Source organism: Pseudomonas sp. MC6, from assembly GCF_054790575.1.
This window is the reverse complement of sequence record NZ_CP186504.1, coordinates 5842909-6062500: the sequence shown is the minus strand read 5'-3', so window position 1 is coordinate 6062500 and position 219592 is coordinate 5842909. Positions and strand designations below refer to the sequence as shown.

The 219592-nt window shown below is 59.1% G+C and carries 202 protein-coding genes, 4 tRNA genes and 4 pseudogenes (1 of these 210 cut by a window edge); 101 read left to right on the top strand and 109 right to left on the bottom strand.

Annotated features, from left to right (window positions below):
• Nucleotides 1–214: 214 nt before the first annotated feature.
• From msrQ to ACOYXE_RS27260, 6 genes are all read right to left on the bottom strand, one after another.
• Nucleotides 215–838 carry a protein-methionine-sulfoxide reductase heme-binding subunit MsrQ gene (gene msrQ, locus ACOYXE_RS27285; RefSeq protein WP_160059434.1) on the bottom strand — a complete coding sequence of 208 codons (624 nt, stop codon included), beginning with the start codon at nt 836–838 and terminating at the stop codon, nt 215–217.
• Nucleotides 838–1851: a protein-methionine-sulfoxide reductase catalytic subunit MsrP gene (msrP, locus tag ACOYXE_RS27280; protein ID WP_160059435.1), complete on the bottom strand. Its 1014-nt coding sequence runs from the start codon at nt 1849–1851 to the stop codon at nt 838–840. The genes msrQ and msrP overlap by 1 nt, the downstream gene beginning before the upstream one ends.
• A gap of 63 nt (nt 1852–1914) precedes the next feature.
• Nucleotides 1915–2772 carry a CDP-diacylglycerol--serine O-phosphatidyltransferase gene (gene pssA / locus ACOYXE_RS27275; protein WP_016983477.1) on the bottom strand — a complete coding sequence of 286 codons (858 nt, stop codon included), beginning with the start codon at nt 2770–2772 and terminating at the stop codon, nt 1915–1917.
• A 148-nt stretch (nt 2773–2920) separates the two neighbouring features.
• Complete coding sequence (gene ilvC / locus ACOYXE_RS27270; protein WP_007909969.1) at nt 2921–3937, bottom strand: ketol-acid reductoisomerase; 1017 nt, start codon at nt 3935–3937, stop codon at nt 2921–2923.
• 48 nt (nt 3938–3985) lie between these two features.
• A complete protein-coding gene (gene ilvN, locus ACOYXE_RS27265) occupies nt 3986–4477 on the bottom strand; it encodes an acetolactate synthase small subunit (RefSeq protein ID WP_003176102.1) in 492 nt (163 codons plus the stop codon).
• A 2-nt stretch (nt 4478–4479) separates the two neighbouring features.
• Complete coding sequence (locus ACOYXE_RS27260; RefSeq protein ID WP_093434972.1) at nt 4480–6204, bottom strand: acetolactate synthase 3 large subunit; 1725 nt, start codon at nt 6202–6204, stop codon at nt 4480–4482.
• A gap of 399 nt (nt 6205–6603) precedes the next feature.
• Here ACOYXE_RS27260 and ACOYXE_RS27255 point away from each other — a divergent pair, with 399 nt between their 5' ends.
• Nucleotides 6604–7020: a DUF4124 domain-containing protein gene (locus ACOYXE_RS27255; protein WP_405122867.1), complete on the top strand. Its 417-nt coding sequence runs from the start codon at nt 6604–6606 to the stop codon at nt 7018–7020.
• 105 nt (nt 7021–7125) lie between these two features.
• Here the strand turns inward: ACOYXE_RS27255 and ACOYXE_RS27250 are convergent, their stop codons facing one another.
• Genes ACOYXE_RS27250 through mrcB form a run of 3 tightly spaced genes read right to left on the bottom strand, consistent with a single transcriptional unit; the run spans nt 7126 to nt 10551 of the window.
• Nucleotides 7126–7461, bottom strand: coding sequence for a YqcC family protein (locus ACOYXE_RS27250; RefSeq protein ID WP_160059437.1), 336 nt, complete (start codon nt 7459–7461; stop codon nt 7126–7128).
• Nucleotides 7461–8210, bottom strand: coding sequence for a hypothetical protein (locus ACOYXE_RS27245; protein ID WP_108226992.1), 750 nt, complete (start codon nt 8208–8210; stop codon nt 7461–7463). Before ACOYXE_RS27245 ends, ACOYXE_RS27250 begins: the two co-directional genes overlap by 1 nt.
• A 16-nt stretch (nt 8211–8226) precedes the next feature.
• A complete protein-coding gene (gene mrcB / locus ACOYXE_RS27240; protein WP_460926959.1) occupies nt 8227–10551 on the bottom strand; it encodes a penicillin-binding protein 1B in 2325 nt (774 codons plus the stop codon).
• Between the two features lie 118 nt (nt 10552–10669).
• Here mrcB and ACOYXE_RS27235 point away from each other — a divergent pair, with 118 nt between their 5' ends.
• The 4 genes from ACOYXE_RS27235 (at nt 10670) to ACOYXE_RS27220 (ending at nt 14031) form a co-directional block, all read left to right on the top strand.
• Nucleotides 10670–12226 carry a bifunctional aminoglycoside phosphotransferase/ATP-binding protein gene (locus ACOYXE_RS27235; RefSeq protein WP_160059439.1) on the top strand — a complete coding sequence of 519 codons (1557 nt, stop codon included), beginning with the start codon at nt 10670–10672 and terminating at the stop codon, nt 12224–12226.
• A 90-nt stretch (nt 12227–12316) separates the two neighbouring features.
• Complete coding sequence (locus ACOYXE_RS27230) at nt 12317–12661, top strand: pentapeptide repeat-containing protein (protein ID WP_007909940.1); 345 nt, start codon at nt 12317–12319, stop codon at nt 12659–12661.
• Nucleotides 12662–12947: 286 nt separating this feature from the next.
• A complete protein-coding gene (locus ACOYXE_RS27225; protein ID WP_003228231.1) occupies nt 12948–13220 on the top strand; it encodes a TfoX/Sxy family protein in 273 nt (90 codons plus the stop codon).
• Between the two features lie 16 nt (nt 13221–13236).
• On the top strand, nt 13237–14031 hold the full coding sequence (locus ACOYXE_RS27220) for a Crp/Fnr family transcriptional regulator (RefSeq protein WP_160059440.1): 795 nt from the start codon (nt 13237–13239) through the stop codon (nt 14029–14031).
• A 232-nt stretch (nt 14032–14263) separates the two neighbouring features.
• Here ACOYXE_RS27220 and ACOYXE_RS27215 read toward each other — a convergent pair whose 3' ends face one another.
• Genes ACOYXE_RS27215 through ACOYXE_RS27200 form a run of 4 tightly spaced genes read right to left on the bottom strand, consistent with a single transcriptional unit; the run spans nt 14264 to nt 17810 of the window.
• On the bottom strand, nt 14264–15115 hold the full coding sequence (locus ACOYXE_RS27215) for a ChaN family lipoprotein (RefSeq protein WP_160059441.1): 852 nt from the start codon (nt 15113–15115) through the stop codon (nt 14264–14266).
• Between the two features lie 21 nt (nt 15116–15136).
• Nucleotides 15137–15904 carry a heme ABC transporter ATP-binding protein gene (locus ACOYXE_RS27210; RefSeq protein ID WP_160059442.1) on the bottom strand — a complete coding sequence of 256 codons (768 nt, stop codon included), beginning with the start codon at nt 15902–15904 and terminating at the stop codon, nt 15137–15139.
• Complete coding sequence (locus tag ACOYXE_RS27205) at nt 15904–16887, bottom strand: FecCD family ABC transporter permease (protein ID WP_405124252.1); 984 nt, start codon at nt 16885–16887, stop codon at nt 15904–15906. The genes ACOYXE_RS27210 and ACOYXE_RS27205 overlap by 1 nt, the downstream gene beginning before the upstream one ends.
• A 50-nt stretch (nt 16888–16937) precedes the next feature.
• Nucleotides 16938–17810 carry a heme/hemin ABC transporter substrate-binding protein gene (locus ACOYXE_RS27200; RefSeq protein ID WP_160059444.1) on the bottom strand — a complete coding sequence of 291 codons (873 nt, stop codon included), beginning with the start codon at nt 17808–17810 and terminating at the stop codon, nt 16938–16940.
• Between the two features lie 165 nt (nt 17811–17975).
• Between ACOYXE_RS27200 and ACOYXE_RS27195 the strand changes: the two genes are divergently transcribed.
• A complete protein-coding gene (locus ACOYXE_RS27195) occupies nt 17976–18293 on the top strand; it encodes a Rieske (2Fe-2S) protein (protein WP_160059445.1) in 318 nt (105 codons plus the stop codon).
• Here ACOYXE_RS27195 and sfsA read toward each other — a convergent pair.
• Together sfsA and ACOYXE_RS27185 are read right to left on the bottom strand one after the other, a co-directional pair.
• Entirely contained in the window at nt 18290–19003 is a 714-nt protein-coding gene (sfsA, locus tag ACOYXE_RS27190; RefSeq protein ID WP_160059446.1) for a DNA/RNA nuclease SfsA, read from the bottom strand. The genes ACOYXE_RS27195 and sfsA overlap by 4 nt on opposite strands.
• Nucleotides 19003–20175: a pyridoxal phosphate-dependent aminotransferase gene (locus ACOYXE_RS27185; RefSeq protein WP_460926954.1), complete on the bottom strand. Its 1173-nt coding sequence runs from the start codon at nt 20173–20175 to the stop codon at nt 19003–19005. The genes sfsA and ACOYXE_RS27185 overlap by 1 nt, the downstream gene beginning before the upstream one ends.
• Before the next feature lie 334 nt (nt 20176–20509).
• Between ACOYXE_RS27185 and dksA the strand changes: the two genes are divergently transcribed.
• The 16 genes from dksA (at nt 20510) to ACOYXE_RS27105 (ending at nt 41535) form a co-directional block, all read left to right on the top strand.
• Complete coding sequence (dksA, locus tag ACOYXE_RS27180; RefSeq protein WP_008080850.1) at nt 20510–20953, top strand: RNA polymerase-binding protein DksA; 444 nt, start codon at nt 20510–20512, stop codon at nt 20951–20953.
• Nucleotides 20954–21152: 199 nt separating this feature from the next.
• Nucleotides 21153–22112, top strand: coding sequence for a tRNA glutamyl-Q(34) synthetase GluQRS (gluQRS, locus tag ACOYXE_RS27175; RefSeq protein ID WP_460926952.1), 960 nt, complete (start codon nt 21153–21155; stop codon nt 22110–22112).
• A gap of 15 nt (nt 22113–22127) precedes the next feature.
• Nucleotides 22128–22304, top strand: a complete 177-nt coding sequence (locus ACOYXE_RS27170) for a hypothetical protein (protein ID WP_003176118.1) — start codon at nt 22128–22130, stop codon at nt 22302–22304.
• Nucleotides 22288–25242 carry a sensor histidine kinase gene (locus ACOYXE_RS27165; protein ID WP_174244481.1) on the top strand — a complete coding sequence of 985 codons (2955 nt, stop codon included), beginning with the start codon at nt 22288–22290 and terminating at the stop codon, nt 25240–25242. Before ACOYXE_RS27170 ends, ACOYXE_RS27165 begins: the two co-directional genes overlap by 17 nt.
• Before the next feature lie 22 nt (nt 25243–25264).
• On the top strand, nt 25265–26701 hold the full coding sequence (locus ACOYXE_RS27160) for a sigma-54-dependent transcriptional regulator (RefSeq protein ID WP_007909919.1): 1437 nt from the start codon (nt 25265–25267) through the stop codon (nt 26699–26701).
• A gap of 734 nt (nt 26702–27435) precedes the next feature.
• Nucleotides 27436–28836, top strand: coding sequence for a polynucleotide adenylyltransferase PcnB (locus tag ACOYXE_RS27155; RefSeq protein WP_160059449.1), 1401 nt, complete (start codon nt 27436–27438; stop codon nt 28834–28836).
• Between the two features lie 4 nt (nt 28837–28840).
• On the top strand, nt 28841–29326 hold the full coding sequence (gene folK, locus ACOYXE_RS27150) for a 2-amino-4-hydroxy-6-hydroxymethyldihydropteridine diphosphokinase (RefSeq protein ID WP_160059450.1): 486 nt from the start codon (nt 28841–28843) through the stop codon (nt 29324–29326).
• Between the two features lie 389 nt (nt 29327–29715).
• The gene (gene panB / locus ACOYXE_RS27145) at nt 29716–30516 is read left to right on the top strand and encodes a 3-methyl-2-oxobutanoate hydroxymethyltransferase (RefSeq protein ID WP_160059451.1); all 801 of its coding nucleotides are present in this window, start codon (nt 29716–29718) and stop codon (nt 30514–30516) included.
• Entirely contained in the window at nt 30513–31373 is an 861-nt protein-coding gene (panC, locus tag ACOYXE_RS27140; protein ID WP_405122860.1) for a pantoate--beta-alanine ligase, read from the top strand. The genes panB and panC overlap by 4 nt, the downstream gene beginning before the upstream one ends.
• A gap of 210 nt (nt 31374–31583) precedes the next feature.
• Complete coding sequence (panD, locus tag ACOYXE_RS27135) at nt 31584–31964, top strand: aspartate 1-decarboxylase (protein ID WP_003205654.1); 381 nt, start codon at nt 31584–31586, stop codon at nt 31962–31964.
• Nucleotides 31965–32195: 231 nt separating this feature from the next.
• A complete protein-coding gene (gene pgi / locus ACOYXE_RS27130) occupies nt 32196–33860 on the top strand; it encodes a glucose-6-phosphate isomerase (RefSeq protein ID WP_102900508.1) in 1665 nt (554 codons plus the stop codon).
• A gap of 214 nt (nt 33861–34074) precedes the next feature.
• Nucleotides 34075–36012 (top strand): acetate--CoA ligase, encoded by a 1938-nt coding sequence (acs, locus tag ACOYXE_RS27125; protein ID WP_460926945.1) that lies wholly within the window; start codon nt 34075–34077, stop codon nt 36010–36012.
• 51 nt (nt 36013–36063) lie between these two features.
• Entirely contained in the window at nt 36064–36933 is an 870-nt protein-coding gene (locus ACOYXE_RS27120) for an oxygenase MpaB family protein (protein ID WP_405122858.1), read from the top strand.
• 117 nt (nt 36934–37050) lie between these two features.
• Nucleotides 37051–38067 carry a class I SAM-dependent rRNA methyltransferase gene (locus tag ACOYXE_RS27115; protein WP_123593227.1) on the top strand — a complete coding sequence of 339 codons (1017 nt, stop codon included), beginning with the start codon at nt 37051–37053 and terminating at the stop codon, nt 38065–38067.
• Between the two features lie 220 nt (nt 38068–38287).
• Complete coding sequence (locus tag ACOYXE_RS27110) at nt 38288–41239, top strand: DUF748 domain-containing protein (RefSeq protein WP_460926943.1); 2952 nt, start codon at nt 38288–38290, stop codon at nt 41237–41239.
• Nucleotides 41239–41535: a DUF2845 domain-containing protein gene (locus ACOYXE_RS27105; RefSeq protein ID WP_160059456.1), complete on the top strand. Its 297-nt coding sequence runs from the start codon at nt 41239–41241 to the stop codon at nt 41533–41535. Before ACOYXE_RS27110 ends, ACOYXE_RS27105 begins: the two co-directional genes overlap by 1 nt.
• A gap of 271 nt (nt 41536–41806) precedes the next feature.
• Here ACOYXE_RS27105 and ACOYXE_RS27100 read toward each other — a convergent pair whose 3' ends face one another.
• Nucleotides 41807–42163, bottom strand: coding sequence for a BON domain-containing protein (locus ACOYXE_RS27100; RefSeq protein WP_047600285.1), 357 nt, complete (start codon nt 42161–42163; stop codon nt 41807–41809).
• A 297-nt stretch (nt 42164–42460) separates the two neighbouring features.
• Nucleotides 42461–42883, bottom strand: a complete 423-nt coding sequence (locus ACOYXE_RS27095) for a pilin (RefSeq protein WP_160059457.1) — start codon at nt 42881–42883, stop codon at nt 42461–42463.
• A gap of 225 nt (nt 42884–43108) precedes the next feature.
• Between ACOYXE_RS27095 and pilB the strand changes: the two genes are divergently transcribed.
• The 5 genes from pilB to yacG are packed head-to-tail and all read left to right on the top strand — an operon-like array spanning nt 43109 to nt 47720.
• Nucleotides 43109–44809, top strand: a complete 1701-nt coding sequence (gene pilB / locus ACOYXE_RS27090; RefSeq protein WP_160059458.1) for a type IV-A pilus assembly ATPase PilB — start codon at nt 43109–43111, stop codon at nt 44807–44809.
• 2 nt (nt 44810–44811) lie between these two features.
• Nucleotides 44812–46029 (top strand): type II secretion system F family protein, encoded by a 1218-nt coding sequence (locus ACOYXE_RS27085; RefSeq protein WP_160059459.1) that lies wholly within the window; start codon nt 44812–44814, stop codon nt 46027–46029.
• Nucleotide 46030: 1 nt separating this feature from the next.
• A complete protein-coding gene (locus tag ACOYXE_RS27080) occupies nt 46031–46903 on the top strand; it encodes a prepilin peptidase (protein WP_160059460.1) in 873 nt (290 codons plus the stop codon).
• Nucleotides 46900–47523: a dephospho-CoA kinase gene (gene coaE / locus ACOYXE_RS27075; protein ID WP_160059461.1), complete on the top strand. Its 624-nt coding sequence runs from the start codon at nt 46900–46902 to the stop codon at nt 47521–47523. The genes ACOYXE_RS27080 and coaE overlap by 4 nt, the downstream gene beginning before the upstream one ends.
• Complete coding sequence (gene yacG, locus ACOYXE_RS27070) at nt 47520–47720, top strand: DNA gyrase inhibitor YacG (RefSeq protein WP_160059462.1); 201 nt, start codon at nt 47520–47522, stop codon at nt 47718–47720. The genes coaE and yacG overlap by 4 nt, the downstream gene beginning before the upstream one ends.
• Nucleotides 47721–47725: 5 nt before the next feature.
• On the opposite strand, the gene ACOYXE_RS27065 is transcribed toward yacG, so the two are convergent.
• Entirely contained in the window at nt 47726–47941 is a 216-nt protein-coding gene (locus ACOYXE_RS27065; RefSeq protein ID WP_038369048.1) for a hypothetical protein, read from the bottom strand.
• A 65-nt stretch (nt 47942–48006) separates the two neighbouring features.
• A complete protein-coding gene (locus tag ACOYXE_RS27060; protein WP_460926937.1) occupies nt 48007–48696 on the bottom strand; it encodes an energy-coupling factor ABC transporter permease in 690 nt (229 codons plus the stop codon).
• A 172-nt stretch (nt 48697–48868) separates the two neighbouring features.
• Between ACOYXE_RS27060 and ACOYXE_RS27055 the strand changes: the two genes are divergently transcribed.
• The 5 genes from ACOYXE_RS27055 to ACOYXE_RS27035 all read left to right on the top strand — a co-directional run bounded on the left by ACOYXE_RS27055 (nt 48869) and on the right by ACOYXE_RS27035 (nt 52298).
• On the top strand, nt 48869–49495 hold the full coding sequence (locus tag ACOYXE_RS27055) for a DUF1780 domain-containing protein (protein WP_007909887.1): 627 nt from the start codon (nt 48869–48871) through the stop codon (nt 49493–49495).
• A complete protein-coding gene (locus ACOYXE_RS27050) occupies nt 49492–50019 on the top strand; it encodes an MOSC domain-containing protein (protein ID WP_460926935.1) in 528 nt (175 codons plus the stop codon). The genes ACOYXE_RS27055 and ACOYXE_RS27050 overlap by 4 nt, the downstream gene beginning before the upstream one ends.
• Nucleotides 50020–50070: 51 nt before the next feature.
• Nucleotides 50071–50244 carry a DUF3094 domain-containing protein gene (locus ACOYXE_RS27045; protein ID WP_007909875.1) on the top strand — a complete coding sequence of 58 codons (174 nt, stop codon included), beginning with the start codon at nt 50071–50073 and terminating at the stop codon, nt 50242–50244.
• Between the two features lie 63 nt (nt 50245–50307).
• Nucleotides 50308–51606, top strand: coding sequence for an NAD(P)/FAD-dependent oxidoreductase (locus ACOYXE_RS27040; protein WP_016986237.1), 1299 nt, complete (start codon nt 50308–50310; stop codon nt 51604–51606).
• A gap of 284 nt (nt 51607–51890) precedes the next feature.
• Nucleotides 51891–52298 carry an HvfA family oxazolone/thioamide-modified RiPP metallophore gene (locus ACOYXE_RS27035; RefSeq protein ID WP_405122851.1) on the top strand — a complete coding sequence of 136 codons (408 nt, stop codon included), beginning with the start codon at nt 51891–51893 and terminating at the stop codon, nt 52296–52298.
• 62 nt (nt 52299–52360) lie between these two features.
• On the opposite strand, the pseudogene ACOYXE_RS27030 reads toward ACOYXE_RS27035, so the two are convergent.
• The 9 genes and pseudogenes from ACOYXE_RS27030 to rluD all read right to left on the bottom strand — a co-directional run.
• A pseudogene (locus tag ACOYXE_RS27030) lies at nt 52361–52960 on the bottom strand (methyl-accepting chemotaxis protein); the annotation flags it as partial.
• Nucleotides 52961–53263: 303 nt separating this feature from the next.
• Nucleotides 53264–53986, bottom strand: a pseudogene (locus ACOYXE_RS27025) (MCP four helix bundle domain-containing protein); the annotation flags it as partial.
• A 164-nt stretch (nt 53987–54150) separates the two neighbouring features.
• A tRNA-Pro gene (locus tag ACOYXE_RS27020) sits at nt 54151–54227 on the bottom strand.
• A gap of 97 nt (nt 54228–54324) precedes the next feature.
• Nucleotides 54325–54400, bottom strand: a tRNA-Lys gene (locus ACOYXE_RS27015).
• Nucleotides 54401–54405: 5 nt separating this feature from the next.
• Nucleotides 54406–54482: transfer RNA gene (locus ACOYXE_RS27010), tRNA-Pro, on the bottom strand.
• 9 nt (nt 54483–54491) lie between these two features.
• Nucleotides 54492–54567: transfer RNA gene (locus ACOYXE_RS27005), tRNA-Asn, on the bottom strand.
• 297 nt (nt 54568–54864) lie between these two features.
• Nucleotides 54865–57429, bottom strand: coding sequence for an ATP-dependent chaperone ClpB (gene clpB / locus ACOYXE_RS27000; RefSeq protein ID WP_160059467.1), 2565 nt, complete (start codon nt 57427–57429; stop codon nt 54865–54867).
• A gap of 129 nt (nt 57430–57558) precedes the next feature.
• The gene (pgeF, locus tag ACOYXE_RS26995) at nt 57559–58281 is read right to left on the bottom strand and encodes a peptidoglycan editing factor PgeF (protein WP_160059468.1); all 723 of its coding nucleotides are present in this window, start codon (nt 58279–58281) and stop codon (nt 57559–57561) included.
• On the bottom strand, nt 58278–59240 hold the full coding sequence (rluD, locus tag ACOYXE_RS26990) for a 23S rRNA pseudouridine(1911/1915/1917) synthase RluD (protein WP_460926932.1): 963 nt from the start codon (nt 59238–59240) through the stop codon (nt 58278–58280). The genes pgeF and rluD overlap by 4 nt, the downstream gene beginning before the upstream one ends.
• A 151-nt stretch (nt 59241–59391) precedes the next feature.
• On the opposite strand from rluD, the gene ACOYXE_RS26985 reads away from it, so the two are divergent.
• From ACOYXE_RS26985 to ACOYXE_RS26970, 4 genes are all read left to right on the top strand, one after another.
• Nucleotides 59392–60408: an outer membrane protein assembly factor BamD gene (locus ACOYXE_RS26985; RefSeq protein ID WP_160059469.1), complete on the top strand. Its 1017-nt coding sequence runs from the start codon at nt 59392–59394 to the stop codon at nt 60406–60408.
• A gap of 126 nt (nt 60409–60534) precedes the next feature.
• A complete protein-coding gene (locus tag ACOYXE_RS26980; protein ID WP_405122849.1) occupies nt 60535–60777 on the top strand; it encodes a PP0621 family protein in 243 nt (80 codons plus the stop codon).
• Entirely contained in the window at nt 60767–62356 is a 1590-nt protein-coding gene (locus ACOYXE_RS26975; RefSeq protein WP_460929889.1) for an ATP-binding protein, read from the top strand. The genes ACOYXE_RS26980 and ACOYXE_RS26975 overlap by 11 nt, the downstream gene beginning before the upstream one ends.
• A complete protein-coding gene (locus ACOYXE_RS26970; RefSeq protein WP_460926929.1) occupies nt 62353–63699 on the top strand; it encodes a sigma-54-dependent transcriptional regulator in 1347 nt (448 codons plus the stop codon). The genes ACOYXE_RS26975 and ACOYXE_RS26970 overlap by 4 nt, the downstream gene beginning before the upstream one ends.
• Nucleotides 63700–63814: 115 nt before the next feature.
• Here the strand turns inward: ACOYXE_RS26970 and thiO are convergent, their stop codons facing one another.
• The 7 genes from thiO to ACOYXE_RS26935 are packed head-to-tail and all read right to left on the bottom strand — an operon-like array spanning nt 63815 to nt 70580.
• Nucleotides 63815–64915: a glycine oxidase ThiO gene (thiO, locus tag ACOYXE_RS26965; protein WP_160059472.1), complete on the bottom strand. Its 1101-nt coding sequence runs from the start codon at nt 64913–64915 to the stop codon at nt 63815–63817.
• A 57-nt stretch (nt 64916–64972) separates the two neighbouring features.
• Entirely contained in the window at nt 64973–65374 is a 402-nt protein-coding gene (locus ACOYXE_RS26960) for a type IV pilin protein (protein ID WP_160059473.1), read from the bottom strand.
• Nucleotides 65375–65389: 15 nt separating this feature from the next.
• On the bottom strand, nt 65390–68473 hold the full coding sequence (locus ACOYXE_RS26955) for a pilus assembly protein (protein WP_460926926.1): 3084 nt from the start codon (nt 68471–68473) through the stop codon (nt 65390–65392).
• Nucleotides 68460–68939, bottom strand: coding sequence for a pilus assembly PilX family protein (locus ACOYXE_RS26950; protein WP_160059475.1), 480 nt, complete (start codon nt 68937–68939; stop codon nt 68460–68462). Before ACOYXE_RS26950 ends, ACOYXE_RS26955 begins: the two co-directional genes overlap by 14 nt.
• Before the next feature lie 11 nt (nt 68940–68950).
• Nucleotides 68951–69664 (bottom strand): PilW family protein, encoded by a 714-nt coding sequence (locus tag ACOYXE_RS26945; RefSeq protein WP_405122845.1) that lies wholly within the window; start codon nt 69662–69664, stop codon nt 68951–68953.
• The gene (pilV, locus tag ACOYXE_RS26940; protein ID WP_160059477.1) at nt 69661–70110 is read right to left on the bottom strand and encodes a type IV pilus modification protein PilV; all 450 of its coding nucleotides are present in this window, start codon (nt 70108–70110) and stop codon (nt 69661–69663) included. The genes ACOYXE_RS26945 and pilV overlap by 4 nt, the downstream gene beginning before the upstream one ends.
• Complete coding sequence (locus ACOYXE_RS26935) at nt 70107–70580, bottom strand: GspH/FimT family pseudopilin (RefSeq protein ID WP_160059478.1); 474 nt, start codon at nt 70578–70580, stop codon at nt 70107–70109. Before ACOYXE_RS26935 ends, pilV begins: the two co-directional genes overlap by 4 nt.
• A gap of 130 nt (nt 70581–70710) precedes the next feature.
• On the opposite strand from ACOYXE_RS26935, the gene ACOYXE_RS26930 reads away from it, so the two are divergent.
• Complete coding sequence (locus ACOYXE_RS26930; RefSeq protein ID WP_460926923.1) at nt 70711–71265, top strand: GspH/FimT family pseudopilin; 555 nt, start codon at nt 70711–70713, stop codon at nt 71263–71265.
• Here the strand turns inward: ACOYXE_RS26930 and ispH are convergent.
• The 6 genes from ispH to murJ all read right to left on the bottom strand — a co-directional run bounded on the left by ispH (nt 71237) and on the right by murJ (nt 78745).
• Nucleotides 71237–72181, bottom strand: coding sequence for a 4-hydroxy-3-methylbut-2-enyl diphosphate reductase (gene ispH, locus ACOYXE_RS26925; RefSeq protein ID WP_034153853.1), 945 nt, complete (start codon nt 72179–72181; stop codon nt 71237–71239). The two genes, ACOYXE_RS26930 and ispH, sit on opposite strands and share 29 nt — an antisense overlap.
• A gap of 162 nt (nt 72182–72343) precedes the next feature.
• Nucleotides 72344–72781, bottom strand: coding sequence for an FKBP-type peptidyl-prolyl cis-trans isomerase (fkpB, locus tag ACOYXE_RS26920; RefSeq protein ID WP_174244532.1), 438 nt, complete (start codon nt 72779–72781; stop codon nt 72344–72346).
• A gap of 7 nt (nt 72782–72788) precedes the next feature.
• The gene (gene lspA / locus ACOYXE_RS26915; RefSeq protein ID WP_007909836.1) at nt 72789–73301 is read right to left on the bottom strand and encodes a signal peptidase II; all 513 of its coding nucleotides are present in this window, start codon (nt 73299–73301) and stop codon (nt 72789–72791) included.
• A complete protein-coding gene (gene ileS / locus ACOYXE_RS26910) occupies nt 73294–76125 on the bottom strand; it encodes an isoleucine--tRNA ligase (protein ID WP_460926920.1) in 2832 nt (943 codons plus the stop codon). Before ileS ends, lspA begins: the two co-directional genes overlap by 8 nt.
• A gap of 13 nt (nt 76126–76138) precedes the next feature.
• Complete coding sequence (ribF, locus tag ACOYXE_RS26905) at nt 76139–77077, bottom strand: bifunctional riboflavin kinase/FAD synthetase (protein ID WP_460926918.1); 939 nt, start codon at nt 77075–77077, stop codon at nt 76139–76141.
• 129 nt (nt 77078–77206) lie between these two features.
• Entirely contained in the window at nt 77207–78745 is a 1539-nt protein-coding gene (gene murJ / locus ACOYXE_RS26900) for a murein biosynthesis integral membrane protein MurJ (protein ID WP_460926916.1), read from the bottom strand.
• Nucleotides 78746–78997: 252 nt separating this feature from the next.
• Between murJ and rpsT the strand changes: the two genes are divergently transcribed.
• Nucleotides 78998–79270 carry a 30S ribosomal protein S20 gene (gene rpsT, locus ACOYXE_RS26895; protein ID WP_003228351.1) on the top strand — a complete coding sequence of 91 codons (273 nt, stop codon included), beginning with the start codon at nt 78998–79000 and terminating at the stop codon, nt 79268–79270.
• Nucleotides 79271–79392: 122 nt separating this feature from the next.
• Here rpsT and ACOYXE_RS26890 read toward each other — a convergent pair whose 3' ends face one another.
• The 5 genes from ACOYXE_RS26890 to rplU form a co-directional block, all read right to left on the bottom strand.
• On the bottom strand, nt 79393–79860 hold the full coding sequence (locus tag ACOYXE_RS26890) for a CreA family protein (protein WP_007909822.1): 468 nt from the start codon (nt 79858–79860) through the stop codon (nt 79393–79395).
• A gap of 10 nt (nt 79861–79870) precedes the next feature.
• Nucleotides 79871–80989: a glutamate 5-kinase gene (gene proB / locus ACOYXE_RS26885; RefSeq protein WP_160060141.1), complete on the bottom strand. Its 1119-nt coding sequence runs from the start codon at nt 80987–80989 to the stop codon at nt 79871–79873.
• Between the two features lie 220 nt (nt 80990–81209).
• Complete coding sequence (cgtA, locus tag ACOYXE_RS26880; protein WP_123375908.1) at nt 81210–82433, bottom strand: Obg family GTPase CgtA; 1224 nt, start codon at nt 82431–82433, stop codon at nt 81210–81212.
• A 193-nt stretch (nt 82434–82626) separates the two neighbouring features.
• On the bottom strand, nt 82627–82884 hold the full coding sequence (gene rpmA, locus ACOYXE_RS26875) for a 50S ribosomal protein L27 (protein ID WP_003176049.1): 258 nt from the start codon (nt 82882–82884) through the stop codon (nt 82627–82629).
• 34 nt (nt 82885–82918) lie between these two features.
• Nucleotides 82919–83233 carry a 50S ribosomal protein L21 gene (gene rplU / locus ACOYXE_RS26870; RefSeq protein ID WP_003176051.1) on the bottom strand — a complete coding sequence of 105 codons (315 nt, stop codon included), beginning with the start codon at nt 83231–83233 and terminating at the stop codon, nt 82919–82921.
• Between the two features lie 239 nt (nt 83234–83472).
• Between rplU and ACOYXE_RS26865 the strand changes: the two genes are divergently transcribed.
• From ACOYXE_RS26865 to ACOYXE_RS26855, 3 genes are all read left to right on the top strand, one after another.
• Nucleotides 83473–84441, top strand: coding sequence for a polyprenyl synthetase family protein (locus tag ACOYXE_RS26865; protein ID WP_034153846.1), 969 nt, complete (start codon nt 83473–83475; stop codon nt 84439–84441).
• 147 nt (nt 84442–84588) lie between these two features.
• Nucleotides 84589–84930: a zinc ribbon domain-containing protein YjdM gene (locus ACOYXE_RS26860; RefSeq protein WP_016986200.1), complete on the top strand. Its 342-nt coding sequence runs from the start codon at nt 84589–84591 to the stop codon at nt 84928–84930.
• 204 nt (nt 84931–85134) lie between these two features.
• Nucleotides 85135–85392 (top strand): PA4570 family protein, encoded by a 258-nt coding sequence (locus tag ACOYXE_RS26855; protein ID WP_034153845.1) that lies wholly within the window; start codon nt 85135–85137, stop codon nt 85390–85392.
• Nucleotides 85393–85502: 110 nt separating this feature from the next.
• Here the strand turns inward: ACOYXE_RS26855 and ACOYXE_RS26850 are convergent, their stop codons facing one another.
• From ACOYXE_RS26850 to ACOYXE_RS26840, 3 genes are all read right to left on the bottom strand, one after another.
• Nucleotides 85503–86120: an FKBP-type peptidyl-prolyl cis-trans isomerase gene (locus ACOYXE_RS26850; RefSeq protein WP_008078561.1), complete on the bottom strand. Its 618-nt coding sequence runs from the start codon at nt 86118–86120 to the stop codon at nt 85503–85505.
• Between the two features lie 122 nt (nt 86121–86242).
• Nucleotides 86243–86548: a DUF6482 family protein gene (locus ACOYXE_RS26845; protein WP_160059482.1), complete on the bottom strand. Its 306-nt coding sequence runs from the start codon at nt 86546–86548 to the stop codon at nt 86243–86245.
• Nucleotides 86549–86683: 135 nt separating this feature from the next.
• Nucleotides 86684–87172, bottom strand: a complete 489-nt coding sequence (locus ACOYXE_RS26840; RefSeq protein WP_007909801.1) for a TIGR00645 family protein — start codon at nt 87170–87172, stop codon at nt 86684–86686.
• 162 nt (nt 87173–87334) lie between these two features.
• Here ACOYXE_RS26840 and ACOYXE_RS26835 point away from each other — a divergent pair, with 162 nt between their 5' ends.
• The gene (locus ACOYXE_RS26835) at nt 87335–89164 is read left to right on the top strand and encodes a hypothetical protein (protein ID WP_160059483.1); all 1830 of its coding nucleotides are present in this window, start codon (nt 87335–87337) and stop codon (nt 89162–89164) included.
• 36 nt (nt 89165–89200) lie between these two features.
• On the opposite strand, the gene ACOYXE_RS26830 is transcribed toward ACOYXE_RS26835, so the two are convergent.
• Entirely contained in the window at nt 89201–89515 is a 315-nt protein-coding gene (locus ACOYXE_RS26830) for a PA4575 family protein (RefSeq protein ID WP_007909799.1), read from the bottom strand.
• A 311-nt stretch (nt 89516–89826) separates the two neighbouring features.
• Nucleotides 89827–92265, bottom strand: a complete 2439-nt coding sequence (locus tag ACOYXE_RS26825) for a Lon protease family protein (RefSeq protein WP_095125459.1) — start codon at nt 92263–92265, stop codon at nt 89827–89829.
• Nucleotides 92266–92542: 277 nt separating this feature from the next.
• Here ACOYXE_RS26825 and ACOYXE_RS26820 point away from each other — a divergent pair, with 277 nt between their 5' ends.
• The 4 genes from ACOYXE_RS26820 to ACOYXE_RS26805 all read left to right on the top strand — a co-directional run bounded on the left by ACOYXE_RS26820 (nt 92543) and on the right by ACOYXE_RS26805 (nt 96117).
• Nucleotides 92543–93031 (top strand): DUF3015 domain-containing protein, encoded by a 489-nt coding sequence (locus tag ACOYXE_RS26820; RefSeq protein ID WP_007909797.1) that lies wholly within the window; start codon nt 92543–92545, stop codon nt 93029–93031.
• Nucleotides 93032–93125: 94 nt separating this feature from the next.
• A complete protein-coding gene (locus ACOYXE_RS26815; RefSeq protein ID WP_150694648.1) occupies nt 93126–94979 on the top strand; it encodes an Lnb N-terminal periplasmic domain-containing protein in 1854 nt (617 codons plus the stop codon).
• A gap of 214 nt (nt 94980–95193) precedes the next feature.
• Nucleotides 95194–95574: a hypothetical protein gene (locus tag ACOYXE_RS26810; protein WP_460926907.1), complete on the top strand. Its 381-nt coding sequence runs from the start codon at nt 95194–95196 to the stop codon at nt 95572–95574.
• A gap of 48 nt (nt 95575–95622) precedes the next feature.
• Nucleotides 95623–96117, top strand: a complete 495-nt coding sequence (locus ACOYXE_RS26805; RefSeq protein ID WP_405122843.1) for a GreA/GreB family elongation factor — start codon at nt 95623–95625, stop codon at nt 96115–96117.
• Here the strand turns inward: ACOYXE_RS26805 and gdhA are convergent.
• Nucleotides 96114–97451: an NADP-specific glutamate dehydrogenase gene (gene gdhA / locus ACOYXE_RS26800; RefSeq protein WP_460926905.1), complete on the bottom strand. Its 1338-nt coding sequence runs from the start codon at nt 97449–97451 to the stop codon at nt 96114–96116. The genes ACOYXE_RS26805 and gdhA overlap by 4 nt on opposite strands.
• Nucleotides 97452–97798: 347 nt before the next feature.
• Nucleotides 97799–99463 carry an energy-dependent translational throttle protein EttA gene (gene ettA / locus ACOYXE_RS26795; protein WP_008078577.1) on the bottom strand — a complete coding sequence of 555 codons (1665 nt, stop codon included), beginning with the start codon at nt 99461–99463 and terminating at the stop codon, nt 97799–97801.
• Between the two features lie 285 nt (nt 99464–99748).
• On the opposite strand from ettA, the gene morA reads away from it, so the two are divergent.
• The 5 genes from morA (at nt 99749) to ACOYXE_RS26770 (ending at nt 108250) form a co-directional block, all read left to right on the top strand.
• Entirely contained in the window at nt 99749–103597 is a 3849-nt protein-coding gene (gene morA / locus ACOYXE_RS26790; protein ID WP_460926903.1) for a cyclic di-GMP receptor MorA, read from the top strand.
• A gap of 239 nt (nt 103598–103836) precedes the next feature.
• Nucleotides 103837–105090 (top strand): serine hydroxymethyltransferase, encoded by a 1254-nt coding sequence (gene glyA, locus ACOYXE_RS26785; RefSeq protein WP_007909785.1) that lies wholly within the window; start codon nt 103837–103839, stop codon nt 105088–105090.
• Between the two features lie 326 nt (nt 105091–105416).
• Nucleotides 105417–106730, top strand: a complete 1314-nt coding sequence (locus ACOYXE_RS26780; RefSeq protein ID WP_160059488.1) for a C4-dicarboxylate transporter DctA — start codon at nt 105417–105419, stop codon at nt 106728–106730.
• A gap of 85 nt (nt 106731–106815) precedes the next feature.
• Complete coding sequence (locus ACOYXE_RS26775; RefSeq protein ID WP_460926900.1) at nt 106816–107520, top strand: FadR/GntR family transcriptional regulator; 705 nt, start codon at nt 106816–106818, stop codon at nt 107518–107520.
• 19 nt (nt 107521–107539) lie between these two features.
• Entirely contained in the window at nt 107540–108250 is a 711-nt protein-coding gene (locus tag ACOYXE_RS26770; protein WP_460926898.1) for a GntR family transcriptional regulator, read from the top strand.
• A gap of 98 nt (nt 108251–108348) precedes the next feature.
• Here the strand turns inward: ACOYXE_RS26770 and yjiA are convergent, their stop codons facing one another.
• The 3 genes from yjiA to ACOYXE_RS26755 all read right to left on the bottom strand — a co-directional run bounded on the left by yjiA (nt 108349) and on the right by ACOYXE_RS26755 (nt 111763).
• Nucleotides 108349–109320: a GTPase gene (gene yjiA / locus ACOYXE_RS26765; RefSeq protein WP_160059490.1), complete on the bottom strand. Its 972-nt coding sequence runs from the start codon at nt 109318–109320 to the stop codon at nt 108349–108351.
• A gap of 163 nt (nt 109321–109483) precedes the next feature.
• The gene (locus ACOYXE_RS26760) at nt 109484–109681 is read right to left on the bottom strand and encodes a YbdD/YjiX family protein (protein ID WP_003228401.1); all 198 of its coding nucleotides are present in this window, start codon (nt 109679–109681) and stop codon (nt 109484–109486) included.
• A gap of 15 nt (nt 109682–109696) precedes the next feature.
• Nucleotides 109697–111763 (bottom strand): carbon starvation CstA family protein, encoded by a 2067-nt coding sequence (locus ACOYXE_RS26755; RefSeq protein WP_160059491.1) that lies wholly within the window; start codon nt 111761–111763, stop codon nt 109697–109699.
• Nucleotides 111764–111922: 159 nt separating this feature from the next.
• Between ACOYXE_RS26755 and ACOYXE_RS26750 the strand changes: the two genes are divergently transcribed.
• Nucleotides 111923–112291 (top strand): PilZ domain-containing protein, encoded by a 369-nt coding sequence (locus tag ACOYXE_RS26750; RefSeq protein ID WP_160059492.1) that lies wholly within the window; start codon nt 111923–111925, stop codon nt 112289–112291.
• Between the two features lie 120 nt (nt 112292–112411).
• On the opposite strand, the gene radA is transcribed toward ACOYXE_RS26750, so the two are convergent.
• Genes radA through katB form a run of 3 tightly spaced genes read right to left on the bottom strand, consistent with a single transcriptional unit; the run spans nt 112412 to nt 115963 of the window.
• Nucleotides 112412–113779 (bottom strand): DNA repair protein RadA, encoded by a 1368-nt coding sequence (radA, locus tag ACOYXE_RS26745; protein ID WP_007909773.1) that lies wholly within the window; start codon nt 113777–113779, stop codon nt 112412–112414.
• 45 nt (nt 113780–113824) lie between these two features.
• Nucleotides 113825–114361 carry an ankyrin repeat domain-containing protein gene (locus tag ACOYXE_RS26740; protein WP_160059493.1) on the bottom strand — a complete coding sequence of 179 codons (537 nt, stop codon included), beginning with the start codon at nt 114359–114361 and terminating at the stop codon, nt 113825–113827.
• Nucleotides 114362–114421: 60 nt separating this feature from the next.
• The gene (katB, locus tag ACOYXE_RS26735; protein ID WP_160059494.1) at nt 114422–115963 is read right to left on the bottom strand and encodes a catalase KatB; all 1542 of its coding nucleotides are present in this window, start codon (nt 115961–115963) and stop codon (nt 114422–114424) included.
• A 286-nt stretch (nt 115964–116249) separates the two neighbouring features.
• Here katB and mscL point away from each other — a divergent pair, with 286 nt between their 5' ends.
• Entirely contained in the window at nt 116250–116663 is a 414-nt protein-coding gene (mscL, locus tag ACOYXE_RS26730) for a large-conductance mechanosensitive channel protein MscL (RefSeq protein ID WP_034153825.1), read from the top strand.
• A gap of 44 nt (nt 116664–116707) precedes the next feature.
• Here mscL and ACOYXE_RS26725 read toward each other — a convergent pair whose 3' ends face one another.
• Complete coding sequence (locus ACOYXE_RS26725; RefSeq protein WP_160059495.1) at nt 116708–117484, bottom strand: ferredoxin--NADP reductase; 777 nt, start codon at nt 117482–117484, stop codon at nt 116708–116710.
• Between the two features lie 321 nt (nt 117485–117805).
• Between ACOYXE_RS26725 and ACOYXE_RS26720 the strand changes: the two genes are divergently transcribed.
• Together ACOYXE_RS26720 and ACOYXE_RS26715 are read left to right on the top strand one after the other, a co-directional pair.
• Complete coding sequence (locus ACOYXE_RS26720) at nt 117806–118519, top strand: autoinducer binding domain-containing protein (protein ID WP_460926893.1); 714 nt, start codon at nt 117806–117808, stop codon at nt 118517–118519.
• A gap of 177 nt (nt 118520–118696) precedes the next feature.
• A complete protein-coding gene (locus tag ACOYXE_RS26715) occupies nt 118697–119821 on the top strand; it encodes a methyltransferase (RefSeq protein ID WP_160059497.1) in 1125 nt (374 codons plus the stop codon).
• A 73-nt stretch (nt 119822–119894) separates the two neighbouring features.
• Here ACOYXE_RS26715 and ACOYXE_RS26710 read toward each other — a convergent pair whose 3' ends face one another.
• The 3 genes from ACOYXE_RS26710 to ACOYXE_RS26700 form a co-directional block, all read right to left on the bottom strand.
• A complete protein-coding gene (locus ACOYXE_RS26710) occupies nt 119895–120062 on the bottom strand; it encodes a DUF2474 domain-containing protein (protein WP_150706869.1) in 168 nt (55 codons plus the stop codon).
• Between the two features lie 77 nt (nt 120063–120139).
• Nucleotides 120140–121147 (bottom strand): cytochrome d ubiquinol oxidase subunit II, encoded by a 1008-nt coding sequence (gene cydB, locus ACOYXE_RS26705; protein ID WP_007909749.1) that lies wholly within the window; start codon nt 121145–121147, stop codon nt 120140–120142.
• A 3-nt stretch (nt 121148–121150) separates the two neighbouring features.
• Nucleotides 121151–122596, bottom strand: coding sequence for a cytochrome ubiquinol oxidase subunit I (locus ACOYXE_RS26700; protein ID WP_405122838.1), 1446 nt, complete (start codon nt 122594–122596; stop codon nt 121151–121153).
• Between the two features lie 392 nt (nt 122597–122988).
• On the opposite strand from ACOYXE_RS26700, the gene ACOYXE_RS26695 reads away from it, so the two are divergent.
• The 3 genes from ACOYXE_RS26695 to ACOYXE_RS26685 all read left to right on the top strand — a co-directional run bounded on the left by ACOYXE_RS26695 (nt 122989) and on the right by ACOYXE_RS26685 (nt 124892).
• Complete coding sequence (locus ACOYXE_RS26695) at nt 122989–124227, top strand: MFS transporter (RefSeq protein ID WP_460926889.1); 1239 nt, start codon at nt 122989–122991, stop codon at nt 124225–124227.
• Between the two features lie 84 nt (nt 124228–124311).
• Nucleotides 124312–124590 carry a type II toxin-antitoxin system RelE/ParE family toxin gene (locus ACOYXE_RS26690; RefSeq protein ID WP_127929858.1) on the top strand — a complete coding sequence of 93 codons (279 nt, stop codon included), beginning with the start codon at nt 124312–124314 and terminating at the stop codon, nt 124588–124590.
• Between the two features lie 14 nt (nt 124591–124604).
• Complete coding sequence (locus tag ACOYXE_RS26685; RefSeq protein ID WP_095048728.1) at nt 124605–124892, top strand: HigA family addiction module antitoxin; 288 nt, start codon at nt 124605–124607, stop codon at nt 124890–124892.
• Nucleotides 124893–124904: 12 nt separating this feature from the next.
• Here ACOYXE_RS26685 and ACOYXE_RS26680 read toward each other — a convergent pair whose 3' ends face one another.
• Together ACOYXE_RS26680 and ACOYXE_RS26675 are read right to left on the bottom strand one after the other, a co-directional pair.
• Nucleotides 124905–125450, bottom strand: coding sequence for a DJ-1 family glyoxalase III (locus ACOYXE_RS26680; protein ID WP_405122837.1), 546 nt, complete (start codon nt 125448–125450; stop codon nt 124905–124907).
• Between the two features lie 66 nt (nt 125451–125516).
• Nucleotides 125517–125966 carry a DUF4879 domain-containing protein gene (locus ACOYXE_RS26675; protein WP_095048730.1) on the bottom strand — a complete coding sequence of 150 codons (450 nt, stop codon included), beginning with the start codon at nt 125964–125966 and terminating at the stop codon, nt 125517–125519.
• 222 nt (nt 125967–126188) lie between these two features.
• On the opposite strand from ACOYXE_RS26675, the gene ACOYXE_RS26670 reads away from it, so the two are divergent.
• Together ACOYXE_RS26670 and trmA are read left to right on the top strand one after the other, a co-directional pair.
• Nucleotides 126189–127484: an NCS2 family permease gene (locus ACOYXE_RS26670; protein WP_095048731.1), complete on the top strand. Its 1296-nt coding sequence runs from the start codon at nt 126189–126191 to the stop codon at nt 127482–127484.
• Nucleotides 127481–128560, top strand: coding sequence for a tRNA (uridine(54)-C5)-methyltransferase TrmA (gene trmA / locus ACOYXE_RS26665; protein ID WP_405122836.1), 1080 nt, complete (start codon nt 127481–127483; stop codon nt 128558–128560). The genes ACOYXE_RS26670 and trmA overlap by 4 nt, the downstream gene beginning before the upstream one ends.
• Before the next feature lie 54 nt (nt 128561–128614).
• On the opposite strand, the gene ACOYXE_RS26660 is transcribed toward trmA, so the two are convergent.
• Nucleotides 128615–129061: a DUF2442 domain-containing protein gene (locus ACOYXE_RS26660; RefSeq protein ID WP_160059503.1), complete on the bottom strand. Its 447-nt coding sequence runs from the start codon at nt 129059–129061 to the stop codon at nt 128615–128617.
• Nucleotides 129058–129486: a DUF4160 domain-containing protein gene (locus tag ACOYXE_RS26655; RefSeq protein ID WP_460926885.1), complete on the bottom strand. Its 429-nt coding sequence runs from the start codon at nt 129484–129486 to the stop codon at nt 129058–129060. The genes ACOYXE_RS26660 and ACOYXE_RS26655 overlap by 4 nt, the downstream gene beginning before the upstream one ends.
• 314 nt (nt 129487–129800) lie before the next feature.
• On the opposite strand from ACOYXE_RS26655, the gene aroQ reads away from it, so the two are divergent.
• Nucleotides 129801–130241: a type II 3-dehydroquinate dehydratase gene (aroQ, locus tag ACOYXE_RS26650; protein ID WP_008084592.1), complete on the top strand. Its 441-nt coding sequence runs from the start codon at nt 129801–129803 to the stop codon at nt 130239–130241.
• Between the two features lie 5 nt (nt 130242–130246).
• Nucleotides 130247–131101: a shikimate dehydrogenase gene (locus tag ACOYXE_RS26645; RefSeq protein WP_160059505.1), complete on the top strand. Its 855-nt coding sequence runs from the start codon at nt 130247–130249 to the stop codon at nt 131099–131101.
• Between the two features lie 104 nt (nt 131102–131205).
• Here the strand turns inward: ACOYXE_RS26645 and ACOYXE_RS26640 are convergent, their stop codons facing one another.
• Complete coding sequence (locus ACOYXE_RS26640; protein WP_160059506.1) at nt 131206–131883, bottom strand: TetR family transcriptional regulator; 678 nt, start codon at nt 131881–131883, stop codon at nt 131206–131208.
• A gap of 101 nt (nt 131884–131984) precedes the next feature.
• A complete protein-coding gene (quiC, locus tag ACOYXE_RS26635; RefSeq protein ID WP_160059507.1) occupies nt 131985–133886 on the bottom strand; it encodes a 3-dehydroshikimate dehydratase QuiC in 1902 nt (633 codons plus the stop codon).
• Between the two features lie 358 nt (nt 133887–134244).
• Between quiC and ACOYXE_RS26630 the strand changes: the two genes are divergently transcribed.
• Nucleotides 134245–135582, top strand: coding sequence for an MFS transporter (locus tag ACOYXE_RS26630; RefSeq protein WP_150650584.1), 1338 nt, complete (start codon nt 134245–134247; stop codon nt 135580–135582).
• Between the two features lie 128 nt (nt 135583–135710).
• On the opposite strand, the gene ACOYXE_RS26625 is transcribed toward ACOYXE_RS26630, so the two are convergent.
• The 4 genes from ACOYXE_RS26625 to ACOYXE_RS26610 all read right to left on the bottom strand — a co-directional run bounded on the left by ACOYXE_RS26625 (nt 135711) and on the right by ACOYXE_RS26610 (nt 139588).
• The gene (locus ACOYXE_RS26625) at nt 135711–136589 is read right to left on the bottom strand and encodes a DMT family transporter (RefSeq protein WP_460926881.1); all 879 of its coding nucleotides are present in this window, start codon (nt 136587–136589) and stop codon (nt 135711–135713) included.
• Nucleotides 136590–136688: 99 nt separating this feature from the next.
• Nucleotides 136689–137504, bottom strand: coding sequence for a sugar phosphate isomerase/epimerase family protein (locus ACOYXE_RS26620; RefSeq protein WP_405122835.1), 816 nt, complete (start codon nt 137502–137504; stop codon nt 136689–136691).
• A 2-nt stretch (nt 137505–137506) separates the two neighbouring features.
• Complete coding sequence (locus ACOYXE_RS26615) at nt 137507–138568, bottom strand: Gfo/Idh/MocA family protein (RefSeq protein ID WP_160059509.1); 1062 nt, start codon at nt 138566–138568, stop codon at nt 137507–137509.
• A gap of 243 nt (nt 138569–138811) precedes the next feature.
• A complete protein-coding gene (locus ACOYXE_RS26610) occupies nt 138812–139588 on the bottom strand; it encodes an IclR family transcriptional regulator (RefSeq protein ID WP_160059510.1) in 777 nt (258 codons plus the stop codon).
• A 177-nt stretch (nt 139589–139765) separates the two neighbouring features.
• On the opposite strand from ACOYXE_RS26610, the gene ACOYXE_RS26605 reads away from it, so the two are divergent.
• From ACOYXE_RS26605 to ACOYXE_RS26590, 4 genes are all read left to right on the top strand, one after another.
• The gene (locus ACOYXE_RS26605; protein ID WP_405122833.1) at nt 139766–141505 is read left to right on the top strand and encodes an FAD-dependent oxidoreductase; all 1740 of its coding nucleotides are present in this window, start codon (nt 139766–139768) and stop codon (nt 141503–141505) included.
• The gene (locus ACOYXE_RS26600; protein WP_460926878.1) at nt 141489–142322 is read left to right on the top strand and encodes an aldo/keto reductase; all 834 of its coding nucleotides are present in this window, start codon (nt 141489–141491) and stop codon (nt 142320–142322) included. Before ACOYXE_RS26605 ends, ACOYXE_RS26600 begins: the two co-directional genes overlap by 17 nt.
• 193 nt (nt 142323–142515) lie before the next feature.
• Entirely contained in the window at nt 142516–143403 is an 888-nt protein-coding gene (ypfJ, locus tag ACOYXE_RS26595; RefSeq protein ID WP_150706854.1) for a KPN_02809 family neutral zinc metallopeptidase, read from the top strand.
• Nucleotides 143404–144354 (top strand): alpha/beta hydrolase, encoded by a 951-nt coding sequence (locus ACOYXE_RS26590; RefSeq protein WP_160059513.1) that lies wholly within the window; start codon nt 143404–143406, stop codon nt 144352–144354.
• Nucleotides 144355–144469: 115 nt separating this feature from the next.
• Here the strand turns inward: ACOYXE_RS26590 and ACOYXE_RS26585 are convergent, their stop codons facing one another.
• The 3 genes from ACOYXE_RS26585 to ACOYXE_RS26575 all read right to left on the bottom strand — a co-directional run bounded on the left by ACOYXE_RS26585 (nt 144470) and on the right by ACOYXE_RS26575 (nt 146610).
• Nucleotides 144470–145063: an HAD family hydrolase gene (locus ACOYXE_RS26585; RefSeq protein WP_460926875.1), complete on the bottom strand. Its 594-nt coding sequence runs from the start codon at nt 145061–145063 to the stop codon at nt 144470–144472.
• The gene (tesB, locus tag ACOYXE_RS26580; protein WP_003228466.1) at nt 145060–145929 is read right to left on the bottom strand and encodes an acyl-CoA thioesterase II; all 870 of its coding nucleotides are present in this window, start codon (nt 145927–145929) and stop codon (nt 145060–145062) included. Before tesB ends, ACOYXE_RS26585 begins: the two co-directional genes overlap by 4 nt.
• Nucleotides 145930–146040: 111 nt before the next feature.
• Nucleotides 146041–146610, bottom strand: coding sequence for a GNAT family N-acetyltransferase (locus ACOYXE_RS26575; RefSeq protein ID WP_405122831.1), 570 nt, complete (start codon nt 146608–146610; stop codon nt 146041–146043).
• An 82-nt stretch (nt 146611–146692) separates the two neighbouring features.
• Between ACOYXE_RS26575 and ACOYXE_RS26570 the strand changes: the two genes are divergently transcribed.
• Nucleotides 146693–147613: a histone deacetylase family protein gene (locus ACOYXE_RS26570; protein ID WP_460926872.1), complete on the top strand. Its 921-nt coding sequence runs from the start codon at nt 146693–146695 to the stop codon at nt 147611–147613.
• 281 nt (nt 147614–147894) lie between these two features.
• Entirely contained in the window at nt 147895–149130 is a 1236-nt protein-coding gene (locus tag ACOYXE_RS26565; RefSeq protein WP_460926869.1) for a TIGR03862 family flavoprotein, read from the top strand.
• A gap of 187 nt (nt 149131–149317) precedes the next feature.
• Here ACOYXE_RS26565 and ACOYXE_RS26560 read toward each other — a convergent pair whose 3' ends face one another.
• Nucleotides 149318–150655, bottom strand: coding sequence for a DEAD/DEAH box helicase (locus ACOYXE_RS26560; RefSeq protein ID WP_371043379.1), 1338 nt, complete (start codon nt 150653–150655; stop codon nt 149318–149320).
• A gap of 52 nt (nt 150656–150707) precedes the next feature.
• Nucleotides 150708–151643, bottom strand: coding sequence for a drug/metabolite exporter YedA (gene yedA / locus ACOYXE_RS26555; protein WP_460926867.1), 936 nt, complete (start codon nt 151641–151643; stop codon nt 150708–150710).
• A gap of 163 nt (nt 151644–151806) precedes the next feature.
• On the opposite strand from yedA, the gene ACOYXE_RS26550 reads away from it, so the two are divergent.
• Nucleotides 151807–152262 carry an Lrp/AsnC family transcriptional regulator gene (locus ACOYXE_RS26550; protein WP_405122827.1) on the top strand — a complete coding sequence of 152 codons (456 nt, stop codon included), beginning with the start codon at nt 151807–151809 and terminating at the stop codon, nt 152260–152262.
• 153 nt (nt 152263–152415) lie between these two features.
• Here the strand turns inward: ACOYXE_RS26550 and ACOYXE_RS26545 are convergent, their stop codons facing one another.
• Nucleotides 152416–152928 carry a BRO-N domain-containing protein gene (locus tag ACOYXE_RS26545; RefSeq protein ID WP_405122826.1) on the bottom strand — a complete coding sequence of 171 codons (513 nt, stop codon included), beginning with the start codon at nt 152926–152928 and terminating at the stop codon, nt 152416–152418.
• A 450-nt stretch (nt 152929–153378) separates the two neighbouring features.
• Between ACOYXE_RS26545 and ACOYXE_RS26540 the strand changes: the two genes are divergently transcribed.
• Nucleotides 153379–154383, top strand: a complete 1005-nt coding sequence (locus ACOYXE_RS26540; protein ID WP_460926864.1) for a hypothetical protein — start codon at nt 153379–153381, stop codon at nt 154381–154383.
• Between the two features lie 119 nt (nt 154384–154502).
• Here the strand turns inward: ACOYXE_RS26540 and ACOYXE_RS26535 are convergent, their stop codons facing one another.
• The 3 genes from ACOYXE_RS26535 to ACOYXE_RS26525 all read right to left on the bottom strand — a co-directional run bounded on the left by ACOYXE_RS26535 (nt 154503) and on the right by ACOYXE_RS26525 (nt 156520).
• Nucleotides 154503–155108, bottom strand: a complete 606-nt coding sequence (locus ACOYXE_RS26535) for a 3'-5' exonuclease (RefSeq protein ID WP_160059519.1) — start codon at nt 155106–155108, stop codon at nt 154503–154505.
• A 35-nt stretch (nt 155109–155143) separates the two neighbouring features.
• Nucleotides 155144–155623: a LabA-like NYN domain-containing protein gene (locus tag ACOYXE_RS26530; RefSeq protein ID WP_007949802.1), complete on the bottom strand. Its 480-nt coding sequence runs from the start codon at nt 155621–155623 to the stop codon at nt 155144–155146.
• A 138-nt stretch (nt 155624–155761) separates the two neighbouring features.
• Nucleotides 155762–156520 (bottom strand): DUF2076 domain-containing protein, encoded by a 759-nt coding sequence (locus ACOYXE_RS26525; protein WP_405122823.1) that lies wholly within the window; start codon nt 156518–156520, stop codon nt 155762–155764.
• A 178-nt stretch (nt 156521–156698) separates the two neighbouring features.
• On the opposite strand from ACOYXE_RS26525, the gene ACOYXE_RS26520 reads away from it, so the two are divergent.
• The 3 genes from ACOYXE_RS26520 (at nt 156699) to ACOYXE_RS26510 (ending at nt 159501) form a co-directional block, all read left to right on the top strand.
• Entirely contained in the window at nt 156699–157373 is a 675-nt protein-coding gene (locus tag ACOYXE_RS26520; protein ID WP_405122822.1) for a YciC family protein, read from the top strand.
• A 75-nt stretch (nt 157374–157448) separates the two neighbouring features.
• Entirely contained in the window at nt 157449–158528 is a 1080-nt protein-coding gene (locus tag ACOYXE_RS26515; RefSeq protein WP_405122821.1) for an endonuclease/exonuclease/phosphatase family protein, read from the top strand.
• Nucleotides 158529–158580: 52 nt separating this feature from the next.
• Nucleotides 158581–159501 (top strand): CgeB family protein, encoded by a 921-nt coding sequence (locus ACOYXE_RS26510; RefSeq protein ID WP_160059522.1) that lies wholly within the window; start codon nt 158581–158583, stop codon nt 159499–159501.
• Nucleotides 159502–159604: 103 nt separating this feature from the next.
• On the opposite strand, the pseudogene hrpB reads toward ACOYXE_RS26510, so the two are convergent.
• Nucleotides 159605–162125 (bottom strand): annotated as a pseudogene (gene hrpB, locus ACOYXE_RS26505) (ATP-dependent helicase HrpB).
• A gap of 110 nt (nt 162126–162235) precedes the next feature.
• On the opposite strand from hrpB, the gene ACOYXE_RS26500 reads away from it, so the two are divergent.
• Both ACOYXE_RS26500 and ACOYXE_RS26495 read left to right on the top strand, forming a co-directional pair.
• Complete coding sequence (locus tag ACOYXE_RS26500) at nt 162236–162655, top strand: polyribonucleotide nucleotidyltransferase (protein WP_160059524.1); 420 nt, start codon at nt 162236–162238, stop codon at nt 162653–162655.
• 12 nt (nt 162656–162667) lie between these two features.
• Nucleotides 162668–163576: a cation diffusion facilitator family transporter gene (locus ACOYXE_RS26495; protein WP_405122820.1), complete on the top strand. Its 909-nt coding sequence runs from the start codon at nt 162668–162670 to the stop codon at nt 163574–163576.
• Nucleotides 163577–163603: 27 nt separating this feature from the next.
• Here ACOYXE_RS26495 and ACOYXE_RS26490 read toward each other — a convergent pair whose 3' ends face one another.
• A complete protein-coding gene (locus ACOYXE_RS26490) occupies nt 163604–164662 on the bottom strand; it encodes a DUF6515 family protein (RefSeq protein WP_460926862.1) in 1059 nt (352 codons plus the stop codon).
• Between the two features lie 451 nt (nt 164663–165113).
• On the opposite strand from ACOYXE_RS26490, the gene ACOYXE_RS26485 reads away from it, so the two are divergent.
• Both ACOYXE_RS26485 and ACOYXE_RS26480 read left to right on the top strand, forming a co-directional pair.
• Complete coding sequence (locus tag ACOYXE_RS26485; protein WP_007909658.1) at nt 165114–165593, top strand: Lrp/AsnC family transcriptional regulator; 480 nt, start codon at nt 165114–165116, stop codon at nt 165591–165593.
• Nucleotides 165594–165874: 281 nt separating this feature from the next.
• On the top strand, nt 165875–166084 hold the full coding sequence (locus tag ACOYXE_RS26480; protein ID WP_007909655.1) for a DUF2788 domain-containing protein: 210 nt from the start codon (nt 165875–165877) through the stop codon (nt 166082–166084).
• On the opposite strand, the gene ACOYXE_RS26475 is transcribed toward ACOYXE_RS26480, so the two are convergent.
• From ACOYXE_RS26475 to ACOYXE_RS26460, 4 genes are all read right to left on the bottom strand, one after another.
• The gene (locus ACOYXE_RS26475; protein ID WP_460926861.1) at nt 166079–166714 is read right to left on the bottom strand and encodes a pseudouridine synthase; all 636 of its coding nucleotides are present in this window, start codon (nt 166712–166714) and stop codon (nt 166079–166081) included. The genes ACOYXE_RS26480 and ACOYXE_RS26475 overlap by 6 nt on opposite strands.
• 70 nt (nt 166715–166784) lie before the next feature.
• Complete coding sequence (gene amn, locus ACOYXE_RS26470) at nt 166785–168284, bottom strand: AMP nucleosidase (protein WP_161986511.1); 1500 nt, start codon at nt 168282–168284, stop codon at nt 166785–166787.
• A 170-nt stretch (nt 168285–168454) separates the two neighbouring features.
• Complete coding sequence (locus ACOYXE_RS26465) at nt 168455–170104, bottom strand: acyl-CoA dehydrogenase family protein (RefSeq protein ID WP_460926860.1); 1650 nt, start codon at nt 170102–170104, stop codon at nt 168455–168457.
• Between the two features lie 97 nt (nt 170105–170201).
• Complete coding sequence (locus ACOYXE_RS26460; RefSeq protein ID WP_405122817.1) at nt 170202–172556, bottom strand: 7TM diverse intracellular signaling domain-containing protein; 2355 nt, start codon at nt 172554–172556, stop codon at nt 170202–170204.
• 303 nt (nt 172557–172859) lie between these two features.
• Between ACOYXE_RS26460 and ACOYXE_RS26455 the strand changes: the two genes are divergently transcribed.
• The 4 genes from ACOYXE_RS26455 to ACOYXE_RS26440 all read left to right on the top strand — a co-directional run bounded on the left by ACOYXE_RS26455 (nt 172860) and on the right by ACOYXE_RS26440 (nt 176378).
• Nucleotides 172860–173657, top strand: a complete 798-nt coding sequence (locus ACOYXE_RS26455) for a hydroxymethylpyrimidine/phosphomethylpyrimidine kinase (RefSeq protein ID WP_007909650.1) — start codon at nt 172860–172862, stop codon at nt 173655–173657.
• A gap of 18 nt (nt 173658–173675) precedes the next feature.
• Complete coding sequence (thiE, locus tag ACOYXE_RS26450; RefSeq protein ID WP_160059530.1) at nt 173676–174299, top strand: thiamine phosphate synthase; 624 nt, start codon at nt 173676–173678, stop codon at nt 174297–174299.
• A 15-nt stretch (nt 174300–174314) separates the two neighbouring features.
• A complete protein-coding gene (hemL, locus tag ACOYXE_RS26445) occupies nt 174315–175598 on the top strand; it encodes a glutamate-1-semialdehyde 2,1-aminomutase (protein WP_160059531.1) in 1284 nt (427 codons plus the stop codon).
• A 225-nt stretch (nt 175599–175823) separates the two neighbouring features.
• On the top strand, nt 175824–176378 hold the full coding sequence (locus ACOYXE_RS26440) for a tetratricopeptide repeat protein (RefSeq protein WP_003228518.1): 555 nt from the start codon (nt 175824–175826) through the stop codon (nt 176376–176378).
• A 110-nt stretch (nt 176379–176488) separates the two neighbouring features.
• Here the strand turns inward: ACOYXE_RS26440 and ACOYXE_RS26435 are convergent, their stop codons facing one another.
• A complete protein-coding gene (locus ACOYXE_RS26435; protein WP_003185742.1) occupies nt 176489–176818 on the bottom strand; it encodes a DUF1820 family protein in 330 nt (109 codons plus the stop codon).
• Nucleotides 176819–176951: 133 nt separating this feature from the next.
• On the opposite strand from ACOYXE_RS26435, the gene miaB reads away from it, so the two are divergent.
• The 5 genes from miaB to lnt all read left to right on the top strand — a co-directional run bounded on the left by miaB (nt 176952) and on the right by lnt (nt 182329).
• Nucleotides 176952–178280, top strand: coding sequence for a tRNA (N6-isopentenyl adenosine(37)-C2)-methylthiotransferase MiaB (gene miaB / locus ACOYXE_RS26430; RefSeq protein ID WP_160059532.1), 1329 nt, complete (start codon nt 176952–176954; stop codon nt 178278–178280).
• Between the two features lie 177 nt (nt 178281–178457).
• The gene (locus ACOYXE_RS26425) at nt 178458–179456 is read left to right on the top strand and encodes a PhoH family protein (protein WP_034153779.1); all 999 of its coding nucleotides are present in this window, start codon (nt 178458–178460) and stop codon (nt 179454–179456) included.
• Nucleotides 179449–179943, top strand: a complete 495-nt coding sequence (gene ybeY / locus ACOYXE_RS26420; RefSeq protein WP_160059534.1) for an rRNA maturation RNase YbeY — start codon at nt 179449–179451, stop codon at nt 179941–179943. The genes ACOYXE_RS26425 and ybeY overlap by 8 nt, the downstream gene beginning before the upstream one ends.
• Before the next feature lie 5 nt (nt 179944–179948).
• On the top strand, nt 179949–180788 hold the full coding sequence (locus tag ACOYXE_RS26415; protein WP_007909641.1) for an HlyC/CorC family transporter: 840 nt from the start codon (nt 179949–179951) through the stop codon (nt 180786–180788).
• A gap of 17 nt (nt 180789–180805) precedes the next feature.
• Nucleotides 180806–182329, top strand: a complete 1524-nt coding sequence (gene lnt / locus ACOYXE_RS26410; RefSeq protein ID WP_160059535.1) for an apolipoprotein N-acyltransferase — start codon at nt 180806–180808, stop codon at nt 182327–182329.
• 87 nt (nt 182330–182416) lie between these two features.
• Here lnt and ACOYXE_RS26405 read toward each other — a convergent pair whose 3' ends face one another.
• Together ACOYXE_RS26405 and ACOYXE_RS26400 are read right to left on the bottom strand one after the other, a co-directional pair.
• A complete protein-coding gene (locus tag ACOYXE_RS26405) occupies nt 182417–183178 on the bottom strand; it encodes a YdcF family protein (protein WP_160059536.1) in 762 nt (253 codons plus the stop codon).
• Nucleotides 183179–183282: 104 nt separating this feature from the next.
• Nucleotides 183283–183606: a hypothetical protein gene (locus tag ACOYXE_RS26400; protein WP_460926859.1), complete on the bottom strand. Its 324-nt coding sequence runs from the start codon at nt 183604–183606 to the stop codon at nt 183283–183285.
• Nucleotides 183607–183860: 254 nt separating this feature from the next.
• Between ACOYXE_RS26400 and leuS the strand changes: the two genes are divergently transcribed.
• The 5 genes and pseudogenes from leuS (at nt 183861) to ACOYXE_RS26375 (ending at nt 189970) form a co-directional block, all read left to right on the top strand.
• Complete coding sequence (gene leuS / locus ACOYXE_RS26395) at nt 183861–186467, top strand: leucine--tRNA ligase (RefSeq protein WP_460926858.1); 2607 nt, start codon at nt 183861–183863, stop codon at nt 186465–186467.
• Nucleotides 186468–186554: 87 nt separating this feature from the next.
• A complete protein-coding gene (locus ACOYXE_RS26390; protein WP_007909616.1) occupies nt 186555–187160 on the top strand; it encodes an LPS-assembly lipoprotein LptE in 606 nt (201 codons plus the stop codon).
• A gap of 39 nt (nt 187161–187199) precedes the next feature.
• Nucleotides 187200–188237, top strand: a complete 1038-nt coding sequence (gene holA / locus ACOYXE_RS26385; RefSeq protein ID WP_460926857.1) for a DNA polymerase III subunit delta — start codon at nt 187200–187202, stop codon at nt 188235–188237.
• 183 nt (nt 188238–188420) lie between these two features.
• Nucleotides 188421–188585: an alternative ribosome rescue factor ArfA gene (gene arfA / locus ACOYXE_RS26380; RefSeq protein ID WP_016986126.1), complete on the top strand. Its 165-nt coding sequence runs from the start codon at nt 188421–188423 to the stop codon at nt 188583–188585.
• 60 nt (nt 188586–188645) lie between these two features.
• Nucleotides 188646–189970: pseudogene (locus ACOYXE_RS26375) on the top strand (lytic murein transglycosylase).
• Between the two features lie 87 nt (nt 189971–190057).
• On the opposite strand, the gene ACOYXE_RS26370 reads toward ACOYXE_RS26375, so the two are convergent.
• The 13 genes from ACOYXE_RS26370 to ACOYXE_RS26310 form a co-directional block, all read right to left on the bottom strand.
• Nucleotides 190058–191005: a S66 peptidase family protein gene (locus ACOYXE_RS26370; protein ID WP_460926856.1), complete on the bottom strand. Its 948-nt coding sequence runs from the start codon at nt 191003–191005 to the stop codon at nt 190058–190060.
• Nucleotides 191006–191178: 173 nt separating this feature from the next.
• The gene (gene lipA / locus ACOYXE_RS26365; RefSeq protein ID WP_161986515.1) at nt 191179–192177 is read right to left on the bottom strand and encodes a lipoyl synthase; all 999 of its coding nucleotides are present in this window, start codon (nt 192175–192177) and stop codon (nt 191179–191181) included.
• A 25-nt stretch (nt 192178–192202) separates the two neighbouring features.
• Entirely contained in the window at nt 192203–192850 is a 648-nt protein-coding gene (lipB, locus tag ACOYXE_RS26360) for a lipoyl(octanoyl) transferase LipB (protein WP_008087909.1), read from the bottom strand.
• Nucleotides 192850–193125, bottom strand: coding sequence for a DUF493 domain-containing protein (locus tag ACOYXE_RS26355; protein ID WP_039761816.1), 276 nt, complete (start codon nt 193123–193125; stop codon nt 192850–192852). Before ACOYXE_RS26355 ends, lipB begins: the two co-directional genes overlap by 1 nt.
• 85 nt (nt 193126–193210) lie before the next feature.
• Entirely contained in the window at nt 193211–194368 is a 1158-nt protein-coding gene (locus ACOYXE_RS26350) for a D-alanyl-D-alanine carboxypeptidase family protein (RefSeq protein WP_038361911.1), read from the bottom strand.
• A gap of 185 nt (nt 194369–194553) precedes the next feature.
• Nucleotides 194554–195564: a septal ring lytic transglycosylase RlpA family protein gene (locus ACOYXE_RS26345; protein WP_007909599.1), complete on the bottom strand. Its 1011-nt coding sequence runs from the start codon at nt 195562–195564 to the stop codon at nt 194554–194556.
• Nucleotides 195564–196574, bottom strand: a complete 1011-nt coding sequence (gene mltB, locus ACOYXE_RS26340; protein WP_460926855.1) for a lytic murein transglycosylase B — start codon at nt 196572–196574, stop codon at nt 195564–195566. The genes ACOYXE_RS26345 and mltB overlap by 1 nt, the downstream gene beginning before the upstream one ends.
• A gap of 17 nt (nt 196575–196591) precedes the next feature.
• Nucleotides 196592–197695: a rod shape-determining protein RodA gene (gene rodA / locus ACOYXE_RS26335; RefSeq protein ID WP_049802149.1), complete on the bottom strand. Its 1104-nt coding sequence runs from the start codon at nt 197693–197695 to the stop codon at nt 196592–196594.
• A 31-nt stretch (nt 197696–197726) separates the two neighbouring features.
• Entirely contained in the window at nt 197727–199622 is a 1896-nt protein-coding gene (gene mrdA, locus ACOYXE_RS26330; RefSeq protein ID WP_077574667.1) for a penicillin-binding protein 2, read from the bottom strand.
• Nucleotides 199623–199632: 10 nt separating this feature from the next.
• Nucleotides 199633–200100 (bottom strand): 23S rRNA (pseudouridine(1915)-N(3))-methyltransferase RlmH, encoded by a 468-nt coding sequence (rlmH, locus tag ACOYXE_RS26325; protein WP_160059544.1) that lies wholly within the window; start codon nt 200098–200100, stop codon nt 199633–199635.
• Between the two features lie 9 nt (nt 200101–200109).
• Nucleotides 200110–200604 (bottom strand): ribosome silencing factor, encoded by a 495-nt coding sequence (gene rsfS / locus ACOYXE_RS26320; RefSeq protein WP_160059545.1) that lies wholly within the window; start codon nt 200602–200604, stop codon nt 200110–200112.
• Between the two features lie 72 nt (nt 200605–200676).
• Nucleotides 200677–201399 (bottom strand): nicotinate-nucleotide adenylyltransferase, encoded by a 723-nt coding sequence (gene nadD / locus ACOYXE_RS26315; RefSeq protein ID WP_460926854.1) that lies wholly within the window; start codon nt 201397–201399, stop codon nt 200677–200679.
• On the bottom strand, nt 201368–202639 hold the full coding sequence (locus tag ACOYXE_RS26310) for a glutamate-5-semialdehyde dehydrogenase (protein WP_460926853.1): 1272 nt from the start codon (nt 202637–202639) through the stop codon (nt 201368–201370). The genes nadD and ACOYXE_RS26310 overlap by 32 nt, the downstream gene beginning before the upstream one ends.
• A gap of 177 nt (nt 202640–202816) precedes the next feature.
• On the opposite strand from ACOYXE_RS26310, the gene ACOYXE_RS26305 reads away from it, so the two are divergent.
• The 7 genes from ACOYXE_RS26305 (at nt 202817) to ACOYXE_RS26275 (ending at nt 214841) form a co-directional block, all read left to right on the top strand.
• Nucleotides 202817–203512 carry a DNA-3-methyladenine glycosylase gene (locus ACOYXE_RS26305; RefSeq protein WP_405122811.1) on the top strand — a complete coding sequence of 232 codons (696 nt, stop codon included), beginning with the start codon at nt 202817–202819 and terminating at the stop codon, nt 203510–203512.
• 67 nt (nt 203513–203579) lie between these two features.
• Nucleotides 203580–204896: a bifunctional DedA family/phosphatase PAP2 family protein gene (locus tag ACOYXE_RS26300; protein ID WP_160059549.1), complete on the top strand. Its 1317-nt coding sequence runs from the start codon at nt 203580–203582 to the stop codon at nt 204894–204896.
• Between the two features lie 316 nt (nt 204897–205212).
• Nucleotides 205213–207192 carry a hypothetical protein gene (locus tag ACOYXE_RS26295; protein WP_460926852.1) on the top strand — a complete coding sequence of 660 codons (1980 nt, stop codon included), beginning with the start codon at nt 205213–205215 and terminating at the stop codon, nt 207190–207192.
• Nucleotides 207193–207243: 51 nt separating this feature from the next.
• Nucleotides 207244–210735 (top strand): calcium-binding protein, encoded by a 3492-nt coding sequence (locus ACOYXE_RS26290; RefSeq protein WP_460926851.1) that lies wholly within the window; start codon nt 207244–207246, stop codon nt 210733–210735.
• Between the two features lie 450 nt (nt 210736–211185).
• Entirely contained in the window at nt 211186–212814 is a 1629-nt protein-coding gene (locus ACOYXE_RS26285) for a hypothetical protein (protein WP_460926850.1), read from the top strand.
• 202 nt (nt 212815–213016) lie between these two features.
• Entirely contained in the window at nt 213017–214327 is a 1311-nt protein-coding gene (locus ACOYXE_RS26280; RefSeq protein ID WP_460926849.1) for a hypothetical protein, read from the top strand.
• A 61-nt stretch (nt 214328–214388) separates the two neighbouring features.
• Nucleotides 214389–214841 (top strand): hypothetical protein, encoded by a 453-nt coding sequence (locus tag ACOYXE_RS26275; protein ID WP_460926848.1) that lies wholly within the window; start codon nt 214389–214391, stop codon nt 214839–214841.
• Nucleotides 214842–214899: 58 nt separating this feature from the next.
• Here the strand turns inward: ACOYXE_RS26275 and ACOYXE_RS26270 are convergent, their stop codons facing one another.
• The 5 genes from ACOYXE_RS26270 to ACOYXE_RS26250 form a co-directional block, all read right to left on the bottom strand.
• Nucleotides 214900–215460: a hypothetical protein gene (locus tag ACOYXE_RS26270; RefSeq protein ID WP_160059554.1), complete on the bottom strand. Its 561-nt coding sequence runs from the start codon at nt 215458–215460 to the stop codon at nt 214900–214902.
• Nucleotides 215461–215532: 72 nt separating this feature from the next.
• The gene (locus ACOYXE_RS26265; protein WP_160059555.1) at nt 215533–215748 is read right to left on the bottom strand and encodes a hypothetical protein; all 216 of its coding nucleotides are present in this window, start codon (nt 215746–215748) and stop codon (nt 215533–215535) included.
• Between the two features lie 115 nt (nt 215749–215863).
• A complete protein-coding gene (locus ACOYXE_RS26260; protein ID WP_160059556.1) occupies nt 215864–216454 on the bottom strand; it encodes an LON peptidase substrate-binding domain-containing protein in 591 nt (196 codons plus the stop codon).
• Between the two features lie 10 nt (nt 216455–216464).
• Nucleotides 216465–217181, bottom strand: a complete 717-nt coding sequence (locus ACOYXE_RS26255; protein ID WP_077574679.1) for an LrgB family protein — start codon at nt 217179–217181, stop codon at nt 216465–216467.
• Nucleotides 217181–217543: a CidA/LrgA family protein gene (locus tag ACOYXE_RS26250; RefSeq protein WP_160059557.1), complete on the bottom strand. Its 363-nt coding sequence runs from the start codon at nt 217541–217543 to the stop codon at nt 217181–217183. Before ACOYXE_RS26250 ends, ACOYXE_RS26255 begins: the two co-directional genes overlap by 1 nt.
• Nucleotides 217544–217737: 194 nt before the next feature.
• Here ACOYXE_RS26250 and ACOYXE_RS26245 point away from each other — a divergent pair, with 194 nt between their 5' ends.
• Nucleotides 217738–218193, top strand: a complete 456-nt coding sequence (locus ACOYXE_RS26245; protein WP_064390755.1) for a MaoC family dehydratase — start codon at nt 217738–217740, stop codon at nt 218191–218193.
• A 112-nt stretch (nt 218194–218305) separates the two neighbouring features.
• Nucleotides 218306–219592, top strand: partial view of a C13 family peptidase gene (locus tag ACOYXE_RS26240; RefSeq protein ID WP_160059558.1) — the 5' portion only. Its footprint extends 441 nt past the window's final position; the window shows 1287 of its 1728 coding nt (coding positions 1–1287); it begins with the start codon at nt 218306–218308; its stop codon lies beyond the right edge, outside the window.

The window sequence follows — 219592 nt, the reverse complement described above, 5'->3', positions numbered from 1 at the left end:
CCACTTGCGCTTCCGATCTCTCGTCAGCGGGAGGCGAATTCTACAGCGTTACACGCTGCTGTCAACACCTCTTTTTCAACTTCCTTTTGGCTTCGATGAACTGAAGCAACCTGCCGCCGAAACCTACATAACTCATTGAATCTCAAGGAGTTTTCCGTTTCGACTGCGCCGGAAGTGGGGCGAATTATAGACATCTGAAATCTGCCGTCAACCGTTAATTTCGCTTTTCTTGCAAAACCTGCTTTTTAGCCAGCAAACGCGGGATCCGCCGCGTTACGGGAGGTATACGCAGCACCAGAAGCGCAGCACCCATAAAGGCATAGATCGCCCACTCCTCGAGATCAGCACGCACGATCCACAGCATATGCAGCAAACCCAGACCCAGAATCACGTACACCAACCGATGCAACTTCTTCCAGCGCGAGCCCAAACGACGTTGACTGTAGCGATTGGACGTCACCGCCAACACCAACAGACCAAGGAAACCCAACGCCCCCACTATTATGTAGGGCCGCTTACGTAACTCGACCGCCAACTGCGACCAATCGAACCCCAGGATAAACGCCATATAGCTGCACAGGTGCAAAACAACATAGGCAAAACACCAAAGCCCCAATTGCCGGCGTACAGCAATCCACCCCGCCCAGCCGGTGAGCTTCTGCAAAGGCGTCATGCTCAAGGTGATCAGCAGCAGCACCAATGTTCCGAGCCCCAACCGATCCACCAACACCTTGCCAGGATCAGGTCCAAGCGAATCCTCGAGAGCCTGATACAACCACAGCATCGGCCAGATAGCCGCCGCAATGAAAACGCCTATACGCCAGAACGGAAATCGCATCAGTAGTTCTTCCGCAGATCGAGCCCTGTATATAAAGAAGCGACTTCATCCGAGTAGCCGTTGAACATCTGCGTATCGCGTACATTCGGTTTGAACAGACTGTTCGGCAGACGCCGCTCCCGTGCCTGCGTCCAGCGCGGGTGATCAACTGTCGGGTTCACGTTCGCGTAAAAACCGTATTCATCTGCCGCAATGCTTTGCCAAGTGGTTTTCGGCTGCTCGCTGACCAGACTGATACGCACGATGGATTTGACACTCTTGAAGCCATATTTCCACGGCACCACCAAACGCAGTGGCGCGCCATTCTGATTCGGCAACTCTCGGCCATACATACCCACCGCCAGAATCGCCAAAGGATTCATCGCCTCGTCCAGTCGCAAGCCTTCTACATAAGGCCAATCGATCAAGGCGAACCCAGACCGCTGACCTGGCATGCTCTTGGGATCCTGCAAGGTTTCAAAGCGAATGTACTTGGCTTTGGACGTTGGCTCGACCTGCTTGAGCAGCGCCGAGATCGGAAAGCCAATCCACGGAATAACCATCGACCACGCCTCGACACAGCGCAGGCGATAGATTCGTTCTTCAAGTTGATAGGGCTTCATGAAGTCTTCCAGCGCATATCGCCCCGGCTTACCCACCTCCCCGTCTATCACCACACTCCACGGTTCGGTTTTCAGCGAGCCAGCATTCGCCGCCGGATCACCCTTGTCGGTTCCGAACTCATAGAAGTTGTTGTAGTGGGTGGCGTCTTTATAAGGTGTGATTGCCTCATCCTTGACGTTGACTGCTCCCCATTTAGTAGAGGACAGCTTGTCGTTAAACCAGGCAGGTGCTTTACCGGATTCGACATCAGCATACCTGGGAGCATCCTCGGCATTGGCCCAACGTGGCAAGCTACTGACGGCGATACCGGCAGCAGTAGCCCCCAGCAATTGGCGGCGAGAGAGATAAATGGCTTCAGGCGTGACATCCGACTCGTGGCAATCGGACGCTTTGGGGACTTTGATCAACATGGCAACTCCGCAGCTTTGGAGGACTGATGCACCCATAGACTGCGGAGTATGCGGGAAATTACATCACTCGGCTTTTTTGTGCCGACGAAGATGCAACAGGTACTGCACAGGGCCGGAAGCCGCGTAAGCAAGGAACACCAGCAGCAGAATGCGCGGTGGATCGCTAAAGACCACGGCGAACACCAGCACCACAGCAAGGATCGCCACGAACGGCACGCGCCCCTTCAGGTCCAGCTCCTTAAAGCTGTTGTACTTGATGTTGCTGACCATCAGCATGCCGGCCGCCGCAACCATCAGTGCGACCAGGAACGACATCTTCGAACCCTGAATGCCGTAATCGCTGAACGCCCAGACAATCCCCGCGACCACACCGGCAGCCGCCGGACTGGCCAGACCGATAAAATAGCGTTTGTCCGCCGTACCCACCTGAGTATTGAAGCGCGCCAGACGCAACGCCGCGCCCGCTACATAGATGAAGGCGACCATCCAGCCAACCTTGCCCATGTCGCCCAACGCCCAACCGAACGCCAGCAGCGCCGGGGCAACACCGAACGCAACCATGTCCGACAGCGAGTCGTACTCGGCACCGAAGGCACTTTGCGTGTTGGTCATGCGCGCCACGCGACCGTCGAGGCCGTCGAGCACCATGGCGACGAAAATTGCGATCGCGGCGAACGCGAAATACTTGCTCGCATTGGCCGAGTCGCCGGCGCTTAGAGCAGCCTGGGCGCTCATCGAGTTGATGATGGAGTAAAACCCTGCGAACAGGTTCGCAGTGGTGAACAGATTCGGCAGCAGATAGATACCACGATGCCGGACTTTACGACCTTCTGCGTCGTGCCCTTCTTCGATGTGTTCATCGATGGGCAGCAGGCTTTCGGCGTCAGAAGCCTTGTTCGGCTCTTCGGGACGTTCGCTCATGGACATTACCTTGCAACGGTTTGGAGAAATTTCGACAGGTGCTTGAGGACGACAGTTCGGCCACAAACGCTGCAGCTTTATACCAGAACCACCGCCTCAAACGAAAAAACGCGGCCGAGGCCGCGTTTTTCGTACAAGGAACGACGACTTAGTTTTTGGCTTTGTCGACGATCTTGTTGGCACCGATCCACGGCATCATGGAGCGCAGCTGCTCGCCGATGACTTCGATACCGTGAGCGGCGTTGTTACGACGCTTGGCGGTCATCGAAGGGTAGCCGGTTGCGCCTTCGCTGATGAACATTTTGGCGTATTCGCCGTCCTGAATACGTTTCAGGGCGTTGCGCATGGCCTGACGGGACTCGGCGTTGATCACTTCCGGACCGGTCACGTACTCGCCGTACTCAGCGTTGTTGGAGATCGAGTAGTTCATGTTGGCGATACCGCCTTCGTACATGAGGTCAACGATCAGCTTCAGTTCGTGCAGGCACTCGAAGTAGGCCATTTCCGGCGCGTAGCCAGCTTCAACCAGGGTTTCGAAACCGGCTTTTACCAGTTCAACGGTACCACCGCACAGAACGGCTTGCTCGCCGAACAGGTCGGTTTCGGTCTCGTCCTTGAAGGTGGTTTCGATGATGCCGGTACGACCGCCACCAACGCCAGCAGCGTAGGACAGTGCAACGTTTTTGGCGTTGCCCGAGGCATCCTGGTAGATCGCGATCAGGTCAGGAATACCGCCGCCTTTCACGAACTCGGAACGTACGGTGTGGCCCGGAGCTTTCGGCGCGATCATGATCACGTCGAGGTCGGCACGCGGAACAACCTGGTTGTAGTGAATCGCGAAGCCGTGGGAGAAGGCCAGGGTGGCGCCCTTCTTGATGTTCGGCTCGATTTCGTTCTTGTACAGGGAAGACTGGAACTCGTCCGGGGTCAGGATCATGACCAGGTCGGCAGCAGCAACAGCGGAAGCAACGTCGGTCACTTTCAGGCCGTGAGCTTCAGCTTTGGCAACGGTGGCCGAACCTTTACGCAGACCAACGGTAACGTCGACACCGGAGTCTTTCAGGTTGCACGCTTGGGCGTGGCCCTGGGAACCGTAACCGATGATGGCAACTTTCTTGCCCTGGATGATCGACAGGTCGCAGTCTTTATCGTAGAAAACTTTCATGAATTTCCCCTTTATATCCAGGCCGTTCAGGCCATTCGCTAATTTGGTTTAGATGCTGAGTACTTTGTCGCCGCGGGCAATGCCGGTCACGCCACTACGGACGGTTTCCAGAATCGATGCGGTGCCGATGGACTGAATGAAGCTGTCGAGCTTGTCGCTGGTACCGGTCAATTGAACGGTATACACGCTGGCACTGACATCGACGATTTGTCCACGGTAAATATCGGTGGTGCGTTTGATCTCGGCGCGCTGGGCGCCAGTGGCCTTGACCTTGACCAGCATCAGTTCGCGCTCGATGTGAGCGCTTTCCGACAGGTCCACCAGCTTGACCACTTCGATCAGCTTGTTCAGGTTTTTGGTGATCTGCTCGATGACTTCATCGTGGCCCACAGTGGTCAGCGTCAGACGCGACAGGGTCGGGTCTTCGGTCGGGGCCACGGTCAGGCTTTCGATGTTGTAGTTGCGCTGCGAGAACAGGCCGACTACGCGAGACAAAGCGCCGGGTTCGTTTTCCAGAAGCAAGGAAATAATGTGCCGCATGATTAAGTACGCTCCGTCTTGCTCAGCCACATATCGCGCATCGAGCCGTCTTTGATCTGCATCGGATAGACGTGCTCGCTGGTGTCGACCGAAATATCGATCACGACCAGGCGATCCTTCATGGCGAACGCTTCTGCCATCTTCGACTTCAAATCTTTCGATTCGGTGATGCGTACGCCAACGTGGCCGTAGGCTTCAGCCAGCTTGACGAAGTCAGGCAGCGATTCCATGTAGGAGTGCGAGTGGCGGCTGCCGTAGCTCATGTCCTGCCACTGACGAACCATCCCCAGAACACCGTTGTTGAGGATGACGATTTTCACTGGCAAGCCATACTGCAGGCAGGTCGACAGTTCCTGGATGTTCATCTGGATACTGCCTTCGCCGGTGACGCAGGCAACGTCGTCATCCGGGAAGCTCAACTTGATGCCCATGGCCGCCGGGAAACCAAAGCCCATGGTGCCCAGACCACCGGAGTTGATCCAGCGATTCGGCTTGTTGAACGTGTAGTACTGCGCAGCGAACATCTGGTGCTGACCCACGTCGGAAGTGATGAAGGCATCGCCTTTGGTCACTTCGCAGAGGGTTTCGATCACGGTCTGCGGCTTGATCAGGCTGCCGTCGCCCTTTTCATAAGGGAACAGGCCACGATCACCGCGCCATTCATCCACCTGCTTCCACCAACTGGCCACAGACTCCTTGTTCGGGGTCTCGCCGATTTCCTTGAGAATCGCGACCATTTCGGTCAGGACACTCTCAACCGGACCAACAATTGGCACGTCGGCCTTGATGGTCTTGGAAATCGAAGCCGGGTCGATGTCGATGTGGATGATCTTGGCGTTCGGGCAGAACTTCGCCGCGCCGTTGATCACGCGATCGTCGAAACGCGCGCCGACCGCGAGGATCACGTCAGCATGGTGCATCGCCAGGTTGGCGGTGTAGCTGCCATGCATGCCGAGCATGCCGATGAACTGCCGGTCAGTACCCGGGAAACCACCCAGGCCCATCAACGTGTTGGTCACTGGCAGGTTGAGCATTTTCGCCAGTTCGGTCAGCGGTGCGGAACCGTTGCCGAGAATTACGCCGCCACCGGAGTACATGACCGGACGCTTGGCCGCCAGGAGCATTTCTGCTGCCTTGCGGATTTGCCCGGAGTGACCACGAACAGCCGGGCTGTAGGAACGCAGCTTGGCTTTCTTCGGGAAGATGTATTCGAACTTCTCGGCCGGGTTGGTCATGTCTTTCGGGATATCGACTACGACCGGGCCCGGACGACCGGATTGCGCGAGGTAGAAGGCCTTCTTCATGACTTCCGGGATTTCCGAAGCGTGCTTGATCATGAAGCTGTGCTTCACGATCGGCCGGGAGATACCGATCATGTCGGTTTCCTGGAACGCGTCGGTGCCGACCATGGTGCTTGGCACCTGACCGGAAATGATCACCATTGGAATCGAGTCCATATAGGCGGTCGCGATACCGGTAATGGCGTTTGTGGCGCCAGGACCGGACGTCACCAATACCACGCCGGCTTTACCGGTGGCACGGGCATAACCGTCAGCCATATGGGTTGCCGCTTGTTCGTGACGAACCAGGATGTGAGTCACTTCCGGTTCTTTGAACAGGGCATCGTAAACATGCAGGAGAGCACCACCCGGGTACCCGTAGATATATTTGACACCTTCGTCACGCAAAAAGCGGACGAGCATCTCACCGCCAGATAAAAGCTCCACGTTGTTCACCTCTAAAACGCCAGAATACCGTCCACAAAAAAGGGGCGGGTCTTAATAGGTTTACTTCTCGGCAGAGCATGAGCGACGGTGGTCGCCGACTACGTCAGCACTGACTGAGCAAGTATTGGGATCGTCCCAAGTGTTGCGGGCCTTTCCCACCCAGCGCGAGGTAACGCGTTGCGGGTGTAACAGGTCGGCGCGGATGTGCGCCTCATGATCTACCGAGTGGGTCTGCTTCTGGCAGTCCCTCTACAGCGGACTTTGGATTCTTCTGTTTCGCCCTCTCCAAGTCAAGTCGTCTATGTGGTTAATTGTGGGTAAGCACATGAGAACGCAAGAAAAAACCTGAAAACCGCTACTCTGTTAGTGTCAATTGCGCATTTTTGCCAAGGAATCAGCATGCGAACGCTCCTCCTGACTCTGCTGATCGGCCTCAGCCCGTGGTGCATGGCCGCTCAAATCTATAAATGGGTCGATGCCCAGGGTGTCACGCACTTCGATGCGCAGCCGCCACCGGGCCAGCCGTCCACCACCCTGCAGACGCCCTCCTCGCCTCCGCCGAAACCGGCGGCAATGCCGGGCAGCGGCGTGCTGGGAGATCAGAAGGCTATCGATGACAAGGTCAAGAAACAGGTGGCTAACCAACAGGCACAGCTAAAACAGTTCTGCGAACAGGCTCGGACGAACCTTGCGCAATTGCAAAACAATCCGCGCTTGAGAGAAGAGGTGGAGGGACAGTTGCGCCGGCTGGATGATGCGCAGCGTCAGGAACGCATTGTCGAGGCTCAGAAACAGATAGCCGAGAATTGCCAATAGGCATCTGCAGGACTGTAGGAGCTGTCGAGTGAAACGAGGCTGCGATCTTTTGACTTTAAAGATCAATAGATCGCAGCCTTCGGCAACTCCTACACAGAATCGGTATTAGCGCGAGGCAGTGATCAGCAGGTCAAACTCTTTGAGCAACACCTGAAGCTGACGATCCTTACCCTGCACATTGCGCTGGGCGAAGACCATTTCAGCCATTTCCTGAATCCCCGAGGCATTCGGCAACGGCAGATCCTGTTCGAGGATGTATTTCATCTTCGGCAGGAAGATCCATTGCAGCCACTGCTCGAAATCCAGCGTATCGACCGAAAACGGCTCGACACTGCTCAACGCTTCAGCTGACGGCGCAACTTCGTCCCACCAACCCTGCGTGCGCAGTTCACGCTCGATCAGTAGCAACTGATCGGCGATTTTCGGGAAACGTGCATCCATCACAGCGAAACCTTGGCCTTCTGACGGGCCTGAGCGGCACCGGCGGAATCGCCTTGTTTCTCGCGGGACTGAGCGATGATTTCCCACAGGTTGGCTTGCAGGTCCGGACGACCGTTGGCCATGGTCAGCGCACGCCGGGCAAACTGCTCGGCTTGCGGCGCATCACCTTGGGCCATGCGAACCTGCGCCAGACGATAAAGCACTTGTGGTTCACGCGGGGCGACACGCTGGGCTCGCTCAAGGCTGGACGATGCACCGTTGAGGTCGCCGCCGGCCTGCTGCTGTTGCGCGGTGGTCAGCAGAGCGAGCACCGGGCCGTCAAGTTGCTCATCGGCCGACAAGCCGCCACCACTGCTGGCGGAAGGAATCCCGCTTGGCGTCGATGGCATGCTGTAGCTGCCGGTATTGATCGGCGCAGACTCAGCCGGCGAAGGATTGTACGGCCCCGACGTGATACCGCCGGATGCCGGCCCAGGCACGATTGGCGAAGCGCTGATCGGTGTCGACACGGCAGCGCCGCCACCCGGCACCATCACCACCACACCAGTATCACCTTGCGGAATCGCCTGAGTCTGGCCCTGTGCTGGACGCTTGACCGTCGTTTGACGGAAACCGCCATTGGCCGAAATGCGCTCGCTGTTGGACACCGCAGTACCGGAATCAACCACCGGAATCGAACCACGCTGTACGGTAGAGCAGCCGCTGAGCAAAGCCACGGCGGTCACCGCTGGAATCAACCACTTGTTCACTTGAAACCCTCTTTGCTTAATTCATCCAGCCCTTGACCCAATCCATCACCGATTCGCCGGAAGCAGGCGTTTCGCTTGCACAGGCGGCGCCGGGTGGCGGTTCGCTGCCGCGAATATACGGCATCTGCACCGCCCCTGGGCAGTTGGCATCGGAGCCCTGCCCGGTCCGCGAATCGACCCACGCCTGCACGACGTTGTCCGGCTGCGGCATGTCCAGCGGCAGCGGATCGGCCTTGCGCATGAAACTGGTCCACACCTGCAGCGCACCGGTCGCACCGGTGAACGGTGTCTTGCCGTTATCGTCGCGCCCCAGCCAGACCACCGCCAGCAGATCCTGACTGAAACCGGCGAACCAGCTGTCACGGGAATCGTTACTGGTACCGGTCTTGCCGGCCAGCGTCAGAGTCTTGGGCAGCACGTTATAAACCGAGCTGCCGGTACCTTCACGCATCACGCGCTGCATGGCGTTCTGGATCAGATAAATGGAGGCAGGGTCGAAACGCTGCTCGATCTGGAACGGATAACGTTTGAGCGGCTCGCCCTCGGCGGTCAGCACGCTGCGAATCCCGCGCATTGGCGTGTTGAAACCACCGTTGGCCAGCGTTTGGTACATGGTCGCGACTTCGATCGGGGTCATGCCGCCAGCACCGAGCAACATCGACGGGAACGCCGGAAACTCACGCGTCACTCCCAGACGACCGAGTGTTTTCAACACATTCGGCACACCGACTTCCAGGCCCAGACGCGAGGTCGACAAGTTGTAGGAATGCGCCAGCCCCTGATAGAGGAACACCGTGCCGTGGGAGCGGCGGTCATAGTTCTGCGGTTTCCACACCTGACCGTTCGCGCCTTTGACCGACAACGGATCATCAGACAGCCAACTGGTCAGTGTGTACTGGCTCGGTTTTTCCAGCGCAGTCAGATAAACCGCAGGCTTGATCAACGAGCCGATCGGTCGCACGGCATCCAGTGCGCGGTTGAAACCGGCATAACTGGCCTGACGACTGCCGATCATTGCCTGGACCTCGCCGGTTTCCGGATTGGTCACTACCATCGCCGCTTCGACATCGTCGGAGCCCTTGCGCCCGGACAGACGTTTAAAGGTGTCGTTGACCGAGGTCTCGGCTTTCATCTGCAGGATCGGGTCGAAGCTGGTGAAGATGCGCAGACCTTCTTCGGTCAAGTCTTCGTCGCGATAGTCTTCACGCAACTGACGTTTGACCAGATCGATAAAGCCCGGGAACGAGCTGTCGGCGAGCTTGCCGCGAGTAGTCACGCCCAGCGGCATGTTCTTCGCTGCGGCCACTTGCTCGGCAGTCGCCACGCCTTGTTGCTCAAGCACATCGAGCACCAGGTTGCGACGCTCCAGCGCACGTTCGGGATTACGACGCGGGTTGTAGTAGGAAGGCCCTTTGACCATGCCGACCAGCAACGCCACCTGATGCAGTTTCAGTTCGGACAATGGTTGACCGAAGAAGAACTGGCTGGCCAGACCGAAACCGTGCACCGCACGCTGACCATCCTGCCCGACGAAGACTTCATTGAGATAGGCCTCAAGGATTTCCTTTTTGTCGTAATGCAGTTCCAGCAGCATCGCCATCATCGCTTCGGTGAGCTTGCGGGTCAGGCTGCGTTCATTGGTCAGGTAGAAGTTTTTCACCAACTGCTGGGTCAGCGTACTGCCGCCCTGCGTCATCTTGCCACCAGAGGTGTTGACCCAGACAGCACGGGCAATCGACTTCGGCGACACACCCCAGTGGCTATAGAAGTCGCGATCTTCTACAGCGACCAGGGTTTCGAGCAGATATGGCGGCACCTGATCGAGTTTGATCAGGATGCGGTCTTCGAGGTTTTTCGGATAAATGCCGCCGATCATCAGCGGTTCAAGACGCACCACGGACAATTTCGAACCGTTGGTCGCCGACAGTTCAGCCACATAGTCGCCGGAGAAGCGCACGCGCACCTGCTGCGGTTTTTCCAGGCCTTCATAGAACTGGAAGCCACGGGTATTCAGATCGACCGTATTGCCGCTGACGGCTGCGGCACCGGGGCCGTTACTCACGGCTTCGCGACGATAGCCGAGGGCATCGAGTTCGGTAAGGAAATCGTCCTTGCTGAGCTTTTGTCCGACGAATAGCTCGAGCGGGCGCGCATAGACCTTGGCCGGGATGGTCCAGCGCTTGCCGGAGAACTTCTCCTGCACCACGGCATCGAGGTATACGGCGAAGCCGGCCAGCACGACAAGGCCGACCAGACTGAGTTTAATGGCCCAGCTCAACCACGGGCTAAGGCCCTTGGAGGGTGGTTTTTTCTTGGTACGGGGGGATCGAGTTCGAGTCATGGCGGCGGATTATACGCACTTTATTCATACTCAACAGGAGCGCTCCGAGGTTTGCGTCAGGCTGGCGAGCGGCCATAATGGCGACCTCGAATTTCCCCCAGTCTCTGAAGGATCGCCCGTGAGCCAGTCACTGATCGCTGCCCTGCAAAACCCGGCCCTCTACCCGCACCCTGTCGAAGGGTTTCAGGTCATCGAAACGCATATCTCGTGGGTGATCCTCACCGGTCCCTTCGCTTATAAAGTGAAGAAGCCGGTCAATTTCGGCTTCCTCGACTTCACCGGCCTCGAGTCGCGCGCACATTTCTGCGCCGAAGAACTACGCCTGAACCAGCGTCTGACTGATGATTTGTATCTGGAAGTGTTGCCGGTGACTGGCAGCGTCGAAGCTCCGCAACTGGGCGGCGACGGCCCGGCGATCGAATATGTGCTGAAAATGCGCCAGTTCCCGCAGAGCGGTTTGCTCAGCACCCTGCAAGCCAACGGCGAGCTGACCACACAGCACATCGACGAGATGGCCGAGCAGATTGCTCGCTTCCACCTCACTGCGCCGAAAGTCCCGGCCGAACACGACGCCGGCACCCCGGACAGCGTGATGGCGCCAGTCTCGCAAAACTTCGAGCAGATCCTGCCGTTCCTCAGCGACAAAAACGATCTGCTGCAACTCGACGCGCTGAAAGCCTGGGCCGAGAGCAGCTTCGAGCGTCTCAAGCCACTGTTTGCCCAGCGCAAGGCCGACGGTTTCACCCGCGAGTGCCATGGCGATATCCATCTGGGCAATGCCACGGTCATCGACGGCAAAGTGGTGATCTTCGACTGCATCGAGTTCAACGAACCGTTCCGCTTCACTGACGTCTGGGCCGACACCGGTTTCCTCGCGATGGACCTGGAAGACCGTGGCCTGAAATCCCTGGCGCGCCGTTTCATCAGCCAGTATCTGGAACTGACCGGCGACTATCAGGGCCTGGAAGTGCTGAACTTCTATAAAGCCTACCGCGCTCTGGTGCGCGCCAAGGTTGCGCTGTTCAGCATGCCGGCGGACGCGACTCCGGTGCAGCGCGCCACCACCCTGCGCCAGTACCGCAACTACGCCAACCTGGCGGAAAGCTACAGCACCATTCCTTCGCGCTTCATGGCAATCACCCACGGCGTTTCCGCTGTCGGCAAAAGCCACGTGGCCATGCGTCTGGTCGAAGCGCTGGGCGCGATTCGCCTGCGCTCCGATGTTGAACGCAAGCGTCTGTTCGGTGAGCAAACCGTCGCCAACGACGTGCAAGCCGGCATTTACAGTGCCGACGCCAGCACCGCGACCTACGCGCGTCTGCATGAAATCGCTGAAGTGATCCTGCACGCTGGTTTCCCGGTGGTGATCGATGCCACTTACCTCAAGCGTGAGCAGCGCGACAACGCGGCGAAGATCGCCGAGGCCACCGGTACGCCATTCCTGATCCTCGACTGCAACGCGCCGCAGGCGGTGATTGAGAGCTGGCTGGCGATTCGTCAGGCGGACAAACAGGATCCGTCCGACGCCACACTGGCTGTGATCGAAGCACAGCAGGCCAACCGCGAAGCGCTGACACCAGAAGAAATCCTGCGCAGCAAACGCGTGCAGACCAATGAATCCGGAACCCTGGACACCGTGGTCGCGCAGATCCGTCAGCGCTTGCCAGGCCTGTAAGAAACTATTTCGGCCGTGAAGCCCTCGCTTGCTTCACGGCCGTCAAATAGTGGCACTATACTGGCGTCATAAAACCAACGGTGATATGACATGAGCCAGCCGAAACTTCTCGACACCCCGCTGTATGCCTTGCTGCACAAAGACGACATCACAGGTTTCAACAAAGAGCGTCCACAGGATGGCCCGATCGATATGGTCGGTGGCGATTTCCGTGGCCTCGATCTGCGTGAACTGAATGCCGATGGCGTGGATTTCCGCGACGCTTACTTCCGATCCGCCGATCTTCGCGGTATCGATTTCCGCAACGCCTCGCTTGAAGGTGCAAGCCTGGCGCACGCACAGATTTCCGGGGCGTACTTCCCGCCGGAGTTGAGCGCTGACGAGATTCTGATGTCGATGAATTTCGGGACGCGTTTGCGTTATCGCACCCGCTGATCGCCTCATCGCTCCCTGACACAACGCCTTCCCTGTAGGAGTGAGCCTGCTCGCGATAGCGGTTTAAAATTCAACACATGTGTGCCTGCCAGTCCGCTATCGCGAGCAGGCTCACTCCTACATTGATTTGTGTTCCCCCCTCCTCATCTGCGTTCGCAGGCCGTTCAAGCGCCCTTTCTTAGAAGCATTTGCGTCGAATCCGACCAAACAACCACGCTTTTCCTACTGATGGCTACACTCCTGAGAAGCTCGCCCACGCACCATTCGGCCGTCGCAAGGAGGCTTGATGAATGATGAACTGCAACACCTGAAGAATCTTGGCAAGACGTCGGCGCAATGGCTGCATGCCGTGGGCATCCACAGCGCCTCGGACTTGCGTCGCCTGGGCGCGGTGGACGCCTACCGGGCCGTGCGTACCCGTGGGTTTCGCGCATCGAAGGTGTTGTTATATGCGATCGAGGGCGCGTTGATGGATGTGCATTGGAACGACATCCCCGCCGAACGCAAGGACGCCCTGAACAAGCAGCTTGAAGCCATTTCATCGCGTCACAAGAACTGAACGGGCATAGACCGTCATGTATTTACTGGGGGAACAATCGGCTTGGGCCGATGCCTTGATCAACCGCTTGCAGAGCTTGCCCGCGCTGTGGCTGCGCGATTTGATGCCTTGCGGGTCGACGCTGGAACTGCAGGCGTCGGATGATTTACTGGCGCAGTTACCCGCCGATCAGTTATTCCTGCTCAATGAAGGGGTGATCAACGGCTGTATCGGGTCGCGTCCACTGTTTTATTGGCAGGAGGGTGATTTGATCGGCCTTCAGCAGGGTGAGGACTGGGCTGATTGCCGTTTGTGCAGTGACGGGGCATTGCGTTTGACGCCCTATCGGCGCCGTGAGGTTCTTCAGCATTTGTATGGCGATGCTCGTCGGGCAGACCAGTTCTTGGATTATCTGCTGGGACAAATGGCAATCCTCGCCCATGCCGTCGCGGAATTGAAACCGCGCGATTTTCGCAGTACCAATGGCTTCAAACGGGTTGAGGCCGGTGAAATTCTGATCAATCAGGGTGACGCGGCTGATCACGTGTTTGTGATCATCGACGGGCATGCCGAAGCGTTTGTAGACGGGCAGAAAGTCGGAGACGTGCCCAAGGACGAGATTTTCGGTGCCATGGCCGTGTTCACTGGCGAACCACGCAATGCCACGGTCGTTGCCCGAGAGCCAAGCACCGTAATGCTGATTCCCGGCGATCAATTCTTGAGCATGACCCGCACCAATCCGAAGATCGCCCACAGCCTGATCGAGAGCATGGCGCGGCGGATCGGTCAGCTGAACAAGCAAGTCACCCAATTTTGCGTAACCAAGAGCTGACGCCACGTCCTTTGTTTCCGGGCCATTACGGCCATTTCCAAGACTAAATCAAAGAAATGAGAAAACAGTTGTTGACGCGCTAATGAGAATCGCTATGATTATCACAACTGGTCGCGAGATCAGTCGATATTCTGAAAAGCCCTTGGTTCGGACTCTCAGATTATCTCCTCATCAGGCTAATCACGGTTATTTGACCCGGTTTTTACCGGGTCTTTTTTTGCCTGGGGAAAAGTCATTTGCCGAACTGTTTGCGCATCTGCTCGCAGTAGTCCTGCTTGGGCGTGGCGGGCGTGTACCAAACGTAATCGGCCATCGTTGCGGTCACTTCGGCGCCCTGCTCTGCCAGCATCAGCACTGTCGGAGTCTCTGTGGCGCCCAAATCCACAACATGCAGCGGCACGCCAACATCCTTGCGCGCATGCCACGCACCGGCCAGCAAGATTGAAGGTGCGGGAGCCGCCAACAGACGCTCAGCCATACGCCGATCACGTTGTTGCTGAACGGCCAGCATCGCGGGCATCTGTGATTCAGGCAGCAAGCCACAGTGGGAATCGCTGATCTGCTCCAGCAATACAGTTTTCACCGACTCAACATTGCTGCGCTGCCCCTTCAACACTGGTGCGTTGCGATAGACGGTGCGGATTTCGGCGCTATTCAGATTTGCCGCCAGCAGTGGATACGGCTGAGTGAGGGCGAAGCGTACAATCGGCCCGTAGAGGTTCCAGTCCCAGCCGTCCTGCCAGGCTAATACACCAGGCAGGTCAGCGGGCGGCGTTATCGACTGATGCACTTGATCAACGCGAGACTGCTGATCCGGCGTAAGCATTTCCAGCAACAGGCTACCTTGCGACCGCTGCTCACCGAGCGAGCGCAATACCCACAACTGCACGGCGTGATGATCGGCATTGTCATGCTGCTCGCCAATAATCAATTGCTCGGGCTCAGCAAGTCGCGTCAGCAACTGCTGCGCCGTCAGCTCCTGCCCGCTACGCAGATCGCGAATCTCGCCATTGACTGGCGGCGGCGCAACAACATGCTGACACCCCACAAGCAACACCACCGCCAACAGCCACAAGCCACGCATGTAATCACCTCAATGATCCTGTCAGCGGGCGATGATCAGCGGATGCCCACGCTCCGGGTGCAGCTGCACCAACACTTCGAGACCGAATACGGCTTGGAGCGTGTCCGGTCGCAAAACCTGCTGCGGTGTATCCAGCGCCACCGGGCGACCGCCTTCAAGCAGCAGGATGCGATCACAATAACGCGCCGCCAGATTCAGATCATGCAGGATCACCAACACCGCCGCGCCACGATCGGCAAACTCACGCACCGCCTGCAGCGTAGTGTGCTGATGAAGCGGATCAAGCATCGATGTCGGCTCATCCAACAGCAGCGTCTGCCCGGCCTGCCCCGGCCAGAGCTGCGCCAACACCCGCGCCAGATGCACACGCTGACGCTCGCCACCGGACAGCGCCAGATAACTGCGACCGCTCAAGTGCCCGGCATCCGCCGCCGCCAAAGCCGCCGCGATGATTTCGTCATCGCGCAACCGACCGCTTTGCCAAGGCAAACGGCCCATGCCCACCACTTCTTCGACGCGGAAAGCAAAATCCAGGGTCGACACTTGGGGCAACACCGCCAATCGTTGCGCACGCTGCGGGCCAGTCCAGTGACTCAACGCCTGCCCGTCGAGCGAAACCCCGCCCGCGCTCGCCGCCAGCTCACCGCACAAGGCGCCGAGCAAGGTACTTTTACCGGCACCGTTCGGCCCGAGCACACCGAGTACTTCACCGGGTTCGAGTTGCAGCGTGACATCGCTGAGCACTGCCTTGCGCCCACGCTGGATGTGCAAATTTTGCGCACGCAACATCAGGCACGCCCTCGCAGCAGCAGATAAAGGAAGAACGGCGCACCGATAAACGCGGTGACGATGCCGATCGGCAACTCCGCCGGCGCCAGCGCCAGCCGCGCGACCAGATCAGCCAACAGCAACAGGCTCGCCCCCGCCAGCACCGAGGCCGGCAGCAATACTTTGTGATCTGGCCCCGCCAGCAAACGCACCAGATGCGGCACCACCAGCCCGACAAAACCGATCATCCCGGCGGCCGCGACTGCCGCGCCAACCCCCAGCGCCGTGCAAAACACCAGTTCACGCTTGAGCCGCTCGACATCAATGCCCAAATGCCCAGCCTCGGATTCTCCAAGCAGCAAGGCATTCAGCGCTTTCGCCCGACGCGGTAACCACAGCGCGACACCGGCGCTGATGATCAGCAATGGCCAGAGCCGCGCGTAACTGGCGCCATTGAGGCTGCCAAGGTTCCAGAACGTTAGCGTGCGCAAAGTCGCGTCATCCGCCAGGTATGTGAACAGCCCGACCGCGGAGCTGGCCAGCGCGGTCAGGGCAATGCCCGCCAGCAACATCGTCGCCACATTAGTCTGGCCATTACGGCGACCGAGTCGATAAACCAGCGCCGTCACTCCAAGCCCACCGAGAAACGCGCAGACCGACAACAGATACGGTCCAAACCACTCCGGCAGACCGCCAAAAAACGAACCGCCGACAATCGCGATCGCTGCGCCCAATGCCGCGCCGCTGGAAACACCGACCAATCCCGGATCCGCCAGCGGATTGCGAAACAAGCCTTGCATCGCCACGCCGGACAACGCCAAGACACCACCGACCGCCAGCCCGAGCAGAGTTCGCGGCAGACGAATCTGCCCGAGGATCAGTTCAGCCTGCTCCAGTCCATCCGGTGCCAACGGCACGCCGAGCATGCGCAACGCTGCGCGCAACGTATCGAACAGCGGCAGAGTCACCGGCCCCAACGCCAACGACAGCCAGATCGCCAGCAAACACAGGAGCGTCAGGCCAATGAACAAGTCACGGGGTTTTACCAGTGTGGTCATTGGCCGCTCTTGGCCGGGTAGAAACCGTCAGTCAGGCTTTTCAGCGCCGCTGGCAAACGCGGCCCGAGCCCACCGACCAGCAGGGTCGGATCCAGCTCCAGCACACGCCCGGCCTTGGCGGCGCGGCTTGAATTGAGAATCGGGTTTTCCTTAAACAACGCCGCTTTCGCCGCCTCACCGGTCAATGCACGGTCGGCGAACACCAGCACTTCAGTATCGAGGCCGGCGAGGGATTCCACGGAAAACGGCTTGTAACCCGTGTGCGTCGCCAGGTTATGTCCGCCCGCCTGTTGCAGCAGCCAGTCGGCCGCGGTGTCCTTGCCCGCAATCAATGGCTTGCCACCGGCATGTCCAAGCAACAGCAGCACACCAGGCGCTTTTTGTTTGGTCTGCACTTCGGTAACCCGAGCCTTCTGCGCATCGAGTTGCTGTTGATAACTTTCCAGCAGTTGCGCGGCCGGAGCCTGCGCGCCGAGCAATTGGCCCAAATGAGTAACGTTTTTCTCCAGCGTCGGCAGATCCGGTTGAGCCGAGAACAACACCACCTGAACCTTGGCCGCTTTGACTTGTGACAGAACCGGCGGCGGCCCCATTTCTTCAGTGCCGATGAGAATGTCCGGACGCAGACTGAGAATGCCCTCTGCCGAAAGACTGCGCTGATAACCAATGCTCGGCAGCAACTTCAACGACTCTGGATGTTGACTGGTGGTATCCACGCCAACCAGTTTCGACTCACCGCCCAAGGCACTGATCCACTCCGACAGCGCACCGCCAGCGCTGACCCAACGTTGCGGCAAATCAGCCGCTGCAGCCTGGTGGCTGACCAAAAGTCCGACACACAGCACGGCAACGCGAGTACTCAGGCGCATACACAGCTTCCTTGAATAAGGTTTTTCCCGGGCATCAGGATGGCAGGCCAAGTATCCTCGACATCTGCCAGACGCCTGCGGGTGAAGGCCGCCATTTGATAATTGTTTGCATTTAAACGTCAAGCTCGGACATATCCAGACACGAGCCGACACTAGAGGATAGCCATGAAGTTTCTCTGCGCAGGCGCCGATCTGGCCGAAGCGAAAAGCCGTGGTTTCGAGATCGACGGCAACAAGCTGTTCGCCGTGCGCCGGAGCGGCCAGGCCTATATCTACCTCAATCGCTGCCCACATCGGGGCGTCGGACTTGAATGGCAGCCCGACCAGTTTCTCGATCCGAGCAACAGCCTGATCCAGTGCGCCACCCACGGCGCACTGTTTCTGATCGAGGACGGTGAATGCGTCGCCGGGCCTTGCGCTGGGCAATCACTCACCGCCATTCCTTGCCGGGAAGATGAGCAAGGGCTGTGGATTGATGTTTAACCTTTAAGGAGCACGTCGAGACGCCGGTCGATGACCATCTCTTCATGGTTCAGCCGCACGCCGTACGCCAGCACTTCAACACCACAGGCGACAGCTTCAAGAAGCGCATCGGCGTAGGCCGAATCGATTTCCTTCGCCGGCCGCACCGCTTCAATCCCGGTCAGATTGACGCAATACAACTGCACCGCGCGAATGCCGTCCCGCGCCAGATGCGCCAATTCACGCAAATGCTTGGCGCCACGCTGGGTCACCGCATCGGGAAACGCCGCCACAGCTGTACCATCGAAACCCAGGGTGACGCTTTTCACCTCTACATAGGCCGGGCCGCTGGGGTATTCGAGGCGGAAGTCGATACGGCTCTTTTCCTGCCCGTAGGCAACTTCACGTTTCAATGCGGTAAAGCCGCTCAACTCGGTGATAACCCCAGCCTGCAACGCTTCTTCAACCAGACCGTTAGCCCGTGCGGTATTCACGCAAAACAAGCGGCCTTGCGGGGTTTCGCCAATTTCCCAGGTACCCGGCAATTTGCGTTTCGGATCGTTGGAGCGACTGAACCAGACCTGCCCGCCTTCAACTTGGCAATTGAGCATCGAACCCGTGTTCGGACAATGAATGGTCAGCAACTCGCCGCTAGCGGTTTCGATATCGGCGAGAAAACGCTTGTAACGACGGATCAGGCGCGCCTCTTCCAGAGGAGGATAAAAGCGCATCAGCCTTGCCAGCTCTTCAAGCCACGCGCGATTCGCTCCACCGCCTCTTGTAAGCGAGGGAGGTTTTGCGTGTAGGCAAAACGCACATGATGACTGGCCTGATAACGGCCGAAATCCAGACCCGGGGTGAACGCCACATGCTCGGTTTCGAGGAAATGTCGGCAGAACGCGAAGGCATCGCCGCCGAACTGGCTGATATCGGCGTACAAGTAGAACGCGCCTTCAGGCTCCACTGCGATATTGAAACCCAACTCGCGCAGGGTGGGTAGCAGGAAGTCGCGACGGCGACCGAATTCGGCCCGGCGCTCTTCCAGAATGGCGATCGTTTCCGGTTCAAAACAGGCCAGCGCCGCGTACTGCGCCATGCTCGGTGCGCTGATGTAGAGGTTCTGCGCCAGTTTTTCCAGCTCGCTGACGGCCGCATCCGGCGCCACCAGCCAGCCAAGTCGCCAGCCGGTCATACCGAAGTATTTGGAGAAACTGTTCAACACAAACGCGCTGTCATCCACTTCCAGAACGCTGGCGGCATCGGTGCCGTACGTCAGACCGTGATAGATCTCATCCACCACCAAATGCCCGTGCCTGGCCTTGATGGCTGTGGATAAGCCGGCCAGTTCATCGCGGGTCAGAATGGTGCCGGTCGGGTTGGCCGGCGATGCGACCAATGCGCCGACGCTGTCGTGATCCCAATGACGCTCGACCAGATCCGGGGTCAGTTGATAGCGCACGTCCGGGCCAACAGGCACCAACTGCGCCGCGCCTTCGACCAAACGCAGAAAGTGCCGGTTGCACGGGTAGCCCGGATCCGCCAGCAACCAGTGTTTACCCGGGTCGACCAGCAACGCACTGGCCAGCAACAGCGCACCGGAGCCACCCGGGGTGATCAGAATCCGTCGCGGATCGATGTTCAGGCCATAGCGCGATTGGTAAAACCCGGCAATCGCCTCGCGTAACTCGGGAATGCCGCGCGCTGCGGTGTAACGAGTCTTGCCCGCCGTCAGCGCTGCCTGGCCGGCACGAATGATCGGCTCGGCAGTGGTGAAGTCCGGCTCGCCGATCTCCAGATGGATCACGTCGTGGCCTTCAGCCTGCAATTCATTGGCCCGCGCCAGCAGCGCCATCACATGGAACGGTTCGATCGCACGACTGCGCGCACTGTAGGGCTGAGCCATTGGCTTTCCTTCGACGGGAAAAAAGAGACGATTCTACCCGTCTGCCGGAACGAGCGAGAACCCGCAGCGGTCACAGCCTCAAGAACGCTGGACTGTAACGATATGAGCGTACGCTCCAGGATTGACTAAAATCAGTGATTGAACAGGTCTTCAACACCACCAGACACGGCTTGCCAAACATTTGCAAGCGCCACCCGCCGGGGCCTCGACATCCGGGAGTAGCGCAGGCTGAATTGATCTGGTAAGTTCGCCCGCTTGCAGCCGCAGGGCCGGCAGGTGTCGGTGATGGAGCAATCCTGCGCAATGGATTACAAGAGTAGAGGCGGTCCATTTCATGCCCACCCAAGCAAAGCAACAGCAGAATCAGACGATCAGCGGTTTCGAACCTTATGTTCCGGCGAAAGGTGAGGAGTACATGGGCGCCCCAATGCGCGCGCACTTCACCAAGGTCCTGAACAAGTGGAAACAGGAGTTGATGCAGGAAGTCGACCGCACCGTTGACCACATGAAGGATGAAGCGGCCAATTTCCCGGACCCGGCCGACCGTGCCAGCCAGGAAGAAGAATTCGCCCTCGAGCTGCGCGCCCGCGACCGCGAACGCAAGCTGATCAAGAAAATCGACAAGACACTGCAATTGATCGAAGACGAAGAGTACGGTTGGTGTGATTCGTGCGGCGTCGAGATCGGTGTAAAACGCCTCGAAGCACGCCCTACAGCCGACATGTGCGTCGACTGCAAGACACTGGCGGAAATCAAGGAAAAGCAGGTCGGCAAGTAATCTCGACCTGAATAAAAAACGGAGCGTGCGAACGCTCCGTTTTTGTTTCTGCCTTTTGCCTTTTGCCTTTTGTAGGAGTGAGCCTGCTCGCGATAGCGGTGGGTCGGTCAATATCGGTGTTGAATGTCACACCGCTATCGCGAGCAGGCTCACTCCTACAGGTTGACCTGCGTATAGCCTGAAAAGTAGTTTCGTCTTCATGACTGCCAAAACATCGCCCGCCTACATCGGCCGCTTCGCCCCAACCCCCAGTGGCCACTTGCATTTCGGCTCTCTGGTTGCCGCCCTCGCCTCTTACCTCGACGCCCGCTCGGTCGGCGGTCGCTGGCTGGTGCGCATGGAAGATCTCGATCCGCCCCGCGAAGAACCCGGCGCGCAAGCCGCGATCCTCAAGGCGCTGGAGAGCTACGGCTTCGAATGGGATGGCGACATGGTGCGCCAGAGCGATCGACATGACGCCTACGCCGACGTTCTCAACAGCCTTTTCAATCATGGCCTGGCCTACGCCTGTACTTGCTCGCGCAAACAACTGGAGCCGTATAACGGGATTTATCCCGGCCTGTGCCGCAATGCCGGTCATGACCAGCAAGATGCGGCGATCCGCCTGCGCGTGCCGGAGCTGGAATACCACTTCATCGACCGCGTACAGGGCGAATACCGCCAGCATCTGGGCCGCGACGTCGGTGATTTCGTGATCCGCCGCCGCGATGGCCTCTATGCCTATCAATTGGCCGTGGTCCTCGACGATGCCTGGCAAGGCATCACCGACATCGTCCGCGGTGCCGATCTGCTCGACTCGACCCCGCGCCAACTCTATCTGCAAGAACTGCTCGGACCTGCGTCAACCACGCTACCTGCACCTGCCGCTGATCATCCAGCCGGACGGCAACAAGCTCGGCAAGTCCTACCGCTCGCCGCCGCTGCAAGCCGATCAAGCCACGCCATTGCTGTTGCGAGCCCTGCGCGCACTGGGACAAAACCCCGGCGCCGAACTGACTCACGCCACGCCGCAAGAGTTGCTGGCGTGGGGCCGCGCGCACTGGGATGCGACAAAGATCCCGCGCACACTGACCCTGCCCGAAGCGCAACTGCTATGACGGTACTTGCAGTCGCGCGCCCATCCGTTACCATCGCCGCACGTTTTCGGGCACGCGCATAAAAAAGAGAGGCCGGGATGTACATCTATCGCTTGGTCCTGCTTTTAGTCGTGGGGATCTACCTGTTTTCCCCCGCCATCATGGATTGGTGGATCGACGCTACGGGCGCCTGGTATCGCCCCTATCTGCTCTGGCTGATCTTGATTGTCGTAACCTTCATCCTGCAGAGCCAAAAAGATGCCGATGAGCTTTAGCCTGACCCAGATGATCCTGGTCAGCGCCGCGTACCTGGCGGTGCTGTTCGGCGTTGCCTGGATCAGCGAACGGGGCATGATCCCGCGCGCGATCATTCGCCACCCGCTGACCTACACGTTGTCACTGGGGGTTTACGCCAGTGCGTGGGCGTTCTACGGCACGGTGGGACTTGCCTACCAGTACGGTTACGGTTTTCTTTCCAGTTACCTTGGCGTGTCCGGCGCGTTTCTGCTGGCGCCGGTGTTGCTTTATCCGATCCTTAAAATCACCCGCACCTATCAGCTGTCGTCGCTGGCGGATCTGTTTGCCTTCCGCTTTCGCAGCACCTGGGCAGGCGCGCTGACCACGATTTTCATGCTGATCGGTGTGCTGCCGTTGCTGGCGCTGCAGATTCAAGCGGTGGCCGACTCCATCGGCATCCTCACCGGCGAGCCCATTCAGAGCCGCGTGGCGTTGGCGTTCTGTGCGCTGATCATCCTGTTTACGATTTTCTTCGGCTCCCGGCATATCGCCACTCGCGAGAAGCACGAAGGGCTGGTGTTCGCGATTGCCTTTGAATCGGTGATCAAACTGATCGCTCTCGGCGGCGTCGGCCTGTATGCGCTGTACGGCGTGTTCGACGGCCCGCAGCAACTTGAGCTGTGGCTGCTGCAGAACCAGACCGCCCTCGCCGCCTTGCACACGCCGTTGCAGGAAGGCCCGTGGCGTACGCTGTTGCTGGTGTTCTTCGCCTCGGCGATCGTGATGCCGCACATGTATCACATGACGTTTACCGAAAACCTCAACCCGCGCTCACTGGTCAGTGCGAGCTGGGGTTTGCCGCTGTTCCTGTTGTTGATGAGCCTGGCGGTGCCGCTGATCCTTTGGGCTGGCCTCAAACTCGGCGCGACGACCAATCCGGAATATTTCACCCTCGGCATCGGCATTGCCGCCAACAGCAAACCGCTGGCGTTGCTCGCCTATGTCGGCGGTCTGTCGGCAGCGAGCGGATTGATCATTGTGACCACGCTTGCGCTGTCGGGCATGGCACTGAACCACTTGGTGTTACCGCTCTATCAGCCGCCGGCTGAAGGCAATATCTACCGTTGGCTGAAGTGGACGCGCCGCGCGCTGATCGTCGCGATCATCATGGCCGGTTTCGGTTTCTACCTGATGCTCGGCGCCGAGCAGGATCTGGCCAACCTCGGCATTGTCGCGTTTGTTGCGACCCTGCAATTCCTCCCCGGTGTGTTGTCCGTGCTCTATTGGCCGACGGCCAACCGTCGCGGCTTTATCGCCGGTCTGCTGGCGGGGATTCTGGTCTGGGTGGTGACCATGCTGTTGCCGCTGGTCGGTAATCTGCAGGGCTTCTACATTCCGCTGCTGAACATGATCTACGTGCTCGACGACACCAGTTGGCACATGGCGGCCATTGCTTCGCTCGCTGCCAACGTGTTGATGTTCACCCTGATCTCGCTGTTCACCAACGCAAGCCCCGAAGAAGCCAGCGCTGCCGAAGCCTGCGCCGTGGATAACGTTCGTCGCCCGCAGCGGCGTGAACTGCACGCGGCCTCGCCACAGGAGTTCGCCACACAACTGGCGAAACCGTTGGGTGCCAAGGCTGCGCAGAAAGAAGTCGAGCAAGCGCTGCGTGATCTTTATCTGCCATTCGACGAACGCCGTCCTTACGCCTTACGCCGTTTACGCGACCGCATCGAAGCCAACCTCTCCGGCCTGATGGGCCCGAGCGTGGCCCAGGACATGGTTGAAACCTTCCTGCCGTACAAGGCCGGCGGCGAAAACTATGTCACTGAAGACATCCACTTCATTGAAAGCCGCCTCGAGGATTACCACTCACGCCTCACAGGTCTGGCCGCCGAACTCGATGCCCTGCGTCGTTACCACCGTCAGACCTTGCAGGAACTGCCGATGGGCGTCTGCTCGCTGGCCAAGGATCAAGAGATCCTGATGTGGAACAAGGCCATGGAAGAACTCACCGGGATTGCCGCGCAACGCGTGGTTGGTTCGCGTTTGAGCACCATTGGCGAGCCGTGGAAAGGCCTGCTGCAAGGCTTCATCGATCTGCCGGACGAGCATTTGCACAAACAGCACCTGGCCCTCGACGGCCAGACTCGTTGGCTGAATCTGCACAAAGCGGCCATCGATGAACCGCTGGCACCGGGCAACAGTGGTCTGGTGTTACTGGTCGAAGATCTGACCGAAACGCAGATGCTCGAAGACAAACTGGTGCACTCCGAGCGCCTGGCCAGCATTGGTCGCCTTGCGGCCGGTGTAGCCCACGAAATCGGCAACCCGATCACCGGCATCGCCTGTCTGGCGCAAAACCTGCGCGAAGAACGTGAAGACGACGGCGAACTGACGGAAATCAGCGGACAGATTCTCGAACAGACCAAACGTGTGTCACGCATCGTCCAGTCGCTGATGAGCTTTGCCCACGCCGGCAGTCATCAGCATAGTGACGAGCCCGTTTGTCTGGCCGAAGTCGCCCAGGATGCGATTGGCCTGCTGGCGTTGAACCGACGCAATTTCGAAGTGCAGTTCTACAACCTGTGCGATCCCGACCACTGGGTCGAAGGCGACCCACAGCGGCTCGCTCAGGTGCTGATCAATCTGCTCTCCAACGCCCGCGACGCCTCGCCGCCGCACAGTGCGGTACGGGTCAAGAGCGAAGCCGGCGAACACACGGTCGATCTGATCGTCGAAGACGAAGGCAGCGGTATTCCGAAGAACATCATGGATAGATTGTTCGAACCCTTCTTCACCACCAAGGATCCTGGCGAAGGCACCGGTCTGGGCCTTGCACTGGTCTATTCCATCGTTGAAGAGCATTATGGACAAATCACCATCGACAGCCCGGCTGATGTACAAAGCCAACGCGGCACCCGTATCCGGGTGACCTTACCGCGTCATGTCGAAGCGACGTCCGCTGTGAACTGAGACCGTCGAGAGTATCGAATCAATGCCGCACATTTTGATCGTCGAAGACGAAACAATTATCCGCTCCGCCTTGCGCCGCCTGCTGGAACGCAACCAGTATCAGGTCAGCGAAGCCGGTTCAGTGCAGGAAGCACAAGAACGCTTCACCATTCCTACGTTCGATCTGATCGTCAGCGATCTGCGTTTGCCGGGCGCGCCGGGTACCGAGCTGATCAAGCTCGGCCAGGGCACACCGGTGCTGATCATGACCAGTTACGCCAGCCTGCGCTCGGCGGTCGACTCGATGAAAATGGGCGCGGTGGACTACATCGCCAAGCCTTTTGACCACGATGAAATGCTTCAGGCTGTCGCGCGGATCCTGCGTGATCGCCAGTCGGCACCGGCTGCCGGCGAAGCGGTTGCCAGCAAACCGGCCAATGGCAGCGGCAAATCTGCCGTCGACAACAGCAACGGCGAGATCGGCATCATTGGTTCGTGCCCGCCGATGCAGGATCTGTACAGCAAGATCCGCAAAGTCGCGCCAACTGATTCCAATGTGTTGATTCAGGGTGAGTCCGGCACCGGTAAAGAACTGGTGGCCCGCGCCCTGCACAATCTGTCGAAACGCGCCAAGGCGCCGATGATTTCGGTGAACTGCGCGGCCATTCCGGAAAGCCTGATCGAGTCCGAACTGTTCGGCCACGAAAAAGGCGCGTTCACTGGCGCCAGCGCCGGGCGTGCCGGTCTGGTTGAAGCGGCGGACGGCGGCACCTTGTTCCTCGACGAAATCGGTGAGCTGCCACTTGAGGCGCAAGCCCGCCTGCTGCGTGTGTTGCAGGAAGGCGAAATTCGCCGTGTTGGTTCGGTGCAGTCGCAGAAGGTCGATGTACGCCTGATCGCGGCCACTCACCGGGATCTGAAGAGCCTGGCGAAAATCGGCCAGTTCCGTGAAGACCTTTATTACCGTCTGCACGTGATCGCGCTGAAACTGCCTGCGCTGCGCGAGCGCGGTGCCGACGTCAACGAAATCGCCACGGCATTCCTCGCTCGCCAGAGCGCACGCATCAACCGTACCGACCTTAAATTTGCCGCGGATGCCGAACAGGCGATCCGGCATTATTCCTGGCCGGGTAACGTGCGTGAGCTGGAGAACGCGGTCGAGCGCGCGGTGATTCTGAGCGAAAGCCCGGAAATCTCCGCCGATCTGCTGGGCATCGACATCGAGCTGAGCGATCTGGAGGACGACGAGTTCATCGGTCTGCCACCGCAAACGGGCGGTAACGCCAGCAACAGCAGCCATGAGCCGACCGAAGACTTGTCACTGGAAGACTACTTCCAGCACTTCGTCCTTGAACATCAGGACCACATGACTGAAACCGAACTGGCGCGCAAACTGGGCGTCAGCCGCAAATGCCTATGGGAACGCCGTCAGCGTCTGGGCATCCCACGGCGCAAGACCGGGGTCGCCAGCGAGAGCTGAACGTTACCTGTCGAGTGTGCGGGTAACGCTTGAAGCGGTGAAAAAACTGTTACCTCAGTCCTTTCACGTAACAGAAGCCGGGGTTATCGGTAACGATACCCCGGCTTTTTTTCGCCCCGACAAAACGGTTATATCGACCTAACCCCTTGTTTTATTGGCTATCGCAAAAGTTGGCACGGCACCTGCTATATGTTCAGTACAAGAACAATAACAAGCAATGCACAAGACAATAAAAATAAGACGAATCGACTCACGCACAATAAAAACAAGACGGCGAGAGGCGCAGCTAACTGATTCTTTTGGAGAGGCGTTGTATTTGGGGCTTGCCCCACGACCAGGCCGAGAACAACAAAAACTGTCCTAAGACAGAGCCTGTACTGGTTGGATCGAGAGATCACTGCAATTCAGCGACCAAAGCAATCCGTTTGCTCTTGGCTCCCGATTGGGAGGGTCACGAAGGAAACACTTCGTGGCGAGGGCACTCAACAAAAACAAGAAGCCCGAATCAATAATAAAAAGAGCACGCAACTACTTCTTGGGGAGCTTCGGCTCCCCTTGTAGTTTCTCCCTTCTGTAAAAAACTCCCTGTTTTGCCCCGCTTCACCCTTGCAGCTTGCGGCTTACAGCTCAAATCTGCCGTGTCCTACACCATCCCCCGACTAAATGCTAGAATCTGCGCCCATCATGCGGTCATTCTTTGGTATGGCCGAACATTCCTTCAAACAGTGCATCCCATGCTGAAGAAGTTGTTCCAGTCATTCCGAACTCCCGTGCGTCGTACGCAACACATCCGCAGCACCCCTGAGGTGCTCAACAGCGGTCAACATTCGCTGCAGAAAACGCAGTTCAGCCGCTATGCGGTGAATATCGTCGAACGCCTGCAAGGTGCCGGTTACCAGGCTTATCTGGTCGGCGGTTGCGTGCGTGACATGCTGCTGGGCATCACGCCCAAGGATTTCGACGTCGCCACCAGTGCCACGCCCGAGCAAGTCCGCGCCGAATTCCGCAATGCGCGGATTATCGGTCGCCGCTTTAAACTCGTGCACATCCATTTCGGTCGCGAAATCATCGAAGTCGCGACCTTCCGCGCCAATCACCCGGTCAACGATGACGACGAAGACAGCAACCAGTCTTCGCGTAACGAGAGCGGGCGGATTCTGCGCGACAACGTTTACGGCACCCTGGAAGAAGACGCGCAACGCCGCGACTTCACCATCAACGCCCTGTATTACGATCCGGTCAGCGAGCGCATCCTCGATTACGCCAATGGCGTACACGACATCCGCAATCACCTGATCCGTCTGATCGGCGATCCGAAGCAGCGCTATCAGGAAGACCCGGTGCGCATGCTGCGGGCCGTGCGTTTTGCCGCCAAGCTCAACTTCGGTATCGAGAAGCACACCGTGCAGCCGATTCGTGAACTGGCGCCGATGCTGCGCGAGATCCCTTCGGCGCGTCTGTTCGAAGAAGTGCTCAAACTGTTCCTCTCGGGGCACGGCGCGATCACTTTCGAAATGCTGGTCGACCTGCAACTGTTCGCCCCGCTGTTCCCGGCCAGTGCCGATGCGCTGGAACACAACCCGGAATACACCCACACGCTGATCAGCGAAGCGCTGACCAACACCGACCTGCGCATCAAGCAGAACAAACCGGTGACCCCGGCGTTCCTGTTTGCCGCGCTGCTGTGGCCTGCCCTGCCGGCTCGCGTGTTGCGCCTGCAAGAACGTGGCATGCCACCAATCCCTGCAATGCAGGAAGGCGCCCACGAGCTGATCGCCGAACAGTGCCAGCGCATCGCGATTCCGAAACGTTTCACCATGCCGATCCGCGAGATCTGGGACATGCAGGAACGTCTGCCACGCCGCAGCGGCAAACGCGCCGACCTGTTGCTGGACAACCCGCGTTTCCGCGCCGGTTACGACTTCCTGCTGCTGCGTGAAAGCGCTGGCGAGGAAACGGATGGTCTGGGCGAATGGTGGACGGACTATCAGGATGCCAACGACAGTGAACGTCGCGACATGATCCGCGACCTCAGCGGCAAGGGCGATGACGCCAGTGGCGCGCCGCGCAAACGTCGTCGCAGCAGCGGCTCCAAGCGCAAACGCACCAGCGCCCCGAGCGCTACAGGCGAATAAAGGCATGGAACGCATCTACATCGGCATGGGCAGCAACCTCGCAGACCCCGCCGAACAATTGCGCAGCGCCGTTGAGGCGCTGGGGCAATTGCCGCAGACCAAATGGGTGGGCGTTTCCGCCTTCTACCAAAGCGATTCCCTGTTGCCTGGCCAACCACGCTACACCAACGCGGTGGCCGCGCTCGACAGCGCGCTCGCCCCGCTGGAATTGCTTGATGCGTTGCAGGCGATCGAAAACAATCAGGGCCGCGAACGCCTTGAGCGCTGGGGCCCACGTACGCTGGATCTGGATATTCTGTTGTTCGGTGATCGACTGATCGACGAACCGCGCCTGAAAGTCCCGCATTACCAGATTCAGGAACGCGCCTTCGTGCTTTACCCGCTCGCCGAACTGGCCCCGCAGGATCTGCGTCTTGCCGACGGCCGCAGCCTGCCCGATCTGCTGGCAGCCTGCCCGTTCGTCGGTCTGGAACGCCTTCCCCACGCCTGACACAAATCCCTTGTAGGAGCTGCGGAACGCTGCGATCTTTTGATCTTCAAAACCAAGATCAGAAGATCGCAGCGTTCCGCAGCTCCTACAGGAATAGCTTTCCATATCCAGATTTATTGTCGGACAAAAACCCCGCGCATCAGCCCCGCGGCGCCGCTGAATCGCATCAGTAACGCCGGTAACACTCCCCTCGTAACAATGCGGTAACACACGCAATTGACTTCCTGTTGGCTCATCACGACTATAGGCGTCCCGCTGCCGCCAACCCGGCACATACGGGCGCAATCCAGGCCTTATAAGCACGACAAAAGAGCGTGCGCCTGAGTAGATGACGAATCACGCGCGTTACTCGCAGTAGTTTCCAGAGCGCCTGAACGAGGATTTTTTACATGCCAGCCATCACCCTGACCACGCTCCAGAGCCTCAAGCAGAAAGGTGAAAAGATCACCATGCTGACCTGCTATGACGCGACCTTCGCCCACGCCTGCAACGAGGCCGGTGTCGAAGTGCTGCTGGTGGGCGACTCCCTCGGCATGGTCCTGCAAGGTCACGACAGCACTTTGCCGGTGACCACCGCAGAAATGGCCTATCACACCGCTTGCGTCAAACGTGGCAACACCGATGCCCTGATCCTCGCGGACTTGCCGTTCATGGCCAACGCCACCCTCGAACAAACCATGAGCAACAGCGCGATGCTGATGCAGGCCGGCGCGCACATGATCAAAGTCGAAGGTCAGCTGTGGCTGGCCGAGTCGATTCGTCTGCTCGCCGAGCGCGGCGTACCGGTTTGCGCGCACATGGGCCTGACCCCGCAAGCGGTGAACATTCTCGGTGGCTATAAAGTGCAGGGACGTAACGAGAACCAGGCGCGGCAGATGCGTGCTGATGCGATCTCGCTGGAACAGGCCGGCGCGGCCATGCTGCTGCTGGAATGTGTGCCGAGCGAGCTGGCCGCCGAAATCAGTCAGGCTGTGAAGATCCCGGTCATCGGCATCGGTGCCGGTAACGCCACCGACGGTCAGGTTCTGGTACTGCACGACATGCTCGGCCTGTCGATCACTGGCCGCGTGCCGAAATTCGTCAAGAACTTCATGCACGGTCAGGACAGCATCCAGTCCGCGCTGAAGGCTTACGTCAGCGAAGTCAAAGCCACCACGTTCCCCGGCATCGAACACGGATTCTCTGCATGAACACCGTTAAAACCGTACGCGAACTGCGCGCCGCCGTAGCCCGCGCCCGCAGCGAAGGCAAGCGCATCGGCTTCGTGCCGACCATGGGCAACCTGCACAGCGGCCACGTTGCACTGATCACCAAAGCCACCCAACGTGTGGACTTCGTGGTCGCGAGCATTTTCGTCAACCCGCTGCAGTTCGGCGCTGGCGAAGACCTCGATAAATACCCGCGCACGTTGGCGGCGGATCAGGAGAAGCTGCTCGAAGCCGGTTGCTCCCTGCTGTTCGCGCCGACTGTCGAAGAAATGTACCCCGACGGCATGGCCGGACAGACGCGCGTCAGCGTGCCGCAATTGTCCGAAGGGCTCTGCGGTGCCAGCCGTCCGGGGCACTTCGAAGGCGTGGCGACTGTGGTCAGCAAGCTGTTCAACATGGTCCAGCCGGATCTGGCGATTTTCGGCCAGAAGGATTATCAGCAATTGGCGGTGATCCGTGCCTTGGTGCATGACCTGAACATGCCGGTGCAGATCATTGGCGAGCCGACCGTACGTGCAGCCGATGGCCTGGCGCTGTCGTCGCGCAATGGTTTCCTCAGCGAAGAACAACGCGCGGTGGCTCCGGTGGTCTATCGCAGCCTCAGCAATATTGCCGAATCGATCAAGCAAGGTGAACGGGACTTCCCGGCGCTGATCGGTGGCCAGTTGCAACAGCTGGAAGCGGCAGGCCTGCGTCCGGATTACCTGGAAATCCGCCATGCGCTAACCTTACGCCCGGCGACGGCTGAAGACCGTGATCTGGTGATTCTGGTGGCCGCGTTCCTCGGCACCACACGGTTGATCGACAACCTGCACCTGAACCTCGATACGCCCGCTTAAAAACACCGCAATCCCCCCTGTAGGAATGAGCCTGCTCGCGATAGCGGTGTGTCAGTCAGCATTAGCGTTGAATGACACACCGCTATCGCGAGCAGGCTCGCTCCCACAGTGGTTTTCGGTGTTATCAAAGTTGCACTTCAAGCCGTATTGCCGCCTTAAAAGCCTTCGGGCACACTGCCCGCCGTTCGATTCCAACCCGGGAAAACCCTCATGCACGCGATCATGCTCAAGGCCAAACTGCACCGCGCCGAAGTCACTCATGCGGTGCTCGATTACGAAGGCTCGTGCGCCATCGATGGCGAGTGGCTGGACTTGTCCGGCATTCGTGAATACGAGCAGATCCAGATTTATAACGTCGACAATGGTGAGCGTTTCACCACCTACGCGATTCGCGGTGAAGAAGGTTCGCGGATGATCTCCGTCAACGGCGCCGCTGCGCACAAGGCCAAGGTCGGCGACCGCGTGATCATTTGTGCCTACGCCCATTACAGCGAAGCAGAACTGGTCAATTTCAAGCCGCGCATGCTCTACATGGCGCCCGGCAACGAGCTGAGCCACACCAGCAACGCCATCCCGGTTCAGCTCGCCTGATCGCGAAATCGCCCCGCTCCCCCTCCGTTTGTCGGCCAGTTCCCGGTCTTGATGTTAAAAAAGTACAGGGATCTGGTCAGACAAAGTCAAGACAGAACGCAGCGCGAGGTTTACTGTATTCGCCCTGTGTCCGGAAATCGTGTCGACACAGTTGATCCCGTGCACAAACATGGCGTGCCGGGTCTGTTCAGTGTTCAAAAGGCCGTTCAAGTAAAAAGGAAAACCGCAGCGATGGCGTATTACCTCACTCCTCAAGACGTTACCGCTCTGCCCGCCTGGCAAGCGTTGAAAGATCACCGCCAAGCCATGCAGGATTTCAGCATGCGCGAAGCCTTCAACGCCGATCCGCAGCGCTTCAACCAGTTCACCCTCAGCAGCTGCGGACTGTTTCTCGATTATTCGAAGAATTTGATCAACGCCCAGACCCGCAATCTGCTGGTCGGTCTGGCCAATGAAGTCGATCTCAAAGGCGCCATCAAAGCGCTGTTTGAAGGCGAAATCGTCAACACTTCCGAAGGCCGCCCGGCGCTGCACACCGCCTTGCGTCGCCCGGTGGGCGACAAGCTGTCGGTCAATGGCGTCAACGTGATGCCGGAAGTCCACAAGGTTTTGAACCAGATTACCGATCTGGTTGGCCGCATACACGATGGCCTGTGGCGTGGTTACACCGAGAAGCCGATCACCGACGTGGTGAACATCGGCATCGGTGGCTCGTTCCTCGGCCCTGAGCTGGTCTCCGAAGCGCTGCTGTCGTACGCACAGAAAGGCGTGCGTTGCCACTATCTGGCGAACATCGACGGTAGTGAGTTCCACGAACTGACGCAGAAACTGCGCGCCGAGACCACGCTGTTCATCGTTTCGTCGAAGTCGTTCAACACCCTCGAAACCCTGAAGAACGCTCAAGCTGCACGCGCCTGGTACCTGGCGCAGGGCGGTTCGGAAGCCGAGCTGTATCGTCACTTCATCGCTGTATCGAGCAACAACGCAGCGGCCGTGGCGTTCGGTATTCGCGAAGAAAACATCTTCCCGATGTGGGACTGGGTCGGCGGTCGTTATTCGCTGTGGTCGGCCATCGGTTTGCCGATTGCTCTGGCCATCGGCATGTCCAACTTCAAGGAATTGCTGTCCGGGGCTTACACCATGGACCAGCATTTCCAGACCGCGCCGTTCGAACAGAACATGCCGGTGCTACTGGCGCTGCTCGGCGTGTGGTACGGCAACTTCTGGGGCGCGCAAAGCCACGCGATCCTGCCGTACGACCATTACCTGCGCAACATCACCAAGCACTTGCAACAGCTGGACATGGAATCCAACGGCAAGAGCGTGCGTCAGGACGGCACGCCGGTGTCGACCGATACCGGTCCGGTGATCTGGGGCGGCGTCGGCTGCAACGGTCAGCACGCTTACCACCAGTTGCTGCATCAAGGTTCGCAGTTGATCCCGGCCGATTTCATCGTGCCGATCGTCAGCTTCAACCCGGTTTCCGACCACCATCAGTGGCTGTACGCCAACTGCCTGTCGCAGAGCCAGGCACTGATGCTCGGCAAAACCCTGCCGGAAGCCGAGCAAGAGTTGCGCGACAAAGGCATGAGCGAAGAAGAAGTACACAAACTCGCGCCGCACAAGGTGATCCCGGGCAACCGTCCGAGCAACACCATCGTGGTTGAACGCATCAGTCCACGTCGTCTCGGCGCACTGGTGGCGATGTATGAGCACAAAGTGTTCGTACAAAGCGTGGTCTGGGGCATCAACGCCTTCGACCAGTGGGGCGTGGAATTGGGCAAGGAACTGGGCAAAGGCGTTTACAACCGCTTGGTCGGCAGCGATGAAACCACTGCCGATGACCCTTCTACCCAGGGCCTGATCAACTACTTCCGCGGTCGTCACCGCGGGTGATGTAAATGGGTTGCCCACAATTCCAGTGGGCAACCCATCTTCAATGTGGGAGCGAGCCTGCTCGCGAATGCAGTGTGTCATTCAGCCTCTTTGTTGACTGACTCACCGCATTCGCGAGCAGGCTCGCTCCCACAGTTGTTTTGCGCATGACTTGAACCTCTGCATCGCTCGGCGCATCTTTATTCCTGTCGCTCCACAAGAATAAGGAACCGTCATGTTCGATATCAGCACGTTCCCCAAAGCCGATGCCGTCCGCCGGGCTGCGCAATTGAGTCAGGAAGACTATCGGCGCCTGTACCGCGAATCCATTGAACACCCCAGCACCTTCTGGGCCGAACAGGCCACGCAGTTCCTCGACTGGAGCACACCGTGGCAGACCGTTCAGCGCTACGACCTGAAAACCGGTGAAGCCGCCTGGTTTGCCGGGGGCAAACTGAACGTCAGCTACAACTGCATCGACCGCCACCTGGAAAAGCGCGGCGAACAGACCGCACTGCTCTGGGAAGGCGACGATCCGGCCGAATCGGCACAAATCACTTACAAAAAACTCCATCACCATGTCTGCCGCTTGGCCAACGTGCTGAAAAGCCGTGGCGTGAACAAAGGCGACCGGGTGTGCATCTACATGCCGATGATCCCCGAAGCTGCCTACGCTATGCTTGCCTGTGCACGAATCGGCGCGGTCCATTCGGTGGTGTTTGGCGGCTTCTCTCCTGATTCCCTGCGTGACCGTATTCTCGATGCCGATTGCCGCACAGTGATCACCGCCGACGAAGGTGTACGCGGCGGCAAGTTCGTGCCGCTCAAGCAGAACGTCGACAAAGCCCTGCAGAGTTGCCCGGACGTCAGCACCGTCGTGGTGGTAGAGCGCACCCAAGGCAACGTCGACTGGGTCGAAGGCCGCGACCTCTGGTATCACCAGGCTGTACGCGATGTCAGCGACGATTGCCCAGCGGAACCAATGGACGCCGAAGATCCGCTGTTCATCCTCTACACCTCGGGCAGCACCGGTAAACCCAAAGGCGTACTGCACACCACCGGCGGCTATTTGCTGCAAGCGGCGATGACTTTCAAATATGTGCTCGATTACCGCGACGGCGAGGTGTTCTGGTGCACCGCCGATGTTGGTTGGGTCACCGGCCACAGCTACATCGTCTACGGCCCGCTGGCCAACGGCGCGACCACGCTGATGTTCGAAGGCGTGCCGAGCTACCCGAACAGTTCACGACTCTGGCAGGTCATCGATAAACACCAGGTCAACATTTTCTACACCGCACCCACTGCGCTGCGCGCGTTGATGCGTGAAGGTGCCGAACCGTTGAAGGAAACGTCGCGGCAGAGCCTCAGATTACTCGGCAGCGTCGGTGAGCCAATTAACCCGGAAGCGTGGGAGTGGTATTTCAACGTGGTCGGCGAACAGCGCTGCCCTATCGTCGACACTTGGTGGCAGACCGAGACCGGCGGCATCATGCTCAGCCCGCTGGTCAGCGCCCAGCGGATCAAACCGGGCTGCGCCACGCAGCCGATGTTCGGCGTACAACCGGTACTGCTCGATGAACACGGAAAGGAAATCAAAGGCGCCGGCAGCGGCGTGCTGGCGATCAAATCCAGTTGGCCGGCGCAGATCCGCAGCGTCTACGGCGACCCGCAACGCATGGTCGACACCTATTTCAAACCCTACCCCGGCTACTACTTCACCGGCGACGGCGCGCGCCGCGATGAGGATGGCGATTACTGGATCACCGGGCGCATCGACGACGTGATCAACGTCTCCGGCCACCGCATCGGCACCGCCGAAGTCGAAAGCGCGCTGGTGCTGCACGACAGCATCGCCGAAGCCGCCGTGGTCGGTTACCCCCACGACGTCAAAGGTCAGGGCATCTACGCCTTCGTCACACCCATGAACGGCACCGAACCGAATGACGAGTTGAAAAAAGAATTGCTCGCCCACGTCAGCAAGGAAATCGGCAGCTTCGCCAAACCAGACCTGATCCAGTGGGCGCCGGCCTTGCCGAAAACCCGTTCAGGCAAGATCATGCGGCGCATTCTGCGCAAGATCGCCTGCAACGAACTCGACAGCCTCGGCGACACCTCGACCCTGGCTGATCCTAGTGTGGTGCAAGGCCTGATCGACAAGCGCCTCAATCAGTAACACCCCGGGCGCGGTCAAACGGCCGCGCCCGCCCTTTCGCACTGAGTGGTCATGGAATTCATCCGCAGTCGTATTGAAAACCAACTCATGAGCCTGACCGGGCTGTCCCTCGGCCAACTCGATCTGGAAAACCCCAAGGGCGATCCCGGCCTGTTCGGCCCCGACTCGGTCAGTTGGCAAGTGCACGGCGATTTCAGCAGCATGTTGATCGGCGGGATCAGCGCGTTGTTGCTGCAAGCCCTGCATCCACTGGCACTGGCCGGGGTTTGGGATCATTCGAATTTTCGCCAGGACATGCTCGGGCGCTTGCGGCGTACCAGCCAGTTTGTTTCCGGCACCACGTTTGGCTCGCGCCGCGATGCAGATTGGTTGATCGAGAAGGTACGCACCATTCACCTGCAAGTCGTCGGCACCGCGCCGGATGGCCGGCCTTATGCGGCCAGCGATGCGGATTTGCTGACGTGGGTGCACGTGGCTGAAGTCAGTAACTTTCTGGCGGCGCATTTGCGTTATCGCAATCCGCAGTTGTCGGGGGCGGATCAGGATCGTTATTACGCGGAAATCGCCGTGATTGCCGAACGCCTCGGTGCGCGGGATGTGCCGAAATCGCGGCAAGCCGTAGCCGATTATCTGCAACGCATGCGCCCGCAGTTGCTGTGCGATGAGCGCAGCCGTGAGGTTTTGCGCTTGTTGCTCGACGCACCGGCGCCGAGTGTTCTGGCGCGACCGTTTGGCGATCTGATGATGAAGGCCGGTATCGATCTGTTGCCGGATTGGGCCAGCGATATGCTTGATGTGCGACAGAGTTCGCTGCAGCGCCAGTTGATTCGCGCCAGTGTCAAACGCAGCGCACCGATGCTGCGCTGGGCGATGCGCAATGGTTCGGTGCAACGCGCCAAACGCCGGATGGGGCTGAGCTGACGCTCAGAGCCGCAAGCTGCAAGCTGCAAGATTTAAGCTTGGGGATTGAAGCTTGGAGCTTGCCGCTCAGTAACTGCTAAACTCCCGCGCCCCCATTCTCTCCAGCAAGGCGCCCGCATGTCTTCCTTGAATCAGGCGCTGCGCGCCGCCCTCGATCAACGCCAGGATCTGCTGGCCGAGTTGCACCGCCAGGGCACCGATTGCTATCGGCTGTTCCACGGCAGCCAGGAAGGCGCCGGCGGTCTGACTATCGACCGCTATGGCCCGCAACTGCTGGTGCAAAGCTTCCACCAGACGCTCGAGCGCGATGACCTGCTGCAATTGCACGCGATGGTTAATCAGAGCCTGGGGCTGGAAACGTTGCTGGTCTACAACGACCGCTCCCGTGGCAATTCGCGCATTGATCGTGAAGACAGCGTCTACAAAGCCGAAGACGCCGCGCTGGCCGATCTGGTCGGTCACGAATGGGGTCTGAACTACCGGGTGCGCGGTCGCCATGCCGGACAAGACCCGCTGCTGTTCCTCGACCTGCGCAACACGCGCGGCTGGGTCAAGGATCACGCCAAAGGCAAATCCGTGCTCAACCTGTTCGCCTACACCTGCGGCGTCGGCCTCAGTGCGGCCGCCGGTGGCGCGCGTGAAGTGTGCAACCTGGATTTCGCCGAAGGCAATCTGGCGGTCGGTCGCGAAAACGGTCTGCTCAACCCGCAGTTGCCCGAGATGGAGTTCATCCAGTCGGACTACTTCCCGGCCATTCGCCAACTCGCCGGCCTGCCGATCAGCCAGCGTCGCGGGCAGAAACTGCCGAGCTACCAACGCCTCGATCAGCGCCAATACGACCTGGTCCTGCTCGACCCGCCCGCGTGGGCCAAGAGCGCATTCGGCACTGTCGATTTACTGCGCGACTACCAGAGCCTGCTCAAACCGGCCCTGCTGACCACCGCCGACAACGGCGTGCTGATCTGCTGCAACAACCTGGCGAAAGTCAGCATGGACGACTGGCGCGAGCAGGTGCTGCGCTGCGCCGAGAAGGCTGGGCGACCGGTACGTGAGTGGAGCGTGATGACACCGGGCGCCGACTTCCCGTCCATGGACCAGCAACCGCCGCTGAAAACCCTGATCCTGCAGCTCTGATCCGACCGCGCGGCTGACAACTGTCCAATGAGGGAGCGAGCCTGCTCGCGAACGCGGAGCATCAGCCAACTAATAGAGCGACTGGTATGACGCCTTCGCGAGCAGGCTCGCTCCCACATGGAAAGCGTTCCGACAGAAGAATCTGAACAATCCTGCTCCATGCGAGGTACTTCGGAACCAGAATCGCGTGCCATACTCCAAGGCACTCCGATTCAGACAGATGAAGCCGCACATGCCCAAAGGATTGATTCGCGCGATTGGCGCCCTGTTGACTGCTCTGGCCCTCTACAGCCTGCTGGGGTTTCTGATTTTGCCAGGCATCGCCCTGCGTGTGGCCAATCAACAACTGGCCAATTACGCCACGGTGCCTGCGCATATCCAGCGTGTCGAACTCAACCCGTTCAGCCTTGAAGTCACCCTGTGGGGGCTGGTCATTGGCGAGCCGGGCAAGGAACAGATCGGTTTCGATCGCCTGTACGCCGACCTGCAAATCGACAGCCTGTGGACCAAAGCCCTGCATCTGGCGAACATCGAGCTGGACAAGCCGAAGAGCGAAATCCTGTTCGCCAAAGACGGCAAGCTCAACCTGCTGGGCCTGTTCAATGTGCCGGCCAGTGAGCCAACACCAGCCGACCCCAACGCCAAACCGTTCCCGCTGCGCATCGACAACATCAAACTGGCTGGCGGCGTCGTGCACTTTGAAGACGTGCGCCCGAGCGAACCCATCGAGTTTCTCTACGATGACCTCAGCTTCGAACTGAAAAACCTCAGCACCCTCCCCGAAGACAGCGCCGACATGACCCTGGTCGCCATCGGCCCCGCTGGCGGCCGGATCGACTGGAGTGGCAATTTCAGCCTGATCCCGTTCACCTCCGAAGGCACCCTGAAAGTCACCGACGGCAAGATGAAAGCCTTCTGGCCCTACGTGCGTGATTCAGTGCCCTTGGTGCTTGAAGACGGTGTGATCAGTCTCAGCAGCGAATACAAACTCAATCTGTCGAAAGAAACCGAACTGCAGTTGAACAACGTGGCGGTGAGCATCGCGCCGTTTGCCATCAAAGCCCCGGACGGACGGCCACTGGCGAAACTCGAACGCCTCGACGTCAGCGAAACCTCGGTGGATCTGGCCAAGCAACAAGTCGTGGTCGGCAAGATCCGCAGCAACAAACTGGAAACCTGGGCAGCCCTTGAAGCCGACGGACAACTGGACTGGCAGAAACTGTTCGCCAGCCAACCGTCGAAACCCGCCGCCAAAGCCGCCGCAGAACCGGCAGACACGCCGGCCGCTGCCGACTCGCCAAAAGCTGAACCCACTGCGCCGAGCAAGCCTTGGCAGGTGCTGCTCAAAGACGTGCAATTGCGTAACTACACCGTGCATCTGGCCGACCGTTCGGCAACACCTGCGGTGGCACTGGATATCACCCCGCTGAACGTCGACCTGCAAGACTTCGACAGCCTCAACGGTTCGCCCTTCCAGCTCAAGCTCGATAGCGGCGTGGGCAAGCAAGGCAAGATCACGGCCGACGGCACCGTCAATCTCGCCCCGGTCAACGCCCAGCTCAATGTGAAAACCCAGGACATCGACCTGCGCGTCGCACAGTCCTACATCAACCCGTTCATTCGCCTGGAACTGCGCAGCGGCATGCTCGGCAGTGATCTGAAGGTCAATCTGAAAAGCACCGAACCGCTGGCGCTCAGCGTCACCGGACGGGCGCAGATCGATCAACTGCACACCCTCGACACTCTGAAAACCCGCGACTTCCTCAAGTGGCAGCAGGTGGTCGTCGAAGGCCTGAATTATCAACACGGCGACAGCCTGTCGATCGACAAGGTCAACCTGTTCCAGCCTTATGTGCGGTTCATGATCAACGATGATCGCACCACCAACATTGACGATCTGCTGATTCCGCAGCCCGCCGACAGCGGCACCAAAACCACAGCGGCGAAACCGGCCAGCAACGAAAAACCGCTGGGCATTCACATTGGCAGCATCGCCATCAACGACGGCTCGGCCAACTTCGCCGACTTCAGCCTGACGCCGAACTTCGCCACCGCCGTGCAGCAGCTCAACGGCCAGATCGGCACCATCGACAGCCGTCAGGCGAAACCGGCCAGCGTCGACATCAAAGGCAAGGTCGACCGCTATGCACCGGTGACCATCAAGGGCGCGGTGAATCCGTTCGACCCGATGGCCAGCCTCGACATCGCTACCAGTTTCAAACGCGTCGAGCTGACCACGTTGACGCCCTACTCCGGCAAATTCGCCGGGTACCGCATCCGCAAAGGCCGGCTCAACCTCGACCTGCATTACCTGATCACCAAGGGCCAGCTCAAAGCCGAAAACAAAGTGGTGGTCGAGCAATTGCAGCTCGGCGAAAAAGTCGACAGCCCGGATGCCGTGAGCCTGCCGCTGAAATTGGCGATTGCCTTGCTCAAGGATGTCGACGGCAAGATCTCCATCGAATTGCCGGTGACCGGCGACTTGAACAACCCGCAGTTCAGCGTGATGCCGATTGTCTGGCAGACCCTGCGCAACCTGATCGTCAAAGCCGCCGCCGCGCCATTCAAGATGATTGGCGGCCTGATCAGTGGTGGCAGTTCGCAAGACCTTGGCACCGTGTCGTTTGCTCCGGGTTCCAGCGAGTTGAGCAAGGATGCCGAAGCGGCGCTGATCAAACTGTCTCAGGCGCTGAAGGAGCGTCCGGCACTGCGTCTGGAGATCGAAGGCACGGCCGCCAAAAGCAGTGACGGCCCGTTGCTCGCCGAGCAGCGTCTGGAACGTGAATACCAGTACAACTACTACAAGATGCTCCAGCGTCGTGGCGATAAAGTCCCGGCTCAGGCGTCGCTGCTGCAAGTGCCCGACAGCGAGAAAGGTCCACTGCTCGAGGGCATTTACCGCACCCGCCTGAAAACCCAGCCGCCGGCCGAATGGAAGGATCTGGGCAAGGAAGAACGCACGGCGAAGATGCGCGAAGGGGTGATCCAGTTCTGGAGTGGCAGCGATGTGTTGCTGCGCCAATTGGGTCAGGACCGTGCCAGCAGCATCAAGGATTATCTGGTTGATAAAGGCCAACTGGCAGACGACCGCGTGTACTTCATCGACGCCAATCTGGGTGAAGCCGAGAGCGATGGCCGCGTAGTAACGCAAATGCATCTGGATGCCGAGTGATGAAACCGCAGTGGCTGGCCTTGATCGCAATGACGTTCGCGGCCAGTCACGCCTCGGCGTCCGATACCCTGCGCTGCGGCAGTCAGTTGATCAGCCTTGGCGACCGCTCAAGCGAAGTCCTGCAAAAGTGCGGTGAGCCGGTCAGTCGCGATTTGCTCGGCTACAAGCGCAGCGCCAATCGCCGCGAGGAGTTTCAGGTCGAGGAATGGACCTACGGCCCAAGTAACGGCATGTTTCAATACCTGCGCTTCGAAGGCAATCGCCTGCGCCAGATCAACAGCAAACGCGGTAACTGACCCGACACCGATTCCCCCTGTAGGAGTGAGCCTGCTCGCGATAGCGGTCTGTCAGCTAATCAAATTGCGGACTGACACACCGCTATCGCGAGCAGGCTCACTCCTACATTTGTTTTGTGTTGTCTCTGAAATAGAACAGGCCCCGACACAAGTGGCGGGGCCTGTAATGGTCACATCCGTGTGACCGTTCGCATGAACTCTAAAGTTGCGGCAGACGTATTGCTCGGCCCGTCTGTCGCGCCTTCTCCCGGTCCAGGCGAGAAGTCATGCCTTACTCGGCTTTCAGGCCGTCAGCGGAGACCGCTTTGACGCCTTTGATTTTCTTGGCGATCGCAACAGCAACGTCTTTCTGCGATTCAGTTACAGCAGTAGTCGACGACAGCGATACAACGCCTTTGTTGGTTTCTACTTTGATGTCAGTGCCTGGAATGCCTTTTTCGGTGACCAAGTCAGCTTTGACTTTGGTGGTGATCCAAGTGTCAGAAGTAGCTTCTTTAGCCTGGGTGACTTCACCGGCAGCCAGAGTCATTGGAGCCTGGGTAGCCTGAGTGGATTGTGCGAATGCACCGGAAGCCATGGTCAGGGTCAGCGCGGTAGCAGCAGCGGCAGTGATAGCGAACTTCTTCATACGAGTAACTCCTGTTTTTCTGGAAAGTCTGCTGGTTGTCTTGTCAGCAGGGTTACCAAGGTAGTTGCGAACGCTGTGCCAACTTTTGCAGCTATATAATTTCTTTATAAATCAACAAGTTATACTTATCACGAATTTTCGAAATCATGCAATTTGCATGAGCCGGACAATATTCGCATGCAACTTGCGGTTTTTTGGAAAGTTCCTAAGACGCTGAAATTATTGAAGCTTTTGTGAACGGCTGCGCAATGAAAAATGCCCCGCATTGCGGGGCATTCTGGTCAGCACACAACCCAGTTATGTACCACTGGCGGTGCAGCCTTTAGGCGAGTAATCCGGCGACACGTTTGTAGTACACGCCCACCCAGTGGTGGCGGTACGTGTCAGAGTGATTGTTTTACCCAGCACAGGAGCTGGCGCGTTGGCGATCGTACAAACGATTGTTCCCGCACCATCGGCGGCAGTACCGGAGGCCGTCAGCGCGCAATTGGATGTCGAGGTCGCCGCATCGCCCTTCACGATGGCCAGTGTCGGATTGGTTCCTTGATTGATGGTGTCTTCAAACGGCACCTTCAGCGCACTGATCTCCGCCAGCCCCGCCGTTACCTTCGACCGCGCCTGATACTTGGAATACTGCGGCAAGGCGATGGTCGCCAGAATCCCGATGATCGCCACCACGATCAGCAGTTCGATCAGAGTAAAACCTTGTTGTTTTTTCATAGACACGCTCCATGCATGAGTCGAAATCTCATGATCTGCAAGGGACGCAGCATAGGCCATGCCAACGCCTCCAAGCCCAGCCCGTTGGGCGCGAACCCCCTACAACGCCTTTTCCTACAACCCGCAACCGCACTATCTGACAATTTTTGTCACCTGCACCGGGCGTGTTTGGCGCTGTCACTTGACTAGGCTATAAGTCATGAACTGCAAGCGTGCGGGATCCCCATGAATGACATCGCTCTGAGCGGTCTGGCCAAACAATTGGTGCAGGCCGAACTGCTCACGGAAAAAGGCGCCCAGCAAGCCTGGCAACAGGCCCAGCGCAATCGCCTGTCGCTGGTCAGCTATCTGGTGCAGAACAAACTGGTGAAAAGCTCACAGGTCGCCGAGATCGCTTCCGAGCACTTCGGCATGGCGTTCCTCGATCTCAACTGTCTGGACAAGGAAACCCAGCCCAAAGGCCTGGTCAGCGAAAAACTCGTACGCCAGCATCACGCCCTGCCTTTGTGGCGACGCGGCAACAAGCTGTTCGTGGGGATTTCCGACCCGAGCAATCATCAAGCGATCAACGACATTCAGTTCAGTACCGGGCTGAGCACCGAAGCCATTCTGGTCGAGGACGACAAGCTCACCGATGCCATCGAGAAGTTCTTCGACACCCACACCAGTGGCCTGGAAGACATGGCCGATGTCGATCTCGATGGCCTCGATGTCGAATCAATCGACGACAGCAAACAGGAGGCCATCGGTGGCCTCGATGCCGACGATGCGCCGGTGGTGCGTTTCGTTCACAAGATGCTGCTAGACGCGATCAAGAGCGGCTCATCCGACTTGCACTTCGAACCTTACGAGAAGAACTACCGGGTGCGGGTGCGCACCGACGGCATCCTGCGCGAGGTGGCCAAGCCACCGGTTCAACTGGCCGGGCGCATCGCCGCACGCCTGAAAGTCATGGCCAGCCTCGATATCTCGGAACGGCGCAAACCGCAGGACGGGCGGATCAAGATGCGTCTGTCGAAGAGCAAGTCGATCGATTTCCGCGTCAACACCTTGCCGACCCTGTGGGGCGAGAAAGTGGTGATCCGGATCCTCGACCCGTCCAGTGCGCAGATCGGCATCGACGCCCTTGGCTATGAACCAGAGCAGAAAGACCTGTACATGGCCGCGCTCAAGCAGCCACAGGGCATGATTCTGGTCACCGGGCCCACCGGATCGGGTAAAACCGTGTCGCTGTACACCGGCCTGAATATCCTCAACACCGTCGACATCAACATCTCCACCGCTGAAGACCCGGTGGAAATCAACATGGAAGGCATCAACCAGGTCAACGTCAATCCCAAACAAGGACTCGACTTTGCTCAGGCGCTGCGCTCGTTTCTGCGCCAGGACCCGGACGTGATCATGGTCGGCGAGATCCGCGATCTGGAAACCGCCGAGATCGCGATCAAGGCTGCGCAGACCGGTCACCTGGTGCTCTCGACCCTGCATACCAACAGCGCCGCGGAAACTCTGACGCGCCTGCATAACATGGGCATTCCCGGTTTCAACATCGCCACGTCGGTCAGTCTGATCATCGCCCAGCGCCTGGCGCGCAAACTGTGCAGCCACTGCAAGAAGCCCATCGAGATCCCACGCGAAACTTTGATCAAGGAAGGCTTCCCCGAGGAACGCATCGGTCATTTCACGATCTACGAGCCGGTCGGTTGCGATCACTGCAACGGCGGTTACAAGGGACGGGTGGGGATTTATGAAGTGGTGAAAAACACACCGGAGCTGCAACGCTTGATCATGGCCGAAGGCAACTCGCTGGAAATCGACATTCAAATGCGCCGCGACGGCTTCGACGACCTGCGCACCTCCGGGCTGCACAAGGCCATGCAAGGCATCACCAGCCTTGAAGAAATCAACCGGGTCACCAAGGACTGAACATGGCGGTCAAGGCAGCGAAAATCAGCATTTATGCCTGGGAAGGCACGGACAGGAAAGGCAGCAAAGTCACTGGCGAATTAAGTGGACAGAACCCTGCACTGATCAAGGCACAACTGCGTAAACAGGGGATCAATCCCGGCAAAGTACGCAAGAAGACCGCGTCGTTGTTGAGCTTTGGCAAACGCATCAAAGCCCAGGACATTGCTCTGTTCACCCGGCAGATGGCGACCATGATGAAGGCTGGTGTGCCGCTGCTGCAGTCGTTCGACATCATTGGCGAAGGCTTTGAAAACCCGGCCATGCGCAAACTGGTGGACGAGGTGAAGCAGGAGGTCGCGGCCGGTAACAGCTTCGCCACAGCCCTGCGCAAGAAGCCGCAGTATTTCGACGAGTTGTATTGCAATCTGGTCGACGCCGGCGAGCAGTCCGGCGCACTCGACACGTTGCTGGAACGGGTCGCGACCTATAAGGAAAAAAGCGAACGGCTCAAGGCCAAGATCAAAAAAGCCATGACCTACCCCACCGCCGTGGTGCTGGTGGCAGCAGTCGTGACCGGAATACTGCTGGTTAAAGTGGTGCCGCAGTTTCAGTCGGTGTTTTCCGGTTTCGGCGCAGAGCTGCCGGCCTTCACGCTGATGGTGATCAGTCTGTCGGAATTCATGCAGCAATGGTGGTGGGCGATTCTCGGCGCGCTGGTCGTGACGATCTTTGGTACTCGCCATGCACTGAAAACATCTCAGGCATTACGCGATCGCAAAGACACCTGGCTATTGAAACTGCCCTTGGTGGGCACGCTGATGTACAAATCCGCCGTGGCGCGATTCGCTCGAACCCTGTCGACCACATTCGCTGCCGGTGTGCCGCTGGTGGAAGCGCTCGACTCGGTGGCCGGCGCCACCGGCAACGTGGTGTTCAAGCGTGCTGTGCTGCGGATTCGTCAGGACGTCTCGACCGGCATGCAGCTGAATTTTTCGATGCGCAGCACCGGGGTCTTTCCCAACATGGCCGTGCAAATGACCGCGATCGGCGAAGAGTCCGGCGCGCTGGATGAGATGCTCGACAAGGTCGCGGGGTTTTACGAAGAGGAAGTGGATAACATGGTCGACAACCTCACCAGCCTTATGGAGCCATTTATCATGGTGGTGCTGGGGGTAATCGTCGGTGGGCTGGTGGTGGCCATGTATTTGCCGATCTTCCAACTTGGCTCAGCGATCTGACATGCCTATCGAAGAACTGTTCGCCCTGTATCCGCTGGCCTTTGTCTTCACCGCCCTGCTGCTGGGTCTGGTGGTCGGCAGCTTCCTCAACGTGCTGATCTGGCGTCTGCCGAAAATGCTCGAGCGCGACTGGCGCCAGCAGGCCCACGATGTGCTCGGTTTGCCTGGTGAAACGCCGCTGCCCACTTACAACCTGATGCTGCCGCACTCCGAATGTCCGCATTGCGCCCACCGGATTCGCCCGTGGGAAAACATTCCCCTGTTGAGTTACCTGTGGCTGCGCGGGCGCTGCTCTGCGTGTACCGCACCGATCAGCAAACGTTATCCACTAACCGAACTGGCCTGTGGGTTGCTCTCGGCCTTCATCGCCTGGCACTTCGGTTTCGGTTGGCCGGCGTGCCTGTTGATCGTCCTCACCTGGGGTTTGCTGGCGATGAGTCTGATCGACACCGAGCATCAACTGTTGCCCGATGTGCTGGTACTGCCGTTGCTGTGGCTAGGGCTGATCGTCAACAGCTTCGGCTTGTTCGTGCCGTTGCACGATGCACTGTGGGGCGCGGTGGCCGGTTACCTGGCGCTGTGGTCAGTATTCTGGCTGTTCAAACTGCTGACCGGCAAGGACGGCATCGGCCACGGTGATTTCAAGCTGCTGGCGTTGCTTGGAGCGTGGGGCGGCTGGCAGATTTTGCCGCTGACGATCCTGTTGTCATCGCTGGTCGGCGCCATTATCGGGGTGATTTTGCTGCGCTTGCGTAATGAGAAAACCTCGACCCCCATCCCCTTCGGCCCCTATCTGGCAATTGCCGGCTGGATTGCCTTGCTCTGGGGTGGTCAAATAACCGACTTCTATTGGCAGTTTGTCGGTTTGAAATGAATACCCCTGTGGAAAAATCCTGGATTCTCGGCCTCACCGGCGGCATCGGCAGCGGCAAAAGCGCGGCGGCCCAGCACTTCATTGATCTGGGTATCCACGTGGTGGATGCCGATCATGCGGCGCGCTGGGTGGTAGAGCCGGGGCGTCCGGCGCTGGCAAAGATTGCCGAACACTTCGGCCCCGGCGTGCTGCTGGCCGATGGCACGCTGGATCGCGCCGCCCTGCGCAAACTGATCTTTGAAGTGCCGGAAGAACGCCGCTGGCTCGAAGCCCTGCTGCATCCGTTGATCGCCGAGGAAATCGCCCATCACCTGGCGCTGGCAAAATCGCCTTACGCGATTCTGGTTTCGCCGTTGTTGATCGAATCCGGGCAATACGCGATGACTCAGCGCATTCTGGTGATCGACGCCCCGCAACAACTGCAGATCGAACGCACCTTGCAGCGTGACCAGACCAGCGAAGAGCAGGTTCAGGCGATCCTCAAGGCCCAGTCGAGCCGCGAAGATCGCGTGAATCGTGCCGACGACGTGGTGGTCAACGACCGCGACCTCGCCTGGCTGCACAGCGAGGTCGAGCGTCTGCATCACTTATACCTGACATTATCCGGAGGCCATGCATGAGCCAGACCCCAACCGTTGAATGCCCAACCTGCGGCGCCCCCGTGGAGTTCACTGCCGAAAACAAGTTTCGGCCGTTCTGCTCCGATCGCTGCAAACTGATCGACCTCGGCGCCTGGGCGTCGGAAGAACACAAGATTCCGGTCGCACCGGACGCCGAAGATGAACTGTTTTCCGGCGATTTCGATCCGCGCCACTGATCCGATCAGGGCCGCATAAAGCCGTAGTCCTGATTGTCGTCGAGGTTTTCCGCGAGAAAACGCAACTCGTCGGCCAGGTCTTCGGCGTTGCGCACGGCCTTGCTCTGCTGCACCACCGCACTGAGCAAGGCGCGCAAACTCAACCCCGGGTCAAAGCCCACCTCCTGCGCCATGTCCAGACTCTGCCGGGTTTCCTGCCTTGCCCACTCGTAAACGCTCATGCCGCTGCTCCTGAAGGGATTTGTGCGAGCATGAAATTTCCCGCGCGCAGCGGGTTTGATGTGGATCAAGACTTCGGATCGTCGTCCTTCCACGGCGCCGAAAGGTAGCGTGTGCGGTTGAAGGTCTCCAGCCATTCCGGGCTGAATACCACCAGGGCACTGACGATCATGCCGTTGATGAACGCCTCGGGAAACAGCAGCAGCCACAGATAACCGATGAAATCTTCCAGCCACTCCGGCATGGCAAAGAGACCGTCGTACCACAGCAGCGTCAAGCTGAGGATCAGGCACAACAGGGCTGACAGCGCGGCGGCAAAGAAGCCGGAACAGAAGATGTACACGAACGGATTGCGTGGCTGAGAACGCTCGACGAGGATCGCCACGCATTCGGTGATCAACACCGGTAACAGAATCAGCAGCGAACCATTAACCCCGATGGCCAGCAGATCCTGACGACCCAGTAGCACCAGACCGATCTGCGCGACCAGACCACCGACAATCGCCAGCGGCCAGTCCAGCAGTAATGTCACCGCCGTCATGCCGATGAAGTGATAAGACACGCCCGTGTCGAAATCCCTGCGCACCAGCCACAACAGAAACAAGGCGAACACGGTGCCAAACAACAGATGCTGACGCCGGCTGTCACTGAACAACTCGACCCACGGCGCACGCAAAATCGCCCAGAGCAGCACCGGCACATAAATCAGCCAGCCGAGCGTCAGGCTCGCCGTCGAAAGCAGTTCAGCTCCAATCATTCCCTCACCCTCCATCGACATTCAGCTGTAGGAGCTGCCGAAGGCTGCGATCTTTTGATTTAACAGCAAGATCAAAAGATCGCAGCCTTCGGCAGCTCCTACAAGGGCAAGGTGAACGGGCGGTTCAAGCAAAGCTTTCTGCTTGTCGCATTTGAACGCTAAGCTTGGGCTTATGGATGACTCAGATTATTTACGCCTGCTGACCATCGCGGCCGAGCAGGCCAACGCCTTTCTGTCCAATGCCCGCAAATGGGAGCGTGAGCGTTGGGTCTGCCAGCGCCTGCTGCAAGGCCTGAACATTCCCTACCGCGCCGATGAATTCGCGCCGGCCGGCGAGCCGCCGGACGTGCTGTTTCGCGATGCCAATTTCGAGGTGTTCTTCGTGCTCGACGAGGGGCGCCGGCTCAACGATGAATGGCGCGATGAATTACAGCGACGACGCAGCGCCTTTTCTCTCAGCCAACTGGTGCGCCGTGAGGCCAAGCCCAAGCGCATTCCGGCCAATGAATTCCTGCTGCGACTGGCACCGACCTTGCGCAAGAAGGCGCACAACTACAAGGAACGTGGCATGGATCTGGGCGAACTGGATATCATCGCCTTCGCCAGCCTCAAACGTGAAGTACTGGACTTGAACAGCCATTTTCCACCGCCTACCGAATATCTGCGTCAGGGTTGGCGCTCGCTTTCCCTGGTTGGCCCGACCTTCGCCCGTGTGCTGTTCGCCCATCCGGACGCACCGGACTTTCTGCGTAGCAACCTCGGTCGCAGCATTGTTTTTGATGTGGGAATCAGCCTGTGACACCACTTCAGCAATTGATCGCCGATGTGCCGCAGACTGGGCGTGTGCGCTGGATCGGCGTGCGCCCCGAGTCGCGCGGGCCGATGATTGAACTTGATGCGGTGGAAGCGCGGCTGGAAGCAGGACTGACCGGCGATCACGCCCGCCCCGGTGTGCGTAACGCGCGGCAGGTGACGCTGATTCAGTGGGAACATCTGCCGGTGGTCAGCGCATTGATGGGGCGCCCCGATGATCAACCTGTCAGGCCTGAAGATCTGCGCCGTAATCTCGTTATCAGCGGTATCAATTTGTTTAGCCTCAAGGGTCGGCGCTTTCGTATCGGTCAGGCAATATTCGAAACCACGGGCTGGTGTCAGCCCTGCGCACGGCTGCAGAACAACCTTGGCCCGGGCACCTTTCAAGCGGTGCGCGGCCATGGCGGAATTACCGCGCGGGTGTTACAAAGCGGGATCATTCGCCTCGAAGACCGGGTCAGCGTCGAACCGGTTCCGGACAGCGGCTATGCTGCGTTCAACCCCGGATAGAAACCGCTGTAGCTTCTGCCCATTCAGCAACGTCTACCTGACGAGGCAAATATGACCAGCCGCCTGAACCCCGAAGACCAGAAACATGTCGAAGAGTACCTGCAACTGTCCCAACACCGAGTCGAGCGCCGGCCTTTCCGGCCGTGGATGCTCCTGGTGCTGGTGCTGGCAGTGACCATTGGTCTGGGCCTGTTGAGCCGATTTATCAGTTACCTGACGCTATGAGCTGCCTCGCGCTCGCTTGGGTAACGACACCGATTTCCTTTAAAAACCTTGCGAGTTATCCCTATGTCCCATCGTATTGTTATTGTCGGCGGCGGCGCCGGCGGTCTGGAGTTGGCTACCCGTCTGGGTAAGACTCTGGGCAAGCGCGGCACGGCCAGTGTGATGCTGGTCGACGCCAATCTGACGCACATCTGGAAGCCGCTGTTGCACGAAGTGGCCGCCGGATCGCTGAACTCTTCCGAAGACGAACTCAACTATGTTGCCCAGGCAAAATGGAACCACTTCGAGTTCCAGCTGGGGCGCATGAGCGGGCTCGATCGCGCGCAGAAGAAAATCCAGTTGGCCGCCACCTACGATGAAAACGGCGTAGAACTGGTGCCGGCGAGGGAAGTGCAGTACGACTCGCTGGTGATCAGCGTCGGCAGCACCACCAATGATTTCGGCACGCAGGGCGCGGCGCAGCACTGCCTGTTCCTCGACACCCGCAAACAGGCCGAGCGCTTCCATCAGCAACTGCTCAATCACTATCTGCGTGCACACGCCGGGCAAACCGATGTGGTCGAGCAAATCAGTGTGGCCATCGTCGGCGCTGGCGCCACGGGTGTTGAACTGGCGGCAGAACTGCACAACGCCGCCCACGAACTGGCGGCTTATGGTCTGGACCGGATCAAACCGGAAAACATGCACATCACCCTGATCGAAGCCGGCCCACGGGTGTTGCCTGCCCTGCCGGAACGCATCAGCGGGCCGGTACACAAGACCCTGGAAAAACTCGGGGTCAATGTGATGACCAACGCTTCGGTCAGCGAAGTGACCGCCGACAGCCTGATCACTGCCGATGGCAATGAGATCAAGGCCAGCCTGAAAGTCTGGGCAGCGGGCATTCGCGCACCGGGTTTCCTCAAGGACATCGACGGCCTGGAAACCAACCGCATCAATCAACTGCAAGTGCTGCCTACCCTGCAAACCACGCGCGATGAAAACATTTTCGCCTTCGGCGATTGCGCGGCCTGCCCACAACCGGGCACCGATCGCAACGTGCCGCCACGGGCGCAAGCCGCACACCAACAGGCGTCGCTGCTGGCCAAGTCGCTGAAACTGCGCATCGAAGGCAAGACTCTGCCGGAGTACAAATACACCGACTACGGCTCGCTGATCTCGCTGTCGCGTTTTTCCGCTGTGGGTAACTTGATGGGCAACCTGACCGGCAGCGTGATGCTCGAAGGCTGGCTGGCGCGGATGTTTTACGTGTCGCTGTATCGCATGCACCAGATGGCATTGTACGGGCCGTTCCGCACGGCGATGTTGATGCTGGGCAGCAAGATTGGTCGAGGCACCGAGCCGCGTTTGAAACTGCATTGATGTAAAAACCTGTAGGAGTGAGCCTGCTCGCGATAGCGGTGCGTCAGTCGACATCATTGTTGAATGACACACCGCTATCGCGAGCAGGCTCACTCCTACATTTGATTTGTGATTCTGTCTCGTAATGTATCTGCGTCCGTAATATCTAACCTTCGCTTACAAACTCCCCGCCTGGCGACACAGTCGCGATACACCGCCACCGCTTAATGGCCACACCCGAGCAGCACCTGCTCAGGCAATCGTCCTTAACATGTGGTTGCACAGCGCAGCCCAGGAGAATGTAAATGTCCGGTACTTCGACCCTCGGTAAAAAATCCATTGGCCTGATCGGCGCCGCGCTGGCGGGCGGCTTGATGTTGTCCGGTTCGGTGTTTGCCGCTCAACCACTGACGCAGGGCTACATGGTCGCTTCGGCAGAAACTTCGGTGAAAGCGCCGGAGGGCAAATGCGGTGAAGGCAAATGTGGTGATGCTTCGATGGCCAAGACGGACAGCGACGGTGACGGCAAGGTCTCGCGCGCCGAATTCCTGAAAGTCGCGCCGAAGTCCGACTTCGACAAGATCGACACCAACCATGACGGTTTCATCGACGAGCAAGAGGCCTACAACAACGTGAAGGCCAACTTTGAAGCCAATGGCAAGAAGATGCCAAAAGGCCTGTTCGAGCACCTGAAAGATCAAGACGGCGCCTGATCAGCAGAAAAAACCAAGCCGCGCTTCTCTTGGGAGAAACGCGGCTTTTTCACGTCTGCCGTTTATAACTGGAAACGCCGGACCATGCCCTGCAAGGCGTTGGCCAGTTGCGACAACTCTTGGCTGGAGGCACTGGTCTGATCGGCACCGGCGGCCGAACGTACCGACAGATCACGAATGTTCACCAGGTTGCGATCCACTTCCCGCGCGACTTGCGCTTGTTCTTCCGCAGCACTGGCAATGACCAGATTACGCTCATGGATCTCATGCACCGAGGCGGTAATGGTTTGCAGCGCCTCACCAGCGCGCTCAGCCAACGCCAGCGTGGTCGTCGCCCGTGCGGTACTGGCCTGCATCGAATCCAGCGCCAGGCTCGAACCGCTGCGCATGCCCTGGACCATCTGCTCGATCTCCTGCGTCGACTGCTGCGTGCGATAAGCCAGCGCCCGCACTTCATCAGCCACTACGGCAAAGCCTCGTCCGCTCTCGCCGGCGCGCGCCGCTTCAATCGCTGCGTTGAGCGCCAGCAGATTGGTCTGCTCGGCAATCGCCCGAATCACGTCCAGCACTTTGCCGATGTCCTGCGACTGGTTGGCCAGTGATTGCACCAACTCGCCGGTTTGCTGCACATCGTTGGCCAGTGCGTTGATGGCGGTGGCGGTCTCACTGACGCGCACTTGGCCCAGATGCGCCGACTCGCTGGACTGGCGAGTCGCGTCAGATGTCGACACCGCATTGCGTGCGACCTCTTCCACCGCGGCGGTCATCTGGTTGACGGCAGTCGCGGCCTGTTCGATTTCGTTGTTCTGTTGTTGCAGCCCCTGTGTGCTGTCGAGCGTCACCGCATTGAGTTCATCGGCAGCCGTCGCCAGTTGCATCGCCGAACCGCTGATGCCTTGCAGCGTCTCACGCAGGTTCTGTTGCATGGTTGCCAAGGCTTTGAGCAAGCGACTGACTTCATCGTTGCCATGGGTTTCGATCGGTCGGGTCAGATCACCCTGCGCGACACTTTCTGCTGCACTCACTGCACTGCTCAGCGGACGAACGATGCTGCGCGTGAGCATCATCGCCAGTGCTACGGTGGCCAGTGCGGCCAAGGCAATGAACAAACTGACAATCGTGCGCGAGTTTTCGTAGTGCGCAGCGGACTTCTGGCTTTCGGCGGCGACCTGTTTGGCGAACAGGTCTGCCAGATCGTTGAGTTGCTTGCCGGAGCCATCGACCACTGTCTTCATGTCGACCAGCAACAATTTGGTCAGCTCATCACGCTTGCCTTGCTCAGCAAGGGCGAAGGATTGAGCGATGCCACTGCGATAGGCAGCGAAGGTTTTCTTGAACTGGTCGTATAGCTGCTGGCCTTCCGGGGTGTTGACCAGTTTGTCGTAAGCGGCGATTTTCTCGCTCAGCTCCTTGTCGCGGGTGTCCATCTGGCTGCGGTAGGTGGCGATATTGTTGGTGTCCTGATCCAGCGCCATGCGCAGCGAGATGGTGCGGATACGCAGCATGATCTCGCGAATCTCGTCGCCGCCACGAATACTTGGCAGCCACTGGTTTTCCACCGCGACTTCACTGTCGCGAATACTCGACATCTGCCCGAGGGCAAAAACGCCGAGCAAGGCCACCAACACCGCGATCAGGGCGAACCCCAGGGCCGCCCGGGGAGCAATATTCAACTGACGAAGCAACATGACGAACGCCCTTATTCTTGTATTGGCCAGATTCAAGGGGCGAAGCCATGGCAGTCCCCTCGTGTTAGCGGGCTATCGGCAGGTTGTATGATGACTTGAAGGGGAAATGCGTTTTTGTCGGACAAAAAAAATCCCCGTATCTTTCGATACGAGGATTTTTAATATGGTCGGGGTAAGGGGATTCGAACTCCTGACATCCTGCTCCCAAAGCAGGCGCGCTACCGGACTGCGCTATACCCCGGTAAAAAAAAGGCGACCTTTCAAAGATCGCCTTCTTCGATCAGCGCTTTTGGCCTCTGATCTTAAGATTCGATCCCAGCGTTAACTGGTTTCAAAAATGGTGGGTCGTGTGGGATTCGAACCTACGACCAATTGGTTAAAAGCCAACTGCTCTACCAACTGAGCTAACGACCCAAAAATGGTCGGGGTAAGGGGATTCGAACTCCTGACATCCTGCTCCCAAAGCAGGCGCGCTACCGGACTGCGCTATACCCCGGCTTGAAATTGGCTCCGTGACCAGGACTCGAACCTGGGACCCAATGATTAACAGTCATTTGCTCTACCGACTGAGCTATCACGGAACTACATATTTCAATTTACAACGGTGAAACTTGTTGCATCTAGTCACTCGTTCGCATCGCTGCGTTCGTGTGTCTGAGGCGCGCTATTCTACAACCTAGAACACCTCTGTCAACCCCCTAAATTGCTTTCAAGTTAATGATTTGCAACTTATTTCAGATTTCAACTCAGTGAGCTGAGACCGTCTTGGCGACTGACTGCGGGGCGCACTTTACAAGCCTTTTCCTTTGAGTTCAACAGCCTAACGAAAAAAAAGGCCCTACGATGTAGGGCCTGCCAATTTTCATTAGCGCTTGGACTCAGTTGAAAACGATTTCGTCGTTCTCGACAGCCCCGCTCGCCGTGTCGCCTGGCATGAAGTGACCCGAAAGAATCAACTGCGCCAGCGGGTTTTCGATCCAGCGCTGAATCGCCCGCTTCAAAGGACGAGCGCCATACACCGGGTCGTAACCGACAGCAATCAACTTGTCCATCGCCTCCGGGCTGAGTTCCAGCTTCAGCTCACGCTCGGCCAGGCGAGTGCGCAGACGGCCCAACTGGATCTCGGTAATGCCCGCGATCTGATCCCGCGCCAAAGGCTCGAAGATCACCACTTCGTCGACCCGGTTGATGAACTCCGGACGGAAGTGCGACGTAAGCGCATCCATCACCGCTGCGCGCTGCGCCTCACGATCACCGACCAGTTCCTGGATCTGTACCGACCCCAGGTTCGAAGTCATGACGATCACAGTATTGCGGAAGTCCACCGTGCGGCCATGACTGTCGGTCAAGCGGCCATCCTCAAGCACTTGCAGCAAGATGTTGAACACATCCGGGTGTGCCTTCTCGACTTCGTCCAGCAGGATCACCGAGTACGGCTTGCGACGCACAGCCTCGGTCAGGTAACCGCCTTCTTCGTAACCGACGTATCCCGGTGGCGCACCGATCAGACGCGCCACGGAATGTTTCTCCATGAACTCGGACATGTCGATCCGTACCATCGCCTCTTCAGTATCAAAGAGGAATTCGGCCAGTGCCTTGCACAGCTCGGTTTTACCAACACCGGTCGGGCCGAGGAACATGAACGAGCCGCTTGGACGATTCGGGTCGGACAACCCGGCACGCGAACGCCGTACCGCGTTGGCCACAGCGACCACGGCTTCCTCCTGACCAATCACCCGTTTGTGCAACAGGCTTTCCATCTTCATCAGTTTGTCGCGCTCGCCTTCGAGCATTTTCGACACGGGAATGCCGGTCCACTTCGATACGACTTCGGCGATCTCTTCTTCAGTCACCTTGCTACGCAGCAGCTGGTTTTCGCTCTTGCCGTGCTGATCGACCATTTGCAGGCTGCGCTCCAGATCCGGGATCACCCCGTACTGCAACTCGGCCATGCGGTTAAGGTCGCCTTTACGGCGTGCGGCCTCCAGTTCCTGACGCGACTGTTCGATCTTCTGCTGAATCTGTGCAGAACCCTGCACCTCGGCTTTTTCCGAGTTCCAGATTTCTTCCAGATCCGAATACTCGCGCTCGTGACGGACGATTTCTTCCTGAAGTTTCTCCAGACGTTTCATCGCCGCTTCGTCGCTTTCTTTCTTCAGCGCCTGGGATTCCACCTTCAACTGAATCAGGCGACGCTCCAGACGATCGAGCACTTCCGGCTTGGAATCGATTTCCATACGGATGCGGCTGGCGGCCTCGTCGATCAGGTCGATGGCCTTGTCCGGCAACTGCCGGTCAGTGATGTAGCGATGGCTGAGCTTGGCCGCGGCGATGATCGCGCCGTCGGTGATTGCCACCTTGTGGTGAACCTCGTAACGCTCTTTAAGGCCACGCAGGATGGCGATGGTGTCTTCTTCACTCGGCTCATCCACCAATACTTTCTGGAAGCGTCGTTCGAGCGCCGCGTCCTTCTCTATATATTGGCGGTACTCGTTGAGCGTGGTCGCGCCGACGCAGTGCAACTCGCCGCGAGCCAGTGCAGGCTTGAGCATGTTGCCGGCATCCATCGAGCCTTCGCCTTTACCGGCGCCGACCATGGTGTGCAGTTCGTCGATGAACAGAATGATCTGCCCTTCCTGTTTCGACAGCTCGTTGAGCAGCGATTTCAGGCGCTCTTCGAACTCACCGCGGTACTTGGCACCGGCAATCAGCGCGCCCATATCGAGCGAGAGCAGACGCTTGCCTTTGAGGCCGTCCGGCACTTCGCCGTTGATGATGCGCTGGGCCAGACCTTCGGCGATGGCGGTTTTACCCACGCCAGGTTCGCCGATCAGCACCGGGTTGTTCTTGGTGCGACGTTGCAGAACCTGAATGGTGCGACGAATTTCGTCATCACGACCGATCACCGGATCGAGCTTGCCGTCTTCGGCGCGCTTGGTCAGGTCAACGGTGTATTTATCCAGCGCCTGCCGCGACTCCTCGTGGTTGGCGTCGTTTACCGCTTCGCCGCCACGCAGGTTGTTGATCGCGTTTTCCAGGGCTTTCTTGCTCACGCCCTGGCCGAGCAGCAACTTGCCGAGCTTGCTGTTTTCGTCCATCGCGGCGAGCAACACCAGTTCGCTGGAGATGAACTGGTCGCCCTTCTGCTGGGCCAGACGGTCAGCCTGATTGAGCAGGCGCGCCAGATCCTGCGACATGTTGACGTCGCCGGTCGGGTTCTGGATTTTCGGTAATTGGTCGAGCTCTTTGGTCAGCTCTTTGCGCAAGCTGTTGACGTCGAAGCCCACCTGCATCAGCAGAGGTTTGATCGAACCACCCTGCTGTTCAAGCATGGCTTGCATCAAGTGCGCCGGCTCGATGGCCGGATGATCGTGGCCGACTGCCAACGACTGGGCGTCGGACAAGGCCAACTGTAATTTGCTGGTTAAACGGTCTATTCGCATAAGTCACCTTCCTTTTGAGCAGGCCGGACCTAAAAACCATCCTGAATAAAGAAACCTGCCAGATACCGCTATAGATGCGGTCGATTCTGCAAGATTCAAGCGTCAGAGGGTTGATGCAGATCAGAGAGTTTAGCGGGTGAGCCAGATAAGGGAGGCGAAGCGACCGGTGCGCGAAGCACGGCGATAAGAGAAGAAGCGTGAATCGGTCACGGTGCAGAAACCGCCACCATAAACAGCGGTGACACCACGTTCAGCCAGACGCAGGCGCGCCAGCAAATAGATGTCAGCCATGAACTTGCCGGCATTGTCGCTCGGCACGAAGGCTTCTGCCGCCGCGGGCAATTGATTGATGAAGACTTCCCGCACTTCCGGGCCGACTTCAAAGGCTTTCGGGCCAATCGCCGGACCCAGCCAGACCAAAACGTCTCCAGCCGGAACATCGAGGCTGTCGAGAGTTGCCTCAAGCACGCCCGCCGCCAGACCACGCCAACCGGCATGAGCCGCCGCTACACGGGTGCCGGCACGATCGCAGAACAATGCAGGCAGGCAGTCCGCCGTCATCGCCGCGCAGGCAATGCCTGGCGTTGCCGTCCAGCTGGCATCGGCGGTCGCGACAATGCCCGGATCAGCATGCGCCACGGCAATCCCGTGCACTTGCTGCAACCAGGCAGGCTGTATAGAGAAGTGATCGGTGAGGCGCCGACGGTTCTCGGCCACAGCCTCAGGACGATCATCGACATGATCGCCCAGATTGAGGCTGTCGAACGGCGCCTCGCTGACGCCACCCTCGCGGGTGGTAACGCAGGCTTTGACGCTGGCCGGCGCAGGCCAGTCCGGCGTCAGCCAGTTCATCCGATGAACGCCTCGCGATCCTGCTTGAGCAGGGTCAACAGCCAGACGAAATCTTCTGGCAGCGGCGATTCCCAGCTCATGCGCACACCGGTCGTCGGATGATCCAGCTCAAGGAAACGCGCGTGCAGGGCCTGACGCGGGAAATGCTTGAGCGATTCAACCATCGTCGGGTTCGCGGCTGGCGGAATGCGGAAACGGCCGCCATACGCCGGGTCGCCGACCAACGGGAAGTTGATGTGCGACATGTGTACGCGGATCTGGTGAGTACGACCGGTTTCCAGCTTCACCCGTACGTGGGTGTGCGAACGGAAACGCTCCAGCACGCGGTAGTGGCTGACGGCAGGCTTGCCGCCTTCCATCACCGCCATGCGCTGACGCTGCTGGCCGTGGCGACCGATCGGGGCGTTGATCTTGCCCCCGGCGGTGACCACACCGATCACGATGCACTCATAGATGCGGCTGACGCTGCGACTCTGCAGTTGCGTAACCAGCTTGGTCTGCGCCTGAATGGTCTTGGTCACCACCATCAGACCGGTGGTGTCCTTGTCCAGACGATGCACGATGCCGGCGCGTGGGACATTGATGATGTCCGGCACGTGGTGCAGCAAGGCGTTGAGCAAAGTGCCATCGGCGTGACCGGCAGCCGGGTGCACCACCAGGCCCGCAGGCTTGTTGATCACTAGAATGTCGTCGTCTTCATAGACGATGTCGAGCTCGATGTCCTGGGCGATCCACTCGCCCTGGGCTTCCTGCTCGGCAGTCAGCTCAAGGATGGCACCGCCGTGCACGATGTCGCGCGGGCGGATGACCGCCCCGTCCACAGTCAGGCGACCTTCTTTGATCCAGGCGGAAAGGCGCGAGCGAGAGTGCTCAGCGAAGAGTTGGGCAGCGACTTGATCGAGGCGTTGGCCGCCCAATTCGGACGGCACCTCTGCGCGAAGTTCAATTTTATCGGACATGCTCTGACTGTGCGTCGGCACAGCTTTTGGTTTCGGCTGCGCGCTTGTGGTTAAATACGGCGTCTTTTGCCCCGAGGCTTTTCAACGGGGCGCTCATCATAACAGGACGGCCCCGCCCAAGACAGCGGCCGTCATAGGGACGCAAGCCGCCATGCAAGTGAAACACCTGCTGCTGATCGCCATCCTCGCATTGACCGCTGCTTGCTCATCGAAGGAAGTCGTAGACGAAAACCTCAGCGAAGCCGAGCTGTATCAGCAGGCTCAGACTGACCTGGACAACAATAGCTACACCAGCGCCACAGCCAAGCTGAAGGCTCTGGAGTCGCGTTATCCGTTCGGTCGCTACGCCGATCAGGCACAGCTGGAGCTGATCTACGCCAACTATAAAAACGCCGAGCCGGAAGCTGCAAAGTCCGCTGCCGAGCGTTTCATTCGTTTGCATCCGCAGCACCCGAACGTGGATTACGCGTATTACCTCAAAGGTCTGACGTCTTTCGACCAGGACGTCGGCCTGCTGGCGCGCTTCCTGCCGCTGGACATGACCAAGCGTGACCCGGGCGCCGCGCGCGACTCGTACAACGAGTTCGCCCAACTGACCAGCCGCTACCCGAACAGCCGCTACGCGCCGGACGCCAAGCAGCGCATGATCTACCTGCGCAACCTGCTGGCGGCCTACGAAATTCACGTGGCCGACTACTACCTGACCCGTCAGGCTTATGTAGCCGCAGCCAACCGTGGTCGTTACGTCGTAGAAAACTTCCAGGAAACCCCATCGGTCGCCGATGGCCTGGCGGTAATGACTGAAGCCTATCAGCGTCTGCACCTGGACGAACTGGCGGCCACCAGCCTCGAAACCCTGAAGCTCAACTACCCGAACCACCCAAGCCTGCAGGACGGTCAGTTCGTGCCACGGGTTGCCGAAGCCGACAACCGCTCGTTCCTGAGCAAGGCGACTCTGGGTCTGATCGAATCGCGTCCACCGCTGCCGCCGGGCGAAACCCGCGCCAACCAGGACGTGCAGAAGCAGTTCCAGGACGCGAAAGACGCGATCCCGAACGAACTCAAGCCTAAAGACGAGAACGGCGACGTGATCGAAGAGCCGGAGCCTGAGTCGAGCAACACCGACCGCTCGTGGTTCAGCTACATGACTTTCGGCGTGTTCGACTGATCACACCGGCAGTACAGAAAAGGGAGATCTGCGGATCTCCCTTTTTTATAGCCGCGCATTAATAGGCTGTGCGCTTGTCGGGTCCTTGGCTAAACTGCCGGATCATCAGTCGAAAAGCCGCTCATCATGCTTCGTTTATTGTTCTGGATCGTCGTGATTTTCGCCGCCATCTGGCTGTGGCGTAAATTCAAGGCCCCTGCCGCGTCCTCTCAATCCAATCGCCCACCACGCGAGCAGGACGCCGCGCCGATGGTGCGTTGTGCCCATTGCGGCGTGCATCTGCCGCGCGACCGCGCGCTGAGCGTGCAACAACAGTGGTATTGCAGCCAGGCTCACCTCGAGCAAGGCCCGGGTGCCAGTGATCGCTGAGGCCACCCACGCCGACAGCAAACAGGCGCAGCGCCTGCTGCGCCTTTATCATCTCTACCGTTTAAGCGTCGGCATCACTCTGGTGCTGCTGATCTCCAGCAACATGGACAACCGCCTGCTGACGTCGGCCAACGACGAATTGCTGCGCGGCGGCAGTTGGCTGTACCTGAGTCTCAACATTCTGTTGGTGGTATTCCTCGAGAACACGCGACGGCCGGCGCAACTGTTCAGCCTGGCCCTCGTCGATGTCCTGCTTTTATGCGCTTTGTTCTTTGCTGCCGGTGGCGTTGGCAGTGCGCTGGGCAATCTGCTGATCGTCTCGGTGGCGATCAGCAACACCTTGCTACGCCGGCGCATCGGCCTGTTGATCGCCGCCATCAGCGCGCTGGGCATCATCGGTTCGAGTGTCCTGCTGAGCTTCGATCATCCCCTGAGCGCCAATGAATACCTGCAAGCCGGCACGCTCGGCGCCCTGTGCTTTGCCGCATCATTACTGGTGCAGGGTCTGATCCGGCGCCTGGAGGTCAGTGAAACACTGGCCGAACAACGCGCCAGCGAAGTCGTCGGCCTCGAAGCATTGAACGCATTGATCTTGCAACGCATGCGTACCGGAATTCTGGTGCTCGATGAAGAACGTCGAGTGCAATTGGCCAACCACAGCGCCCAGACCTTACTCGCGCAAACACATTTGCTGGGCCATCTGATCGACGATTACTCGCCGGCTATGGTCGACCGCCTGCAACTGTGGATGAACAATCCGACCCTGCGCCCACAAAGCCTGAAAATTCCCGGCAATGGTCTGGAGTTGCAACCGAGCTTCATCGCGCTGGAACAAAGCCCCAACCAGCAAACCCTGGTATTTCTCGAAGACCTCGCGCAAATCGCCCAGCAGGCTCAGCAACTGAAGCTCGCCGCACTCGGGCGCCTGACCGCCGGCATCTCCCATGAAATCCGCAATCCACTTGGTGCCATCAGTCATGCCGCGCAGCTATTGGCTGAGTCCGAGGAACTCGACAGCGCCGATCGGCGTCTGACGCAGATTATTCAAGATCACTCCCAGCGCATGAACCGAGTCATCGAAAACGTCCTGCAACTGTCCCGCCGCCAGCAGAGCGCGCCACAACGGCTGGATCTCAAGCCGTGGCTGGAAAATTTCGTCGCCGAAAGCCGCGAACAGGCCAGCGAGCGCCAGCAGATTCATCTGCGGATCAATTCAGGGGACTTCACCACGCTGATGGACCCCAATCAGCTCACGCAGATTCTCGACAATCTGTTACGCAATGGCTGGCGCCACAGCGCCCTGCTGCATGATCAAGCCGAAGTCTGGCTGGCCCTGTTCACCGATCCCGACAGCCAGTTGGCGGTCCTCGAAGTGCAGGACAACGGCCCCGGCGTGCCGGCTGATGAGCAGACGCATCTGTTCGAACCGTTCTTCACCACCAGCAGCCAGGGCACCGGCCTTGGGCTTTATCTGTCCCGTGAGCTGTGCGAAAGCAACCAAGCGCGCCTAGACTTTCAATCACGCCAAGGCGGCGGCTGCTTTCGCATCACCTTTGCTCACGGACGGAAACAAAGTTGAATACGAGCCCACGGCAAAAAATCCTCATCGTCGACGACGAACCAGACATCCGCGAACTCCTGGAAATCACCCTGGGACGGATGAAACTCGACACCTGCTGCGCACGCAATCTGGCTGAAGCCCAAGCGCTGCTCAACCGCGAGAGCTTCGATCTGTGCCTGACCGACATGCGCCTGCCCGACGGTACCGGGCTGGAGCTGGTGCAGCATATTCAGCAACGTTATCCACAACTGCCCGTAGCGATGATCACCGCCTATGGCAGCCTGGAAACGGCCATCAACGCCTTGAAAGCCGGGGCTTTCGACTTCCTGACCAAACCGGTCGACCTCACCCGCTTGCGAGAACTGGTCGGCGCCGCCCTGCGCATGCCGGCGGCAGGAGGCAGCTTTACAGCGATTGATCGACGCTTGCTGGGCGACTCGCCACCGATGCGCAGTCTGCGCAAGCAAATCGACAAACTCGCCCGCAGTCAGGCGCCGGTGTATATCAGTGGCGAGTCAGGCAGTGGCAAGGAACTGGTCGCTCGCCTGATCCATGAGCAAGGGCCGCGCGCCAGCCAGCCGTTCGTGCCGGTCAACTGCGGAGCAATCCCTTCGGAGCTGATGGAAAGCGAATTTTTCGGTCACCGCAAAGGCAGTTTCACTGGCGCGGTCGAAGACAAGCCGGGGTTGTTCCAGGCGGCACACGGCGGCACGTTGTTTCTCGATGAAGTGGCGGACTTGCCGTTGTCGATGCAAGTCAAACTGCTGCGGGCGATTCAGGAGAAAGCCGTGCGCAGTGTTGGCGGCCAGCAGGAGAGCGTGGTCGATGTGCGGATTCTCTGCGCCACGCACAAGGATCTCGATGCCGAGGTCGCCGCCGAACGCTTTCGTCAGGACCTTTATTACCGCTTGAACGTGATTGAACTGCGCGTGCCGTCCCTGCGCGAGCGGCGTGATGACATTGAAGTGCTGGCGGCCAATATGCTCAAGCGCTTGGCCAAGGACACCGGCCAACCGCCAGCACGACTGCATCCGCAGGCGCTGGAAGCATTGAAGAACTACCGGTTTCCGGGAAATGTTCGGGAGTTGGAGAACGTTCTCGAACGGGCGCACACCTTGTGCGAAAACCGCACGATCGAAGCTGAAGATTTACGTCTGAGCGAAGGCAACTGCGCGGCAGATGGCGGCATTGCCGATCTGACCCAGATCGACAATCTTGAGGATTATCTGGAGAACGTCGAGAGGAAGCTGATCTTGCAGGCGCTGGAGGAAACGCGCTGGAATCGCACGGCGGCGGCGCAGCGGTTGAGTCTATCGTTCAGGTCGATGCGCTACAGGCTGAAAAAATTAGGCCTGGATTGAGGACCCCTTCGCGAGCAGGCTCGCTCCCACACTGGATTTTTTGAACGACCAAAATCAACTGTGGAAGCGAGCCTGCTCGCGAAAGCGATTTGCCAGGCTCCAGAGATATACCTGACTAAATCCGGCCCTCGGGCGCATACGGCGCCGGATCAATAATCGGCGCCCTTCCCAGCATCACATCGGCAAACAACTGGCACGACGCCGGCGCCAGCACCAGCCCATTGCGGTAATGCCCGCAGTTCAGCCACAACCCGTCAAACCCCGGCACCCGGCCAATATACGGAATGCCCTCCGGCGACCCCGGACGCAACCCCGCCCAGTGCCCGACCACTTCGGCATCGGCCAACGCTGGCAATAACTCCACTGCCGAAGCCTTGAGACTTTCCAGCGCCACATCGGTCGGCGTCTTGTCGTAACCTTCGTGCTCCAGCGTGCTGCCGATCAGGATATGCCCGTCACGACGTGGAATCGCATAACGACCCTTGGCCAAGACCATGCTCGGCAAAAAGTCCGCTGCGCACTTGTAGAGAATCATCTGGCCTTTGACTGGTTCGACCGGCAGCGTCAGATCCAGCGTCTTGAGTAGATCGCCGCTCCACGCACCGGCCGTCAGCACGACCTGATCACCTTTGATCACGCCGTTGGAGGTTTCGACACCGACGACCTGCGCGCCCTCACGGACGAACCCGCTGACCTCGCACTGTTCGTGAATCGTCACGTTCGGCAGTGCCTGCAACGCCGCTTTCAGCGACTTCACCAGACGCGGATTGCGTACGTTGGCGACATCGGCCATGTAGATCGCCCGCGCGAACCCGCCACCGAGCACCGGCACCGCATCATGCGCCGCCGAGATATCCACAGCCCGCAACGGGCGATTTTCCCGATCGGCCCACGCCAGTGCCTCGGCTTCATCGTCCAGGTCCAGCCAGTACAGGCCGGTGGTATGAACTTCAGGATCAACCCCGGTATCGGCAAACAAACGCTCGCCGAGCTGTGGATAAAAGTCCTGCGACCAGTGCGCCAGTGCGGTAACCGCCGGGCTGTAGCGCCACGGATACAACGGCGAAACGATACCGCCGCCCGCCCAGGACGATTCCTGGCCGAGGTTCGAGCGATCGAGCAGCACCACGCTGCGTACTTCGGAGGCGAGGTTGTAGGCGGTCAGCAGGCCAATCACCCCGCCACCGACAATCACCACTTGCTGTTGCCTGGTCATGTTTGTTCCAACCGTAAAAAAGACAGTAGGCGCAAAAGGCACCCGAAAGTAAGCGCCTCAGCGGCCCCAGCAATCCTTGGTGGTCAGCCCGGTGGTCGCGTTGTTCATGCTGCGGACACCGGTGTTGGTCAGGGTGAAATCCCCGCACTTGTCGGTGGCCATGGAGGTACCCGCTTTACGGGTAGCGGTCAGCAGGAAAGTCTGGTCAGCGACGGTCGGGGTAAGGGTGTAGAAATCATTACCCGTGCTCAGACCGGTGATGCCGGTGTAGACATTGTTCTTGGTGTAGAAACGCTCGAGGCTCTGTGCCTGCTCCGAGAGCAGCGATACCACTTCGGCGCGGCGGCCCTTTTTCAGGTACTCGGTATAACTCGGTGCGGCGATGGTGATGACGATCCCGATGATCGCAATCACGATCATGATTTCGATCAGGGTGAAACCACGGTTGGATCTGCGCATGCCTCAAACTCTCACTTACTGTATTTGTCGCCACATGATACGACGGCTGCCACCGCCGCCCTTTTCATTGATTATCGTGAGTTTTCCACTGGTGTCATTCACTCCCTTTTTCGTAGCATTCGGGTTTATAAACGCCACGTTCGGAATGCCGTCAGCGAAACTCACGCCGCTGGAGATTGAGTCATTGCTGTCGACCAAACTATCGCCACCGGTATCAATCACCGCATAGTTGAGCATCTTACCGCTGAACGCCTCGAGTTCGACCAACTTGCCCGTACCAAAACTCGCACAAGGATCGGTGGTATCGACAATGGCCGTGGTGAAGACGATACGGCCAAGCACGATATTCGCTTGATTGATCACCCGTTCCCCGGTCAACACGTTGTTGTAGACCAATGGCAGGTACCAGCCCTTCTCCCCAGGATATGTCGTGTCATTTTGCGTCGTGGTCAGAAACTGCCCGGAGCTGCCAGAAAATGATCCGGTAATCGCCTGCGCCTGCAAACTGCTGACGGTGATGTTCCCTGAACCGCCATCGGCATCCCATACCGAATAGAACGCCTGCAAATCCTTGTTGGTCTTGTCGGCCGTTTCATTGAATTTGCCGGTGCCGACAAAGATCTGTTTGCCGCCCAATGCGTTATCCGCCAGCAGCGGCTGCGCGGTAATCGGCTGTGTCGCCCCGCCCGCCGTGGTGAACAGCGGTTTACCGGAAAACGCCACGCCCCAGCTGTCCGTCGATGTCGCGCTCAGATCGAATTTCCACAACCGCCCTTTCAAGTCGCCGCCGTAAGCGGCCTGCACGACATTCTGCGAGTTGACCTTGAGTTTTACCGAAGACAAACCGTTGGTGGTTTCGGTGCTGTCGATAACGACTTTCTTGATCAACGAACCGTCAAGCGCGTCCAGCACGTAAAGGGCCGCTACGCCTGAATTGCTGCCGTAGCCATTGGCAATGAAGGTAGCCCAACGCCCATTGGCCAAGCGTGCCACTTCCGGGCGGGCGTAGGCGTAACCCAGATCATTGAATACGTTTGCAGTACTGGCGGTGGCCGGCGCGCTGACCTCCCACAAAGCCTTGATCACGTTGCCCGCAGAGGCATCAAACAGTTGCAGCCCATAAAAGGTTTTACCACCGGCACCGGTGCCGCCAATGGCGAGAGTTTTCCAGGCCGTGCCGGATTGCGCGTCGAACACCCCAACTTGACCGTCCACCAAAAACTTGTGGCTGACACCGTTGATGTACAAGGGATCGGCAATCAACCGCAAAGACGGCAATACGCTTGAGGGCATATAGGCGTAGCGGCGTGTGCCGTTGGACGAATTGATAACGCTGACGAATCCGTCGTTGGCATTCACCACCAGACTGGGGTTCATGTTCGCCGCTTTAGTGGTCAGGTAAGAGGTGTAAGTGCTATCGCCGGACAAATCGGAAGCGGTTTTATCTGAAGGCGACGCCAACACCAGTGGAGAGTTGATGATATCGCCGAGCAAAACATTGCGTACCTTAAGCCCGGTTTTGTTGGTGCCTTTGCTCCACTCCACCAGGTCATTGCCGGTAATACCCGTGGGCAGACTCTGGCTGATTGTCGTCTGCTGCGCAGGGGAAAAGTTACCGTAAGTCAGCGTCACGGCGGCGCTGCTCGTGGTGTTCCATGATTGGTACGTCGGCGCAGTCGCCCCCGGCACTATGGTTGTGTCAGTCGTCCAGAGTGCGGTCGAAGTATTCACAACCCCGGCCGACGTAAAACCGAAAGACTTGATGGTGCCTCGCCAATCCTTGGGATCATAAGTGGTTTGGTAAAAACTGCTGCCACTGGTGAGTGTGCCAACGCTGGCAACAGCTGCGCCGCCGGAGCCAGCCTTGGAGGTGATGTCACTCAACGCCGACGACAAGACTGCGTTAAGACCCGTGCTGTCGGTCGCCTGGTAATACTTGCCCTGCCCATAACTGGCGGCGTCAGACAACATGTCGTTATCCGCAGCGAACCCTACTGTGTAGGTGTTCATGTTCTGCTTGGGAAAATCCACCGCGTTCCAGCTCTTGCCCGCCGCGTCCGTACCGGTCGAACGCATGTCGATGTCAAAGGCAAACTTGGCGATGTCATCCAGATACAGCGTATCCCCTTCGTTGTCGCCATTGAGGTTGTTGCCGTCATTGTTGACGCCATCCCAGTTCGGCAAACGGCTGCCGCCCAACGGGTCGTTAGTCGGGAAGGTTCGGTCGAAAGTCGGCAAGCCATCGGTTATCACCACACCATAGTTCTTCTGACAGCGGTACTGAATCGGGCTGGTATAGGTGCTCGGCGTGCTGTTGTAGTACGGCGCCATGCCGCGCATGTAGCGAGTGATCTCGTAATAGGTTTCTGCCAACGGTGTGTTGGCCACGGCGCTCAAGCCGTTGATCGAGGAGGTCAGCGCGTTGTAGTTGGCGTCAGCCTGGGCCTGAGTCACGCTGCCGGACACCGGTGACAGATCGCTGATCGCACGGGCAATGAAACCACCATTCCCCGAGTTGTTGCTGGTGGCCGGATTGAACGTCGACAGGCCGATACGCAACGTTCGGTTACTGCTTACCAGCGCAGTGGAGACATTGCGTGCGACGTTGATGCGATAGTCGTTGGGAATCACCCCGGTGGTGAAATCGCGCGTGCCGTTGTTGATAGCCAGGCCGACCACATAGGAAATGTAATCCCCGGAATAACGCGTGTTGCCGCTGCCCACCGGATCGGGCAGCTTCAGACACAACGGCGCAAGACTGTTGTTGTAGAACGCATAGGCGCCGCCGGAACAGCCTGATGTCGGCAGGCTCGACAGAAAGATCGTGTCGCCGGTGATCGTCGTCGAACTCAGGCACAAGCCCAGCAAGGCGTTGCATTGCCGAGCCGGCGTGCGATCAGCCGTCGGATCGAATCCGGCCGCATAAATAATGCTGTTCATACTCCCCGAATCGTCGATCAGCAGCATGACGTTGGGTGGCACCGCCGCCGCACTCAACAGCGGTGAATCGGAGGGCGTGAACGCATACGCCGGTGCCGCCAGATAAAAGCTCAGCAGCACGCCGATCAGCAGAGACATGCAGCGCTCAATACTTCGCATAAACACTCTCCACCACGCTACGCGAAGTGCCGGCGATGCCGACCGCTGTAATCCGATACAACGTCGCCGAGGTATTGCTCGGCACATTCACCGCCGTCAACGTGGTGCCGATATTCTGCACACCATAGAAACCATTGCCGGCGGCGATCCACGTCACCCCGGAGGTCGAATTGAGCCCCGCAGCGCTGACCACCGAGGACTCCGCTGGCGGCGCGCATTGCGTGATACCGCTGCACACAGCCAACGAATAACTGTCCAGTTGCACCGCACTTTCGCCAATGCGCAACGCCGCTTCAGCAGTCTGGAACGATTGATTGCGCAGGCTCACGCTGCCGGCCATTTTTTCCTGCAGGTTGGCGCTCTGCATCGACGACAGACCAATCAGGGTCAGCAACAACAGGAATACCAGACTGACCAGCAAGACCATGCCGTGCTGCGCCTGACGGGTGTGGAGAGTCATCCTCATCGCCGCGCCCCTCACTGCAAGCGGTTGCGCAAAGCGGCAACCACGTTGAAGGTTTGATTGCGCACCCGGTTGTTCGGGTCGGTGAGGGTCAGGCTCAGGCGCACACTGCGGATGCGCGCCGGATCACTGGGGTTGGCGCTGTAAGTCGAAGCGGCCACATCCGTTGCCGAACTGGCCAGACCGAACATCACGGTGAACGCACTGACGTTGTTCACCAGCACCTGCTGCGCAGGATTGCCGCTGCCGGTGCCCATGAGAATCTGATTGTTGCTGAAGCTGTAGATCAGACGCCGGATCGGGAACGCGATCTGCCCGCTCGCCGGAGAACGCAAGCCGGTATAGGCCGTCGCATTGTTGCGGCAATCGGAAATCACCGTCCAGGTCGGGGTGCCCCCGCCGCTGCCGATATCGGCGGTGACCAACGTCAGCTTCAGGTTGGCATTGTCCCAACTGATCGGCATGACCTGCGCAGCGTTGAAGTCGCCCGCGGAGCTCGAATCGAGGATAGTGCCCAGACAGCCGAACATCCCGACCATGCGAATTTCCTGAATCATTTTGCTCAACACGAACCGCGCATCTTCCTGCATCGCGGCGGCACTGTTCTGGCTGACATAGGTATTTTTCGCCGCGATGAAAATCTGCACCACGCCCAGCACCACGATCAGCCCCAATGCCAAAGCGATAAGTAATTCGATCAGACCGAATCCACGCTGATGGCGCTTCATGGTGTGGCCACCGGGTCGACTGCGGCGCGACTGCTCAGGACGAAACTGCGTTGAGCGCTGGCGGTGTTGGCTGCCCGTGCATCGCTCCAGGTGATCGTTATGGTGTAGACCCGCTGATTGAGGGTGATGCTGCCGGTCGCCGTCGGCCCGCCGAAATTGATGATATTGGTCGAAAAATCGTAGAGATCCTGATCCCGCGCAACGCTGAGATTGCCCGAGGCCGGAGGTGTGACGGTGTAGTCGGCGCCAGAGTTGGCGCGGATGCGGTCCATCATGTCGTAGGCGATGAAACTGGCCTGACTGGTCATCCGTGAACTGTCGGTGTACTTCAGCGCATTCAGTTGTACGGCCGCCGCCCCCAGCAGCCCGACCGTCAGAATCAGCAACGCGACCAGCACTTCGATCAGCGTCATACCCTGCTGTGCGTGTTGACTCCCTGCCCTCATCCGCAAGTTCCACCCAATTGAATTCGTCCGTTCAAACACACGTTCAGCGTCCTGCTTTGCGTTCCCAACGTGTAACTGATGACCACCGCCGTCGACGGTGCTGCCAGACCGCCGAGGTTGTTGAAATCCAGTGCGGTCACTCCTGAGGTTAGCGTCAGAGTTGCGCCGCTGCTCATTGCGGGAACAACCCGCAACACATTGGCCGGAGTGCCAGTACTGTCATAGACCGCCAGTTCACCGTTCCAGACGCTGCCGCCAGCGGTCGGGCGCAGGCGCAGGGTGGTGCCACGGTTGATGGCTTCGAGCCTGGCGAAATTGATTGCCCGTTGCAGGTCGCCCATTTCGGTATCGGCCTTGCTGCCCTGTACCGAACGGGTGAACGCCGGCACCGCCAGAGTGATCAGGATCACGAAGATCGCGACCGCAACCAACAACTCGATCAGCGTGAAACCTTTTGTACGAAGATCCATCGATGCCCTCCGTTGCCGTCGGCTATACCTGCTTCTACACGCTAGAACATTCAACCGACCCGCGTCGGTTGATTGGCCCTGCCCGGCACCCCGAGTGCGCCGTTCATCACACTCCACGGAGGGAGTTTTCATGCCGCAACAGGGGTTCAGCCTGATCGAACTGCTTATGGGACTGGCGATTGGCGTAATTGTTCTGCTGCTGGTCAGTCCGGCGTTTGCCACATTCAGAGAATCGAACCATCGGGACCAGGCTGCGCAATCCTTGCTCGACGGCCTGCGTAACGCTCGCACACTGGCCATCACGCGCAATCAGAGCGTGGTGATTCATGGCATCAACGGCGACTGGAGTCAGGGCTGGCGGATCATTCTGGATATCAGCGGCAAAGGGCCGAAGGACAGCAGCAATCCGTTGCTGCAAGAGCGTGCGAGTGACACGCAGGTGCCGATTGTCGGCAATTGGTCGGTGAGTCGTTACGTACGCTTCAGCAGCCTGGGACAACCGCTGATGCCCGGGCGTGCGTTTCAGGCAGGGACATTACACGTCTGCTCGGCTCGCGAGCCGGTCAGTCAGCGCCAGATTGTGCTGGCGGCGACCGGTCGCGTGCGCCTGAACAGCCAAGAGACTGAGCAGGCGCTGTGTCAAAAAACCGAAAACGTCAGATCGAACGTACGCGCAGCTCTTTAGGCATCGAGAACGTGATGTTCTCTTCGCGACCGGCCAGCTCATCGGCACCAGTGGCACCCCAGGCCTGCAATTGCTGAATCACGCCGCGCACCAGCACTTCCGGCGCGGAGGCACCGGCGGTGATGCCGATACGCTCAACGCCATCGAACCAGCTCTTTTGCAGATCTTCGGCACCGTCGATCAGGTAGGCCGGTGTGGCCATGCGCTCGGCGAGTTCACGCAGACGATTGGAGTTGGAGCTGTTCGGGCTGCCGACCACCAGCACCACGTCGCACTCGTCAGCCAGTTGCTTGACCGCGTCCTGACGGTTTTGCGTGGCGTAGCAAATGTCGTCCTTGCGCGGACCGCCGATGGCCGGGAAGCGCGTGCGCAAGGCATCGATGACACGACTGGTATCGTCCATCGACAGCGTCGTCTGAGTCACGAAAGCCAGTTTTTCCGGGTTGTGCACCTGCAACTCGGCCACGTCTTTCTCGTCTTCGACGAGGTAAATCGCGCCGCCATTGCTGCCGTCGTACTGGCCCATGGTGCCTTCGACTTCCGGGTGACCGGCGTGGCCGATCAGAATGCACTCACGACCGTCGCGGCTGTATTTAGCCACCTCAATGTGCACCTTGGTCACCAGCGGGCAAGTGGCGTCGAATACTTTCAGGCCACGGCCGGCGGCTTCGGTACGCACGGCTTGAGAGACGCCGTGGGCGCTGAAGATCACGATGACGTCGTCCGGCACCTGATCCAGCTCTTCGACGAAGATCGCCCCGCGGCTGCGCAGGTCTTCAACGACGAACTTGTTGTGCACCACTTCATGGCGCACATAGATCGGTGGCCCGAAGACTTCCAGGGCGCGGTTGACGATTTCGATCGCCCGGTCCACGCCGGCGCAGAAGCCACGGGGGTTGGCGAGTTTGATTTGCATGCTGTGCCTCGTGTCTTGCGCGCAAGAAATAGCGAAAACGGTGGAAAACATTGTGGGAGCGAGCCTGCTCGCGAAGGCAGTGTGTCAGACAACAGCTATGTTGAATGTCAGTCAGCATTCGCGAGCAGGCTCGCTCCCACATTTTGACCCGTGTGCGGTCAGTTACAGCGCTTTGACGGAAATGATTTCCACGTCAAAGGTCAGCGTCTTGCCCGACAGCGGGTGATTGAAGTCGATGGTCACTTGCGTGTCGTCGAACTCTTTCACCACACCCGGCAGCTCAGTATTGGCCGCATCATTGAAGATCACCAGCAAACCCGGTGACAACTCCATATCGACGAACTGCGAACGCGGGATGATCTGCACGTTCTGCGGGTTTGGCTGACCGAAAGCGTTTTCCGGCTCGACGGTCAGCGTGCGCTTGTCGCCGGCCTTGAAGCCGAACAGCGCCGCTTCAAAACCCGGCAGCAGGTTGCCGTCGCCGACCTTGAAGGTCGCCGGGGCTTTGTCGAACGTACTATCGACGGTGTCGCCGTTCTCCAGGCGCAATGCAAAGTGCAAGGTGACTTCCGTGTTCTGGCCGATGCGTTGCTCAGCCAATACCTGTTCAGTCATGAACGGCTTCTCCGGTCTTTTTACTTTTGAACATATCCAGTGCCAGCATCACCGCACCAACAGTGATGGCGCTGTCAGCGAAGTTGAACGCCGGGAAGTACCAGCGGTTCTGCCAGTGCACCAGAATGAAATCGATCACATGGCCCAAGGCAATGCGGTCATACAGATTGCCTAGCGCACCACCCAGCACCAGCGCCAAAGCGACGGCCAGCCAGGTTTCGTTGCGGCCCAGGCGCTTGAGCCAGACCACCAGCACCGCACTGACCACAATCGCGATCAGGGCGAACAACCAGCGCTGCCAGCCGGAACTGTCAGCCAGGAAGCTGAACGCCGCACCGGTGTTGTAAGCCAGGGTCCAGCTGAAGTAATCAGGAATGATCACGATCTGCTGGAACATTTCGAGCTTGCCTTCGAAGTAGAACTTGCTGGCCTGGTCGATGACCAGAACCAGCAAACTCAACCACAGCCAGCTCAACCGTCCAAAACGGCCAACGGCATTAGGCATAGTGACGAACCTCGCCAGCGCCGCTGATGTTGTCGACGCAACGACCGCAGATTTCCGGATGCTCCGGGTTCACACCGACGTCTTCGCGGCAGTGCCAGCAACGGGCGCACTTCGGGAAGGCCGATTTGACGATCTTCAGCTTCAGGCCGCTGACTTCAGTCACTACCGCATCGGCCGGAGCCTGAACGAACGGCGCAACGCTGGCAGTCGAAGTGATCAGAACAAAGCGCAGTTCGTTGCTCAGTTTGGCCAGGTCGGAGCTCAGGGCGTCTTCGGCGTACAGGGTCACTTCGGCTTGCAGGTTGCCACCGACCGCTTTCGCTGCGCGCTGGATTTCCATTTCTTTGTTGACCGCTACCTTGACCGCCATGACGCGTTCCCAGTAGTCGCGGCCAAGTTCAACGTCAGCCGGCAGTTCGGTCAGGCCTTCGTACCAGGTGTTGAGCATCACCGACTCGTTACGCTCGCCCGGCAGGTATTCCCACAGTTCGTCGGCGGTGAAAGCGAGGATCGGCGCGATCCAGCGCACCAGCGCTTCGGAGATGTGGAACAGCGCGGTTTGCGCCGAACGGCGGGCCTTGCTGTTGGCGCCAGTGGTGTACTGACGGTCCTTGATGATGTCGAGGTAGAAACCACCCAGCTCCTGCACGCAGAAGTTGTGGATCTTCGAGTAGACGTTCCAGAAACGGTATTCGCCGTAGTGCTCTTGCAGCTCGCGTTGCAGCAGCAAGGTGCGGTCGACCGCCCAACGATCCAGCGCGAGCATTTCTTCAGCCGGCAGGATGTCGGTGGCCGGGTTGAAACCGCTCAGGTTCGAAAGCAGGAAGCGCGCGGTGTTACGGATACGACGATAGGCGTCCGCACTGCGTTGCAGAATCTGGTCGGAAACCGCCATCTCGCCGGAGTAGTCGGTCGATGCAACCCACAGACGCATGATGTCGGCGCCGAGGGTGTCGTTGACTTTCTGCGGCGCGATCACGTTGCCCAGTGACTTGGACATCTTGCGACCGGCCTCGTCGACGGTGAAACCGTGGGTCAGCAGTTCGCGGTATGGCGCGTGGTTGTCGATAGCGCAACCGGTCAGCAGCGACGAGTGGAACCAGCCACGGTGCTGGTCGGAACCTTCCAGGTAGAGATCGGCACGCGGGCCGCTCTCGTGGCCCATCGGGTGCGAACCGCGCAGGACGTGCCAGTGCGTGGTCCCCGAATCGAACCAGACGTCGAGGGTGTCGCTGATCTTGTCGTACAGCGGCGCTTCGTCACCGAGCAGCTCGGCAGCGTCCATCTTGAACCAGGCTTCGATGCCTTCGACTTCAACGCGCTTGGCGACTTCTTCCATCAGCTCGACGGTACGTGGGTGCAGTTCGCCGCTTTCCTTGTTGAGGAAGAACGGAATCGGCACGCCCCAGTTGCGTTGACGCGAGATGCACCAGTCCGGGCGGTTGGCAATCATCGAGTGCAGACGCGCCTGGCCCCAGGCCGGGACGAACTTGGTATCTTCAATGGCTTTGAGCGAGCGCACACGCAGGGTGTCGCCGCTGGTTGGCTCTTTGTCCATACCAATGAACCACTGCGCGGTGGCGCGGTAGATCAGCGGAGTCTTGTGGCGCCAGCAGTGCATGTAGCTGTGTTCGATGACGGTGGTGTGCATCAACGCACCGACTTCGGTCAGCTTGTCGACGATGGCCGGGTTGGCCTTCCAGATAAACTGGCCGCCGAAGAACTCCAGCGACGGCACATAAACGCCGTTGCTTTGTACTGGATTGAGGATGTCGTCGTTGACCATGCCGTACTTTTTGCAGGTCACGAAGTCGTCCACGCCGTAGGCCGGAGCGGAGTGAACCACGCCGGTACCAGCGCCCAGTTCGACGTAGTCAGCCAGGTACACAGGCGACAGACGATCATAGAACGGGTGACGGAAGTTGATCAGCTCCAGCTCTTTGCCGGTGGTAGTGGCGATGACCGAACCTTCCAGGCTGTAACGAGCAAGGCAAGCTTCAACCAGCTCTTCAGCCAGCACCAGTAGCTTGTCGCCGACATCAACCAGCGCGTAGTTGAATTCCGGGTGCACGTTCAGCGCCTGGTTGGCCGGGATGGTCCACGGGGTGGTGGTCCAGATCACGATCGACGCAGGCTTGCCCAGCGACGGCAGACCGAACGCGGCAGCCAGTTTGGCTTCGTCAGCGATCGGGAAGGCGACGTCGATGGTCGAGGATTTCTTGTTCTCGTACTCGACTTCCGCTTCAGCCAGGGCCGAACCGCAGTCGAAGCACCAGTTCACAGGCTTGAGGCCCTTGAACACGAAACCGCCCTTGACGATTTCAGCCAAAGCGCGGATTTCACCGGCCTCGTTCTTGAAATCCATGGTCTTGTACGGGTTGGCCCAGTCGCCCAGCACGCCGAGACGGATGAATTCGGACTTCTGCCCTTCGATCTGCTCGGTGGCGTAGGCACGGCACAGTTCGCGGGTCTTGTCCGCGCCCAGATTTTTGCCGTGGGTCACTTCAACCTTGTGCTCGATCGGCAGGCCGTGGCAGTCCCAACCCGGAACGTACGGCGCGTCGAAGCCCGACAGGGTCTTCGAGCGGATGATCATGTCCTTGAGAATCTTGTTCAGTGCGTGACCGATGTGGATCGTGCCGTTGGCATACGGAGGGCCGTCATGCAGAACGAACTTCGGACGATCCTTGCCAATCTCGCGCAACTTTCCGTACAGGCCAATACTGTCCCAGCGCTGCAGGATCTGCGGTTCGCGCTGTGGCAGGCCGGCCTTCATTGGGAAGGCGGTGTCCGGAAGGTTAAGCGTGGCTTTATAGTCGGTCATTTAAGGCTCTTCATTAGCGATGGGCGCTAGGTGCGGCTAGTGCACGGGCGGTGGCGACATCCGCATTGATCGCCGTTTTCAATGCCTCCAGGGAGGCGAAGCGCTGCTCTTCACGCAGCTTTTGGTGGAAAACCACCGTCAAACGCCGGTCATACAGATCGCCGGCAAAATCTAAAAGATGGACTTCAAGGTGGGCCTTGCCATCACCTTGCACTGTGGGCCGCACGCCGATATTGGCGACACCAGGCCAGGTCTTGCCGTCGATATCGACATTCACCAGATACACCCCGGTGAACGGCACGCGACGACGCTTGAGTTGAATGTTGGCAGTGGGCGTACCCAGTTGCCGGGCCAGTTTCTGGCCGTGCAGCACTCGACCGACAATGCGGTACGGGCGGCCGAGCAAACGTTCGGCCAAGGCAAAATCGGCGGCGGCCAGCGCGTTGCGCACTTGCGTGCTGCTGACGCGAATCCCGTCCAGCTCGACGGTTTGCGCGGCTTCGACGGTAAAACCGTGCATCTGCCCGGCCTGCAACAGGAAGTCAAAATCGCCGAGACGGTCGCAACCAAAACGGAAATCGTCACCGACTTCCAGATGCTGCACGCCGAGGCCATCAACGAGGATGGTGTCGACGAATTCACTGGCGCTGAGTTTGCTCAGACGCTGGTTGAAGGCCAGGCACAACACCCGGTCGACGCCTTCGGCGGCCAGCAGTTGCAGCTTGTCGCGCAACCGGGCCAGACGCGCCGGCGCGGTCTCGGGGGCAAAGAATTCCCGTGGCTGCGGCTCGAAAATCACCACGCAGCTGGGTACGCCCAACTCGAGCGCACGCTCACGCAGTCGGGCCAGGATAGCCTGGTGACCACGGTGAACACCGTCAAAGTTGCCAATAGTGGCGACGCAGCCCCGATGCTGGGGGCGCAAGTTGTGGAGGCCTCGAACCAGCTGCATAACGCGCTTCTTGCTCATAAAGTGGTCGATTATAACCACACCCGACGGCCGACGACAGGCAACACCGTAACGCAAAGTGAACGAGCCGACAAAACTGCCGGCCCGCGCCTGTTTATATAGGGTAAAACCTCAGCTCAAGGCCTTGCGATTGAAGTCACGCAAGCGGAAACCGAGCAGCAGCAACATACCGAAATAGGACACCACGCCCGCCGCGACCAATGCGCCCAGACGCAGGAAGCGCTCAAGCATGTGCCCTTGATCCCACGCTGGCATGAAATGCATGCCGAGCAGCAACACTGCCGACATCACCGCCACGGCGATAACCAGTTTGAATCCGAACCTGGCCCAGCCCGGCTGCGGCTGATACATCTGTTGTTTGCGCAGTTGATAGAACAACAACCCAGCGTTGAGACAGGCACCGGCACTGATCGCCAGGGCCAGACCGGCGTGAGCCAGAGGGCCAATCAGCACCAGGTTGAACAACTGGGTAACCACCAGCGTGAAGATTGCTATTTTCACCGGCGTACGGATGTTCTGTTGCGCATAAAAGCCCGGGGCGAGCACTTTGATCACGATTATCCCGAGTAAGCCAACAGAATAAGCAATCAGCGCACGCTGAGTCATTTCAGCGTCGAAACCACTGAACTGCCCGTACTGAAACAGCGAAACAGTCAGCGGCTCAGCGAGAATCCCCAGCGCCAGCGAGCATGGCAGCACCAATACAAAGCACAAACGCAGACCCCAATCGAGAATCCGCGAATACTCGTGGCGGTCCTTGCTTGCATAGGTTTTAGCCAATGTTGGCAGCAGAATCGTCCCTAATGCCACGCCGAGTACGCCGGAAGGCAACTCCATCAAGCGGTCGGCGTAATACATCCACGACACTGAGCCTGCGACCAGAAACGAGGCGAAGATGGTGTTGATGATCAGCGAGATCTGGCTGACCGACACGCCGAGAATCGCCGGCAGCATCTGTTTCATCACGCGCCAGACGCCGGTATCACGCAGATTGAGGCGCGGCAGCACCAGCATGCCGATCTTTTTCAGGTGCGGCAGTTGATAGAGCAACTGCGCCAGACCACCGACCAGCACCGCCCAGCCCAGCGCCATCACCGGCGGGTCAAAGTACGGCGTGAGAAACAGCGAAAACACGATCATGCTGACGTTCAGCAGAGTAGGCACGAAGGTCGGCACCGAGAAACGGTTCCAGGTATTGAGAATCGCGCCCGCCAACGAGGACAGGGAGATCAGCAATATATAGGGGAAGGTCACCCGCAGCAGATCGGAAGTGAGCTGGAATTTTTCCGGCGTATCGGTAAAACCCGGGGCCGTGGCCCAGATCACCCAGGGCGCGGCGATCATGCCCAACGCAGTGACTACCGCTAACACCAGCGTCAGCAAGCCCGAAACGTAAGCAATGAAAGTACGAGTCGCCTCTTCGCCCTGCTGGCTTTTGTATTCAGCAAGAATCGGTACAAAAGCCTGAGAGAAAGCGCCCTCGGCAAAAATCCTGCGCAGCAGATTGGGCAATTTGAAGGCAATAAAGAAGGCGTCCGTCGCCATCCCGGCGCCGAATGTACGAGCAATCAGCGTGTCACGGACAAACCCCAGAATCCGGGAAAGCATCGTGATAGAGCTGACGGCGGCCAACGATTTGAGCAGATTCATTGAGGGAATTTGTGCCTGTCGATAAACAGCAGGCGAACAAAGCGCCTACTTGTGCGATACTCCGCGCCGCAGCAGCACAGAGCCAAAGCTCGCGAGTTTACAGGTCAAGCGCCGGAAATAAATATCCCGCCTCTTTATACCTACCACTTAGCGGAACGTTTCAAGTGCCCTTGACAAGACTTCAACTCATCGGCATGATTCGCGGCCTATTTTGTTTGCTATTTCCTAAAAAGTCTTTCGAGGAGCTCGACGGTGGCCAACTCACCTTCCGCCAAAAAACGTGCAAAACAGGCTGAGAAGCGTCGCAGCCACAACGCCAGCCTGCGTTCCATGGTTCGCACCTACATCAAGAATGTAGTTAAAGCCATCGACGCAAAAGACGCTGAAAAAGCTCAAGCTGCATACGTTCTGGCTGTGCCAGTTATCGACCGTATGGCCGATAAAGGCATCATCCACAAGAACAAGGCTGCTCGTCATAAGAGCCGTCTGAATGGCCACGTCAAAGCGCTGAAAGAAGCCGCTTAATCGACGTAGTCATTAAAAAACCGACCTTAGGGTCGGTTTTTTATTGCCTGTGATTTAGTAAATCCAGCGCAAAAAAAAATATAGGAGTGAGCCTGCTCACCCCTACAGTTGGTTTTGCGGCGTTATTGCTGGACCGGCACCCATGGCAGGATCGGGATGGCGGTCACGGCATTCTGCGGACTGCCTTCGATCAAGCGGTCGCTGTAGACCAGGTACACCAGCGTGTTGCGTTTCTTGTCGAGGAATCGCACCACCTGCATGGTCTTGAATACCAACGAAGTGCGCTCCTTGAACACCTCATCGCCATCCTTCAGATCACCCTTGAACTTGATCGGGCCAACCTGGCGACAGGCGATCGAAGCTTCGGCGCGATCCTCAGCCAGACCGAGACCACCCTTCACACCGCCAGTCTTGGCGCGCGACAGGTAGCAGGTCACCCCTTCAACTTTCGGATCATCGAAAGCCTCGACCACAATGCGGTCGTTCGGGCCGACAAACTTGAACACCGTAGACACCTGACCGATTTCTTCGGCCGAGGCCAGCAATGGCATTGCCATCAGCAAGCCCAACAATCCTTTCGCTAAACGCATGGAGTTTTCCTTAAACCAGAATCAGGTTGTCACGGTGAACCAGTTCTGGCTCCGCCATGTAACCGAGCAAACCGACAATCGCATCCGACGACTGACCGATAATTTTTTGTGCTTCCAGCGCGCTGTAGTTAGCCAGACCTCGGGCAATCTCACGACCATCAGGCGCCACACAGACCACCATTTCGCCGCGTCGGAAACTGCCCTGCACCAACTTCACTCCGACAGGCAGCAGGCTTTTGTTGCCCTTGGACAACGCCGACACCGCACCATCATCCAGCACCAACGTGCCGCGAGTCTGCAAATGCCCGGCCAGCCATTGCTTGCGCGCCGCGAGCATGCCGCGCTCGGGCGACAGCAGCGTGCCGATACGCTCACCCGCCTTCAGGCGATCAAGCACTCGCTCAAGACGCCCACCGACAATAATGGTGTGCGCACCGGAACGCGCCGCCAGTCGCGCCGCGCGCAACTTGGTTTGCATGCCGCCACGCCCCAGCGCACCACCCGTGCCGCCCGCTACCGCATCGAGGCTCGGATCATCAGCGCGCGCCTCGTAAATCATCTGCGCATCAGGGTTATTACGCGGATCGGCGTCGAACATGCCGTCGCGATCAGTGAGGATCACCAGCAGATCCGCCTCGACCAGGTTCGCCACCAGCGCCGCCAGCGTATCGTTGTCGCCGAAACGGATTTCGTCGGTGACCACGGTGTCGTTTTCGTTGATCACCGGGATGACTTTCAGCTCGACCAATGCGCGCAAAGTGCTGCGGGCGTTGAGGTAGCGTTTGCGGTCGGACAAGTCGTCGTGAGTCAGGAGAATCTGCGCAGTGTGCCGGCCATGCTCGGCGAAGCTCGATTCCCACGCCTGCACCAAGCCCATCTGACCAATTGCCGCAGCCGCCTGGAGCTCATGCATCGCACTGGGTCGTGCGGTCCAGCCCAAACGACTCATGCCGGCCGCCACCGCCCCGGAGGACACCAACACCAACTCGACGCCAGCCTCATGCAAGGCCACCATTTGCTCGACCCAGACACTCATTGCCGCGCGATCCAGCCCTTTGCCATCCGCTGTCAGCAAAGCGCTGCCGATCTTCACGACCCAACGCTGCGCACCTGTCACCTTGCTCCGCATCATCTTCAACCTTAGCTTGAGGGCAGCGCGACCCAGCGCCACCCATGACGTTATTTGTGACTTGCGATTTCCAGATACTAAAACGCCGCTCGATTGAGCGGCGCCTTAGAAAAACGGCTTGCAGCGATGATAACACCGCCCCGAGATGAAGACTCAGCAGACACCAGCGATCTTCTGAAGGTCAAAAGATCGCAGCCTGCGGCAGCTCCTACCCAACGAATCAGTCACGCACGTAAATGATTTCCGGACCGTCTTCGTCATCTACATCTTCTTCGTCCCAATCATCGTCGCCGATGTCATGGACCGACTTCACGCCGCTCCGACGCAGGGCACGCTTGTCGTCCAGCGCCTGCAGCTGCGCGCGCGCTTCGTCTTCAATGCGCTGATCAAGATCGGCCAGTTCTTCCTTGTACGCCGGGTCGGCAGCCAGGCGATCGGCACGATCTTCCATGTAACGCATGATGTCGTGGCACAGACGCTCGGTACCGATCTTGGCGATGGCCGAGATCACGTAAACCGGACCGGTCCATTCCAGGCGATCAACGATTTCCTTGACGCGCTCATCGTGATCTTCTTCGAGGATCTGGTCGCACTTGTTCAGCACCAACCAACGATCACGCTCAGCCAGGGACGGACTGAACTTGATCAGCTCATTGACGATCACTTCAGCCGCATCCGGCGCACTACTGTCATCCAGCGGCGCCATGTCGACGAGGTGCAGCAACAGACGCGTACGCGCCAAGTGCTTAAGGAAGCGAATGCCCAGGCCAGCACCGTCGGAAGCGCCTTCGATCAGACCCGGAATGTCAGCAATGACGAAGCTCTTCCAGCGATCGACGCTGACCACACCGAGGTTCGGCACCAGCGTGGTGAACGGGTAATCGGCAACTTTCGGCTTGGCGGCCGATACCGAACGGATAAAGGTACTTTTACCGGCGTTCGGCAAGCCCAGCAGGCCGACGTCAGCCAGTACTTTCATTTCCAGTTTCAGGTCGCGCTGCTCACCCGGCTTGCCCGGTGTGGTCTGACGCGGCGCACGGTTGGTACTGGATTTGAAACGGGTGTTGCCCAGACCGTGCCAGCCGCCCTGCACTACCATCAGCTTCTGGCCAGCCTTGGTCAGGTCGCCGATAACTTCCTGGGTAGCGGAGTCGATCACCGTGGTGCCGACCGGCACGCGCAGAATCAGGTCTTCACCCTTTTTACCGGTGCAGTCGGTGCTGCCGCCGTTGGAGCCACGCTCGGCATCGAAGTGCCGGGTGTAACGGTAGTCGACCAGGGTGTTGAGGTTTTCATCGGCCATCATGTAGATGGAACCGCCGTCACCGCCATCACCACCGTTCGGGCCACCGTTTTCGATGAATTTTTCCCGACGGAAACTCATGGCGCCATTGCCGCCGTCACCAGCCTTTACGCGAATCGATACTTCATCAACAAACTTCATAACCAACGCCTCTCGCCATACGGACGAGCCGAAAAACAATCAAGACATAAGACTCTTGCAAAAATGAGCGCAGCGACCCCAAAACACGACCTGCATCGCACGCCGACAGCCCATACAAACAGTTTTGCAAGAGACTCACCCCACAAACGAAAAAGCCCCGTCGCGAGACAGGGCTTTTCCAGCGATCGCGCAATTAAGCTGCGACAACGCTCACGTAACGGCGGTTGAACGCGCCTTTTACTTCAAACTTGATCACGCCTTCGATTTTCGCGAAGAGGGTGTGATCCTTACCCATGCCAACGCCGTAGCCAGCGTGGAATTGGGTGCCGCGCTGACGCACGATGATGTTGCCCGGAATGATTTTCTGGCCGCCATACATCTTAACGCCAAGGCGTTTGGCTTCTGAGTCGCGACCGTTACGGGTACTACCACCAGCTTTTTTGTGTGCCATGAGTCAATTCTCCTAGTGAGGAATTAGGCTGAAATTAAGCCTGAATACCGGTGATTTTGATCTCGGTGTACCACTGGCGGTGGCCCATACGCTTCATGTGGTGCTTACGGCGACGGAACTTGATGATGCGGACTTTATCGTGACGACCTTGGGAGATCACTTCAGCCACAACGGTAGCGCCAGCAACAACTGGAGCGCCGATATTCACGTCGTCGCCATTGGCAACCAACAGAACGCGATCAAAGGTAACGGATTCGCCGGTAGCGATTTCCAGTTTTTCGATCTTCAGGTATTCACCTGGGGCGACTTTGTACTGCTTGCCGCCAGTAACGATTACTGCATAAGACATGGTATTTCTCCGATAATCCTGCTCACCCAGCTCTTTATAGGAAGAGGTATTGGCTGGCATGGCTGCATAAGGCTGGAAGGCCCGTTGCAATTGCGTAAGGCAGGTGCTGCCCAGGAAGTTCAGGGTGCGCGATTGTACGCAAGCCGCCGCAGGCTTGCAAGTAGCCGTCCATCGCGCCTTGACAGGTCCGGATGGGGGTCCTAGCATGCCGCGCAACCCTTCTGGAGCGACTCTCGCTGATGCAACCCCAAGCTTTCTACCGCGCGGTGGCGGACGATTTTAGCGCCGTCGACGGCATCATCAAGAAGCAGCTGACTTCCCGAGTACCGCTGGTATCGAAAATCGGCGATTACATCACCTCGGCCGGCGGCAAACGTCTGCGCCCTTTATTAGTGTTGCTGTGTGGCAAGGCCCTGGGTCGCGAAGGCGATGACATGCGTCTGCTGGCCGCCACCATCGAATTCCTGCACACCGCGACCCTGCTGCATGACGACGTGGTCGACATGTCCGGCATGCGCCGTGGCCGTTCGACCGCCAATGCCATGTGGGGCAACGCTCCGAGCGTGCTGGTCGGCGACTTCCTGTACTCGCGCTCGTTCGAAATGATGGTCGAACTGGGCTCGATGCCGGTGATGAAGATCCTGTCCCAGGCCACGCGCATCATCGCTGAAGGCGAAGTGCTGCAGCTGTCCAAAGTTCGCGATGCCAGCACCACCGAAGAAACCTACATGGAAGTCATCCGCGGCAAGACCGCGATGCTCTTCGAGGCTTCGACCCACAGTGCCGCCGCACTGGCCGGCGCTACCGCCGAACAGAGCGAAGCCCTGCGGACCTTTGGTGATCACCTGGGTGTGGCCTTCCAACTGGTCGACGATTTGCTCGACTACAAGGGCGACGCTGAGACCTTGGGCAAGAACGTCGGCGACGATCTGGCCGAAGGCAAGCCGACTCTGCCGCTGATCTACACCATGCGCGAAGGTACGGCTGAACAGGCTGCACTGGTGCGTCAGGCGATCCAGAAAGGCGGAATCGAAGACCTGGAAAGCATCCGCATTGCCGTGGAAGCTTCCGGTTCGCTGGAATACACCGCGCAACTGGCCCGTGATTACGTGGCCCGTGCGATCAAGTGCCTTGAGGCGCTGCCGGCAAGTGAATATCGGGATGCCCTGGTTGAACTGAGCGAGTTTGCGGTCGCCCGTACGCACTGATATCGCTGAAGCAAGATCAAAAGATCGCAGCCTTCGGCAGCTCCTACAGGGGTTGTCGACGCTGCGATCTTTTGCTTTTGACTGCCTGAAAAGCTAAAACCCTATACAATGTGCGACTTTTAGCGATCCACACCCCAAGGAGCCTTAGTGAGCACGTTGCCACCCTGCCCGAAATGCAATTCCGAATACACCTACGAAGACGGTACCCAACTGGTGTGCCCGGAGTGCGCCCACGAGTGGTCCGCCAGCGGCGAAGCCGAAGTGGCGTCCGATGATGCCGTGAAGAAAGATTCGGTCGGCAACGTCCTGCAGGACGGCGACACCATCACCGTGATCAAGGACCTCAAGGTCAAGGGCACTTCGCTGGTGGTCAAGGTCGGCACCAAGGTCAAGAACATCCGCCTGTGCGATGGCGACCACGACATCGACTGCAAGATCGACGGCATCGGCCCGATGAAACTCAAATCCGAGTTCGTCAGAAAAGTCTGATTCTGTTGTGATCCATCCCGCGCCAGCCGTGGGATGGAGCTTTGCCCTCCCCGCTCTACCCAGCAAAACCAAACAATAGCCAAACGCCAGCCGTTTTGACCTTACGCAATCTTTATCCGGAATATTTCACAATCCGCCAATAGACGCTTGCTATTTGACGAATAAGAATTATTCTCATTGAAACCTTTCAAGGAGATGAGAACCATGACTTATTTGATCGACGCTTGGCTGGATCGCCCACACCCTTACCTCAGAATCCTGCATCGGGAAACCGGTGAAGTCTGTGCGGTGCTTGAAGAAGAAGCCTTGCATGAACTGCAGGATCAAGGGGATCTGGACGTCAGCAGTCTGAATTCCAGCGAGCCATTGGTGCTCAAGGAGCTGGTGCGCAATCTGTTTCTGTTCTGCTATGCCCGGGCGTTGCGCCCGACCAGTGAGCTGCATCACAAGATAGAACTATGAGCAGCAATACAAAACCTGTGGGAGCGAACTTGCTCGCGAAGGCTTCAACTCGAATCTCAAGTTAGATCCAGTCGCCTGCATTCGCGAGCAGGCTCGCTCCCACAAAGGTCTTACAGAACGTCCAGCAGCTCGACGTCGAATACCAGAACGCTGTGCGGCGGGATGCTGCCAACGCCTTGAGCGCCGTAAGCCAGTTCGCTCGGCACGTACAGGCGCCATTTGCTGCCGGCATTCATCAGTTGCAGAGCTTCGGTCCAGCCAGCGATTACGCCGCCAACCGGGAATTCAGCAGGCTGGCCACGCTCGTAGGAGCTGTCGAACACAGTGCCGTCGATCAGGGTGCCGTGGTAGTGAGTACGAACCTGGTCTTCACGGGTCGGCTTGGCGCCTTCGCCCTGAGTCAGCACTTCGAATTGCAGGCCGGAAGCCAGGGTGGTGATGCCGTCACGCTTGGCGTTTTCAGCCAGGAAGGCCAGGCCTTCACCGGCAGCGGCTTCAGCTTTGGCAGCCGCTTCGGCTTGCATGATCTCGCGGATCACCTTGAAACTGGCGGACATTTCTTCCTGGCCAACACGGCTTTCCTTACCGGCGAACGCGTCGGTCAGGCCAGCCAGGATCGCGTCCAGGCTAACGCCCGGTGGCGGGTTGTCGCGCAGCTGGTCACCCAACTGACGGCCGATACCGTAGCTGACGCGGGTTTCGTCGGTGGACAGATTTACTTCGGACATGACACTGCTCCGCTGTGCGGACGGCCACAAGACTTGCCGTGCGTGCACAGCGCGTCCCGGCGCGCCCGGAACCAAAAGGGCGAGCAGACTAGCACAGATGCTCCGGCGATGGGGCGGAGCGCCTACAGGGCTGAACGCCAGGCGAGCGGCACCTTCAGACTTTCCTCGCCACTGGCGCCCAGACCACACATTTCATCGTGTACCGAGGTGTGTACGAGGTTGAATGGCAATTCTGGAAAGTTATGCAGCAAATCCCGAGCGTGTTCCACCGAGCGCAATGTCAGCATCCCACCCTTGAGATCACTCAACGGATACGCCGCGCCATGCATCCGTGCTTCGAGCAGGTAAATCCCCCCTTCCATGGAGATCAGGTTCAACTCATCAACCTTCCTGGCGATGGCAAACGCATTCAGCTCTTGCAGGTTCATGAACGCACCTCACACAGTAGCGAATCAGGACCTCTACAGGGATATGCCCGCGCGCACCAAAGCACAAGCCACAAACGACACCGCCCGTCTGTTTCGCAACAGACGGGCGGTGTTTTTGCAGCGATCAACGGTTGATCAGTGCTTGGTGACCTTGTCCAGGTAACCCATGGCGAACGCCGAAACGACGAAGGTCATGTGGATGATCACGTACCACATCAAGTGCTCGGGATCGACGTTCTTGGCGTCCATGAAGATGCGCAGCAAGTGGATCGAGGAGATCGCCACGATCGAAGCGGCGACTTTCATCTTCAGCGACGAAGAGTCCATGGTGCCGAGCCAGCTGAGTTTTTCCTTGCCTTCATCGATGTTCAGTTCAGAGACGAAGTTCTCGTAGCCGGAAATCATCACCATGACCAGCAGGCCGCCGACCAGCGCCATATCGATCAGCGACAGCAGCACCAGAATCAGTTCCGACTCGGCCATTGAGAAGACGTTGGGCAGGATGTGAAAAACTTCCTGGAAAAATTTCAGTGCCAGCGCCAGCAGCCCAAGGGACAGCCCGATATAGATCGGCGCCAGCAGCCAGCGCGAGGCGTACATTGCATTTTCGATAAAGCGTTCCATTGAATCTCACACATGGGGGGCTGGAAATGGCGGCGAGTATAACAGCCCGCTATGACAGCCAGAAACCGCCGAAAAATCCGCCACCTGCGTGTGTGGTTGATTTTTTTTCTGCTAGTGTCCAAACCATTGACAGCCCAGTGACTGTAGACAGGACGTGTGGAAATGGATGTGCGATTGCCGATAACGACCGCCGGAATATGCCTTGCTGTGTTGCTCAGCGGTTGCTCGCCCGGCGACGAGAAACACGCCGCCAGCCTTGAAGAAAAGACCGCAAAGTTCGAACAGTCACTGGACGCCATCACCGATCCAAAGCTCAAGGACGCCATCACCGAACTCGGTGGCTCACTGCTGCTGCTCGAACGGGCGCAGATCAAACTCAATGACAATCCACCGCGCACCGAATATGGCGAAGACGCGCTAGCCGTGCTCAAGCACTACCCTGCCCCGCAGACGCTGGTCGATACCTTCATCAATGGCCTGTTCGTGCTGCACAAGGACGCCAGCTCCGATTACCTCACCGATCTGCAACCGGTGTTCCCGTTCAACCTGAACATTCCCGGCGGCTTCCTGTTCCCCCATGGCGTGGAGTGGCAGTCGGTGACGTTGAGCAACAAGCGCGTGATCGCTTATCAGCCGGAATGGTCGGAAACCGATCCGGGCATTCAACTCAGCCCCTCCAGCTCCAACGTCACCAACCCCGATGACCTGACCGTAACCTACCCGTTCATTGACGGGCTGGACGTGGACAAGAAGACCCTGCCGCAACCGGTCAGCCTGCAAGGCCAGATCGAAGTCATCGCGCCGCGCCGCCTGTACAGCTTCGACCTGACGCAAAAGGACGTCGGCCAGACCCGCACCAACGACAACCTCAGCGTCAAACTGCTGAAGCTTGAACAGAACTATGCCGAAGTCGAATTCAGCAACAACCTGCCACTGGCCGCGGAAGTCGTCGATGCCCAACTCAATCCGCTGATCGTCCAGGCCCGCGATAAAACCGGGCAGTATCTGGTGCGCGCCGGCTCGATCAACGAAAGTCCGGAGCAAGTGTCCTTCTACCAGAAACAACTGGCGTACCTGCAACAGCAGAAAGGCTGGAGCGATACGCTGGAAAAACAGCTCACCCAAGAACAGCAGGATTTCGAGCAAAAACACCCGCGTCGCTACAACAAGGTCTATTTCAATGGCCCGATCGAAACCCTGGAAGTCAGCGTGCTGGATTTTTCCTCGGCAACCGTGACCCGCAAACCGCTGGACCTGCCGATTCGCACGTTCAATCAGCACACCACGGAGAAAGCCATCCAGCCGCTGGATCCGTCGGTGACGGTTTACGACGATCTGGCGGTTAACTGGCTCAAGGGTGCGAGCCTCACCGAAGAACAGCTGAAGGCCGGCATTCGCATTCATCAATCCGTGGAAGAACCGAGCGCTGCCCGCATCGAGTTCTCCCATCGCCGCACGTTCAACGATGAACTGCTGGGCGATGACTTCAGTCCGGGCGTCAGTCCTGTGACGTTCTTCACCGAAAAGCGCAGTGGCAAGCTCGATGAGCCGATCGAACTGCCGCCCGAGGCGTATCAAGTCGATCCACTGCGCGCGACGATCACCTACGACTTGAATCTGTTCCCGGAAACCCCGGCGATTGCGGTCGGCTCGATGCCGTTGTTTCTCGCCGCGGTGACCAAACAGACCTACGACGCCAAGTCATTGCCCAAGGGGCTGGAGATCAAGAACAACCAACTGGTGGTGGATCTGAAACTGTTCCCGCCCAACGAGTGGCGTTTCTTCGTCAAAGACGACAGTGGCAACTACCTCAAGCAGATTCTCTCGGTCAGCCACGATGCAAGCGCAGAAGGCCCGGCGTTGTTTGGTGTGCATTACTTTTATGGCCGCCCCACACACGTGGAGACCTATCAGCGAACCGACCTCGCCACCGTGCAATACGGTTTTGAGGTCAAGCTCGACAAGGCGCCGATGCCTGAGACTGCGCCTTGAAGGGCAAGATCAAAAGATCTCAGCCTGCGGCAGCGCCTAAAGAGCGCGGCCGCGACCACCGTTGATCTGCCGCAATTGAGCTTGCAGGTGCAGGCTCCAGATCTGCGGATCATCGGCTAATTCGTAGCCATGCAGGGTCAGACTTTCGACGATGGTGTCGAGTATCGATTCGGCGGCGACCGGCCCATGAAACGGGCCCTGCGCTTTGATGGCGGAAGGTTGTTCACCGGCCATGCCGGCGGCGAAGAGTAGCGTCCACATGCCGTTATCGCCGGCCAACGGCTTGATGGCGCATTCGATACGGGTCACAAGACCCAGGCACTGACGGGTGAGGCAGAGGTTGCGCGACATGGCGGCGACCCTCGGTGAAGCCGGTATTCAGCCCCCACGGGAGGACTGGCTCGATCCAGTGATACTGTCGATATCCTTGAGCTGAGAATAGAAGAAAAGTCCGCTGCGCAAGCCGAATGAGACCAGAAGGCGCCGAATGGTCATTGTGTGAATATTGGCGTCAGAGTTGTGGCGAATTTTCGATGGATTCACACCAAACAAATGTGGGAGCGAGCCTGCTCGCGAATGCGGAGTGTCAGGCAACTTATTCGTCGTCTGATACACCGCTTTCGCGAGCAGGCTCGCTCCCACAGTTTTTATCGCATGAAGGCTCAGGCCGGTTTTGCTTCGGCTAATGCCTCTTGGGCCAACTCTTTCTCGGCTTCCTTGAGGTCTTCTTCGCTAATCATCTCGGCGATGTCGCGCAAGCGCTCGACCACCCGTGCATTGATGCTGCCTTCCGGGAATTCGCCATCGGCATTCGGTTCACCCGCCGGTTCGCCCACCAACAGACTCAACGCTTCATCCGCCTGACGCACCGCGTAAACGTGGAACTGCCCGGCGCGCACCGCCGCCAGCACTTTCTCATCGAGCATCAGCGTGGCGACGTTGGCCTGCGGAATGATTGCGCCCTGCTCGCCGGTCAGCCCGCGCGCCTCACAGAGACGGAAGAAGCCTTCGATTTTCTCGTTGACCCCGCCCACCGCTTGCACTTCACCGAACTGGTTGATCGAGCCGGTGATCGCAAAACACTGCTTGAGCGGGGTTTTCGACAGCGCCGAAATCAGCGTGCACGCCTCACCCAGGGACGCACTGTCGCCATCGACGTAACCGTACGACTGCTCCAGCGCGATGCTCGCGGAAATCGCCAGCGGGAATTCCTGCGCATAACGGCTGCCCAGATACCCGGTGAGGATCATCACGCCTTTGGAGTGGATCGGCTGACCGAGGTTGACCTCACGCTCGATGTCGACAATGCCGCTGCCGCCCGGATAGACCGTGGCGGAAATCCGCGCCGGCACACCAAACGCCGAGTCGCCGACTTCAAGCACGGTAAGACCATTGCACTTGCCGACTGCGGCGCCATCGGTGTCGATCAGGATGATCCCGGCGAGCATGTCGTCGAGAATCCGCGCCGACACACGTCCGGTGCGTGTAGCTTTGGCTTTCAACGCACGTTCGATGTGCCCGGCGTCGGTCATTTCATCGCCGGCCAGGTGACGAATGAAATCCGCCTCGCTGACCAGTTGAAACAGGTCGCCAATGCGCGCCGACAAACGCCCCTGATGCTCGGCCAGACGTGCGCTGTAAGTCGCCAGACGCGCTACTGCGTCGGCGGTCAGCGGCGCCATGCCTTCTTCCGATGTGCGGGTTTTCAGCAGTTGGGCAAATTGCTCCAGGCTTTCGTCGACCATCGGGATGTCTTCATCGAAGTCGACCAGAACGCGGAACATCTCCTGGAAGTCCGGATCGAGGTCTTGCAACGTGTAATAAAGCGACCGCGCGCCGATGATGATGACTTTGACCTGCAACGGGATGTGCTGCGGATTAAGCGTCACGGTGGCGAAACGGCCCATCTCGCCCAGCGGCGATTCCATTTTCAGCTTGCGCGATTGCAGGGCGCGTTTCAGCGCATCCCACACGAACGGCTCACTGAGCATTTTTTCCGCTTCAAGGATCAGGAAACCACCGTTGGCGCGGTGCAAGGCACCGGGACGCAACTGGCGATAGGTAGTGTAAAGCGCACCCTGATCGGTGGTGTATTCGATACGGCCGAAGAGGTTTTCGTAAGTCGGGTGCGGTTCGAACACCACCGGCGCACCGCCACTCACCGGATGGCCGACCACCAGGCTTGGCGCGTATTGCTCTTCCAGCAGTTTGCGTGCGACGGCGTCAGTCTTGCTGTCGTCGACCAGTTGCTCGACCACGGTTTTCAGCAGATACACCTGCATCGCTTGCAGGTAGCCGCACACCGCAGCGTTCTCGGCATACTTCTCCGACAACGGCGACAGCAACGGCTGCAGCGCCAAGGTGATGGTTTCTTCGTTGAGCGAACGCAGCTGATTGTTCGACTCGCGTTTCCACTGCGGCAGGCTGGCGAGTTCTTCGTTCAGACGCTCTTCGAGACCGGAGATGTCATCGTGGAAACGCTCACGATCGGCTTCCGGCAACTGAGCGAATTCGGCTTCGTCCAGCGCCTTGCCATCGAGCATCGGCGTGAAGGCGATGTTGCTGCTGTCGCGGTACAGGGCGACGTCTTTTTCCAGGGCCAGACGCTCGATGATGTCGAGAGCCTTGTCGTAGCGCTGGTTGAAAGCGCGGTCGATGGCGCTTTTCTTCTGCTGGTAGGACGGGTGCTCGAACACTGCCGGAAACGTCGCCAGCAGGTTGTCGATCAAACCGTTGATGTCACCGATGAATGCACCGGCAGTGCCCGACGGCAGTTCCAGTGCGCGCGGTTCGCGCGGCTCATCGAAGTTATTGACGTAGACCCAGTCCGCCGGGGTCTGCAGGCGTTTGCCTTCGGCCTTCAGGTAGCGTTTGACGAACGAGAAACGGCCGGTGCCGGGCTCGCCCATGACGAAAACGTTGTAACCGGGGCGTGGCATGGCCACACCGAACTGCAAGGCTTCGACCGCGCGTTCCTGGCCGAGCACACCGCGAAAGGGCTCCAGATCATTGGTGGTAGTGAAGCTGAACTGTTCAGCGGAAAACGGACGGGTCAGCGCTTCGGGCGCGAGACGCAAGCTGGCAGCAACAGGATCAGGCATCGGGCTTCCTTAACAATCAGGCGGGGCAGATAGCGGCATTCTGGCGCTGCCCGTGCCCCACTGGCAAGGCGCGCCACACTACAAAGCATAGACAACCGCCCGCCCCTGCCCCGGCACTCGTGAAATCGGGGTTATCGCCAAATCTTTTGTAAAAACTCACGGAACCCCAGGAACGTGCCTAAACTCCAAACTGCGCGGCTGGAACTAATACTGGCCCACTGGCACCGTCAGGTGTCAGAACCCTGTCCATTGGTATGCACACAAAGAGAAAAAAGCTATGAAACGGATTCTTCTCGGTACTCTCTTCACCGCTGTATCCATCAACGCAATGGCGCAAGCTCCAGGCGGCCCGGATTGCGGTTGGGGCAACATGCTGTTCGAAGGTCAGCGTGGCACCCCTGCTCACTTCCTCGCTTCCACCACCAACGGCACTTCCGGTAACGCCACCTTCGGGATGACGTCCGGCACCAACGGTTGCTCGACCAACGCATCGCTGACCTACGGCGGCAAATCCTGGTTTGCCATGAATGGCATGATGAACGAGCTGTCCGAAGACATGGCCAAAGGCAACGGCGAAGCGCTGACGACTTATGCCGTGGTACTGGGCGTGGCGCCGGAAGATCGCGCGCACTTCGCTGCTGTGACTCACGAGCACTTCCAGCAGATCTTCAGCAAGGCTGACGTGACCGCTGAAGACGTGCATACCAACACCCTGGCCGTACTGAAATCGGATCCTCGTCTGGCCAAGTACGCAACTCAGGCTTAAGCTCGACCCCACCCGCTTCCTTCGGGAAGCGGGTTTTGTTTTTTCGGCCCGCCCTCCTTGGGTCTTTATTTCTTTCCTGTTCAAGTTGCCGACTATGCTCAAACGCCTTGCCTGGCTGGCGCTCTGTGTCTGCGCCCCGCTGTCCGCCGCGCCAAACATCGACCCTCAACGTTTGCAGCAACTGGCCAACGACCGCTTCTGGATTTCCCTCGGTCACTACGAAACCGCCAAGCTTGGCGGCTGGCGCAGCTATGTCAGTGACAAGAAGTTCTTTCTCGCGCCCGATGGCAATGAACATCCCGATCATGAACTCGCCGCGACCGTGCAAGCGCTATACGCCCCGGCCAGTCTCGGCGAGCAACATGCGCAATGCGTTTATCCGGCGCGCACGCGCTGGCTGAAAGCACAGCTCAACCTCAGCGATCTGCCGACACCTGCATGCGCCGAGTACAAGAAGTGGTTCAAGGATGTTTCGCCGCACAGCGCGGTGATGATCTTCCCGGCGGCTTATTTGAACAGTCCGTCATCGATGTTCGGCCACACCCTGCTGCGCATCGACCAGGCTGACGTGCAGGCCGACAAGACCTCGCTGCTGAGTTACGCGATCAACTTCGGCGCCTACATCGAAGGTTCGGACAACAGCATTCTGTACGCCTGGAAAGGTTTGATGGGCGGTTATCCGGGATTGTTCGCGCTGGTGCCGTATCAGGAAAAGCTCTCCGAGTACCGCAGCCTGGAAAACCGCGACCTGTGGGAATACCGACTGAATCTGACCCAAGAAGAAACCGCGCGCATGGTCGAGCATGTGTGGGAGTTGAAGCAGATTCAGTTCGACTATTTCTTCTTCGATGAAAACTGCTCGTATCGTCTGCTTGAGTTGCTGCAGGTGGCACGGCCGAGTCTGCGCCTGACCGAACAATTCCCGTTGACCGCGATTCCCACCGACACCGTCAAAGCGGTGAAAGAAGCCGGGCTGGTGGAAAGTATCGAATACCGCCCGTCCCGCGAGCGCGAATTGCTCAGCCGTGCCGAGCCTTTGAACAGTGACGAACAGCAATGGGTGCTGAACGTCAGCGCCGATCAACAGCAGTTGCAGGATCCGGCGTTCAAAGCCCTGCCCCGCGACCGTCAAGCGTTGATCATCGACGCGGCATATCGTCTGGAGCGCTACCGCGCCAACGGTCAGGAACGCGATCCACAACGGGCACAGCGCAGCTTTGAACTGCTGCGAGCGATCAACAAGAACCCGGCGCCGGAGTTGGACATTCCGCAGCCAGGCTTGCCGGAAGACGGCCACGAATCACGCACATGGCAGGCCGGCCTCGGTACCCGTGGTGATCGTGCATTCGGTGAGTACGGTTTGCGCATGGCCTATCACGACCTCAACGACAATGCCGAGAGCTTCCCGCTCGGCGCGCAGATTGAAATCCTGCAGATGAAATTGCGTCAGTACGAAGGCAATCACTGGCAGTTTCAGCAACTGGATCTGGCGACGATTCGTTCGCTGACGCCGCGCAATGAGTTGTTGCAGCCATTGTCGTGGCAAGTTACCGGTGGTCTCGAGCGTGTACCGGGCAAGCATGATGACGAAACGCTGGTCAGCCATGTGAATGGTGGTGGCGGCGGCACCTGGGCGCTTGGGGATGATGTACTGGGCTTTGCCCTCGGCACCGTGCGGGTTGAACACAACAACGATTTCGCCGAGTTCGTGTCCCCGGCCGGCGGTTTCAATACCGGCGTGTTGTGGAAAAATCCGCTGGGCAATCTCAGCCTGGAGGCCAAGGGGGACTACTTCTTCAACGGCGAAGTGCGCCGCAGTCTGAGTCTGAATCAGCAGTGGGAATTGTCGCGCAATCTGGGTTTGCGCCTGAGTGCGCAGCGTGAGTTCAGCCATCTCGCCACGCCTGAAACCGAAGTGATGCTCGAAGTGAAGTGGTATCACTATTGATCCTGAACACATCCCCCTTGTAGGAGTGAGCCTGCTCGCGATAGCAATTCATAAGTCACTGTTGCGGTGACTGATACACCGCTATCGCGAGCAGGCTCACTCCTATAGGGGATTTGTGGCGCTCAACGAATTACTCACACGCCTTTCACCAACGCCCGACGAATCCCCTTCTAGACTTTCCCCATAAGCCGGACAACCGGCGCGGGAGAGTGCGATGTGGCGGTGTGCGGGTTTGTTGGGTGTTGTGCTGTTGCTGGGCGGTTGCCAGACCACCCATGAAGATTTGATCGCCAAGGGTTATCCACCGGCCTTTGCCGACGGTTTTGATGATGGTTGTGTCAGCGGTCGCCAGGCGGCCGGTTCGATCAGCGGCGAGTTTCGCAAGAATGTGCCGCGCTATCTCAAGGACAAGCAATACGCCGAAGGCTGGACCGACGGCTTCCGTCAGTGTCAGGCCATGCTGGAAAACAAGGGCCGCGAAGAGTATCGCAACGAACACTGGGACGAACGCGAGCGCGCCTGGCAGCAGCAGCAGAAGGATCAAGACGCCGGGCGGCCTATCGCTCGCAATAGGTCGCTTACAGACATCCAGTGAAACCAATTGCCTGCGAACATGGCCCAAACCTCATACGAGGAGGACACCATGAGCCGCGCATTCGTCAACGAAGACAACGCCGCCGCGCAAGCCGATCAGCCGGTCGAGCGGCAGGTCAGCACGCAAACCAATTACGTCACGCCGCAAGGGCTGGCGCAGTTGCAGGCGAAGGTCGCCGAACTGCAAAGTCTGCATGCTGAACAAACAGCCAAAGGCGAGCAGGCCGACAAGCAGCGGCTTGCCGATCTGCAAAGGGATTTGCGCTATTTCAATCAGCGCCTGAGCAGCGCCCAAGTGGCAATCGCTGCAACTTCTAAAGACAAAGTGCAGATCGGCAGTTGGGTCACCTACGCCGACGAACACGACACCGAACGCCGGGTGCAACTGGTCGGCGAGGATCAGGCCGATGCCAGCAAGGGCCTGATCAATTGGGGTTCACCGCTGGGCCGGGCGCTGCTTGGCGCCCGACTCAACGACGAGGTGCTGTGGCAGCGCCCCGCCGGTGATCAAGTCATCGAAGTGATCCGCATCGAACCGGCTTAAACCACGCCTTGCGCCAACATCGCGTCGGCGACTTTGACGAAGCCGGCGATGTTCGCGCCTTTGACGTAGTTGATCCGCCCGTTCTCTTCGCCGTAATGCACGCAAGCGTGGTGGATCGACTGCATGATCGCGTGCAACTTGCTGTCGACCTCACCTGCCGTCCACAGCAGACGCATGGCGTTCTGCGACATCTCCAGACCGCTCACCGCCACGCCGCCGGCGTTGGACGCCTTGCCCGGGGCAAACAGAATCCCGGCCTCGATAAAGATATCCACAGCCTCGAGCGTGGTCGGCATGTTCGCACCTTCGGCCACGCACACGCAGCCATTGCGCAGCAGCGTTCGGGCAGATTCGGCATCGAGTTCGTTCTGCGTAGCGCACGGCAGCGCGATGTCGCACGGCAACGACCAAGGCAACTGAGCGGCGCGGAATTCCAGACCGAATGCCGCCGCCAATTCGCTGATACGTCCGCGTTCGACGTTTTTCAGTTCCAGCAGCGCCAGCCACTGCTCTTCGCTGAGCCCGGCTTCGCAATACAGCGTGCCTTCGGAGTCGGACAGGGAAATCACCTTGCCACCCAGATCCATGACTTTGCGCGCGGCGTATTGCGCCACGTTGCCGGAACCGGAGATTGCCACGCGTTTGCCTTCGACGGTCTGCTCTCGACGCTTGAGCATTTCTTCAGCGAAATACACGCAGCCGAAACCGGTGGCTTCCGGACGAATCAGGCTGCCGCCGTAGGTCATGCCTTTACCGGTCAGCACACTGATGAACTGGTTGCTCAGGCGTTTGTACTGACCGAACAGGAAGCCGATCTCGCGCGCACCGACACCGATATCACCGGCCGGTACGTCAACGTCGGCGCCGATGTGGCGATACAACTCGCTCATGAACGCCTGGCAGAAACGCATGACTTCAGCGTCGCTCTTGCCCTTCGGATCGAAGTCCGCGCCGCCCTTGCCGCCGCCCATAGGCAGAGAAGTCAGGGAGTTCTTGAAGGTCTGCTCGAAGGCGAGGAATTTCAGCACGCCCAGGTTCACCGAAGGATGGAAGCGCAAGCCGCCCTTGTACGGGCCGATCGCGCTGTTCATCTGGATGCGGAAACCGCGATTGACCTGGACCTTGCCCTGATCGTCGACCCATGACACGCGGAACACCACGACACGCTCCGGCTCGCAGATGCGCTCCAGAATCCCCGAGGTGAGGTAATGCGGATTGGCTTCTAGAAACGGCCACAGACTGCGCAGGACTTCTTCGACGGCCTGGTGGAATTCGGGTTGATCCGGGTCGCGTTTTTTCAAGCGGGCGAGGAAGGATTCGACGGATTCGATCATGACAAAAGTCTCGGCAAATTTATTGTCGTTGGAGGAGATTGGTCCGGACTGTAACAAACGAATTGCGCACTGGAACAGAGCAAAATGTCGCAGTTATGAAATTAAATGGTGCACAGGATATAAATTCGAAAGAATTTCCAGGTGATTTCGCACCTGAATGGGGAGCCGGGATTCAAGCAATGCACCAGCAGTTATACCCCTTTCGCGAGCAGGCTCGCTCCCACAGGGGAATGCTTTTCAAATGTGGGAGCGAGCCTGCTCGCGAAGGGGTCACCTCGGTACTCCCAAAAAACCAGGCAAAAAAAACGGAGCCCGAAGGCTCCGCTCTTTTATGCAACCAACCCGAATCAGGCCAGTTTCTTGTGACGTACCCGGTGTGGCTGGGCAGCTGCTTCGCCGAGGCGTTTCTTGCGATCCGCTTCGTACTCGGTGTAGTTACCTTCGAAGAAGATCGCTTGCGAGTCGTCTTCGTACGCGAGGATGTGTGTCGCCACGCGGTCAAGGAACCACCGATCGTGAGAGATCACAATGGCGGCGCCCGGGAAGTCCAGCAGGGCTTCTTCCAGGGAACGCAGGGTTTCAACGTCGAGGTCGTTGGACGGTTCGTCGAGCAGCAGGACGTTGCCGCCCTCCTTCAGAGTCAGCGCCAGGTGCAGACGACCGCGCTCACCACCGGACAGGTCCTTGACGAACTTCTGCTGATCGCCGCCTTTGAAGTTGAAGCGACCGACGTAGGTGCGCGACGGGATCTCGTAGTTACCGATGCGGATCTGGTCGGAACCGTCGGAGATCTGCTGGAACACAGTCTTGCTGCCGTCGAGGTCGTCGCGGCTCTGGTCGACGCAGGCCAGTTGCACGGTTTCGCCGACTTCGATGCTGCCCGAATCCGGTTGTTCCTTGCCCATCAGCATGCGGAACAGGGTCGACTTACCGGCACCGTTACCGCCGATCACGCCGACGATGGCGCCTTTCGGCATCGAGAACGACAGATTGTCGATCAGCACGCGATCGCCGTAGCCCTTGGTGACGTTCTTGAATTCGATGACCTTGTCGCCCAGGCGCGGACCGGCCGGGATGTAGATCTCGTTGGTTTCGCTGCGCTTCTGGAATTCCTGCGATTGCATTTCTTCGAAGCGTTGCAGACGCGCCTTGGATTTCGACTGGCGGGCTTTCGCGCCTTTGCGCACCCACTCCAGTTCTTCCTTCATGGCTTTTTCGTGCGCCGACTGCTGCTTGGATTCGGCGGCCAGACGATCGGATTTGGCTTCGAGCCAACCTGAGTAGTTGCCTTCGTACGGGATGCCCGCGCCGCGGTCGAGTTCCAGAATCCAGCCAGCGACGTTGTCGAGGAAGTAGCGGTCGTGCGTGATCGCTACCACAGTGCCCGGGAAGTCGTGCAGGAAGTGCTCCAGCCACGCCACGGAGTCGGCGTCCAAGTGGTTGGTTGGTTCGTCGAGCAGCAGCATGTCCGGCGCGGACAGCAGCAGGCGGCACAGGGCCACACGACGTTTTTCACCACCAGAGAGGAATTCGACCTTGGCGTCCCAGGCCGGCAGACGCAGTGCGTCGGCGGCGACTTCCAGTTGACGATCGAGGTTGTGACCGTCGCTGGCTTGCAGGATCGCTTCGAGCTTGGCTTGCTCGGCAGCCAGTTTGTCGAAGTCGGCGTCTTCTTCAGCGTAAGCCGCGTAGACCTCGTCCAGGCGCGCCTGGGCGTTCTTGATCACGCTGACCGCTTCCTCGACCACTTCACGCACGGTCTTGGTCGGATCAAGTTGCGGCTCTTGCGGCAGATAACCGATGTTCAGCTCCGGCATCGGACGGGCTTCGCCCTCGAACTCGGTGTCGACGCCGGCCATGATTTTCAGCAGCGTGGACTTACCCGAACCGTTGAGGCCGAGTACGCCGATCTTGGCGCCGGGGAAGAAGGACAGCGAAATGTTTTTGAGAATTTCCCGCTTCGGCGGAACAACTTTGCCCAGCCGATGCATGGTGAAGACGTATTGAGCCATGGAGAACCTTGGGTCAGTGACAGATGAATGATTGCAGCGCAGGCGATGCCCGGCCAGACCATGCGCGTCGTTCACTTGATGGTTATCAATGCGTGCGCGCTGAAAAAGTCTGAGTCTAGGAGCTGGAACGCTCCCGCGTAACCGGCAAAGCTACCTGAATGACGGAAGGCAGTCCAGCCGAGCGGGGCTGGCACTTCGCCACGACTCAAGGCATGCTAGCCGCCCTTTGGGCGTCCGGCTTATAGTGCACGTCGCGCCAGTCCAGCCAAACCGCAGGATCACAGCTTGTCCAATGTCACTCCGCCAGCCTCTGTGAGCAGCACCCCACCGGCGCCCGGCTCGTCCCTGCGCGGTACATTAAAGGGTGCGCTGGCGACGCTCGTGCTTTTGTTGCTCGCCTTGCTGTTCTGGCAACTGCTCGATCAATTGCGCGAAACCCAGAAAAACCAGCGTCAGTACACCATCGACTACACCGCCGACCTCGCCTCGCAGGTCAGCCTGAACATGGCGCTGAACGCGCAAATCGCCCTCAATCTGCTACCGATCGTCGAACAACCGCAATCAGCCGACGAACAGCAGGCGCTGCTGCGCAAGCTTCAGCAGTCGCTGCCCGATCTGCGCAGTCTGGCGTTGCTTAGCCCCTCCGGGCGGATCATCAACGACAGCGCTGTCGACAGTCACGATGCCGACTACCTGACCGAACTGGTGCGCCGCAGCCGCGCCCAGGCGCACTATTTCAGTAACGCCGACGACGGCTCGGTGGTGCATCTGCTGCTGCATCAAGCCAGCGGCAGCACTCGAGGTTATTGGGCGTTACGCCTGACCCCGACCTTCTTCGACTCGCTGACCAAACAGGGCGAAACCGGCATCCGCCCATTGTGGCTGGTAGAAAACCGCGTCAACCATCAGATCATCAGCCGCGACGAAGCGCAGCCTTCGGCCAGGCCCGGCGTCTTGAGTCCGGACGACATGGCCAACACCGTGCTGACCGTACCGCTGAGCAGCAGCGACTGGCAGTTGCGTGGCCTGTTCGACCGCCAGCGCGTGCTCGAAGAATTGCTCCCGGCGTTTATCGGCAAATGCCTGTTGGGTCTGGCGTTCTCGATGCTGCCGGTGATTGCGCTGTTGAACATGCGCCGCCGCCAGCGCCAGTTGCACGAAGGTCGTCGACGCTATCAGGACATTTTCGAAGGCACCGGCGTGGCCCTCTGTGTGCTTGATCTGTCGGGTCTGAAACAAGTCTTCGACAAGGCGCAGATCCAGACCAGCGACCAGCTCAAGGCATGGCTCGACCAACCGCAGCAACGCCAGCAACTGCTGCAGGAACTGCGCGTCACCGAGGTCAACCAGGTCGCGTTGCAATTGCTCAACGTCAATTCCTGCGAGCACGCCTGGCAACTGTTGATCGACGGCCATCCGCACCGCCAGTGCGCCATCGGCAATCAAGTGCTCGACGCCGTCCTGCAGCAACAAAAGCAGCTGGAACTGGAAATCAAACTGCCGGACATCAATGGCCGCGACCAGCACCTGTGGATGGTGTTGCGCCTGCCGACCGAGCAGCACGACTACAAAGCGGTGATTCTCAGCATCAACGACATCACCAGCCGCAAGCTGATCGAACTGTCGCTGCTCGAACGCGAGGGATTCTGGTCGGATGTGGTGCGCACCGTGCCGGATCATCTGTATGTGCAGGACGTGATCAGCCAGCGGATGATTTTCAGCAACCACCACCTCGGCCAGACGCTCGGCTACAACCGCACCGAACTGCATCAGATGGGCGAGTATTTCTGGGAAATCCTGCTGCACCCGGAAGATGCCGACTATTACCATCGCTCGCGCCAACTGCAGCGACACGCTGGTTACAGCCAGTTGCTGCAATGTCAGTTGCGCTTCCGCCATCGCGACGGCAAGTGGCGGCGTTTCGATATTCGCGAACAGGCGCTGGCGCGCGACAAACACGACCAGGTCACGCGCATTATCGGCGTGGCCAAGGACATCACCGAACAGATCGAAGCCAGCGAATCCCTGCGTGACAGCGAACAGCGTTATCGCATGCTCGCCGAAAGCATCAGCGACGTGATTTTCTCCACCGACAGCAAGCTCTCGCTCAACTACGTCAGCCCGTCGGTGCAGGCTGTGCTGGGTTATGACGCCGAGTGGATTTTCCAGAACGGCTGGCAATCGACTATCGCCAACCCGCAGCAACTGAGCGGTATCTACACGCTGATGGATCGGGTCAGCAAAGCACTGGACAAGCCCGAGCAACTGGCGGTGTTGCGCAGTCAGGTGCAGACGCAAATGTTCCTGTTCGATTGCCTGCGCGCCGACGGCCGCAAGATCCCGATCGAGCTGCGCCTGGTGCTGGTATGGGACGAGCATGGTGCGTTTGAAGGCGTGCTCGGTGTCGGTCGCGACATCAGTCAGCAGCGCCGCGCCGAGAAAGACCTGCGCATGGCCGCCACAGTATTTGAACACTCGACCTCGGCGATCCTGATCACCGACCCGGCCGGTTACATCGTTCAGGCCAACGAGGCTTTCAGCCGCGTCAGCGGTTACGCGGTGAGCGAAGTGCTCGACCAGTTGCCGAACATGCTTACCGTCGATGAGCAACAGGACGCGCACCTGCGGTATGTGCTCAAGCAATTGCACCAGCACAACACCTGGGAAGGTGAAGTCTGGATGAAGCGGCGTAATGGCGAGCACTACCCGGCGTGGGTCGGCATCACCGCGGTGCTCGACGACGAGGGTGATCTGGCCAGTTACGTGTGCTTCTTCAGCGACATCAGCGAGCGCAAGGCCAGCGAACAGCGGATTCACCGCCTCGCCTACTACGACGCCCTGACGCATTTGCCGAACCGCACGCTGTTCCAGGATCGCCTGCACACTGCGCTGCAATCGGCCGAGCGGCAGAAGTCGTGGGTGGTGCTGATGTTCCTCGACCTCGACCGCTTCAAACCGATCAACGACTCCCTCGGCCACGCCGCCGGCGACCGCATGTTGAAAGACATGGCCACGCGCCTGCTGGCCTGCGTCGATGATGACGACACCGTGGCGCGCATGGGCGGCGATGAATTCACCTTGCTGCTGCAGCATCGCTCCAGCCGCGAACTGGCGCTGAACCGGGCGATTCATGTCGCCGAGCAGATCCTTGGCAGCCTGGTCCGACCATTCGTGCTGGAAGGCCGCGAGTTCTTCGTCACCGCCAGTATCGGCATCGCCCTGAGCCCGCAGGACGGCAACGAACTCAGCCAGTTGATGAAGAACGCCGACACGGCGATGTACCACGCCAAGGAGCGCGGCAAGAACAATTTCCAGTTCTATCAGGCCGACATGAACGCCAGTGCGCTGGAGCGTCTGGAGCTGGAAAGCGACTTGCGCCACGCCCTGGAGCAGAACGAATTCGTCCTGTATTACCAACCGCAGTTCAGCGGCGATGGCAAACGCCTGACCGGCGCCGAAGCGCTGTTGCGCTGGCGTCATCCGCGTCGCGGACTGGTGCCGCCGGGGGATTTCATTCCGGTGCTGGAAGAACTCGGTCTGGTGGTGGACGTTGGCGACTGGGTAATTAGCGAGGCTTGCCGCCAACTGAAGACCTGGCACCAGAACCGCGTGCGTGTACCGAAGGTCTCGGTGAACATTTCCGCGCGGCAGTTCTCCGATGGCCAGCTCGGCACGCGGATCGCCACGATCCTGCGCGAAACCGGCCTGCCGCCGGCGTGCCTGGAACTGGAACTGACCGAAAGTATCCTGATGCGCGAAGTCAGCGAAGCGATGCAGATTCTCGCCGGGCTGAAAAACCTTGGCCTGAGCATCGCGGTCGACGACTTCGGCACCGGTTACTCGTCGCTGAACTACCTAAAGCAATTCCCGATCGACGTGCTGAAAATCGACCGCACCTTTGTCGATGGCTTGCCGTCGGGTGAGCAGGACGCGCAGATTGCCCGGGCGATCATCGCCATGGCCCACAGCCTGAATCTGGCGGTGATCGCCGAGGGTGTGGAAACCCATGAGCAGTTGGACTTCCTGCGCGAACATGGCTGCGATGAGGTTCAGGGGTATCTGTTCGGGCGGCCGATGCCGGCGGGGCGGTTTGAGGCGCAGTTCAGTAATGACGCGCTCTTTATGTTCGACTGAAGATCGGCGGCGCGCCTTTCGCGAGCAGGCTCGCTCCCACAGGGATTGATTTCGATCACAAAATCGCAGGCCTGCCTCGATTACTGTGGGAGCGAGCCTGCTCGCGAAGAGGCCTTCAAAAGCACCGCACATCTGTCATGAACGCCACTTGTCTGCGACATGATGTCGTTTCATATGCCATCCAAAACCCATTGGGTTAGAATGCCCCCCTTTTCTGCCCCCGATCCTTGAGGACCGCCATGTTCAGCCGTGATTTGACTATTGCCAAGTACGACGCCGACCTTTTTGCCGCCATGGAGCAAGAAGCTCAGCGCCAGGAAGAACACATTGAGCTGATCGCTTCGGAAAACTACACCAGCCCAGCGGTGATGGAAGCTCAAGGCTCGGTCCTGACCAACAAGTACGCTGAAGGCTACCCAGGCAAGCGTTACTACGGTGGTTGCGAGTACGTCGACATCGTTGAACAACTGGCCATCGACCGTGCCAAAGAGCTGTTCGGCGCCGATTACGCCAACGTTCAGCCGCACGCCGGTTCGCAAGCCAACGCCGCTGTTTACCTGGCCCTGCTGCAAGGTGGCGACACCATTCTGGGCATGAGCCTGGCCCACGGTGGTCACCTGACTCACGGCGCCAGCGTTTCCTCCTCGGGCAAGCTGTACAACGCCGTGCAGTACGGCATCGACGCCAATGGCCTGATCGACTACGACGAAGTCGAGCGTCTGGCGGTTGAGCACAAGCCGAAAATGATCGTGGCCGGTTTCTCCGCCTACTCGCAGATTCTCGACTTCCCACGCTTTCGCGCCATCGCGGACAAAGTCGGCGCTTACCTGTTCGTCGACATGGCTCACGTAGCCGGTCTGGTTGCCGCTGGTGTTTACCCGAACCCGGTGCCTTTCGCTGACGTCGTGACCACCACCACGCACAAGACCCTGCGCGGTCCACGTGGCGGCCTGATCCTGGCGCGCGCCAACGCCGACATCGAGAAGAAGCTGAACTCCGCGGTATTCCCGGGCGCCCAGGGTGGCCCGCTGGAGCACGTGATCGCCGCCAAGGCAATCTGCTTCAAGGAAGCGCTGCAGCCAGAGTTCAAGGCCTACCAGGAACAAGTGGTGCTGAACGCCCAGGCCATGGCCGAAGTGTTCATCGAGCGCGGTTTCGACGTAGTTTCCGGTGGTACCAAGAACCACCTGTTCCTGCTGTCGCTGATCAAGCAGGACATCTCGGGTAAAGACGCCGACGCCGCTCTGGGCAAAGCGTTCATCACCGTGAACAAGAACTCCGTGCCAAACGATCCACGCTCGCCGTTCGTCACTTCCGGCCTGCGCTTCGGTACTCCGGCTGTGACCACTCGTGGCTTCAAGCAAGCCGAGTGCAAAGAGCTGGCCGGCTGGATCTGCGACATCCTGGCTGACCTGAACAACGAAGCGGTGATCGACGCCGTTCGTGAGAAAGTCAAAGCCATCTGCAAGAAACTGCCGGTATACGGCGCTTGATGCGACGTTAAATCCGCAGCATGAAAAACCGGCCAAGTGATTGGCCGGTTTTTTTTCGCCTGAAAAAAGCTCAAAAGATCGCAGCCTTCGGCAGCTCCTACAGGTGAACGCATTCCAAATGTAGGAGCTGCCGAAGGCTGCGATCTTTTGATCTTAACCACCGGTCAGACCGGTCATGCCAATTTCGCGTTTCCCCCTTGTATTCAAGAAAAACCCCAGCGTAGACTGCGCCTGCACTGGACATACCGGTAAGACCACAATAATTAAGTCCTGAATCTGATGCGTTCAAGCGCACGGCAGCCAGGACACCGACCAGGATTCCTCCCATGCTCAGATGGTGCTCGCGTTCAATCTTCCTCCAAGTGGTTCTCGGACTGATGCTCGGCATCGTCTGCGGGCTGACCCTTCCTGAATACTCGGCCCAGCTCAAACCGCTCGGCGACGGCTTCATCAAACTGATCAAGATGCTCATCGGTCTGATCGTGTTCTGCGTGGTGGTCAGCGGCATCAGCGGCGCCGGCGATCTGAAGAAGGTCGGGCGCATCGGCCTCAAATCGGTGATCTATTTTGAAGTGCTGACCACCATCGCCTTGGTCATCGGCCTGGTCTTCGCCTTCAGCACCGGTATTGGCAGCGGCGCGAATATTCATCTGGAGCAGCTGTCGACCGCCGACATGGGCGATCTCGCCGAACGCGGCCAGCACATGCACACCACCACGCAGTTCCTGATGGACCTGATCCCGACTTCGGTGATCGGTGCCTTTGCCGACAACAACATCCTGCAGGTGCTGCTGTTCTCGGTGCTGTTCGGCAGCGCGTTGAATCTGGTCGGTGAAGCGGCTTCCGGGATCTCCCGGCTGATCAACGAACTGAGCCATGTGATCTTCCGCATCATGGGCATGATCGTGCGTCTGGCACCGATCGGCGTGTTCGGCGCCATCGCCTTCACCACCAGCAAATATGGCCTCGATTCCCTGCAACATTTGGGCAGTCTGGTCGGTTTGTTCTACCTGACCTGCATCGCTTTCGTCAGCGTGATTCTCGGCCTGGTGATGCGTGCTTCCGGCCTGCGCATGTGGCCGCTGTTGAAGTATCTGCGTGAAGAACTGCTGATCGTCATGGGCACCGCCTCGTCCGACGCTGTGCTGCCACAGATCATGCGCAAACTCGAACACCTCGGCATTGGCAGCTCGACGGTTGGCCTGGTGATTCCGACCGGCTACTCGTTCAACCTCGACGGTTTCTCGATCTACCTGACCCTGGCCATCGTCTTCATCGCCAACGCCACCGGCACACCGCTGGCCATGACTGACCTGCTGACGATTCTGCTGGTGTCGCTGATCACTTCCAAAGGCGCTCACGGTATTCCCGGTTCAGCGCTGGTGATTCTGGCGGCCACGCTGACAGCGATTCCGGCAATCCCGGTGGTCGGTCTGGTGCTGGTGTTGGCAGTGGACTGGTTTATGGGCATCGGCCGGGCACTGACCAATCTCATCGGCAACTGCGTCGCCACTGTCGCCATTGCCCGTTGGGAAAAAGACATCGACGTCCAACGCGCCAACAAAGTACTCAGCGGTCAGCAGGGCTACACCTTTCAGCCGCGTAAAACAGCAACTCCGGCGCACCAGCAGGAGTTCTGATTTAACCCTGTAGGAGCTGTCGCAGACTGCGATCTTTTGATCTTGAGTCTGCGGCTATCTCCCACAGGCACATGGAGCAAGACAAGTGATTACCACATCAACCGTCGTCAACTCAGTCGTTGAAAAACTGCGCGCCGCATTGGCCCGTGGTCAGTGGCGCTCCGGCGACATGCTGCCGGGCCAGCGCGAACTGGCCGAACAACTGGGCATCAGCCGCCCGAGCCTGCGTGAAGCGGTGATCGTCCTCGAAACCCTCGGCCTCGTCCGCTCGATGCCGGGCAAAGGCGTGGTCGTGCTCGACGCACAATTGAGCGACAGTCAAAGCCACGACAGCGCGGTGGCCGGTGCCAGTCTCGAGGATGTACTGCAACTGCGCTACACCCTTGAGCCGTTCATCGTTGGCCTGGTCGCGCAGTCGATCAGCAGCAAGGAAGTCGGCCAGTTGCGCCTGACCCTGATGGACATGCGCGAAGCCCTTGAAGCCGGCGACAGCGAAGCCGGGGTCAGCGCCTACATCGCGTTCCACGAAGAGTTGTTCACGCTCACCTCGAATCCGATCTTCCAGAGCGTGGTGCAGCAAACCAGCAATGCCCTCAAGCAGAGCGCCGAGGTGCTGCGTAATTCGCCGGAGCATCTGGCCGAGCGGCTGGAAGAAAACGAAGCGGTGGTCCGCGCGATCCGCAGCAAGAACAGCGCCCAGGTCAGCGCCGAAATGCGTCGGCACATTTTGCGCGAAGGCCAGCGGATGGGGATTGAGTTGAACATCCCGGAAGACAACTTGAGTCGCTGATATCTATTGGAGACAGGTCATGAACAGTTTCGCTTCAGCGTCACACACTCGCCAGACAACGACGCCCCTGCCCTTCTCCCGTCTGCGCGAACCGGCAGAGGGTCTTTATCCGCGACTGTTAGATGCGATTCTGGAACAGCGCATCGATTCGACCAGCCGATTTACCGAGGACAGCTTGAAAGAGATGTTCTGCGCCAGCCGCGCCGATGTGCGGCGGGTGTTGACGCAGTTGTCGCTTGAGCAGGTCATTGTGCTGCGCGCCAATCATCGCCCGCGTGTTGCCGCACCTGATCGGGAGCAAACGCGGCAGGCTCTGCATGCGCGGCGACTGGCCGAAAACACCTTGGTGCGTCTGGCCTGCCAACGTCCGCAGGCCGAAGGCTTGAAACGCTTGCGCGGGCTGATCGAACGCGAACGTCAGGCGGTTGAGCAGGATCGGCGTGGGGCGGCGATTCGCTTGTCCGGGGAGTTTCATCTGCACTTGGGGCAGAGGGCGGGGAATGCACCGTTGGCGCATTTTCTTGGCAGTCTTGTGCCGCTCACATCATTGGCGATTGCGCGAAGTGAGTGCCAGACGCATAGCTGTTGCGCATGGCGGGAGCATTTGGCGCTGGTCGAGGCAGTGGAGCGAGGCGATGCTTCCAAGGCCGGGATGCTGATGAATCGGCATTTGGATAATCTTGAGCAGACATTGCTGGGTTCAGATCTTGAGCATTGTGTTGCAGGTTAGATTGCTATCGCGAGCAGGCTCACTCCTACATTTGAAACGCGTTCCCCTGTAGGAGTGAGCCTGCTCGCGATGGCGTCATCATTGACACTACAAACCCTTCAGCCCGCCGCCACCCTAGCAAACCCCGCCCGAATCTTCTCTTCCGGCAACTCATCAGCAATAAACACAATCACACTTTCCCGCGCTTCACCCTCTGCCCATTCAGTGTCCCAGTCGAAACCGTAAAGCTTCAACACGCCCTGAAACACCAACCGCCGATCCTCACCGGCAATGTTCAGCACACCCTTGTACCGCAGCAATTGCTTGCCGTGTTCTTCGAGCAATTCATTCATGAACTCACTGAGCTGATCGATATCCAGCGGCTGATCGGTACGCAGCACCAGACTGGAAATGCGGTCGATCGACGGCGCCTTGCTCACCGGGCGCAGGCTCAATCCGCCGCCAAGATCGGCGTTGAGGTTGAAGCCGCGCACATCGAGCAATTCCGCCAGATCGATGTTGCCGTGATCAACCACACGGATCGGCGCGCGACGGTTGATCCGCGTCAGCCGTTCGCTCAGCGCCTTGAACGTAGCTTCGTCGACCAGATCGGTCTTGCTCACCAGCAAGCGGTCGGCAAAACCGATCTGCGCCTGAGCGATAGTCTGGGTCAGGTGCACGTCGGCGTGGGCGGCATCGACCAAGGTGATGATGCCATCGAGCAGGTAGCGCTCGCGCAATTCCTCATCGATGAAAAAGGTCTGCGCCACGGGTGCCGGATCGGCCAGGCCGGTGCACTCGATGACCAAACGATCGAACGCGATCTCACCGCTGTCCAGCCGTTCAAGCAGCAGGTACAGCGCTTTGGTCAGGTCAGTGTGAATGGTGCAGCAGACGCAGCCGTTGGCCAGGGTCATGACTTGCACCGGTTCGTCACCGAGCAACTGCGTGTCGATACCGGCGTCGCTGAATTCGTTTTCGATCACGGCGATTTTCAGGCCGTGCTCGGCTTTGAGGATATGGCGCAGCAAGGTGGTCTTGCCGGCGCCGAGGAAACCGCTGAGTACCGTTACAGGTATGGGAGAAGACAAAACAGATCCCCTTCACAAAATGAATGAACAATACAGAAACAAATGTGGGAGCGAGCCTGCTCGCGAAGGGGTCGTGTCAGTCGACATTATTGCTCGATGACACACCGCTTTCGCGAGCAGGCTCGCTCCCACAGGGGGATTACCTCAACCTTGCGCTGTCAGCTCAACAGCACTTCGGCCCACCCTTGCCACCGTAACGGGCTTCCTGACGTTCGCGAAAGAACATCTCGTAGCTCATCACCGGTTTGTCCGGGTGCTTGGTTTGCATATGCTCGACGTAGGTGTCGTAGTCGGGCATGCCGACCATCAGGCGCGCGGCCTGACCGAGGTATTTACCGAGGCGACTCAGGTCATTGAACATGGTGCAATCCTCTGGTTACGCATCCGGCAGAGCCTGGAATGGCGATTCTTTATCCGTACGCTCTTTTTTGCCCCAGGCGGCGATGCCGACTTTGAGCGCATAGAACAGGATGCTGAAGACCACGAACAGGAACAGCGCGGTGAGCGTTGCGTTGGTGTAGGCGTTGAAGATCACGTGCTGCATCTGCTCGACGCTTTTTGCCGGTGCTAGCACCTGACCATTGGCCAGCGCATCGCTGTACTTCTTGGCCAGCGACAGGAAGCCGATCGCCGGGTTGGCATCGAACAGTTTGATGAAGCCTGCAGTCGTGGTGCAAATCAGCAGCCAGGTAGCCGGCAGCAGGGTGACCCAAATGTAGCGCTGACGCTTCATTTTGATCAGGACCACGGTGCCCAGCATCAGCGCAATACCGGCCAGCATCTGGTTGGAGATACCGAACAGTGGCCACAAGGTGTTGATACCGCCCAGCGGATCGATCACGCCTTGGTAGAGCAACCAGCCCCACATCGCCACACAGCCGGCGGTGGCAATCAGGTTGGCGGTCCACGATTCGGTACGTCGCAGTGCCGGCACGAAAGAGCCGAGCAGATCCTGCAGCATGAAACGTCCGGCACGGGTACCGGCGTCGACAGCGGTGAGGATGAACAGCGCTTCGAACAGAATCGCGAAGTGGTACCAGAACGCCATGGTGTTTTCACCCGGCAGGACACTGTGCAAGATCTGCGCGATACCGACTGCCAGGGTCGGCGCACCACCGGCACGGGCCAGAATGGTGGTTTCGCCAATGTCATGTGCCACCGCTTGCAGCGCTTCCGGCGTGATCGCGAAGCCCCAACTGGTAACCACTTGCGCAACCGAAGCGACATCACTGCCGACCACAGCGGCCGGGCTGTTCATTGCGAAGTACACGCCAGGCTCGATTACCGAAGCGGCAACCATGGCCATGATCGCCACGAACGACTCCATCAGCATGCCGCCGTAACCGATGTAACGGGCGTTGGTTTCGTTATCCAGCAGCTTCGGCGTGGTGCCCGAAGAAATCAGCGCGTGGAAACCGGAAACCGCACCGCAAGCGATGGTGATGAACAGGAACGGGAACAGGCCGCCCTTCCACACCGGACCGGTGCCGTCGACGAATTGAGTCAACGCCGGCATTTTCAGCTCGGGCATGGTGATCAGAATACCGATCGCCAGGGCGACGATGGTACCGATCTTGAGGAACGTGGACAGATAGTCGCGCGGTGCCAGAATCAGCCACACCGGCAGCGACGCCGCGACGAAACCGTAACCGACCAGCATCCAGGTAATCTGCACGCCGGTGAAGGTGAACGCCTTGGCCCACACTGGATCGGCGGCAATCTGCCCACCGAGCCAGATCGAACCGAGTAGCAGCAACACACCGACCACGGAGATTTCGCCAATGCGGCCCGGGCGGATGTAGCGCATGTAAATGCCCATGAACATCGCGATCGGGATGGTCGCCATCACGGTGAAGATGCCCCATGGGCTCTCCGCCAGCGCTTTGACCACGATCAGCGCCAGCACCGCGAGGATGATGATCATGATCAGGAAGCAGCCGAACAGGGCAATGGTGCCGGGCACGCGGCCCATTTCTTCGCGCACCATGTCGCCCAGGGAACGGCCATTGCGTCGGGTCGACATGAACAGAACCATGAAGTCCTGCACCGCGCCCGCCAGCACCACACCGGCAATCAGCCAGAGCGTGCCGGGCAAGTAGCCCATCTGCGCGGCCAATACCGGGCCGACCAGAGGTCCTGCACCAGCGATCGCTGCGAAGTGGTGACCGAAAAGAATGTGTTTGTTGGTCGGCACATAGTCCAGACCGTCGTTGTTGAGCACGGCGGGGGTGGCCCGACGCGGATCGAGTTGCATCACATTGTTAGCGATGAACAGGCTGTAGTAACGGTACGCGACCAGATAAATGGCCACAGCAGCGACCACGATCCACAAGGCGTTGATCGCCTCGCCACGGCGCAATGCCACTACGCCCAGGGCGCACGCTCCTACGATTGCCAGCACTAGCCAGGGTAAGTGGCGTAGCAGGCTATTATTATTTTTCATTTTATTATTCCAGCCAGGGTGGACAAGAAAGACAGCCACCCCGAGTTTAGCGCTTACGGCGCCAAAGGCCATACCCCGACGTTGGTCTAGACGCTTTAGCGATTGGCTGGCGCCCGCATTCGCGGTCTATAGTCAGCGAACCTTCATGAGGATTGCGCCATGAGCGAACACCCCGCCAATCGACGTCGTTTCAAACGTATTGCGTTCGATGCCAGAACCGAGCTGAGTCAGGGCCAGTTCATCTGGCCGGTGAAGCTGATCGATCTGTCGCTCAAGGGACTGCTGATCGAGCGGCCGGAGCCGTGGCTGGGGGACTCGGGGAAGGATTTCTTCGTCGACATTCATCTGAGCGATGACGTCGATATCGAGATGGACGTGCACTTGGCCCATGAGGAAAACGGCCAGCTTGGGTTTGTCTGCCGGCATATCAGCCTGGAATCGATCCAGCGCCTGCGGCGCTTGATCGAGCTGAACCTGGCTGACGAGGCCGAACTGGAACGCGAACTGGGCGCCCTGATCGAAATCTAGGATCCACCACAGATCAAATGTAGGAGTGAGCCTGCTCGCGATAGCGTTTTTACATTCGACACTTCAGTTGGCTGATGTACCGCTATCGCGAGCAGGCTCACTCCTACAGGGGTCGGTGGTTTATTCGAAGAGGGCGTCGAGGGCCTGTTCGAGGCGGGTCACGGCAATAATCTGCAAACCCGGAGGGGATTCCTTCGGCGCATTGCCCTTCGGCACAATAGCTCGCTTGAAGCCATGTTTGGCCGCTTCCTTCAATCGCTCCTGCCCGCTCGGCACCGGGCGCACTTCACCGGACAAGCCCACCTCGCCGAACACCAACAGATCATGCGGCAACGGTCGATTGCGCAAACTCGACATCACCGCCGCCATCAACGCCAGGTCAGACGCCGTTTCCAGCACCTTCACCCCGCCCACCACGTTGAGGAACACATCCTGATCATGAGTCGGGATGCCGCCATGGCGATGCAAAACTGCGAGCAACATCGCCAAACGGTTCTGATCCAGCCCCAGCGTCACCCGACGCGGGTTGGCCAGATGACTGTCATCGACCAAGGCCTGCACTTCCACCAGCATCGGCCGCGTGCCTTCCCACGTCGCCATGACCACACTGCCCGGGACTTCTTCCTGCGCACGAGTGAGAAAAATCGCCGACGGGTTGGAGACTTCTTTCAGGCCCTTGTCGGTCATGCCGAACACGCCCAATTCGTTGACCGCACCAAATCGGTTTTTCACCGCGCGCAGCAAACGCAAACGCCCATCGGACTCACCTTCGAAATACAGCACGGTGTCGACCATATGCTCCAAGACGCGAGGGCCGGCCAGCGCACCTTCCTTGGTCACGTGGCCAACGAGGAAAATCGCCGTGCCGCTCTGCTTGGCATAACGCACCAACAGCGCTGCACTCTCACGCACCTGGGAGACGCCGCCGGGCGCCGATTGCAGTTGTTCGGTGAAGATCGTCTGGATCGAGTCGATCACCATCACCTTGGGCTTTTCCTGACGGGCGGTAGCGATGATGGTTTCGATGCAGGTTTCGGTCATCACCCGCAGTTGGTCCTGCGGCAAGCCGAGGCGGCGCGCGCGCATGGCCACTTGTTGCTGGGATTCTTCGCCGGTGACGTAGAGCGCCGGCATGCTTTTGGCGAGGTTGCACAGGGTCTGTAGCAGAATCGTCGATTTGCCGATGCCTGGATCGCCGCCGATCAACACCACCGAACCGTCGACCAGACCGCCACCGAGGACCCGGTCCAGTTCACCGGACGCGGTGGAGAAACGCGGAATCTCTTCGATGCTGACTTCGGCCAGTGTTTTGATCTGCGCCTGTTGCCCGGCCCAACCGGTACGGCCGGTCGGTGCCGTGGCGCCGCCACTTTCGATCATGGTCTCGGTCAGGGTATTCCAGGCACCGCACTCACCGCACTGGCCAGCCCACTTGGGAAAGGTTGCGCCGCACTCGGTGCAGCCGTACATGCGCTTGGCCTTGGCCATCAGAACCCCCGACAAAAACCGCGATGATAACGCACGTGCTGCCTATCAGCGCGGCGCAGCACTACGGATTTCTCCGCTGGCCAGACGCGCGGCGCTATTGCCCAACGGATCTTCGGCATTCAGGTCAGCGCCCTTGGCCTTCAACGCATCGAGCAACTCCAGACGCTTGAACAACCCGGCGTACATGGCCGCCGTCTGCCCGGCGCCGTTGCGCTGATCGGGGCTGCAATTGGTGGCCATCAAGCGCCGGGCGATCTGCAATTCGCCCTTGAAGATCGCGCCCATCAGCGCTGTATTGCCGCGTTGATCTTGCGCACAGGCATCGGCGCCGGCAGCGAGTAACCGCTCCACCGCCGACGCTTGACCGTGATAAGCCGCGAGAATCAACGCGGTGTAGCCTTTGCTGTCGCGGGTATCGAGGGAATAGCCGGACTCGATAAAAGTGTCGAGCATCGGCACGTCACCGCGCCGGGCGGCATCGAAATAGTAATCCTGCAACTGGGCCTTGATCGCCTCAGGGCTTTGCCCGGCCTGCGCTGTAAAGGACAGGCAGGCGAGTAACAGTATGAGACAGGGACGCATAAATACTCTCCTTGAGCAGAACGGGGCCTGAATCAGGCCCCGCGCTGCACGGCGTCGATATCAGTCGACCAGTTTGGCCGCCAACGCCTTCACCCGGCTCAGGTCGCCCTTGGCCACTTTGGTCACACCGGTCCCGTATTCCGGGTCGGCCTTATAAAGGAAGGACAAGATGATGTGCTTGCTCTCGTCATCGGTAGTCGCCAGCGAGCCGCCGAAGCTGTCGATCAGATCCTTGCGCTCTTGCTGGCTGAACGAGCGATACAGATCGCCGGCCTGCTTGAAGTTCTGCTCACGCTGAATCTTCGCCTGCTGCGTGCTGCCCGACAGCGCCGACTGGCTATAACGCGCACTTGGCGTCTCGTCACGGGGTTGCAGTCGGCTCGGCTGATAGTTCACGCCGCTGTTGCTGACGCCGAAGTTCATCGCGCCATCCTGATTGCCATTGTTCACGGCAACTTTCGGCGCATTGATCGGCAATTGCAGCGCATTGGCACCCAGGCGATACATCTGCGTATCGGCATAAGAGAACACTCGACCTTGCAACAAACGGTCTTCGGAAGGCTCGATACCCGGAACAATATTCGCCGGCGCCATGGCCACTTGCTCGGTTTCCTGGAAGACATTTGCCGGATTACGGTTCAACACCATTTGTCCAACTTTGCGTTCAGGAATACCCGGCCAGATCTTGGTGGCATCCAATGGATCAAAATCAAACTTGGACAAATCTTGTGGTTTCAGCACTTGAATGTACAAGTCCCATTTTGGGAAGTTGCCTTTATTGATATTGCTCACCAAGTCATTGGTCATATGACTGTAGTCTTGCCCCTGAACGTTAGCGACTTGCTTTGGTGTCAGATTATTTAGCCCCTGCAAGCTCTTCCAGTGGAACTTTACGTAATGAACTTCGCCCTTGGCATTGATCAACTTGTAAGCATGTACGCCATTGCCATCCATCTCTCGATAACTGGCAGGAGTTCCCGAGTTCGAATACAACTCCGTCAACGTACGGGTGGCTTCCGGTACATGAGAGAAGAAATCGAAGCGGCGCGAATCGTCATCGAGGTTAGTTCGTGGGTCCGGTTTAAACGCGTGCACCATGTCGGGAAACTTGATTGCGTCGCGAATAAAAAACGTCGGGAAATTGTTGCCGACCAGGTCCCAGTTACCATCGGCCGTATAGAACTTGGTTGCGAACCCGCGTGGATCACGCAGGGTTTCCGGCGAGTGATTGCCGTGCACCACGGCAGAGAAGCGCACGAATACCGGCGTGCTCTGGCCGGCGGCGAATACTTTGGCCTTGCTCAGGTCGCTGAGGTCGTTGGTCACCGTGAAGGTGCCATGGGCACCGGTGCCGCGTGCGTGAACCACGCGCTCGGGAATGCGCTCGCGATCGAAGCGTTGCAGCTTCTGAATCAGTTGCACGTCCTGCAGCAGCACCGGGCCGTTGGCGCCGGCGGTCTGCGAGTTCTGATTGTCGCCGACGGCGGCGCCGTTATCGCGGGTCAGCGGAGCGGCGTTGACGGAGAAGGTCAACAGACTGGCGGTGAGTACACCGAAGGTGCGGCGACGGGGAAAAGCCCCCAGTCCAAGTGCGGAGTTCATATCAGGATCCTCTGGTTATTTTGGGGCGCATCCAGATGCGCCAACCCAAGGCTAGAGGCCTGCGACGTCGAACATAAATAGAAAGAACGTAACGCCACGATTGAGAAAATTGGCTTCCCGATCAGCGATTTACGGGATATTTCGCGCGCGATTGATGGCACTTTGCAAACTAATCGTCGATTGATGTGTCGATAAAAACGGGCATTGTAAGAAGGTGTTTCGCGCAGGACGCGTTTTGCTGATTTACACTGCGTACACCAAACTCATCTGTAACAAGGAAATAACTATGGGCGTGCTAAGTGAGTTCAAGGCCTTCGCGGTCAAAGGCAATGTGGTCGACATGGCCGTCGGTATCATCATCGGGGCCGCGTTCGGCAAGATTGTTTCGTCGTTTGTCGGTGACGTCATCATGCCGCCAATCGGCCTGCTGATCGGTGGGGTGGACTTCAGTGATCTGGCCGTCACGCTCAAGGCCGCCGAGGGCGCTGCGCCGGCGGTAGTGCTAGCCTACGGTAAATTTCTACAGACCATTCTGGACTTCGTGATCGTCGCTTTCGCCATCTTCATGGGTGTCAAAGCCATCAACCGCCTCAAGCGCGAAGAAGCCGTGGCCCCTACGCTGCCACCGGTTCCGACCAAGGAAGAAGAGTTGCTGGGCGAGATCCGCGACCTGCTCAAGGCCCAGAACACCCGGCCCTGAACCTTGCACGATAGAAACAACGGCGCCTTCGAGGCGCCGTTTGTTTACCAGTAGTTTTCCACCGCCACCTGGCCAGGCCGGCGGGTGAGGCTGAGGCTCATGTGGCGTTTTTTCAGCAACGCGCGAGTGTCATCGATCATCTGCGGATTGCCGCACAGCATGACCCGCGAATGTTCCGCCGACAGTTCCACGCCCGCTGCGCGCTCCAGCTCCCCGCTTTCGATCAGGCTGGTAATGCGCCCGTTCAACGCCCCGGGATGTGTTTCACGTGTCACCGTCGCGATGAACTGCAATTTGTGGGCATGTTCGCTGAGGTAGTCGCGCTGCCTGAGCCCGGCAATCAAATCCTGATAGGCCAGCTCCCGCGCCTCGCGCACGCTGTACACCAGAATGATGCGCTCGAATTTTTCCCAGACTTCGAAGTCCTGCAGAATCGATAGAAACGGCGCCACCCCGGTGCCTGTGGACAACAGCCATAGGTCGCGCCCGTCGACGAAGCGATCAAGGGTCAAATAGCCGAATGCCTGGCGATCCACCAGCAGTTTGTCACCGACCTGCAGCCGGCTCAACTCACTGGTGAACTCCCCGCTCGGCACCACAATGGAAAAGAACTCCAGAAAGTCGTCAAAAGGCGACGACACCATCGAATAGGCACGCCACACGACGCTGCCATCAGCTTTGGCCACACCCAGCCGAGCGAACTGCCCGGCGCGGAAACGGAAACCTGCATCACGGCTGGTGCGCAAGGTGAAAAGGTTGGGGGTCAAAGGGTGTACTTCGAGCAACGTCTGCGTGGTGGGTTTCTCTGCGCTGGCGGTCATGGGGTACTCCATTGAACGATTGCCGACAGTGTCGCGCAAATTGGCTGTCCGATATACCGATGACTTATAAGGGTATTAAGCATGCAGATCACGTGATATTGCCAACTATTTAAATAGTAGAACCCATAAAATTAGAGCATTAACTTTATATGGCGACATACATGTAACGCCCGTGAGCGCTAAGAACTATTTATTTACCGATGATCCTGTCCAATACCGAAAAAATTTAAAGCTCTGCGTGGGAAACGTCCTACACTCCTTTGCGTGCCGGGTCTTTTGGATCCATTCCGCGCCCCCGCAACGTCAATGGAGTGTTAAAAGATGGAAACGTGGAAGGAGTCACAGTTAAAACAACTGACGTTTGCCAAGGGAATAGATGCAGCCTATCCGATTCTGTTGAGGTTCGCCGAAAACCTGGGATTCAATTTTTGTGCCGTTTCGGTTGTTCCACTCCATCGGGATACGCCTCTTAAAACCTTGCAAATCAATAACTACCCTGAAGAATGGAACTCACAATATGAGAAAAGAAACTACAGCAAAGTCGATCCTCTGATAGCACACTGCAATCACTCAATGACACCCATTGTCTGGGGCGAGTCGGTTTTTGCTGAGACTCTGCAGCTGTGGCAGGGTTTGAAGCAGCACGGGCTGCAATATGGCTGGTCACAGTCCTTTCATCATGAACCCAGTGGTCTATGCAGCATCATCAGTCTGGCGCGAAAGCATTGTTCAATAAGCCCTCTGGAGCTGTATGAACATTTTGGTTATATGTTCTATGCCGCCAGTCACTTGAGCGAACTCTTCGCCAGAACCCTGCCGCCTCAGGCGCTCAAGCCCCGCCAACCGCAACTGTCGCCACGAGAACTTGAGGTTCTACGTTTGTCTGCTGACGGCAAAACGGCTTTTGAGATTTCGATGATCCTTAGCCTGAGCGAACGCACGGTGAACTACCACGTGCAAAACGTGATCGAGAAGCTCAACGTCTGCAACAAGATTTCCGCGGTCATTGCGGCCGCCAGAGCCGGCATCATCTAGTCGATTGGTCTACCCTCCTTTACAAAACTTGCGGGTAATAACACAGAAAAAAACGTACCATTTGTGGCCCTCCTGAGTGATGACGCGAACATTCTGCGTTGCCTTACACTCAGTCGGTTCCGCCGCACACTGTCAGGGCTGCGGAACGCCCCGTTGATTACCCTGAGTCCCCGCCCCATGCCTTTGCTTGATACGCCCTTCGCCCAACTCGATCTGATCCGCCAGCCAGAACAGCAGAACGAACCGCTGCAAGCCTTCGATGCCGCCGACGAATACCTGCTCAACCATCTGGCTGCGCAGCAACCGACGGCCGACACGCGCGTATTGGTGCTCAACGACAGCTTCGGTGCGCTGGCGGCCAGCCTGCTCGGCAAGGTCAAGGTCAGCAGCAGCGGCGACTCGTTTCTGGGGTTTCAGGGGCTGGAGAAAAACCTGCTGCGCAATGACCAGGCGTTCGACGCCATTCGCGGGATTCCTGCCAGCGAGCCATTAGTCGGACCATTCGACCGCGTGCTGATCCGCGTACCGAAAACCCTCGCGCTACTGGAAGAACAACTGATCCGCTTGCAAGGTCAGCTCGCGCCCGGCGCCGAAGTGATCGCAGCGGCCATGGTCAAACACCTGCCACGCGCTGCCGGTGACTTGCTTGAGCGCTACATCGGTCCGGTACAAGCCTCTCTGGCGGTAAAGAAGGCCCGGCTGTTGATCGCCACACCTGAAGCGAAAGCCCCCGCCGTCTCGCCCTACCCTTCGCGGTATCGCCTCGACGAGCCGTCGATCGAATTGCTTAACCACGCCAATGTGTTCTGCCGCGAAGGCCTGGACATCGGCACGCGCGCCTTCCTCCCGCATCTGCCGAAAAATCTTGGTAGCGCCCAAGTCGCTGACCTGGGCTGTGGCAACGGGGTTCTGGCTATCGCGAGTGCGCTGCAAAATCCCGAAGCGCATTACACGCTGGTCGACGAGTCGTTCATGGCGGTGCAATCGGCTGCCGAGAACTGGCGCGCAGCGCTGGGTGATCGTGAGGTGATCGTGCGGGCCGGCGATGGACTGGCCGGTCAGGAGCCGCAATCATTGGATGTGGTGCTGTGCAACCCGCCGTTCCATCAGCAGCAGGTGGTTGGCGACTTCCTCGCCTGGCGCATGTTCCAGCAGGCGCGCGAAGCGTTGGTGGTGGGCGGCGCGCTGTACATTGTCGGCAACCGTCATTTGGGTTACCACAGCAAACTGGCACGGCTGTTCCGCGGCGTTGAGCAAGTGGCCGCCACGCCGAAATTCGTGATTCTCAAAGCCCGCAAGTAAACCGACAGGCAAAAAAAACCCTCCGCAAGGAGGGTTGCAAAGCCGTACCCGAAGGCGCCGGGACGGGGATGATTCAGTGGGTGGTCAGACCTGCGGCATTCATGAACATGCGCATCAGGCTGGCGGCGATAAACAGCACGCCAACACTACCGACCCAGATCAGAGCCAACCAGCCGAGCCGCTGCCACAGCGGTTTTTTTTCGGCTTGTTCAATGTCGTGCAGGGAATGTTTTCCAGTCATTTTCTTCAAACCTCTTCAAGATTGATGGCGCCATCGCCGACGCCATCGCGAGCAGGCTCGCTCCCACAGGTTTTTGCTTAGTGATAGCCGTCTTCGTGGGTAACCTTGCCGCGGAACACGTAGTAGCTCCAGAAGGTGTAACCCAGGATGAACGGGATGATGAACAGCGTGCCCACCAGCATGAAGCCCTGACTTTGCGGCGGTGCGGCGGCGTCCCAGATCGAGATCGACGGCGGCACGATGTTCGGCCACAGGCTGATACCCAGACCGCTGTAGCCGAGGAAGATCAGCACAAGGGTCAACAGGAACGGCATGTAGTTGGCATTGCGCGCCACGGCGCGGATCAGACCGTACATGGTCACCAGCACCAGAATCGGCACCGGCATGAACCAGAACAGGTTGGGCATGCTGAACCAGCGGGTGGCAATATCCGGATGAGCCAGCGGCGTCCAGATACTGACAATACCGATCACGGCCAGCAGTACGAAAGCCAATGGCCGTGCCAGGTCATGCATCTGTTCCTGGAGCTTGCCTTCGGTTTTCATTATCAGCCAGGTACAGCCGAGCAAGGCATAGGCGACCACCAGCGCGGCGCCGCAGAACATTGTGAACGGCGTCAGCCAGTCCAGTGATCCACCGGCGAACTGCCGATTGACCACCGGCAAGCCATCGATGAATGCGCCCAGCGCCACGCCCTGGAAGAACGTCGCCGCCACCGAGCCGCCGATGAACGCCTTGTCCCAGAGATGACGCTTGTCATCCTTGGCCTTGAAGCGGAACTCGAAGGCTACGCCGCGGAAGATCAAACCGATCAACATAAAGATCAGCGGCAAGTACAGCGCCGACAACACTACCGAATAGGCCAGCGGGAACGCGCCAAACAACGCCGCGCCGCCCAGTACCAGCCAGGTTTCGTTGCCGTCCCAGACCGGGGCGACGGTGTTCATCATCACGTCACGGTCGACTTTACCGGGGATGAACGGGAAAAGAATCCCGATCCCCAGGTCGAAGCCGTCCATGACCACGTACATCATGATGCCGAAGATGATGATCACGGCCCAGATCAGCGGAAGATCAATACCCATGGCTCAAATCTCCTTGGTCAGGCGGGTGGTGTCGTCGTGATCGGCATCGGCCGAATCGTCGGCCGCGGACAACGGACGCGCCGGTGTGCGCGGCTTGCCTGGACCACCTTGCGGCGTTTCGGCGCCCTCGCTGATCTTCGGACCTTTGCGCACCAGACGCATCATGTAGCCGAGACCTGCGCCGAACAGCGCGAAATACACCACCACAAACATGATCAGGGTGATGCTCATCTGCATGAAGCTGTGGTTGGAGGAGGCATCGGCGGTGCGCATCAACCCGTAGACCACCCACGGCTGACGGCCGATTTCAGTGGTGAACCAGCCGGCGAGAATCGCAATCAGACCGGACGGCCCCATCCACAAGGCCAGATACAAGAACGGCCGCGAGGTGTAGAGCGTGTCACGCTTACGCAGCCACAGGCTCCACAGACCGGTGAAGATCATCAGGAAACCGAGGCCGACCATGACCCGGAACGACCAGAACACGATGGTCGAATTCGGCCGGTCTTCTGGCGGAAATTCCTTGAGCGCCGGGACCTGTTTGTCCAGCGAGTGAGTGAGGATCAGGCTGCCGAGGTACGGAATCTCCACGGCGTATTTGGTTTTCTCTTCTTTCATATCCGGCCAGCCGAACAGGATCAGCGGCGTCGCTTCGTCACCGTGGTTTTCCCAGTGACCTTCGATCGCGGCAATTTTTGCCGGTTGGTGCTTGAGCGTATTCAGGCCGTGGAAGTCGCCGATGACTGCCTGGATCGGCGCGACGATCAGCGCCATCCACATTGCCATCGACAGCATGGTGCGGATCGCCGGGTTGTCCTTGCCGCGCAGCAAATGCCAGGCCGCCGAGGAGCCGACGAAGAATGCCGTGGCGACAAACGCTGCCGTCGCCATGTGCATCAGGCGATAGGGGAACGAAGGGTTGAAGATGATCGCCAGCCAGTCGGTGGGGATGACTTGCCCGTTAACAATCTCGAAGCCCTGCGGGGTCTGCATCCAGCTGTTGGAGGCGAGAATCCAGAACGTCGAAATCAGCGTACCGATCGCCACCATGACGGTGGAAAAGAAGTGCAGCCCGCGCCCGACCTTGTTCCAGCCAAACAGCATCACCCCAAGGAAACCGGCCTCGAGGAAGAACGCCGTGAGCACTTCATAGGTCAGCAACGGCCCGGTGACGGCGCCGGCGAAGTCCGAGAAGCGGCTCCAGTTGGTGCCGAACTGGTAGGCCATGACCAGCCCCGAGACCACGCCCATGCCGAAGTTGACGGCAAAGATCTTCGACCAGAAATGGTAAAGGTCACGGTAAGTGTCGTTGCGGGTTTTCAGCCACAGACCTTCGAGTACCGCGAGGTAACTCGCCAGGCCAATGGTGATGGCCGGGAACAGGATGTGGAACGAGATGGTGAACGCGAACTGAATTCGGGCGAGATCTAGTGCCTCTAAACCGAACATATGGCTTCCTCTGTCAGGTAATACCGGCTGCGGACCCGGAGGCCTGCACCCACTGCCCCCACGGATATGGAGTGCGGCGAATTCTGATTCGTTCTTTTTAAACAACCATCGCAACGCAGGGAGTCTGGCCAACTGGCCACCGGATCAATTCCTTGTGGGTCTTGATCTGGATCAAGCAACGTTGAAAGAGTAGTCCCATTTTTGACGATGAACTGCGTGGTCGTTTGCCGCGTGACAAGTTGCCTCATTGCAGCCGCGATGCTCTGCCAGACATTTCCTGCGGCAAGCTTGCGGAAATCGATGTCTGGCTAACTAAATTTTTTGTCATAGCAACTTCCTGTTACAGACTGGTGATAACCTCGGCATTCCCCTCGAGCCAGACCTGCCTTCAGATGCCCAGCCAAGAGCCCCTGCTGTTACGTCATCACCGTCCGTTTCTCGCTTTCTGGTTCGCGCGGATTTTTACCGCCAGCGGTTTCCAGATGCTCACCGTGGCGATTGGCTGGAACCTCTACCAATTGACCGGCAACGTCCTCGATCTGGGTCTGGTCGGTCTGGTCGAATTCGCCCCGCGCGTGCTGTTCATGCTGCACACCGGGCATGTCGCTGATCGCTACGACCGGCGTAGAGTCGCGGCGATCTGCCAGTCGTTGCAGGCGTTGATCGCTCTGGCGCTGGCCATCGGCAGCGCCACCGATCACGTGACGCGCGAGATGATCTTCATCCTCGCCTTCCTGCTCGGCGCAGCGCGTTCGTTCGAGATGCCGACCACTCAGGCACTGCTGCCGAGCATCGTGCCCAGCGCGCTGTTCCCCCGGGCAGTGGCGGCGGCACAGTCGGCGCAGCAGTCGGCGACAATCGTCGCTCCAGCGCTGGGCGGTTTGCTCTACGCGTTCGGTAGCGTCTGGGTATACGGCCCGACAGTGCTGCTTTATGTGATCGCCTGCACACTGATGCTCAACCTGCCCGCGCGGCAAACGCCGTTGAACAAAGGCAAAGCCACGCTGGATTCGTTGCTGGCGGGGATTCGCTTCATTCGCAGCCGCCCGGACATTCTCGGGGCGATTTCGCTGGATCTGTTTGCGGTGTTGCTCGGTGGCGCTACGGCGTTGCTGCCGGTGTTCGCCAAGGACATTCTGCTGACCGGGCCGTGGGGCCTCGGCCTGCTGCGTTCGGCACCGGCGGTCGGCGCACTGGGGATGTCGCTGTTCCTTGCGCGATTTGCCGTGGAGCGCAATGTCGGCCGGGTGATATTCACAGCGGTGGGCGTATTCGGCGTCGCGACCATCGCCTTTGGCCTGTCGACCTCGTTCTGGTTCTCGCTGGCGGTGCTGGTGGTACTTGGCGCGGCGGACATGATCAGCATGGTCATCCGTGCTTCCTTCGTGCAGCTGGAAACCCCGGACGAAATGCGCGGGCGGGTCAGCGCGGTGAACGGGCTGTTCATCGGTGCTTCAAATCAGTTGGGCGAATTCGAATCCGGCGTCACCGCCCACTGGTTCGGCACGGTGCCGGCGGTGGTGATGGGCGGAATCGGCACGCTGGTAGTGACGGGGACGTGGATCAAGTTGTTTCCGACACTGGCTAACCGCGATCGGATGCATGTGCCAGTGGAAGAGGTGAAGGTCTGACAACCTCCAAAGCACAAGACAACTGAAAATGTGCGGTACATAGTTACCGCACTGAGTGTAATGTATCGCCTTACACTCGAGTCCATGATCAAATCCTTTCAGCACAAAGGCCTTCGCGGCTTCTATGAAACAGGTTCGACTCGCGGGATTCGTGCCGACCACGCAAAACGGCTGTCGCGCATGCTGCAGTTCATGGATCGCGCTACGATTCCCGCAGACTTGGATCTTCCGGGCTGGCGCCTGCATCCATTGAAAGGTGAGCTGACGGAGTACTGGTCGCTGAGCGTTTCAGGCAACTGGCGAGTGATCTTTCGTTTTGTCGGTTCGGACATCGAATTGGTCGATTATCTGGACTACCACTGACAGGAGGCAGGCTCATGCCCATGCACAACCCGCCACACCCCGGTGAAACACTGCTGATGGATGTCTTGCCCGAGCTTGGCATCAGCGTGACCGAATTGGCCCGACACTTGGGCTTCGCACGCCCGCATCTTTCACGTGTATTACACGGACATGCGCCAATCAGCCCGGATCTGGCTGTACGTCTTGAGCGTGCTGGCATTGGCAAGGCGCGCGTGTGGCTAGGCGTACAAACCGACTATGATCTGTGGCAAGCGGAGCATCGGGAGCAACCGGTTATCGAACTGATCGCTGTCCACGCCTGACACCTCCAGCCACTACAACTCCCCCGCCACTTTCACCCGCAAGGCCTTGCCGCCGAGTTGCTCGACCAGCGTCAAGGCAAACTCCAGTGCAGCGCTGGAGCCTTGCGCGGTGATGCAGTTGCCGTCGACCAGCACCGGTTGATCAACAAACGTACAACCCGAGAGTTGATGGCTGGCGCCGGGCAGGCAGGTCATGCGACGCTGGCGCAGCACGCCGAAGGCTTGCAGGGCGACGGCCGGGGATTCGGCAATGGCGGCGAACAGGCGTCCGGCGCTGGATTGATCCTTGAGCAGTTGTTGCAGCGGTTGATGCGCCGCCAGGTGTTGTGCGCCGACGGCGCCGCCGGGCAGGACGATCAGGTCAAAAGTTTGCGCCAGCACATCGACCAGCATGCCGTCGGCGGTCAGTCGTGTACCACGCGCGCAGGTGAGCATGCGTCGTCCTTCAATACTGGCGGCGACCACTTCGATGCCGGCGCGGCGCAACACGTCGATCAGGGTCACGCTTTGCAGATCATCGATGCCCTCGGCGAGGGTAATCAGGGCTCTAAAGGTCATGGGCGCTATCCGCTGGGTGATACTTTAAGCGTAGTCAGCTTCACCCGGATCGCGCTGCAACAGCCGTTACTTGATGTAAAGCTGGGTCGACATCGTATTGCGTGGCGCGTTGATCGAGGTGTTGCTGAAGGTGAAGGTACCTTCCTGTTTGCCCGCCAGATCGAAGGTATAAAGAGAACCGACGGTGCTACGGCCCGGACTGCACTCGGTCAGGTTGCCATTATCAAAGGCACATACCGGCGCTCGGGTGCCGTTCACTTCGAAACCATCCAGCGTGGCATGCGGCTGGCTCTGGCCGTATCCGACTTCCAGTACATAGACTTTGATGCTCGGCCCGTTGTGATTGCATTGGGTCTGTGTCTGCCCATCACCAATGTCTTCCAGGCCACAGGCCGGCGATTGCACCTTGATCACTTTCACTTGGGTCAACGGCTCCGCCGAGGCCGCCAACGCTAACGGCGTCACGGCCATCAGTGCTGCAATCAAACCCGAACCCTTCATCCAGCACCTGCTCATGCGCTTCCCGTCCCGAAAAAATCAGCGCGCAGTATGGCGCAGTTGGCTTCAAGGCAAAACTTCGCCGACGATCGACACCAACAACCGCCATATTCCTCACGCTGCTGGTATGATGCGCGGCTTTTTCCGGCCCACCACAATTTTCCAGGCGCTTGCGATGGTCTGTGCTTTGCTGTTGAGGTCGATACATTCACGGCGCCACGCGCGCCACGGGGAGCAGACATGCTGGAAAGGCTGTTTCAACTCAAGGCACACAACACCAACGTGCGCACCGAGATTCTGGCGGGCATCACGACTTTCTTGGCCATGGCCTACATTCTGTTCGTCAATCCGAGCATTCTCGGCGAGACCGGCATGGACAAGGGTGCGGTGTTTGTCGCCACCTGTCTGGCGGCTGCGATCGGTTCGACGATCATGGGCCTGATCGCCAACTACCCGATCGCCCTTGCGCCGGGCATGGGTCTGAACGCCTTCTTCACCTACACCGTCGTCCTGCACATGGGCCACACCTGGCAAGTCGCACTGGGTGCCGTATTCATCTCGGCCGTGTGCTTCTTCCTGCTGTCGATCTTCCGCATCCGTGAATGGATCATAAACAGCATCCCGCTGCCGCTGCGCTCGGCGATTGCTGCCGGTATCGGCCTGTTCCTGGCACTGATCGCCCTGCACAACGCTGGCATCGTGGTCAGCAACCCGGCGACCATGGTCGGCCTCGGTGACTTGAAAGCCCCGGCACCGATCCTCGCCACCCTCGGCTTTGCCCTGATCGTTGCCCTCGAAGCGCTGAAAGTGCGCGGTGCAGTACTGATCGGCATTCTGGCAGTGACCATCATTTCCATCGCCATGGGCGTCACCCCGTTCAACGGCGTGACCTCGATGCCACCTTCGCTGGCGCCGACCTTCATGCAACTGGACATCAAAGGCGCACTGGACATCGGTCTGGTCAGCGTGATTTTCGCGTTCCTGTTCGTCGACCTCTTCGACAACTCCGGCACCCTGATCGGCGTCGCCAAGCGCGCCGGCCTGATGGGCAAGGACGGCCACATGCCGAAAATGGGCCGCGCACTGATCGCCGACAGCACCGCGGCCATGGCCGGTTCGTTGCTGGGTACGTCGACCACCACCAGTTACATCGAATCTGCTGCCGGCGTGAGTGCGGGCGGGCGTACCGGTCTCACCGCCATCGTCGTGGCGATTCTGTTCCTGCTGGCGCTGTTCTTTTCGCCACTGGCGGCCAGCGTTCCGGCCTTCGCCACTGCACCAGCGCTGCTGTTCGTCGCCGTGTTGATGACTTCCGGTCTGGCCGAAATAGACTGGGACGACATCACCGTTGCCGCGCCAGTTGTCGTGACCGCACTGGCCATGCCATTCACTTACTCGATCGCCAACGGCATCGCCTTCGGTTTCATCGCCTGGACCGTGATCAAGCTGCTGTCGGGCCGCGCACGTGAGCTGAACCCGGCGCTGGTGATTCTGTCGATTCTGTTTGTGATCAAGTTGGGTTGGTTCAACGCATGACTTTCGATTCCCAGGCTTACGCCGAGCAACTAGAAGCCAAGGTCACGCGTTTGCGTGATCTGCTGGCACCGTTCGATGCACCTGAGCCGACGGTGTTCGACTCGCCGCTGCAGAACTTCCGTCTGCGCGCCGAGTTCCGCCTGTGGCGCGAGGGCAGCGACCGGCATTACGCGATGTTCGCTCAGGACGACAAACGCACGCCGATTCTGATTGAAGAATTCCCGATTGCCAGCCTGCGCATCAATCAGTTGATGCCGCAGTTGAAAGCGGCATGGCAGGCCAGTTCGGCGCTGAGCCACAAACTGTTTCAGGTGGAGTTCCTGACCACGCTGTCCGGCGATGCGATGATCACCCTGTGCTACCACCGTCCGCTGGACGAGCACTGGCACGCGGCGGCGACGAAACTGGCGGCGGATCTCGGCGTCAGCATCATCGGTCGCTCGAAGGGCAAACGCGAAGTGCTTGGCCTCGATTACGTGGTCGAGAAACTCGACGTCGGCGGTCGCACGTTCAGCTATCGCCAGCCGGAAGGCGCGTTCACCCAGCCTAACGGCACGGTGAACCAGAAGATGCTCAACTGGGCGTACGAAGCGCTAGGCGATCGCAACGACGATCTGCTGGAGCTGTACTGCGGCAACGGCAACTTCACCCTGCCGCTCGCCACTCGCGTGCGCAAAGTGCTGGCCACCGAAATCAGCAAGACCTCGGTCAACGCTGCATTGAGCAACCTCAGCGAAAACGCTGTGGATAATGTCACTCTGGTACGTTTGTCCGCCGAAGAACTGACCGAAGCGCTCAACGAAGTGCGCCCGTTCCGTCGTCTGCAAGGCATCGACCTGAAGAGCTACGAGTTCGGCAGCGTCTTCGTCGACCCGCCGCGTGCCGGCATGGACCCGGACACCTGCGAGCTGACCCGGCGCTTCGACAACATCCTGTACATCTCCTGCAACCCGGAAACCCTGGCGGCGAACATCGCCCAGTTGCACGACACGCACCGTATTACCCAGTGCGCGTTGTTTGACCAGTTCCCGTGGACGCATCACATGGAATCGGGTGTGTTGCTGACCCGGCGTTGATTGCGGGAAGCTGATACGAGAAAGCCGTCGTGATTGACGGCTTTTTTGTGGTTTTTACAAAGCGGGATCGGCCTTGCGTGGTCGCCCGCCCTTTTTGCCATTCGCTCGAGCAGCTTCGGACTTTGCAGCACTGCTTTGACGACCGTTACGCGATGCAACCACCGACGCAGCCATCTTCATGAGTGACGGGCTCGCTGAAATCATCCCGGCAATGGAAACGTCAAGGTCTTTGCCCTCATGGCAAAGCGCAGTGCCTGCGAATCCGACTGTCAGCCCCTCGTAATCGCCTGCATCAAACCCGTCAAACTCTGGATACTGGCTCACCGGAAGCAACACACCACTGCCATCCTCAAAACGGATGACCAGAGATGATTCTTCAAAGGTTACGGAGACAGCCTGCAAGCTACTCGCTCGGCGTGCCTCCCCTTGCAGGATGGCGGCGTCGATCATCTCCTTCGTCAGGGGACGATGTGTGGATGGCTTAGCCTTGATGACTTTCATAAATCGATTTCCACTCCTTCCAATGCGCCTATCAATGTCAGAAGAGTTTTGCCCTCTTCTGGCAGATAACGCGCCGATCCCACTCTGTGTGTCTTGTCAGTGACGAGTTTCATCCCCAGCACTTCGTTTGAATGGCTGTCCCACAATTGATTGTCGAGACAGACAGTTTGCAATCTTGACCACCAGATCCCGCGTGCTCGTCGCAGATGAGCAGGCTGCTCAAGAGATCGACACAAGCCTTCCAGCACGGTTAACGGTGGTCGACGAGAAAGCGGCATGACATCCCAAAGCTCAATATCGTTGTGCCAGAAACTGAACTGTAATCGGACGCTCCAGCTACCTGCATTCACGTGAACGTGCGGGGGGCAATGCTCATCTCGCAACATGATGACAATCGACAATCCTTTGTAGCTGCACACCTTCATGCTAACCCATCCGTTAGGTTAATAAGTTTCAGGATTCAAGATTCCTTTCAAATCCGACGACTGGTGATCGGCACATGACGTTTCACCGCTTTTCAGGCTAGCCTCGCAACAGGTCATGAGCCGGACAATCTCCAGTGAAAAACGTAAGCAAAGCTGTCGTCATATCTCGATCAATATTGCTTCTGTGCGATCACCGAACATAAAACGCCACGTCCATTTTTGTTCAATTGACCATGGTAACCATCTAGTACATTTTATCTCCACAGGCTGAAATCCTCGGCCAAAGCCAAAAACAATAAGTGGAGTTACCCCTCATGCCCCCTATCGTTCTGGTGCTCAATGGCCCGAACCTGAACCTGCTCGGCACTCGCGAGCCGGCCACTTACGGTCACGAAACCCTGGCGGATATCTCGGCGTTATGCGGTCGCGCGGCAGAAGAGTTCGGCCTGGCCGTGGAGTTTCGCCAGACCAATCACGAAGGCGAATTGCTCGACTGGATTCACGCTGCCCGCGGCCGTTGCGCCGGGATCGTGATCAATCCGGCGGCGTGGACGCACACCTCGGTAGCGATTCGCGATGCGCTGGTGGCCAGCGAACTGCCGGTGATCGAAGTGCACCTGTCCAACGTCCACGCCCGCGAGCCGTTTCGTCATCACTCGTTTGTCTCGGCGATCGCCACGGCGGTGATGGCCGGGTTTGGCAGTCATGGCTATCGCCTGGCGCTGGAACATTTCAGCCAGCGGTTGAAGGGGTAAATCGCATGTCTCGCTCTAACGTAATACTCGCCGGGCTGATTGGCGCCGGCATTCAGGCCTCGCGCACACCAGCGCTGCATGAGCATGAAGGCGATGCCCAAGGCCTGCGTTATCTATACCGATTGATCGATCTCGATCAACTGAACATGGACAGCACTGCCCTTCCCGACCTGCTGCTGGCGGCCGAGCGGATGAACTACACCGGGCTGAACATCACTTTCCCGTGCAAGCAGGCGATCATCCCGCTGCTCGATGAACTGTCGCCGGAAGCCAAAGGCATCGGCGCGGTGAACACGGTAGTGCTGAAGGACGGCAAACGTGTCGGTCACAACACGGACTGCCTCGGTTTCGCCGAAGGTTTTCGCCGAGGTCTGAAAGACGCCGCCCGCGAGCGTGTAGTCCAGATGGGTGCCGGTGGAGCAGGCGCGGCAGTGGCCCACGCATTGTTGAGCGAAGGCGTACAGCAACTGAGCATTTTCGATGTCGACAGTGAGCGCGCCGAGAGCCTAGCGAACAATCTCAATCAGCATTTTGGCTTTGGTCGTGCAGTGGCCGGTCGGGATCTGCCGAGCTCGCTGAATCTGGCTAACGGTCTGGTCAACACTACGCCAATGGGCATGGCCAAACTGCCGGGCATGCCGGTACCAGTCGAGCTGCTGCGCAAGGAATTGTGGGTGGCGGAGATTGTGTACTTCCCGCTGGAAACCGAACTGCTGCGCAATGCTCGCGCGCTGGGTTGCCGGACGCTGGATGGCGGCAATATGGCGGTGTTTCAGGCAGTGAAGGCGTTTGAACTGTTCAGCGGCGTGGTGCCGGATGCGCAGCGCATGCTCGCGCACTTTCAAAGCATGAATGGCTAAAAACCTGTGGGAGCGAGCCTGCTCGCGAAGGCGTACGGCCAGCCAATACATCTGTTGACTGACACACCGCTTTCGCGAGCAGGCTCGCTCCCACAGGGACGGTGTCAGGCCTGCAGGTAGCGCAGCACCGATTCGCAAATCATCTCGCGATGACGCTGCTTGATACTTTCATCCGGCAGATCAATCTGAAAAATCTCGCCAAACGTGTGCCGGTTCGATACGCGATAGAAGCAGAACGAACTGATCAGCAAATGCACATCCAGCGCGTCGAGCCCGGCGCGGAATACACCTTCATCAGCGCCACGACGCAGAATCTCACCGAGCGAATCGAGGATGGTGTTGTTCATTGCCTTGATCGCATCGGAACGCTTCACGTATTCGGCGTTGTGGATATTTTCAATGCTGACGATGCGCACGAAATCGACATTGCGGTCGTGGTGATCGAAGGTGAACTCGACCAATCGGCGAATCGCCTCCACCGGCGCCAACTCGGCCAGGTGCAGGCGGTTTTCGGTGCTGCGAATATCGCCGTAAAGCTTCTCCAGTACCTCGACGTACAACTGCTCCTTGCTACCGAAGTAGTAATAGATCATGCGTTTGGAGGTGTGAATACGCTCGGCGATCGCGTCCACGCGAGCGCCGGACAAGCCTTGCTGGACGAACTCGACGATCGCCTCTTGCAAGATGTTCTCGCGGGTCTTTTCCGGGTTGTTCTTGCGACTCTTGCGCGGCTCCACGGCGGATACTTCGGTCGCTGCGGAAAGTTCTGAATTCATCGTCATTGCGGGCTCACGGCCATCACTGCACAGGCGGCGATTATGGGCTGCGCAGCACAGTGAAGGAAGCCGCGCGGCCCGTGTTTAATCCCGCGTTTACGAATTTCCTACAACTTCGCCTGGCGCACCGCACCACTGCGTGATTTGGCCATCGCCGCCAGACGCACCGCGACGTTCGCTGCGCCGTAACCGGCATAGCCGTTCTTGCGCTGGATGATCTCGAAGAAGAAGCGCCCTTCGAACGGTTCGGTGTAGACGTGGAACAGTTCACCGCCCTGGGCATCACGGTCGTACAAGACGTTGTAATAGGCCAGTTCGCTGAGGAATTCGTCGTCGAAATCGAAGCGCGCAGCAAGGTCATCGTAATAGTTGAGCGGAATATCCAGCAACGGTACGCCGGCCTCTTTGGCGCGACTGACTTCGGCGAAGATATCGTCACAATCGAAGGCGATGTGGTGCACTCCAGAGCCGCGATAACTCGACAGCGCGTGGGAGATCGCGGTGTTGCGGTTCTCGGAGATGTTCAACGGCAAGCGGATCGAACTGTCGCGACTGCGCAGTGCGCGACTTTTCACCAGTCCATACGGATCGGGCAGCACCACTTCGTCGTCCGCTTCGAAATCCAGCAGGCTCTTGTAGAACAGCACCCAACTGTCGAGGCTGTCGGCCGGCAGTGCCATGGCCATGTGATCGATACGCTTGAGACCGCCGCGTGCCGGCGCATCTGCCAGCAGATTGAAATCGGTGCCGTAGACATCGGCCTGTTCATCCACCAGATAAATCAGGCTGCCGTCCGGCGCGCGCACCGCTGCCAGCTCCAGTTCATTGGGGCCGACCAGTCCACGATAGGGCTGACCTTTGTAAGCGACGGCGCGGGCCAAGGCACTGGCGCTGTCCTTGACCCGCACGGCGGTGGCGCACAGCGATGGGCCGTGGGCCTCGAAAAAGCTGTGAGCAAACGAATACGGTTCGGAGTTGAGGATCAGGTTGATGTCGCCCTGACGCAGCAGGCTCACGCTCTTGGAGCGGTGCTGCCCGGCCTTGACGAAACCGAGGCGCTCCAGCCAGTTCGACAGCTTGGCGCCGAGGCTTTCATCCACGGCGAATTCAAGAAACTCGATGCCGTTGTACTCGCTGGCCTTCGGTGTTTCGAAAAGGATTTCGCGATTGGCCACAGGCTGGGCTTCCTGCTCCAGACGCTGGCGAGTCTTCTCTTCCAGATACAGCAGCGAACGCAAACCGTCGGCGGCATTGGCCCGTGGCGGCGCGGCGCGGAAGCCGTCATTGAAGATTTCCAGCGACAGCGGTCCGGTGTAACCACTCTGGATGATCGGCGCGAGGAACCCCGGCAGATCGAACTCGCCCTGGCCGGGGAAGCAGCGGAAGTGCCGGCTCCACTCAAGAACGTCCATGGCCAGAATCGGCGCGTCGGCCATCTGCACGAAGAAGATCTTGTCGCCGGGAATGTCGGCGATAGGGCGCGGATCGCCCTTCAACGACAGCGTATGGAAGCTGTCGAGCAACACGCCGAGGCTCGGGTGATCGGCTTGGCGCACGATGTCCCAGACCTGTTGATACGTGTTGACGTGACGGCCCCACGCCAGCGCTTCGTAACCAATGCGCAAGCCGCGCGCACCGGCATGCTCGGCCAGCAGTCGCAGGTCATCGACCAGAATTTGTTGGTCGCCGACGCTGTCGGCCGAGGCATTGCTGCAGACCAGCACCAGATCGGTGCCCAGTTCCTGCATCAGGTCGAACTTGCGTTCGGCGCGCTCAAGATTGCGCGCCAGGCGATCGCGGCGGCAGCCTTCGAAATCGCGGAACGGCTGAAACAGAGTGATGGCGATGCCGAGATCAGCGCACATCTGTTTAATTTCCCGCGGACTGCCGTCGTAGTACAGGAGGTCGTTTTCGAAAATCTCCACCCCGTCGAACCCGGCGGCGGCGATGGCTTCGAGTTTTTCCGGCAGGGTGCCGCTCAAGGAAACGGTGGCAATGGAACGCTGCATGTTTCAACTCCCGGACTGCGCCGCTTTATCTTTACTGTAGGAGCTGCCGAAGGCAGCGATCGTTTGATCTTTATTCGTGAAAACAGAATCAAAAGATCGCAGCCTGCGGCAGCTCCTACATGGGATGGGTTTTTATAGTAGGGAAATTATTGGCTGCATCGAACGTGGCAGCAATTTAAAGTGTACTACCCGGTTAGTTTTGCGTGCGATTATCGAACACAATGGCGGTTTGGCGAATTGACGATTTTTCGTCCACTGCCCAACATCGACCGCACATTGAGTCCGGATCTGAACCACCGGTCGCAGCGTGCACAGAAAAAAGCACACCAAATAACAAATCCAAAAACGGGTGGAACACATGATTCCTTCACAGACTTCCCGCATGGCCCCGGCCATGAGCACTGCCTCAGGTGGCATCGGCGACAAGATCCGCGGCGCCATGGCTGTCGGCAAGACCCGTTGGGGCATGCTGGCGCTGGTGTTTTTCGCCACGACCCTGAACTACATCGACCGCGCCGCCCTCGGCGTCATGCAGCCAATTCTCGCCAAGGAAATGAGCTGGACGGCGATGGATTACGCCAACATCAACTTCTGGTTTCAGGTCGGCTACGCGATCGGTTTCGTCCTGCAAGGTCGCTTGATCGACCGGGTCGGCGTCAAGCGCGTGTTCTTCTGCGCCGTGCTGCTGTGGAGCCTGGCCACCGGTGCCCACGGTCTGGCAACGTCAGCCGTTGGCTTTATGGTCTGCCGGTTTATTCTCGGTCTGACTGAAGCGGCGAACTACCCGGCCTGCGTGAAAACCACGCGCCTGTGGTTCCCGGCCGGCGAACGTGCGGTTGCCACCGGCATCTTCAACGCCGGCACCAACGTCGGTGCGATGTTCACGCCGATGCTGCTGCCATTGGTCCTGCACGTCTGGGGCTGGCAAGCAGCGTTCCTGTGCATGTCGGCACTCGGCGGGATCTGGTTGCTGTTCTGGGGCTTGAAGTACTTCAACCCGGAAGATCACCCGAGCGTTAAACAGTCCGAGCTGGACTACATCCAGCAAGAAGTCGAACCGGAACAGGCCCGCGTGCCGTTCTCGAAAATCCTCCGTATGCGTGGCACCTGGGCCTTCGCCCTCGCCTACTCGCTGACCGCGCCGGTGTTCTGGTTCTACCTGTACTGGCTGCCGCCGTTCCTCAATCAGCAATACAACCTGGGCATCAACGTCACCCAGATGGGTATTCCGCTGATCATCATCTACGTCACGGCTGACTTCGGCAGTGTCGGTGGCGGCATTCTGTCTTCGTTCCTGATCGGTCGCGGGATGAACTCGATCAAGGCGCGGCTGCTGTCGATGTTCCTGTTCGCCTGCTGCATCATCGGTGTGGTCATGGCGGCTGGCTCTGCCAATCTGTGGGTGGCGGTGGCCGCGATTTCTCTGGCAATCGGTGCGCACCAGGCCTGGACGGCGAACATCTGGAGCCTGGTAATGGACTACACGCCCAAGCACATGATGAGCACCGTGTTCGGTTTCGGCGGCATGTGCGCAGCGATCGGCGGGATGTTCATGACCCAGATCGTCGGCCACATCCTCACCGTGACCAACAACAACTACACCGTGTTGTTCACCCTGATTCCGGCGATGTACTTCATTGCGCTGACGTGGATGTACTTCATGGCACCGCGCAAGATTCCTACCGTCACCGAATAACCTGCCTACACAACGCTACCTGTAGGAGTGAGCCTGCTCGCGATGGCTTAGTGTCAGTCAATAACTTCATCGACCGACACTCCGCCATCGCGAGCAGGCTCACTCCTACAAGGTTTTGCGTAACCTACTCAGCGGCGGCTCTGCTGCCACGCTGCCGCCAGTCCGCTGCAACAGATCACCGCGATGCCTATGATCGTCAACAGACTCGGCGTGTGATTGAACAGCAACCAGCCCAACAACCCCGCAAACACGATCTGGCAATAACCGAACGGCGCCAGCAGCGCCGGAGCGGCATGACGGAATGCCTGGGTGAGAAACAAATGCGCGGTCATCCCGCAACTGCCCAGCGCCAGCATCAGCCCGGCGTGGGTCAACGTCGGAACCTGCCAGAAGAACGGCACCAGCGCACTCATCACCAGCGTGTTACACAGCCCGGCGAAAAAGTTACTGGTGGTCGGGCTGTCGACTTGCGCAAGCTTGCGGGTCAGCAACTGATAGAAGCAGAAAAACAGCGCCGAACAGAATGGCAGCAATACCGCTGGGGTGAACAGTTCACCACCCGGGTGGACGATGATCAAAACGCCGATAAAGCCGCAAATCACCGCGATCCATTGGCCGCGAGTCACCCGCTCTTTGAGCAGCGGCACGGACAAGGCTGTCACCAATACCGGTGCGAGAAAGTTCACCGCCGTGGCTTCCGCCAGCGGGATATACAGCAGGGCCGTTGTGAAAAACAGGCTAGTACCGAGTAGGCAAAGTGCTCGGGTCAACTGCCATAACGGCTTCTTCGTGCGCAAAACGCGCAACCCGGATTGCGGCAGAAAAATCCCCGCCATCAGCAGTGTGTGCACCAGATAACGCGCCCAGACCACCATCACGATCGGATAGAAACCGGACAGGTATTTCGACAACGCGTCGTGACTGGAAAACAGGAAGGTTGCCACGACAATCAGCAAGATCCCCTTGAAGGGTTGGTTGACTCCGGAGAGCGGGGTGCTGACGGTCATTGGATTTCCTTGTGGAGCCATAAAAGATCAAGAGCTTCGCAGGCAGTCTCGCCTCCCCCTGTGGGAGCGGGCTTGCCCGCGATAGGTGCGCAGCACCGCTTACAGGCGCGCCAACAACGCTCGAGTTTTATCAATCGCCATCTGCGCCCGCCGTAATCCGCTCACGCCCTGCTCGAGCAGTTTCACAGTGGGAATTTCCAGACTCAGTGGAATATTAGTCGGCAGCGCTTTCAACAACCCGAGCAGATCACAATCACCCTCGCCGGGAAACCGCCGCTCGTTGCGCGCCTGACGCAAGATCTCGGCCATATCTGACGGTCTCGGCCCCGCCACATCACATAATTGTGCATAGCGCAGCCTCGACGGCGACACTGTTTGCAGATCCTCAAGCCGTGAAGCCGAACGATCAAAGTGGAATGCATCAACCAGCACCGCAGCGTTTTCCCGATCAGCGTTTCCGACAATTCGCAGCGCTTGTTCGAGGTTGCGCGCATCGGTCCAGGGCATGAACTCCAGATGCGGGTGCAAGCCGTAAGGCGCGGCCAGATCGCAAAGGGCGGCGAAGTTGTCGGTGAGTCGTTGCTCGTCAGGATCATTACCGGCGATGAGTAATTCCGTGGCGCCAAATTCCGCGCCCACTGTCAGATGTTTCTCGAAATCGGCGACGACGGTCTGCGGTTTCAAACGCAGGATTTCCACGTCGAGCACACGGATGCCGGTATCGCGCAGGCGCTGCAAAGTCTGACGGCGCAATTCAGCATCAGCGACCAACGGGAAATGATGCTCCTCGGGCGTCGCCGGTTCCAGACGCAGTCCGACATGACTGTAACCGGCCCGCGCAGCGACTTCGACCATTTGCGGTGGCGATAACTCCAGCACGGTAAGGCTGGCCAAGGAGAGGATTCGTTCACTCATATTCAAGCCTCGACCAGTGCAGGGGCGCAGGCTCGACCGGTAGCGGCAGCCTCGCGAATGGCTTCAATCAACGCAAGGGTGCGGGCGGCATCGGCAGCGCTGACCAGCGGCTCGACTTCACGCCGCGCCACACGTACGAAATGCTGTAACTGCAAGCGTAAAGCGTCGTCACCGCTGTAGGACTCTTCGACCATCAACAAGGGTTCATGCCAACCGGCGTCGACCTGATCAGCGGCGTAATGCCAACGCTTGAGTTGCGGAATGCTCAAGGCGCCAGCAGTCCCGGCCAACAGATAACACGGCTGATCGGCCTGACGCGGATAGACCGGGTTCTCACCGGAATCCAGCTCCCAACTCCATGGCGCCGCCACTGCATCGGACCCGCTCAGGGTTCCCAAGGTGCCACCTTCGAATTGCAGCAACACCGCCGCGCTGTCTTCGTTGGCGAACCCGCGCACGGTGTTGTCGGTGATCGCTTGCACCGAGCGCACCTCACCGCACAGATGCCGTAACAGATCGAGGTCGTGAATCAGATTGGTCAGCAACATCCCGGCGCCCGGTTCGCGGCGCCACGGGATCTCGAAGTAACTGTCGGGTTTGCGCAACTGGAACAGCGCGGTCACCGTGGTCAGCCGCCCGAGCGCCCCGCTCTGCACTAATTCATGAGCGCGAACGATCAGTGGGTTGTGGCGCCGATGATGGCCGACCAGCACCGGCACGCCGCTGCTTTTGACCGCCGCGACTAGCTCGCGCGCTTCATCCAGGTGCACCCCGACCGGTTTTTCCAGCAACACCGGCACACCCGCCGCCAGGCAATCGAGCGCGGTGCTGACGTGTTGATTATTCGGATTGGCGACGATCACCGCGTCTGGCCTGATCTGCTCGAGCATCTGACGGTGATCGGCGAAATGCCTTACACCCCAATCAGCCGCAAGCGCTGCGGCTTGCGGCCCGGGATCAGCCACTGCGCACAGCGTCGCTTCGCTGAGGGTTTGCAGATGCCGATAATGTTGCTGGCCCATATTGCCGGCGCCGATCAGGGCGATTCGAAGGGGCGAATTCAAGGTGCGGTCCTCTTGTGATTGTTCTCGGAATAACACTCCACAAACAATTTAGAACCGAGTTCCAGAATCAAACACCCATCCATCTCAAAAACGTGCGAACACCGCACAACTTCGTGGACAACAAAAATCCCCTGTAGGAGTGAGCCTGCTCGCGATCACGGTGTGTCAGCCAACATTAATGCCAGCTGATACACCGCGATCGCGAGCAGGCTCACTCCTACAAGGGCACTGCGTGAATTCGGATTAGATAAACAGTTCTGAGGCCAGGCTTGCTGCTGATAATTCTTCGGTGAATGTCAGCAACAACGGCGCCAGTTCATGCAACCGTGCCCCCGGCATCCGCGCACTCGGTCCGGCAATACTCAGTACGCCGATCACCCGACCATCCGTTGGATGCTTCACCACCGCCGCAATCGCCGAAGTGCCGACTGCCGAGCTCTCCTCGACCCAGGCATACCCCTGCTCGCGGGCCAGGCGCAGGCGTTCCAGCAACTCGATATTCGAGCGCGGCGCATTCGGCCCGACGCCCACCGGCACCTCCGCCGCCTGCCGCTCGACCAGCGACAACGCCTCGGCATCGCTCATGCACGCCAGCCACGCATGCCCGGACGCGGTGTAGAACAGCGGCGCATCGCGGCCCATGTCCGGGTCGTAACGCAGACCGCTGCGCGCGCCCTGCGCCTTGGCGATCCAGGTCTGGCGCTCGCCATCGATGACGCCCAAACGCACCAGTTCGCCGGTTTCCTGCGCCAGTCGATCAAGCACTGGCTGGACGATATCGGCACCGCTGCTCGACAAATACTGGAAGCCCATCGCGACGAGTTTGGTCGACAGGTGATAACGCAAGGTTTCCGCATTCTGGCGCACGTAGCCCAGGCGAATCAGCTCGGCGAGCAAGCGGTGCGTCGCGCTTTTGGGGATATCCAGTTGCTCTGCCAGCGTCTGCATCGGCAGCCCGCGCGGATCACTGGTAAGGGTTTCCAGCACACTGAAAACCCGTTCGATTTGACTGCCGGCCATGGGGATATCCAAAGGAAATTTTGCCGATTCTAGAAGACATCCGCGGTAAAGCGAAATCTGGAACCGGTTGTTCGATAACCGCCCGCTTTGTTGAATCAAAGCTTGTCGTGCTACACCAGCGCTGGTTATTTTCTGGAATCAAATTCCAAAAATAATTCATCGCTGGAGCGTTGTTTGATGTCTGCCGAACTCCCTGATATCGACTGCGACGTATTGGTCGTCGGTTCTGGCGCCGCCGGGTTGTCGGCCGCCGTCACCGCCGCGTGGCATGGCTTGAAAGTCATCGTCGTCGAAAAGGATCCGCTGTTCGGTGGCGCCACGGCCTGGTCCGGGGGCTGGGCGTGGGTGCCGTGCAATCCGCTGGCCCGTCGGGCCGGCATCGTCGAAGACATCGAACAACCGCGCACCTATTTGCGCCATGAACTGGGCGAGCACTTTGACCCGGCAATGATCGATGCCTTTCTTGAAGCCGGGCCGTGCATGGTCGCGTTTTTTGAGCAGCACACCGCGTTGCAATTTGCTGATGGCAACGCCATTGCCGACATTCATGGCGACACGCCGGGCGCTGGCACTGGCGGTCGCTCGGTCATCGCGGCGCCTTACGACGGACGCAAGGTCGGACGCCTGCTCAAGCGCCTTCGTACAACGATGCGCGAAACGTCCTTCATGGGCATGCCGATCATGGCCGGGGCGGATCTGTCGGCATTCCTCAATCTGACGCGGTCGCTGAAAGCGGCATGGCATGTCACCCGGCGCTTTACCCGACATTTGCTAGACCTCGCGGTCCATGGCCGGGCCATGCAATTGGTCAACGGCGTGGCGTTGATTGCACGATTGGCAAAATCCGCCGAAGACCTCGGCGTGTTGCTCTGGGAATCGGCACCGGTGACAGCGTTGCTGCGTGAAGGCTCGCGCATCTCGGGCGCTGTGGTCAAAACAGACAAAGGCCCGATCCGCATTCATGCACGCAAAGCCGTAGTGCTCGCCGCCGGTGGTTTTGCCAATGACATCGAGCGGCGCAAAGCCCTGTTTCCGCGCACGCCGACCGGTCACGAGCATTGGGCGCTACCACCGCTGGCCGTCAACGGCGATGGTTTGCGCCTGGGCGAAAGCGTCGGTGCACGGGTCAATACCGATGTGGCTTCGCCCGTGGCGTGGGCGCCGGTATCGCAAGTGCCACATTCCGACGGCAGCACCGGCCATTTCCCACACATCATCGAGCGCGGCAAACCCGGGATCATCGGCGTGCTGTGTAACGGCCAGCGCTTCGTCAACGAAGCCAACGGTTATTACGATTACGTCAGCGCGATGGTCGCCGCCGCGCCGGAAGGTGAAGAAGTCGCCTCCTGGCTGATCTGCACCCGCGCCTTTCAACGGCGTTATGGACTGGGCATATCGCGGCCATTTCCGCTGCCGGTGTCAGAATTTATCCGCAGCGGCTATCTGAAAAGCGGCAACACCATTGAAGAATTGGCCCGCGCCTGCGGCATCGACCCGAGCGGATTGCGCGAGACCGTGGACGACTACAACCGCCATGCCCGCCACGGCGAAGACCCTTTGTTCGGACGCGGCACCACACCTTACAACCGCAAACAGGGTGATCCAGCGAACCTTCCCAACCCCTGCGTTGCCCCAATAGACACCGGTCCGTTCTATGCCGTGAAAGTCCAGCCGGGCTGCTTCGGCACCTTCGCCGGACTCAAGGTCAACGCCCACGCGCAAGTGCTGGACGCCCACCAACAGCCCATCGCCGGCCTCTACGCAGCAGGTGGCGACATGGCCAGCATCATGGGCGGCCACTACCCGGCGGGCGGTATCAACCTCGGCCCGGCGCTGACTTTCGGTTACATCGCCGCCCGGCACATTGCCGGCATGACTGCTTTCGAACAGGAGATCGACCATGCAGCACATCGTTAACGCCCAAGGTTTGAACATGCCGAAGCTGGGCCTCGGCACCTGGCCGATGCTCGGTGACGAATGCACCCGCGCCGTGGAGCAAGCGCTGGACCTGGGTTATCGACACATCGACACGGCAGCGGCCTACAACAACGAGGACGCGGTCGGACAAGCACTGGCGAATACACCGACACCGCGCGAGCAAATTCACGTCACCAGCAAGGTCTGGTGGGATCAGCTGCAACCCAACGCGATGCGCCACTCCATGGACCGCAGCCTCACTGCTTTGCGCAGTGACTATGTCGACCTGTTCATGATTCATTGGCCGACCACCGACTGGGACCTGCCACGCACCCTCGCCACGTTGGCCTCGTTCAAGGAGCAAGGCCTGGCGCGCAACATCGGCGTGGCGAATTTTCCTCTGCCGTTGCTGCGCAAAGTCGTCGAGGAATACGGCATCGGTCTGTCAGCGATTCAGGTTGAATACCACGTCCTGCTCGGCCAAAACGCTCTGCTCGACTACGCCCGTCAACACGACATGGCACTGACGGCCTACACGCCACTGGCACGCAACAAGGTCTCGGACATCCCGCAGATTCAACAGATCGCCCAAAAGCACGGCGTGCTGCCGACCCAGGTCGCATTGAAATGGTTGCTCGACCAACCCAACGTCGCAGCGATTCCCAAGGCCAGCAGCCGCACCAATCAACTGGCCAACCTCGCCTCGCTGAAAGTCGAACTCGACGATGAAGACCGCGCATTGATTGCCGCACTGCCGAAAAATCAACGCCAGGTCAGCCCGGATTTCGCACCGCAGTGGGATGCGTTTGATCGCTGATTGATAATCCAGCGATAGAAATCTTGCGCGGGATTGAATTTGCCTCGCGCCAGACCGTCAATAACAGGCCCGACCTCGTCAACACGAGGCCGGGCCTGTTTGCGTGTGTGCGAATAGACGGACGACCGGACTGGCGCCACACTCACACAACAGCAACACTCATCACCACCCGATACACACAGAGGATTCCCACATGCTATGGAAAAAAGGCCGACGCAGTGACAACGTCGTCGACGCCCGTGGTGATGATGCCGGCGGTGGCGGCGGCATGCGGTTCGGCGGCGGCAAAGGCCTGAGTCTGGGGGCCATCCTGCTGATCGTCGGTATTGGCTGGATCACCGGGCAGGACCCAATGCAGATCCTCGGTCAGCTCGCCGGGCAATCCACACAGCAATCGGCGCCTACCTCGCAAACCCGTCAGGCACCGCCGGCCAACGATGAACAGGCCGAATTCGTCCGCTCGATCCTCGGCGATACCGAAGACACCTGGGGCACGATTTTCCAGCAGGCCGGGCGCCAATATAAAGATCCGACCCTGGTGCTGTTCAGCAACCGGGTCAATTCCGCCTGTGGTCTGGCCACCTCGGCAACCGGCCCGTTCTATTGCCCCGCCGACCAGAAGGTCTATCTGGACATGGCGTTCTTTCAGGAAATGTCGCAACGCTTCAAGGCTGCCGGCGACTTTGCCCAGGCTTACGTGATCGCTCACGAAGTCGGACACCACGTGCAGACACTTCTCGGCGTCTCGGCGAAAATTCAGACAGCCCGCCAGCAAGGCCGGCAGATGGAAGGCGATGGCGGCTTGCTGGTGCGTCAGGAATTGCAGGCTGACTGCCTCGCGGGTGTCTGGGCCTACAGCGCACAGAAGCGTTTGAACTGGCTGGAACCGGGCGACATCGAAGAGGCCTTGAACGCGGCCAACGCCATCGGTGATGATCGCCTGCAACAACAGGGTCAGGGCCGTGTGGTGCCGGACTCGTTTACTCACGGTACGTCGGCGCAAAGGGTGCGCTGGTTCAAAACCGGATTCGCGCAGGGCCAGGTCGGCCAGTGCGACACCTTCGCGGCGAAAAACCTGTAAATGCATAAATGGCTTTTGGCGTTACTGATCGTTGGCAGCACCGCGCACGCCGCTGGTGTCGATGCGATCAGCCCCGGTCGTTTGCAACTCAAGGCCGGGGAAATGGCGGTGGGTATTGGCCCCGCGCCAGAAAAAATCGAGCGCGTGCTGATCGTCATTCATGGCCGCTTGCGCAACGCGGAAACCTATCGCAAAAGCGCCGAGAGCGCCGCCGAACTGGCCGGGCAAAGTGCGCACACACTGGTGATCGCGCCGCAGTTTCTCAATGAAAGCGATGTCGCGCTGTACTCGCTCCCCGCCACCTTGCTGCGCTGGCAAGGCAACGAGTGGATGGGCGGCGGCTTATCCACAGGGCCGAATCCGTTGAGTTCCTATGCGGCGCTCGACGAAATCATCGGACGGATCAGCGATCGCAAACAATTTCCGGACGTGAAGCAGATCGTAATCTTCGGTCATTCCGGCGGCGGCCAGGTTGTACAGCGCTATGCCCTGCTGGCCAAGGATCAACCGGCGCTGAAGGCCAACGGCATTGGTTTGCGCTATGTGGTGGCCAATCCGTCTTCTTATGCCTACTTCAATGAACAAAGGCCGGTGGCGTTCGATCACGCCAAGTGCGCGGGTTTCAATCGCTGGAAGTACGGTCTGTCAGACATGCCTGTGTACGCCGGTGGGCAAACGCCGTTGCAGCTTGAGAGCAGTTACGTCAAACGCGAGGTGATTTATCTGCTGGGGCAGCAGGATATTGATCCCAAGCATCCGGCGCTGGACAAGCGCTGTGAAGCCGAAGCGCAGGGTGCGTATCGCCTGGAGCGTGGGAAGTTGTACTTTGGCTATTTGCTGCGCCGCCATCCCGAGGGCGTCAATCAGCGGCTGGTGGAAGTGCCCGGGGTCGGGCATAACGGCGATGGCATGCTGACCTCGCCGGAGGGGCAGAAGGCGTTGTTTGAATAAGTTTTGTGCTGATTGATCTGACGCTATCGCGAGCAGGCTCACTCCTACAGGGGAACGCATTCCAATTGTAGGAGTGAGCCTGCTCGCGAAGAGGTCAGCTCAGGCACCAAAGATTTCAGGCCAGAAGCATCCGCCGCAACTCGACACAATCCTTCGCATGCCAATCGGCCAGCTCGGGCCACGGGTTATCCGGCAGATTCACCAACACCGTGCGCGCCCCCGCCGCTCGTCCGCAATCCAGATCAAAGCGGTAATCGCCGACCATCACCATCTCTCCCGCTGGGACTTCCCAAGCCCTTGCCAGTTTCAGCAAACCGCCCGGATGCGGCTTCGGTGGTGCTTCATCACGGCCCAACACATCGTCCACCGCAAAGCAGTCGGCCAAACCAATCGCCTCCAGCGTCACATGCGCCAATTCCCGCGCGTTGCGGGTGAGGATGCCGAGGCGATAGCCCCGCGCGTGCAGATCACGCACCAGCTCTACCGCCCCGGTCGCCGGGGTCGAGCCCAGCGCCAGATCGCGTTCGTGCTCGAGCAACCACGCATGCTTGGCCGCCGCCTCATCCGCCGGCAACGCGGCGAGATGCGTAAGGATGTCGTCCTGCGGCGGAATCGCCAGCGCCACGCGAATCGCCGCAAAGTCATGCACGGCGACGGTCAGCGTGCCGTCCATGTCGAACACCCAGTGCTTAACCTCTTTCAGGCTCATGCCCAATCCTTGCGATGGCGGATCAAACCTTCCTGCGTCACCGAAGCCACCAATTGCCCGGCGCGGTTGTACACGCTGCCACGGGAGAACCCACGGGAATTGCCGGCCCACGGACTGTCCATCGCGTAGAGCAACCAGTCATCGGCGCGCAGATCATTATGGAACCACAGCGCGTGATCAAGGCTGGCGACCTGCATGTCTTTCTGCCACACCGATTTGCCGTGAGGCAGCATCGAGGTGGTCAGCAGGCCAAAGTCCGAAGCGTAGGCCAGCAGGTATTTGTGCAGCGCCGGGATGTCGGCCAATGCGCCGTCGGCACGGAACCACACGTACTTCACCGGATCGGCCGGCTGCGGGTTGTACGGGTCTTTTTCGGTTACCGGGCGTACTTCGATCGGTTTCGGGCACAGCAGTTTTTCGCGCATGTGTTCCGGAATCAGGTGCGCGCGTTGCTGGGTCAACTCCAGCTCCGATGGCAGGTTTTCAGGGCCGACCACCACCGGCATCTGGCTCTGGTGCTCAAAGCCTGCCTCGTCGTATTGAAACGACGCGCTGCAGGTGAAGATCGGGTGGCCCTTCTGGATCGCCGTGACCCGACGAGTGCTGAAACTGCCGCCATCGCGCACGCGATCAACCGAGTAAACAACCGGCAACTTGGCATCGCCCGGACGCAGGAAATAGCCGTGCATCGAATGCACATGGCGCGCCTCTTCAACCGTCTGACTGGCCGCCGACAGCGACTGGCCGAGCACCTGACCACCGAACAACTGGCGGAAACCCAGGTCCTGGCTACGGCCACGGAACAGGTTTTCTTCGATCGGTTCCAGGGTCAGCAAGTCGACCAGATCTTCCAACACTTGGCTCATTCAGACTCTCCTCACACAAAGCACTATGCCGCGCAGTCTTGGCTGCGGCGGCCGATTCAGATTCTGGCGCGGGCCAATGATATGGCGGCCATTGTAAACGTCCGTGTCGGCTTATCCATGCAAGGTTTGCAGCCATTGTTCCCGGGTGATGCGGTACAGCACGTGCCTGCGCAATGAGTGATCGACGGCCAGCTTCGGGTGATCGAAATCATCTTCCGGGGCGTGATGCATGCCGATCGCCTGCATGACTTTCTCCGAAGGCAGATTGGATTGCGCGGTGAAGGAGACAATTTCCTTCAGCGCCAACCGATCAAAGCCACAGCGCAGAGCGGTCCACGCTGCTTCGCTGGCATAGCCCAGGCCCCAATGTTCCTTGGCCAGGCGCCAGCCGATTTCCACCGCGGGGGTGAACGGCGCATCGAAACCGACCACGCCGAGTCCGGTGAAACCGATGAATTCACCGCTGTCCTTGCGCTCCAGCGCCCACAAGCCGAAACCGTGCTCGGCAAAATGCCCACGCACGCGGCCGATCATCGAGGCGCTTTCCAATCGGCTCAACGGCGCCGGAAAATAACGCATGACTTGAGGATCGGCGCACATCGCGGCAAATGCCGGCAAATCCTCGTCCTGCCACTGACGCATCAGCAAGCGCGCGCTCTCAAGTTCCAGTATCGGCTCCATAGTGCCCCTCCGTTTCCATGCCGCAAGTCTACATCGCTGGTAGGATCCTTCACTCTTTCCTACGTTCCTACATGAATTCGCCATGCCACTGCCGCTGATCTACCACGAAGACTACAGCCCCGAGTTTCCGGCGGATCACCGCTTCCCGATGGACAAGTTTCGTTTGCTGCGCGACCACCTGGTGGACAGTGGTCTGACCCGCGATGCCGACCTGCTGCGCCCGGAGATCTGCCCCAACGACATCCTCGCCCTCGCCCATGACCGTGGGTATATCGAACGCTACATGAGCGGCGAGTTGTCCCGCGAAGACCAGCGGCGTCTTGGCCTGCCGTGGAACGAAGCCTTGGCGCGACGCACGGTGCGCGCGGTCGGCGGTTCGATTCTGGCAGCGGAAAAAGCTCTGGAGCATGGATTGGCCTGCCACTTGGCCGGCGGCACTCATCATGCGCACTACGATTACCCGGCGGGCTTCTGCATCTTCAATGACCTGGCGATCATCAGCCATTACCTGCTGCAAAGCGGTCGGGTGAATCGCGTGCTGATCTTCGATTGCGATGTGCATCAGGGCGACGGCACCGCGCGGATCCTGCATGACACGCCGGAGGCGATTACCGTTTCCCTCCACTGCGAGAAGAATTTTCCTGCACGCAAAGCGCAAAGTGACTGGGACATTCCGCTGCCCAAAGGCATGGGCGATGCTGATTATTTGAAAGTGGTCGACGACACACTCAATTACCTGCTGCCGCTGTATCAACCGGACCTGGTGCTGTACGACGCTGGTGTCGATGTACACAAGGACGACGCCCTCGGTTATCTACAACTGACGGACGCAGGCGTCGCTGCTCGTGATGAAAGCGTGATGCGCCATTGCCTGGGGCGCGATATTCCGGTGCTGGGCGTGATCGGCGGCGGCTACAGCAAGGATCGCCACGCCCTCGCCCGCCGCCATGGCATTCTCCATCACAGCGCACAGCGGGTCTGGCATTCACACGGTTGTCACTGAGTTGTGCTGCGTTACCCACAATCGCTGTGGAACTGCCTGTGGATAACCTGAGTGAAAGGGACTGCAGGCCATGCTATTCATGGGCTGCAGGGCACTGATCATTTTTCAACCAAAATTTCAAGCCAACCCCAATCCCTTGTAGGAGTGAGCCTGCTCGCGATAGCGGTGTATCAGTCAACGCTATGTTGAATGTGCTGACGCTATCGCGAGCAGGCTCACTCCTACAAAGGATCTCGGCTGTTAGAATGCGCGCCTTATCCCGCCATACCGCAGCGCACTCCATGACCCAGAACTCCGCCTCCTCCCCCGCTCACGTCGCCATCATCGGCGGTGGCCCCGCCGGCCTGATGGCCGCTGAAGTGCTGAGCCAGGCCGGAATCCGCGTCGATCTCTACGATGGCATGCCCTCGGTGGGCCGCAAGTTCCTGCTGGCCGGCGTCGGCGGGATGAACATCACCCACTCCGAAGCCTACCCGGCGTTCCTGTCGCGCTACGCCGAACGCGCACCGCAGATCGCCCCGCTGCTGCGCGGCTTCGACGCCCACGCGTTGTGCACATGGATTCATGATCTGGGCATCGAAACCTTTATCGGCAGCTCCGGCCGCGTGTTCCCCACCGACATGAAAGCTGCCCCGCTACTGCGCGCCTGGCTCAAACGCCTGCGCGACAGCGGCGTAGTTATCCACACCCGCCACCGCTGGCTCGGCTGGGATGAACACGGCGCGCTGCGCATCGACAGCCCGGAAGGTGAAATCACCGTCAAACCCGACGCCACCCTGCTCGCCCTCGGCGGTGGCAGTTGGTCGCGGCTCGGTTCGGACGGCGCTTGGATGCTGCCACTGGAACAACGCGGTGTAGGACTGGCGCCGTTGCAGCCGAGTAATTGCGGCTTTGAAGTGCAGGCCTGGAGCGAATTGATGGTCAGTAAATTCGCCGGCGCGCCGCTGAAAAATATCGCCATCGGTTTGAACGACGACGTTCCGCGCTTGGGCGAATGCGTGATCACCGCGACAGGGATTGAAGGCAGTCTGATTTATGCGCTGTCGGCGCCGATTCGTGAGGCGATCAATCAGCATGGCGCGGCGGTTATTCACATTGATCTGTTGCCCGGCCGGCCTGTGGATAAATTGCAGACGACGTTGAGCAAGCCACGTGGCTCGCGGTCGATGGCCAAGCATCTGCACAGTCAGGTCGGGATTGATGGGGTGAAAGCGGCGCTGTTGCGCGAACTGACCGATGCAGCAACTTTCGCCGACCCAGCGCTATTGGCCCGGGCGATCAAGGCACTGCCGATGACGTTAGTGAAAACGCGGCCATTGGACGAGGCGATCAGCAGTGCCGGGGGCGTGACGTTCGATGCGGTGGATGAGCGCTTGATGCTCAAGGCGTTGCCGGGGGTGTTCTGCGCGGGGGAGATGCTAGATTGGGAAGCGCCAACGGGCGGGTATTTGCTGACCGGGTGTTTTGCCAGCGGGCGGGCGGCGGGATTGGGTATTGTGCAGTGGCTGAAAAGCTAAACCCTCACCCCAGCCCTCTCCCAGAGGGAGAGGGGGCCGACCGAGGTGTCTGGCGTCATCCGTCGACGTGAAAGACCGAGTCGATTATGGATTCACAGCCGTAGGATCAGGTCGGCGTAATTCGCGAGCATCCCCCAATCAGTCCCCTCTCCCTTGGGGAGAGGGTTAGGGTGAGGGGCTTTTGACCTTAAGGCTTACGCTTACGAGGCCCCGTGTTGAACACCGGCACTTTCCGCACAGGCTTGATCGAAGGCTCCGGCGCCTGCGTCTCGCCGCTGTCGACCCACTTGCCCAGATTGCGCTTGCCGCCACCACCGGAAGCTTTCGGCTTCTTCGGTTTCTTCGGTTTCTTGATCACCTGACCACTGGCATCGGTGTCCGGCACACGGTGCTCCGGTTCGAAATCCGGCTCGTTCTGACGCTTCAAAGTTTGCCGCGTCAGCATCTCGATTGCCGACAACATGTTCACTTCATCCGCGCACACCAGCGAAATCGCCTCACCGGTTGCGCCAGCACGGCCAGTACGGCCGATGCGGTGAATGTAGTCTTCAGCCACGATCGGCAGATCGAAGTTGATCACCAGCGGCAGATCTTCGATGTCCAGACCTCGCGCAGCAACGTCGGTGGCCACGAGAATCTGCACTTCACTGAGCTTGAAACGATCCAGCGCGCGCTGACGGGTTGCTTGCGGTTTATCACCATGAATACCGTCAGCATTCACACCGAGGCCCTGGAGTTTTTCCACCAGCGCATCCACACCGTTGCGGGTCTTGGCGAACACCAGCACCTGCTTCCACTTGTTCTTGCGCATCAAATGCACGAACAGCTCGGCTTTGCGCTTCTTGTCCACCGTGACGATCCACTGCTTGACCGTGTTGGCAGCGACGTTGCGCGGGCTGACTTCGACGGTCAGCGGATCTTTGAGCATCTGCCCGGCCAGCAGGCGAATGTCATCGGAGAAGGTCGCGGAGAACAGCAGGGTCTGGCGCTTCTTCGGCAGCATGCGGTAAATGTTCGCCAGTTCTTCGGAGAAGCCCAGGTCGAGCATACGATCGGCTTCATCCAGCACCAGAGTCTGCAACTGATCGAGTTTCAGCGCGTTCTGGCGGAACAGGTCGATCAGGCGACCAGGCGTGGCGACCAGCACATCGACGCCGCCGCGCAGCTTCATCATTTGCGGGTTGATGCTGACGCCGCCGTAAACCGCGTACGTGCGCAGCGGCAGGTTTTCGGCGTACTGGCGCACAGACTCATGAACCTGCTCGGCCAGCTCGCGGGTCGGCACCAGAATCAGCGCACGCGCCGAATTGGCAGCGACTTTCGGCCCTTCCATGGCCAACAACTGCAGCAGTGGCAAGGCGAAACCGGCAGTTTTGCCGGTACCGGTCTGAGCCGCTGCCATCAGGTCACGACCGGCCAGCACGGCCGGAATGGCTTGCGCCTGAACCGGCGTCGGGGTCTGGTAGCCGAGCGTCTCGAGAGAGCGCAGCAAGGGTTCGATCAGGCCAAGGGTGGCGAAAGTCATGGGAGTACCGTAGGAAAAAATAACGCAGGCATGCAATGCCGCGCAGTTTACCCTAATTCGTACGCGTTTCTGTGGGAACGGCTGTCGGCGCCACGACTGGCGGCTGTGCCGGCCGACGCCACTGCGGCAAGCCAATCAACACCACGGCGCTGATGATCACCAGCATCGCCAGCGCTTCCTCGATGCCGATGGTCTCGCCGACAAAGACAATCCCCAGCAACACCGCCACCGCCGGATTGACGTAGGCATAACTGGTCGCCGCCGCCGGACGCACGTGCTTGAGCAGGTACATGTAGGAATTGAAGGCGATGATCGAGCCGAAGAAGATCAGGTACGCCAGCGCCAGCCAGCCTTCAACCGGAGGTATCGCTTGCAGATGCTCACCACTGACGGCGCTGCCAATCAGCAACACCACACCACCGACCAGCATCTCCACCGCGCTGGCCATGGCGCCCTGCGGCAACGGCAAGTGTCTGCTCCACACCGAACCGAACGCCCAGGTCGCCGCCGCAAAAATCAGCAGCGCCGCGCCCAGCGGGCTCGATTGCAGGTTGGAGCCCATGTTGAGCATGGCAATACCAACAATCCCCAACGCCACCCCGGCCCATTCCAGCCGAGTGTTACGCGCGCCCCAGAAATATCCACAGAGCAAAGTAAACAACGGCACCGTCGCCACCGCCAATGCCGCCACCCCCGAAGCCACGCCAGTATGCTCGGCCACGCTCACCGCGCCATTACCGAAACTGAGCAGCAAAATCCCGATGATCCCCGCCGCTTTCCACTGCGCCCAAGTCGGCGCCGGAGCCCCGCGCCAGCGCAGGAAGGCGTACATCAACGAACCGGCAATCACGAAGCGCACACCACCGAGCATCAGCGGCGGCCAGTACTCAACGCCAAGGCGGATCACCAGATAGGTCGATCCCCAAATCACATACAGCGCGAAAAACGCGGCGATCAGCGGCAAGGAAAAACGGCGCAAGGCAGGCATGGGCAGCTCGAATGTCAGGCTCTCGGGATTAGTTATTCTAGAAAGGCTTGCGGGCAAAAATAAGTTACAAAACCTGTTTATAGCGCCGGTAAACTTTGGAAATCACGGAGATCGACGTCTTAAACCGAGATTTCGAAAGCCCGGCATTTTCAGGAGTTCAGCCTTGGATAAATACGACCGCATGCTGCTCAGCGCCCTACTCGAAAACGGTCGCGCGTCCTACGCCGACCTGGCGCGCAAGGTGAACCTCTCCGCCCCGGCCGTCGCCGAGCGCGTGGCCAAGCTTGAAGCTGCCGGGGTAATCACCGGGTACGAGGCAAAAATCGACCTGTCGAAAATCGGCCTGCCGATCCAGTGCATGATCGAATTGCGGCTGCACCAGAACGGCAGTCAGAAGGTCTACGACGAACTGGTAAAAATCCCGCAACTGACCGAGTGCTTTCGGGTCACCGGCGATCCATGCGTGATGATGAAGGCTGCGGTGGGGTCGATGACGGAGCTTGAGGAGTTGATCAATCGGGTGGCGAAGTTTGGTTTCAGCAAGACCTCGATTGTGTTGTCGAGCGCGATTGAAAAGCGCGTGCCGCTCGGTCACATCGAAAGCAACGGCAAATCCTGAGAACGATGATGCCCCGTGTGGGAGCGAGCCTGCTCGCGAAAGCGGTGTATCCGTGGATACAAATTTTGGCTGACACACCGTCATCGCGAGCAGGTTCATAGCTCATTCAGCCGATCAAAAATCAACGCTCTATCGTGAAACAACTAGCGGCCGTCATCTGTAGCTGGCCCCTTCCTGAGACAACATGTACGGCATGTCTCGCATGCGTATCCATGGCTCATTACGCCAATGCAGAAGCCTCAACGTTTCCCCGGCACACATGATCAAGCGCAAATGTGGGTCTGGAACTGACTTCGAGTTCTGACGAAGCATTGGCACAATCTCGTGAGTCAGCCACCGACGCAGATGACGGTTCTCTGGGGAATAGTGATAAACCAGCATTGCGTAAACCCCTGACTCGCTCAGCATCAAAAACTCTTGAGCGCCATCATTACCTGACAGATGCATCATCTGTCGCTGATCCTCGTCCAACTTGAGCACTTGTCGCGCATTGATTTCCAGCCCCATGAGACGACCGATGTCTCGGGCACAGAACCAAGCCTCTGCATGTTGCAGAGTAGCCCTCAGTTGAATGTGATGACGGATGAACAATTGGGGTTGTATGAGCGGCTCATGAGGGATTGCTGAACCGAAATTTTCTGAGTGTGTGGGGACGACTTTGACCATGACAAATCTCCTAAGAACATCGGAGCTGCCCGCATCACTTGCAGATGATGGGTGGCAGCTGTGCGCGGGTCTGCAAGACCGAGTAGGAGACCTCGGCAGACCCGAAGGTCTCCCGCACACAGCTACCATAAATCGATAGTCGCTTATTGAAGCGACGCGATTATAGGTTTGCCAGTGGTCTCCTAACAAACTATCGGCGGGCTTGCAGTCCCGATCGCTGAATTTGCAGCGACGCACAGAGGTTAACGGCAGGGTTATCTGGGCTCAAGACAGATTCCCCCTAAACTTCAGTAGGATGCTTCGCCAAACCATACACGTAACTAAACAACCGATTACGCGAGACTTTTGGTCGATGGACGCCACCCAGCGCAGCAGCTAATGTCCTGAATATGCCGAGAATCAGTCTTTCTCAAAAAATAAAAAACCGATAGAAATGAAAGGAGTTCAAAAATGACTTGGAAGGGAACCCTACGCTCAATGCAGGCGTCAGCCAGAAGAGCTGAGCGCAACTCAAAACGGCGTCAACGTGAATTGCAGGTGCGTCAGAAAGAGTTCGAGAAAATGGAGGCTCTTGAACAGGCCGCGTACGAAGTTGAAGTCTACGAAAATCACATAGATTTGTTGCTGTCTGTGCATAAAGACTGTGGCGAGAGGATTGATTGGAGTGAATTCGCTAATCAACCGCCACCGATAAAACCCGCCGCACTAAATACTCATGAAATCCAGGCTAGGGCGAGACAGGCCAGCTATAAACCTGGCTTCATTGCGCGCACTTTAAAGCTTGAGGCCAGACAGCGTAAAAAACTGGAATTCGCTATTCAAGCAGCGGCTGCCAAAGACACGCAGCAGTTGGCTCAAGAGATAACGGAGTGGGAAGCGGAACATCAGGATTGGAAAATAGATCACGAACTCGCGCTGGGAATTCTCGCCGGCAATGGCCAATCGAAAATTGATGCAGTTTTGCGCGTGAATCCGTTCACGGATATTTCCCATTTAGGCACTTCTATTAATTTCTCGGTCGCAGACACCGGCATTCTCGAGTGCACGCTCTCGGTACACGGGACCAAAGTGATCCCTCAAGAGATCAAGTCACTGCTGCAGAGCGGAAAATTATCGGTGAAAAAAATGCCGATCAGCAAATTTAATGAGCTGTTACAGGACTACGTATCCAGCTGCGTTTTGCGTGTGGGTCAAGAACTGCTAAGTATTCTTCCCGAGCGCCTCGTCATCGTTACGGCCGTTGACTTAATACTCAACTCTGCGACCGGCCACGTGGAGGACCAACCCATCCTGAGCGTCGCTATCTCTCGCGAGACACTCTCCAAACTCAACATGCAAAGCATCGACCCATCAGACTCGATGAAGAACTTTGTACACGCTATGAACTTCAAGAAAACGACAGGCTTTATGCCGGTAAGCAAGATCAATAGTCAGCAATTCGCTAGTCTGGCTTAAAGCAAAAAGATCGCAGCCTTCGGCAGCTCCTACAGGAGATTCATTGCATCAAAGTACACACCGTCTTATCCCATGTAGGTTAAGTCGGTGTGTACAGGAGTTGTGTGCTGGATTGGGGATCAGCGATAGCGCTGCAGATGTTCACTGACTTTCGCGGCAGGGACTTTCTGCAGTTTGCATAGCAGGTCGTGCGATAGCTCGCTTACTCCGTGCTTGTGCCGCAACTCTTCCGCCAAATGCGCCATCAGATTGGCCGCCATCTCGGCATCGGCCATTGCCCGGTGAGCCTGGCCGGTATGCGGCAGGCGCGCGAACGTGGTGAGCGTACCGAGCTTGTGATTCGGCGCCGCAGGCATTAGCCGCCGCGCCAGCAGCAACGAGCAAGCAAAATTCTGCAACCGCGTACGCTTGATCCGCCCCAGCTCAAAGTCCCAGAACTTCTGGTCGAACGAGGCGTTGTGCGCCACCAGCGGCGTGCAGCCGACAAACTCATTGACCTCTTCCATGACTTTTTCGGCCGGCGGCGCGGTGCGCAGCATGGCGTTGCTGATGCCGGTCAGTTGTTCGATGAACGCGGGGACGCGCACGCCGGCGTTCATCAGGCTCTGGTAACGCTCGACAATGCGGCCGTTTTCCAGCATGACCACGGCGATTTCCGTGGCGCGACAGCTGCTGTTCGGCGAGAGGCCGGTGGTTTCAAAGTCGATGACTGCAATGCGTTCCAAACCGGGTTCTACTCCGTACAAATCAATTCTTCAGCTTAATTTTTTAACAGTAGCGCGCCTTCGATCGGCACGTAACGGCTGGCGGCGCGGATCAGCGAGTTGGCGGTCAGGCCGGGCACGCCGTAGGCGACGGCTTGAACGCCGTGCTTGCTGATGATGCGTTCGAGCAGCATGTCGAAATCGCCGTCACCGGAAGCCAGGACGATTTCGTCGACGTGGTCGGCGGCGTCCATGATGTCGAGGGTGATGCCCACGTCCCAGTCGCCCTTGGCCGAGCCGTCGCTGCGCTGGATGTAGGGTTTGAGCTTCACGGTGAAACCGAGGTTGCGCAGGATCTGCTGGAACTGTTGCTGCTTGCTGTCGCCACGGTCGATCGCATAGGCGTAGGCCTCGACGATCTGCCCGTCCTTGCTGATGTCGGCCCACAATGCGGCATAGTTGAAGTGACAACCATAAGCCTGACGCACGGTGTAGTAGAGGTTCTGCACGTCGGCGAACACTGCGATTTTTTTCACCGGAGTTCCTGTGGGCGCGCAAGCGCACGAAGCGGGATCAGGCGCCAGGCCCGAAAAAGGCGCTCAGTATGCCAGCCATCAGGAGGGTTCCGCGAATAATCGGCCCGGAGCCCTCAGGGGCTCCGGACGAATGGTGAATCAGACGAAGGAATCGTCGTCATCAAAGAAGGAAGAGTTGTCGTTGCCGTAGTCGGTGTCGGTGAAGCCGCCCTGGTCATTGCCAGAGAATCCATTGTCCGCCACACGCTGATCATCACCCCAGCCGTTGTTGCTCTGGTCGGCGACCTGCGCCGGCTCTTCCTTGATCACTTCAACGATTTCTTCCGGCTGCTGGTTATGATGGAACAAGCTGCTGATGCCCTGCGCGAGCATCACGCCACCGGCCACACCAGCGGCGGTTTTCAAGGCGCCGCCGAGGAAGCTGCTGCCGGCCGCCGGAGCGGCTTGTTGCGCATAGTTAGGCGGTGGCGCGCCGAAGTTCTGTTGGGGTGCAGACGCGCCGTAATTCTGCTGCGGTGCCGGTTCGCGCCAGCCGCCAGTCGAGAACGGCGCGGCACTCTGAGTCGGCGCCGGACGCGGGCTGCCACCAAAAATGCTCGACAGGAAACCACCGCCGCCGCTTGGCGCCGGTGCGGCACTCTGGGCCTTCGCCGACTGCAACTCAGCCTGCAAACGCTGGACTTGTTGAGTCAGTTGCTTGTTCTGCTCGTCAAGGCTCTTGAGCGCCGCCTCTTGCACCAGAATCGCCTGGGTCATGAAATAACCTGCCGCTGGCTGGCGGGTCAGGTGTTCCTTGATCCGCGCCTCAGCCTGGGCATCACGCGGGGCTGCCTCCGTTTCGGCCTGTTGCAGCCGGGAAAACAGTCCATCGATCAGGGTTTGCTCTTCGCTGTTCATGGCGACCTCGTAGATTGCCGGGGATAACATTGCCCTCGTCCACGTTGGCCGAGGTGCTCTCCTGCAATGGAGACGGTGACAAAACGTTTCAATGACCTTTACCGAATGTTTACGTTTGTGTCGCGCCAGCCATCATCGGTTAAAGTGAGCCACTGTTTTCGACCTGCGATACCGACTGATGAATGCCCTCGAAGTGCTGCGCGACTCTTTGTATTTTTTCAAACGCCATTTGGGCAGCATCGTGCAGTTGTGCCTGCCGCTGGTGATTTTCGAAGCATTCCTGCAACAAGTGGTCGATCACGCCAGCGGGCCGGAAAACATCTCGGCGATCAGTATCGTCGTCGGTCTGCTGGTGTATCCGCTGTACACCGCAGCGCTGATCCTGTTCCTCGATGCGCGCAGCCGTGGCGAGTCGCCGCGCAACCGTGACCTGCTGGCGATGGCCGCCACCCTGTGGCCGCGCTTCGCGTTGCTCACGGCGCTCAATACCTTGCTGATTCTGTTGGGCCTGTCGCTGTATTTCCTGCCGGGCCTGATGCTGATGGTGATGCTCGCGTTCGGCGAATACCTGCTGGTGCTGCGCGGCATGGGGCCATTGCAGGCGATGAAAGAAAGCCTGCGCCTGACCCGTGGGCATTTCTGGCGAATCCTGCTGTGCATTCTCTGTGTGATGACGCCGCTGTGGTTGCTCAAGGGCGCGACGCTGGCGGTGTACCCCGAGCCGCAGAACCCGCTGATCGCGATACTGATCGACAGCGCTCACAGTTTTCTGCAGCTGTTTACCAGTGTGGTGTTGTTCCGCCTGTTCATGCTGATCAGCGAATTGCCTGACAAACGTGACAGAGTAATCTGACCGCTCTGCGCTTGGGCTTCGAGACAGCCGTCAGGTATGCTCGGGGCCACTTTCTGTAACGCTATAAGCCGAGCCATGACCCGTCTACTGCGCTACACCCTGTTGTTTGTTGTGCTGGCCGTCGTGTTGATCGGCACGCTGATCTTCAGCCTGACATGGCGTCCCGACGCCCGCGAAACCCTGCCGGTCAGTTGCACGGGAACGCCACCGACGCTGGTGCCGGGCCAGGCGCTGAAAGTCATGACCTGGAACGTGCAGTACCTCGCAGGCAAGCGTTACGTGTTCTGGAATGATCTGGCCCAGGGCACAGATGAAGCGCCGACACTGGAAGACATGGCTTTCAGCCTCGACGAAGTGGCGCGGGTGATCCGCGACGAGCAGCCCGATGTAGTGCTGTTGCAGGAGCTCGATGACGGCGCCAAGGCCAGCGACTATCAGAACCAGCTCAAGCTGTTGCAGGAACGCGTTGCCGACCTATACCCGTGCAGTGCCAGCGCGTTTGACTGGAAAGCCGATTTCGTCCCTGATCGACACATTTTCGGCAGCGTCGGCCGGCAACTGGCAACCCTGAGCCGCTATCGCGTCGAGCACGCCGAGCGCTTGCAATTGCCGGTTGCTGCGGCCAATTTCATCAGCCGTCAGTTCCAGCCGAAAGACGCCCTGCTCGCGACCAAACTGCCACTGAGCGACGGCGGGCAACTGACCGTGTTCAACACGCACCTGGAGCGTGCCAGCCAGCCCGATGACACGCTGCAGGCGCAGGTGAGCGCCGTGGCCAAAATGCTCGACAAGTACGAAAGTCAGGGCCTGCCGTGGTTGATCGGCGGCGACTTCAACCTGTTGCCGCTGGGTCAATACCGTCGTTTGCCCGCCGAGCAGCGCACGCCCTACTCCGCCGACAGCGAACTGCATCTGCTGTGGGACAAGTACCCGATGATCCCGACCAACAACGAAGCCAGCGGCATCGATCGTGCGCAGTGGCTGACCCACTACCCCAACGATCCTGGCCTGAACGGCCCGGATCGTACAGTCGACTATCTGTTTTACAGCCCGAAGATGAAACGGGTGGAAGCGAGGGTGCGTCAGGACGATACGTTGCGCATCTCCGATCATCTGCCGGTGATCGCGCGCTTCCTGCTGCCGGCGACGCCCTAGGCCGGGCTGAGGAACATCGGCCCGTCGCCCCGAATTCACGATATGGAATCCCATGAAAATCTTATTGGTGTGCAAGGACATTGGTGGTTACGCGCGCAAACTGGCGGACTATCTGAGGATCGACAATGACGTGTGTTTCATCGATACGTCATCGACACAGAACAGCTTTGATCGAGCGCCGAAGATCCTGCGCCGCCCGCTTAAACGCTGGGCGCAGTTACGCCAATTCAAGAAGAGTATCGGTGCATCAGGGCGCTTTGACGTTGCATTGATCATCAACCCGGCACAAATCGATCCCCGGCAACTGACCGCTGGCCTCAATGCCAGCGAACACAAGATCGCCTACCTCTACGACAGCTTCAGTCGCTGGCCGATGACCCGGGAAGAACTCGGCGCTTATGACGAGGTGTTTTCCTTCGACCCGCAGAATGCTGAAAGCTACGGCCTGAAGAAACTCCACAACTTCATTTACGACGACTACAGCGCAGACGGCGAACCCGGTGAATACTCGGCGTTTGTGGTGATGGCGGGCAAGGATCGGGTGCCGGCACTTGAGGGCCTGGCGCAGGCATTCGACCGCCTCGGGGTGACCGATTACAAATTTCTGGTTCAGTGCAAACCAATCCCGAACGCGCATCCGGGCATCACGTTCTTCGAGCAGAGAATGTCGCTGGAATCCGTCGGCGAACTGGTGAAACGCTCGCGGATCATTCTGGACATTTCCAAGCCTGGTCAGGCCGGGTTGAGTTTCCGTTTCTTCGAAGCCATGGCCTCACGGAAAAAAATCATCACCACCAACAAGAGCGTGGTCGACTATGACTTTTACAACCCGGCGAACATTTTGGTCATTGATGAGGCCAATCCGGTGATTCCGGAACGGTTCATTACTGATCCGTATGTCGATGTGCCTGAACACATCTACCAGAAGTACACCCTGCAGGGATGGGTCAAAACAGTCTTTTCGCGCTCATGAAATGACATCGCAGGCAGCTCCCACATTAGATCGGTGTCGTACCGTTATTCTGTGGCCGACTTCAATTCTGTAGGAGCTGCCGCAGGCTGCGATCTTCTGACCTTCAGGTACCGCGCGGTTTGGCCCGTGCGGTGGCTTCGGCCACCAGCGGATCATCCGGCCAGTAATGCTTCGGGTACCGCCCCTTCAAATCCTTCTTCACCTCGGCATAGGTGCTGCGCCAGAAGTTGGCCAGATCCTGCGTCACCTGCACCGGCCGCCGCGCTGGCGATAGCAGATGCAATTTGACCACCTGGCGCCCACCGGCAATTCGTGGCGTGTCCGCCAGCCCGAACAGTTCTTGCAAGCGCACCGCGAGAATCGGTGGAGACTCGCTGTAATCGAGTCGAATCGACGACCCCGACGGCACGCTCAGATGATGTGGCGCCAGCTCATCGAGCTTTTGCGGCAACGGCCACGGCAGCAGATTACGGACGATGCTCGACAGATCCAGATTGGCAAAATGGCTGAGCCGCGAAACCTTGCCCAGATAGGGCATCAGCCAGTCTTCGAGGGTGTTGAGCAACGTTGCATCGCTGACATCCGGCCACTGACTTTCATCCTGCGAATTCAGATCAAGCTGTCGCAACAGCGCCACCCGCGCCTGCCACTGACGCAATTCCGGCGTCCACGGCAGCAGCTCCAGACCTTTGCGCCGCACCAGATTGACCAGCGCCCGACTGCGCGCATTTTCGTCGAGACCGGTCAGCGGTTCGCGGCTGAGAATCAGCTCGCCTACTTTGCGCTGACGCTCGGCGCGCAGCACGCCTTCGCGTTCATCCCAATCGAGTTGATCGACATTGCGCACCTGTTCGGCGAGCACGGAATCGAACAGCGCCGGATCGAAATCCGCTGCCAGATAAATCCGTTCTTCGCGCTGGCCCTGACGGCTGCCGAGGTCGGCGATGACGATCCACGGCTCTTTCATCAGGCTGTCCGCCTCAGCGAACAATGCCGCGCGACCGTTGGCCAGACGATACTCAGCGCCACCGGCACGCCGCTGTTGCGCGACGCGATCGGGATAGCGCCAGCGCCAGCAACGCACCGAGCCAGCGCGGATGATCAGGATCGCTGACCGGCTCGCTCGCCTTGCCACGCAGGTAACCGCGATATTGCCGCGCCAGTTGCTTAGCGCGCTGCACCCCGCCCTGCGCACCACGGGCGGCACGCTCTTCGCCAGAAAGCAGCACAAGCCGACTGTGCAAATCCGCCCCAGCACCGCGCACGATATCGCGCTCACCAAGCAATGCGGCGACGTCGCAGGCCATGTTGGCCAAACCCAACGCCTGTCCGCGCAACAGCAAATGGCCGATGCGCGGATGCGCAGGCAACTCAGCCATGGCCTGACCATGAGTGGTCAGCGCCTCACCTTCCAGCGCACCCAGCCGTTGCAGCAAATCCTGCGCCTGGGCATAAGCCGCCGCTGGCGGAACATCGAGCCAGACCAGTTCGCCCGGCGTGACGCCCCAACGTCCGAGTTGCAGGGCGAGGCTGGCGAGATCCGCCGAGAGAATTTCCGCACTGCCATACGCCGCCAATTGCTCGTGCTGATCCTGCGACCACAAGCGATAGCAAACCCCCGGCTCCAATCGCCCGGCGCGGCCTGCACGCTGGGTGGCGCTGGCCTTGGAAATCCGCTGGGTATCAAGACGCGTCATGCCGCTGCCCGGGTCAAAACGCGGCACCCGCGCCAGCCCGGCATCGATCACCACACGCACGCCGTTGATGGTCAGACTGGTCTCGGCGATGTTGGTCGCCAACACCACTTTGCGCTGGCCGGGCGGCGCCGGATCAATTGCAGCACGCTGGGCATTGAGATCGAGTTCACCGTGCAACGGGCACAGCAACACGTCGCTGCGCTCACCGATCGCGTCGGCCAATTGTTGATGCACACGACGAATTTCCGCCTGCCCCGGCAGAAACACCAACAGGCTGCCGCTTTCATCGTGCAGCGCTTCGAGCACGGTTTGCGTTACACGCTGATCGATGTATTCGCCGGGCTGAAACGGACGGCCCCAGCGCATCGTCACCGGATACATGCGGCCCTCGCTGCGCAGGATCGGCGCGTCGTCCAGCAACCCGGCCAGACGTTCACCTTCGAGCGTGGCCGACATCAGCAGAATCTTCAGCGGTTGTTCAGCCCGGAACAGCTCGCGACCGTTCAGACTTAAGGCCAACGCCAGATCGGCGTCGAGACTGCGTTCGTGAAATTCGTCGAAGATCAGCAAGCCCACGCCTTCCAGCGCCGGGTCATCCTGCAGACGCCGGGTGAGAATGCCTTCGGTGACTACTTCGATGCGTGTGTTGGGGCCGACCTTGCTGTCGAGACGAATGCGATAACCAACGGTTTCACCGACCTTCTCGCCCAACTCACTGGCCAGACGTTCCGCCGCTGCGCGCGCGGCCAGACGGCGCGGTTCGAGCATCAGAATGGTCTGCCCGGCCAGCCACGCCTCATCGAGCAAGGCCAGCGGCACGCGGGTAGTTTTACCAGCGCCGGGCGGTGCTTCGAGCACAGCTTCGTGGCGTGTCGCTAGGGCTTCACGCAGGGCGGGTAAAACTTCATCGATTGGCAAAGAATTCATGCTGGCTCCCAAACAGAGCGGCGAGTATAACGGCGAACTGGCGGGCGTTCGTCAGGGTCTTAACTTCACACGACGACGCTTCGTTCTTAGATCAATCAGGAGATTTTCCCATGCGCTTACCTTTTCGCCTGATCGGCGGTGCACTGGTCGCCACCCTGCTCACGCAAATCACCGCGTGCGGTTCGATTTTCTACCCGGACCGTCGCGGTCAGATCGACGGCAAGATCGACCCGGCGATTGCCGTGCTCGATGCTGTGGGCCTGCTTTTCTATGTCATCCCCGGCCTGATCGCGTTCGCCGTCGACTTTGCCACCGGCGCGATCTACTTCGAACCGGGCCACACCGCGCAGATCGACCCGGCCAAACTCAAGCAAGCCATCGGCCCGGACGGTCAGGTCGATAATCACAAGCTGCAGGCTATTCTCGAAAGTGAACTTGGGCGGGACTTTCCTCTGGATGACCCGCGCCTGATTCAACACAAAGGCAGCACTCAACAACTGGCGATGTTCGGCCTGCAACCCGCCGCTTAAAAAGGAAGTTAAATGACATCCAGCCCCGAACACGCTCGCCTGCTACGTCTGGCGACCCGCGCCTCGGTGGCGGTCGCGTGCACGCTGATCGTTGCCAAAGCCATCGCCTGGTGGCTGAGCGGTTCGGTGAGCATGCTCGCCGGCCTCACCGACTCGGCGCTGGATGGCGTCACTTCGATGCTCAATCTGCTGGCGGTGCATTACGCGCTGCGCCCCGCCGATGACGATCACCGTTATGGCCACGGCAAGGCGGAATCGCTGGCGGGGATGGCGCAGGCGCTGTTCATTGGCGGCAGTGCGGTATTGATCGCGTTTCAGGCTTACGAGCGACTTCATGATCCACAACCGCTCGGGGCGCCGTGGCTGAGCATCGGTGTGATTGTGTTTTCGCTGCTGCTGACCGCGGCGCTGCTGGTGTTGCAGCATCGGGTGATCAAGCAGACCGGCTCCAACGCCGTGCGCGCGGATTCGCTGCACTATCGCTCGGACATGCTGCTCAACGGCAGCATTCTGCTTGCGCTGATCCTCGCCGGGTTTGGTTTTGAGCAACTGGATGCGTGGTTCGGTCTGGGCATTGCTGCGTACATTTTGTGGAGCGCAATCCAGATCGCCCGGGAAAGCTTTTCAGTGTTGATGGATGAAGAGCTGCCGGCGGATGTCAGTCAGCACATGCTTGAACTGGCCTGCGGTGTGCCGGGCGTGTTGGGCGCGCATGACTTGCGCACACGGATCTCCGGCAACCACTGGTTCGTGCAATTGCACCTGGAATTGCCGGGGGAATTGACCTTGTCAGTGGCGCACGGCATCAGTGATCAAGCTGCCGATGCCATTCACAAGGCCTACCCGCGAGCCGAAGTGCTGGTGCACGCCGACCCGATAAAAGCAGCTACAAGCCGCGAGCCGCAAGCTTCAAGCTTGTAGCTCTAAACTTGCAACTCGTAGCTGCTCTTACTGGACCTGATAACCGCGACTGCTCAGGCAATTGCCCTGAGCCTGGCGATACGCCTGAACCACTTCAGGCGCTGGCTGATAGGTCGCGGTGCGCGGATCGAAACCGCTTTGCTGCACGGCGTACTGATAGCACTGATAACCGTCCTGCTGCACCTGCTCCGGCGACTGGCCGTTGGCCGGATAGGCTTCGACGTCATAACCTTGAGATTGCGGCTGCGGCTGTTGCTGCATCGGCGGCTCAACCACCACGTAATCCTGCGTCGCTTCCTGATAGGCGTAGTAGGAACCGGCGGCGAGGAATAGCAGCGCCCCCCCGATCCACACTTCACGGGCGTAATCGGGCAAATACTGGATGCGGATCCCGCGCGGTGGCTGCACGACGATGTAGCGCGGGCCTTGCGGGCGATACCAGTAGCCACCGGAGAAAAAGTAATCCTGCCCGCGATACGGCACGCGATAGTCGCGATCCGGGAAGCGGTCGATCACATGCCCCGGGCGATATTGCGGACCCGGGCCCCAACCGTTGCCGTGACCGTCCGGACGCCCAGGCCAGCGATTGTCATTGGGCCGGTTACCGGTCTGCCATTGCTGGTTGTGATAACCATTTTGTGGACGCTCGTCGCGGTAGTAGCCCTGACGCGGCTCCTGGGTCTGGCGCACGGCGTCGGGCCGTGGCTGGATCGGCAGGCTGTTGGCCGGCAGTTGTGGCGGCGGTGGCGGCTGGCGCACCGGGTTGGGATTGTAGGCTGGACGGTTCTGGTCGTGGTTTTGCCACTGACCATTATTGTTGTGCTGCTGGCCGTTGTGCTCGAACTGGCGGCTGTTGTCGCCACGAATGATCTCGTTGTTCTGCGGGCGCGGCTGATTCTGCTGTGGCTGATTATTCTGCGGACGCGGCTGATTGTTGCCGCCATGGCCCTGATTATTGCCCTGATGGTCCTGGCCATGTCCACCGCCCTCCGGCCCGCGATTCTGCGGTTCATCGGCAAGCGCTTGCGCACTGACACTCACACACAGCAAACCAACACCGGCCAGACGCCAAATGCGCGACTTCATGCTTTTTCTCACTGCGGGGCCTGTAAATGTAAGAGGACTTGTAGCTAAGACCGGGAATACACACACCGGGTTCTGCAACAGGTTATCAGTCGCGCAACTTATTTATTGAGCGTCTGGCATGAAATCGCAGGCAAGAAAAAAGGGAGACCCGTCGGCCTCCCTTCTAGAGAACTTCGTCCTGGCTCGACGCTTTTGACGTCGGCTCACCTCACGCCGTCTTCTGGACAGTGTGCAGCTCGGGGGCCGGCACAACCCCGATGGGGGTGGCGGCCGCGGCAGGCCGGATAGGGCGGGCCGCGTGGACTGTGTTACCGAGCAGTGATTCTGGTGATAAGAATAGGCCTGAGGTCGCGACAGAGGATTGCGAAGATTGCTGAAATAAACACCACTTGCGCAATTTTTAACCCTGGATAGATAATCTGCCGCAATAGTTACAACCAAGGACAGATTGATGAGCAAACTCGACCGTTACGACCTGAGTATTTTGGCGGAATTGCAGCGCGACGCCCGCATCTCCAACCAGGAATTGGCCGAGCGTATCGGTCTGTCGCCTTCCCCGTGCTCGCGCCGGGTCAAGCAACTGGAAGACGACGGCTACATCTCGCGGCAGGTGGCATTGCTCGATCGCAAGATGCTCGGGCTGAGCCTGACGGCGTATGTGCTGATCGGCATGGACCGGCATACACCGGAGCGTTTCGAAAACTTCGAGGCGGCGATTCGCACGTTGCCGCAGGTGTTGGAGTGCAGTCTGGTGACGGGCGTGGATGCGGATTACCAGTTGAAAGTGGTGGTGCCGGATATGGATCACTATCAGAAACTGTTGCTGGGGCACCTCACCCGGATTGAAGGGGTGACCAGTGTGCGGTCGAGTTTTGTGCTGAATCAGGTGTTGAACAGCACTGAGCTGCCGCTGACTCATTTGCGTAGTTGATCAAAGGCACCCTCACCCCAGCCCTCTCCCGGAGGGAGAGGGAGCTGACCGAGGTGTCTGGCGTCATGCATCGACCTGAAAGATCGAGTCGATTGTGGATTCACAACAGAGCGTTCAGGTCGGCGTATTCCTTGAGCATCCCCCAATCAGTCCCCTCTCCCTCCGGGAGAGGGTTAGGGTGAGGACAAAGGCTTCAGATCAGACCCAGATCAATGCCACCCCACAAACCTTGGCGTATACTCGCCGCCCCCTTTTAGCCCCGCGCGCGCCGGAGAAACCCAATGGATCCAGCATTATTAGAAGAGTGGATGATGACCGGTCTGGTCAGCATCCTGATCATTTTCATGGGTTTCATCGTCTGGGATCTGGCGAAGAAGTCCAAGGCCGGGCGCTTTGGCTCGTTCATTCTGTTCTTCGTGCTGGGCCTGGGCGTGGCCGCGTTCATCATCAAGAGTGTGGTGATCGGCCTGATCGAATCCGGCGCTTTATAAGCGCGCCGGCACTTCTTTCCACTGGCCCTGATCAAGGCCATCGATCGTCCAGTCGCCAATCCTGACCCGCACCAGCCGCAACGTCGGCAGACCGACCGCCGCCGTCATGCGCCGTACCTGACGGTTACGCCCCTCGCGAATCACCAGTTCCAGCCATGAAGTAGGTATGGTTGCGCGAAAGCGCACCGGCGGATTGCGCGGCCACAGCTCAGGTTCATCCAGTTGCCGCGCTTCGGCGGGCAAGGTCATGCCGTCATTTAGCTCAACGCCGTCACGTAAACGCTGCAGCTGTTCGGCCGTCGGCACGCCTTCAACCTGCACCCAATAGGTCTTCGCCAATTTGTGTTTCGGATCGGCGATGCGCGCCTGCAACTGCCCGTCGTTGGTCAGCAGCAACAAGCCTTCACTGTCGCGATCCAGGCGTCCGGCCGGATAAATGCCGGGCACATCGATGTAATCCTTGAGCGTCGCCCGCCCTTCGCCGTCGCTGAATTGCGTCAGCACATCGAACGGTTTATTGAACAGGATCAGTTTCGGCTCGGCCGGTGGTGCCTTGGCAACACGGCGCGGGGAAGCAGACTGAGGCTTCGCGCCAGGACGGCGGGAAGGTGGACGTGGAGGACGGGACATGGCGAAAAGAACATCTAACGGTCAGGGCTGCCAATGCTAGTAGCCTGACCGTTAAATGACCATCAACAAATCAGCGGAACGGCGGCTCGTCGAAGCTGCGCAGTTTGCGCGAGTGCAGCGAGTTGAGTTCGGTGCGCAGCAAATCGACCGCTTCGATGCCGATCTTCAAGTGCTGGCTGACCGCGCGCTCATAGAAGGCGTTAGCCGAACCCGGCAGCTTGATTTCGCTGTGCAGCGGTTTGTCCGAAACGCAGAGCAACGTGCCGTACGGCACTCGCAAGCGATAACCCTGCGCGGCAATCGTGCCACTCTCCATGTCCACCGCGACCGCGCGGGACAGGTTGATCAACGGCCGTTCCTGAGCCCAACGCAGTTCCCAGTTACGGTCGTCGTAGGTCAGCACGGTGCCAGTGCGCAGGCGTTTTTTCAGGTCGTCGCCCTTCTCGCCAGTGACATTGGCCGCAGCCTGTTGCAGGGCCATTTGCACTTCGGCCAAGGCCGGGATCGGAATGTTCGGCGGCACTACGCGATCAAGAATGCCGTCGCGACGCATGTACGCGTGCGCCAACACGTAGTCGCCAATGGTCTGCGACTGACGCAGGCCACCGCAGTGGCCGATCATCAGCCAGCAATGTGGACGCAGCACCGCCAAGTGGTCGGTGATGTTCTTGGCGTTGGACGGGCCGACGCCGATGTTCACCAAGGTCACACCGTGGCCATCGCTGGCGATCAGGTGATAGGCCGGCATCTGGTAACGGTGCCAGACCACACCGGCAGCAATCGCCGAGGCTTCGCCGTGATCCATGCCTTTCTCGATGATCACGTTACCCGGCAACACCATGCGCACAAAACGCGGGTCGCTGCGCAGTTGCTCCAGACCATGGACGATGAACTGGTCGACGTAGCGGTGATAGTTGGTCAGCAGAATCCACGGCTGCACATGGCGCCAGTCGCTGCCGGTGTAGTGAACCAGACGGCGCAGCGAGAAATCCACGCGCGCAGCGTCGAACAAGGCTAGCGGCAGCGGATCGGTGTTTTCCCAGTCGTAGAGACCGTCGGCGATGCCATCGGTGGCGGCGGACAGATCGGTACTCGGGAACACTCGCGCCAGCACGGCAGCGGTGACGCCGGAACCAGCGAGTTCATCGCCCTGCTCGACCACATACGGATACGGAATGTTTTGCTGGCTGACGCCGACTTCCACGGTCACGGTGAAGTCGTGCATCAACGGCACAAGCTGTTCGAGCAGATATTTGCGGAACGCTGCCGGGTGGGTGACGGTGACGCTGTAAGTGCCTGGCAGTTGCACCTTGGCGTAAGCGCGGGTGGTCTGCGGGACTTCGCCCTGGCAATGGTAGGTCAGACGCAGTTCGGGATAACGAAACAGAGCACGCTGCGCAGCGTCGGGTTCGACGCGATCTTTCAGGTAACGCTTGAGCGCCGAGTTCAGCGCAGTGGTGGCCCGCTCATGCAGCTCGGCCAGACGATCCACGGCTTGTTCGGCGGTTTGAACGACAATAAACGCTTCGGTCACGATCAGCTTCCTGTGTTCTGACTTGCAGAGCTTCATCTTGCCTGCATCGTGGCGTCACGGGAACAGTGGCATGTTGGCAACCGCACAATATATGGGTCACCCCAATCCTTGTAGGAGCTGCCGAAGGCTGCGATCTTTGGATCTTGTTGTTTAGAAGATCAAAAGATCGCAGCCTTCGGCAGCTCCTACAGGGGATGTGTGGTGGGTCAGAGAATCTGTGGGGTTGAGCGGGCGACGATGGCTTCGACGTCCAGCCCACGCGGCAAGGCGCCGTAGACCCGGCCACCACCGCTCAGGCGGCTGGCAATGAAAGCATCGCTGACGGCTGAGTTTCCCGCCTCCAACAGAAGCTTGGCCTGCAAACCAAGCGCAATGTCCTCAGTCAACTGCCGCGCCCGATATTGAATGTCGCCCGTATCCTTGAACTGCGCCTGCAACTGCTGAATGTGCGCAGCCAAGCGCTTGTCGCCATGCCCATCGCCCAACTCGCTGAACAACACATCCAGCACACCCGGCTCTTTCGACAACGCGCGCAGCACGTCCAGGCATTGCACATTGCCGGAGCCTTCCCACGTCGAGTTCACCGGTGCCTCGCGGTACAGGCGCGGCAGGATGCTCTCTTCGACGTACCCGGCGCCGCCCATGCACTCCGCCGCTTCGTTGATCATCCCCGGCGCACGTTTGCAGATCCAGTATTTGCCCACCGCCGTCACCAGCCGGGCAAATTGCGCTTCATGGCGATCGTCCAGATGATCCAGTGCCTTGCCCATGCGCAGACTGAGCGCCAGTGCAGCTTCGCTTTCCAGGGCCAGATCGGCCAGCACATTTTGCATCAGCGGCTGTTCGCTGAGCAGTTTGCCGCCGACCTTGCGATGCGCGCAGTGGTGGCTGGCCTGGGTCAGCGCCTGACGTATCAACGCGCTGGAACCGACCATGCAATCGAAGCGAGTCATTGCGACCATTTCGATGATAGTTGGCACCCCGCGCCCTTCCTCACCGACCATCCACGCCAGCGCGCCACGAAACTCCACTTCGCTGGAGGCGTTGGACTGGTTGCCGAGTTTGTTTTTCAAGCGCTGGATATAGAACTGATTGCGCGTGTCGTCCGGACGATGGCGTGGCAGCAGGAAACAGCTCAAGCCCTTGTCGGTTTGCGCCAGCGTCAGGAAGGCATCGCACATCGGTGCCGAGCAGAACCACTTGTGCCCGACCAGTTCATAGGCCTGACCCGGACCGCTGGCGCCGACCGGATAAGCCTTGGTGGTGTTGGCGCGCACGTCGGTGCCGCCCTGTTTCTCGGTCATGGCCATGCCGATGGTAACGCCGGCCTTGTGCGCCATGCCGACGTTGCGCGGATCGTATTCAGTGGCGAGGACTTTCGGCAGCCATTGCTCGGCCAGATTCGGCTGCAAACGCAGGGCTGGCACGCTGGCGAAGGTCATGGTCAACGGGCAACCGCTGCCCGCCTCGGCCTGACTGTGCAGATAAGTCATCGAGGCGCGGGCGACGTGGGCGCCATCCTGTGGATGCGCCCATGGCAGCGAAGTCAGGCCATGCTCGATCGCCGCGCGCATCAGCTCGTGATAAGCCGGGTGAAATTCCACCAGATCGATGCGATGGCCGTAGCGGTCATGGCTGGCGAACACAGGTTTGTTCTGATTGGCGAGGAACCCGGCTTCCATCAGCGGTCCACCGGCGAGCGCGCCGTAGGCATCGATTCGCGACTCGGCCCAACCGGCACCAAAGCGCCGCGACCACTCCTGCAATGGCAGGTCGATGCGGTACAGGTTGGTACCGTCCAGCGACGGTGGCTGGTTGGTGACTTCGTGGGTTTCGGCGAACTGATGCAGGTTCATGACGGGGCTCCTTAATGCAACCAAGGAACTCAGTTAAGCACCGCACTGCAACCGGTCAAAGTGTCATATCAGCCGAATTTGCGGCGCTTTTACCTTGTCAGCAGCACAGCACCCGCCGTGCCAGCGCAGATTGCAGGTCTTCGAATTTCACCGGTTTGTTCAGGTAATCGATCGCTGCACCGGTGGTGCAAAGCTCTCGATCAGCGTTCAACGCCAGCATGAACACTGGCAGGTTGGCGCATCCGGGTAACGCATGAATCTGGCAGCACAATGACGCGCCTTCATGGCTCGGCAACTGGCAGTCGATCAATACTGCATCCACCGTTTCACGCTGCAGGCATTCGAGCGCCGCCGCACCGTTGTCGGCACTGCGCACGCGGAAGCCGAGCTTGAGCAACATGCCGCGCATCACCAGTTGATTGACGCTGTTGTCGTCCACCAACAACACCGTGCAGTCCTGCGGTGCACGTACGCAATCGTGCGAAGGCGCAGAGATCGGCGCAGTTTCCACCACCGGCAGTTCGAACTCGACATCCAATTGGAAGCGGCTGCCGCGCCCAGGTTCCGAGCGATGAGTGAGTTTGCCGCCGAGCAACTCGACCAACTGTCGGCAGATCGCCAGACCGACGCCCAGCCCGCCGTATTCGCGGGTCATCGAGCCGTCGAGCTGGAAGAAGCGCTGATACATCGTCGCTTCGCCCAGATCGGTGAAACCGATGCCGGTGTCGATCACTGCGAACGACAGCGCCAGACGATTGCCCGTCGACGGTTTGCCGGTCACCCGCAGTGCCAGACCACCGACCCGGGTGAACTTGATCGCGTTATCCAGCAGGCATTCCAGGCATTGCGCGAGTTTGGCGCTGTCGCCGTGCAGGCGATCCGGCAGGGTTGGCAGTACTTCAACCTTGAAGTCCAGCGACTTGCTCGCCGCGTTACCGTCGAACTGTACGCGCAACGCCTCGACCACTGCGCGCAGACTGAAACTGCCCGGCGCAGCCTTGAGTTTGCCAGCCTGCAATTCAGTGAGGGTAAGGATGCCGTTGACCATACGCATCATGTCTCGCGCGGAACCGGCGGCCGTCTGCTGGTATTGCTCCAGCTCCGGATCAAGCTCGACCGTCTGCATCAATTCCAGCGAACCGATCACACCGTTCATTGGCGTGCGCAGTTCGTGGGTCAGGGTCGCCAAGAACTCATCTTTGAGCTTGTTGCTATGGGCCAGTTGCTGGTTGAGCACTTCGAGTTTCTGCCCGGCGTCGTACAGGGTCTGCGCCTGTTGCTCACGCATGGCGTTGATGCGGTCGGCCAGTGCCAGTGACAGCAATGCCACCTCAATGGCCGAACCGATCTGGCTGGCGTACATGGTCAGGAACACGTTCGGCAGCAATCCCAGCACCATCAGCGTGTTGACGATGCCGCCGAGCAGAAACGCCGACCAGGCGATGATGAAATAGCGCGCCACGCGCAAGCCGCGCCACCAGGCCAGAATCCCGGCGGCAAAAATCACCACGGTAAAGGTCAGTGCCAGCGTTGTTGCCAGGCGCAGGGCCAAGGCGTAACTGGTCATCAGCGACAGACCGATGACCAACGCACCGAATGCAATGAGTCCGATCAGCAAACGATCGAGCCAGCGGCTGTGGGTTTTGGTTTGCAGGAAACTGCGGGCGAACTGGCTGCCGAACAAGCCCGCGCAACCGATGAAGAACGGCGTGGCGGCGTTGGCCCACCATGGATTGTCCGGCCAGAAATACTCGACGGCGGCGCCATTCACCGACAACTGATAAAGGCCAAACGAGGCAATATAGAAGATGTAGTAGAGATAGCTGGTATCGCGCACGCTAAGGAAGATGAACAGGTTGTAAACCACCATCCCCAGCAGAACGCCGTAAATGATGCCGAGCACATACAAGCGCACCGGCTGATCTTCGAGGTAAGCCGTGCTTGACCATAACGTCACCGGCGCCTGGATTGACCCTTCGCTGGCCAGTCGCAGATACACGGTCTGCGTTTGATCCGGCTTGAATGAAAGGTCGAACAGATAGTTGTTCTGGCGAATCTCGCGGCTGGCGAACGGCAAGGCATCGCCGGTTTGCCGGACGAGGCGGTAGTCGCCATTGGCGTCGGCCGTATAGAGATCGAGATGGTCGAGCGGTGGATAAGCCAGTTCCAGCAGCCAGGTGCGCTGGGCGGCGGGATTGCTCGGACGATAATGCAGGTCAATCTTCAGCCAGAACGCCGAGCGTGAATAACCGGCATTGAGCGTGGCTTTATCGTGAGGTTTGAAATTGCCGGCGGCAGCTTGCGCACGAACATCGGCAATGCTCGCCTGACCGCTCGGGTCTTCGAACACTTGCAGCGACCGGCCCAGAGGGAGGCTCTGGGTAAATTCGTCGAATTCGACGGCGCTCGCCATAAGGGGCAAGCAGAACAACAACATCAGCAAATAGCGCATTGAAGCCCCAGCGTGGCTCGTCCGGTTGTGTCAGGAAGCCCCCCATTCCCTTTGAGTAGACGTAAAACCGGTATTACCTGTTATTGGTTTGGATCCAGACTAGCATAGCCGTTGATGGCCATTGAGCACCATTGAAATTTTTCCTACAAAGGCTCTAGAACGGGCGTTCCAGAGCAAAGCAGCGAGCTAGAGCTGTTGAGTTGGTCAGCTTGTGACAGAGCGGTCGGATTCTCCTGCCAGATTATCGGCCCGGGACAACGGCACTGAACCCGAAAATCAGCTTTGGTGGTAAGCTCGCGCACCATGAATATCTACAGCTCCCGCCCCGTTGTCCTCTGTCTCTCCGGCCACGACCCAAGTGGTGGCGCCGGCTTGCAGGCAGATATCGAAGCCTTGCTCGCGCAGGGTTGCCATGCGGCTCCGGCCGTCACCGCCCTGACCGTGCAAGACACCGTCAACGTCACTGACTTCCGCGTCCTCGACCGTGAGTGGGTACTGGCTCAGGCCAATGCCGTGCTCAACGACTCCGAAGTCGCTGCGGTCAAACTGGGCATGCTCGGTTCGCTGGAAATGGTCGACACCGTTGTCGAACTGCTTTCGGCGCACCCGCACTTGCCGGTGGTCTGCGACCCGGTGCTGCGCGCCGGTGGTGGCGGTCGCCTGGGCAAGGACGAGGTCGGCTATGCGATGCGCGAGCGTCTGCTGCCGCTGTCGATCATTGCCACGCCTAACCTTCCTGAAGCGCGCATCCTCGCCGAATTGCCAGAAGGCACCGCAGACGAGTGCGCTGAAAAACTCCTGCCGTTCGTCAAAAACCTGCTGATCACCGGCGGCCACGGCGACGAAACTGAAATCCATAACCGCGTGTACAGCCGCGATGGTCTGCGTGAAACCTTTATCTGTCAGCGTCTTCCGGGCAGCTATCACGGTTCCGGTTGCACGTTGGCCAGTGCTTTGGCCGGTCGCCTGGCTCAGGGCGAACACCTCGCCAGCGCCGTGCGCAGTGCATTGGATTACACCTGGCGCACCCTGCGCGATGCCGAACAACTGGGCAAAGGCCAGTTCGTCCCGCGTCGCCTGCCGCTGGATTTCTGCTCGTAACGTCGTGAGGTCTGCCCGATGAAACTACGTGGCCTGTATGCCATTACCGACAGCGCACTGCTGGCGGGCAAGTTTCTGTCTTACGTGGAGGCGGCGCTGGAAGGCGGCGTCACCCTGCTGCAATACCGCGACAAGAGCAACGACGAGGCCCGCCGTCTGCGTGAGGCCGAAGCGCTGCGTGATCTGTGTGAGCGCTACAAGACGCAGTTGATCATCAACGATGACGCTGAACTGGCGGCGCGCCTTAACGTCGGCGTGCACCTCGGCCAGACCGACGGCCCGCTATCGCCGACCCGCGCCCTGCTCGGTTCAAAAGCGATTATCGGTTCGACCTGCCACGCGCAACTCGCGCTGGCCGAACAAGCGGCCAAAGAAGGCGCGAGCTATGTCGCCTTTGGCCGCTTCTTCAACTCCAACACCAAACCCGGCGCGCCGACCTGCAGCCTCGATCTGCTCGACGACGCCAAGCGCACGCTGCACCTGCCGGTCTGCGCGATTGGCGGCATCACCCTCGACAACGCCGCACCGCTGGTGGCCCACGGGGTCGACCTGCTCGCCGTGGTTCACGGACTGTTCGGTGCCGAGAGCAGCGCCGAAGTGACCCGCCGCGCCCGCGCGTTCAATGAATTACTGAAAGTCTGATTTGAGAGCCCGATCATGTCTCGTTCCGAAACCCTGTTTGCCAATGCCCAGAAACATATCCCCGGTGGCGTGAACTCGCCCGTTCGCGCGTTCAAGAGCGTTGGCGGCACGCCGTTGTTCTTCAAGCACGCTGAAGGTGCCTACGTCACTGACGAAGACGACAAGCGTTATGTCGATTACGTCGGCTCGTGGGGTCCGATGATCCTCGGCCACAGCCACCCGGACGTGCTCGACGCGGTGCGTAATCAACTGCAACACGGCTTGTCGTACGGCGCACCAACCGCGATGGAAACCGAGATGGCCGATCTGGTCTGCTCGCTGGTGCCGTCGATGGACATGGTGCGCATGGTCAGCTCCGGCACCGAAGCGACCATGAGCGCGATCCGTCTGGCCCGTGGCTACACCGGCCGCGACAGCATTATCAAGTTCGAAGGCTGCTACCACGGTCACTCCGACAGCCTGCTGGTCAAGGCCGGTTCCGGCGCACTGACCCAAGGCGTACCGAGTTCGGCCGGCGTGCCGGCGGCATTCGCCAAACACACCCTGACCCTGCCGTTCAACGACATCGACGCTGTGGAAAAGATGCTCGCTGAAGTGGGCGAGGACGTGGCGTGTATCATCGTTGAGCCGGTTGCCGGCAACATGAACTGCGTACCACCGGCACCAGGCTTCCTCGAAGGCCTGCGTTCGCTGTGCGACAACCATGGCGTGGTGCTGATTTTCGACGAGGTGATGACCGGTTTCCGCGTTGCCCTCGGTGGTGCTCAGGCGTACTACGGGGTCAATCCTGATTTGACCACCTTCGGCAAAATCATCGGCGGCGGCATGCCGGTCGGCTGTTTCGGCGGCAAGCGCGAAATCATGCAGCGCATCGCGCCGCTGGGCCCGGTGTATCAGGCTGGTACGCTGTCGGGTAATCCGCTGGCGATGGCCGCTGGTTTGACCACGCTGCGTCTGATCAGCCGCCCGGGTTTCCACGCCGAGCTGACTGACTACACCACGCGTCTGCTCGACGGTCTGCAACAGCGCGCTGATGCCGCTGGCATTCCGTTCGTGACCACCCAGGCTGGCGGCATGTTCGGTCTGTACTTCAGCGGCGCCGACGACATCGTCACCTTTGAAGACGTGATGGCCAGCGACGCTGCACTGTTCGGTCGCTTCTTCCACCTGATGCTGGAAGGTGGCGTGTACCTGGCACCGAGCGCCTTCGAAGCCGGTTTCACCTCGATCGCCCACGGCGAAGCCGAGTTGAAACTGACCCTGGACGCAGCCGAACGCGCCTTCGCTGCACTGAAGTAATCGCCGTACCGCTGACGTTGGCTATGGCCAGCGTCAGCATTCACCTACACCCGCGCTGTTTTTCCGATGCTCCTGCTAAAAATCTCCCCTAAAGTGGGCGATATATTCCCCGCGCAGCAGAAAAACGAGTAAAGACTTTGTAAGGTTGGCCCTGCTTATTTCATAATGCGCGCTTATTGGATCCCTCGATGGGTCCGCGTGCCCTTCAGAGGTAAGTCGATTCCCATGAACCGCACCGGCCGCACCCTTGCCTTGGGCTGCCTGTTGCTCCTTCAGCCCCTGCTCGCGCATGCACAAGCAGGCGGCAACTCGTTGTTGATCCCGGCGATGGGTCGTTGCACCCTCAATACTCAGCCGCAAGACGTCACGCAGGCACTGGCCGCCTGCCAGAAAGCGGCGGATGAAGGGGATGCGCAAGCGCAATACGAGTTGGGTGAGTTCTACTACGACGGCAAAAACGCGCCGCGCGACCTCAATCAAGCCCTGAGCTATTTCGAAAAAGCCTCGTTGCAAGGCCACGCTCAGGCTCAGTTCAAGCTCGGCACGATGTTCTTCCACGGTGAAGGCGTGCAGGCCAACAACATTCAGGCGTATATCGTGCTGAAGATGGCCGCGGTCAACGGCGCTGAAGATGCGCTGGATACGGCTGACGAAGTTTCCGAAAAAATGTCCCGCGAAGATCTCGAGACTGCCACGCAAGTGCTCGGGCAAATTTTCCGTAAATACCTGATGGAATTGCAGAGCGCCGATGGGCGTACGCCGTTTTCGCCTCTTCCCTGATTTTTGCGCCGACCTTTCCGGCCCCTTCGCGAGCAGGCTCGCTCCCACATTGGAATGCATTCCCCTGTGGGAGCGAGCCTGCTCGCGAAGAGGCGACTCGGTGTTAAGGCTTACTTCTCAGGCATCGGCATCGGAAACGGCATCACATTGCCGACCGCGCCGCGGGCTTCGCTGATTTTCGGGGTGCCCAGACGCTCCACTTCGTCGATGCGCACAATCGAATGCATCGGCACAAAGCTGCGCACCACGCCTTCGAACTGCGCCTTGAGCTTTTCTTCGCTCGGATCGACGACCACTTGCGTGCGCTCGCCAAAGACGAACTCTTCCACTTCCAGAAAGCCCCACAGATCACTTTGATAGATCTGCTTGGCGTACATTTCGAACACCTGGCCCTGGTTGAGGAAAATCACCTTATAGATTGGAGCTTCGCGTTTGGTCATGGCGGGGGGATAACATCGGGGATAAAAATGAGGGCGCAAACTATAGCATAGCCACCGGACGCGCAGCGGTAGGAACCTGAAGGCTTGTTCCCTATAATGCGCGGTTCTTTGAATCACGTGATGACCCTAATCCATGGCCAAGAAGCTTTACATCGAAACCCACGGTTGCCAGATGAACGAGTACGACAGCTCGCGCATGGTCGATCTGCTGGGTGAACATCAGGCCCTGGAAGTCACCGCACGTGCCGAAGACGCCGACGTGATTCTGCTCAACACCTGCTCGATCCGCGAGCGCGCACAAGATCGCGTGTATTCGCAGCTCGGCCGCTGGCGCGAACTGAAACTGGCCAACCCGGAGATGGTGATCGCCGTCGGCGGTTGCGTGGCCAGCCAGGAAGGCGCGGCGATCCGCGATCGCGCGCCGTACGTCGACGTGGTCTTTGGCCCGCAGACCCTGCACCGCCTGCCGGAAATGATCGACGCCGCGCGCATCACCAAGATGCCGCAGGTCGACGTCTCGTTCCCGGAAATCGAAAAATTCGACCACTTGCCCGAACCGCGCATCGATGGCCCGAGCGCCTACGTGTCGGTGATGGAAGGTTGCAGCAAATACTGCACATTCTGCGTGGTGCCTTATACCCGTGGCGAAGAAGTCAGCCGGCCGTTCGACGACGTGATCGCCGAAGTCATTCACCTCGCCGAAAACGGCGTACGTGAAGTGACGCTGCTGGGGCAGAACGTCAACGGCTATCGCGGTACGACCCATGACGGTCGTCTGGCTGATCTCGCCGAATTGATCCGTGTTGTCGCCGCCATCGACGGCATCGACCGCATTCGCTACACCACTTCGCACCCGCTGGAGTTCTCGGACAGCCTGATCCAGGCCCACGCCGATGTGCCGGAGCTGGTCAAGCACCTGCATTTGCCGGTGCAATCGGGTTCCGACCGGATTCTCGCGGCGATGAAGCGCAACCACACCGCGCTGGAATACAAATCCAAGCTGCGCAAACTGCGCGCTGCCGTGCCGGGCATTTGCATCAGCTCGGACTTCATCGTCGGTTTCCCCGGCGAGACCGAGAAAGACTTCGAACAGACCATGAAGCTGATTGCCGACGTCGGTTTCGATTTCTCTTATTCCTTCGTCTATAGCCAGCGCCCGGGCACCCCGGCTGCCGATCTGGCGGACGACACCCCGGAAGAGCTGAAGAAGGAACGCCTGAACGCGCTGCAGCACCGTCTGAATCAGCAAGGTTTCGAGATCAGCCGACAAATGGTCGGTTCGATCCAGCGCATTCTGGTGACCGATTATTCGAAGAAAGACCCGGGCGAACTGCAAGGGCGCACCGAGAATAATCGTATCGTCAACTTCCGCTGCGACAATCCGACCTTGATCGGCCAGTTCGCCGACGTGCATATCGACGCGGCGCAGCCGCACTCGCTGCGCGGCTCGCTGATCCAATAAATGCAAAAGATCGCAGCCTTCGGCAGCTCCTACATGGATTACATTCCCCTGTAGGAGCTGCCGAAGGCTGCGATCTTGACGGTCTCGACGCCAAGAATATTTAAGAGCTTTCGCACCCACGCCTCTGGCGTTATCCTTGATTTCATCTTAATTGCCCCAGGGCGGCTAAATACGACCTTGAACGCACCCATAGAACCACATCGTTTTATCCTCGAGCCCTTTGAGGCTCGCCGCTTCGCCAATCTGTGCGGGCAATTCGACGAGCATTTACGCTTGATCGAACAGCGCCTGACCATCGAGATCCGCAACCGCGGAAACCAGTTCGAGCTGATCGGCGACCCCAAACTCACCACGTCTGCGGAAAATCTGATTCGTCGCCTGTACCGGGAAACCAAGGGTTCAGAGCTGTCGCCAGATACGGTGCACCTGTTCCTGCAGGAATCGTCCGTCGTCGAGCTGGACAACCACGCCCCCGCCGAAGCCTCCGTCGCCCTGCGCACCAAGAAAGGCATGATTCGCCCGCGCGGCTTGAATCAGTTGCGCTACGTGAAGGAAATCCTCGGCAACGACATCAACTTCGGCATTGGTCCGGCCGGTACCGGCAAGACTTATCTGGCCGTTGCTTGCGCTGTCGATGCACTGGAGCGTGAGCAAATTCGCCGCATCCTGCTGGTGCGTCCGGCGGTTGAAGCGGGTGAAAAACTCGGCTTCCTGCCCGGCGACCTGTCGCAGAAGATCGACCCGTATCTGCGCCCGCTCTACGACGCGCTCTACGAAATGCTCGGCTTCGAATACGTGGCCAAACTGATCGAACGTCAGGTGATTGAAGTTGCGCCGCTGGCCTACATGCGCGGTCGTACGCTGAATAACAGCTTCATCATTCTCGACGAGAGCCAGAACACCACCGTCGAACAGATGAAGATGTTCCTGACCCGGATCGGCTTCGGTTCCACCGCCGTCATCACCGGTGACATTACCCAGGTCGACCTGCCGAAAGGCACCAAGTCGGGTCTGCACCATGTGATCGAAGTGCTCAAAGACGTGCCGGGTATCAGCTTCACTCACTTCCAGCCTAAAGACGTCGTGCGCCATCCTTTGGTCCAGCGGATCGTCGAAGCCTACGAGCGCTTCGAAAACCGAGACGAAGCCCCCAAGGACACCTCGCGAAATGCTTGAGCTAGACCTGCAAATCGCGACTGAAGCAAACGCGCCGAGTGAAGCCGACTTCCGTTTGTGGTGCGAACTGGCCCTGCGCCAGCGCACCGCCGACTCGGAAATGACCATTCGTCTGGTCGACGAGGAAGAAGGCCGCGAGCTCAATCACACCTGGCGTCACAAGGATTACGCGACCAACGTCCTGTCGTTCCCGGCCGAAGTGCCCGACGAGTTTCTCGACATCCCATTGCTTGGCGATCTAGTGATCTGCGTGGCCGTGGTCGAACGCGAAGCCGCCGAACAGGGCAAGGAACTAAAGGCCCATTGGGCGCATCTGGTCATTCACGGCTGCTTGCATCTGCTTGGTTACGACCATATGGATGACGAGGAAGCCGAAGAAATGGAAGCACTGGAACGCGAGTTGCTTGCCGAATTGGGCTATCCCGATCCGTACGCGGACGACGAAACCGAAACATCCCCTATCGTTACAACAAAGGATTCAGAGTAATCGCTATGAGCGAAGATCGATCGAGCAACGGGCAGAAGTCATGGCTGGGTAAACTGACCCAGGCTTTTGCCCACGAGCCGAAGAACCGCCAGGAGCTCCTCGAGCTGCTGCGTGATGCGCATCAGAACAAACTGCTGGACAGCGAAGCGCTGGCCATTGTCGAAGGCGCCATTCAGGTGGCTGACCTGCAAGTACGCGACATCATGGTGCCGCGCTCGCAGATGATCAGCATCAAGGCGACCCAGACACCCCGTGAATTCCTCCCCGCAGTGGTCGACTCGGCCCACTCGCGCTATCCGGTCATCGGCGAAAGCCATGACGACGTGATGGGCGTGCTGCTGGCCAAGGATCTGCTGCCGCTGATCCTCAAGGAGAATGGCGACAGCTTCAACATCAAGGACCTGCTGCGCCCGGCCACCTTCGTGCCGGAGTCCAAGCGCCTGAACGTGTTGCTGCGTGAGTTTCGCGCTAACCACAACCACATGGCCATCGTCATCGACGAATACGGCGGCGTGGCGGGCTTGGTGACCATCGAAGACGTGCTGGAACAGATCGTCGGCGACATCGAAGACGAGCACGACGTCGAAGAAGACAGCTACATCAAGCCGCTGCCCAGTGGCGACTTCCTGATCAAGGCCCTGACGCCGATCGAGAACTTCAACGAGTTCTTCGACAGCGAATTCTCCGACGATGAATTCGACACCGTCGGCGGCCTGGTTATGAGCGCGTTCGGACACTTGCCAAAACGCAACGAAATCACTGAAATCGGCGCCTATCGTTTCCGCATCCTGAACGCCGACAGTCGTCGGATTCATTTGCTGCGACTGACGCCAATCGCCCGGTAAAAAATCTAAGGACTGAAATGCGCTGGACAACCCGCCCCGGCTGGCCCGGTAACCTGCTGGCCGTGGCGGCCGGTGCAATCACCACCTTCGCTCTGGCACCGTTCAACATCTGGCCGCTGGCTTTGCTGGCGGTCGGCTTGTTCTATGCCGGCTTGCGCGAACTGAGCCCGCGTCAGGCGCTGGGCCGTGGCTGGTGCTTCGGTTTCGGCCTGTTCGGTGCCGGCACCAGTTGGATCTATTACAGCATTCACCACTTCGGCGGCGCTTCGGTGCTGCTGGCCGGGTTCCTGATGCTGCTGTTCACAGCGGCGATTGCCTGGTTCTTCGCCCTGCCCGCCTGGTTATGGGCGCGCTGGTTACGCCGTAACGAAGCGCCGCTGGCCGACGCCCTCGCGTTTGCCGCACTGTGGGTCGCTCAGGAAATGTTTCGCGGCTGGTTCCTCACCGGTTTCCCGTGGCTGTATTCGGGCTACAGTCAGCTCGACGGCCCGTTGGCCGGGCTTGCACCGGTCGGTGGCATGTGGTTGGTGGGGTTCGTGTTGGCATTGACTGCAGCACTGATCTACAACGCACCGCGCTTGCTGCAAAGCGGCCGCAAAACTTTTATTGTGGCGGGCCTGGTGCTGTTGGTCGGGCCGTGGATCGCCGGCATTACGCTTAAGGGTCACGCCTGGACAAGTCCGTCGGGCGCGCCTTTGAGCGTTGCTGCGATTCAGGGCAACGTCGCGCAAAGCATGAAATGGGATCCGGCCGAGCTGAACGCGCAGTTGGCGTTGTACCGCGATCTGAGTTTCCGTTCGAAACCGGTGGATCTGCTGATCTGGCCGGAAACCGCTGTGCCGGTGCTCAAGGAGTCCGCCGAGGGCTACCTCAGCATGATGGGCAACTTCGCCGCCGAGCGTAAATCAGCGCTGATCACCGGCGTGCCGATTCGCGAAATGGTTCGTCACGAAAAACGCTTCTTCAACGGCATCACCGTCGTCGGCGAAGGCGATGGTACTTATCTGAAACAGAAACTGGTGCCGTTTGGCGAGTACGTGCCGTTGCAGGACGTCTTGCGTGGCTTGATCGCGTTCTTTGATTTGCCGATGTCTGACTTCGCCCGTGGCCCGGCCGATCAGGCGTTGTTGCAAGCCAAGGGTTATCAGATTGCGCCATTCATCTGCTACGAAGTGGTGTACCCGGACTTCGCGGCTGGTTTGTCGGCACGCAGTGATCTGCTGCTGACAATCAGCAACGACACATGGTTCGGCACCTCGATTGGTCCGCTGCAACATTTGCAGATGGCGCAAATGCGTGCACTGGAAGCCGGGCGCTGGATGATCCGCGCAACCAACAACGGCGTGACCGGGTTGATCAACCCGTTCGGGCAGATCACCGAGCAGATTCCGCAGTTCGAACAAGGGATTTTGTACGGTGAAGTGGTGCCGATGCACAACCTGACGCCGTACCTGCAATGGCGCTCGTGGCCGTTGATCATTGTCTGCTTGCTGCTGTTTGGCTGGGCACTGATGGCCAGCCGGATGTCGAAAACCCTCTAAAGCAAAAGATCGCAGCCTTCGGCAGCTCCTACATGGGATCTGTATTTTTCCCTGTAGGAGCTGCCGCAGGCTGCGATCTTTTGCTCTTCAGCGGTAAAACAGTGAATACCCCACCTGCCCCACCGCTTCATTCAGCAACTGCCCGCTCTGCCAGATCGATTTGAATTCCGGCAGCCAGCCACCAAACGGTCTTGCATTATCGGTCCCCAGAAACCCGACCGGCGCCGGCACCACTTCAAATCCCGCCTGCTGAAAACTCCACACCGAGCGCGGCATATGCCACGCCTGTGTGACCACGACCACACGTTTGATCCCCTGCGGCAACAAGATACCAGCCGTGAATTTCGCGTTTTCCCACGTGGTACGGCTTTCACCTTCCTGCCAGCGCACCGTCACACCGAAATCATCGCGCAATGAATCCGCCATCAACTTCGCCTCGGTCGGCGGCGTTCCGTAATGCAAGCCACCGGTGGTCAGAATCGGCAAGCCCGATGCCTTGGCCAGACGCGCCGCATAACGCTGACGCTCAAGCCCCACGCCAGTCGGCTGATCCTCGCCCCACGCCAGATCGCCGCGCTCGCGTCCGGAACCCAGCACCACGATCGCATCGGCCCGTTGCGCCAGCGTCGCCCATTCTTCAAGGGCCAGCGGTGGCTCGCGCTCCAGCGCTTTCGCGCCCCATTGCACGACCACCGGCAAGCTCATCAGCCACAATCCGCCAAAGCCAAGGGCAAAACACACGCCCGCCAGGCGCGGCCGTGAGCGGCGCAGCCACCATGCAACCAGCAACAACAGCAAGAGAATGCCGGGCGGCAATAAAAGTTGTTTGATGAAATAACGAAAGGGCATCGAGCATCTCCAGAGATGCCCGAAGCCTAAGAGTGTTAATAAAGCGTTACAACCAATAGGTGGGATCCTGTTGAAAAAGATCCGGTTCTTGACCTGCCATGCGCTTACTTGGCCTGCACAGAGCGAACCTTGACGGCGTCTCTGCCGGGTGCCTTGTCCTTGAGCCAGATGACCTTGGCCGAATGTGCTGCATCGAGCTGCTTCACTGCCTGTGACAAGCATCCGTGCGATTCACGTTCACTACGATCCAGATAGGCCTTGACCAGTTTGAACTCGGCGGGACTCAAGCCACGCAATTCCAGTTCCAGGGGGCGCTCGTCGCGCAGCCGGTCAGCGGTTTTTACAGCGTCCAGGGCCATTCCCAGACGATCGATCAACCTCTCGTACAACTCGGGTTTCGTCACGTTTTTTTGCCGTTGCTCCACCATCCCTCACCTCATTGAAGATAAGACTCACTCCCCAGTTAGAGCTTAGCTTCGCTGCACAAACCGGCTGTACGCCGCGACCAACGGCCCTCGCCATGGATTTGCCGGGACAAACAGCTGTAATCAGGGTTTCCCTAGGCCAAGCGCGGTCATGTATGCTACGGCGCTTCCTGTAATTCCACTTCCAGCTCGTCCGGGCCACCCCGGAACCTGCGTTGAAGAGGATTAGGCCACCCCTATCCAGTACAAAAGTAGCCATGCACGAACAATATCAGCCCCGTGAAATCGAAGCCGCCGCCCAGTCGTTCTGGGACGAGCAAAAGTCCTTTGAAGTCAGTGAACAGCCAGGCAAGGAAACTTACTACTGCCTGTCGATGTTCCCTTACCCCAGCGGCAAGCTACACATGGGGCACGTGCGCAACTACACCATCGGCGACGTGATCTCCCGCTACCAGCGCATGCTCGGCAAAAACGTTCTGCAACCGATGGGTTGGGACGCGTTCGGCATGCCGGCGGAAAACGCCGCGATGAAGAACAACGTCGCCCCGGCCAAGTGGACCTACGAAAACATCGCCTACATGAAAACCCAGCTGCGCAGCCTGGGTCTGGCGGTCGACTGGTCGCGCGAAGTGACTACCTGCAAGCCGGATTACTACCGTTGGGAACAATGGCTGTTCACTCGCCTGTTCGAAAAAGGCCTGATCTACCGTAAAAACGGCACCGTGAACTGGGACCCGATCGATCAGACCGTTCTCGCTAACGAACAGGTGATCGACGGTCGCGGCTGGCGCTCCGGCGCGCTGATCGAAAAGCGCGAAATCCCGATGTACTACTTCAAGATCACCGCGTACGCGGATGAGCTGCTGGAGAGCCTCGACGAGCTGACTGGCTGGCCTGAACAGGTCAAGACCATGCAGCGCAACTGGATCGGCAAATCCCGCGGCATGGAAGTGCAGTTCCCGTACAACGTCGATTCCATCGGCGAAGCCGGCGCTCTGAAAGTCTTCACCACCCGTCCGGACACCCTGATGGGCGCGACCTATGTCGCCGTGGCTGCCGAGCACCCACTGGCCACCCTGGCCGCAAAAAACAACACCGAGCTGCAAGCGTTCATCGCTGAATGCAAGGGCGGCAGCGTGGCTGAAGCCGACGTTGCCACACAAGAGAAGAAAGGCCTGCCAACCGGCCTGTTCGTCGAGCACCCACTGACTGGCGAAAAACTGCCGGTGTGGGTCGCCAACTACGTGCTGATGCATTACGGCGACGGCGCTGTCATGGCGGTACCGGCGCACGACGAGCGCGATTTCGAATTTGCCCACAAGTACAACCTGCCGGTGAAATCGGTAGTGCGTACCAGCTCTGGCGACAGCAACCCTGCCCCTTGGCAAGACGCCTACGGTGAGCACGGCACGCTGATCAACTCCGGCGAGTTCGACGGTCTCGACTTCGCCGGCGCGTTCGATGCCATGGAAGTCGCCCTGATCAAGAAAGAACTGGGCGCCTCGCGCACTCAGTTCCGTCTGCGCGACTGGGGCATCAGCCGCCAGCGCTACTGGGGCTGCCCGATCCCGATCATCCACTGTGATGCTTGCGGTGACGTGCCGGTGCCGGAAGATCAACTGCCTGTGGTCCTGCCGGAAGACGTGGTGCCGGACGGCGCCGGTTCGCCGCTGGCGCGCATGCCGGAGTTCTACGAGTGCTCCTGCCCGAAATGCGGTCAGCCTGCCAAGCGTGAAACCGACACCATGGACACTTTCGTCGAATCGTCGTGGTACTACGCCCGTTATGCCTCGCCGCACTTTGAAGGTGGCCTGGTAGAAAAATCCGCAGCCGACCACTGGTTGCCGGTGGATCAGTACATCGGCGGTATCGAACACGCGATTCTGCACCTGCTCTACGCGCGCTTCTTCCACAAGTTGATGCGTGACGAAGGCCTGGTCAGCTCCAACGAGCCGTTCAAGAACCTGCTGACCCAAGGCATGGTGATCGCCGAGACTTACTACCGTCGCGAAACCAACGGTGCTTACACCTGGTTCAACCCGGCGGACGTGGAACTCGAGCGCGACAGCAAAGCCAAGGTCATCAGCGCCAAGTTGACATCCGACGGCCTGCCGGTGGAAATCGGTGGCACCGAGAAAATGGCCAAGTCGAAGAACAACGGCGTCGACCCACAGTCGATGATCGATCAGTTCGGCGCCGACACCTGCCGCCTGTTCATGATGTTCGCCTCGCCACCTGACATGAGCGCCGAATGGTCCGACTCCGGCGTTGAAGGTTCGCACCGTTTCCTCAAGCGCGTCTGGCGCCTGGCGCAAGCTCACGTCAGCCAGGGTCTGCCGGGCAAACTGGACATCGCCAGCCTGAACGACGAACAAAAAGCCGTTCGCCGCTCGATCCACCTGGCCATCAAGCACGCCAGCCACGATGTCGGCCAGAACCACAAATTCAACACCGCCATCGCCCAAGTGATGACACTGATGAACGTGCTGGAAAAAGCCGCGCAAAGCACCGAACAGGATCGCGCACTGGTTCACGAAGGTCTGGAAGCGGTGACCTTGCTGCTGGCACCGATCACCCCGCACATCAGCCACGAGCTGTGGAGTCAGTTGGGGCACGCCGGTGCCGTCATTGACGCTGGCTGGCCAGCAGTGGATGACGGTGCCTTGGTGCAGGACAGCCTGCCCCTGGTTATCCAGGTCAACGGCAAGCTGCGTGGCCAGATCGACATGCCAGCCAGCGCAACCCGTGAAGAAGTGGAAGCGGCAGCGCGCGCCAACGAAAACGTACTGCGTTTCGTCGACGGTCTGACCATTCGTAAAGTGATCGTAGTGCCCGGGAAACTGGTCAATATCGTCGCCAGCTAATTGGATCGGGCGTCAGGTTCGCCTGACGCCAAGTAAAACCTTTCGGGCCGCACCGTCGGCCCACGTGGTTTCAAGGGGAGCAACACAATGATCAAACGCAATCTGCTGGTGATGGGCCTCGCCGTTCTGTTGAGCGCCTGCGGTTTCCAGCTGCGCGGCACCGGCACCAACGAGCTGTCAATCAAGGAACTTGATCTGAGCGCCCGCAACGCCTACGGCGAAACGGTCACGCAACTGCGTCAGGTGCTGGAGTCGAGCGGCGTCAAGGTTTACAGCGGCGCACCGTACAAGCTGTTCCTGGCTGACGAGCAGGAAAGCCAGCGCATCCTCAGCTACGCCGGTGCTGGCCGTACGGGTGAATATCAAGTCAATACGGTCCTGAACTACGAGATCCGTGGCGACAAAAACCTGCAACTGCTGAGCGACAAGCTGGAAGTGCAGAAAGTGTTCATTCACGACGGTAACAACCTCGTGGGCTCCGATCAGGAAGCCAATGACGCCCGCCGCGAAACCCGCCGCGAACTGGTTCAGCGCATGATGCTGCGTCTGCAGCAACTGACGCCGGGCCAACTGCAACAACTGCAGCAAGCGGCCAATGATCGCGCCAAGGCAGAAGCCGATGCACTGCAAGCGGCGCAAAAGGCTGAAGCGGAAACCCCGCGTCAGTCGCCGCTCGAAATTCCGCAGCAGTAAGACGTTCGGGGCGCTCAGGCGCCCCGTTCGACATTTCTTATGAAGCTCGCTCCCGCTCAACTCGGTAAACACCTGCAAGGTGCTCTCGGCCCCGTCTACATCATCAGCGGCGATGATCCGCTGTTGTGTCAGGAAGCCGCCGACGCCATCCGCAGTGCTGCGCGCCAGCAAGGTTTCGACGAACGCCAGGTCTTCTCTGCCGACGCCAATTTCGATTGGGGCACGCTGTTGCAGGCCGGCGCCAGCATGTCGTTGTTCGCCGAAAAGCGCCTGCTGGAACTGCGCCTGCCCTCGGGCAAACCCGGTGACAAAGGTGCTGCTGCATTCATCGAATACTGCTCGCGTCCCGCTGAAGACACGGTGCTGCTGATCAGCCTGCCCAAGATGGATGGCAGCGCGCAGAAGACCAAGTGGGGCAAGGCGTTGGTCGAAGGCCAGCAAACCCAGTTCATCCAGATCTGGCCGGTAGACGCCAATCAACTGCCGAGCTGGATTCGTCAGCGTCTGTCGCAGGCCGGTTTGTCGGCCAGCCAGGACGCGGTCGAATTGATTGCTGCACGTGTCGAGGGCAACTTGCTCGCCGCCGCGCAGGAAATCGAAAAGCTCAAGCTGATGGCTGAAGGTGGGCAAATCACCGTTGAAACCGTGCAGGCTGCCGTAGCCGACAGTGCGCGATTCGACGTGTTTGACTTGACTGATGCCGTGCTCAACGGCGAGCCGGCTCACGCATTGCGCATGCTGGAAGGCTTGCGCGGTGAAGGTGTCGAACCGCCGGTGATTCTCTGGGCGCTGGCACGGGAGTTGCGCCTGCTGGCCAACATCTCGTTGCAATACAGCCAGGGCACCCCGCTGGACAAGTGCTTCAGTCAGGCGAAACCGCCGGTCTGGGACAAGCGCAAACCACTGATGAGCAAAGCCCTGCAGCGCTATTCGGCGCAACGCTGGGCGCAATTGTTGCTCGAAGCGCAGCGTATTGATGCGCAGATCAAAGGCCAGGCTGCCGGTTCGCCGTGGATGAGCCTGAGTCGCTTGGCATTGTTGATGTCCGGCCAGCGTCTGACACTCCCCGCCGAATAACCTGTTGTAGCGCATAACGGCCATTCGCGAGCAGGCTCGCTCCCACATTGAAATGCATTCCAAATGTGGGAGCGAGCCTGCTAGCGAAAGCGCCAGAACATTCCCACACAACAGGCACTGGACAGACGCTCGACATCGGCAGATTATTTCCCCCGCAAAACCCACTCACTCGAGAGAGTCCTCATGAGCAAAAAGCCATCGAAACATGGTCCCAACAAGGCCAAATCCATCGTCGCCCAACCCCTGTTTCGCAGTCGTCAGGAACGACCAACCAAGGGTAAAGGCAGCTACCGCCGCGAAGCCTTCCAGTCTGACAGCTGGGAGGCTTCTTACTTTCTGGCCGCTTAAAGCGCAGTACCCCCCGGTCATGTTAAGGTCTGCACCTGATTCGTTTTCCTGGAACTGTGCATGCCCCTAAGTCTTTCCCGTCGTTGGCCTCTGTTCGCCAATTGATCGCTGCCTCCAGCTTCATTCTGCTTGTCGCCTGTGCGGAAAAACCGACCGCCGCCGATGCGCAACCCCTTCAAGCCGCGCCTGTCGCCACGGCCCCAGCGATCATCCCGCCGGTAGTGCCGTCCGCCGACCCACTTGATCTTCAGCCGACCCAGACTTTTGCCGAATGGCAGGCAGGCTTTCGCAAAGATGCACTGGCCGCCGGGATTCGCGCCGACCTGTTCGATCGCGCCTTTGCCAATGTCAGCTTCGACGCCAGTGTGATTCGTGCCGACCGCAGTCAGCCGGAATTCTCCCGCCCGGTGTGGGAATACCTCGACGGCGCGCTGTCGCCTCTGCGCGTGCGCAAGGGCCAGGCACTGATCAGCCAGTACGCCGATATTCTGCAAAGCATCGAACAGCGTTATGGCGTTGACCGCCAGGCGCTGGTCTCGGTGTGGGGCATGGAAAGCAACTTCGGCCAGTTCCAGGGCAGCAAGTCGGTGATCAACTCGCTGGCCACCCTCGCCTACGAGGGCCGCCGTCCGGGCTTTGCCCACGCTCAATTGATCGCCGCCCTGCAGATCCTGCAACAGGGCGATATCACGCCGGAGAAGATGCTCGGCTCGTGGGCTGGCGCGATGGGTCAGACCCAGTTCATTCCGACCACCTACAATACCCATGCCGTGGACTTTGACGGCGATGGCCGCCGCGATATCTGGGGCAGCCCTGCCGATGCGCTGGCATCAACTGCGCATTACCTGCAAAGTTCCGGCTGGCAGCGTGGCCAGCCATGGGGTTTTGAGGTGCAATTGCCGAGCAGTTTCAATTACACGCTGGCTGATGGCGCGATTCGCAAGAGCGTCGCCGAATGGCGTCTGTTGGGCGTGACTCTGCCGAATGGCGGTCAGGTGCCAGCAGGCTCTGAACAGCTGTCTGCCGCCCTGCTGCTGCCGGCTGGTTATCGTGGGCCGGCGTTCCTGATCCTCGACAACTTCCGCGCGATCCTCAAGTACAACAACTCGTCGTCGTACGCGCTGGCAGTGAGCCTGTTGTCCGAGCGTTTCAGCGGTGGCGGCTTGATCAACGGCAGTTGGCCGAAAGATGACCTGCCGCTGAGCCGCACCGAGCGTATGGAATTGCAGACCTTGCTGAGCGCACGCAATTACGATGCCGGTACAGCGGACGGGATCATTGGTGCCAATACGCGTAAAGCGATTCGCAGTGCCCAGCAATCGTTTGGCTGGCCGGCGGACGGGTATCCGACGCACAAGTTGCTGGAAAGCCTGCGAGGACAATAAAGCAAGATCAAAAGATCGCAGCCTGCGGCAGCTCCTACAGGGATCGCATTCCAATGTAGGAGCTGCCACAGGCTGCGATCTTTTGCTTTATCGGGTCACTACATCCTGCTCAAGCATCAATTCCTGCTTCCCCGCATCCAGCCGCACCAACGCACCCATCGGCAGCGTCAGGTTCGGATCGCAATGGCCGCTGCGCCACCCTGACAACACCGGAATCCGCAACGGCTCGAAGGTCTGCTTGAGCAAGCGGTTCAGCGCTTCAATATCCACTCCCGCAACATCCCCGACCAACACGCCACGCAACTTCGCCAACTTGCCGGCCAGACGCATCTGGGTCAGCAGGCGGTCGATGCGATACAGCGGCTCGTTGATGTCTTCGATCAGCAGAATCACCCCCTCGACATCGATTTCGTAAGGCGTACCCAACGTCGAAGCGATCATCGCCAGATTACCGCCGAGCAAGCGTCCGTGCGCGATGCCAGGTTCGACGGTAGTCAACGGATAAGCCACCGGATGGCTCAGCACACTCCCCGCCTTCAATTGCCCGCGCAGCATGGCGAAGAACGAAGTCACCGTCGGCGGCTCTTTGTCGCCCAACAGATCGGCGTTGAGCAGTGGCCCGTGAAAGGTCACAAATCCGGCATAACGACTGATGGCCAGGTGCAGCGCGGTGATATCGCTGTAGCCAACGAAGGGCTTGGCGTTGCAGCTCAGCAGGTCGTAGTCGATGCGGTCGAGCAATCGCGGCGTGCCGTAGCCACCGCGCAGGCAAATGATCGCATCGACCTCGGGATCAGCGAACGCCGCGTGCAGGTCACGCAGGCGTACATCGTCACTACCGGCCAGATAGCCATCCTTTTCATAGACACCGGGAAACACCTTCAGCCCATAGCCACGGGCGCGCATCCATTGCAGCGCCTTGTCGGTGTCCAGAGTACCGGGACCGGCAGGTGCAATAACGCCGATCAGTCCCTCTGAAGGCAGTGCGGGCACGGCTCTGTGCGGACAAAGTGTGTGGGTCGGTCGAACGGTCATCCTTGGATCTCCCTGTGAAGTCATGCACACACAGTAGTCAGGAACGGCGGCAAACAGAAGAGGGTCAGGCACGCCGTGGATTGAAGGAAAAATCAGCAGAGAAGGTAATCCGGGCAAAAAAATGCCCGCCGGGCATTAAAGCCTCGGCGGGCATTTTTTCATTCAGCGCGGGATCAGGAACCCAGCAGCTCAGCCTTGACCAGCTTGGCCTGCTCGTCGGCGTGGTACGAAGAACGCACCAACGGGCCCGACGCAACGTTCTTGAAGCCCATCTTGTAACCTTCCTCGGCGAACCAGGCGAAAGTGTCCGGGTGCACGAATCGCTGCACCGGCAAGTGGCTGCGCGAAGGCTGCAGGTACTGACCGAGGGTCAGCATGTCGATGTCGTGTTCGCGCATGCGCTTCATGACTTCGATGACTTCCTCGTCGGTCTCGCCCAGCCCCAGCATCAGGCCGGATTTGGTCGGAATGTGCGGCATCATCTGCTTGAAGCGCTGCAGCAGGGTCAGCGACCACTGGTAATCCGAACCCGGACGCGCAGCCTTGTACAGGCGCGGCACGGTTTCCAGGTTGTGGTTGAACACATCCGGCGGCTCGGCTGCGGTGATTTCCAGGGCAACATCCATGCGACCACGGTAGTCCGGAACCAGAGTTTCCAGCTGCACGTTCGGCGACAGTTTGCGGATTTCGCGGATGCAATCGGCAAAGTGCTGGGCACCGCCGTCACGCAGGTCGTCGCGGTCAACCGAAGTGATCACCACGTACTTGAGCTTGAGGTCGGCAATGGCGATGGCCAGGCTTTCCGGCTCGTTGACGTCCAGTGGCTTCGGACGACCGTGGCCAACGTCGCAGAACGGGCAGCGACGGGTGCAGATGTCACCCATGATCATGAAGGTCGCGGTGCCGCCGGAGAAGCACTCGCCGAGGTTCGGGCAGGACGCTTCTTCGCAAACGCTGTGCAGCTTGTGCTTGCGCAGCAGGCTCTTGATCCGGTCGACTTCCGGCGAAACCGGGATGCGGACGCGAATCCAGTCAGGCTTTTTCGGCAGCTCGGTGGTCGGAATGATCTTTACCGGGATGCGTGCAACCTTCTCGGCGCCGCGCAGCTTGACGCCGGCTTCTACCTTGGGACGCGGGGCCGGGCGCTCGGTCACGTCGAGCGTCGGGATCATGGTTTGCACTGCATCAGTAGTCATATCAGTCGATTCCGCCCGTCAGGGTCGTCTGCTCAGCATAGTCGAGGTGTTTGACGAGCTGCGCGCGCAGCCGGGCACTTACCTCGGCAAATTCAATCGATCCTGCGTGATCGCTCAGCTGGGTCATCGCCAGCCCGGCATAGCCGCAGGGATTAATCCGTCGAAACGGTTCCAGGTTCATATCCACGTTCAGGGCCAGGCCATGAAAGGAACAACCGTGGCGAATCCGCAAACCCAGAGAAGCGATTTTCGCTCCATCGACATAGACGCCGGGAGCATCTGGCTTGGCTGCAGCGGTTACGCCGTAGCTGGCCAGCAGTTCAATCAGGCAAAGCTCCATGCGGCTGACCAGATCACGCACGCCGAAACCCAGCTTGCGCACATCCAGCAGCAGATAGGCCACCAACTGGCCGGGACCATGATAAGTCACCTGCCCGCCGCGATCGACCTGCACCACCGGGATATCGCCCGGCAGCAACAGGTGTTCGGCCTTGCCGGCCTGGCCCTGAGTGAACACCGGTGGGTGCTCGACGAGCCAGATTTCGTCGGCGGCATCGCTGCCGCGTTCGTTGGTGAAGCGCTGCATGGCATGCCAGACCGGCTCGTAGGCCATCTGGCCGAGCTCACGAAAGCCCAGCGTGCCCGGCATCACAACACCATATGCACGAAGCCGGTCGCCCGCAGTTCGCTGTTGATGTTGTACAGCTGATCCTGGTCGGTCGCGACGATGTGCAACTGAATGGTGGTGTACTTGCCGTTGGTACTTTGACGCTCGTCGATGCGCTCATCATTGATGGTCGCATGTTTTTTGACGATGTCGATGATCTTGTCTTTGTTGCCCACACCGGTATCGCTGATCACCTTAACGGGATAATCCGTGACAGGGAATTCGATCTTTGGCGCCTTTACTTCGGTATCGGTCATGGCGTAACGGCCTCTTGAGCGCAAGCCGTGATAACGCGCATGGCCCCGCACCGGATCGGGGCGGGGCCATGCAGGTCAACACAAATCAGTTGAACAAGCCGTAGAAGAATAGACGGATGCTATCCCACATGCGGCGGAAGATACCACCCTCCTCGACGCCATCCAGAGCGATCAGGTCAGCGCTGTGCACGACCTTGTCTTCCAGTTTGACTTCGACTTTACCGATCACGTCGCCCTTGGCGATTGGCGCGGTCAGTTGCGGGTTCATGGTCATGCTCGCAGCAAGCTTCTTCAGCTGGCCTTTTGGCAGGGTCATGGTCAGGTCTTCAGCCAGGCCGGCCTTGACTTGATTGGTGGTGCCTTTCCACACCGGGGCCTGAGCCAGTTCGGTGCCCTTCTGATAGAAGGTCTGGGTTTCGAAGAAGCGGAAGCCGTAGGTCAGCAGCTTCTGGGTTTCAGCGGCGCGAGCCACTTCGCTGTTGGTGCCGAACACCACCGCGATCAGGCGCTGGCCGTCACGTACCGCCGAGGACACCATGCAGTAGCCGGCTTCGTCGGTGTGACCGGTTTTCAGACCGTCAACGGTCTTGTCGCGCCACAGCAGCAGGTTGCGGTTAGGCTGCTTGATGCCGTTCCAGAAGAACTCTTTCTGCGAGTAGATCGCGTAGTGAGCCGGATCTTCATGGATGATCGCACGGGCCAGGATCGCCATGTCGTGAGCCGACGAGTAGTGCTCAGGGTTTGGCAGACCGGTCGGGTTCATGAAGTGGGAATTAGTCATGCCCAGATCAGTCACAGTCTTGTTCATCAGGTCGGCAAATGCATCTTCGCTGCCGGCGATGTGCTCGGACAGCGCCACGCTGGCGTCGTTGCCGGACTGGATAATGATGCCGTGCAGCAGGTCGCTGACAGTCACCTGCGAGCCGACTTTGATGAACATCCGCGAACCGCCGGTACGCCAGGCGTTTTCGCTGACGGTCACCGGATCGTTTTCACCGATCTGGCCACGACGGATTTCCAGGGTCGCGATGTACGCGGTCATCAGCTTGGTCAGGCTGGCCGGTGGCAGACGCTGGTCGCCATTGTTCTCGACCAGCACGTTGCCGCTGCTGGCATCCATCAGAACGTAGGCTTTGGCGGCCAGTTGCGGTGGCGACGGCATCATCTCGGCCGCGAAGGCGGCTGGCGAGAGGAGCAGCGGGACTAGCAGACACAGGCGTTTGGCAAAGGTGGTGATGTTCATCCGTCTCTCGAAATCGCTAATGGAAACTGTCCTTGCGGACAAAATTTAATCAGATGACTTTCTAACGAGCCATCGCGTGTTCAGTTGCTCACTCCAGTCACCCTTGCCGGGCTTTTGTTCTTCGACGAGCCAACAACCTGATTCGCCCCCCAATCGCTGGCGAATCGTCAATCAAGTTCTACGTATTACTCGGTAACCACACTTGGCGAACCAAGGTTGGCCAGGCGCACGCTGTTCTGCACTTGGGCAATTTCACCCGGCGAGCCGATCGGCCCCAGGCGAACCCGGTGCAGGGTCTGCTGATTGCGCACGATCGAGCTGATGAACACCGGAGCGCTCACCATCCCGCTGAGCTTCGACCTCAGGAGTTCTGCAGCGTCCGGGTTGGCGAACGCGCCCACCTGCAGATACTGGCCAGTTGCTGTTGCAGAAGCGTTTTTTTTTGCACTCATCGGCACAGGGACGGTGTCGGAGGCATGTTGCTGCGGCGGTGGCGTCCATTGCTCGACGGTGCCGGCCGACGCCGTGATCACCGGAGCGCTGTTCTGCGCGACCTGCGGCTCGTTGAGCATCAACGGTGCCGGACGGCCCTTGGCTGCCCAGTATTGCTGCGGATCGATGCCTTCAACCTTGACGCGCGCGGTGCCGGTTTCGGCGTAACCGAGTTTTTTCGCGGCGGCGTAGGACAAGTCGATGATGCGATCGGAATAGAACGGCCCACGGTCGTTGACGCGCAGGATCACTGTGCGGTTGTTGTCCAGGTTGGTTACCCGAACGTAACTTGGCAGTGGCAATGTCTTGTGTGCGGCACTCATGCCGTACAGGTCGTAAACCTCGCCATTGGCGGTGTTCTGACCGTGAAACTTGGTGCCGTACCAGGACGCCGTGCCGGAAGCGACATAGGTCTTGGATTCCTGCAACGGGAAGTAGGTCTTGCCCAGTACAGTGTACGGGTTGGCCTTGTACGGGCCGGTGTGCAGGGTTGGCGTGGCATCCGGGATGCGCGACACATCGACGTCCCACCAAGGCGCGCCGTCTTTGTGCGCGCGATTGATGTCCAGGCCAGGCTGCGCCCGCACGGCGGTATTGGAGGTTTTCGGCGTCGGGGAACGGCTGGTCGTGCAGCTGGCGACCAATACCGCCAACGCAGCGAATGCCACCAGCTTCAGGGGTTTATTGTTAGGCAATGCCCGCATTACTTGACGCCCCGTGCTTGTACCAGCTGTTCAGACAGTTGATGTACGGCCATGGCGTACATCACGCTGCGGTTATAACGCGTGATCGCGTAGAAATTCTTCAGGCCCATCCAGTATTCAGGGCCGTTCTCGCCTTCGAGGCGAAATGCAGTAACCGGCATATCATCGCGCAGCGCATCATGACTTGACCAGCCCAGCGCCCGCAACTCTCCAACCGTTTTCGTCGGTTCGATGCCGGTGGTCAGGCCTTCATCGACCTGCTCGCCACGGACATCGGCGCGACTGACCACAGGTTCACCCGCGACCCAGCCGTGCCGCTTGAAATAGCTCGCTACGCTGCCAATCGCATCATCCGGGTTGTTCCAGATATTGATGTGGCCATCACCGTCGAAATCCACCGCATACGCGCGAAAGCTGCTCGGCATGAACTGCGGCAGGCCCATCGCCCCGGCGTACGAGCCTTTGAGGGTCAGCGGGTCGACCTGTTCTTCGCGCGCCAGCAGCAGGAACTCACGCAGTTCCTTGCGGAAAAATTCGGCACGGGGAGGATAGTCGAAACCGAGCGTCGACAAGGCATCGATCACCCGGTAATTACCGGTATTACGTCCGAAAAAGGTTTCAACACCGATGATCGACACGATGACTTGTGCCGGTACGCCGTATTCCTGCTCGGCACGGGCCAGTGTCGCCTCGTGCTGACGCCAGAAATCCACACCACGGGCGATACGCGCGTCGGTGATGAACATCGGACGGTATTCTTTCCACTGCTTGACGCGCTCTGCAGGTCTGGAAATGGCATCGAGAATCGCCTGTTTGCGCTGAGCCTCGCGGAACACCGCCATCAATTGCTCACCGGCGAAACCGTAGTCGCGGGTCATTTCACCGACGAACTCGGCCACCTGAGGCGAGCCTTCGTATTCGCCGGCCAGCGCTTCCTGCACACCGCCAAGGAGGCCCATCAGGCCTACCACTGGCGCGCATCGAGTCGCCCAGCCACGCATTACTTGCATTGCACTCTTCACCTTATTCAAACCTGTGCGATCCACTTGCGATGGGTATGGATCGACATCAAAACCCCAAACGCTGACAGCAGCGTCACCAGCGAAGTTCCGCCGTAGCTAATGAACGGCAACGGCACCCCTACGACCGGCAACAGGCCACTGACCATACCGATGTTGACGAAAACGTAAACAAAAAACGTCATGGTCAACGCACCGGCGAGCAATTTGCCGAATAGCGTTTGCGCCTGAGCGGTGATCACCAGCCCCCGGCCAATCAACAATAGATAGATCAGCAGCAGCGCGCAGATGCCCACCAGACCGAATTCTTCGCCGAGTACAGCGATGATGAAGTCGGTATGGCTTTCCGGCAGGAAGTCCAGGTGTGACTGGGTGCCGAGCAGCCAGCCCTTGCCGAACACGCCGCCGGAACCGATCGCGGCTTTCGACTGAATGATGTTCCAGCCGGTACCGAGCGGATCGCTTTCCGGGTCGAGGAAGGTCAGGATTCGCTGCTTCTGGTAGTCGTGCATGATGAAAAACCACATCGCCACCGACACCGGAATCGCGGCGGCCAGCACGCTGAGAATCCAGCGCCAGCGCAGCCCGCCCATGAACAAGACGAATGCACCGCCCGCCAGAATCAGCAGCGAAGTGCCCAGATCGGGCTGGCGCACGATCAGCGCGAACGGCACGCCGATCAGCATCAGGCTGATGCCGACATGCTTGAGTTGCGGCGGCAACGTGCGCTTGGACAGATACCAGGCGATGGTCGCCGGCATCAGGATCTTCATGAACTCCGAGGGCTGAAAGCGGATTACCCCGGGGATGTTGATCCAGCGCGTCGCACCCATGGCGTTGTGGCCCATGATGTCCACCACCAACAGCAGCACCACGCCGATCACATAGCCGAGCGGCACCCAACGCGCCATGAAACGCGGCTCGAACTGGGCGATGATGATCATCGAGACCAGACCGATACCGAACGAAGTGGCCTGTTTGGCCAGCAGGTCCCAGCTTTTGCCGCTGGCGGAATACAGCACAAACAGACTGCCGGCGGCGAGGATCAGCAGCAGGATCAACAAGGGACCATCGATATGCAGTCTTTGCAGCAACGTCGCGCGGCGACGCATCACATCCTCACTGGAGAGCATGCGATCAAAGTTATTCATCACGGGCCGTAGCCTCCGCACTGATTGGGCTGGCGTATTCGGCCTTCAAACGTCCGTCCTGATCGAGCAGCCAGGCGTCCATGACCTGACGCACCACTGGCGCCGCGACGCCGGAGCCGGACTCACCGTTCTCGACCATCACCGATACGACGATTTTCGGGTCATCAGCCGGGGCAAAACCTACGAACAAGGCGTGGTCGCGGTGGCGCTCCTGAACCTTGGAGCGGTCGTATTTCTCGCCTTGCTTGATCGCCACGACCTGCGCCGTGCCGGACTTGCCGGCGATGCGATATTGCGCGCCGATCGCCGCTTTGCGCGCAGTACCTCGAGCGCCGTGCATCACCTGCTGCATGCCGTGGTTGACCTTGTTCCAGTCGGACGGATCGCGCAGGACAATGTCCGGCATCGGATTCTCGTCAACCGGTTTCACCCCTTCGAGGGATTTGGCCAGGTGCGGACGATTCCAGATGCCTTTGTTGGCGACCAGCGCCGTGGCCTGAGCCAGTTGCAGCGGAGTTGATTGCATGTAGCCCTGGCCGATCCCGAGGATCAGGGTTTCACCCGGGAACCACGCCTGTTTACGCGTCGCCCGTTTCCATTCGCGGGACGGCATCAGGCCGGGGGATTCTTCGAACATGTCCAGCGAGACCTTCTGGCCGATGCCGAACTTGTTCATGTAGGTGGACAACCGATCGATGCCGAGCTTGTGCGCCAGGTCATAGAAGTAGGTGTCGTTGGACCGCATGATCGCCGTGTCGAGGTCGACGAAGCCGTCACCGGTGCGGTTCCAGTTACGGTATTTGTGATCGTAGTTGGGCAGCATGTAGTAGCCCGGGTCGAACACCCGGCTGGATGCCGTGACCACGCCGGAATCGAGACCGGCAATTGCCACCGCCGGTTTGATCGTCGAGCCTGGCGGGTACAGACCGCGCAGTACACGGTTGAACAATGGCCGGTCGATGGAATCACGCAATTCGGCATACGCCTTGAAGCTGATCCCGGTGACGAACAGGTTCGGGTCGAAACTCGGCTGGCTGACCATCGCCAGCACTTCGCCGGTCTTCGGGTCCAGCGCAACCACCGCACCACGACGCCCGCCGAGGGCAGCCTCGGCCGCTTCCTGCAGTTTGATGTCCAGGCTCAGTACAATGTCCTTGCCGGGAATCGGATCGGTACGCTTGAGCACGCGCAACACACGGCCACGGGCGTTGGTCTCGACTTCTTCGTAACCGACCTGACCGTGCAATTCCGGCTCGTAGAAACGCTCGATGCCGGTTTTGCCGATGTGGTGGGTGCCGCTGTAGTTGACCGGATCGAGGCTCTTCAGCTCTTTCTCGTTGATCCGCCCCATGTAACCGACCGAGTGCGCAAAATGCGCGCCCTGCGGATAGTGACGAACCAGCTGCGCGACCACTTCCACGCCCGGCAGGCGGAACTGGTTGACCGCGATGCGGGCGATCTGCTCTTCGCTCAGCTCGAACAGGATCGGCACCGGCTCGAATGGCCGGCGCCCCTGACGCATGCGCTTCTCGAAAATCACCCGGTCCTCGGGCGTCAGCTCCAGCACTTCGACGATGACGTCGAGCACTTGCTGCCAGTCGCCGGAGCGCTCGCGGGTCATGCTCAGGCTGAAGCTCGGACGGTTGTCCGCCACCACCACGCCATTACGGTCGAAAATCAGCCCGCGCGTCGGCGGAATCGGCTGCACGTGAACGCGGTTGTTTTCCGAGAGCGTCGAGTGGTACTCGTACTGGATCACCTGCAAGTAATACAGCCGCGCGATCAGCACACCGATCAACAGCATGATCGCAATGGCCCCGAACACGACGCGGCTACGCACCAGGCGTGCGTCCTTTTCGTGGTCCTTGATGCGGATCGGCTGAGACATGAGGGCTGGATTACTTGTGGTAAGGGTGACCGGACAACACGGTCCAGGCACGATACAACTGTTCGCCGATCAGGATCCGCACCAGCGGGTGCGGCAACGTCAGCGGCGACAACGACCAGCGCTGGTCGGCACGGGCACAGACTTCCGGCGCCAGCCCTTCCGGGCCACCGACCATGAAATTGACCGTGCGCGAATCCAGCCGCCAACGGTCGAGTTCGACCGCCAGCTTCTCGGTGCTCCAGGGTTTGCCGTGGACTTCCAGCGTGACGATCCGCTCGTTCGGCCCGACCTTGGCCAACATGGCTTCGCCTTCCTGGCGGATGAAACGGGCCACGTCGGCATTCTTGCCACGGGTATTGAGCGGTATTTCCACCAGTTCCAGCGCCAGCTCGGACGGAAGACGCTTGGCATATTCATGCCAGCCTTCTTCCACCCATTTGGGCATGCGTGAACCGACGGCGATCAGGCGCAGTCGCACAGCAATCCCTTACAGCTGGTCTTTGTTGAGCTTGGTGAAATGCTCGTGGGTGTTTTCCGGGCTGTGGTGCTTGGCGTCGGCCGCACGGCTCTGCTCGGCACCGGCCCACAGGCGCTCCAGATCGTAGAACTGACGTGCCGAGGCGGTCATCATGTGCACGATCACCAGGTCAAGGTCGAGCAGCACCCAATCGCTGTCGCCCTTGCCTTCTTCGCCCAGCGGCTTGGCGCCCTGCTTTTTGACTTCTTCGCGAACCTTGTCGAGCATCGCGTTGATCTGGCGGTTGGACGTACCGGTGGCGATGATCATGTAGTCAGTGATGCTCTGCTTGTCGCGAACATCAATGATCTGGATATCTTGTGCCTTGACGTCTTCCAGCGCAGCTACAGCCAGCTTGACCAGCTCGTCGCCCTTCAGCGGCTCATTGGTGTTGACCGGTTCTGGCAGCGGGGCGCTCTTGAACGTGCCTTTGCGCTTAACTTTGCTTACGTCTTTGTTAGTCATATAAAACTCGTTTTGCTCGTATATTCGGCGGCTTGGCGACACGTGGATTCGTATCAGTGAAGCACGCCTTGTTCAGTTCGACGCACGGTACAGACCGTGCGCATCGATGTAGACCAGGACCGCGTCGGGCACCAGGAAACGTACCGACTTACCGCTGGCCAGCAGTTGACGGATCTGGGTGGCGGAAACCGCGAGCGGTGTCTGCCAGACGAATGCAATCTGTCCGCTCGGCCCCTTCAGGGCCAGCGGGTCGCTCACCGAGCGCGCTGCCAGCAGGTTGCGCAAGGCATCCGGCGGTTCGCTGTCGGCGTCCGGGCGCTGTAGCACCAGGATGTGGCAATGCTGGAGCAACTCTTCCCAGCGGTGCCAAGTGGGCAGGCCGCAAAATGCGTCCCAGCCCAAAAGCAGAAAAACCTGGGTCTCGGCGGGCATTTCAGCGCGCATCGACTCCAGGGTATCAATGGTCCAGGACGGCTTGTCCCGCTGCAATTCGCGGGCGTCCACCACCAGTGGCGGCATTCCGGCCACCGCACACTCGACCATCGCCAGCCGATCCTGCGCCGACACCTGCGGTGTACCGCGATGTGGCGGCCGCGCGTTCGGCATCAGACGCAACTCGTCGAGCGCCAGCGCTTCGGCGACTTCCAGCCCACCGCGCAAATGGCCGATGTGCACCGGATCGAACGTACCACCCAGAACGCCAATGCGTTGAGGTCGAACGTCGCTGCCGGCGGGCGCCTTGGTCAGGTCGAGGTCGGTCAAGTCAGACCGTCGCCTGGCCGCGCAACTGGCCATCACCGACCACGATGTACTTCTCGCAGGTCAGTCCTTCGAGCCCTACCGGGCCGCGGGCGTGCAGCTTATCAGTAGAAATGCCGATCTCGGCACCCAATCCGTATTCAAATCCATCGGCGAAGCAGGTCGGGGTGTTGATCATCACCGACGCCGAGTCGACTTCCGCCACAAAGCGCCGGGTGTCGGCGAGGTTTTCGCTGACGATCGAGTCGGTGTGATGGGAGCCGTAATGGTTGATGTGTTCGATGGCTTGATCCAGACCGTCGACCACACGGATCGACAGGATCGGCGCCAGATATTCGGTGCTCCAGTCGTCTTCGCTGGCGGCAACGGCGTCGATGATCGCCCGGGTGCGCTCGCAGCCGCGCAGTTCGACGCCTTTTTCGCGGAACTGCGCCGCCATCGACGGCAGGAAATCTTGCGCAACCGTGTGATCGACCAGCAACGTCTCCATCGCACCGCAGATGCCATAACGATAAGTCTTGGCATTGAAAGCGATGCGCTGGGCTTTCGCCAGATCGGCGTGGGCACTGACGTAAACGTGACAGATGCCGTCCAGATGCTTGATCACTGGCACCCGGGCATCACGGCTGATACGTTCGATCAGGCCACGGCCACCGCGCGGCACGATGACATCGACATACTCGGGCATGGTGATCATCGCGCCAACGGCGGCACGGTCGGTGGTTTCGACCACTTGCACCACGGCGCCGGGCAACTCGGCCTCGGCCAGACCGCGTTGGATGCACGCGGCAATTGCCCGGTTGGAGTGAATCGCTTCGGAGCCACCGCGCAGGATGGTCGCGTTGCCGGACTTCAGGCACAGACTCGCAGCATCGATGGTCACGTTGGGACGGGATTCATAGATGATCCCGATCACGCCCAGCGGCACGCGCATCTTGCCGACCTGAATCCCCGACGGACGGAAGCTCATGTCACGGATCGCACCGACCGGGTCCGGCAGTGCCGCGACCTGACGCAAACCGACGATCATGCCGTCGATGCGCGCCGGGGTCAGCTCCAGACGCTCCAGCAGTGCCGGCTCCAGACCATTGGCGCGACCGGCAGCCAGATCCTGTTCATTGGCTGCAGCAAGCTCGGCACGCGCGGCGTCCAAGGCATTGGCAGCGGCCTGCAGGGCGCGGTTTTTCTGCGCGGTGCTGGCACGGCCGATGACGCGGGAGGCTTCGCGGGCGGCGCGACCCAATCGGGTCATGTAGTCAAGAACGGACTCAGTCATGGTCTGCTGGGGTCTTGGCAAAGAGGAAAGCGGCAGATTATAGCTGTCGCGTCCCGGGACTAACAGCGGTGACGGGCGGATGGTCAAAATGAACGCAGATTCACCAGCGTTCAGGCCCAATTAAGCCGTGCGTTGTTATCATCACGACCTCCTGAGTCTGGATAATCGTTGCCTGCCATGTCCAACCTGACCGTTCGCCACCGCGCCGAACGCCTGCCGCTGGGGCTCCCGGACGCCTTTTTCGACCGAGATGCACAAGTGCTGGCGCAGGATCTGCTCGGCAAAGTGATCCGCCACCGGGTTGGGGATCTGTGGCTGAGCGCGCGAATCATTGAAACCGAAGCCTATTACTGCGCAGAAAAGGGCAGCCACGCGTCCCTCGGCTACACAGAAAAGCGTAAGGCTTTGTTTCTGGATGGCGGGCACATCTATATGTACTACGCCCGTGGCGGTGATTCGCTGAACTTCAGTGCGCAGGGCCCGGGCAATGCGGTATTGATCAAATCCGCCTATCCGTGGGTCGATGAAATCAGCGGGCCGGCGAGTCTGGCGCAGATGTTGTTGAACAACCCTGATGCTCAGGGACGTGCGCGCCCCTCGCAAAAGCTTTGCGCCGGGCAGACCCTGCTGTGCAAGGCGCTGGGGCTGAAAGTACCAGTGTGGGATGCCAAACGTTTCGATCATGAAGTCCTTCTGGTAGAAGACACCGGGCCTGCGCCCTCGCACATCATTCAGACCACCCGCCTGGGTATCCCCCATGGCCGGGACGAACACTTGATGTACCGCTTCGTCGATGCGACTTACGCGCAATGGTGCACGCGGAACCCGCTGCGACGCGGTCAGGTCGAAGGCCGGGATTATTTTCTGCTGTAAACACACGCCCCTGCGGGCTGCCGACGGCTGCGCCTGCCGGGTTAATCAATGATTGGAGTTTTTTGGTATGGGCCCATGGCTCGATAGCGTGACCGGGTGGCTGGCGGCCAATCCACAATGGCTGGCTGCTGCGGTGTTCATTGTTGCTATGGTGGAATGCCTGGCGATTGCCGGCTTGATCGTACCGGGCACGGTGCTGCTGTTTGCCATCGCCGTTCTGGCCGGTAGCGGCGCACTGTCGCTGAGCGAGACCCTGTTGCTGGGGTTTCTAGGCGGGATTCTCGGCGACGCCGTTTCGTATTTCCTCGGCCGCCACTTTCACCAGAACATCCGTCGTCTGCCGGGACTGCGTCATCATCCAGAATGGATGGCTGGCGCCGAGTCGTATTTCCAGCGCTACGGCATCGCCAGCCTGCTGGTCGGTCGCTTTATCGGACCGTTGCGGCCGATGCTGCCCATGGTCGCCGGCATGTGCGACATGCCCTTCCCCCGCTTCGCCGCTGTCAGCCTGCTGGCCGCCGCTGGCTGGAGCCTGGCCTATCTGCTGCCGGGCTGGGCCACCGGCGCGGCCTTCCGGCTGCCATTGCCTGAGGGGTTCTGGCTGCAAGCCGGGATTGTCGCCGGCAGTATTGCGGCAATGGTCGGCCTCAGTGTGAACAGCAGCCTGCGCCGTCACCGCCGCGCAACGATCTGGATCAGCAGCATGAGCCTGTTGATTCTGATCGGGCTGTTCATCGGCTATCCGTATTTGACAGCGCTTGATCAAGGCGTGATGACGCTGGTGCAGGAGCATCGCCAGCCGGTACTGGACGAAGTGGCCGTCACGCTGACGTTGATCGGCGAATTCCGCAACATGCTGATGTTCAGCGCGCTGCTCGTCGCCCTGCTGTTAGTGTGCCGCCAATGGCGCCAAGCGCTGTTCGCGGTGGGCACGCTGTTGGTGACCGCGCTGGCCAACACCGGGACGAAGTATTTCTTCGCTAGGGTGCGCCCGGAAGTGCTGACCGATCCGCTGACCACTTACAGCATGCCCAGCGGCCATGCCTCAGGTTCCTTCGCACTGTTTCTGACCTTGGCCGTACTCGCGGGCCGTGGCCAGCCGCCGCGTATGCGCCTGACCTGGCTGCTGATCGGCTGCATCCCTGCACTGGCCATCGCCTTGTCGCGGGTCTACCTGGGCGCGCACTGGCCGACCGACGTATTGGCTGGTGCCATGCTGGCCAGTTGCGTCTGCGCCGCCAGCCTGTGGCTGAGCCAGCGCTCGACGGCCCTTAATCCCATGCCATTCAAAGTGTGGTGGTTGATTTTGCCGGCCATGGTGGCGATGTTCGGTTTCTTTGTGCTTCGACACTTGCCTCACACGCTGTTGCGCTATGCCTATTAATTAAGCGCTAACAACCCTTAATGTCTCCACGCTGCTCTTTTAGGAAGTTTCCGACGAGAGCAGCGCTATTACCTCACTCCAACTTTCTCTTCCACGGTAACTTTTCCCTAGTTACCCGATGAAAAAACCCCGTTCAATACGCCCTAAAAATCCAAGTTACACATTTAACGCAACGCAAGGTACTCACTGCTTTCACTCATCTGAAAAACCATTAGATTGACTCGCTCACCCTTCAACTTAATGACTGTTCATAAAAACCCTAAGACAGTTTTACAAACTTTCGGGGATTTATTGATCAGTTGATTTCGAGTCAGTCATGAGTCCGAAAATACCGCGTAAACGTCCATATTCCACACTTCAACAATCAGACCCGATCAGCAGCCCCGACACACCGCTCACCACCGGAGCGGCCGCCGGCTATCGACTGTCCGGTTTGCCTGATTACGCAACGCCGCTCCAGCCCGGCAGCGCCCGCACGGGAGCGGATACGCCCCAGACGCCCGCCGTGGTTATCCGCGACATGCCAATGCAAAGCCAGACCATTGCCGCCGGGTCGCTGGACAATTACTGGCTGAACGAAAACTTTTTGCGCGGGATGAAACCGGCGGACGACGACGGCATTCGCTGGATCGTCGGGCGTCGATTCGCCGACGTCGAATGGGAAGGCAGCCTGCACACGACCCATGTCGACCTTGACGCGTCCGGCGTCTACCGCAGCAAACTGCTGACCGAACGCCAGCCTTCCGGCCCGCGTCTGTACAAGAATGAGGGTCGGCCGACCTGGCGCTTGACCGAACAGCCCGTCAAACGACCTCGCCCGGCGCGCCTGCCGACCTACTTTGATAAAAGCCGCTACACCGTCTCGTCACGTTCGCCGGATGCCCAAGGCTATTACGAGTTCACCCCGACGCGCAGTACCAGCCAGTCCGACATCCGGTTTGCGTTCAAGGACAGCTCCGCCAACTGGTTCGAAGTGGATCCCCCCGTCGCAGGATTCGGTGCAGAACCCACGCACTTGAAACACTGGACCGATCAGGAGATTTGGCTGCTGTACGACATTAAAGGTGCGGATATCCCACGGTTCCGCGCCGAGGCACACGCCATCGGCAAAGCGCCGCCCTGGGTCGAATCGGTTTCCAGCGACTCTCCGCCCAAAGAACTCGCGAACAATGCCTTGCGCTGGCTGCATCCGGACATGACCCTGAAACAACGCAAGACATTACTGCAGTCCTACAATTTGCTGCCCAGCCAATTGCTGCGCCTGCAGCAGGAGATGACGAGCGGGCAAGGTTTCCCGCAGTGGGCTCAGGCGCACAAACGCCTGACTGAAGAGGTCAACAATCCCCAGCGCCTCGAGCAGTGGAGCCAGACCGCCGTCGAGGACCTCAACCTCAAACGCGATGCCCGGCATGACTGGTACAGCCCAAAGGCCAGCCTGACGCGCGAGGTGCGTGAAGCACTCCTGAACAGGCTCGGCTATTTACGCAACCAGAACAATTGCCTGTACCGCACAGACATTCCGGCGCTGTTTCGCGGCGATGAACGCACGCCCTTCGAGCTCGCCAAGGACGGTTTCATGCTGCCGCGCTATCACCACAAGCCCGGCGCCACGACGCACAAGCCGATGAGCGCTACCTTCAGTCTCAAAGAAGGAAAGATGTATGCCAGCGCCCCGGATCCTGAGTACTTGCGCTTCAACCGTCAGACCAACAAATACCCCGGACGCGAAAGGCACGAATCGTCCTCGGACAGTGACTCAAATGATGCCAACAACGCCAGTGACACCGACAGCATCGACTCTTCCGATTGGTCTGACCCGGGCACTTCGTTCCCATGGAATTACGAACGAAATTACAGACGCACCCGCGAAAAGCAGAACGAAATGTTTCTGTACGTCCTGGATACACGCCAACTGGAAGTCGTCCCCCACGAAGAAAACATGAGTTTCAATTCAGAGGCCATCAAGACACCCACGACCTGGTTTCCGTCCGATGACTTCGAAGGATTGGTTTCGGTGACCCGCAGCGGTCTGGAGTCAGATCGTATCTGGCTGCTGAACTCCTCCCTTACCAAAGCGGTGCAGATCGACCACCTCCTGGAGCAGGCCGGCGCAAGCGCCAAGCGCATCAAAGCCGCCACCCATGCAGGACACCGCAACAAATTCGAATACGACCAATTGATCGACAAGACCGAGGCCGCAGGCAAGCCCGTGCTCAGGCTGTCGGGCAACGGTAACGAATTTGCCTACGACATCAGCTGGCCAGACGTGCATACGCCGACGACTCAGAACCCGTAAAAAACCGGTACGGACACCGGAATCAACACACCTCATTAAAGGATTAATGACATGTCAAAAATGCTTTCCCCGCCCCTGCAGATGTCCAGCGTCAGCCCCATTCAGGTCACCCCTGTCAGTGCTTCGGACAATGCCCATGCACCTGCGGCCGGCACGCTCAACGCCGCAACGCCGGCCACTGACACTGACACTGACGCCGGCGCGTCCTGGCGGCGCACGCTCAAATCCCTCGACAAACACTTCGGCCCTTTGCGCATCGGCGAGGTGATGACCAGCCGGGTCGAACTCCAGGCCATGGGCGCAACGATCAATGGCCAGCCCATCAGCCCGGCGAATGCCGGTCTGCAACGAGCGGATCAAGCGTTTCTCGACGGGCTCAACTTCGACGCGGACAAGGTGCAGGCGCGCTTGAAATCCGTGGACATTGCCGACAGCGGCGAGGCGGCCATGCTGTTCTATGAAATCGCCTGCAAGCGCTCCGTCGATGCCGCGCCGCTGTTCGTCGCCGACACCGTCATCGATCCCGGCAGCGCCATGGATCGCCTGAATCAATTGGGCAAGGCTGCGCAAAAACTGGATATCCATCGTGTCGACGCACTGGCAAACGCGCCAGGCTGGATCAGCAAAAACAAAAGCTATCTGATGAGCGGCGCCGGCGTGGGCATGCAGGCGTTTGGCATCTACAGCGGTTACAGAGCCATGATTGATGCGATCAAGGCCGGCGAAAAGCTGGAAGCGCTTTTCCAGGGCGGCTCCATCGCCGCCGAATTCGGCTCGTTGATCATCGAGCGAGGGCTGGCCAAGGGCGGTGAATACATGCTCAGAAATGGCGGCAATACGCTGAAGTACTTCCCGCGTACATCCGTCGGCAAATACATGAGCCGGGGCGCCGGAATGTTCGCCAGCGCAATCACTTTGCCCTTTGATATCACCGACGCCGTCAAATCGTTCAATGCCGCCGCTGCGTCGCAGGGAAAAGTAGCTCAGGACCACTATGTCAGCGGCGGCTTGAGCGTAGCGGGAGCGAGCATCAGCCTCGTGCTGGGTGTCGCCGCGCTGGCGGGATTCGGTAGCGTCGCCGGCCCTGTCGGCCTAGTCGCCGCCGGTTTGCTCATCGCCGCCTCGATCATCTATCAAGCCGCCCGGGTGGTGGACGATATCGATGACTACATTGAGCTGACTTTCGAAGAACGCATGCGCTCGGGCTGGTTCGCCTTCACCGGCAAGGAACTGGACAAGGAGGTCATTGATCGCTTCAAACTCTCCAAGGGCTTTGATGATTACCAGAAGCAGCTCGACGTGTCGGCCAAGGACATGCTGCAAGGCGCGTACAAGCACTCCATCGAACACGTGATCAACGGCGCGTTCCAGGTTGAACTCAAGCCGGTGAAACTCTGGCGCTACCGATGGGATGAAAGCGCAGGCGAACAGCCATTCAAACTCGACAGCCAGGCAGCCATTGTCGAGGGCGACGATGTGATCGATGCCGGCAACGGTTTGCCCGCCGGCCTCAAAGGCAAAATATCCGGTAGCGCCGGTGACGACAAAGGCGTGTTCTGGCGCCTGGGCAGCGGCAATGACCGGGTCATCGGTGTCGGCAACAAACCCAACCTGTTCACCTATCGCGACGATCACAAAGCGCTGACCGGGGGTGACAAGAACGATGCGTTTTACCAGGACGTCAGCGAAAAAGAGTTGAACCGCACCGGCAAACCGGCGCACCTCAGCGTGCTCGATGGTGGTGCCGGCTCCGACACACTGGCCTTCGAAGGCAGTCGCCCGATCAGCGATACACGAAACATCGGCCACGACATCAACCTGCACAGCGGCAAACTGGCCCTGCGTGGTCTTGATTCCGCCGTCGATACCGTTGACGTCGCGCAACTCACCTCGATTGAAAACGTTTCGACACTGCGCAGAGGCACCAGCCGGGTAACCGGCAACGCCGAGGCCAACCGGATTACCGCCAACGGTTACGACCGCATCTCCACCGGCGCTGGCGACGACACGATTGCCATCTACGGACTCGACTGTCGGGTGGAGGGCGGCAGTGGCGCGGACCGCTATTACATCGCGAGCAGCAATGCGCGCACGACCCTCGTCGAGGACGGCGAGCAGTCGAGCCTGATCGAATTCGGCTGGCCGGCGGACATCATTCAGCGCTGGCAGATCATCGGCACGTCATTGGTGGTCAGCTCCCTGCGCGGCAAGGACGGTGACGATCCCGAGCATGAGTTGACCGTCGAAAATGTCTATCAGTGGATCGACGGCAAGCGCCAACTGAAGAATGATCAGTTCACGTTCAGAACCCAGGATGGCTTTGAGCTTCTGGCTCAGCTGCCGAGGCAACTGGACGATGCGTCGACTCACACGATCGAACCCGCTGTGACCGTGATTGGCCAGCCCGCCCCCGCCGTACACATCGTCAACGGTGGCACTGTCGAGATTGCGGAAGAAGGTATGAAGCGACATTACGTCTCACGCACGGCTCGTCCGGTGGCGTTTGTTGCGCGGCGCAATACAGCCGAAACATCGCGCTCGGTTTTTCTGGCCTACAACGACGCCGACATTGTCGACGCCCTGCTCACCTATGAAGTGGAGGTGCGCAAAGGTGTCTCGGGCAATACTCATCTGTACTACCGGGACATCAACCTGTCTGTGCTGTTGCCGTCGAAAGTGCTGACCTTCAAAAGTGTCGTTCAACCCCTCTCGGCTGCCACCGGTTACAGCGGCAGAAACAGCCTGAAAGTCACGACGCCACAGCTGATGCAAGACGTGGTGTTGATCATGCAGGATCAGGTTTCGTACCGACTGCAAGTTCCGCAGATGGACTATGAAGACGATGCAAAAAATCCCGGCACTCGCGTGCGCAGCACCCGCAGTTTCCTCAAGCGACGCAATGGCAGTTATCGCTTTGTCAGACCGCTGGCGAGCGTCAAGCCAGCGCTGACTGCACAGCCCAGCCGGATCACCATTGAAGCCGGATCGCATACCGGAATTTATGTGCTTGAGGGCCAGAGTTCGACCTATGACGTGCATCTCGCCAGCAACTCGATCGTTCGTCTTTCGACACCAGGCGCCACGGCAAAAACCGCCGACGCCTCCATCTGGAATCTGTATACCCGCACATTGAAAGAACGGGTCGTGCGCGAAGATATTCAACTGGAGGGCAACCGCCTGCACATCGCCAGCGTGACCATCGAATTGCCCGAGGTCGACGATGACGCCCCGGTGGAATCCATCAGCGTGGTGACGTCGGCAGGCAACGTTTATGAAGTCTCCCTGCTGTTTGAAGTGCTTCAGTTGTACGTCATCGATGCCCGTGGGTATGCCAGTGTCGAAGCGCTGGTGGCCGACATCGATCTGCACCTGCAGCGCAACGAACTGGCGGCGAAAGTTCATGTCACGAACATTGGTTTTGCCCCCGGGAAATCCGGCACGGTGTTTTACAACTCCGTGAGAAAGTACTGGGGCATCGACAGTGACCCTGTGGCGCGACTCAAGCCGCAAGATCTTCAGATCTCGCCCGCCGCCAAAGCCTGAGCGGCCAGACGCCAATAACCGAGCGTCGGTGTGAGTGGAACTCACACCGACGCATGTTCAATTCAGCCAATGGATGGCTGACGAATCCACAGGGAGTGACAGCCGATGCGACAAAAACCGGGCCCACGGCCCAAGTCTCCCCCCGTCGAGTCCTCGACCCGCGCATCGCCGCCGCGAGACCGCTCAACCGACACCCCGCTGCTGCCTGCCCCCGGCGGCGCGCTCTCGCCCGATGTGCCCTCGTCGCCGAAACGACCGCGCCAGGATGAGCCGGGCACGTCCCGATCAATATCCCGGGCAATCGAAGTCAGCACTTCACCGGTTACCGGCACGGACACGCGATTTTTTTCGGCAAGTTCACTTGAGGATTACGCCCATCCGTACTTCGGCGACATGCCAGCGCCGAATGCGGACGGCCTGCGCAGTTACCTCGCCAGGGACTGGGTCGATGTGCAACTCCCCGGCACTGAGGGCAGGCATCACGTGTGTGTCCAATACGATGCGCAACTCAAAACGTACCGAGTCATGTCGTTCAGGGTTTTAGCGCCGGGCCCGCCGGTTTATCGAACGATCCACGACAATCTCTGGAGCCTGGATCGACACCTGACTTATCTCAATGCCGACGATTATTCATTTTCCGCACAAGCCAGTGCCGATGGGCTTCATGAATTTCGTCGCCGGTCCTCGAGCGAAGAATTGCCGACATTGGGTTACGCCTACAAGGATCAAAGCCATCACTGGATCGCCGTCGACCCGACGCGAGCAAGCACTCCGATGCCGCCAGCACTGAAGCTCGCACACTGGACCGATCAGGACATTCAGCAGATGTACATCGTGGATGACGCGCGTCTGGCTGACTTCCGCGAGCAGGCACAAACGTCCGGCCAGCCACCGTCGTGGGCGCTGCGAGCGCAGAACACCGAAGACTACCAACATGTCGCCGAATCACTGAAGTGGCGGCATCCACTGCTGACATTCGCACAGCGCCTGACGTTACTGCGCAGCTATAACCTGAGCAAAGCCCAGTTGCGCCAGCTTCGCACAGAACTGATCAACGGCCAGGTGCCGCAGTGGGCGGAACAACATAAACGGCTCACCCTCGACACGAGCAATGAACAGCGTTTCAAACTGATCGGCGAAGAATTGGAAAACTATGTTCAAGACTTGCGAACCCAAGGGCTGGCGCTCAATCATCATTGGCCTGCCAGCCGCTACAGCGAGGCTTTTTTAGCCGACTATGCGACCCACCTCGGCTACCAGCGAACCCGGCACAACATGCTGTACCGCACCGACATCCCGGCGATGTTCCGAGGCGAAACCCGCATACCGTTCGAATTGGCCCGGGACGGCCGGATGATGTACCGCAAAGGCAATCCCACGGGTACCACGAACAAGCGTGCGTTGAGTGCAACGTTCGGACTGCATGACGCCACCGCCTACGCGGCGACCAAGGGCGGCTTCTATCACGAGCTGCATTACAACTCGCAGGCCAATCGTTTTCCCGGCGTGAATCCGCAGTCGTCCAAAGGACGTAGCGGGGAGTCTTCCGATTCGGGCGGCAGTTCGGTGTCGGAGGGCAAACGAACCGGCGACGAGGCCGACTCCGACAGTTCTTTTGTTTTCGATGATTCGAAAGGCTATGAGTCCAGACGTCGCCAGCAAACGACATCCTTTGTCTACGCCATCGATACCCGAGGCCTGGAAGTGGTGCCGGGGGCGGAGAACAAGGCATTCAATCCCGGCAATGGCAAGTTTCTCTTCGATGATATGGAAGGACATATCTCCACACCTACACGCGGCATCAGCGCCGAGCGGATCTGGCTGGTGCGTTCCGACCTGACGAGCGCTGCCAGAGTCAACGATGTACTGGCGCAAGCGGGTGACCGTGTAGCGTCTATTGAGCAGGCCACCTGGGCGGGAACCGACAGTCGAGCCGCCGGGCACTTTGGCAGTAACGCTTATGACAGCCTGATCGACGAAATCAAAGGTTCAGGCGGCGTGATACTGGATCTGCCCAAAGGCGACACGACGTTCGCTAATGACATCACCTGGCCGGTTGCCGAGCATGACCGGCCTTGAACACAATTCAGCCAAGGGATGGCTGACTCAATCACATGGAGTGACTTTTATGCGCCAGAAACCCGGGCCTCTGCGCCCCTCCCCAACAACTGAAATACCCGGCACATCGACACCCCGCCCTGCGCCCTACGATCGGCCATTCGATCTGGATTCACGTTTGCCTGGCCGCCTCAGAACGGCCAGTTCGAGCGAGTTACCGGGCATGAACACCGACGGTTCTCCCAGCAGCACCGCGAGCGTCGAGCCCAGCATTACGATTACACGGATGCCCGATGCGCAGACGCCTGCGCGTTCGCCAACAACATCGCCTCTGGAACCGTACTTCCAGCATGTCGACGCCTCTTTGCCCCACGAGGCAGACGGACTGAAGACCTACAAAGGGCGACAGTTCGCGGACGTCGCCAACGAAGATGGATCAGCCTCCGGGCTGACGGTGATGGTGGCATTCCACGATTTGATCAAGACCTGGCGGGCCAGGTTGCCCAGTGAGCGGACTCCCTCAGGGCCACCGCTTTATCGAGTGTCCGACAGTAATCTCTGGAGCCTGAAGAAACCCATTGAATACTATGACCCCCGGCAATACGTCCCGTCTCATACCGCCGATGCACAAGGGTACTACTCCGTTCACCAACAGGTGGCGTTGCAGCACTCCGGCCCGTATGGCAATTGGACTGAATTCAAAGTAACGGCCAGAGATGCAGGTTTCGCCTTCACCGATGAAAAAAGACGTTTGATTCGAGTTGATCCCATTGAGGCACGGGGAGACAGCGCCATTCCCTTGAAACTGGCACATTGGAGCGATGGCGATATCTGGAGCGTCTATCGCCTGGAAGGTGCGCAGGCCTTGGCATTTCGAATCGAAGCTGAATCTTCAGGAAAAGCACCCGACTGGGCCACGCGCTACAACGAACCGGATATCCACACCTTTTTGACCGACTCACTGAGATGGTCTTATCCGCAAAAAACCAAAGATGAGCGTTCGCAAATCCTGCGCAGCTACAACTTGAGCATTGCTCAGCAAAACCGCCTGCGACTGGACATGGAGCACGGCCACTTCCCTGAATGGGCCGAACACCACAAACGATTGACTCAGAACACGCTGGATGACAAGCGGTTTGCCCTGATAGCACAAGAACTGGGCCCTTTCAGTCTCAGACTCCGAGAGGAAGGCGAAAGCTATACCTATGACTTGCCTCCCGTCGAACAACGTTATGAGGAAAGCTTCCTGAAAGGCTATCTGGAACATGCCGGCTACCAGCGCAATCAGCATGACTATCTTTACCGAACAGACATCCCGGCCATGTTCCGCGCTGATATGCGAACGCCTTTTGAACTGGCTCGAGACAAACGCTTGGTAAAGTTGAGGGGCAACCCTTCTGACTCCACGACCAAATCGGCTTTCAGCGCGACCTTCGGTGCAGCCAATGGTTTGACCTACATGGGGTTTGATTACTATTCCAACCCTCGGCACTACAACAGCCAGGACCAACCGCTATCCGGGGCATTTCTCTGACAGTGATTCGTCGAGCGGAAACCGACACAGTTCGGCTAACGAATCAGAAACATCGTTTGAAATGGACAACTCGCGCGACTATCCATTGCTCCGACGCAGACAACTGCTTGGCTTCCTTTATGTCATCGACACGCGCGGCATCGAAGTGGTACCCCGGGTGGAAAATATCTACCTGAACGACAGGGATTTTGACGGGGATGTACTGGAGGGTCGAATATCAATGCCGACGCGAGGTATCAGCGCAGAACGGATCTGGCTGGTGAGTTCGGACCTGAGCCGCGCGGCCAGAGTCGAGGATATTTTAGTGCAGGCCGGTGACCGCGCTGAGGCGATCGAGAAAGCCACGTGGGCGGGAACCGATGCGTACGACGCCTACACGCATGGGACCACGCCTTATGACGACTTGATAAATCAGATAGCCCGCTCCGGTGGCGTCGTGTTGACGTTGGCCAAAGGCAAAAACACATTTTCCAACGATGTGACCTGGCCCGTGGCCGAACATTACCGAGCGTGAAAAAGGCGCCATTCATTTTAGTGATGAATGGCGCCTTTTACTGAACAGCGGATTTACGCTACTTGATTACCTTGATCACGAATTTTGCGGGTTTGTTATTGAACGCATTATGCTCCGTCTGATTGGGGTCTTTGTTCAGGAAGGTGCTCATACCGCTGCTTGTATTTCGATATAAAGGCTTGTCATTCGGCTCGCTGTTCAACTCGAGATACGCCGGACCCGGTTCGATATGCCGCAGAGAAGCCTTGCTCACACCATAGGTACTGAATGAAAAGTACTGCACGGGGGCACTGGTGCTGGCCAACAGGTTATGTGTCTTGTCCTCAATGAATAACCGTGCGCCATCGAACGTCCCCGACTGCACAAGGCTGATGGCATATTGGTCGCCCTGAGGGACGAACTTCAACAACAGCGGTTTATCCTCCTCATGGTCGGCCAGCGTTATGAAACTGGAAACCCGCAGATCTGCCAGCCCTACTTCGGCATCCAGTTTTTCGCTCTGGGTTATGCGCAGGTCGCGCAGAACCTGCTGCAGACGTTGTTGATTAAGCACCACGGGGCGGCCATCAAGATAAAGATGCGCCGTGAATGCGTTGCTGTTTATGTTTGCTAAAGACATTAAGTTGCCCACCTGTAAACGCCCTGTCATCACCAGATTGCAACGACAGGCAAAGTTGAAAAAGGGAAATGATCAGACGGCGATAGCGGCGGTTACCGACATCCGCGAAACATCACCGACGGGGACTTTTTCAGATTTTCGTTTACGCCGGGCCAACACCATCCGGTCGGCATACGTTGAGGCAGCTTCAATGACGTGGTCGACGTTATGGTCAGTTTCGGCATGTTTCAAAATATACTTGCCGGCGATGTCATCCCAAAACGCCCGTTCATCTTCATAGACAGTCATGTGTTTATCCTTGTTGTTATTCAAATTGCCCGCGTCCTGCGGGGCAACTTGAAGTTAAGACAAAGACAACAGCAAGACAATGCTGGCAACGTCGGCCAGTTAATTCAAAGTACAACTAGGCAAACAGCTCGCCTTGCAACTCATCAAGCAATGCCTGAATCGCATCCAGCCGCTGTTGTGGGTCGTCGAGTTGCAGCAGATCGACCTTGTCCTCTTCGGCGAATGGCAGCAGATAGGCCAACTGATTGGCCAGCGACTGCTGACCGAGCGCATCCGTGCCCATGTTCAGCGCTTCAACCATCGGATGCTCGGCCAAGGCTTTGAGCAGCGCCACCAGGTCAGCGTCTTCGTCCTGTAGCGGTTGCTCGGGTTCGTCATCCAGCCACTCGACATCGGCGAGGATCAACTGATCGCGCTGCACTTCGGTACGCAACACCTGGAAGCGCCGCCCACCCTGCACGCGAATCCCCAACAAGCCATTGTCCTGCTGCTGGAAATCAGTAATCCGTGCTTCGCAGCCGACCAGCGCGAAACCCTCAGGCGCGACACCGACTTCGTGGCCGTCAAGGATGCACACCACGCCGAAGCCACCACCCTGTTTCATGCAGCGGCCGATCATGTCGAGGTAACGCGCCTCGAAGATCTGCAGATCGAGGTTGCAGCCGGGAAACAGCACTGTGTTCAACGGGAAAAGCGGCAGACTCATAGACATTTCCTTACACCACCATCGACACCGCCAACGGCAGGAACACCGCCGTGGCCACGCCCATCAGACTCATCGCCAGCGCCGCGAAGGCGCCGCACTCATCGTTTTCCTGCATGGCCACCGCCGTGCCGACCGCGTGGGCGGTCATGCCCAGCGCCATGCCTCGCGCTTCGGGACTGTGCACGCCGAGGCGGGTCAGCAGCGCGGGGCCGAAGATCGCGCCGATCACCCCGGTGATCAGCACGAACACCGCCGCCAGCGCCGCAACGCCGCCGATTTGTTCGGCCACCAGCATGGCAATCGGCGAGGTCACCGACTTCGGCGCCATGGTCATCAGAATCATGTGCTCGGCACCGAACCACCAGCCCAGCAGCACGCCCATGCCCGTGGCGACCACCCCGCCTATCACCAGCGTAGTAAAAATCGGCCAGAACAATTGCCGAATACGTCGCAGGTTGAGATACAGCGGTACCGCCAGCGCCACGGTGGCCGGGCCGAGCAGAATGCTCAGGATCTCGGTGCTCTTGCGGTACTCGGCGTAAGTCAGGCCGCAGCCAACCAGCACACCGATCACCAACAACATGGAGACCAGCACCGGTTGCAGAAAGATCCAGCGGGTTTTCTCGAACGCCGCCAGCACCAGTTGATAGGCACCGAGGGTAATGCCGATGCCGAACAGCGGGTGATGAATCACCGAAGCCCACGCCCCTTGCCAGTCGAAAAGCATCAGGACTCCTCCGACGCAGGCGCGTGACGTTTGACCAGGCGCTGCATCAGCACGCCGGCAAAGGCCATCGACAGGATCAACGACAGCACCAGCGCGCCGACAATCGCCCAGAAATCCGCGGCAATGTCGCTCGCATAAACCATCACACCCACCGCCGGCGGCACCAGCAGCAATGGCAGATAACGCAGCAGACTGCCGGCCGCGAGATTCAGCGGCTCGCCGACTTCACCGCGAACAATCAGGAAGACGAGCAACAGCAACAGACCGATGATCGGCCCTGGCAGTATCGGCAACAGCAAATGATTGAGCGCCGTACCGAGCAATTGAAACAGCACCAGCAGGGTCAGGCCACGTAGCAACATCCGACATCTCCGTCTTACTTTCCACTGTGCAAGTCGCCCGCATTATAAGCACGCCTGCGCTATGAATCGGCATTCGCCAAAAGCATGGTCGGTTGACCGGAGCAAATCGCCATGATGATCTACAGTGGTTCGCAGGGAGGTCAAATCCCCCCACCTGAAAAACTATAAAACCGATGAACCCAAGGAGAGTCTCAATGCCCTATGTTCCAGTTGCAGAGCTCAAAGATTATGTCGGCAAGGAACTCGGACGTTCCGAATGGCTCACCATCGATCAGGAACGCATCAACCTGTTCGCCGAAGCCACCGGTGATTATCAGTTCATTCACGTCGACCCGGTCAAAGCCGCTCAGACGCCTTTCGGCAGCACGATTGCCCACGGTTTCCTGTCGTTGTCGCTGATCCCGAAATTGATGGAAGACATCCTGATCCTGCCGCAAGGCGTGAAGATGGTCGTCAACTACGGCCTGGACAGCGTGCGTTTCATCCAGCCGGTCAAGGTCAACTCGAAAGTCCGGCTCAAGGTCGATCTGGGCGAAGTGACCGAGAAAAAGCCTGGCCAGTGGCTGCTCAAAGCCACCGCGACACTGGAGATAGAAGGCTCGGAAAAACCGGCCTATATCGCCGAGCCACTGTCGCTCTGCTTCGTGTAATCGTTCCGGATGCGAAGCAGCGCACGCTGTTTCGCGTCAACACTGGTTTTACCGGCTGCATTAGTTCACATAGCTGCGGCATACTCGGTCGCCTAATTGCCCGGATCCCGCTATGCGCTCAATTGCACGTCTTGCACCCCTTGCCTTGACCCTGATGCTCACCGCTTGCGGCGACGGCGAATCGCTGTTGCCGCCGGATGCGCGCCTGCCCGATGGCGGACGCTATCGCGGTGAACTGGTCGATGGCTTGCTGCAAGGTCAGGGCCGCGTCGACTACCCCAACGGCAGTTGGTATGCCGGGCAGTTCGACAAGGGCCAGTGGCATGGTCAGGGCGAATGGCATGGCAGCAATGGCGAGATCTATCGCGGGCAGTTCCAGCAAGGCCTGTTCGACGGCCAGGGCAGCCTGACCACCAACGCCAGCAGTTACACCGGCGGCTTCAAGCAAGGCCGCCGCGACGGCGAAGGCACCCTGAAAGAAAACGCCATGACCTACCGTGGCGAATTCAAGGCTGACCAGTATTCCGGGCTCGGTCGTCTGGAAATGGACGACGGCAGCTCCTATCAGGGCCAGTTCGCCCACGGCAAACCGAACGGCGAGGGTCAGCGCGGCGACTCCAGCGGTAATTCATTCACCGGGCATTTCGTCAACGGTCAGCTGGAAGGCAACGGTACGTTCAACAGCGCTGACGGCGACATCTATGTCGGCGGCTTCAAGAACAATCAGCTGCACGGCAAAGGCCGTTACGAAAACGCTGACGGCGATGTCTGGCTTGGCCAGTTCAAGGAAGGCGCACTGACCGGCAAGGGCGAGTTGATCGGTGCCGACGGCAGCCACTACATCGGCGCGTTCAGCGACTGGCGCTTCAGCGGGCAGGGCCGTTTGAACCTGTCTGATGGCAGCTTCTACATTGGCGGTTTCGACAACGACAGCTACTCCGGACGCGGCACGCTGGTGCTCACCGATGGCAGCGTCATGAGTGGCACCTGGATCAACGGCCAGCGCGTGCGCGACGCCGACGGCAAGTTGCTGCCCGACACCCTCGAACTCGGTTTGCTCGCTCAGGGTCGCCTGCTCGAAGACGCGTTGGCCGCCATCCCCGCGTCGACCCCGGCGGTCGAGCTGTACACCCTGACCCTCGGTGGCGACGGCAAGCAAAGCGTGTTCCTGCGCGAGTCCGACTACGTTGCCAATATGCTCAACACGCGCTTCGGTGCTTATGGTCAGATCCGTCTGGTCAACCACCGTGACCACCTCGGCGACCGGCCGATGGCCACCCGCGAGAACCTGCGCCGCGCCGCGCAAACCCTCGCCGAACGCAGCGGCCCGGAAGATCTGCTGTTCATCTACCTGACCAGCCACGGCACCGCCGAGCATGAACTGGTGCTCGACCAGCCA

What these genes read in the sequence shown, in the direction of transcription:
- nadD (WP_460926854.1), bottom strand. Translation starts at nt 201,399, where the DNA reads ATGGCCAGTTGCGCGGCCAGGCGACGGTCTGACTTGACCGACCTCGAC.
- ACOYXE_RS26645 (WP_160059505.1), top strand. Translation starts at nt 130,247, where the DNA reads ATGTCTCGCTCTAACGTAATACTCGCCGGGCTGATTGGCGCCGGCATT.
- ACOYXE_RS26725 (WP_160059495.1), bottom strand. Translation starts at nt 117,484, where the DNA reads ATGACCGCCAGCGCAGAGAAACCCACCACGCAGACGTTGCTCGAAGTA.
- ribF (WP_460926918.1), bottom strand. Translation starts at nt 77,077, where the DNA reads ATGCAGCTGGTTCGAGGCCTCCACAACTTGCGCCCCCAGCATCGGGGC.
- ACOYXE_RS26415 (WP_007909641.1), top strand. Translation starts at nt 179,949, where the DNA reads ATGAGCGAAGATCGATCGAGCAACGGGCAGAAGTCATGGCTGGGTAAA.
- murJ (WP_460926916.1), bottom strand. Translation starts at nt 78,745, where the DNA reads ATGAATCTGCTCAAATCGTTGGCCGCCGTCAGCTCTATCACGATGCTT.
- ACOYXE_RS26655 (WP_460926885.1), bottom strand. Translation starts at nt 129,486, where the DNA reads ATGAAGGTGTGCAGCTACAAAGGATTGTCGATTGTCATCATGTTGCGA.
- ACOYXE_RS26850 (WP_008078561.1), bottom strand. Translation starts at nt 86,120, where the DNA reads ATGTCCGAAGTAAATCTGTCCACCGACGAAACCCGCGTCAGCTACGGT.
- ileS (WP_460926920.1), bottom strand. Translation starts at nt 76,125, where the DNA reads ATGACCGACTATAAAGCCACGCTTAACCTTCCGGACACCGCCTTCCCA.
- pilB (WP_160059458.1), top strand. Translation starts at nt 43,109, where the DNA reads ATGAATGACATCGCTCTGAGCGGTCTGGCCAAACAATTGGTGCAGGCC.
- ypfJ (WP_150706854.1), top strand. Translation starts at nt 142,516, where the DNA reads ATGCTATGGAAAAAAGGCCGACGCAGTGACAACGTCGTCGACGCCCGT.
- ACOYXE_RS26670 (WP_095048731.1), top strand. Translation starts at nt 126,189, where the DNA reads ATGCTGGAAAGGCTGTTTCAACTCAAGGCACACAACACCAACGTGCGC.
- ACOYXE_RS26515 (WP_405122821.1), top strand. Translation starts at nt 157,449, where the DNA reads ATGACCCGTCTACTGCGCTACACCCTGTTGTTTGTTGTGCTGGCCGTC.
- mltB (WP_460926855.1), bottom strand. Translation starts at nt 196,574, where the DNA reads ATGCAAGTAATGCGTGGCTGGGCGACTCGATGCGCGCCAGTGGTAGGC.
- ACOYXE_RS26560 (WP_371043379.1), bottom strand. Translation starts at nt 150,655, where the DNA reads ATGACTTTCGCCACCCTTGGCCTGATCGAACCCTTGCTGCGCTCTCTC.
- ACOYXE_RS27105 (WP_160059456.1), top strand. Translation starts at nt 41,239, where the DNA reads ATGAAACCGCAGTGGCTGGCCTTGATCGCAATGACGTTCGCGGCCAGT.
- ACOYXE_RS27100 (WP_047600285.1), bottom strand. Translation starts at nt 42,163, where the DNA reads ATGAAGAAGTTCGCTATCACTGCCGCTGCTGCTACCGCGCTGACCCTG.
- ACOYXE_RS26305 (WP_405122811.1), top strand. Translation starts at nt 202,817, where the DNA reads ATGTCCAACCTGACCGTTCGCCACCGCGCCGAACGCCTGCCGCTGGGG.
- ACOYXE_RS27250 (WP_160059437.1), bottom strand. Translation starts at nt 7,461, where the DNA reads ATGGATGCACGTTTCCCGAAAATCGCCGATCAGTTGCTACTGATCGAG.
- ACOYXE_RS26460 (WP_405122817.1), bottom strand. Translation starts at nt 172,556, where the DNA reads ATGCGCTATTTGCTGATGTTGTTGTTCTGCTTGCCCCTTATGGCGAGC.
- gluQRS (WP_460926952.1), top strand. Translation starts at nt 21,153, where the DNA reads ATGACTGCCAAAACATCGCCCGCCTACATCGGCCGCTTCGCCCCAACC.
- ACOYXE_RS26545 (WP_405122826.1), bottom strand. Translation starts at nt 152,928, where the DNA reads ATGGTCAAAGTCGTCCCCACACACTCAGAAAATTTCGGTTCAGCAATC.
- pilV (WP_160059477.1), bottom strand. Translation starts at nt 70,110, where the DNA reads ATGAGGGCAGGGAGTCAACACGCACAGCAGGGTATGACGCTGATCGAA.
- ACOYXE_RS26355 (WP_039761816.1), bottom strand. Translation starts at nt 193,125, where the DNA reads ATGACCGATACCGAAGTAAAGGCGCCAAAGATCGAATTCCCTGTCACG.
- ACOYXE_RS27110 (WP_460926943.1), top strand. Translation starts at nt 38,288, where the DNA reads ATGAAGCCGCACATGCCCAAAGGATTGATTCGCGCGATTGGCGCCCTG.
- ACOYXE_RS27120 (WP_405122858.1), top strand. Translation starts at nt 36,064, where the DNA reads ATGGAATTCATCCGCAGTCGTATTGAAAACCAACTCATGAGCCTGACC.
- msrQ (WP_160059434.1), bottom strand. Translation starts at nt 838, where the DNA reads ATGCGATTTCCGTTCTGGCGTATAGGCGTTTTCATTGCGGCGGCTATC.
- ACOYXE_RS26680 (WP_405122837.1), bottom strand. Translation starts at nt 125,450, where the DNA reads ATGACCTTTAGAGCCCTGATTACCCTCGCCGAGGGCATCGATGATCTG.
- ACOYXE_RS26400 (WP_460926859.1), bottom strand. Translation starts at nt 183,606, where the DNA reads ATGGTGGAGCAACGGCAAAAAAACGTGACGAAACCCGAGTTGTACGAG.
- ACOYXE_RS26780 (WP_160059488.1), top strand. Translation starts at nt 105,417, where the DNA reads ATGCTCAGATGGTGCTCGCGTTCAATCTTCCTCCAAGTGGTTCTCGGA.
- lnt (WP_160059535.1), top strand. Translation starts at nt 180,806, where the DNA reads ATGCGCTGGACAACCCGCCCCGGCTGGCCCGGTAACCTGCTGGCCGTG.
- thiE (WP_160059530.1), top strand. Translation starts at nt 173,676, where the DNA reads ATGAAACTACGTGGCCTGTATGCCATTACCGACAGCGCACTGCTGGCG.
- ACOYXE_RS26610 (WP_160059510.1), bottom strand. Translation starts at nt 139,588, where the DNA reads ATGGCCGGCAGTCAAATCGAACGGGTTTTCAGTGTGCTGGAAACCCTT.
- ACOYXE_RS26300 (WP_160059549.1), top strand. Translation starts at nt 203,580, where the DNA reads ATGGGCCCATGGCTCGATAGCGTGACCGGGTGGCTGGCGGCCAATCCA.
- ACOYXE_RS26295 (WP_460926852.1), top strand. Translation starts at nt 205,213, where the DNA reads ATGAGTCCGAAAATACCGCGTAAACGTCCATATTCCACACTTCAACAA.
- ACOYXE_RS26280 (WP_460926849.1), top strand. Translation starts at nt 213,017, where the DNA reads ATGAACACCGACGGTTCTCCCAGCAGCACCGCGAGCGTCGAGCCCAGC.
- ACOYXE_RS26585 (WP_460926875.1), bottom strand. Translation starts at nt 145,063, where the DNA reads ATGAGCCTGAAAGAGGTTAAGCACTGGGTGTTCGACATGGACGGCACG.
- mrdA (WP_077574667.1), bottom strand. Translation starts at nt 199,622, where the DNA reads ATGTCTCAGCCGATCCGCATCAAGGACCACGAAAAGGACGCACGCCTG.
- ACOYXE_RS27165 (WP_174244481.1), top strand. Translation starts at nt 22,288, where the DNA reads ATGCCGATGAGCTTTAGCCTGACCCAGATGATCCTGGTCAGCGCCGCG.
- ACOYXE_RS26570 (WP_460926872.1), top strand. Translation starts at nt 146,693, where the DNA reads ATGCCACTGCCGCTGATCTACCACGAAGACTACAGCCCCGAGTTTCCG.
- lipA (WP_161986515.1), bottom strand. Translation starts at nt 192,177, where the DNA reads ATGATCCCGACGCTCGACGTGACCGAGCGCCCGGCCCCGCGTCCCAAG.
- ACOYXE_RS26740 (WP_160059493.1), bottom strand. Translation starts at nt 114,361, where the DNA reads ATGCGTCCCTGTCTCATACTGTTACTCGCCTGCCTGTCCTTTACAGCG.
- ACOYXE_RS26835 (WP_160059483.1), top strand. Translation starts at nt 87,335, where the DNA reads ATGGATGTGCGATTGCCGATAACGACCGCCGGAATATGCCTTGCTGTG.
- ACOYXE_RS26755 (WP_160059491.1), bottom strand. Translation starts at nt 111,763, where the DNA reads ATGAAAAATAATAATAGCCTGCTACGCCACTTACCCTGGCTAGTGCTG.
- ACOYXE_RS26985 (WP_160059469.1), top strand. Translation starts at nt 59,392, where the DNA reads ATGCAAGTGAAACACCTGCTGCTGATCGCCATCCTCGCATTGACCGCT.
- ettA (WP_008078577.1), bottom strand. Translation starts at nt 99,463, where the DNA reads ATGGCTCAATACGTCTTCACCATGCATCGGCTGGGCAAAGTTGTTCCG.
- katB (WP_160059494.1), bottom strand. Translation starts at nt 115,963, where the DNA reads ATGAACTCCGCACTTGGACTGGGGGCTTTTCCCCGTCGCCGCACCTTC.
- radA (WP_007909773.1), bottom strand. Translation starts at nt 113,779, where the DNA reads ATGGCCAAGGCCAAGCGCATGTACGGCTGCACCGAGTGCGGCGCAACC.
- ACOYXE_RS26660 (WP_160059503.1), bottom strand. Translation starts at nt 129,061, where the DNA reads ATGAAAGTCATCAAGGCTAAGCCATCCACACATCGTCCCCTGACGAAG.
- ACOYXE_RS26290 (WP_460926851.1), top strand. Translation starts at nt 207,244, where the DNA reads ATGTCAAAAATGCTTTCCCCGCCCCTGCAGATGTCCAGCGTCAGCCCC.
- ACOYXE_RS26435 (WP_003185742.1), bottom strand. Translation starts at nt 176,818, where the DNA reads ATGACCAAACGCGAAGCTCCAATCTATAAGGTGATTTTCCTCAACCAG.
- ACOYXE_RS26350 (WP_038361911.1), bottom strand. Translation starts at nt 194,368, where the DNA reads ATGAACATCACCACCTTTGCCAAACGCCTGTGTCTGCTAGTCCCGCTG.
- ACOYXE_RS26590 (WP_160059513.1), top strand. Translation starts at nt 143,404, where the DNA reads ATGCATAAATGGCTTTTGGCGTTACTGATCGTTGGCAGCACCGCGCAC.
- rluD (WP_460926932.1), bottom strand. Translation starts at nt 59,240, where the DNA reads ATGTCCGATAAAATTGAACTTCGCGCAGAGGTGCCGTCCGAATTGGGC.
- ACOYXE_RS27040 (WP_016986237.1), top strand. Translation starts at nt 50,308, where the DNA reads ATGTCCCATCGTATTGTTATTGTCGGCGGCGGCGCCGGCGGTCTGGAG.
- sfsA (WP_160059446.1), bottom strand. Translation starts at nt 19,003, where the DNA reads ATGCGCTTTTATCCTCCTCTGGAAGAGGCGCGCCTGATCCGTCGTTAC.
- ACOYXE_RS26370 (WP_460926856.1), bottom strand. Translation starts at nt 191,005, where the DNA reads ATGACCGTTCGACCGACCCACACACTTTGTCCGCACAGAGCCGTGCCC.
- ACOYXE_RS26495 (WP_405122820.1), top strand. Translation starts at nt 162,668, where the DNA reads ATGACATCCAGCCCCGAACACGCTCGCCTGCTACGTCTGGCGACCCGC.
- miaB (WP_160059532.1), top strand. Translation starts at nt 176,952, where the DNA reads ATGGCCAAGAAGCTTTACATCGAAACCCACGGTTGCCAGATGAACGAG.
- clpB (WP_160059467.1), bottom strand. Translation starts at nt 57,429, where the DNA reads ATGCGAATAGACCGTTTAACCAGCAAATTACAGTTGGCCTTGTCCGAC.
- ybeY (WP_160059534.1), top strand. Translation starts at nt 179,449, where the DNA reads ATGCTTGAGCTAGACCTGCAAATCGCGACTGAAGCAAACGCGCCGAGT.
- ACOYXE_RS26565 (WP_460926869.1), top strand. Translation starts at nt 147,895, where the DNA reads ATGACCCAGAACTCCGCCTCCTCCCCCGCTCACGTCGCCATCATCGGC.
- ACOYXE_RS26960 (WP_160059473.1), bottom strand. Translation starts at nt 65,374, where the DNA reads ATGCGCAGATCCAACCGTGGTTTCACCCTGATCGAAATCATGATCGTG.
- ACOYXE_RS26265 (WP_160059555.1), bottom strand. Translation starts at nt 215,748, where the DNA reads ATGACTGTCTATGAAGATGAACGGGCGTTTTGGGATGACATCGCCGGC.
- pgeF (WP_160059468.1), bottom strand. Translation starts at nt 58,281, where the DNA reads ATGAACTGGCTGACGCCGGACTGGCCTGCGCCGGCCAGCGTCAAAGCC.
- ACOYXE_RS26715 (WP_160059497.1), top strand. Translation starts at nt 118,697, where the DNA reads ATGCCTTTGCTTGATACGCCCTTCGCCCAACTCGATCTGATCCGCCAG.
- ACOYXE_RS26250 (WP_160059557.1), bottom strand. Translation starts at nt 217,543, where the DNA reads ATGTTGCTACGTGGCCTGACCCTGCTGGTGCTGTTTCAATTGCTCGGT.
- ACOYXE_RS26720 (WP_460926893.1), top strand. Translation starts at nt 117,806, where the DNA reads ATGGAAACGTGGAAGGAGTCACAGTTAAAACAACTGACGTTTGCCAAG.
- panB (WP_160059451.1), top strand. Translation starts at nt 29,716, where the DNA reads ATGCCAGCCATCACCCTGACCACGCTCCAGAGCCTCAAGCAGAAAGGT.
- ACOYXE_RS26540 (WP_460926864.1), top strand. Translation starts at nt 153,379, where the DNA reads ATGACTTGGAAGGGAACCCTACGCTCAATGCAGGCGTCAGCCAGAAGA.
- ACOYXE_RS27085 (WP_160059459.1), top strand. Translation starts at nt 44,812, where the DNA reads ATGGCGGTCAAGGCAGCGAAAATCAGCATTTATGCCTGGGAAGGCACG.
- ACOYXE_RS26980 (WP_405122849.1), top strand. Translation starts at nt 60,535, where the DNA reads ATGCTTCGTTTATTGTTCTGGATCGTCGTGATTTTCGCCGCCATCTGG.
- ACOYXE_RS26520 (WP_405122822.1), top strand. Translation starts at nt 156,699, where the DNA reads ATGAATGCCCTCGAAGTGCTGCGCGACTCTTTGTATTTTTTCAAACGC.
- ACOYXE_RS26675 (WP_095048730.1), bottom strand. Translation starts at nt 125,966, where the DNA reads ATGAGCAGGTGCTGGATGAAGGGTTCGGGTTTGATTGCAGCACTGATG.
- ACOYXE_RS27115 (WP_123593227.1), top strand. Translation starts at nt 37,051, where the DNA reads ATGTCTTCCTTGAATCAGGCGCTGCGCGCCGCCCTCGATCAACGCCAG.
- ACOYXE_RS26685 (WP_095048728.1), top strand. Translation starts at nt 124,605, where the DNA reads ATGCCCATGCACAACCCGCCACACCCCGGTGAAACACTGCTGATGGAT.
- ACOYXE_RS27185 (WP_460926954.1), bottom strand. Translation starts at nt 20,175, where the DNA reads ATGGCTCAGCCCTACAGTGCGCGCAGTCGTGCGATCGAACCGTTCCAT.
- rplU (WP_003176051.1), bottom strand. Translation starts at nt 83,233, where the DNA reads ATGTCTTATGCAGTAATCGTTACTGGCGGCAAGCAGTACAAAGTCGCC.
- ACOYXE_RS27215 (WP_160059441.1), bottom strand. Translation starts at nt 15,115, where the DNA reads ATGCGTGGCTTGTGGCTGTTGGCGGTGGTGTTGCTTGTGGGGTGTCAG.
- ACOYXE_RS27230 (WP_007909940.1), top strand. Translation starts at nt 12,317, where the DNA reads ATGAGCCAGCCGAAACTTCTCGACACCCCGCTGTATGCCTTGCTGCAC.
- rpmA (WP_003176049.1), bottom strand. Translation starts at nt 82,884, where the DNA reads ATGGCACACAAAAAAGCTGGTGGTAGTACCCGTAACGGTCGCGACTCA.
- ACOYXE_RS26625 (WP_460926881.1), bottom strand. Translation starts at nt 136,589, where the DNA reads ATGACCGTCAGCACCCCGCTCTCCGGAGTCAACCAACCCTTCAAGGGG.
- ACOYXE_RS27060 (WP_460926937.1), bottom strand. Translation starts at nt 48,696, where the DNA reads ATGATTGGAGCTGAACTGCTTTCGACGGCGAGCCTGACGCTCGGCTGG.
- ACOYXE_RS27195 (WP_160059445.1), top strand. Translation starts at nt 17,976, where the DNA reads ATGAAGTTTCTCTGCGCAGGCGCCGATCTGGCCGAAGCGAAAAGCCGT.
- rodA (WP_049802149.1), bottom strand. Translation starts at nt 197,695, where the DNA reads ATGCGTCGCCGCGCGACGTTGCTGCAAAGACTGCATATCGATGGTCCC.
- panD (WP_003205654.1), top strand. Translation starts at nt 31,584, where the DNA reads ATGCACGCGATCATGCTCAAGGCCAAACTGCACCGCGCCGAAGTCACT.
- msrP (WP_160059435.1), bottom strand. Translation starts at nt 1,851, where the DNA reads ATGTTGATCAAAGTCCCCAAAGCGTCCGATTGCCACGAGTCGGATGTC.
- ACOYXE_RS26390 (WP_007909616.1), top strand. Translation starts at nt 186,555, where the DNA reads ATGATCAAACGCAATCTGCTGGTGATGGGCCTCGCCGTTCTGTTGAGC.
- ACOYXE_RS27045 (WP_007909875.1), top strand. Translation starts at nt 50,071, where the DNA reads ATGACCAGCCGCCTGAACCCCGAAGACCAGAAACATGTCGAAGAGTAC.
- quiC (WP_160059507.1), bottom strand. Translation starts at nt 133,886, where the DNA reads ATGCAGCGTTCCATTGCCACCGTTTCCTTGAGCGGCACCCTGCCGGAA.
- cydB (WP_007909749.1), bottom strand. Translation starts at nt 121,147, where the DNA reads ATGGGTATTGATCTTCCGCTGATCTGGGCCGTGATCATCATCTTCGGC.
- ACOYXE_RS27155 (WP_160059449.1), top strand. Translation starts at nt 27,436, where the DNA reads ATGCTGAAGAAGTTGTTCCAGTCATTCCGAACTCCCGTGCGTCGTACG.
- ACOYXE_RS26270 (WP_160059554.1), bottom strand. Translation starts at nt 215,460, where the DNA reads ATGTCTTTAGCAAACATAAACAGCAACGCATTCACGGCGCATCTTTAT.
- ACOYXE_RS26480 (WP_007909655.1), top strand. Translation starts at nt 165,875, where the DNA reads ATGGATCCAGCATTATTAGAAGAGTGGATGATGACCGGTCTGGTCAGC.
- ACOYXE_RS26475 (WP_460926861.1), bottom strand. Translation starts at nt 166,714, where the DNA reads ATGTCCCGTCCTCCACGTCCACCTTCCCGCCGTCCTGGCGCGAAGCCT.
- ACOYXE_RS26945 (WP_405122845.1), bottom strand. Translation starts at nt 69,664, where the DNA reads ATGAAGCGCCATCAGCGTGGATTCGGTCTGATCGAATTACTTATCGCT.
- ACOYXE_RS26865 (WP_034153846.1), top strand. Translation starts at nt 83,473, where the DNA reads ATGCAACCCCAAGCTTTCTACCGCGCGGTGGCGGACGATTTTAGCGCC.
- ACOYXE_RS26955 (WP_460926926.1), bottom strand. Translation starts at nt 68,473, where the DNA reads ATGCGAAGTATTGAGCGCTGCATGTCTCTGCTGATCGGCGTGCTGCTG.
- glyA (WP_007909785.1), top strand. Translation starts at nt 103,837, where the DNA reads ATGTTCAGCCGTGATTTGACTATTGCCAAGTACGACGCCGACCTTTTT.
- cgtA (WP_123375908.1), bottom strand. Translation starts at nt 82,433, where the DNA reads ATGAAGTTTGTTGATGAAGTATCGATTCGCGTAAAGGCTGGTGACGGC.
- acs (WP_460926945.1), top strand. Translation starts at nt 34,075, where the DNA reads ATGTTCGATATCAGCACGTTCCCCAAAGCCGATGCCGTCCGCCGGGCT.
- lipB (WP_008087909.1), bottom strand. Translation starts at nt 192,850, where the DNA reads ATGCCGGGCACGCTGGGCTTTCGTGAGCTCGGCCAGATGGCCTACGAG.
- amn (WP_161986511.1), bottom strand. Translation starts at nt 168,284, where the DNA reads ATGAAGCTCTGCAAGTCAGAACACAGGAAGCTGATCGTGACCGAAGCG.
- ACOYXE_RS26500 (WP_160059524.1), top strand. Translation starts at nt 162,236, where the DNA reads ATGCGCTTACCTTTTCGCCTGATCGGCGGTGCACTGGTCGCCACCCTG.
- ACOYXE_RS26805 (WP_405122843.1), top strand. Translation starts at nt 95,623, where the DNA reads ATGAGCCGCGCATTCGTCAACGAAGACAACGCCGCCGCGCAAGCCGAT.
- ACOYXE_RS26575 (WP_405122831.1), bottom strand. Translation starts at nt 146,610, where the DNA reads ATGGAGCCGATACTGGAACTTGAGAGCGCGCGCTTGCTGATGCGTCAG.
- proB (WP_160060141.1), bottom strand. Translation starts at nt 80,989, where the DNA reads ATGCGGAGCAAGGTGACAGGTGCGCAGCGTTGGGTCGTGAAGATCGGC.
- ACOYXE_RS26245 (WP_064390755.1), top strand. Translation starts at nt 217,738, where the DNA reads ATGCCCTATGTTCCAGTTGCAGAGCTCAAAGATTATGTCGGCAAGGAA.
- tesB (WP_003228466.1), bottom strand. Translation starts at nt 145,929, where the DNA reads ATGAGCCAAGTGTTGGAAGATCTGGTCGACTTGCTGACCCTGGAACCG.
- trmA (WP_405122836.1), top strand. Translation starts at nt 127,481, where the DNA reads ATGACTTTCGATTCCCAGGCTTACGCCGAGCAACTAGAAGCCAAGGTC.
- ACOYXE_RS26260 (WP_160059556.1), bottom strand. Translation starts at nt 216,454, where the DNA reads ATGAGTCTGCCGCTTTTCCCGTTGAACACAGTGCTGTTTCCCGGCTGC.
- yedA (WP_460926867.1), bottom strand. Translation starts at nt 151,643, where the DNA reads ATGCCTGCCTTGCGCCGTTTTTCCTTGCCGCTGATCGCCGCGTTTTTC.
- folK (WP_160059450.1), top strand. Translation starts at nt 28,841, where the DNA reads ATGGAACGCATCTACATCGGCATGGGCAGCAACCTCGCAGACCCCGCC.
- ACOYXE_RS26455 (WP_007909650.1), top strand. Translation starts at nt 172,860, where the DNA reads ATGAATATCTACAGCTCCCGCCCCGTTGTCCTCTGTCTCTCCGGCCAC.
- ACOYXE_RS27225 (WP_003228231.1), top strand. Translation starts at nt 12,948, where the DNA reads ATGAATGATGAACTGCAACACCTGAAGAATCTTGGCAAGACGTCGGCG.
- coaE (WP_160059461.1), top strand. Translation starts at nt 46,900, where the DNA reads ATGAATACCCCTGTGGAAAAATCCTGGATTCTCGGCCTCACCGGCGGC.
- pssA (WP_016983477.1), bottom strand. Translation starts at nt 2,772, where the DNA reads ATGAGCGAACGTCCCGAAGAGCCGAACAAGGCTTCTGACGCCGAAAGC.
- aroQ (WP_008084592.1), top strand. Translation starts at nt 129,801, where the DNA reads ATGCCCCCTATCGTTCTGGTGCTCAATGGCCCGAACCTGAACCTGCTC.
- ACOYXE_RS26255 (WP_077574679.1), bottom strand. Translation starts at nt 217,181, where the DNA reads ATGCTTTTCGACTGGCAAGGGGCGTGGGCTTCGGTGATTCATCACCCG.
- ACOYXE_RS26760 (WP_003228401.1), bottom strand. Translation starts at nt 109,681, where the DNA reads ATGTTCAATGACCTGAGTCGCCTCGGTAAATACCTCGGTCAGGCCGCG.
- ACOYXE_RS26275 (WP_460926848.1), top strand. Translation starts at nt 214,389, where the DNA reads ATGGACAACTCGCGCGACTATCCATTGCTCCGACGCAGACAACTGCTT.
- ACOYXE_RS26750 (WP_160059492.1), top strand. Translation starts at nt 111,923, where the DNA reads ATGAGCGAACACCCCGCCAATCGACGTCGTTTCAAACGTATTGCGTTC.
- ACOYXE_RS26440 (WP_003228518.1), top strand. Translation starts at nt 175,824, where the DNA reads ATGAACCGCACCGGCCGCACCCTTGCCTTGGGCTGCCTGTTGCTCCTT.
- ilvC (WP_007909969.1), bottom strand. Translation starts at nt 3,937, where the DNA reads ATGAAAGTTTTCTACGATAAAGACTGCGACCTGTCGATCATCCAGGGC.
- gdhA (WP_460926905.1), bottom strand. Translation starts at nt 97,451, where the DNA reads ATGATCGAATCCGTCGAATCCTTCCTCGCCCGCTTGAAAAAACGCGAC.
- panC (WP_405122860.1), top strand. Translation starts at nt 30,513, where the DNA reads ATGAACACCGTTAAAACCGTACGCGAACTGCGCGCCGCCGTAGCCCGC.
- ispH (WP_034153853.1), bottom strand. Translation starts at nt 72,181, where the DNA reads ATGCAAATCAAACTCGCCAACCCCCGTGGCTTCTGCGCCGGCGTGGAC.
- ACOYXE_RS26620 (WP_405122835.1), bottom strand. Translation starts at nt 137,504, where the DNA reads ATGAGTGAACGAATCCTCTCCTTGGCCAGCCTTACCGTGCTGGAGTTA.
- ACOYXE_RS26770 (WP_460926898.1), top strand. Translation starts at nt 107,540, where the DNA reads ATGAACAGTTTCGCTTCAGCGTCACACACTCGCCAGACAACGACGCCC.
- ACOYXE_RS27200 (WP_160059444.1), bottom strand. Translation starts at nt 17,810, where the DNA reads ATGCGCCTGAGTACTCGCGTTGCCGTGCTGTGTGTCGGACTTTTGGTC.
- ACOYXE_RS26525 (WP_405122823.1), bottom strand. Translation starts at nt 156,520, where the DNA reads ATGAACAGCGAAGAGCAAACCCTGATCGATGGACTGTTTTCCCGGCTG.
- thiO (WP_160059472.1), bottom strand. Translation starts at nt 64,915, where the DNA reads ATGACCAGGCAACAGCAAGTGGTGATTGTCGGTGGCGGGGTGATTGGC.
- ACOYXE_RS27080 (WP_160059460.1), top strand. Translation starts at nt 46,031, where the DNA reads ATGCCTATCGAAGAACTGTTCGCCCTGTATCCGCTGGCCTTTGTCTTC.
- ACOYXE_RS26465 (WP_460926860.1), bottom strand. Translation starts at nt 170,104, where the DNA reads ATGAACCTGCATCAGTTCGCCGAAACCCACGAAGTCACCAACCAGCCA.
- ACOYXE_RS26345 (WP_007909599.1), bottom strand. Translation starts at nt 195,564, where the DNA reads ATGCGGGCATTGCCTAACAATAAACCCCTGAAGCTGGTGGCATTCGCT.
- ACOYXE_RS27170 (WP_003176118.1), top strand. Translation starts at nt 22,128, where the DNA reads ATGTACATCTATCGCTTGGTCCTGCTTTTAGTCGTGGGGATCTACCTG.
- ACOYXE_RS26695 (WP_460926889.1), top strand. Translation starts at nt 122,989, where the DNA reads ATGCCCAGCCAAGAGCCCCTGCTGTTACGTCATCACCGTCCGTTTCTC.
- holA (WP_460926857.1), top strand. Translation starts at nt 187,200, where the DNA reads ATGAAGCTCGCTCCCGCTCAACTCGGTAAACACCTGCAAGGTGCTCTC.
- mrcB (WP_460926959.1), bottom strand. Translation starts at nt 10,551, where the DNA reads ATGACTCGAACTCGATCCCCCCGTACCAAGAAAAAACCACCCTCCAAG.
- ACOYXE_RS27065 (WP_038369048.1), bottom strand. Translation starts at nt 47,941, where the DNA reads ATGAGCGTTTACGAGTGGGCAAGGCAGGAAACCCGGCAGAGTCTGGAC.
- ACOYXE_RS26810 (WP_460926907.1), top strand. Translation starts at nt 95,194, where the DNA reads ATGTGGCGGTGTGCGGGTTTGTTGGGTGTTGTGCTGTTGCTGGGCGGT.
- ACOYXE_RS26490 (WP_460926862.1), bottom strand. Translation starts at nt 164,662, where the DNA reads ATGAAGTCGCGCATTTGGCGTCTGGCCGGTGTTGGTTTGCTGTGTGTG.
- ACOYXE_RS27210 (WP_160059442.1), bottom strand. Translation starts at nt 15,904, where the DNA reads ATGTTGCGTGCGCAAAATTTGCACATCCAGCGTGGGCGCAAGGCAGTG.
- ACOYXE_RS26845 (WP_160059482.1), bottom strand. Translation starts at nt 86,548, where the DNA reads ATGAACCTGCAAGAGCTGAATGCGTTTGCCATCGCCAGGAAGGTTGAT.
- ACOYXE_RS26605 (WP_405122833.1), top strand. Translation starts at nt 139,766, where the DNA reads ATGTCTGCCGAACTCCCTGATATCGACTGCGACGTATTGGTCGTCGGT.
- ilvN (WP_003176102.1), bottom strand. Translation starts at nt 4,477, where the DNA reads ATGCGGCACATTATTTCCTTGCTTCTGGAAAACGAACCCGGCGCTTTG.
- rsfS (WP_160059545.1), bottom strand. Translation starts at nt 200,604, where the DNA reads ATGACTAACAAAGACGTAAGCAAAGTTAAGCGCAAAGGCACGTTCAAG.
- ACOYXE_RS26630 (WP_150650584.1), top strand. Translation starts at nt 134,245, where the DNA reads ATGATTCCTTCACAGACTTCCCGCATGGCCCCGGCCATGAGCACTGCC.
- arfA (WP_016986126.1), top strand. Translation starts at nt 188,421, where the DNA reads ATGAGCAAAAAGCCATCGAAACATGGTCCCAACAAGGCCAAATCCATC.
- ACOYXE_RS26700 (WP_405122838.1), bottom strand. Translation starts at nt 122,596, where the DNA reads ATGTTCGGTTTAGAGGCACTAGATCTCGCCCGAATTCAGTTCGCGTTC.
- ACOYXE_RS26820 (WP_007909797.1), top strand. Translation starts at nt 92,543, where the DNA reads ATGAAACGGATTCTTCTCGGTACTCTCTTCACCGCTGTATCCATCAAC.
- leuS (WP_460926858.1), top strand. Translation starts at nt 183,861, where the DNA reads ATGCACGAACAATATCAGCCCCGTGAAATCGAAGCCGCCGCCCAGTCG.
- ACOYXE_RS27095 (WP_160059457.1), bottom strand. Translation starts at nt 42,883, where the DNA reads ATGAAAAAACAACAAGGTTTTACTCTGATCGAACTGCTGATCGTGGTG.
- ACOYXE_RS26890 (WP_007909822.1), bottom strand. Translation starts at nt 79,860, where the DNA reads ATGCGTTTAGCGAAAGGATTGTTGGGCTTGCTGATGGCAATGCCATTG.
- ACOYXE_RS27055 (WP_007909887.1), top strand. Translation starts at nt 48,869, where the DNA reads ATGGATGACTCAGATTATTTACGCCTGCTGACCATCGCGGCCGAGCAG.
- ACOYXE_RS26825 (WP_095125459.1), bottom strand. Translation starts at nt 92,265, where the DNA reads ATGCCTGATCCTGTTGCTGCCAGCTTGCGTCTCGCGCCCGAAGCGCTG.
- ACOYXE_RS26950 (WP_160059475.1), bottom strand. Translation starts at nt 68,939, where the DNA reads ATGAGGATGACTCTCCACACCCGTCAGGCGCAGCACGGCATGGTCTTG.
- ACOYXE_RS26310 (WP_460926853.1), bottom strand. Translation starts at nt 202,639, where the DNA reads ATGACTGAGTCCGTTCTTGACTACATGACCCGATTGGGTCGCGCCGCC.
- ACOYXE_RS26855 (WP_034153845.1), top strand. Translation starts at nt 85,135, where the DNA reads ATGACTTATTTGATCGACGCTTGGCTGGATCGCCCACACCCTTACCTC.
- ACOYXE_RS26935 (WP_160059478.1), bottom strand. Translation starts at nt 70,580, where the DNA reads ATGGATCTTCGTACAAAAGGTTTCACGCTGATCGAGTTGTTGGTTGCG.
- pgi (WP_102900508.1), top strand. Translation starts at nt 32,196, where the DNA reads ATGGCGTATTACCTCACTCCTCAAGACGTTACCGCTCTGCCCGCCTGG.
- ACOYXE_RS26815 (WP_150694648.1), top strand. Translation starts at nt 93,126, where the DNA reads ATGCTCAAACGCCTTGCCTGGCTGGCGCTCTGTGTCTGCGCCCCGCTG.
- ACOYXE_RS27160 (WP_007909919.1), top strand. Translation starts at nt 25,265, where the DNA reads ATGCCGCACATTTTGATCGTCGAAGACGAAACAATTATCCGCTCCGCC.
- mscL (WP_034153825.1), top strand. Translation starts at nt 116,250, where the DNA reads ATGGGCGTGCTAAGTGAGTTCAAGGCCTTCGCGGTCAAAGGCAATGTG.
- ACOYXE_RS26840 (WP_007909801.1), bottom strand. Translation starts at nt 87,172, where the DNA reads ATGGAACGCTTTATCGAAAATGCAATGTACGCCTCGCGCTGGCTGCTG.
- ACOYXE_RS26930 (WP_460926923.1), top strand. Translation starts at nt 70,711, where the DNA reads ATGCCGCAACAGGGGTTCAGCCTGATCGAACTGCTTATGGGACTGGCG.
- ACOYXE_RS26830 (WP_007909799.1), bottom strand. Translation starts at nt 89,515, where the DNA reads ATGTCGCGCAACCTCTGCCTCACCCGTCAGTGCCTGGGTCTTGTGACC.
- ACOYXE_RS27255 (WP_405122867.1), top strand. Translation starts at nt 6,604, where the DNA reads ATGCGAACGCTCCTCCTGACTCTGCTGATCGGCCTCAGCCCGTGGTGC.
- lspA (WP_007909836.1), bottom strand. Translation starts at nt 73,301, where the DNA reads ATGCCTAATGCCGTTGGCCGTTTTGGACGGTTGAGCTGGCTGTGGTTG.
- ACOYXE_RS26600 (WP_460926878.1), top strand. Translation starts at nt 141,489, where the DNA reads ATGCAGCACATCGTTAACGCCCAAGGTTTGAACATGCCGAAGCTGGGC.
- ACOYXE_RS26510 (WP_160059522.1), top strand. Translation starts at nt 158,581, where the DNA reads ATGAAAATCTTATTGGTGTGCAAGGACATTGGTGGTTACGCGCGCAAA.
- ACOYXE_RS27035 (WP_405122851.1), top strand. Translation starts at nt 51,891, where the DNA reads ATGTCCGGTACTTCGACCCTCGGTAAAAAATCCATTGGCCTGATCGGC.
- hemL (WP_160059531.1), top strand. Translation starts at nt 174,315, where the DNA reads ATGTCTCGTTCCGAAACCCTGTTTGCCAATGCCCAGAAACATATCCCC.
- ACOYXE_RS26485 (WP_007909658.1), top strand. Translation starts at nt 165,114, where the DNA reads ATGAGCAAACTCGACCGTTACGACCTGAGTATTTTGGCGGAATTGCAG.
- ACOYXE_RS26405 (WP_160059536.1), bottom strand. Translation starts at nt 183,178, where the DNA reads ATGCCCTTTCGTTATTTCATCAAACAACTTTTATTGCCGCCCGGCATT.
- dksA (WP_008080850.1), top strand. Translation starts at nt 20,510, where the DNA reads ATGCCCACCCAAGCAAAGCAACAGCAGAATCAGACGATCAGCGGTTTC.
- ACOYXE_RS27220 (WP_160059440.1), top strand. Translation starts at nt 13,237, where the DNA reads ATGTATTTACTGGGGGAACAATCGGCTTGGGCCGATGCCTTGATCAAC.
- ACOYXE_RS26710 (WP_150706869.1), bottom strand. Translation starts at nt 120,062, where the DNA reads ATGACTGGAAAACATTCCCTGCACGACATTGAACAAGCCGAAAAAAAA.
- yacG (WP_160059462.1), top strand. Translation starts at nt 47,520, where the DNA reads ATGAGCCAGACCCCAACCGTTGAATGCCCAACCTGCGGCGCCCCCGTG.
- ACOYXE_RS26690 (WP_127929858.1), top strand. Translation starts at nt 124,312, where the DNA reads ATGATCAAATCCTTTCAGCACAAAGGCCTTCGCGGCTTCTATGAAACA.
- ACOYXE_RS26640 (WP_160059506.1), bottom strand. Translation starts at nt 131,883, where the DNA reads ATGACGATGAATTCAGAACTTTCCGCAGCGACCGAAGTATCCGCCGTG.